219 protein-coding genes and 4 tRNA genes (1 of these 223 cut by a window edge) are annotated in these 221,662 nt (G+C 69.6%); 134 read left to right on the top strand and 89 right to left on the bottom strand.

The window, feature by feature from the left end:
• Positions 1 to 270: 270 nt before the first annotated feature.
• From G531_RS0101430 to G531_RS0101420, 3 genes are all read right to left on the bottom strand, one after another.
• The gene (locus G531_RS0101430; protein ID WP_026925893.1) at positions 271 to 1,719 is read right to left on the bottom strand and encodes an MmgE/PrpD family protein; all 1,449 of its coding nucleotides are present in this window, start codon (positions 1,717 to 1,719) and stop codon (positions 271 to 273) included.
• 83 nt (positions 1,720 to 1,802) lie between these two features.
• Positions 1,803 to 2,993 carry an MFS transporter gene (locus G531_RS0101425; RefSeq protein WP_026925892.1) on the bottom strand — a complete coding sequence of 397 codons (1,191 nt, stop codon included), beginning with the start codon at positions 2,991 to 2,993 and terminating at the stop codon, positions 1,803 to 1,805.
• A 105-nt stretch (positions 2,994 to 3,098) separates the two neighbouring features.
• On the bottom strand, positions 3,099 to 3,695 hold the full coding sequence (locus G531_RS0101420; RefSeq protein WP_026925891.1) for a TIGR03086 family metal-binding protein: 597 nt from the start codon (positions 3,693 to 3,695) through the stop codon (positions 3,099 to 3,101).
• Between the two features lie 34 nt (positions 3,696 to 3,729).
• On the opposite strand from G531_RS0101420, the gene G531_RS24205 reads away from it, so the two are divergent.
• Positions 3,730 to 4,647, top strand: coding sequence for a helix-turn-helix domain-containing protein (locus G531_RS24205; RefSeq protein ID WP_051214869.1), 918 nt, complete (start codon positions 3,730 to 3,732; stop codon positions 4,645 to 4,647).
• 35 nt (positions 4,648 to 4,682) lie between these two features.
• Here G531_RS24205 and G531_RS0101410 read toward each other — a convergent pair whose 3' ends face one another.
• Positions 4,683 to 5,195 (bottom strand): DUF1707 SHOCT-like domain-containing protein, encoded by a 513-nt coding sequence (locus tag G531_RS0101410; RefSeq protein ID WP_162143131.1) that lies wholly within the window; start codon positions 5,193 to 5,195, stop codon positions 4,683 to 4,685.
• A gap of 43 nt (positions 5,196 to 5,238) precedes the next feature.
• Between G531_RS0101410 and arsC the strand changes: the two genes are divergently transcribed.
• Entirely contained in the window at positions 5,239 to 5,592 is a 354-nt protein-coding gene (arsC, locus tag G531_RS0101405; RefSeq protein WP_026925889.1) for an arsenate reductase (glutaredoxin), read from the top strand.
• Here the strand turns inward: arsC and G531_RS19615 are convergent.
• From G531_RS19615 to G531_RS0101385, 4 genes are read right to left on the bottom strand one after another with little or no spacing between them, the layout of a single operon-like run.
• Positions 5,549 to 6,583, bottom strand: a complete 1,035-nt coding sequence (locus tag G531_RS19615; RefSeq protein ID WP_081683720.1) for a sulfate/molybdate ABC transporter ATP-binding protein — start codon at positions 6,581 to 6,583, stop codon at positions 5,549 to 5,551. The genes arsC and G531_RS19615 overlap by 44 nt on opposite strands.
• Entirely contained in the window at positions 6,580 to 7,443 is an 864-nt protein-coding gene (locus G531_RS19610; RefSeq protein ID WP_245630532.1) for a sulfate ABC transporter permease subunit, read from the bottom strand. Before G531_RS19610 ends, G531_RS19615 begins: the two co-directional genes overlap by 4 nt.
• A complete protein-coding gene (cysT, locus tag G531_RS0101390; protein ID WP_026925888.1) occupies positions 7,433 to 8,293 on the bottom strand; it encodes a sulfate ABC transporter permease subunit CysT in 861 nt (286 codons plus the stop codon). The genes G531_RS19610 and cysT overlap by 11 nt, the downstream gene beginning before the upstream one ends.
• A complete protein-coding gene (locus G531_RS0101385; protein ID WP_026925887.1) occupies positions 8,290 to 9,333 on the bottom strand; it encodes a sulfate ABC transporter substrate-binding protein in 1,044 nt (347 codons plus the stop codon). The genes cysT and G531_RS0101385 overlap by 4 nt, the downstream gene beginning before the upstream one ends.
• 178 nt (positions 9,334 to 9,511) lie before the next feature.
• Between G531_RS0101385 and G531_RS19605 the strand changes: the two genes are divergently transcribed.
• From G531_RS19605 to G531_RS0101330, 11 genes are all read left to right on the top strand, one after another.
• Positions 9,512 to 10,087 carry a GTP-binding protein gene (locus G531_RS19605; protein WP_051214868.1) on the top strand — a complete coding sequence of 192 codons (576 nt, stop codon included), beginning with the start codon at positions 9,512 to 9,514 and terminating at the stop codon, positions 10,085 to 10,087.
• Positions 10,077 to 10,649, top strand: a complete 573-nt coding sequence (locus G531_RS19600) for a roadblock/LC7 domain-containing protein (RefSeq protein WP_051214867.1) — start codon at positions 10,077 to 10,079, stop codon at positions 10,647 to 10,649. Before G531_RS19605 ends, G531_RS19600 begins: the two co-directional genes overlap by 11 nt.
• Positions 10,646 to 12,190, top strand: coding sequence for an ATP-dependent DNA ligase (locus G531_RS0101370; RefSeq protein WP_145978763.1), 1,545 nt, complete (start codon positions 10,646 to 10,648; stop codon positions 12,188 to 12,190). Before G531_RS19600 ends, G531_RS0101370 begins: the two co-directional genes overlap by 4 nt.
• 36 nt (positions 12,191 to 12,226) lie before the next feature.
• Entirely contained in the window at positions 12,227 to 12,613 is a 387-nt protein-coding gene (locus G531_RS0101365; protein ID WP_026925885.1) for a hypothetical protein, read from the top strand.
• A gap of 51 nt (positions 12,614 to 12,664) precedes the next feature.
• Positions 12,665 to 16,225, top strand: coding sequence for a transcription-repair coupling factor (gene mfd / locus G531_RS0101360; protein WP_026925884.1), 3,561 nt, complete (start codon positions 12,665 to 12,667; stop codon positions 16,223 to 16,225).
• 992 nt (positions 16,226 to 17,217) lie between these two features.
• The gene (locus G531_RS26060; protein ID WP_026925883.1) at positions 17,218 to 17,667 is read left to right on the top strand and encodes an ester cyclase; all 450 of its coding nucleotides are present in this window, start codon (positions 17,218 to 17,220) and stop codon (positions 17,665 to 17,667) included.
• Between the two features lie 133 nt (positions 17,668 to 17,800).
• Complete coding sequence (locus G531_RS0101350) at positions 17,801 to 18,352, top strand: hypothetical protein (RefSeq protein ID WP_026925882.1); 552 nt, start codon at positions 17,801 to 17,803, stop codon at positions 18,350 to 18,352.
• 2 nt (positions 18,353 to 18,354) lie between these two features.
• Positions 18,355 to 19,008 carry a nucleoside triphosphate pyrophosphohydrolase gene (locus tag G531_RS0101345; RefSeq protein WP_026925881.1) on the top strand — a complete coding sequence of 218 codons (654 nt, stop codon included), beginning with the start codon at positions 18,355 to 18,357 and terminating at the stop codon, positions 19,006 to 19,008.
• Between the two features lie 120 nt (positions 19,009 to 19,128).
• Complete coding sequence (gene eno, locus G531_RS0101340) at positions 19,129 to 20,406, top strand: phosphopyruvate hydratase (protein ID WP_026925880.1); 1,278 nt, start codon at positions 19,129 to 19,131, stop codon at positions 20,404 to 20,406.
• A 146-nt stretch (positions 20,407 to 20,552) separates the two neighbouring features.
• Positions 20,553 to 21,185, top strand: coding sequence for an FtsB family cell division protein (locus G531_RS24200; protein WP_051214866.1), 633 nt, complete (start codon positions 20,553 to 20,555; stop codon positions 21,183 to 21,185).
• Complete coding sequence (locus G531_RS0101330) at positions 21,182 to 21,679, top strand: DUF501 domain-containing protein (protein WP_026925879.1); 498 nt, start codon at positions 21,182 to 21,184, stop codon at positions 21,677 to 21,679. Before G531_RS24200 ends, G531_RS0101330 begins: the two co-directional genes overlap by 4 nt.
• A gap of 7 nt (positions 21,680 to 21,686) precedes the next feature.
• On the opposite strand, the gene G531_RS0101325 is transcribed toward G531_RS0101330, so the two are convergent.
• Positions 21,687 to 22,202, bottom strand: a complete 516-nt coding sequence (locus G531_RS0101325) for a hypothetical protein (RefSeq protein ID WP_026925878.1) — start codon at positions 22,200 to 22,202, stop codon at positions 21,687 to 21,689.
• A gap of 27 nt (positions 22,203 to 22,229) precedes the next feature.
• A complete protein-coding gene (locus G531_RS0101320) occupies positions 22,230 to 23,012 on the bottom strand; it encodes a hypothetical protein (protein WP_026925877.1) in 783 nt (260 codons plus the stop codon).
• A gap of 156 nt (positions 23,013 to 23,168) precedes the next feature.
• On the opposite strand from G531_RS0101320, the gene G531_RS19590 reads away from it, so the two are divergent.
• The 6 genes from G531_RS19590 to G531_RS0101285 all read left to right on the top strand — a co-directional run bounded on the left by G531_RS19590 (position 23,169) and on the right by G531_RS0101285 (position 27,042).
• Positions 23,169 to 23,729: a TetR/AcrR family transcriptional regulator gene (locus tag G531_RS19590; RefSeq protein WP_051214865.1), complete on the top strand. Its 561-nt coding sequence runs from the start codon at positions 23,169 to 23,171 to the stop codon at positions 23,727 to 23,729.
• Complete coding sequence (locus G531_RS0101310; RefSeq protein ID WP_026925876.1) at positions 23,723 to 24,355, top strand: energy-coupling factor transporter transmembrane component T family protein; 633 nt, start codon at positions 23,723 to 23,725, stop codon at positions 24,353 to 24,355. Before G531_RS19590 ends, G531_RS0101310 begins: the two co-directional genes overlap by 7 nt.
• A gap of 31 nt (positions 24,356 to 24,386) precedes the next feature.
• A complete protein-coding gene (locus tag G531_RS0101305) occupies positions 24,387 to 24,962 on the top strand; it encodes a biotin transporter BioY (protein WP_026925875.1) in 576 nt (191 codons plus the stop codon).
• Positions 24,963 to 24,965: 3 nt separating this feature from the next.
• Positions 24,966 to 25,643: an energy-coupling factor ABC transporter ATP-binding protein gene (locus G531_RS0101300; RefSeq protein WP_026925874.1), complete on the top strand. Its 678-nt coding sequence runs from the start codon at positions 24,966 to 24,968 to the stop codon at positions 25,641 to 25,643.
• A gap of 22 nt (positions 25,644 to 25,665) precedes the next feature.
• A complete protein-coding gene (locus tag G531_RS0101295) occupies positions 25,666 to 26,583 on the top strand; it encodes a Ppx/GppA phosphatase family protein (protein WP_026925873.1) in 918 nt (305 codons plus the stop codon).
• Positions 26,584 to 26,969: 386 nt separating this feature from the next.
• Positions 26,970 to 27,042 (top strand) — tRNA-Leu (locus G531_RS0101285).
• Between the two features lie 63 nt (positions 27,043 to 27,105).
• On the opposite strand, the gene G531_RS0101280 is transcribed toward G531_RS0101285, so the two are convergent.
• The 3 genes from G531_RS0101280 to G531_RS24195 all read right to left on the bottom strand — a co-directional run bounded on the left by G531_RS0101280 (position 27,106) and on the right by G531_RS24195 (position 29,453).
• On the bottom strand, positions 27,106 to 27,966 hold the full coding sequence (locus G531_RS0101280; protein WP_051214864.1) for an alpha/beta fold hydrolase: 861 nt from the start codon (positions 27,964 to 27,966) through the stop codon (positions 27,106 to 27,108).
• A 76-nt stretch (positions 27,967 to 28,042) separates the two neighbouring features.
• Entirely contained in the window at positions 28,043 to 28,957 is a 915-nt protein-coding gene (locus G531_RS0101275; RefSeq protein ID WP_035756648.1) for an SMP-30/gluconolactonase/LRE family protein, read from the bottom strand.
• 43 nt (positions 28,958 to 29,000) lie between these two features.
• Entirely contained in the window at positions 29,001 to 29,453 is a 453-nt protein-coding gene (locus G531_RS24195) for a RidA family protein (protein WP_051214863.1), read from the bottom strand.
• Between the two features lie 114 nt (positions 29,454 to 29,567).
• Between G531_RS24195 and G531_RS0101265 the strand changes: the two genes are divergently transcribed.
• Entirely contained in the window at positions 29,568 to 30,404 is an 837-nt protein-coding gene (locus G531_RS0101265) for a mycofactocin-coupled SDR family oxidoreductase (protein WP_281177519.1), read from the top strand.
• A 69-nt stretch (positions 30,405 to 30,473) separates the two neighbouring features.
• Here G531_RS0101265 and G531_RS19580 read toward each other — a convergent pair whose 3' ends face one another.
• Entirely contained in the window at positions 30,474 to 31,952 is a 1,479-nt protein-coding gene (locus G531_RS19580; RefSeq protein WP_051214862.1) for an oxidoreductase, read from the bottom strand.
• A gap of 502 nt (positions 31,953 to 32,454) precedes the next feature.
• Between G531_RS19580 and G531_RS0101255 the strand changes: the two genes are divergently transcribed.
• On the top strand, positions 32,455 to 33,195 hold the full coding sequence (locus tag G531_RS0101255; protein ID WP_026925869.1) for a Bax inhibitor-1/YccA family protein: 741 nt from the start codon (positions 32,455 to 32,457) through the stop codon (positions 33,193 to 33,195).
• Here G531_RS0101255 and G531_RS0101250 read toward each other — a convergent pair.
• The gene (locus G531_RS0101250) at positions 33,176 to 33,889 is read right to left on the bottom strand and encodes an NUDIX hydrolase (RefSeq protein ID WP_026925868.1); all 714 of its coding nucleotides are present in this window, start codon (positions 33,887 to 33,889) and stop codon (positions 33,176 to 33,178) included. The genes G531_RS0101255 and G531_RS0101250 overlap by 20 nt on opposite strands.
• A gap of 47 nt (positions 33,890 to 33,936) precedes the next feature.
• On the opposite strand from G531_RS0101250, the gene ypfJ reads away from it, so the two are divergent.
• From ypfJ to G531_RS0101230, 4 genes are all read left to right on the top strand, one after another.
• Complete coding sequence (gene ypfJ / locus G531_RS0101245) at positions 33,937 to 34,797, top strand: KPN_02809 family neutral zinc metallopeptidase (protein ID WP_026925867.1); 861 nt, start codon at positions 33,937 to 33,939, stop codon at positions 34,795 to 34,797.
• 29 nt (positions 34,798 to 34,826) lie between these two features.
• A complete protein-coding gene (locus tag G531_RS0101240; protein ID WP_026925866.1) occupies positions 34,827 to 35,888 on the top strand; it encodes a DNA adenine methylase in 1,062 nt (353 codons plus the stop codon).
• Positions 35,822 to 36,436 carry a DNA-3-methyladenine glycosylase gene (locus tag G531_RS19575; protein ID WP_081683716.1) on the top strand — a complete coding sequence of 205 codons (615 nt, stop codon included), beginning with the start codon at positions 35,822 to 35,824 and terminating at the stop codon, positions 36,434 to 36,436. The genes G531_RS0101240 and G531_RS19575 overlap by 67 nt, the downstream gene beginning before the upstream one ends.
• 90 nt (positions 36,437 to 36,526) lie before the next feature.
• On the top strand, positions 36,527 to 37,387 hold the full coding sequence (locus G531_RS0101230; protein ID WP_026925865.1) for a DUF2510 domain-containing protein: 861 nt from the start codon (positions 36,527 to 36,529) through the stop codon (positions 37,385 to 37,387).
• A gap of 13 nt (positions 37,388 to 37,400) precedes the next feature.
• On the opposite strand, the gene G531_RS19570 is transcribed toward G531_RS0101230, so the two are convergent.
• Genes G531_RS19570 through msrA form a run of 3 tightly spaced genes read right to left on the bottom strand, consistent with a single transcriptional unit; the run spans position 37,401 to position 41,977 of the window.
• On the bottom strand, positions 37,401 to 39,785 hold the full coding sequence (locus G531_RS19570) for an alpha-amylase family glycosyl hydrolase (RefSeq protein WP_211221737.1): 2,385 nt from the start codon (positions 39,783 to 39,785) through the stop codon (positions 37,401 to 37,403).
• A 48-nt stretch (positions 39,786 to 39,833) separates the two neighbouring features.
• Positions 39,834 to 41,348: an outer membrane protein assembly factor BamB family protein gene (locus G531_RS0101220; RefSeq protein WP_026925864.1), complete on the bottom strand. Its 1,515-nt coding sequence runs from the start codon at positions 41,346 to 41,348 to the stop codon at positions 39,834 to 39,836.
• Positions 41,348 to 41,977, bottom strand: coding sequence for a peptide-methionine (S)-S-oxide reductase MsrA (gene msrA / locus G531_RS0101215; RefSeq protein WP_026925863.1), 630 nt, complete (start codon positions 41,975 to 41,977; stop codon positions 41,348 to 41,350). Before msrA ends, G531_RS0101220 begins: the two co-directional genes overlap by 1 nt.
• Positions 41,978 to 42,032: 55 nt before the next feature.
• On the opposite strand from msrA, the gene G531_RS0101210 reads away from it, so the two are divergent.
• Both G531_RS0101210 and G531_RS0101205 read left to right on the top strand, forming a co-directional pair.
• A complete protein-coding gene (locus G531_RS0101210; RefSeq protein WP_026925862.1) occupies positions 42,033 to 43,259 on the top strand; it encodes an MFS transporter in 1,227 nt (408 codons plus the stop codon).
• A complete protein-coding gene (locus G531_RS0101205) occupies positions 43,256 to 43,951 on the top strand; it encodes a uracil-DNA glycosylase (protein ID WP_026925861.1) in 696 nt (231 codons plus the stop codon). The genes G531_RS0101210 and G531_RS0101205 overlap by 4 nt, the downstream gene beginning before the upstream one ends.
• Here G531_RS0101205 and G531_RS19565 read toward each other — a convergent pair.
• Entirely contained in the window at positions 43,911 to 45,980 is a 2,070-nt protein-coding gene (locus G531_RS19565; protein ID WP_035756646.1) for an MDR family MFS transporter, read from the bottom strand. The genes G531_RS0101205 and G531_RS19565 overlap by 41 nt on opposite strands.
• A 147-nt stretch (positions 45,981 to 46,127) precedes the next feature.
• On the opposite strand from G531_RS19565, the gene G531_RS0101195 reads away from it, so the two are divergent.
• Both G531_RS0101195 and G531_RS0101190 read left to right on the top strand, forming a co-directional pair.
• Complete coding sequence (locus G531_RS0101195) at positions 46,128 to 47,000, top strand: hypothetical protein (RefSeq protein WP_026925860.1); 873 nt, start codon at positions 46,128 to 46,130, stop codon at positions 46,998 to 47,000.
• On the top strand, positions 46,997 to 47,380 hold the full coding sequence (locus G531_RS0101190; protein WP_026925859.1) for a DUF2089 domain-containing protein: 384 nt from the start codon (positions 46,997 to 46,999) through the stop codon (positions 47,378 to 47,380). The genes G531_RS0101195 and G531_RS0101190 overlap by 4 nt, the downstream gene beginning before the upstream one ends.
• A gap of 81 nt (positions 47,381 to 47,461) precedes the next feature.
• Here G531_RS0101190 and greA read toward each other — a convergent pair whose 3' ends face one another.
• Together greA and G531_RS0101180 are read right to left on the bottom strand one after the other, a co-directional pair.
• Positions 47,462 to 47,974 carry a transcription elongation factor GreA gene (greA, locus tag G531_RS0101185; protein ID WP_026925858.1) on the bottom strand — a complete coding sequence of 171 codons (513 nt, stop codon included), beginning with the start codon at positions 47,972 to 47,974 and terminating at the stop codon, positions 47,462 to 47,464.
• Between the two features lie 20 nt (positions 47,975 to 47,994).
• Positions 47,995 to 48,438, bottom strand: a complete 444-nt coding sequence (locus G531_RS0101180) for a DUF4307 domain-containing protein (RefSeq protein WP_026925857.1) — start codon at positions 48,436 to 48,438, stop codon at positions 47,995 to 47,997.
• 40 nt (positions 48,439 to 48,478) lie between these two features.
• Between G531_RS0101180 and mca the strand changes: the two genes are divergently transcribed.
• From mca to hemB, 12 genes are all read left to right on the top strand, one after another.
• Positions 48,479 to 49,411 carry a mycothiol conjugate amidase Mca gene (mca, locus tag G531_RS0101175; RefSeq protein WP_051214859.1) on the top strand — a complete coding sequence of 311 codons (933 nt, stop codon included), beginning with the start codon at positions 48,479 to 48,481 and terminating at the stop codon, positions 49,409 to 49,411.
• A 10-nt stretch (positions 49,412 to 49,421) separates the two neighbouring features.
• Complete coding sequence (locus G531_RS0101170; RefSeq protein ID WP_145978764.1) at positions 49,422 to 49,763, top strand: hypothetical protein; 342 nt, start codon at positions 49,422 to 49,424, stop codon at positions 49,761 to 49,763.
• Between the two features lie 92 nt (positions 49,764 to 49,855).
• On the top strand, positions 49,856 to 49,957 hold the full coding sequence (locus G531_RS25025; RefSeq protein ID WP_042842924.1) for a 30S ribosomal protein bS22: 102 nt from the start codon (positions 49,856 to 49,858) through the stop codon (positions 49,955 to 49,957).
• Between the two features lie 21 nt (positions 49,958 to 49,978).
• Positions 49,979 to 51,010: an NAD-dependent epimerase/dehydratase family protein gene (locus G531_RS19560; protein ID WP_035756644.1), complete on the top strand. Its 1,032-nt coding sequence runs from the start codon at positions 49,979 to 49,981 to the stop codon at positions 51,008 to 51,010.
• Complete coding sequence (locus G531_RS19555; protein ID WP_217996392.1) at positions 51,003 to 52,142, top strand: lysophospholipid acyltransferase family protein; 1,140 nt, start codon at positions 51,003 to 51,005, stop codon at positions 52,140 to 52,142. Before G531_RS19560 ends, G531_RS19555 begins: the two co-directional genes overlap by 8 nt.
• 49 nt (positions 52,143 to 52,191) lie before the next feature.
• Positions 52,192 to 53,685: a class I adenylate-forming enzyme family protein gene (locus tag G531_RS0101155; RefSeq protein ID WP_026925854.1), complete on the top strand. Its 1,494-nt coding sequence runs from the start codon at positions 52,192 to 52,194 to the stop codon at positions 53,683 to 53,685.
• The gene (locus G531_RS0101150) at positions 53,682 to 53,942 is read left to right on the top strand and encodes a glutaredoxin family protein (protein WP_026925853.1); all 261 of its coding nucleotides are present in this window, start codon (positions 53,682 to 53,684) and stop codon (positions 53,940 to 53,942) included. The genes G531_RS0101155 and G531_RS0101150 overlap by 4 nt, the downstream gene beginning before the upstream one ends.
• Before the next feature lie 60 nt (positions 53,943 to 54,002).
• Entirely contained in the window at positions 54,003 to 54,683 is a 681-nt protein-coding gene (locus G531_RS0101145; protein ID WP_026925852.1) for a redox-sensing transcriptional repressor Rex, read from the top strand.
• Between the two features lie 27 nt (positions 54,684 to 54,710).
• On the top strand, positions 54,711 to 55,982 hold the full coding sequence (locus G531_RS0101140; protein WP_026925851.1) for a glutamyl-tRNA reductase: 1,272 nt from the start codon (positions 54,711 to 54,713) through the stop codon (positions 55,980 to 55,982).
• Entirely contained in the window at positions 55,979 to 56,947 is a 969-nt protein-coding gene (gene hemC, locus G531_RS19550; RefSeq protein ID WP_081683715.1) for a hydroxymethylbilane synthase, read from the top strand. Before G531_RS0101140 ends, hemC begins: the two co-directional genes overlap by 4 nt.
• A 109-nt stretch (positions 56,948 to 57,056) precedes the next feature.
• Positions 57,057 to 58,697: a bifunctional uroporphyrinogen-III C-methyltransferase/uroporphyrinogen-III synthase gene (locus tag G531_RS0101130; protein WP_026925850.1), complete on the top strand. Its 1,641-nt coding sequence runs from the start codon at positions 57,057 to 57,059 to the stop codon at positions 58,695 to 58,697.
• Entirely contained in the window at positions 58,694 to 59,656 is a 963-nt protein-coding gene (gene hemB, locus G531_RS0101125; protein ID WP_026925849.1) for a porphobilinogen synthase, read from the top strand. Before G531_RS0101130 ends, hemB begins: the two co-directional genes overlap by 4 nt.
• Positions 59,657 to 59,675: 19 nt before the next feature.
• Here the strand turns inward: hemB and G531_RS19545 are convergent, their stop codons facing one another.
• Positions 59,676 to 60,407 (bottom strand): rhomboid family intramembrane serine protease, encoded by a 732-nt coding sequence (locus G531_RS19545; protein ID WP_051214857.1) that lies wholly within the window; start codon positions 60,405 to 60,407, stop codon positions 59,676 to 59,678.
• A 65-nt stretch (positions 60,408 to 60,472) separates the two neighbouring features.
• Here G531_RS19545 and hemL point away from each other — a divergent pair, with 65 nt between their 5' ends.
• The 10 genes from hemL (at position 60,473) to G531_RS26860 (ending at position 71,148) form a co-directional block, all read left to right on the top strand.
• Positions 60,473 to 61,780 carry a glutamate-1-semialdehyde 2,1-aminomutase gene (gene hemL, locus G531_RS0101115; protein WP_026925848.1) on the top strand — a complete coding sequence of 436 codons (1,308 nt, stop codon included), beginning with the start codon at positions 60,473 to 60,475 and terminating at the stop codon, positions 61,778 to 61,780.
• 9 nt (positions 61,781 to 61,789) lie between these two features.
• Positions 61,790 to 62,449, top strand: a complete 660-nt coding sequence (locus G531_RS0101110) for a histidine phosphatase family protein (protein WP_026925847.1) — start codon at positions 61,790 to 61,792, stop codon at positions 62,447 to 62,449.
• Complete coding sequence (locus tag G531_RS0101105) at positions 62,446 to 62,997, top strand: TlpA family protein disulfide reductase (protein ID WP_026925846.1); 552 nt, start codon at positions 62,446 to 62,448, stop codon at positions 62,995 to 62,997. Before G531_RS0101110 ends, G531_RS0101105 begins: the two co-directional genes overlap by 4 nt.
• Positions 62,998 to 63,020: 23 nt before the next feature.
• The gene (locus G531_RS0101100; protein ID WP_035756759.1) at positions 63,021 to 63,770 is read left to right on the top strand and encodes a cytochrome c biogenesis CcdA family protein; all 750 of its coding nucleotides are present in this window, start codon (positions 63,021 to 63,023) and stop codon (positions 63,768 to 63,770) included.
• Between the two features lie 18 nt (positions 63,771 to 63,788).
• Positions 63,789 to 65,441: a cytochrome c biogenesis protein ResB gene (gene resB, locus G531_RS19540; protein ID WP_081683714.1), complete on the top strand. Its 1,653-nt coding sequence runs from the start codon at positions 63,789 to 63,791 to the stop codon at positions 65,439 to 65,441.
• A complete protein-coding gene (ccsB, locus tag G531_RS0101090; protein WP_026925844.1) occupies positions 65,438 to 66,445 on the top strand; it encodes a c-type cytochrome biogenesis protein CcsB in 1,008 nt (335 codons plus the stop codon). The genes resB and ccsB overlap by 4 nt, the downstream gene beginning before the upstream one ends.
• Positions 66,442 to 67,647, top strand: coding sequence for a multidrug effflux MFS transporter (locus G531_RS19535; protein ID WP_035756641.1), 1,206 nt, complete (start codon positions 66,442 to 66,444; stop codon positions 67,645 to 67,647). Before ccsB ends, G531_RS19535 begins: the two co-directional genes overlap by 4 nt.
• Before the next feature lie 25 nt (positions 67,648 to 67,672).
• Positions 67,673 to 67,969: a YciI family protein gene (locus G531_RS0101080; protein WP_026925843.1), complete on the top strand. Its 297-nt coding sequence runs from the start codon at positions 67,673 to 67,675 to the stop codon at positions 67,967 to 67,969.
• Between the two features lie 69 nt (positions 67,970 to 68,038).
• Entirely contained in the window at positions 68,039 to 69,451 is a 1,413-nt protein-coding gene (locus G531_RS0101075; RefSeq protein WP_026925842.1) for a mycothione reductase, read from the top strand.
• A gap of 128 nt (positions 69,452 to 69,579) precedes the next feature.
• On the top strand, positions 69,580 to 71,148 hold the full coding sequence (locus G531_RS26860; protein WP_051214856.1) for a DUF898 family protein: 1,569 nt from the start codon (positions 69,580 to 69,582) through the stop codon (positions 71,146 to 71,148).
• Between the two features lie 60 nt (positions 71,149 to 71,208).
• On the opposite strand, the gene G531_RS0101065 is transcribed toward G531_RS26860, so the two are convergent.
• The 10 genes from G531_RS0101065 to dtd all read right to left on the bottom strand — a co-directional run bounded on the left by G531_RS0101065 (position 71,209) and on the right by dtd (position 81,155).
• Complete coding sequence (locus tag G531_RS0101065; RefSeq protein ID WP_026925841.1) at positions 71,209 to 72,075, bottom strand: DUF2510 domain-containing protein; 867 nt, start codon at positions 72,073 to 72,075, stop codon at positions 71,209 to 71,211.
• A gap of 45 nt (positions 72,076 to 72,120) precedes the next feature.
• Positions 72,121 to 73,236 carry a substrate-binding domain-containing protein gene (locus tag G531_RS0101060; RefSeq protein WP_026925840.1) on the bottom strand — a complete coding sequence of 372 codons (1,116 nt, stop codon included), beginning with the start codon at positions 73,234 to 73,236 and terminating at the stop codon, positions 72,121 to 72,123.
• Positions 73,237 to 73,368: 132 nt separating this feature from the next.
• A complete protein-coding gene (gene pstB / locus G531_RS0101055) occupies positions 73,369 to 74,148 on the bottom strand; it encodes a phosphate ABC transporter ATP-binding protein PstB (RefSeq protein WP_026925839.1) in 780 nt (259 codons plus the stop codon).
• A gap of 28 nt (positions 74,149 to 74,176) precedes the next feature.
• Positions 74,177 to 75,325, bottom strand: coding sequence for a phosphate ABC transporter permease PstA (gene pstA, locus G531_RS0101050; protein WP_081683711.1), 1,149 nt, complete (start codon positions 75,323 to 75,325; stop codon positions 74,177 to 74,179).
• On the bottom strand, positions 75,325 to 76,287 hold the full coding sequence (gene pstC / locus G531_RS0101045; protein WP_051214855.1) for a phosphate ABC transporter permease subunit PstC: 963 nt from the start codon (positions 76,285 to 76,287) through the stop codon (positions 75,325 to 75,327). Before pstC ends, pstA begins: the two co-directional genes overlap by 1 nt.
• 113 nt (positions 76,288 to 76,400) lie before the next feature.
• Complete coding sequence (gene pstS / locus G531_RS0101040; protein ID WP_026925836.1) at positions 76,401 to 77,498, bottom strand: phosphate ABC transporter substrate-binding protein PstS; 1,098 nt, start codon at positions 77,496 to 77,498, stop codon at positions 76,401 to 76,403.
• A gap of 348 nt (positions 77,499 to 77,846) precedes the next feature.
• Positions 77,847 to 78,908: an NUDIX hydrolase gene (locus G531_RS19525; protein ID WP_051214854.1), complete on the bottom strand. Its 1,062-nt coding sequence runs from the start codon at positions 78,906 to 78,908 to the stop codon at positions 77,847 to 77,849.
• Between the two features lie 57 nt (positions 78,909 to 78,965).
• Positions 78,966 to 79,916, bottom strand: coding sequence for a mycothiol synthase (mshD, locus tag G531_RS19520; protein WP_051214853.1), 951 nt, complete (start codon positions 79,914 to 79,916; stop codon positions 78,966 to 78,968).
• Between the two features lie 82 nt (positions 79,917 to 79,998).
• Positions 79,999 to 80,655, bottom strand: coding sequence for a winged helix family transcriptional regulator (locus tag G531_RS19515; RefSeq protein ID WP_051214879.1), 657 nt, complete (start codon positions 80,653 to 80,655; stop codon positions 79,999 to 80,001).
• A gap of 35 nt (positions 80,656 to 80,690) precedes the next feature.
• The gene (gene dtd, locus G531_RS19510) at positions 80,691 to 81,155 is read right to left on the bottom strand and encodes a D-aminoacyl-tRNA deacylase (protein WP_051214852.1); all 465 of its coding nucleotides are present in this window, start codon (positions 81,153 to 81,155) and stop codon (positions 80,691 to 80,693) included.
• Positions 81,156 to 81,243: 88 nt separating this feature from the next.
• Between dtd and G531_RS0101015 the strand changes: the two genes are divergently transcribed.
• The 7 genes from G531_RS0101015 to G531_RS19500 are packed head-to-tail and all read left to right on the top strand — an operon-like array spanning position 81,244 to position 87,886.
• Positions 81,244 to 81,558: a hypothetical protein gene (locus G531_RS0101015; RefSeq protein ID WP_145978767.1), complete on the top strand. Its 315-nt coding sequence runs from the start codon at positions 81,244 to 81,246 to the stop codon at positions 81,556 to 81,558.
• Positions 81,548 to 82,081 (top strand): heme-binding beta-barrel domain-containing protein, encoded by a 534-nt coding sequence (locus G531_RS0101010; protein ID WP_035756638.1) that lies wholly within the window; start codon positions 81,548 to 81,550, stop codon positions 82,079 to 82,081. The genes G531_RS0101015 and G531_RS0101010 overlap by 11 nt, the downstream gene beginning before the upstream one ends.
• Positions 82,078 to 83,025 carry a CAF17-like 4Fe-4S cluster assembly/insertion protein YgfZ gene (gene ygfZ / locus G531_RS0101005; RefSeq protein ID WP_026925833.1) on the top strand — a complete coding sequence of 316 codons (948 nt, stop codon included), beginning with the start codon at positions 82,078 to 82,080 and terminating at the stop codon, positions 83,023 to 83,025. Before G531_RS0101010 ends, ygfZ begins: the two co-directional genes overlap by 4 nt.
• Positions 83,022 to 83,999 carry an asparaginase gene (locus G531_RS19505; RefSeq protein ID WP_035756635.1) on the top strand — a complete coding sequence of 326 codons (978 nt, stop codon included), beginning with the start codon at positions 83,022 to 83,024 and terminating at the stop codon, positions 83,997 to 83,999. The genes ygfZ and G531_RS19505 overlap by 4 nt, the downstream gene beginning before the upstream one ends.
• Before the next feature lie 33 nt (positions 84,000 to 84,032).
• Positions 84,033 to 84,758: an HAD family hydrolase gene (locus G531_RS0100995; protein WP_026925832.1), complete on the top strand. Its 726-nt coding sequence runs from the start codon at positions 84,033 to 84,035 to the stop codon at positions 84,756 to 84,758.
• Positions 84,759 to 84,817: 59 nt separating this feature from the next.
• Positions 84,818 to 87,277: a glycoside hydrolase family 65 protein gene (locus tag G531_RS0100990; RefSeq protein WP_026925831.1), complete on the top strand. Its 2,460-nt coding sequence runs from the start codon at positions 84,818 to 84,820 to the stop codon at positions 87,275 to 87,277.
• 42 nt (positions 87,278 to 87,319) lie between these two features.
• On the top strand, positions 87,320 to 87,886 hold the full coding sequence (locus tag G531_RS19500; protein ID WP_035756632.1) for a hypothetical protein: 567 nt from the start codon (positions 87,320 to 87,322) through the stop codon (positions 87,884 to 87,886).
• Between the two features lie 80 nt (positions 87,887 to 87,966).
• On the opposite strand, the gene G531_RS0100980 is transcribed toward G531_RS19500, so the two are convergent.
• The 6 genes from G531_RS0100980 to typA form a co-directional block, all read right to left on the bottom strand.
• A complete protein-coding gene (locus tag G531_RS0100980) occupies positions 87,967 to 90,075 on the bottom strand; it encodes a L,D-transpeptidase family protein (protein ID WP_026925830.1) in 2,109 nt (702 codons plus the stop codon).
• Between the two features lie 181 nt (positions 90,076 to 90,256).
• Positions 90,257 to 91,468, bottom strand: coding sequence for a GMC oxidoreductase (locus tag G531_RS0100975; protein ID WP_145978702.1), 1,212 nt, complete (start codon positions 91,466 to 91,468; stop codon positions 90,257 to 90,259).
• Complete coding sequence (gene mftF / locus G531_RS19495; protein ID WP_051214850.1) at positions 91,468 to 92,895, bottom strand: mycofactocin biosynthesis glycosyltransferase MftF; 1,428 nt, start codon at positions 92,893 to 92,895, stop codon at positions 91,468 to 91,470. The genes G531_RS0100975 and mftF overlap by 1 nt, the downstream gene beginning before the upstream one ends.
• On the bottom strand, positions 92,892 to 93,566 hold the full coding sequence (mftE, locus tag G531_RS0100965; RefSeq protein WP_026925828.1) for a mycofactocin biosynthesis peptidyl-dipeptidase MftE: 675 nt from the start codon (positions 93,564 to 93,566) through the stop codon (positions 92,892 to 92,894). Before mftE ends, mftF begins: the two co-directional genes overlap by 4 nt.
• 36 nt (positions 93,567 to 93,602) lie before the next feature.
• Entirely contained in the window at positions 93,603 to 94,964 is a 1,362-nt protein-coding gene (locus G531_RS0100960) for a serine hydrolase domain-containing protein (protein ID WP_026925827.1), read from the bottom strand.
• A 58-nt stretch (positions 94,965 to 95,022) separates the two neighbouring features.
• Positions 95,023 to 96,885, bottom strand: coding sequence for a translational GTPase TypA (gene typA, locus G531_RS0100955; protein WP_026925826.1), 1,863 nt, complete (start codon positions 96,883 to 96,885; stop codon positions 95,023 to 95,025).
• Positions 96,886 to 97,044: 159 nt separating this feature from the next.
• Here typA and G531_RS24185 point away from each other — a divergent pair, with 159 nt between their 5' ends.
• The gene (locus G531_RS24185) at positions 97,045 to 97,497 is read left to right on the top strand and encodes a hypothetical protein (protein WP_145978703.1); all 453 of its coding nucleotides are present in this window, start codon (positions 97,045 to 97,047) and stop codon (positions 97,495 to 97,497) included.
• A gap of 81 nt (positions 97,498 to 97,578) precedes the next feature.
• Positions 97,579 to 98,700: a GTPase family protein gene (locus G531_RS0100945; protein WP_026925824.1), complete on the top strand. Its 1,122-nt coding sequence runs from the start codon at positions 97,579 to 97,581 to the stop codon at positions 98,698 to 98,700.
• Positions 98,701 to 98,773: 73 nt separating this feature from the next.
• Here G531_RS0100945 and G531_RS0100940 read toward each other — a convergent pair whose 3' ends face one another.
• A complete protein-coding gene (locus G531_RS0100940; protein ID WP_026925823.1) occupies positions 98,774 to 99,664 on the bottom strand; it encodes a hypothetical protein in 891 nt (296 codons plus the stop codon).
• Between the two features lie 103 nt (positions 99,665 to 99,767).
• Positions 99,768 to 100,193, bottom strand: a complete 426-nt coding sequence (locus G531_RS0100935) for a DUF350 domain-containing protein (RefSeq protein ID WP_026925822.1) — start codon at positions 100,191 to 100,193, stop codon at positions 99,768 to 99,770.
• Positions 100,194 to 100,382: 189 nt separating this feature from the next.
• On the opposite strand from G531_RS0100935, the gene G531_RS0100930 reads away from it, so the two are divergent.
• Genes G531_RS0100930 through G531_RS0100900 form a run of 7 tightly spaced genes read left to right on the top strand, consistent with a single transcriptional unit; the run spans position 100,383 to position 106,149 of the window.
• Entirely contained in the window at positions 100,383 to 101,882 is a 1,500-nt protein-coding gene (locus G531_RS0100930; RefSeq protein ID WP_026925821.1) for a methylmalonyl-CoA carboxytransferase subunit 5S, read from the top strand.
• Between the two features lie 28 nt (positions 101,883 to 101,910).
• Entirely contained in the window at positions 101,911 to 103,470 is a 1,560-nt protein-coding gene (locus G531_RS0100925; protein ID WP_026925820.1) for an acyl-CoA carboxylase subunit beta, read from the top strand.
• A 13-nt stretch (positions 103,471 to 103,483) separates the two neighbouring features.
• Positions 103,484 to 103,765, top strand: a complete 282-nt coding sequence (locus G531_RS0100920; RefSeq protein ID WP_026925819.1) for a hypothetical protein — start codon at positions 103,484 to 103,486, stop codon at positions 103,763 to 103,765.
• Positions 103,766 to 103,792: 27 nt separating this feature from the next.
• Complete coding sequence (locus G531_RS0100915) at positions 103,793 to 104,170, top strand: biotin/lipoyl-containing protein (protein ID WP_026925818.1); 378 nt, start codon at positions 103,793 to 103,795, stop codon at positions 104,168 to 104,170.
• Positions 104,171 to 104,211: 41 nt separating this feature from the next.
• On the top strand, positions 104,212 to 104,781 hold the full coding sequence (locus G531_RS19485; RefSeq protein ID WP_051214849.1) for a type III secretion system chaperone family protein: 570 nt from the start codon (positions 104,212 to 104,214) through the stop codon (positions 104,779 to 104,781).
• A complete protein-coding gene (locus G531_RS0100905) occupies positions 104,781 to 105,350 on the top strand; it encodes a hypothetical protein (RefSeq protein WP_026925817.1) in 570 nt (189 codons plus the stop codon). Before G531_RS19485 ends, G531_RS0100905 begins: the two co-directional genes overlap by 1 nt.
• Before the next feature lie 49 nt (positions 105,351 to 105,399).
• Positions 105,400 to 106,149 (top strand): phosphoglyceromutase, encoded by a 750-nt coding sequence (locus G531_RS0100900; protein ID WP_026925816.1) that lies wholly within the window; start codon positions 105,400 to 105,402, stop codon positions 106,147 to 106,149.
• Between the two features lie 51 nt (positions 106,150 to 106,200).
• On the opposite strand, the gene G531_RS0100895 is transcribed toward G531_RS0100900, so the two are convergent.
• Entirely contained in the window at positions 106,201 to 107,598 is a 1,398-nt protein-coding gene (locus G531_RS0100895; protein ID WP_026925815.1) for an acyl-CoA synthetase, read from the bottom strand.
• On the bottom strand, positions 107,595 to 108,269 hold the full coding sequence (gene phoU, locus G531_RS0100890; protein ID WP_026925814.1) for a phosphate signaling complex protein PhoU: 675 nt from the start codon (positions 108,267 to 108,269) through the stop codon (positions 107,595 to 107,597). The genes G531_RS0100895 and phoU overlap by 4 nt, the downstream gene beginning before the upstream one ends.
• Before the next feature lie 179 nt (positions 108,270 to 108,448).
• Here phoU and G531_RS19480 point away from each other — a divergent pair, with 179 nt between their 5' ends.
• The 3 genes from G531_RS19480 to G531_RS0100875 are packed head-to-tail and all read left to right on the top strand — an operon-like array spanning position 108,449 to position 111,403.
• The gene (locus G531_RS19480) at positions 108,449 to 109,723 is read left to right on the top strand and encodes a sensor histidine kinase (protein WP_081683710.1); all 1,275 of its coding nucleotides are present in this window, start codon (positions 108,449 to 108,451) and stop codon (positions 109,721 to 109,723) included.
• Complete coding sequence (locus tag G531_RS0100880) at positions 109,720 to 110,397, top strand: response regulator transcription factor (protein WP_026925813.1); 678 nt, start codon at positions 109,720 to 109,722, stop codon at positions 110,395 to 110,397. The genes G531_RS19480 and G531_RS0100880 overlap by 4 nt, the downstream gene beginning before the upstream one ends.
• Positions 110,398 to 110,443: 46 nt before the next feature.
• Positions 110,444 to 111,403 carry a ribose-phosphate diphosphokinase gene (locus G531_RS0100875; protein WP_026925812.1) on the top strand — a complete coding sequence of 320 codons (960 nt, stop codon included), beginning with the start codon at positions 110,444 to 110,446 and terminating at the stop codon, positions 111,401 to 111,403.
• A gap of 337 nt (positions 111,404 to 111,740) precedes the next feature.
• Here the strand turns inward: G531_RS0100875 and G531_RS0100870 are convergent, their stop codons facing one another.
• Positions 111,741 to 112,337 carry a hypothetical protein gene (locus G531_RS0100870; protein WP_026925811.1) on the bottom strand — a complete coding sequence of 199 codons (597 nt, stop codon included), beginning with the start codon at positions 112,335 to 112,337 and terminating at the stop codon, positions 111,741 to 111,743.
• Positions 112,338 to 112,613: 276 nt separating this feature from the next.
• Here G531_RS0100870 and G531_RS0100865 point away from each other — a divergent pair, with 276 nt between their 5' ends.
• Both G531_RS0100865 and ispD read left to right on the top strand, forming a co-directional pair.
• A complete protein-coding gene (locus G531_RS0100865) occupies positions 112,614 to 113,099 on the top strand; it encodes a CarD family transcriptional regulator (RefSeq protein ID WP_026925810.1) in 486 nt (161 codons plus the stop codon).
• Positions 113,100 to 113,124: 25 nt separating this feature from the next.
• Positions 113,125 to 113,838, top strand: coding sequence for a 2-C-methyl-D-erythritol 4-phosphate cytidylyltransferase (gene ispD / locus G531_RS0100860; RefSeq protein WP_051214847.1), 714 nt, complete (start codon positions 113,125 to 113,127; stop codon positions 113,836 to 113,838).
• Here the strand turns inward: ispD and G531_RS24180 are convergent.
• The 4 genes from G531_RS24180 to G531_RS0100840 all read right to left on the bottom strand — a co-directional run bounded on the left by G531_RS24180 (position 113,831) and on the right by G531_RS0100840 (position 117,812).
• Positions 113,831 to 115,099 (bottom strand): neutral zinc metallopeptidase, encoded by a 1,269-nt coding sequence (locus tag G531_RS24180; protein WP_145978704.1) that lies wholly within the window; start codon positions 115,097 to 115,099, stop codon positions 113,831 to 113,833. The two genes, ispD and G531_RS24180, sit on opposite strands and share 8 nt — an antisense overlap.
• A 37-nt stretch (positions 115,100 to 115,136) precedes the next feature.
• On the bottom strand, positions 115,137 to 115,652 hold the full coding sequence (gene ispF / locus G531_RS0100850) for a 2-C-methyl-D-erythritol 2,4-cyclodiphosphate synthase (protein ID WP_051214846.1): 516 nt from the start codon (positions 115,650 to 115,652) through the stop codon (positions 115,137 to 115,139).
• Positions 115,613 to 116,704 (bottom strand): neutral zinc metallopeptidase, encoded by a 1,092-nt coding sequence (locus G531_RS0100845; RefSeq protein ID WP_162143130.1) that lies wholly within the window; start codon positions 116,702 to 116,704, stop codon positions 115,613 to 115,615. Before G531_RS0100845 ends, ispF begins: the two co-directional genes overlap by 40 nt.
• Positions 116,705 to 116,786: 82 nt before the next feature.
• Positions 116,787 to 117,812: a neutral zinc metallopeptidase gene (locus G531_RS0100840; protein ID WP_162143129.1), complete on the bottom strand. Its 1,026-nt coding sequence runs from the start codon at positions 117,810 to 117,812 to the stop codon at positions 116,787 to 116,789.
• Between the two features lie 229 nt (positions 117,813 to 118,041).
• Here G531_RS0100840 and G531_RS0100835 point away from each other — a divergent pair, with 229 nt between their 5' ends.
• Together G531_RS0100835 and G531_RS25550 are read left to right on the top strand one after the other, a co-directional pair.
• The gene (locus G531_RS0100835; RefSeq protein WP_026925804.1) at positions 118,042 to 119,712 is read left to right on the top strand and encodes a DUF2207 domain-containing protein; all 1,671 of its coding nucleotides are present in this window, start codon (positions 118,042 to 118,044) and stop codon (positions 119,710 to 119,712) included.
• Positions 119,713 to 119,734: 22 nt separating this feature from the next.
• The gene (locus tag G531_RS25550; RefSeq protein ID WP_145978705.1) at positions 119,735 to 120,388 is read left to right on the top strand and encodes a hypothetical protein; all 654 of its coding nucleotides are present in this window, start codon (positions 119,735 to 119,737) and stop codon (positions 120,386 to 120,388) included.
• 60 nt (positions 120,389 to 120,448) lie between these two features.
• On the opposite strand, the gene G531_RS0100825 is transcribed toward G531_RS25550, so the two are convergent.
• Positions 120,449 to 121,891 (bottom strand): glycine hydroxymethyltransferase, encoded by a 1,443-nt coding sequence (locus G531_RS0100825; protein ID WP_026925802.1) that lies wholly within the window; start codon positions 121,889 to 121,891, stop codon positions 120,449 to 120,451.
• Between the two features lie 179 nt (positions 121,892 to 122,070).
• Between G531_RS0100825 and G531_RS0100820 the strand changes: the two genes are divergently transcribed.
• The 4 genes from G531_RS0100820 (at position 122,071) to G531_RS0100805 (ending at position 127,901) form a co-directional block, all read left to right on the top strand.
• Positions 122,071 to 122,580 carry a GtrA family protein gene (locus tag G531_RS0100820; RefSeq protein WP_081683706.1) on the top strand — a complete coding sequence of 170 codons (510 nt, stop codon included), beginning with the start codon at positions 122,071 to 122,073 and terminating at the stop codon, positions 122,578 to 122,580.
• The gene (locus tag G531_RS0100815) at positions 122,577 to 124,247 is read left to right on the top strand and encodes an NAD(P)/FAD-dependent oxidoreductase (protein WP_051214844.1); all 1,671 of its coding nucleotides are present in this window, start codon (positions 122,577 to 122,579) and stop codon (positions 124,245 to 124,247) included. Before G531_RS0100820 ends, G531_RS0100815 begins: the two co-directional genes overlap by 4 nt.
• Positions 124,244 to 125,593: a glycosyltransferase family protein gene (locus tag G531_RS0100810; RefSeq protein WP_026925799.1), complete on the top strand. Its 1,350-nt coding sequence runs from the start codon at positions 124,244 to 124,246 to the stop codon at positions 125,591 to 125,593. Before G531_RS0100815 ends, G531_RS0100810 begins: the two co-directional genes overlap by 4 nt.
• Positions 125,594 to 125,801: 208 nt before the next feature.
• Positions 125,802 to 127,901 carry a DUF6541 family protein gene (locus G531_RS0100805; protein ID WP_026925798.1) on the top strand — a complete coding sequence of 700 codons (2,100 nt, stop codon included), beginning with the start codon at positions 125,802 to 125,804 and terminating at the stop codon, positions 127,899 to 127,901.
• A 3-nt stretch (positions 127,902 to 127,904) separates the two neighbouring features.
• Here G531_RS0100805 and rlmB read toward each other — a convergent pair whose 3' ends face one another.
• From rlmB to G531_RS0100785, 4 genes are read right to left on the bottom strand one after another with little or no spacing between them, the layout of a single operon-like run.
• The gene (gene rlmB / locus G531_RS0100800; protein WP_026925797.1) at positions 127,905 to 128,834 is read right to left on the bottom strand and encodes a 23S rRNA (guanosine(2251)-2'-O)-methyltransferase RlmB; all 930 of its coding nucleotides are present in this window, start codon (positions 128,832 to 128,834) and stop codon (positions 127,905 to 127,907) included.
• A complete protein-coding gene (gene cysS, locus G531_RS19470) occupies positions 128,834 to 130,282 on the bottom strand; it encodes a cysteine--tRNA ligase (RefSeq protein WP_051214843.1) in 1,449 nt (482 codons plus the stop codon). The genes rlmB and cysS overlap by 1 nt, the downstream gene beginning before the upstream one ends.
• Positions 130,283 to 130,332: 50 nt before the next feature.
• On the bottom strand, positions 130,333 to 131,721 hold the full coding sequence (locus tag G531_RS0100790) for a DUF4032 domain-containing protein (protein WP_026925796.1): 1,389 nt from the start codon (positions 131,719 to 131,721) through the stop codon (positions 130,333 to 130,335).
• Between the two features lie 30 nt (positions 131,722 to 131,751).
• Complete coding sequence (locus tag G531_RS0100785) at positions 131,752 to 132,825, bottom strand: ABC transporter ATP-binding protein (protein ID WP_026925795.1); 1,074 nt, start codon at positions 132,823 to 132,825, stop codon at positions 131,752 to 131,754.
• Positions 132,826 to 133,061: 236 nt separating this feature from the next.
• Here G531_RS0100785 and G531_RS19465 point away from each other — a divergent pair, with 236 nt between their 5' ends.
• Positions 133,062 to 133,829 carry a DedA family protein gene (locus G531_RS19465; protein WP_051214842.1) on the top strand — a complete coding sequence of 256 codons (768 nt, stop codon included), beginning with the start codon at positions 133,062 to 133,064 and terminating at the stop codon, positions 133,827 to 133,829.
• A gap of 9 nt (positions 133,830 to 133,838) precedes the next feature.
• Here the strand turns inward: G531_RS19465 and G531_RS0100775 are convergent, their stop codons facing one another.
• A complete protein-coding gene (locus G531_RS0100775) occupies positions 133,839 to 134,447 on the bottom strand; it encodes a hypothetical protein (RefSeq protein ID WP_026925794.1) in 609 nt (202 codons plus the stop codon).
• Between the two features lie 160 nt (positions 134,448 to 134,607).
• Between G531_RS0100775 and G531_RS0100770 the strand changes: the two genes are divergently transcribed.
• Positions 134,608 to 134,680 (top strand) — tRNA-Thr (locus G531_RS0100770).
• Between the two features lie 177 nt (positions 134,681 to 134,857).
• The gene (locus G531_RS0100765) at positions 134,858 to 136,348 is read left to right on the top strand and encodes a GH25 family lysozyme (protein ID WP_162143128.1); all 1,491 of its coding nucleotides are present in this window, start codon (positions 134,858 to 134,860) and stop codon (positions 136,346 to 136,348) included.
• 17 nt (positions 136,349 to 136,365) lie between these two features.
• Here the strand turns inward: G531_RS0100765 and manA are convergent, their stop codons facing one another.
• On the bottom strand, positions 136,366 to 137,541 hold the full coding sequence (gene manA, locus G531_RS0100760; RefSeq protein WP_026925792.1) for a mannose-6-phosphate isomerase, class I: 1,176 nt from the start codon (positions 137,539 to 137,541) through the stop codon (positions 136,366 to 136,368).
• Positions 137,542 to 137,699: 158 nt separating this feature from the next.
• On the opposite strand from manA, the gene G531_RS0100755 reads away from it, so the two are divergent.
• Positions 137,700 to 137,999: a DUF3263 domain-containing protein gene (locus tag G531_RS0100755; RefSeq protein ID WP_026925791.1), complete on the top strand. Its 300-nt coding sequence runs from the start codon at positions 137,700 to 137,702 to the stop codon at positions 137,997 to 137,999.
• A 79-nt stretch (positions 138,000 to 138,078) separates the two neighbouring features.
• Here G531_RS0100755 and G531_RS24175 read toward each other — a convergent pair whose 3' ends face one another.
• The 4 genes from G531_RS24175 to G531_RS0100735 all read right to left on the bottom strand — a co-directional run bounded on the left by G531_RS24175 (position 138,079) and on the right by G531_RS0100735 (position 141,584).
• A complete protein-coding gene (locus G531_RS24175) occupies positions 138,079 to 139,944 on the bottom strand; it encodes a hypothetical protein (protein WP_155827922.1) in 1,866 nt (621 codons plus the stop codon).
• Positions 139,934 to 140,254 carry a hypothetical protein gene (locus G531_RS19455; RefSeq protein WP_145978706.1) on the bottom strand — a complete coding sequence of 107 codons (321 nt, stop codon included), beginning with the start codon at positions 140,252 to 140,254 and terminating at the stop codon, positions 139,934 to 139,936. The genes G531_RS24175 and G531_RS19455 overlap by 11 nt, the downstream gene beginning before the upstream one ends.
• 88 nt (positions 140,255 to 140,342) lie before the next feature.
• A complete protein-coding gene (locus G531_RS0100740) occupies positions 140,343 to 141,170 on the bottom strand; it encodes a hypothetical protein (RefSeq protein WP_026925790.1) in 828 nt (275 codons plus the stop codon).
• A gap of 9 nt (positions 141,171 to 141,179) precedes the next feature.
• On the bottom strand, positions 141,180 to 141,584 hold the full coding sequence (locus tag G531_RS0100735; protein WP_026925789.1) for a hypothetical protein: 405 nt from the start codon (positions 141,582 to 141,584) through the stop codon (positions 141,180 to 141,182).
• 273 nt (positions 141,585 to 141,857) lie between these two features.
• On the opposite strand from G531_RS0100735, the gene groL reads away from it, so the two are divergent.
• The 4 genes from groL (at position 141,858) to G531_RS19445 (ending at position 145,918) form a co-directional block, all read left to right on the top strand.
• Positions 141,858 to 143,483, top strand: a complete 1,626-nt coding sequence (gene groL, locus G531_RS0100730) for a chaperonin GroEL (protein ID WP_026925788.1) — start codon at positions 141,858 to 141,860, stop codon at positions 143,481 to 143,483.
• A gap of 186 nt (positions 143,484 to 143,669) precedes the next feature.
• Positions 143,670 to 144,497, top strand: a complete 828-nt coding sequence (locus G531_RS19450; RefSeq protein WP_035756619.1) for a fumarylacetoacetate hydrolase family protein — start codon at positions 143,670 to 143,672, stop codon at positions 144,495 to 144,497.
• 67 nt (positions 144,498 to 144,564) lie between these two features.
• Entirely contained in the window at positions 144,565 to 145,290 is a 726-nt protein-coding gene (locus G531_RS0100720; protein WP_026925787.1) for a copper homeostasis protein CutC, read from the top strand.
• Between the two features lie 34 nt (positions 145,291 to 145,324).
• On the top strand, positions 145,325 to 145,918 hold the full coding sequence (locus G531_RS19445; protein WP_051214840.1) for an NUDIX hydrolase: 594 nt from the start codon (positions 145,325 to 145,327) through the stop codon (positions 145,916 to 145,918).
• Here the strand turns inward: G531_RS19445 and G531_RS0100710 are convergent.
• Genes G531_RS0100710 through G531_RS0100690 form a run of 5 tightly spaced genes read right to left on the bottom strand, consistent with a single transcriptional unit; the run spans position 145,897 to position 152,092 of the window.
• Positions 145,897 to 146,493 (bottom strand): hypothetical protein, encoded by a 597-nt coding sequence (locus G531_RS0100710; protein ID WP_145978707.1) that lies wholly within the window; start codon positions 146,491 to 146,493, stop codon positions 145,897 to 145,899. The genes G531_RS19445 and G531_RS0100710 overlap by 22 nt on opposite strands.
• Positions 146,494 to 146,527: 34 nt before the next feature.
• Positions 146,528 to 148,174 carry a DNA repair helicase XPB gene (locus G531_RS0100705; protein ID WP_026925785.1) on the bottom strand — a complete coding sequence of 549 codons (1,647 nt, stop codon included), beginning with the start codon at positions 148,172 to 148,174 and terminating at the stop codon, positions 146,528 to 146,530.
• Positions 148,174 to 149,004 carry a hypothetical protein gene (locus tag G531_RS0100700; RefSeq protein ID WP_145978708.1) on the bottom strand — a complete coding sequence of 277 codons (831 nt, stop codon included), beginning with the start codon at positions 149,002 to 149,004 and terminating at the stop codon, positions 148,174 to 148,176. The genes G531_RS0100705 and G531_RS0100700 overlap by 1 nt, the downstream gene beginning before the upstream one ends.
• Positions 149,005 to 149,057: 53 nt before the next feature.
• Positions 149,058 to 151,160: a helicase-associated domain-containing protein gene (locus tag G531_RS19440; RefSeq protein WP_051214839.1), complete on the bottom strand. Its 2,103-nt coding sequence runs from the start codon at positions 151,158 to 151,160 to the stop codon at positions 149,058 to 149,060.
• Positions 151,161 to 151,219: 59 nt separating this feature from the next.
• Complete coding sequence (locus G531_RS0100690; RefSeq protein ID WP_026925783.1) at positions 151,220 to 152,092, bottom strand: hypothetical protein; 873 nt, start codon at positions 152,090 to 152,092, stop codon at positions 151,220 to 151,222.
• 36 nt (positions 152,093 to 152,128) lie between these two features.
• Between G531_RS0100690 and larE the strand changes: the two genes are divergently transcribed.
• From larE to G531_RS0100665, 5 genes are all read left to right on the top strand, one after another.
• Entirely contained in the window at positions 152,129 to 153,019 is an 891-nt protein-coding gene (larE, locus tag G531_RS19435; RefSeq protein ID WP_051214838.1) for an ATP-dependent sacrificial sulfur transferase LarE, read from the top strand.
• Between the two features lie 101 nt (positions 153,020 to 153,120).
• A complete protein-coding gene (locus G531_RS0100680; RefSeq protein WP_026925782.1) occupies positions 153,121 to 153,504 on the top strand; it encodes a cold-shock protein in 384 nt (127 codons plus the stop codon).
• 1 nt (position 153,505) lies between these two features.
• Positions 153,506 to 154,315 (top strand): DUF3027 domain-containing protein, encoded by an 810-nt coding sequence (locus G531_RS0100675; RefSeq protein WP_026925781.1) that lies wholly within the window; start codon positions 153,506 to 153,508, stop codon positions 154,313 to 154,315.
• 7 nt (positions 154,316 to 154,322) lie between these two features.
• Positions 154,323 to 154,544 (top strand): DUF2530 domain-containing protein, encoded by a 222-nt coding sequence (locus tag G531_RS19430; RefSeq protein ID WP_051214837.1) that lies wholly within the window; start codon positions 154,323 to 154,325, stop codon positions 154,542 to 154,544.
• Between the two features lie 43 nt (positions 154,545 to 154,587).
• Positions 154,588 to 156,090: an NCS2 family permease gene (locus tag G531_RS0100665; RefSeq protein ID WP_051214836.1), complete on the top strand. Its 1,503-nt coding sequence runs from the start codon at positions 154,588 to 154,590 to the stop codon at positions 156,088 to 156,090.
• Here the strand turns inward: G531_RS0100665 and G531_RS0100660 are convergent.
• Together G531_RS0100660 and G531_RS0100655 are read right to left on the bottom strand one after the other, a co-directional pair.
• On the bottom strand, positions 156,074 to 156,550 hold the full coding sequence (locus G531_RS0100660) for a hypothetical protein (RefSeq protein WP_026925778.1): 477 nt from the start codon (positions 156,548 to 156,550) through the stop codon (positions 156,074 to 156,076). The two genes, G531_RS0100665 and G531_RS0100660, sit on opposite strands and share 17 nt — an antisense overlap.
• 4 nt (positions 156,551 to 156,554) lie before the next feature.
• Positions 156,555 to 157,184: a DUF7691 family protein gene (locus G531_RS0100655; protein WP_060930009.1), complete on the bottom strand. Its 630-nt coding sequence runs from the start codon at positions 157,182 to 157,184 to the stop codon at positions 156,555 to 156,557.
• 172 nt (positions 157,185 to 157,356) lie between these two features.
• Here G531_RS0100655 and G531_RS0100650 point away from each other — a divergent pair, with 172 nt between their 5' ends.
• Positions 157,357 to 158,733, top strand: coding sequence for a hypothetical protein (locus G531_RS0100650; RefSeq protein WP_026925776.1), 1,377 nt, complete (start codon positions 157,357 to 157,359; stop codon positions 158,731 to 158,733).
• 10 nt (positions 158,734 to 158,743) lie between these two features.
• Here G531_RS0100650 and serC read toward each other — a convergent pair whose 3' ends face one another.
• The gene (gene serC / locus G531_RS0100645) at positions 158,744 to 159,865 is read right to left on the bottom strand and encodes a phosphoserine transaminase (protein ID WP_026925775.1); all 1,122 of its coding nucleotides are present in this window, start codon (positions 159,863 to 159,865) and stop codon (positions 158,744 to 158,746) included.
• A 36-nt stretch (positions 159,866 to 159,901) separates the two neighbouring features.
• Between serC and pdxH the strand changes: the two genes are divergently transcribed.
• The 10 genes from pdxH (at position 159,902) to G531_RS0100595 (ending at position 169,251) form a co-directional block, all read left to right on the top strand.
• Positions 159,902 to 160,597 carry a pyridoxamine 5'-phosphate oxidase gene (gene pdxH, locus G531_RS0100640; protein WP_026925774.1) on the top strand — a complete coding sequence of 232 codons (696 nt, stop codon included), beginning with the start codon at positions 159,902 to 159,904 and terminating at the stop codon, positions 160,595 to 160,597.
• Between the two features lie 149 nt (positions 160,598 to 160,746).
• Entirely contained in the window at positions 160,747 to 161,910 is a 1,164-nt protein-coding gene (locus G531_RS0100635) for an ABC transporter substrate-binding protein (protein ID WP_026925773.1), read from the top strand.
• A gap of 145 nt (positions 161,911 to 162,055) precedes the next feature.
• Entirely contained in the window at positions 162,056 to 162,943 is an 888-nt protein-coding gene (locus G531_RS0100630; RefSeq protein WP_026925772.1) for a branched-chain amino acid ABC transporter permease, read from the top strand.
• Positions 162,940 to 163,980 (top strand): branched-chain amino acid ABC transporter permease, encoded by a 1,041-nt coding sequence (locus G531_RS0100625; RefSeq protein ID WP_081683703.1) that lies wholly within the window; start codon positions 162,940 to 162,942, stop codon positions 163,978 to 163,980. The genes G531_RS0100630 and G531_RS0100625 overlap by 4 nt, the downstream gene beginning before the upstream one ends.
• Positions 163,977 to 164,762 (top strand): ABC transporter ATP-binding protein, encoded by a 786-nt coding sequence (locus tag G531_RS0100620; RefSeq protein ID WP_026925770.1) that lies wholly within the window; start codon positions 163,977 to 163,979, stop codon positions 164,760 to 164,762. The genes G531_RS0100625 and G531_RS0100620 overlap by 4 nt, the downstream gene beginning before the upstream one ends.
• Positions 164,755 to 165,459, top strand: coding sequence for an ABC transporter ATP-binding protein (locus G531_RS0100615; RefSeq protein WP_026925769.1), 705 nt, complete (start codon positions 164,755 to 164,757; stop codon positions 165,457 to 165,459). The genes G531_RS0100620 and G531_RS0100615 overlap by 8 nt, the downstream gene beginning before the upstream one ends.
• A 30-nt stretch (positions 165,460 to 165,489) precedes the next feature.
• On the top strand, positions 165,490 to 166,374 hold the full coding sequence (locus tag G531_RS0100610; RefSeq protein WP_026925768.1) for an SIS domain-containing protein: 885 nt from the start codon (positions 165,490 to 165,492) through the stop codon (positions 166,372 to 166,374).
• The gene (locus tag G531_RS19425; protein ID WP_051214835.1) at positions 166,367 to 167,524 is read left to right on the top strand and encodes an N-acetylglucosamine-6-phosphate deacetylase; all 1,158 of its coding nucleotides are present in this window, start codon (positions 166,367 to 166,369) and stop codon (positions 167,522 to 167,524) included. The genes G531_RS0100610 and G531_RS19425 overlap by 8 nt, the downstream gene beginning before the upstream one ends.
• Before the next feature lie 9 nt (positions 167,525 to 167,533).
• Positions 167,534 to 168,217, top strand: coding sequence for a metal-dependent transcriptional regulator (locus tag G531_RS0100600; RefSeq protein ID WP_026925767.1), 684 nt, complete (start codon positions 167,534 to 167,536; stop codon positions 168,215 to 168,217).
• Complete coding sequence (locus G531_RS0100595; protein WP_051214834.1) at positions 168,217 to 169,251, top strand: hypothetical protein; 1,035 nt, start codon at positions 168,217 to 168,219, stop codon at positions 169,249 to 169,251. The genes G531_RS0100600 and G531_RS0100595 overlap by 1 nt, the downstream gene beginning before the upstream one ends.
• A 199-nt stretch (positions 169,252 to 169,450) precedes the next feature.
• Here G531_RS0100595 and trxA read toward each other — a convergent pair whose 3' ends face one another.
• From trxA to G531_RS0100580, 3 genes are all read right to left on the bottom strand, one after another.
• Positions 169,451 to 169,774 carry a thioredoxin gene (gene trxA, locus G531_RS0100590; RefSeq protein WP_026925765.1) on the bottom strand — a complete coding sequence of 108 codons (324 nt, stop codon included), beginning with the start codon at positions 169,772 to 169,774 and terminating at the stop codon, positions 169,451 to 169,453.
• 80 nt (positions 169,775 to 169,854) lie between these two features.
• Positions 169,855 to 171,048, bottom strand: coding sequence for a glycosyl hydrolase family 28-related protein (locus G531_RS0100585; protein WP_026925764.1), 1,194 nt, complete (start codon positions 171,046 to 171,048; stop codon positions 169,855 to 169,857).
• Between the two features lie 37 nt (positions 171,049 to 171,085).
• Positions 171,086 to 171,158 (bottom strand) — tRNA-Arg (locus tag G531_RS0100580).
• A gap of 106 nt (positions 171,159 to 171,264) precedes the next feature.
• Between G531_RS0100580 and G531_RS0100575 the strand changes: the two genes are divergently transcribed.
• Together G531_RS0100575 and G531_RS0100570 are read left to right on the top strand one after the other, a co-directional pair.
• Positions 171,265 to 172,635 (top strand): UTP--glucose-1-phosphate uridylyltransferase, encoded by a 1,371-nt coding sequence (locus G531_RS0100575; protein ID WP_026925763.1) that lies wholly within the window; start codon positions 171,265 to 171,267, stop codon positions 172,633 to 172,635.
• A complete protein-coding gene (locus G531_RS0100570) occupies positions 172,628 to 172,948 on the top strand; it encodes a hypothetical protein (RefSeq protein WP_026925762.1) in 321 nt (106 codons plus the stop codon). Before G531_RS0100575 ends, G531_RS0100570 begins: the two co-directional genes overlap by 8 nt.
• A gap of 47 nt (positions 172,949 to 172,995) precedes the next feature.
• Here the strand turns inward: G531_RS0100570 and G531_RS0100565 are convergent, their stop codons facing one another.
• From G531_RS0100565 to G531_RS25020, 3 genes are all read right to left on the bottom strand, one after another.
• Positions 172,996 to 173,355, bottom strand: a complete 360-nt coding sequence (locus G531_RS0100565; protein ID WP_026925761.1) for a large conductance mechanosensitive channel protein MscL — start codon at positions 173,353 to 173,355, stop codon at positions 172,996 to 172,998.
• Between the two features lie 147 nt (positions 173,356 to 173,502).
• Entirely contained in the window at positions 173,503 to 174,114 is a 612-nt protein-coding gene (cpaB, locus tag G531_RS19420) for a Flp pilus assembly protein CpaB (RefSeq protein ID WP_051214833.1), read from the bottom strand.
• 68 nt (positions 174,115 to 174,182) lie between these two features.
• Positions 174,183 to 174,539: an FmdB family zinc ribbon protein gene (locus G531_RS25020; RefSeq protein ID WP_081683702.1), complete on the bottom strand. Its 357-nt coding sequence runs from the start codon at positions 174,537 to 174,539 to the stop codon at positions 174,183 to 174,185.
• An 89-nt stretch (positions 174,540 to 174,628) separates the two neighbouring features.
• On the opposite strand from G531_RS25020, the gene G531_RS0100550 reads away from it, so the two are divergent.
• Entirely contained in the window at positions 174,629 to 176,989 is a 2,361-nt protein-coding gene (locus G531_RS0100550; protein WP_081683701.1) for a penicillin acylase family protein, read from the top strand.
• Here the strand turns inward: G531_RS0100550 and G531_RS19415 are convergent.
• Entirely contained in the window at positions 176,970 to 177,662 is a 693-nt protein-coding gene (locus G531_RS19415) for a 5-formyltetrahydrofolate cyclo-ligase (protein WP_051214832.1), read from the bottom strand. The two genes, G531_RS0100550 and G531_RS19415, sit on opposite strands and share 20 nt — an antisense overlap.
• A gap of 18 nt (positions 177,663 to 177,680) precedes the next feature.
• Here G531_RS19415 and G531_RS19410 point away from each other — a divergent pair, with 18 nt between their 5' ends.
• The 3 genes from G531_RS19410 to G531_RS24170 all read left to right on the top strand — a co-directional run bounded on the left by G531_RS19410 (position 177,681) and on the right by G531_RS24170 (position 180,515).
• Positions 177,681 to 178,991, top strand: coding sequence for a molybdopterin molybdotransferase MoeA (locus G531_RS19410; RefSeq protein ID WP_051214831.1), 1,311 nt, complete (start codon positions 177,681 to 177,683; stop codon positions 178,989 to 178,991).
• Positions 178,992 to 179,035: 44 nt separating this feature from the next.
• Entirely contained in the window at positions 179,036 to 179,671 is a 636-nt protein-coding gene (locus tag G531_RS0100535) for a GNAT family N-acetyltransferase (protein WP_026925758.1), read from the top strand.
• Positions 179,672 to 179,768: 97 nt separating this feature from the next.
• A complete protein-coding gene (locus G531_RS24170; RefSeq protein WP_051214830.1) occupies positions 179,769 to 180,515 on the top strand; it encodes a hypothetical protein in 747 nt (248 codons plus the stop codon).
• Positions 180,516 to 180,568: 53 nt separating this feature from the next.
• On the opposite strand, the gene G531_RS0100525 is transcribed toward G531_RS24170, so the two are convergent.
• Positions 180,569 to 180,641, bottom strand: a tRNA-Ala gene (locus G531_RS0100525).
• Between the two features lie 267 nt (positions 180,642 to 180,908).
• Positions 180,909 to 182,054, bottom strand: a complete 1,146-nt coding sequence (locus G531_RS0100520; protein ID WP_026925757.1) for a hypothetical protein — start codon at positions 182,052 to 182,054, stop codon at positions 180,909 to 180,911.
• A gap of 208 nt (positions 182,055 to 182,262) precedes the next feature.
• Here G531_RS0100520 and G531_RS0100515 point away from each other — a divergent pair, with 208 nt between their 5' ends.
• A complete protein-coding gene (locus G531_RS0100515; protein ID WP_026925756.1) occupies positions 182,263 to 182,544 on the top strand; it encodes an HU family DNA-binding protein in 282 nt (93 codons plus the stop codon).
• A 68-nt stretch (positions 182,545 to 182,612) separates the two neighbouring features.
• On the top strand, positions 182,613 to 183,080 hold the full coding sequence (locus tag G531_RS19395; RefSeq protein ID WP_211221736.1) for a GNAT family N-acetyltransferase: 468 nt from the start codon (positions 182,613 to 182,615) through the stop codon (positions 183,078 to 183,080).
• Between the two features lie 9 nt (positions 183,081 to 183,089).
• Here the strand turns inward: G531_RS19395 and G531_RS19390 are convergent, their stop codons facing one another.
• Positions 183,090 to 183,713, bottom strand: a complete 624-nt coding sequence (locus G531_RS19390; protein ID WP_035756608.1) for an alpha/beta hydrolase — start codon at positions 183,711 to 183,713, stop codon at positions 183,090 to 183,092.
• Positions 183,714 to 183,777: 64 nt separating this feature from the next.
• Between G531_RS19390 and G531_RS0100500 the strand changes: the two genes are divergently transcribed.
• From G531_RS0100500 to G531_RS0100420, 17 genes are all read left to right on the top strand, one after another.
• Entirely contained in the window at positions 183,778 to 184,212 is a 435-nt protein-coding gene (locus tag G531_RS0100500; RefSeq protein ID WP_026925755.1) for a cytidine deaminase, read from the top strand.
• The gene (locus G531_RS0100495; protein ID WP_026925754.1) at positions 184,209 to 185,291 is read left to right on the top strand and encodes an adenosine deaminase; all 1,083 of its coding nucleotides are present in this window, start codon (positions 184,209 to 184,211) and stop codon (positions 185,289 to 185,291) included. The genes G531_RS0100500 and G531_RS0100495 overlap by 4 nt, the downstream gene beginning before the upstream one ends.
• 146 nt (positions 185,292 to 185,437) lie before the next feature.
• Positions 185,438 to 187,225, top strand: a complete 1,788-nt coding sequence (gene metG / locus G531_RS0100490; RefSeq protein ID WP_026925753.1) for a methionine--tRNA ligase — start codon at positions 185,438 to 185,440, stop codon at positions 187,223 to 187,225.
• Positions 187,226 to 187,236: 11 nt separating this feature from the next.
• Positions 187,237 to 187,671, top strand: coding sequence for a hotdog fold thioesterase (locus tag G531_RS0100485; RefSeq protein ID WP_051214829.1), 435 nt, complete (start codon positions 187,237 to 187,239; stop codon positions 187,669 to 187,671).
• Positions 187,672 to 187,680: 9 nt separating this feature from the next.
• Complete coding sequence (locus tag G531_RS19385) at positions 187,681 to 188,364, top strand: type 1 glutamine amidotransferase (RefSeq protein WP_035756606.1); 684 nt, start codon at positions 187,681 to 187,683, stop codon at positions 188,362 to 188,364.
• Positions 188,365 to 188,366: 2 nt separating this feature from the next.
• Positions 188,367 to 189,182: an RCC1 domain-containing protein gene (locus G531_RS0100475; RefSeq protein ID WP_245630488.1), complete on the top strand. Its 816-nt coding sequence runs from the start codon at positions 188,367 to 188,369 to the stop codon at positions 189,180 to 189,182.
• 37 nt (positions 189,183 to 189,219) lie between these two features.
• Positions 189,220 to 190,566: a DUF222 domain-containing protein gene (locus tag G531_RS0100470; RefSeq protein WP_081683700.1), complete on the top strand. Its 1,347-nt coding sequence runs from the start codon at positions 189,220 to 189,222 to the stop codon at positions 190,564 to 190,566.
• Positions 190,567 to 190,736: 170 nt separating this feature from the next.
• Positions 190,737 to 191,042 (top strand): hypothetical protein, encoded by a 306-nt coding sequence (locus G531_RS0100465; RefSeq protein ID WP_026925749.1) that lies wholly within the window; start codon positions 190,737 to 190,739, stop codon positions 191,040 to 191,042.
• 283 nt (positions 191,043 to 191,325) lie between these two features.
• Entirely contained in the window at positions 191,326 to 191,868 is a 543-nt protein-coding gene (locus G531_RS0100460; RefSeq protein ID WP_035756604.1) for a cupin domain-containing protein, read from the top strand.
• 90 nt (positions 191,869 to 191,958) lie between these two features.
• Positions 191,959 to 192,378, top strand: a complete 420-nt coding sequence (locus G531_RS0100455) for a RidA family protein (protein WP_035756601.1) — start codon at positions 191,959 to 191,961, stop codon at positions 192,376 to 192,378.
• Between the two features lie 12 nt (positions 192,379 to 192,390).
• On the top strand, positions 192,391 to 193,596 hold the full coding sequence (locus tag G531_RS0100450; RefSeq protein ID WP_217996381.1) for a 4-hydroxybenzoate 3-monooxygenase: 1,206 nt from the start codon (positions 192,391 to 192,393) through the stop codon (positions 193,594 to 193,596).
• Positions 193,597 to 193,622: 26 nt separating this feature from the next.
• Entirely contained in the window at positions 193,623 to 194,597 is a 975-nt protein-coding gene (locus tag G531_RS0100445) for an ABC transporter substrate-binding protein (protein WP_162143127.1), read from the top strand.
• A 3-nt stretch (positions 194,598 to 194,600) separates the two neighbouring features.
• The gene (locus G531_RS0100440; protein ID WP_026925744.1) at positions 194,601 to 196,160 is read left to right on the top strand and encodes an amidohydrolase; all 1,560 of its coding nucleotides are present in this window, start codon (positions 194,601 to 194,603) and stop codon (positions 196,158 to 196,160) included.
• 17 nt (positions 196,161 to 196,177) lie between these two features.
• Positions 196,178 to 197,017, top strand: a complete 840-nt coding sequence (locus G531_RS0100435; protein ID WP_211221735.1) for an ABC transporter permease — start codon at positions 196,178 to 196,180, stop codon at positions 197,015 to 197,017.
• Complete coding sequence (locus tag G531_RS0100430; protein WP_026925742.1) at positions 197,014 to 197,787, top strand: ABC transporter permease; 774 nt, start codon at positions 197,014 to 197,016, stop codon at positions 197,785 to 197,787. The genes G531_RS0100435 and G531_RS0100430 overlap by 4 nt, the downstream gene beginning before the upstream one ends.
• Positions 197,780 to 198,637 carry an ABC transporter ATP-binding protein gene (locus G531_RS19380; protein ID WP_245630489.1) on the top strand — a complete coding sequence of 286 codons (858 nt, stop codon included), beginning with the start codon at positions 197,780 to 197,782 and terminating at the stop codon, positions 198,635 to 198,637. The genes G531_RS0100430 and G531_RS19380 overlap by 8 nt, the downstream gene beginning before the upstream one ends.
• Before the next feature lie 37 nt (positions 198,638 to 198,674).
• A complete protein-coding gene (locus tag G531_RS0100420; RefSeq protein ID WP_051214825.1) occupies positions 198,675 to 199,442 on the top strand; it encodes an IclR family transcriptional regulator in 768 nt (255 codons plus the stop codon).
• Between the two features lie 60 nt (positions 199,443 to 199,502).
• Here the strand turns inward: G531_RS0100420 and G531_RS0100415 are convergent, their stop codons facing one another.
• Genes G531_RS0100415 through G531_RS0100405 form a run of 3 tightly spaced genes read right to left on the bottom strand, consistent with a single transcriptional unit; the run spans position 199,503 to position 203,742 of the window.
• Positions 199,503 to 201,287 carry a hypothetical protein gene (locus tag G531_RS0100415; RefSeq protein ID WP_026925740.1) on the bottom strand — a complete coding sequence of 595 codons (1,785 nt, stop codon included), beginning with the start codon at positions 201,285 to 201,287 and terminating at the stop codon, positions 199,503 to 199,505.
• Positions 201,288 to 201,325: 38 nt separating this feature from the next.
• Positions 201,326 to 202,933, bottom strand: coding sequence for a phospho-sugar mutase (locus G531_RS0100410; protein ID WP_026925739.1), 1,608 nt, complete (start codon positions 202,931 to 202,933; stop codon positions 201,326 to 201,328).
• Positions 202,930 to 203,742, bottom strand: a complete 813-nt coding sequence (locus G531_RS0100405) for a purine-nucleoside phosphorylase (RefSeq protein WP_026925738.1) — start codon at positions 203,740 to 203,742, stop codon at positions 202,930 to 202,932. Before G531_RS0100405 ends, G531_RS0100410 begins: the two co-directional genes overlap by 4 nt.
• Positions 203,743 to 203,795: 53 nt before the next feature.
• Between G531_RS0100405 and G531_RS0100400 the strand changes: the two genes are divergently transcribed.
• Positions 203,796 to 205,214, top strand: coding sequence for an NAD(P)H-quinone dehydrogenase (locus G531_RS0100400; protein WP_035756598.1), 1,419 nt, complete (start codon positions 203,796 to 203,798; stop codon positions 205,212 to 205,214).
• On the top strand, positions 205,211 to 206,050 hold the full coding sequence (locus G531_RS0100395; protein WP_051214824.1) for an NAD-dependent protein deacetylase: 840 nt from the start codon (positions 205,211 to 205,213) through the stop codon (positions 206,048 to 206,050). The genes G531_RS0100400 and G531_RS0100395 overlap by 4 nt, the downstream gene beginning before the upstream one ends.
• Positions 206,051 to 206,054: 4 nt before the next feature.
• Here the strand turns inward: G531_RS0100395 and G531_RS0100390 are convergent, their stop codons facing one another.
• The 3 genes from G531_RS0100390 to G531_RS19375 all read right to left on the bottom strand — a co-directional run bounded on the left by G531_RS0100390 (position 206,055) and on the right by G531_RS19375 (position 209,486).
• On the bottom strand, positions 206,055 to 206,867 hold the full coding sequence (locus tag G531_RS0100390) for a hypothetical protein (RefSeq protein WP_026925735.1): 813 nt from the start codon (positions 206,865 to 206,867) through the stop codon (positions 206,055 to 206,057).
• A 105-nt stretch (positions 206,868 to 206,972) separates the two neighbouring features.
• The gene (locus tag G531_RS0100380) at positions 206,973 to 208,757 is read right to left on the bottom strand and encodes an acetyl/propionyl/methylcrotonyl-CoA carboxylase subunit alpha (protein WP_211221734.1); all 1,785 of its coding nucleotides are present in this window, start codon (positions 208,755 to 208,757) and stop codon (positions 206,973 to 206,975) included.
• A gap of 99 nt (positions 208,758 to 208,856) precedes the next feature.
• Positions 208,857 to 209,486 carry a LamB/YcsF family protein gene (locus G531_RS19375; protein ID WP_162143126.1) on the bottom strand — a complete coding sequence of 210 codons (630 nt, stop codon included), beginning with the start codon at positions 209,484 to 209,486 and terminating at the stop codon, positions 208,857 to 208,859.
• Between the two features lie 61 nt (positions 209,487 to 209,547).
• Here G531_RS19375 and G531_RS0100370 point away from each other — a divergent pair, with 61 nt between their 5' ends.
• Positions 209,548 to 210,570, top strand: coding sequence for a magnesium transporter CorA family protein (locus G531_RS0100370; protein ID WP_051214822.1), 1,023 nt, complete (start codon positions 209,548 to 209,550; stop codon positions 210,568 to 210,570).
• Positions 210,571 to 210,577: 7 nt separating this feature from the next.
• Here G531_RS0100370 and G531_RS19370 read toward each other — a convergent pair whose 3' ends face one another.
• Genes G531_RS19370 through G531_RS0100345 form a run of 5 tightly spaced genes read right to left on the bottom strand, consistent with a single transcriptional unit; the run spans position 210,578 to position 215,114 of the window.
• Entirely contained in the window at positions 210,578 to 211,663 is a 1,086-nt protein-coding gene (locus tag G531_RS19370; protein ID WP_051214821.1) for a winged helix DNA-binding domain-containing protein, read from the bottom strand.
• Between the two features lie 33 nt (positions 211,664 to 211,696).
• Complete coding sequence (locus tag G531_RS19365; protein WP_081683697.1) at positions 211,697 to 212,656, bottom strand: decaprenyl-phosphate phosphoribosyltransferase; 960 nt, start codon at positions 212,654 to 212,656, stop codon at positions 211,697 to 211,699.
• Positions 212,657 to 212,705: 49 nt separating this feature from the next.
• Positions 212,706 to 213,293: a Maf family protein gene (locus G531_RS0100355; protein ID WP_035756595.1), complete on the bottom strand. Its 588-nt coding sequence runs from the start codon at positions 213,291 to 213,293 to the stop codon at positions 212,706 to 212,708.
• A gap of 4 nt (positions 213,294 to 213,297) precedes the next feature.
• Positions 213,298 to 213,522 (bottom strand): acyl-CoA carboxylase subunit epsilon, encoded by a 225-nt coding sequence (locus G531_RS0100350; RefSeq protein ID WP_026925731.1) that lies wholly within the window; start codon positions 213,520 to 213,522, stop codon positions 213,298 to 213,300.
• A gap of 20 nt (positions 213,523 to 213,542) precedes the next feature.
• Complete coding sequence (locus G531_RS0100345; protein ID WP_026925730.1) at positions 213,543 to 215,114, bottom strand: acyl-CoA carboxylase subunit beta; 1,572 nt, start codon at positions 215,112 to 215,114, stop codon at positions 213,543 to 213,545.
• 70 nt (positions 215,115 to 215,184) lie between these two features.
• On the opposite strand from G531_RS0100345, the gene G531_RS0100340 reads away from it, so the two are divergent.
• Positions 215,185 to 215,979, top strand: coding sequence for a biotin--[acetyl-CoA-carboxylase] ligase (locus G531_RS0100340; protein ID WP_026925729.1), 795 nt, complete (start codon positions 215,185 to 215,187; stop codon positions 215,977 to 215,979).
• Between the two features lie 3 nt (positions 215,980 to 215,982).
• Here the strand turns inward: G531_RS0100340 and G531_RS0100335 are convergent, their stop codons facing one another.
• Positions 215,983 to 216,822 carry a DUF1684 domain-containing protein gene (locus tag G531_RS0100335; protein WP_026925728.1) on the bottom strand — a complete coding sequence of 280 codons (840 nt, stop codon included), beginning with the start codon at positions 216,820 to 216,822 and terminating at the stop codon, positions 215,983 to 215,985.
• A 107-nt stretch (positions 216,823 to 216,929) separates the two neighbouring features.
• Here G531_RS0100335 and G531_RS0100330 point away from each other — a divergent pair, with 107 nt between their 5' ends.
• Entirely contained in the window at positions 216,930 to 218,150 is a 1,221-nt protein-coding gene (locus tag G531_RS0100330) for an amidohydrolase (RefSeq protein WP_026925727.1), read from the top strand.
• A 2-nt stretch (positions 218,151 to 218,152) separates the two neighbouring features.
• A complete protein-coding gene (locus tag G531_RS0100325; protein ID WP_026925726.1) occupies positions 218,153 to 219,871 on the top strand; it encodes an MFS transporter in 1,719 nt (572 codons plus the stop codon).
• Between the two features lie 19 nt (positions 219,872 to 219,890).
• Here G531_RS0100325 and G531_RS0100320 read toward each other — a convergent pair whose 3' ends face one another.
• Positions 219,891 to 221,111 carry an amidohydrolase family protein gene (locus tag G531_RS0100320; protein ID WP_026925725.1) on the bottom strand — a complete coding sequence of 407 codons (1,221 nt, stop codon included), beginning with the start codon at positions 221,109 to 221,111 and terminating at the stop codon, positions 219,891 to 219,893.
• A gap of 158 nt (positions 221,112 to 221,269) precedes the next feature.
• On the opposite strand from G531_RS0100320, the gene G531_RS0100315 reads away from it, so the two are divergent.
• Positions 221,270 to 221,662: the 5' portion of a peptidoglycan-binding protein gene (locus G531_RS0100315; protein WP_051214819.1), read on the top strand. The gene runs 636 nt beyond the window's last position; 393 of the gene's 1,029 nt are visible here — the first part of the coding sequence; it begins with the start codon at positions 221,270 to 221,272; its stop codon lies off the right edge, out of view.

Genomic DNA, 221,662 nt, shown 5'->3' with positions numbered 1-221,662 from the left:
CGCGGGGTCTGACGGGAGTGCGCGGGCCTAATTCGGCCGCGCGGGGTCTGGCGGGAGTGCGCGGGCCCAATTCGGTCGCGCGGGCCCAAATCGGTCGCGCGGGCCCTGCAGGACCCGCGGGCCGGATGAGCGCCAGCGAACTCGTACACCGACCCGCGACCCCGTACGCCGACCCGCGACCCCGTACGCCGACCCGCGACCCCGTACGCCGACCCGCGAACCCGTACCAGGGCCCGCGCAACCCTCCTCGGCAGGTGAACCGACCCCGTACTACCGGCCGGCGCCGCCCAACAACTCGGTGAGTACGGCCACATCGTCGAGGGCGTCCACGTGCAGACTCGCCTCGGCCAACTCGGCGGTCCGGGCAGCGCCGAGGACGGGCTCGACCAGCGCGGTGAACTTCTCGATGAGGTCACTCTCGGTGAACTGACGCTCCCCGCGACCGACGGCGTCCTGGACCCAACTGGTGATCTCCCGCCCATCGGTGGTGGTGCAGGACAACCGGCAACTGAACCGGGAGGTGGTGTTGTTGATGCTCGGATCCAGCTGGACCCGGACCCGCTCCATGACCGCGGTGAATCCGGGATCGGCCAGATTCTGCTCCAGCGCCTGCGCCCCGGTGTCCTGCGGCAGGATCGGCCGCTCCTGGGTCAGCGCCACGGTGAGCACATAGGGCAGGTCGAACTGGGCCCCGCGCGGGGTCAGCTCACCCAGCCGGGGGCTGCCGACCAGACCGTAGGCATCCTTGGCCAGGTCGATCCGGATCCCGGACAGTTGGGCCGGGGTCAGGTCCTCGCGGGCGAGCAGTTCCCACATCCCGTCGATGCTGGAATGGGTGTAGCCGCAGCAGGCGTGGCGCTTGCGGTTGGGCCGATGCAGGTGCCACTGCTGTCCCAGCCCGGCGGTCAGGGTGTCCGGGCGCCAGTGGGTGGCCACGGTGTGCAGGTAGCCGCCGTAGTCACTCTCGTAGGAGTCCTCGGCGCCGGTCAGGTCGTGGGTGGCGTACATCGCGGCGTAGGTCCCGGCATAGACGTGCCAGCCGCTGAACAGCAGCGGCTTCAGGGAACTGCCGACCTTGGCGTTGACCATCGGGGCGAAAGGCATCAGCGCCAGCGCCCCGTTCATCGCGCCGAAGGTCCGGTCCGCGTCGGAGCCGAGCAGCAGGCTGCTCTGGACCGCGGACCCGATCGCGTTCGGGGCCACGATCGGGATGAAGGCCGCCTCCCGGTAGGGCTTCAGGGTGTCGAAGGTGGTGTCGAGGACCCGCCCGATCACCTCATAACCGGCGACCATACTGGTCAGCAGGTCCCGACCCGAGCGCCGCTGCGCCTCGGCCACGGCCAGGCCGACCGGCACGGTGACCAGGGACGCATGTCCGGCGGTGTTGTCGTCGAGCTCGAGGATGCTGGCGTACGCGGAGTTCACCTTCGCCGCGGTGGGCACCGGCATCCGACCCCCGCCCGCCACCACGGTGGCCCGGCCCTGGCCGGTGTGGATGGCCTGCTCGGCGGCCAGCAGCTGCCGGCTGTGCGGTTGGCGGGAGCCGGCCAGCATGCAGCCGAGGGTGTCGAGCAGGCTGAGCCGCGCCTGATCCAGGATCTCCGCCGGAATGTCGTCGTAGGACAGGTGCACCGCCCACTCGGCCAGCGGCCGAAGCATCGGTCCCGGGGTGGGGGTGGGCTCGGTGGACAGCGGGTTCGTCGCCTGCGTGGTGGTCACGATGCTGGGTCCTTTCGACCTGACGGTGCGTCGTTGCACCGCCATTTCGAAATTTAGACGAAATATCGGCTAAGTCAACGGGTCTACTGCTTGGGTGCCCGGCCGAGCGAGCGTCCGTGCACCAGCCAGTACAGGGAGATGGTCAGTACCGCCAGCACGGCCAGGGCCACGTACATGCCGCGGAAACCGAGCTCCGGAATCAGGAAGCCGAGCAGCAGCGGCCCCAGGCCGTTGCCGATCTCCAGCAGCAGAAAGAACGTCGAGGTCACCTGGGACAGCCGCTCCAGCGGGGACCGGTTGATCGCGATGATCTGCATCGCCGGCATGATCGCGCCGTAACCCAGGCCGACCAGGATCGCAGTGAGGATTACCCCGGTGGTGTTCGGCAGAGCGGCGAAGACGGCCAACCCGGCGGCGAAGCACACGATCGCCGGAATCACCACGAGGTTGTCCGGATACAGGTCCTGAATCCGCCCGATCGACAGCCGGGCGACCAGAACCGCGGCGGCGTACACCACGAAGAAGGTGGTCATCGACTCCGCGAACCCCTGGTCCAGCGCGTAGGAGTTCGCGAACGACAGGATCGCCGCGTACGCCAGCCCGAGCAGGGTCATCACCAACCCGATCGGCACCGTAGCCCGGTCGATGAAGTCGGCCACCCGAAACCGACGCAGCCCGGCCCGCATCTGCGGGGTCGGCGGGCTCTCGGCCAGCCGGACCGGCAGGGCCAGCAGCAGCGCCACCAGCGCGAGGCCGGCACACAGCCAGAACATCTGGGTGAAGGCACCCAGCCGCAGCAGTTCGGCCCCCAGCAGCGGGCCCAGCGCGGTCCCCAGCGGGATCGCGGCGCTGAAGAAGCCCGTCCCCTCGGCCCGACGGGCCTCCGGGACCGCCCCCAGGATGCCCGCGACCAACGCGGTGTTGCCCACCCCGAACATGAAGCCGTGCAGCACCCGCAGGGTGATCAGCAGCCCATAGCTGTCGGCGCCGAGGTATCCCAGACAGCACCCGATCTGCAGGGCGGTGGAGATCAGCAGCGCCGGGCGTCGGCCGACGAAGTCGAGGTACTTGCCGCAGACCAGGCGGGCCAGCACGGTCCCGAGCAGGAAACTGCTGGAGGCGAACCCGCCGCCGGCGGTGGATCCGCCGAAGCGTTCGGCGGTGTAGGGCGCCAGTACGGTGAGCAGCAGGAAGAACACCATCGCCATCGCCACGGTGCTGGCCAGGCCGAGGATGTAGGACCGTGTCCACAGCCGGGCCCTATCGCTGGTCATTGCGCACCCCGGCCACCACATCGCTCCTTGATTCGAAATTTCGGAGCACCTGCCGTATAGCTGTGGGCGACCCTCGGGCAGGATACGGGGTTCGTTGCGCAGAAGCTAGCGCGGGCGGCTCCACTGCGGATCGCGACCGGTCAGCGCCAGCAGCCGATCCAGCGCCGGGGCGTCGGCGGCGACCTCGACCGGCAGTGCGAACGACTTGCCCGGTCCCACCTGGTCCGGAGTGAGCATCGGCGGGGCGAAGGCCAAGCTCGCCAACAGCCCCGACTCCTCGGGCTGCCAGGGCTGTCCGGTCGCGGCGGCCAGATCCCAGCCGTGGATCTGGTACTCCAGCAGGGTCATCGACGCGGCCAACTCGCCCGGCAGCCCGGCCTCGCCGATGTACATGTCCCGCTCCAGGCCGCCGTCGTTGAGCCCGGCGACCAGGCGGGGCAGGAGCTCACGCACCTGGGGGCCGCCGGTGCCGCGTACGCTGACCGCCGCGGCGTCCGAGCACCGGCCGGCCGGGTCGCTGAACCCGTCGGTGAACGCGGTCAGCCAGCCGACCACATGGCCGCGCAGTTCGGCGACGGTGAACTCGGTGCACGGGGTGGGATCGGTGCTCTGCTCGGGACCGATGCCATCGAGGACGTCGGCGAGGTCGGCGACGACCCGGGCCAGGCTCTGGGTGGTGTGATGGGTGGTGCTGGTATCCATACCCGGGACGCTAGTCGAGGGGAGTGACCCGATCTTGAACAAAGGCGACAGCGCCGAGCCGCCCGGCCTGACTCCCGCCGAGAACACCCGCGGCATCGTGTCCCCGGGCCGGATGCTGCGGACCGTCGACCTGGTGCGCTACCCGATCCCGCCGGACAGCCCGCTGGCCGGGCTCGTGGAGTGGATCTGGTCGGTGTCCTGGTCGCTGCCCGTGGACGTCCGGCATCGCCAGGACGTGGTCGCCCAGCCCGGGGTGAACCTCAGCCTCGGCAATCCGCCGCCCCCGGGTCCGGCCCCGGCGCCCGGGCCGTATCCGCTGCGGGCGGTGGTCAATGGGGTGAGCACCGACCTGACCACCCGGATGCTGGCCCGGACCGGCTACAACATCGCCGCCAAGACGACCACCGGGGGCTTCGGCGCCTTCACCGAGGACGTGGCCGCGCTGACCGACCGGGTCTGTGACGCCGCCGAGGTGCTGCCCGGGCATCGGCTGCTGGAGCTGGCTCCGCCGAGCGTACGCCCGGACCGGGCCCGGCTGCGCGCCCTCGCCGACGCGATGATCGCCGAACTCGAGCGACTGCTGGCGGTCCAACCGGCGGCCCGGATCGCCCGCGCCCGCGAGGTCGCCACGATCGCCCGGCTGGCCGAGACCGACCGCAGCGTGCGCCGACTCGACACGCTGGCCGCACTGGCCGGGGTGGGCCCGCGTACCCTGCAGCGAACCTTCCAGGCCTGTGCCGGGGTCAGTCCGACCTGGGTGATCCGGCGCGCCCGGGTGCTCGACGCGATCGAGGCGGCCCGGTCGGGGGAGCGGGTCGAGTGGGGCCGGGTCGCCGCCGATCTGGGGTACGCCGACCAGGCCCATCTCACCCGGGATGTGGTCCGGGCCCTGGGGATGTCGCCGGCGGCGTACGCGGCGGCCCAGCGGTCCCGGCCGATGCCCGGGCCCTGACCGATTCAGCCCTGACCGATTCAGCGCTGACCGAATCAGCGCAGGTCGTCGGGGCGGTGCAGGTTCCCGGGCAGTTGTCCCCGGTCCGACGGTGGCTGCTCGTCCTTCTTGGTCCCGAACATCCACGGCACCAGTACGGCCAGGAACATGCCCAGCATCGGCCAGATCGGCCAGTAGTAGTAGAAGCCCCTCGACGCGATCGCGGTGACCAACCAGATCACATTCACCACCACGGTGACCGAGAGCCAGGAGCGGACCGGGCCCGGGATCCGACCGCGGGGCCGCCGGGCCGCCGGTTGCGCGTCGGGGACCAGATCGCTGAGCAGGGGGACCAGGGCGCCCAGTTCGCGGACCTGCAGCAACTGATTGTTGCGCAGCTCGAACTCCTCGTGGGACAGCCGCCCCTCGGCGTACGCCTCGGCAATCAGATGGTGGGCGGTGTCGCGATCGGCGTCGCTGGCGCGGAGATGACCCTGGGTGCGGGGGTCACCGGAGAAGGAACTCCACCGATCCCCACCCGGGGGTTCCGGACGGGCGGGTACAGTCACCACTCCAGTGTTCCACACCACACCCAGGAAGGCAGGAGCCGTGATGGCCGACGTGACCATTCTGCACAACCCGCGCTGCACGACCTCGAAGGCTGCTCTCGCGGCGGCCGAGGCGGCCGGCACCGACGTCGAGGTGGTGCAGTACCTGAAGACCCCGCTGACCGCCGACCAGCTCCGCGACCTGATCGGCAAGCTGGAGGATCCGGTCGCGGATCTGGTCCGCCACGACTCCTTCTTCAAGGAACTCGGGCTGAGCGACGCCGACGTCGCCACGTCGGATCAGATCGTGGATCTGCTGGTGGCCCACCCCCGGCTGATGCAGCGACCGATCCTGATCCGCGGCGACCGGGCGATCATCGGACGCCCGAAGGATCGAGTTCCCGACTTCCTGCGCTGACCGCCGGCACCGGCTCGGCGTGCGGCACCGGGACCCGGACCGCATCGGCCACCGCGTGCACCCACACCTGCTCGGCCCCCGCCAGGCCGGCCTCGGCGGCCTCCCGCCGGGTCAGGGTGACCAGCGCGGGTGCGGCGGCACCGGCCAGGTCCACCTCGATCTGGACCTCGAAGCCGACACGGTTGTACCGCAGGACGCGGCCGCCCACCTCGCCGGGCCGGCCGGTGGGGGCGGTGGCGATGCCCAGGTCGTGCGGTCGCACCAGGGTGTTCCCGAAGGTGGTGACCGGGCCGAGGAAGCTCATCACGAAGCTGGTGGCGGGCTCGTCGTACAGCTGGTCGGAGGTCCCGACCTGCTCGATCCGCCCCTGGTTGATCAGGACCAGATGGTGGGCGACCTCCAGGGCCTCCTCCTGATCATGGGTGACGAACACGGTGGTGACGTGCACCTCGTCGTGCAGCCGACGCAGCCACTCGCGCAACTCCTTGCGTACCTTGGCGTCCAGAGCGCCGAACGGCTCGTCCAGCAGCAGCACCCGGGGGCGGATCGCCAGCGCCCGGGCCAGCGCCATCCGCTGGCGCTGGCCGCCGGACAGCTGCGCCGGATGGCGGTCGGCGAACTGCTGCAGGTGCACCAGTTCCAGCATCTCCTCGACCCGCTCGGCGATCACCTTGCGGGGCTGCTTGCGGATGCTGAGCCCGAAGGCGACATTCTCCGCGACCGTGAGATGCCGGAAGGCGGCGTAGTGCTGGAAGACGAAGCCCACGTCGCGCTTGCGGGCCGGTACGCCGGTGGCGTCCACCCCTTCGATGGCCACGGTGCCGGTGTCGGCGGATTCCAGGCCGGCGATGATCCGCAGCAGGGTGGATTTGCCGCCGCCGCTGGGGCCCAGCAGGGCGGTCAGGTCTCCGGTGGGGATGGTGAGGTCGATGTCGGACAGGGCGGTGAAGTCGCCGAAATGTTTCGATACCGAACGGATCTCGATGCTCATGATCGCTTCTCCTGGGACGGGCGCAGCGCGGCCACCACGATGAGCGCCACCAGGGCGATCACGGTGAGCAGCAGGGCTGCGGTGTAGGCGGTGGTATGGGTGGCGCCGAACTGCTGGTACCGCTCCTCGACGAGCAGGGTGGCGGTCTGGGTCCGGAAGGCGACCCCGCCGGAGACCACCTTGACCGCGCCGTACTCGCCGAGGGCGCGGGCGAAGCTCAGCACGACGCCGTAGACGACGGCCCATTTGATGGTGGGCAGGGTGATCCGGGTGAAGATCTGCCAGGGGCCGGCGCCGAGGCTGGCCGCGGCCTGCTCGGCATCGGTGCCGGTCTCGATCAGCACCGGGGTGACCTCGCGGATCACCAACGGCAGGCAGACGAAGGTGGTCGCCAGGACGAGTCCGGGCGGGGCATAGATGACCTGGAACCCGGCCGCCTGCAGGGCCGGACCGAACCACCCGGTGGTGCCGCCGTAGACCAGCAGCAGCGCCAGGCCGACCACCACGGGGGAGACCGACAGCGGCAGGTCGACCAGGGCGGAGAGAATCCGGCGGCCGGGGAAGCGGTGCCGGACCAGCAGCAGCGAGATGCCGACCCCGAACACGGTGTTCAGCGCGACCGACCAGAACGCGGTCACGAGGGTGAGCTGGAAGGCGAAGATCAGCGCCGGATCCTGCAGGGCGGCCAGGACCGGTCCGACGCCGCCGGCGAACGCGTTGACCGCGACCAGGGACACCGGCCAGATGACCAGGAGTCCCAGATAGACGATCACGACGGCGCGGCGCAGATTGCGGAACAGGCCACCGCCGGATCGGCGCGGAGTCGGCCGGGCGTCAGTTGCTACGGGGTCAGTCGGCACGGTGGGTCACCTTCCGGGAGAACAGGTCGAGCAGCACGATCACGGCCAGGGCCACCAGCAGCAGCACCGAGGCAACCGCCGCCGCGCCGTGCAGGTTGTCGCCCTCGATGTAGCCGAGGATGCGTACCGCGGCCACCTCGGTGTGCAGCGGCAGGCTGCCCGACAGCAGCACCAGCGAGCCGAACTCCGACAGGCCCCGGGCGAACGACATGGCCGCGCCGGAGGCGATCGCCGGAGCCAGGCTGGGGAGCACGATCCGCCGGAACACCGTCACCGGACCGGCGCCCAGCGAGGCGGCCGCCTCCTCCACCTCCGGCTCCAGCTCGAGCAGCACCGGCTGGACCGTCCGCACCACGAACGGCAGCGTCACGAACAAGAAGGCCAGCCCGACCGCGATCCGGGTGTTGGCCACATTGATCCCCAGCGGGGAGTGCGGACCGTACAGACTGAGCAGGACCAGGCCGGCCACGATGGTGGGCAGCGCGAAGGGCAGGTCGATGACCACCTCGAGGACCCGGCGGCCAGGAAAGTCGTCGCGGACCAGCACCCAGGCAATCAGCGTGCCCATCACCACGTTGATCGCGGTGACCACCAGAGCGGCCACGATGGTCAGACCGATCGCCGCCGCGGTCTGCGGGTCGCTGAGCGCGGCCCAGTACGCGGTCCAGCCGCCCTCGGACGCCTTCACCAGCACTGCGGTGAGCGGGATGAGCACCAGCAGACTGAACCAGATCAGGGCCAGGCCGAGCCCGGTCCCCGACCGGCGGTCGAGCGTGGTGCGGCGGGGGCGCCGCCGCGGCGCCGGGGCCGGCTCGGGCCGCGACCGGTCGGGTGCGAGTACGCCGCTCACCGGGTCCGACCCGTCTGCTGCTGGATCCGCGGCACCAGGCCGGTGGAGTCGGCGAAGAACTTCTTGTTGACCGCCGACCAGCCGCCGAGATTGTCATTGACCGTGGACAGCCGGGCCGGCTTCGGGAATGGGGCGGCCGGATCATTGGCGCCGGCGACCTCGGGCAACGGCACCCCCGGGGTCACCGGGCGGAAGCCCTTGCGGGCGAACTCGACCTGGCCCTCGGAGCTGAGTACGAAGTTGAGGTAGTCGCTCGCCCGGGGGTTGGCGTTCTTGGTCACCGCACCCGGGTTCTCGATCAGCAGGGTGTCCTCGGGCACGATGTACTCGAAATCCTCGCCGGACTGCCGGGCCAGGATGGCCTCGTTCTCGTAGGAGATGAGCACGTCGGCGGTGCCCTGCAGGAAGGCATTGGAGGCATCGCGGCCGCTGCCGGGCAGCGCCACGACATTGCCGAAGAACGACGCCAGATACTGCTCGGCCTGCGCTTCGGTCCCGCCCTGGCTGATCACCTGCTGGTAGGCCGCCAGGATGTTCCAGCGGGCCGAGCCCGAACTGGCCGGGTTGGGGGTGATGATCCGGATCCCGGGCCGGATCAGATCGGCCCAACCGCGGATGTTGTGCGGGTTGCCCTTGGCGACCACCAGGACGACCACCGAGTCGGCGACGATGCCCTTGGTGGGGCCGGTGTTCCAGCTCGGGTCGACCAGGCCGGCATCGACCAGTCGGGTGACATCGCCCTCGAGGGAGAAGTTGACGTAGTCGGCCGCCAGTCCGTTGACCACCGCCCGGCTCTGATCGCCGGAGGCGCCGTAGGACTCCTGCCAGACCGTGCCCTGCCCCGCCGGGGTCTGGGCGAACTTGGCCTGGATCGCGTTGTTCGCCTCCTTGGGGACCGCGAACCCGACCAGATGGAGGGTGGTGGCCCCCGCCGAGCCGGTCGATCCGGCCGCTCCACCGACGCAGGCCGACAGGGTGAGCGAGGCCGCGGTGAGGCCGGCCAGCGACAGCAGAACGCGTCGGGGGACAGTGCGCTTCATGGGGTGACCCTTCGTGGGGGCGCCGCGAGGACGCTCAAGACCATAGAGAATACTTTTTGAAGTATTGAGGAAGTTTATACATCACGATTTCTTCCGTCCGCAACCGGAACCCGCGCGGGGGGTGGCGGCACGCGGCGCCGCGGGCCGTTATTGTGTGGGGCGACCAGAGGGAGTCAATGTGGATCTTGTGATCGGACACCCGGTGATCACCCAGGTGGTGTTCGTCGGCCCGTACGGTGTCGGCAAGACGACCGCCGTGCGGACGCTGTCCGATGTCCCTGTGCTCACCACCGAGTCCAGTACCTCGATGCAACAGTCCCGGCAGGTTCCGCTGAAGCCGACCACCACCGTCGGCATCGACTACGGCGAATGGACCGATCCGCAGGGGCGACGGCATGCCCTGATCGGTACGCCGGGGCAGACCCGGTTCAGTGCGATGCGACGGACCGCGTTGGTCGCCGATGCCGCGGTCGTGCTGTGGCTGTACGGCAACCGTGGCGACGGGTTGACCGACGCCGATCAGTGGCTGACCCGGCTCTCCTTCGAAACCGAGCTGAGCCGGGTGGTGGTCGCGGTGACCCGGATCGAACTGGGCGGCGGACCCGAGTTGGCCGAGTACCGACCCATCCTGGACAACCATCTCGCCGACATCCCGCTGCTGGCCGCCGATCCCCGGGGCCGGCTGCACGTGGCCCGGGTGGTCGATGCGGCCCGCACCAATCTGGAAAAGGAAGGCGTACGCCGTGATCGTTGAGGGTGCACAGACCGACCCGGCCGACCCGGCCTGGGAGCTCACCGGGTTGGACCCCTCGATCGCCAAGGACTGGCACGTCTGGTCGATGGTGCTCGGGCGTACGCTCAAGCCGGCGATGGACGAACTGGCCCGGCGGGTGCCGAACCTGCACAGCGCAATGGTGTGCACCTCCGACGGGTTCAACCTGTGCGCGCTGAACATCGCCGAGGACAAGGTCGCCCGGATGGCCGCCCTGAGCAGTTCGCTGTTCGCGCTCGGGTCGGCCTCCGGGGAGGTGGTCGGCCACAGCGGGGCCGAACCCATCGATGTGCTCACCATGGAACACGGCAAGCGTCGCTCGGTACTGGTGGGGCGGGAGCAACCGATGATCGGGCACGCCCTGGTACACGTGGTCGCCGAGGGGGTCAGCCTGGGGGCCCTGCTGGTCGCCGCGCAGCGGTGTGCCAAGGAGGTGGCCGACCTGCTCGACCTGGAACAGCCCGCGACCCCGCCGCCGGGAAGTTCGCCGCAGCACCGCCGTCCCGGCCCGGCCCAGTCGGAGCAGGCTGCCGAGCAGGCATGACCGACCTGGGGCTGACCGAGGTGGTCGCCGTCTCCGCCACGGTCAGCGCGACCCGGTCCCGCAACGCCAAGGTGGCCGCCTTCGCGGAGTTGTTCGCCGCCGCCGGGCCCGCCGATGCCCGACTGGCGGCGGCGTACCTGGCCGGTCACCTGCCCCAGGGCCGGATCGGGGTCGGCTGGCGCAGTCTGGCCGAACTGCCGCCCGCGGCGGCGACCGCGTCCTGGACCCTGGTTGAGGTGGATGCCCGGATCAGCGAGATCGCCGCGATCCACGGCGCCGCCTCGACCGCCCGGCGGGCTGCGGCGCTGACCCGGTTGCTGGAGCGGGCCACCGCCGCCGAGCAGGAATTCCTGCGCCGGCTGATGCTCGGCGAGATGCGGCAGGGGGCCGGTGATTCGCTCATCGCCCAGGGGATCGCCGCCGCGTACGCCATCGACCCGGCCCTGGTGCAGCGCGCCTGGATGCTCGCCGGGGACCTGCCCGCGGTGGCCGCGGTGGCCGCCGCCGAGGGGACCGCCGGACTTGCCCGGATCGGGCTGGAGGTCGGCCGCGGGCTGGCCCCGATGCTGGCCGGGTCGGCCCCCGACGTCGCCGCCGCGTACGCCACCCTCGACGGGGCCGCGGCCAGTGTGGAGACCAAGATCGACGGCATCCGGATCCAGGCCCACAAGGGCGACTTCGGGGTCCGGCTGTTCACCCGCAGCCTGGCCGACATCACCGACCGGCTGCCCGAGATCGCCGACCTGGTGGCCGACCTTGAGGCCCCGGAGGTGGTGCTCGACGGGGAGGTGATCGCGTTGCGTCCCGACGGCCGCCCGGAGGCCTTCCAGGTCACCGGGTCACGGACCGCCGCCGGCGCCGATCCGCTCACCGAATCGGCCCGGACGCCGCTGACGGCGTACTTCTTCGACGTGCTCGCGCTGGCCGGCCGGACCCTGATCGACGAGCCGCTCAGCGTACGCCGGGGCGCCCTGGTCGACACCGTGGCACCGGCCCAACTGATCCCGCATGTGATCACCGCCGACGTCGCCGAGGCGAGTGCGTTCGCCGCCGACGCGGTCGCGGCCGGCCACGAGGGAGTGGTGATCAAACGCCTCGACGCCGTCTGGGCGGTCGGTCGGCGCGGCGGGGACTGGATCAAGGTGAAGCCCCGGCACACCCTCGACCTGGTCGTCCTTGCCGTCGAGTGGGGCTCCGGGCGACGCCAGGGGCTGCTGTCCAACATCCACCTCGGCGCCCGCGACCCGGAGACCGGCGGTTTCGTCATGCTCGGCAAGACCTTCAAGGGGATGACCGACCAGATGCTGGCCTGGCAGACCGAACGCTTCACCGAGCTCGCGGTCGCCCGCGACCAGTACACCGTGACCGTCCGCCCCGAACAGGTCGTCGAAATCGCCTTCGACGGCCTGCAACGCTCCACCCGCTATCCCGGCGGGCTCGCGCTGCGCTTCGCCCGCGTGCTGCGCTACCGCGACGACAAGACCGCCGACCAGGCCGATACGATCCAGACCGTTCGTGCCCTGGCCGACTTCACCGACTGAAGACCCGACCACAACACACACCCTGCTGGAGGAACCATGCTCGATGTTGACACCGCGATCCTGGACAAGGTCGTCGCCGAACAGGAGCGTCAGCTCCGCGGCGCCCTGGTCTCGATGGACCTGTGGGACCGCGAATCCGGCCTCTCGCTGGCCGGATTCAACTCCCAGCCCGCCGCGACCGCACTGTTCAACCAGGTCACCGGAGACCTCGACTACACCCTCAAGGAGTCCGGCTTCCCGACGCTGAACCGCTTCTACATGCTGGATCTGACCGACGGCAAGATGGTGGTCATCCTGCGGCAGGCCGACGACTTCCTCGGCGGCATGCTGCTGGACGGGGCGAAGACCAACCTGGGGATCCTCCTCGGGGTGGCGGTTCCGAAGGCATTGAAGGGCATGGACGACGCACGTCACGCGCGCTGATCGGCCCCGCCACGGCTGGGGCCGATTTGTTCGGGGCGGTAGGTTGGTCCGGTGACCCTTTCGGGACTGGTGAAACTTGCTTCGACCGACCCCGTCATCGCAAAGGCCTGCGATGACGCGCGCCTGCGTACCTCCACGTCGCTGAATCTGGTCGCCACCGCGTCGATCCGGCCCTTCGTGGTCGCTGCGTTGGCCGCCCAGCGGCCGATCCTGGTGGTCAGTCCGACCTACCGGGAGGCGGAGAACTTCACCACCGCCCTCGGCGCGATCCTGGGCGAGGAGCAGGTGGCGTACTTCCCGGCCTGGGAGACCTTGCCGCACGAGCGGCTCAGCCCGCGCTCGGACACCGTCGGCCGGCGGCTCACCGTGCTGCGGCGCCTCGTCGGCAACGACGCCGCGCCGGCCCCCCGGGTGGTCGTCGCGCCGATCCGCGCGGTGCTGCAGCCGATGGTGCGGGGGCTGGGCGAGATCCTCCCGGTCCGGGTGGTGGCCGGGGAGGACTACGACATCGACGCGCTGAGCCGGGACCTGGTGAATGCGGCGTACCACCGCGTCGACCTGGTCGAGCGGCGCGGGGAGTTCGCCGTGCGCGGTGGCATCGTCGACGTGTTCACCCCGACCGCCGAGCATCCGGTCCGGATCGACTTCTTCGGCGACACCGTCGAGGAGATCCGCTACTTCACCGTCGCCGATCAGCGTTCCACCGACCTGACCCTGCCGGAGCTGACCGCCGTCCCGTGCCGGGAGCTGTTGCTCACCGACGCGGTCCGCGAGCGGGCGCTGGAGCTGGCCGAGGCGCATCCGGAGCTGGCCGACATGCTGGAGCGGATCGCCGAGGGCCATGCGGTGGAAGGGATGGAATCGCTCAGCTCGGTCTTGGCCGACGGGATGGAACTGCTGGTCGACGTGCTCGACCCCGACACCCTGGTCACCGTCTGCGATCCGGAACTGGTCCGGGCCCGCGCCGCGGACCTGGTCACCACCGGCGAGGAATTCCTGCACGCCTCCTGGGCGGCGGCGGCCGGGGGCGGCAAGGCGCCGATCGACCTCGGGGCGTCCTCGTTCCACCAGTACGCCGATGTGCGTTTCCACGCGATGAGCCGCGGGCTGGGCTGGTGGTCCTTCGCCCCGTTCGCGGTCGCCCCGGACTCCGCCGAGGTCCTGGCCGGCGAAGGGGACCCGATGGGGGTCACCGCCGTGGAGACCCGGACGATCGCCGCGCACCCGATCGATTCCTTCCGCGGCAACACCGACCAGGTGGTCACCGACATCCGGGCGGCAATGGCCGACGGCTGGCGGGTGGTGATGGTCGCCGAGGGCAAGGGCATGGTGAAACGCCTGGTCGAACTGCTCACCGAGGCTGAGATCGGCACCAAGGCCGTCGCCGCGCTGAAGGCCGTGCCGCGCGCCGACATCGTCACCGTCGCGATGGCCGAACTCGCCCACGGCTTCCGGCTCGACTCGGCCAAGTTGGCGGTCTTCACCGCCGGCGACCTGTCCGGGCGCGCCCCGGTGGACCGCAGTGCGCGCCGGATGCCGGCCCGGCGCAAGAACCAGGTGAATCCGCTCGAGCTGACCGCCGGCGACTTCGTCGTCCACGAACACCACGGGGTGGGGCGCTATGTGGAGATGATCCAGCGCACCGGCGGCGGCGCCACCCGGGAGTACCTGGTGATCGAGTACGCCCCGTCCAAGCGCGGCCATCCCGGCGACCGGCTGTTCGTCCCGATGGACCAGCTCGACCTGGTCACCCGCTATGTGGGCGGGGAGGCGCCGACGCTGGACAAGATGGGCGGGGCGGACTGGAACAAGCGCAAGGCCCGGGCCAAGAAGGCGGTCAAGGAGATCGCCGCCGAGCTGATCAAGCTGTACGCCGCCCGGCAGGCCTCCAAGGGGCATGCGTTCGCCCCCGACACGCCCTGGCAGCGGGAACTGGAGGACGCGTTCAACTACGTGGAGACCCCCGACCAGTTGTCGACGATCGCCGAGGTCAAGCACGACATGGAGCAGATCGTCCCGATGGACCGGCTGGTCTGCGGCGACGTCGGCTACGGCAAGACCGAGATCGCGGTCCGCGCGGCGTTCAAGGCGGTCCAGGACGGCAAGCAGGTCGCGGTGCTGGTGCCGACCACCATCCTGGTGCAGCAGCACGCCTCGACCTTTGCCGACCGGTACGCCGGGTTTCCGGTCCGGGTGGCGCAGCTGTCGCGGTTCCAGACGGCCAAGGAGTCCGAGCGGGTGATCAACGACCTGGCCGCCGGGAAGGTGGATGTGGTCGTGGGCACCCACCGGCTGCTGTCGGACCAGGTGCAGTTCAAGGACCTCGGGCTGGTGATCATCGATGAGGAGCAGCGCTTCGGGGTGGAGCACAAGGAGCAGTTGAAGAAGCTGCGGCTCAACGTCGATGTGCTCGCCATGTCGGCGACTCCGATCCCGCGTACGCTCGAAATGGCGGTCACCGGGATCCGGGAGATGTCCACGATCGCGACCCCGCCGGAGGAACGGCATCCGGTGCTGACCTTCGCCGGCCCGTACGACACCGGGCAGGTGACCGCGGCGATCCGCCGGGAACTGATGCGCGAGGGCCAGGTCTTCTACATCCACAACCGGGTCTCCGACATCGATCGGGCCGCGGCCCGGTTGGCCGAACTGGTGCCGGAGGCCCGGGTGGTCACCGCACACGGGCAGATGGGGGAGAAGCGCCTCGAAGAGGTGATGAACGACTTCGTCAATCGGGAGTACGACGTGCTGGTGTGCACCACCATCGTCGAGGCCGGTCTGGACGTGTCCACCGCGAACACCCTGATCATCGAGCGCGCCGACACCCTCGGGCTGTCCCAGTTGCACCAGTTGCGGGGACGGGTCGGTCGGTCCCGGGAGCGCGGGTACGCGTACTTCTTCTATCCGCCGGACAAGCCGCTGACCGAGACCGCGCACGACCGGCTCGCCACGATGGCCGCGCACACCGACCTGGGGGCCGGCATGCAGATCGCGATGAAGGACCTGGAGATCCGCGGGGCGGGCAACCTGCTCGGCGGGCAGCAGTCCGGGCACATCGCCGATGTCGGCTTCGACCTGTACCTGCGGCTGGTCGGGGATGCGGTCACCGCCTTCCGCAACGACGGCGCCGACACCGATGAGGAGCCCGAGATGCGGATCGAACTGCCGGTGGAGGCTCGGTTGCCGGTGGACTACGTCGAGTCCGAGCGGCTGCGGCTGGAGATGTACAAACGCCTGGCCGAGGTACGCAGCGAGGCCGACATCGCCGAGGCCCGGGCCGAACTGGTCGACCGCTACGGGCCGCCGCCGCCGGAGGTGGATCTGTTGCTGGATGTGGCCCGGTTCCGGATCGAGGCGCGGGCGGCCGGCCTCACCGAGGTGGTGGCCCAGGGGGACCGGGTACGGTTCGGCCCGCACGACCTGCCCGAGTCGCGGATGCTGCGGTTGGCGCGGATGTACCCCGGGGCGGTGGTGAAGCCGAACTTCATCCAGATTCCGCGGCCGCGGGCGAAGAACGTGGGGGGTCCGCTGCCGGTCGACGGGGAACTGCTGGGCTGGTGCCGGGAGGTGGTGGCGCAGATCTTTGCGCCGGTAGTGGCGGTTTCGGCGTAGTCCTCGGTGGGGGCGCTTTCGGGGCGCGTCGGGGTTCCCGCGACGGGGAAATCGGTCGGGGGGTTTCCCGCGACAGGTGAATGGGCCGGGGCCTTCCTGCGACGGGAAAACCGGCCGGGGGCCTTCCTGCGACGGGAAAACCGGCCGGGGGCCTTCCCGCGTTGCCTCCGCGCATTCCGCGCCTCGAAATGTTTGCCGCACCTGCTGCAACACCCGCGAGGACCCTGGTGCTGTCGCGGGGTCACGTGTGCTGTCGCGGGAAGGGCCCGGCCCGTACTTGCTGTCGCGGGAAGCGCTCCGGCCGTACTTGCTGTCGCGGGCAGGGTTCGGGCCGTACTTGCTGTCGCGGGAAGGGCCCGGGCCGTACTTGCTGTCGCGGGCAGGGCCCGGGCCGTACTTGCTGTCGCGGGAAGCGTCCCGCCCGTACTTGCGGTCGCGCGCAGCGTACGCACGGTCAAGCAGCGTCACCCCGGGGCAGGCAGCTTCGGGGCGCATAGACGCTGTGTTACCCAGAGTGAAGCTGGATGACCGAGTTACCCAGAGTGAAGCTGGATGACCGAACCGTCGCCGCACCGGCCACGATCCCCGGGGTCGCAGTCGCCGCTGGAGAGATTCGTGGGGCTTGCCGGGAGTTCGCGGGGCTTGCTGGGGGCTCGCAGTGCCCGCTGGGACTCGCGGGCCCTGCAGGGGCCGCGCATCGCACGGGACTCCGCGCACCGCCCTGGACCCCGCGCACCGCCCGGGACCCCGCGCTCCGCACGGGACCCCGCGCATCGGCACGGGCCCCCGCGCACCGCCCTGGACCCCGCGCATCGCCGGGACCCCGCGCACCGCACGAGACCCGCGCCACCGGTGCCGACCGGCTGGCCCCGACCGAAAATCGGCCCGCAGAAAGCTCAGAATCGCCTGATAAACAGCCCGACGCAATAGTGCCGAATCTCCTCTGGCTTATAGAGTCAGAATCATCACATTTTCCCCGAAAGGGCTGTGCTATGACTCCTCCCGAACCGTTGTCCGCGGCCGCTGCCGAAGCCGCCTGGAACTCCTACGTCGCCGCCTGGAACTCCCGTCAGGGCGCCACCCTGGTGGCCGCCCTGGCCCCGGGCGCCACCTACGTCGACCCGATGTTGCCCGGCCCGCTGTCCGGGGAGGCGCTGGCCGGGTACGTCGACGCGTTGGCCGCGTCCACCCCGGACCTGGCCCTGGTCAGCGACGAACTCACCATTGACCGATCCCGCTTGTGGGCGTCCTGGCACATGACCGGCACCTGGACCGGGCCCCTCCCCGGGCTCCCGGAGCCGACCGGAGCCGGGTGGGAAATCCGCGGCGTCGATGTCGTCGCGCTCGGCGCCGAGGGGCTGACCGAGATCGTGGGCTACTTCGACTCCGGCGCCTTCCTGCGTTCGCTCGGGCTCTCGGTGACGGTCGCGCCGCCCGACTGATCGGGGCCGCGTACGCACGGTCGCGCGGCGTCACCACCGGGCAGCCCGCTTCGGGGCGCATCGAACCCGGGCTGCCCGCCGCCGTTGGGCGGGGTGGCCTAGACTGCCTGGGCACCCGATCGGGAGGATCACCATGCCCCACCTGCGGCGCCCGCTGGCACTGCTGTCGACCGTTGCCCTGCTCGGCGCGCTCAGTGCGTGCAGTACGAGTCCCAACAACGGTGTCGCCATGGGGGACCAGACCCTCACCGTGGCGCAGGTGCAGCAGTTCACCGAGCGAGCGAACGCACAGATCGAGTCGGCACCGCCGTCGGTACGCTGGGCGATCGACGCGGTCCCGGTGGTCACCGGACAGGCCCCCTCGGTCGAGCTGTGGAACGAGGCCGGCACCGCGCAGATGCTCGCCACCGAGTACGCCCTGCAGGCGGCCGGACTTCCGCAGCCGGGGCAGGATCCGGTGCAGCAGGTCGACCCGGCGATCCGGCAGGTGCTGCAGGAGCGCCCCGAGGCAATGCGGCTGTGGCGGGCGAACATCATCAGCGCCACGCTGAGCAGCGCCGACCCTGAGGCGCTGACCCAGGTGAAGCAGCGCGTACCGGTCACCCTGAACCCCCGCTACGGCTCCTGGCCCGAGGTCGGGTCCGGCTCGCTCTCGCGGGTCGGTCGCGACGCCTCCTCGGAGTGACCATGGCCACCCCCGACCCGACGGGCACCGAGGCCGACAGTCAGCTCGATCGACTCGTCGCGGTGATGGCCCGGTTGCGTACCGAGTGCCCCTGGGACGCCCAGCAGACCCATCGCAGCCTGGTGCGCTACCTGGTCGAGGAGACCTGCGAGGTGATCGACGCCATCGAATCCGGGGACGCCGACGACCTGCGGGAAGAACTCGGCGACCTGTTGCTGCAGGTGGTCTTCCATGCCCGGATCGCCTCGGAATCGGCCGGCTTCGATCTGCAGGACGTGGCGGCCGGGATCAGCGCCAAGCTGATCGACCGGCATCCCTACGTCTTCGGTGAGGGGTCGGTGCCCGATGACCTCAACGCCACCTGGGAGGCTCGCAAGCGGGCGGAGAAGGGCCGTACCTCCGCGCTGGAGGGGATCCCGGAGTCGCTGTCGGCGATGACCCGGGCCGCCAAGGTGATCTCGCGAACCCGCTCGCACGCGGTCCCCCTCGACCTGCCGACCGCCCCGGTCACCGCGCCGGAGGTGGGCCGCGGCGTCCTCGACCTGGTGGCCCGGGCCCAGGCCGCCGGGATCGACCCGGAGCAGGCCGTACGCGACGCGCTGCGCGAGTTGGAGGGCGAGGTTCGCGCCGCGGAGTCGGGCGCGGCCGCGGTGTAGGCAAGCTCACCTGCCAACCCGGAGCCCGCGCCTGCGGGGGCCGGGCGGCCCAACTAGGGTGGGATTCGAGCGGCCGCTGTGCCGGCCGCGCAACCTCTCCGCACTGTGAAAGGCAGCATCGTGGCTCAGATCGACAACATTCTTGCCCGCGAGATCCTCGACTCCCGGGGCAACCCCACCGTCGAGGTGCAGGTCCAGCTCCAGGACGGCTCCAGCGGGCGGGCCGCGGTCCCCTCCGGTGCCTCCACCGGCGCCTTCGAGGCCGTCGAACTGCGTGACGGCGGTGAGCGTTACCTCGGCAAGGGCGTCCAGCAGGCGGTGGACAACGTGGACGAGCTGGCCGAGGTCGTCGGCGTCTTCGACGCCACCGACCAGCGCCTGATCGATGAGGCGATGATCGACAAGGACGGCACCGACAACAAGGGCCGGCTCGGCGCCAACGCCATCCTCGGCGTCTCGCTCGCGGTCGCCAAGGCCGCCGCGGACTACTCCGACCTGCCGCTGTTCCGCTACGTCGGTGGCGCGAACGCGCACGTGCTGCCGGTGCCGATGATGAACATCCTCAATGGCGGCGCCCATGCCGACTCCAACGTCGACATCCAAGAGTTCATGATCGCCCCGATCGGCGCGGAAACCTTCTCCGAGGCCCTCCGGATGGGTGCCGAGGTCTACCACACCCTGAAGAAGGTCCTGCACAACAAGGGCCTGGGCACCGGCCTGGGCGATGAGGGCGGCTTCGCGCCGAACCTGGAGTCCAATGCCGCCGCGCTCGACCTGATCGTCGAGGCCATCAAGGAGGCCGGGTACGAGCCCGGAACCCAGGTCGCCCTCGCCCTGGACGTGGCCGCCTCGGAGTTCTACACCGACGGCTCCTACGCCTTCGAGGGCGGCACGAAGTCGGCCCAGGACATGATCGAGCTGTACGCCTCCTGGGTCGAGAAGTACCCGCTGGTCTCCATCGAGGATCCGCTCAACGAGGAGGACTGGGACGGTTGGAAGGCGATCACCGAGCGGCTGGGCGCCAAGGTCCAGCTGGTCGGCGACGACCTGTTCGTCACCAACCCCGAGCGGCTGCAGCGCGGCATCGACGAGGGCGCCGCCAATGCCCTGCTGGTCAAGGTGAATCAGATCGGTACCCTCACCGAGACCCTGGACGCCTGCGAACTCGCCCAGCGCAGCGGCTACCGCTGCATGATGTCGCACCGCTCCGGGGAGACCGAGGACGTCACCATCGCCCATCTGGCCGTGGCGATCAACTGCGGTCAGATCAAGACCGGTGCCCCCGCGCGCTCGGACCGCGTCGCCAAGTACAACGAGCTGCTGCGCATCGAGGAGTTCCTCGAGGATTCCGCCAGCTACGCCGGGGCCGCGGCCTTCCCGCGCTTTCGGGCCAACTGAACACACCGCTGCCTTCCCGGGGGAGCAGGCGCTCTCGGCCTAGACTTGGGTCGATGCCTCACACACCTCGCAGTAGCCGTACCGGAGCCGGTCCGGGTCGTGGTCGCCCACGATCCCGGGCCGGTTCGCGTACCCGGTCGACGAATGTGGCGCCCCCCACGGTCCACGACGCCGATCAGGTCGCGACCGCGGACGATCCGGCGCCCACCCGGGGCCTGCGGGTCACCCGTCGGGCGCTGGCGCTGCTGATCGTGCTGGCGGTGGTCGCGGTCTCTTTCGGCAACAGTCTGCGGGTCTATTTCGAGACCGAGCAGCGCAGCGCGGCGAACCGGGAGCGGATCGCCGCCTCCGAACAGCGCATCGGTGAACTCCAGGACGACCTGAGCCGCTGGGACGACCCGCAGTACGTCCGGGCCCAGGCCCACACCCGGCTCGGCTGGGTGATGCCCGGTGAGGTCGGCTACCGGGTGGTCGGGGCCGACGGGAAACCGATCGGGAACACGATCCAGACCCAGCGCGACGACAAGCCGGGGGTCGCTGCGAACCAGGAGCGCCCGTGGTGGCAGAAGATCTGGGAATCGGTCAAGGTGGCCGACGGCACCGGGACGCCGGGGCCCACGCCGGAGGCGGCGAAGCCGCCGCTGACCGACGGCACCAACACCCCCACGCCGAGGACCAGCCCCACGCCGACGGCGACCCCGACCCCGAGCAAGAGCGCCAGCAAGACCCCGACGAAGAGCCCGAGTGTGACCAAGAGCCCGACCAAGAGCACCCGATGACCGAACCCAAGCAGTACCAGCCGTTGTCCGAAGCCGATGCGGCCGCGGTCGAAGCGCAGTTGGAACGGCCGGCCCGCGGCGTGGCCGGGGTGGCCTGGCGCTGTCCGTGCGGGAAACCGGGCGTGATCGCGACCGAACCCCGGCTGCCCGACGGTACGCCGTTCCCGACCACCTACTATCTGACCTGTCCCCGGGCCACCTCGGCGGTCTCCACCCTGGAGGCGTCGGGGATGATGGCCGAGATGACCCGGCGCCTCAGCGAGGATCCCGAGCTCGCCGCGGCGTACCGACACGCGCACGAGGCCTACCTGGCCGACCGGGCCGCGCTGGGGGAGGTCCCCGAGATCGAGGGGATCAGCGCCGGCGGGATGCCGAATCGGGTCAAGTGCCTGCACGTGCTGGTGGGGCACTCCCTGGCCGCCGGCCCCGGGGTGAATCCGCTGGGCGATGAGGCCGTGGCCGAACTCGGGGAGTTCTGGCGCAACCCCTGCTGACCGAGGGTCAGTCCTCGCCGTAGGAGGCGTACGCCGCGGGGTTATTGACCGCCCAGGTCTCCGCGGCCGCCAACGTCGGGGACAGCAGCAGCAGATCGGTGCCGTCGACCCAGCAGCGACTGCCGTCGGCGAAGTTCCAGTACGTGCCGTCCTCGCCGTCCAGACTGCGACCGGTGGCCGGCGTCCCCCCGATCAGGGCGGTGATCACCGCGCTCACCGCCGCCATTCGGGCCGCGGTGTCCACCGATTCCGCCGGAGCCTCGGGATCCCAGCAGGTGTGTTCCAGTTGCAGGCGGTCGGTCTCCTCGGGGGTCCCGCCGGCCGACCCCGAGGCCCCCGTCGGGGTCTCCAGGATCGTGCCGCGCCGGCCCAGCGGACGCCAGCCGAACCGTTCCTGCAGCAGGGCCCGGGTCTCGGTCACCGGACGGGTCCAGTCGACGGCGGCGGCGACCCGGAAGAAGTCCCGGATCTCATCGTCGGTCAGGGCGTACTCGGCCCCAGGGACAAGGTTCGGATCAACCATCTGTGACCTCCGGTCGGTTCGGCGGCCTCACCAGGTGAGCCGGCTCGGGTCGATAGTGAACGGCTGGCTGGACACCGACCCGTCCGGGCGGGTGCGTACCAGCTCGTAGTTCACGTTGATACTGCCATCTTGCAGGCCCTCGCGGACCGCCGGGTTCTTGGCGAGATAGTCCGCCAGGGCGGGATCGCGGGCCGCGACGTCGTTGAGGTACTCGGTGGTGCCCTGCTGGGCCCGGCCGTCCGGGGTGTCCCGGGCGCCGAGCGGGCTGTTGCCGCCCTTGGCCTCGTAGACGTTCAGATCGGTCACCTTCCCGTCCGGGCCGTGGGTCACCGACATCTGGTCGAACGTGCCGGCGCCGGAGCCCGGCTGGGTCGGGATGGGTTCCTGCCCCCGTTGGTGGATGACATTGCTGGCGCCCTGTTCGCCCATCGCCTCGGAGTGCTGGCCGAGCTTGGCCTGCGCGTCCCGCTGCTGGCGGAAGCCCTCGCGGATCTCCCGGGCCTCGGCGGCACTGATGCCGTACTTCTGGCGCAGCTCGGCCACCGACATCCCGCCGACCTCGGACTTGCTCGCCGGCGGCTCGACCGGGGGCAGGCTGTCGTAGAGCTCGTCGCGGGCGGCGATCGCGTCCTTGTTGTTCTTGGCGAGCTGGGTGCGCCGGGTCACCAGCGCCGGGTCGACCGGCGGATGCTGGGTCCGCGGTCCCTTCTGGGCCCGGTGGGCCAGCGGCTTCTTGGCCGGTTTCACCTTCTTGAGGAAGGGGCCGACGACCTTCTCCAGGATGCCGGCGCCCGCGGCCGCCTTGCTCACGAAGCCGACTCCCGACCACGCTGCGTACCCATGAGAAGTCACCTTTCGCCGGATGCCGGTTCGAGGTTAGGCGGGCCCCGGTCCGCGGCGGCGGGAGCGCGACCGGAAGAATCCGCCGAGTGCTGAACGTCGTTCAAATCGGGTTACCATGCGGCCATGGCGTTGACGAAGGACCGGGTGCTGGGCACCGCCCTGGAGATTGTCGACAGCTACGGGCTCGGTGACCTCAGCATGCGGCGGCTGGCCGGGGCGCTCGGGGTGCAGCCGGGGGCGCTGTACTACCACGTCGCCAACAAGCAGACCCTGCTCATCGAACTGGCCGACCTGATCCTGGCCGACCCGATCCCGACCACGCCGCAGCAGGCCGGGGAGCAGCCGGGGGACTGGTTGCGCGAGTGGGGCCTGGGCCTGCATCGGCAGTTGCGCGCCCACCGCTGCGGGGCCGAACTGGTCAGCGCCGCGTTGGCGATGCGCCCGGCCGGCGAATCACCGGCGCGCCCGGTGCTGGAGCGGCTCACCCACGGCGGGCTCTCCGCCGAGGACGCCGCCGCGGTTGCCGCCGGGGCGCTGCACCTGGTGATCGGCCACAGCCTGGACGCCGAACAGCGTGCCCAGTACGCCGAACTCGGCCACGACTGCGGCGCCGAGGACCCCGAGGCGGCGGAGCGACGCCTCGACGCGGCCCTCGGCATGCTCGCCCGGGGGGCCGGATGCTGAGCCTCTACCAACCCGGCACCAGCCCGGTCCACCGCTGTCCGGCCTGGGTGAAACTGCTCGCGATGCTGGTGCTGGGCACCGCCGCCTTCTTCCTCACCGACCTGCGGGTGCTCGGCGCCGGATTGGCCGTGGTGATCGGGGCGTACGCGGTGGCCCGGATCCCGATCGCCGCGGCGTGGAAACTGCTGCGCGGCGTACTGGTGATGCTGGTCATCGTCGTGCTCGCCCAGGGCCTGCTCGGGGACTGGCCCACCGCGGCCCAGGTCGGCATCCGGCTGCTGCTGGTGATCGGGCTGGCGAACCTGATCACGCTGACCACCACCCAGACCGCGATCGTCGACACCGTCGAGCGGATCGCCACGCCGCTGCGGGTCTTCGGCGTACGCCCGGACCGGATCGGGCTGCTGATCGCGCTGGTGTTCCGCTTCATCCCGGTGATCGCCACCGAAGCGGCCCGGGTCCGGGAGGCGCACGAGGCACGCGGGGTGCGGCCGGGGCTGTCCTATCTGGCGCCGCTGGTCATCCGGACCCTGCGGATGGCCGACGGGCTCGGCGAGGCGCTCGAGGTGCGCGGCGTCGGCGAGGACGATCCACCCCGTCGGCGCGGTGCTAGAGTCCGCGGTTGAACACTGTTCAAAATCGAGAAAGGTCGCGCCGATGCGTCCCAAAGACATCGCCCTGATCGCCCTGTTCACCGCGCTGATGTGCGTGCTCGGGCTGACCCCGCGGATCCAGTTGCCGCTGCTGCCGGCACCGTTCACCGCACAGACCCTCGGGGTGATCCTGGCCGGCGGAATCCTGGGGGCGCGCCGCGGCTTCGCGTCGATGGCGCTGTTCGTCCTACTGGTCGCGATCGGGGCGCCGGTGCTGGTCGGCGGAGTCGGTGGCCTGGGGATGATCCTCGGCCCGACCGGCGGCTTCATCATCGCCTACCCCTTCGGTGCGCTGGTGACCGGGCTGCTGATCGAGCGCTGGTGGCCGAAGCTGAACTACCTCACCGCCTTCCTGGCCGGCTTCATCGGCGGCGCCCTGGTGCTCTACGTCATCGGGCAGCCGTGGCTGATCACCGTATCGGCCAAGGTCAGCCTCGCCGACGGCTGGTGGAGCTGGATTGTCTACCTGCCCGGTGATCTGATCAAAACCGCCATCGCGGCCGGGATCATCGTCACGGTCAAGAAGGCCTATCCGCTGATCACGCCGCGGCGTACGGATGCGACCCCGGCGGCGGCCTGAGGCATGATCGAACTTCGCCGGGTGAGCTTCGCCTACCCCCAGCGGCCGGTGCTGACCGAGGTCTCCGCGGTGCTCGCCGAGCAACGGATCGGGATCGTCGGGGGCAACGGATCGGGCAAGTCCACCCTGGCGCGGCTGATCAACGGCCTGGTCCGGCCGACCGGTGGGCAGGTGCTGGTGGACGGGCTGGACACCCACCGCGACCTCAAGCAGGTACGCCGCCGCGTCGGCTTCGTCTTCCAGGACCCGGATCTGCAGATCGTGATGCCGACGGTGGCGGAGGATCTGGCGTTCTCCCTGCGGCCGCGGAAGCTGCCGGCCGATCAGGTGCGGCAGCGGGTCGAGCAGACGTTGGCGGCCTACGGGCTGCAGGAGCATGCCGATCATCCCGCGCACCTGCTGTCGGGCGGACAGAAGCAGCTGCTGGCGCTGGCCGCGGTGCTGATCACCGAGCCCGCGATCATGGTGCTGGACGAGCCGACCACGCTGCTGGATCTGCGGAATCGGCGCGCGGTGATGCGGGTGGTCGCGGGGTTGCCCCAGCAGGTGGTGCTGGTCACCCATGATCTCGATGTGCTCGCCGACTTCGACCGGGTGCTGGTGATCGACGAGGGCCGGATCGTCGCCGACGACACCCCCGGGCCGGCGCTGGCGGCGTACCGCCGGTTGGCCGAGGTGTGAGCCGGTGCGATACGAATAGCCGGTGTTCCCACGAGCTGCCGCCATCGACTGCGGTACCAACTCCCTGCGCCTGCTGATCGCCGAACGCACCCCCGCCGGGGTCGTGGACGTACGCCGGGACACCCGGGTGGTCCGGCTCGGGGAGGGGGTCGATGCCACCGGCGAGTTTGCCCCGGCGGCCCTGGCGCGTACCTTCGCTCAGCTGGAGGTGTACGCCGCCGCGGTCCGGGCGGCCGGGGTATCGGCGCCGGCCATCCGCTGCGTGGCCACCTCCGCGGCGCGTGATGTGGCCAACCGGGCGGAGTTCTTCGCCGGGGTCCGCGAGCGGCTGGGGGTCGAGGTGGAGGTCCTGCCCGGACAGACCGAGGCGGAATTGTCGTTTGCAGGTGCAGTTGCGGGATTCACCGAGTTGGCCGGACCGGTCCTGGTGACCGACCTCGGCGGGGGATCCACCGAACTGGTGCTGGGGGTTTCCGGCCGGATCGACCATGCCGTTTCGCTCGATATCGGGGCGGTCCGACTCCGGGAACGCTTTCTCAGGAATGATCCGCCGCGTGCCGATGAGATTGAGGGCGCGCGAGCCTATGTCGATGCTCAACTGGATGCTTCCGGTGTCCCCTTTTTGGGGGCGTCCACGTGGCTCGGCGTCGCCGGGACATTCAGCTCGCTGGCGGTCTTCGATCTCGGCCTGGACCGGTACGTACGCGACCGCGTGCATGGCCACCGGATTTCCCGGGCCCGCCTCGCCGAACTCAACGATTTCGTTCTGACTAGGGAAATCGCCGAGCTGATCGAGCTCATGCCGGGGCTGGAACCGGGCCGGGCGGCGGTGCTGTGCGGGGGGACGCTGATCGCCGAACGGCTGGCCGCCCGGATCGACGTCGCGGCCACGGTGAGTGAATCCGACATCCTCGACGGGTTGGTCGCCTCGCTCTGGTGATTGGAGTTGTGCAAAGTGAGGTTCTCTCAGGCTATCCTGAACACGCGGGTCGCGCCCGGATAGTTGAGGGCCGTAGGAAAGGTTCGAGATGCAGGCTTGGCAGTGGTTGATTCTGGCTCTTCCCGCCATCTTGCTGGTGGTGTCGATCGTGATGATCGTGCGAATCCTCATCAGTGGGAGCGGAGCCTAGGATTCCGAGCCCGACGCCGAGCCCGGCCTTCCCACCGATGCGGAGGCCTATCGGGATCTGGCCGAGGAGGAAGAAACCGGCGGCTGGCGTCGCCCGGCGCCCGAGACCGGCGATGCCCTGGACGAGTTGTTCGAGGCTCCGCAGGACACCCCGGACGTCGAGGAGACCCCGCGGCACGCGGCCAGCTGACCGTCGCGCCCCCGTAGCCCAACGGCAGAGGCAGGCGGCTTAAACCCGCTCGAGTGTGGGTTCGACTCCCATCGGGGGCACACCAAGCACCAGGCCCGATCCCGGTCAGTCCGGGATCGGGCCTCGCTGTGCCCGCAGGCCGGTCACTCGGCGAGGAAGTCGGCAATCAGGCCGTTCACCAGCTCCGGCGACTGCCGGTTCGACCAGTGGCCGTGACCCGACAGCAACTCCAGCCGGGCGCCCGGGACGAGTCTCGCCGCCGCCATGGTCTGTTTGGGGTTCACGCCGATGTCGCGGTCGCCCTGGATGAACAGGGTGGGTGCGGTGATCTCGGGCAGCCGGGGGCGCAGATCCACGTTCATCCGACAGGGCCCGATCGAGGCCTTCTGCCAGTCACTGGCCCGGCCGCCCCCGTTCGCCATCTCGGTCATCACCTCGTCCACGGCGTCGTCGAAGTCGGCCACCGGACCGGCGAACAGGGCCGTCTGCAGGAAGGACGCGACGCGTTCCCGTGAGCTGAACATGGCGTCGGGCAGGGTTTCGTTCAGCAGCCGGGACCTGGCGGTGAGCCAGAGCAACTGATGCACCACCGGCGGGAAGGAGATGATTCCGGCCGGGGCGAGGGCGACGATCCGGTCCACCCGATCCGGATGTTCGATCGCCGTGCTGAGGGTGAGCGCGCCGCCCTGGGACAGCCCCACCAGGTGTGCCCGATCGAGGCCGAACGCGTCCAGGGTCTCGATCACGCAACGCAGCATGCGTAGGTGATCGGCCGTACCGGTCCAGGGGCGGCTGCGACCCTGCTTGGGCCAGTCCAGGGCAAATACCCGGTGACTCTCGGCGAGGACGGGGATCAGGTGGCGCCAGCTGAGCAGGGCACTGTCGGCGCCGGCACCACTGAGCAGCAGGACGGGGGAGCCGGTCTCACCGGCGTGATAGACGTGCAGGCGGCCCTCGGGGGCCTCGAAGTATCTGCTGGCCAGGCCGGGGATATCGGGGGGCATGGTCTCTCCCTCGCCGGGGCGCGTGCTCCTCACGCTGTCACAGGTGACGGTCACGGTCCCGGCGACCCCGCTCAGGTCAGCAGTAGGTCAGGGCCAGACCTGGGCGGGGCCACTCGACCTCGATCAGCTGGCCGCTCCCGCCGAGGGTGATGTAGGCAGTGCGCAGGTCCGGTCCACCGAAAGCGATGTTGGTCGTGTGCGGGTCGCCGGTCGGGACTACGTCCACGATCTGTCCATCCGGCGCGATCACGGTAATCGCCCCGGTGACCAGGGTTGCCACACAGATGTTCCCGTTGACTTCCACGGCCAGGCCGTCACAGCGTTGAGCGCCGCCGAGGCCGGTCAGTACCCGTCCGACCGCTGCGTCGGCCTTTGCGGGTATCGCGATCTTCCCGGGTGCGTGCAGATCGAAGCAGAGCAGTCTGCCGGTGTAGGTTTCGGTCACGTACAGGGTCCCACCGTCGGCGGACAGTCCGATTCCGTTGGGCTTGTCGATCGGGTACACGGCCTCTACCAGCCCCCCATCGGGCCGGGCGTAATAGACGACCCCGAGGTCGAAGACCCGGCCCATTCGTTTCCCGGTGTCGGTGAACCAGAATCCGCCCGCAGCGTCGAAGACCAGGTCGTTCGGGTGGCGCAGCGCGACGTCGCCGCAGTGGTTGTGGAGAAGCTCGACCCGGCCGGTTTCCGGGTCGACTCGCTCGATCCGTCCGCCCGTGTAGGACGTCGGATCGACCGGCCCGGGCACCCAGCCGGTGCCGTGCGGGGTGAAGGACATGCCACCGTTATTGCAGACGTAGATCATTCCGTCGGGCCCGAGCGCGGCGCCGTTCGGACCCCCGGGGAGTTGTGCGATCGTCTCGGCGCGGCCGTCGGGCTGGATGCGGGTCAATCGCTCTCCGCGCATTTCCACCAGGACGACCGATCCGTCCGGCATCACGATCGGGCCTTCGGGAAACTCCAGTCCGGATCTGACAACTCGCATCTTCATCGCAATCCTTTCGCACCTGCGTGCCGCCCACCGCGGGTCGGACTCAGTCCTTTTTGAATTCCGGCGGAATCTGGGAGACGCCGGGGACGTAGCTGCGGGCGGAGCCGAGGTGGGCGATGGCATCGATCTCGATCAGCGCACCCTGGCGGCCGATGGCAGACACCGCAACGGTGGAGGCGGCCGGGAGTTCGCCCTGGAAGACGCCGGCGCGAACCCCCAGGTACGCGGCGACATCGTTCATGTCGGTGAGGTAGGTGGTCAGTCGGACGATGTCGTTCATCGTCGCCCCCACCCGTGCCAGCGCCTGCTCGATGCGGGCGAAAGCGACTGTTGTCTGATCCACGATGCCGCCGGCCAGGACCCGGCCGGCAGGGTCGCGGACCGTGCCGTCGTAGTCGATGCCGGTCTTGCCGGTCAGGAAGATCAGCCGTGCGCCCCCGCCGAGGTCGATCGTCACCGAATCGCTGTTCACCTTGGGGGTGGCGCTGTTCGTCATGAGGCTCACTTCATCGTCGGCATTACATAACAATCTGTAGGGTATTCTCCGCTTCGGATGACGTCAACGCATCTGCGGTCGCAGTGGAGGCCGATCCTTGATCAGAGAGTGGGCATGACGATGGCGGGACTGCTGGAAGGCAAGGTGGCTTTCATTACCGGCGCGGCGCGCGGGCAGGGCCGGGCCCATGCCGTGGCGCTGGCCAAGGAGGGTGCAGACATCATTGCGATCGATATCTGCCGGACTGTGGAGAAGGTGCAGTATCCAGGTGCGACGCCGCAGGACCTTGCCGAGACGGTGCGCCTGGTTGAAGCCCTTGATCGCCGGATCGTGGCCAGCCAGGTGGACGTACGCGACACTGCGGGCGTGCAGCAGGCAGTCGACGAAGGTGTCGCGACGCTCGGTCGGCTGGACATCGTCGTCGCCAATGCCGGCATCTCCGTGCTGGAGCCGGTGCTCGACACCTCGGACGAGACCTGGGAAACGACGATCGGAGTCAACCTCACCGGCGTGTTCAAGACGGTGCGCGCCACCGCACCCCACATCATCGCCGGTGGCGAAGGGGGTTCGATCGTGATCACCTCCTCAAGCGCCGCGCGCAGGCCCAATCCCAACCTGGGCTCCTATGCTGCCTCGAAAGCGGGTGTCACCATGCTGATGCAGGTGCTGGCGCTGGAACTGGCGCCGCACTGGATTCGGGTGAACACGGTCCATCCGACCGTGGTGCATACGCCGATGATCCACAACGAATACAAGTACAAGGTCTTCCGTCCCGAACTCGATCACCCCACCCGGGCCGACTTCGAGGTCGCGGCCGCCGGCCTCAACCGGCTGCCGATCGCTGGTGTCGAGGTCGAGGATGTTGCCGCTGCGGTGTTGTATTTGGTTGGTGACGCGAGTCGGTACGTCACTGGCACCACGCTGTTCGTCGATGGCGGCGCGCAGCTCTGACACGCTGCAGGATCCCTGACAGGGCTGGCCCCGACTCGTTCGCACCGAGCCGGGGCCGACCGCTGTGGCTCACAGCGTGCTGGCCGCCCAGAATCCGGACTGGGTGGCCTCATACATCCGGCCCCCGCGCAGCCGGGTCCCGATCACCCGGACGGTTTCCTCGTTCACGGCGTCGGCCAACGACAGCTCAGCGGTGCGGCTCCGGGCCCACACCACGGTGCCGTCGCTCGGCGCGTCCTGGTTCGTCGCCAGGGTGACCCCCGCCGGCTCCAGGAGTTGCTTGAGCCGGTCGCGCTGCATGTCGTTGGTGTCCAGGCCCACCTCCTCGGCCGGCGAACTCAGTGTCACCTGTCGGCCCTGCTCGGCCAGCCACAGGGCGGCGAACATCGCGGTCTCGGTGTCCCCGAAGACGGTCACGGTGTCCGCGTCGGGGACGGTGCCGGTGGTGAGCATGGAGACCGCATCGATCCCGCCGCCGGGGATCTGGGTCGCCACGGTGCCGGTGGCCAGCAGCACCTCGTCGAAATCGGCCAGATCGGCGGCCGTGGCCTCGGTGGCCAGGCGTACCTCGACCCCGAGCCGATCCAACTCGACCCGATAGAACTCGATCAACGCGGCGACCTCCGCGTTCAGGAAACTGGCTGCCGCCCACGCGTGCAACTGGCCACCGATCCGGGCTTCGCGCTCGATCACGGTGACGGCGTGGCCGCGCTGGGCGGCGACCAGGGCAGCCTCGCAGCCGGCCGGGCCGGCCCCGACGATCAGGACCCGCTTGGCCACGTCCGCCTTACCCAGCGCCGCAGCGGCGCGGGCCTCCTGGGACAGGGCCGGGTTGATCACACACTGGGTACGCTGCCCGGCGAACATCCACCGGGAGATGCATTCGTTGACCGCCAGGCAGCGCCGAACATGGGCCTCCTGGCCACGTCGTGTCTTGGCCACCAGCTCGGGGTCGGCCAGTTGGCCTCGCCCGAACGCGACGAAATCGAAGTCGCCGGCACCCACCGCGGCGTCCATCTCCTCGATCAGCCAAGCCAGCCGGCCCACCGCGATCACCGGTACGTCGACGACCTCCTTGACCGCCTTGGCATAGTGCACCAAGTTGCCCGGCGGGTACATCGGCAACAGTGTGTCCGCGGTGTCGTAGTTGCCCGCCGATACATCGATGGCATCGACCAGCGGTTCCAGCATTTTTGCGAACGCCAACCCATCGGCCATCGACAGGCCGCCCTCGTACGGCTCCTCCACACTCATCCGGTAGAGCACCGGATAGTCCGGGCCGACCAGTTCGCGGATCCCGCGGACCACCTCCAGCGCGAAGCGGGCCCGGTTCTCCAGAGAGCCCCCGTACTCGTCGGTGCGTTTGTTGGTCTTGGGTGACAGGAACTGCCCCAGCAGGTAGCCGTGCGCACCGTGGAGTTCGACCGCGTCGAAGCCGGCCTCGACCGCGCGCCGGGCGCCCTGTACGTAGTAGTCGATGAGACCGGGAATCTCGTCGAGTTCGATGGTCCGCGGTCCTCCTCGGCGGGATCCCCGATGATCCCGCACCGCACGGTGAACCGAGTCTACGCGACAGCGCCCCGTCACCCCTTGGGTTGATTGGCGGGCGTACCGGAATGATTGCGCGGTTGCCGGAGAGGAAGCAATGGGCGCGAGTGCAGGAGTCGCGGAGCGGGGTCGCGAACCGGGACAGGAGCGTGTCCGCCCTGAGGTGGTGTCCGGTGTTCCGCGACAGCTTCAGCGGTGGCGGCGCTTCCCGCGATGGCTCGGGCCGCCCTGCGACAGCAACACCATCCTGCGGGGTGTTGCAACGGGCGCGGGAAGCAGGTGGGGCTGCTGGGTCGCCGGAACTGTCGCTGGGAAGGGGATGCCGCATGTACCCGTCGCGGGAAGACGCACCTGTCGCGGGAAAGGGCGCCGGACGTAGTTGCCGCAGGGACGCCCGGCCGGGCCGGCGCCAGGGTGGATCCCTGTTACCGATGGGGAACAAACACCCCGCAGGTATCGTTGAGGCTGGCAGCAGTTGTCAGCCGTTCCCCGGAGGGACCCCTTGCGTACCGCGAATCCGATCCTCACATCCTTCGATCGCCCCGAGCAGACCCGCACCCAGGGTCGCCCCGAGACCCCGATGACCTTCGACGACGTCGTCGCGAAGACCATGGTCACCATGGGGCTCGCGCTCCTGGCCGCGATCGCGGTCTACGCGCTGGTCCCGGCGCAGTACCTGTGGCCGGTGACCATCGGCGCCTCGATCGCCAGTGTCATCGCCGCGCTGGTGGTGGCCTTCGCCCGCTCCCTGCCGGCCCCCGCGGCGCTGATCGTGGTCGTCCTGGAAGGGGCCATGATCGGTGGCCTGTCGAAGTCCTTCGAGATGGTCTGGCCCGGCATCGTCAGCCAGGCCGTGCTGGCCACCTTCATTGCGGCCGGGGTCACCCTGGCGGCGTACAAGTTCTTCAACGTTCGGGTCACTCCGCGGTTCCGCAAGATCGTGTTCATCGCCACCGCCGCGTTCGCGGTGACCATGCTGGTCAACTTCGTGCTCTCCCTGGCCGGGATTGACCTGGGCCTGCGCGGTGCCGGGGGTGGGGTGTCGTTCCTGGCGATCATCGTCTCCGCGATCGGTGTGGTGCTGGCCACGCTGAACCTGGTCCTCGACTTCGATCACATCGAGAACGGGATCCGCAACGGAGCCCCGGCCTCGGAGTCGTGGCGGGCGGCGTACGGGCTGACGGTGACGCTGATCTGGCTCTACGTGGAGATCCTGCGGATCCTCAGCTACTTCCGCGACTGACCTCGGCGGCGAGCACGGCCGGCAGGTGGCGGTGCAGCAGGGCCTGGAACGACCCGGTCCAGGTCACCTGACGCCACCGGTTGGCCGGCCACCAGCGGGCATCGGCGGTGGTCCCGCCGGTGTCGTGCACCACCGGTTCGGTCGGGTCGGTGCAAGTCCCGCGATACAGCAGGCGGACGGCATGGAAGTCCTCCAGCCGCCCGCGCGGGGAGCGGCCCACCCAGTGGTCGGACTGCACGTCCAGTAGTTCGGCGGCCGTCACGTGCTGGCCGGTTTCCTCCCACAGTTCCCGGGCGATCGTGTCCTCCGGTGCCTCGCCGGGGTCGACCCCGCCGCCGGGCAGCCCCCAGTGACCGGGGACATGGGTGCGGTCGGAGAACTCGGTGGCCAGCAGTCCCCGGTCGGTGAGCACCAGGGCGTACGCGGCAATCCGCTGATGCACCTGCAGGCGCTCGCCGGGGGCCACGGTCAGGCCACCATCCACGTTCGGCGGACGCCGCGGCGGGCAGCCGGCCACCGGAGTGGGGGCCACCTGGACGGTCAGCACGATCTGTCCGTCGGTCAGCGTCGCCGACAACGGACGAGTGAGCGTCAGCCCGTGCTGGCTCACCACATGGTGCGGGTCCTCCCCGTGGGCCAACACGGTGTTGAACAACTCGGCCCCTCCGGGAATGGCCACACCGATGATCCGCATTCCGCAAGGATATGCTGACCGCAGTTTCCGACGTGGGAGATCGTGACATGCAATACAACGACAACGCCCAGCTGGACTCTTCGCAGATGGGCGGGGGTGGCGGCGGCGGGGGTGGCCGGATCGCGATCGGTGGGGGGATCGGTGGCACCATCCTGATCCTCATCCTGTCCCTGGTGTTCGGGGTCGACCTGTCCGGGCTGACCGGTGGGGGCAGCACGTCGGCCGATCCGCAGGCCGAGACCAGCCGCTACAGCCAGTGCCGCACCGGTGCCGATGTCCGCACCAACCGGGACTGCCGCTTCGTGGCGTACACGAACTCGATCCAGCAGTACTGGAGCACCCAGGTGAAGGGCTACGAAACCACCAAGACGATCACCTTCACCGGTCGGATCAGCACCGGTTGCGGCACCGCGGACTCCTCGGTCGGCCCGTTCTACTGCCCGGCGCAGGGCGATCACAAGGTCTACCTGGACACCGGGTTCTTCGATCAGTTGCAGTCCCAGTTCGGGGCCCGCGGCGGGGACGCGGCCGAGGCGTACGTGATCGCCCACGAGTACGGCCACCACGTCTCGAACCTGCTCGGCAAGATGGACTGGGCCGCCCAGGACCGCTCCACCGGGCCGAACTCCCGGGGGGTCAAGATCGAGTTGCAGGCCGACTGCTTCGCCGGGGCCTGGCTGGCGCACGCCTCCGACGACCCGAACAGCCCGATCACCCAGGTTACCCAGGACGATGTGAACCGGGCCCTCGATGCCGCCGCCGCGGTCGGCGACGACCGGATCCAGCAGAAGTCCCAGGGCCAGGTGACCCCGGAGACCTGGACGCACGGCTCCTCGCAGCAGCGTCAGCAGGCGACCACGACCGGCTTCCAGTCCGGCCCCAACGCCTGCCTGCAGATCACACAGTAGGGCCTCGATTCCGCGGTGATCCATCGGTCGTGATCAAGTATTTGGGCTCCAAGCGTCGGTTGGTTCCGGTGCTCGGGGATATCTGTGGGGCGATCGGGGCGAGGACCACCCTCGACCTGTTCACCGGGACCACCCGGGTCGCCCAGGAGTTCTGCCGGCGTGGCAGCTATGTGCATGCCAACGATGTCGCCTCCTACGCCCAGGCGCTGGCCGGGTGCTATGTGCTGCCCGACGCCGACCTGGTCGATCCGGCCGAGGTGACCGGCGCGATCGAGGAACTGCATGCCCTGCCCGATGTCGACGGGTATGTCACCGAGGTGTTCTGTCAGCAGGCGCGCTACTTCCAGCCGCACAACGGACGCCGGATCGACGCGATCCGCGCCGGCATCGAGGCGTACGCCGGGACCTGGCTGTATCCGGTGCTGCTGACCAGCCTGCTCGAGGCCGCCGATCGGGTCGACTCCACGATCGGACTGCAGATGGCTTTCCTGAAGCAGTGGTCCCGGCGCAGTTACGCACCGCTGCGGCTGCGGGTGCCGCAGTTCACCCCGAGCACCGGCCGGGTCTGGGGGCTGGACGCGGCCGAGGCGGCCCGACGGGTCGGGCCGGTCGACCTGGCCTACCTGGACCCGCCCTACAACCAGCACCGTTACTTCACCAACTACCACGTCTGGGAGACCCTGGTCCGCGGCGACGAACCCGAGCACTACGGCATCGCCTGCAAGCGGGCCGACGCCCGCGAGCAGCGGACCAAGTCGGCGTTCAACTACCGCGGCACCATCGCCACCGCCCTGGCGCAGGTGCTGGCCGCCGTGCGTGCGGAGGTGGTGGTCGTCTCGTTCAACAACGAGGGGTTCATCCCGCTGGCCGAACTGGTCGAGATGTGCCGGGCGCAGCACCGTACCGTCGAGGTGTGGGAGTTCGACATGCCGCGCCACATCGGGGCCCAGATCGGGATCCACAACCTGCACGGGACGAAAGTGGGACAGGTGGGGCACCTGCGCAACGTGGAGTACCTGCTGGTGTGTGGGGAACCGGATCGGGTGGCCTCGATCAGCCGCGCCGCACAGAGCTCGCCGGCGATGCGCTGAGCACGGCCCGGCTGCTGCTGGGCTGCTTCCTGCAGCGCGACGCGGTGGTGGTCCGGATCACCGAGGTCGAGGCGTACGCCGGGACCAGCGACCCCGCCTCGCACGCGTACGCCGGACCCACCCCACGCAATCGGGTGATGTTCGGCCCGGCCGGGTGGCTCTACGTCTACCGGCTGCACGGCCACCATTGCTGCAATATCGTCTGCGGCCCCGACGGGCAGGCCGCCGCCGTCCTGATCCGGGGCGGTGAGGTGGTCGCCGGAGCGGCCGAGGCCCGGCAGCGCCGCGGGGACCTCCCGGCGGCCCGGCTGGCCCGCGGGCCGGGCTGCCTCACCCGCGCCCTGGGGATCACGATGGCCGACGCCGACACCGATCTGCTCGCCCCGAGCGGCACCGTCCGGCTGTACGCCCGGACCCGGGAACCCGGCGACATCTCCACCGGCCCCCGGGTCGGCGTCTCCCGCGCCGCCGATGAGCCCCGGCGGCTCTGGCTGACCGGGGACCCGACCGTCTCGGCGTACCGGCGTTCGCCCCGGGCCGGCCGCTAAGCTGACCCTCGTCGGGAACCTTTGCACTGTTCGCGACGTCTTCACGAATGGTAAAGGCGGCAGTCGGTCGCCCGAACGGGAGGAAGCACAGTGCAGCAGGCAGGTTGGTACCCCGATCCCGCGGGTACGCCGAACTCGGAACGATTCTGGGACGGCACCCGGTGGACCACCCAGGTCCGGCGCACGTCCGGCGGACCCATACCCTCCGCCGGCACAGCGGTGCCGCCGGCCGGCGGACCGATGCCGCCCCGCACTTCCGGCACCGGCCGGACACCGCTGGTGGTGGGGGCCGCCGCCGTGGTGCTGATCGTCGCGGTGGTCCTGGGGCTGATCCTGATTCCCGACCGCGACTCCGCGATCGATCCGCCGATCTCCCCGCCCACCTCCGAGCCGGGGACGTCCGGGCCGGCCTCACCCACCCCCGGCCCGGCCCGCGGCGACCTCGACTGCTGGGCCGGGAACCAATCCGCGACCGGCGCGAAGGAAACCCCCTACATCTCCACCGGGCTCGCCTACGAGGCGCCGGGATCGTGGGGCTTCCGGTTCGCCAAGGACCAGTGGGCCTGGCTCGACGACCAGGCCGTGTGGGGCAGCACCCGACCCGCGACCCGGGGCGTCGCCCTGGGCGGGCTGAATCAGCAGGCCGGGTTCGGCGGCCCGGAGCAGGCCGGTCAGCAACATCTGACCTGCCTGATGGAGGCCGGGGTCTATGCCGGCGAGCAGACCGAGATCCGGATCGGGGAGACCACCGAGGTCGAGGTCAACGGGATGAAGGCGTACCAGACCGAGGCGAGCGTGCCGAGCACCCAGGATCCGCTGCAACTGCAGGTCCTGGTCTTCCCGACCCGAACCAGCGGATCGGTGGCGGTCTGGATGGGCTTTTGGACCCCCGGGGACGCCGCGGCCGAGGCAGAGGTACGCACCGCCCGCGACACCATCCGGGCCGCCTGATCCGGCGGCCCGCTCAGTCCCGGGGCACCCATTCCTGCAGCACCGCGATCGACCACGGGTTCACCACATAGTTGTCCCGTACCTCGGGCCCGTCCTCGGTGGCCAGCGCGTTCCCGCCCTCCTCGGCATTGGCCGAGGTGTCGATGATCCGGTGCCAGCGCCGATCCGGGGAGACGACGAAACTGGTCGGCTGGGTCCACATGTTCACCAGCAGGACGAAGTCGGTGTCGCCGACCCCCGAGCCGTCGATGTAGATCCGCACACACCGGTCCCGCGGGGCGGGGTGGCCCTTCCCGTCGGGGGTGTAGAACAAGTAGCTGACGTCGTCGTCGTCGAGCTCCATGTTCCCGTAGCGGTGCTGCCGCAGCGCCGGATGGTCCCGGCGCAGGCAGGCCATGTAGTGCGCGAAGGTGAAGACCGCGTTGGCTCCGGTGGGGGACTCCCCGAGGTTGTCGTGGTAGGCCACCTCCGGGTGTTCCGGGTCGACCTGCTCCCGGTCCGGGGTCGCCGAGCCGGCCTGCGCCCAGTTGTTCCACATCCCGACGGTGTCCAGGCACCACGGATTGTTGTTCCCGTTCTGGGTCCGGCCGTACTCGTCGCCGGAGACCACCATCGGGACCCCGCGGGACAGGAACAGCACGGTCCAGAAGTTGCGGATCCGGGTGCGCCGCAGTGCGTGGTCGCCGCCGGAGTCCCAGGACAGGTTGTCATCGGAGCCGCCGTCGGAGGGTCCGAACGGCCAGGGTCCGTCGTTCACCTTGGTGTTGTAGGACACCAGATCGGCCATGGTGAAACCGTCGTGGGCGGTGACGAAGTTGATCGACTTCTGCGGCCCGCCCTGATCGTTGAAGTTGGCGTAGTCGCCGTTGAACATCGAGATGAAGGTGTCGGTGTTCGCGTCGCCCTTGAGGTACCCCCGCATCGCATCGCGGTAGCGACCGTTCCATTCGCCCCAGCCGGCGGGGAAGTTCCCGACCTCGTAGCCCCACAGATCCCAGGCCTCGGCGATCACCTCGACCTGATCGGCATCGGCGAGCTCGTGGATGGCCTCCAGCAGCGGATGGGAATGGAAGAACTGGCGCTGTTCGTCCCAGTTCTCCCGCTCGAACGCGTTCGGTGTACGCCCGAGCACCGGCGCCAGATCGAACCGGAACCCGTCGACGCCCATCTCCTCGATCCAGTACCGCAGCGAATCCAGCACCAGATTCTGCGACACCGCGGTGGACATGTTGAGCTGGTTGGAGGTCCCGGTCGCCCCGTCGATCAACCGGTGCTCATCGGTCTGCTGGTAGTAGTCGTTGACCGCGAACCCGCCCAGGCTGACGAAACCGACGGTGTCGAGGTCGTTGTTCCAGTGCCCGCCCTCCGCGGAGTGGTTGTAGACCACGTCCAGGTAGACCTCCAGGCCCTGCTCGTGGAACGCGGTCATCATCTCCTTGAACTCCCGGGTCGGCCCGCCGCGGGACTGATCGCTGGAGTAGGAGCGGTTCGGGGCGAAGTAGGCCAGCGTCTGATAGCCCCAGAAATTCCCCGAGCCCGGGGCGTCGTCGGGGCCCTGCGCGTTCGCCTCGTTGTTGGTCTCGTGGATCGGCAGGAACTCGATCGTGGTGAACCCCAACGCCTTCAGGTACGGCGCCCACAGGGCCGCCCCGCGATAGGTGCCGCGGTACTGCTCGGGAATGTCGGGCAGATCCAGCCCGGGCAGCGCCCCGCCGAGCAGGTCGTGCAGCCGCAGCGCGGACGGATGCTTGGTCAGCGAGCGGACATGGGCCTCATAGATCGCCGCGTCGGCCGGGGCGATCCGCGGGCGTACGCCGAACGACGACCGGTCGTGCAGCACGATCCCCTTGGGCGCGAACCGGCCGGTGTCCACGGTGCGGCGCACCTGCCCGTGCCACTCGCCGCCACCGGTGCCGAAGGCGCCCCCGTCGCCGCCGGCCTCGAAGATCTCGGCGGCCAGCAGGTTGTGGGTGATCTCGCGGGCGTACGGGTCGAACAGCACCTTGTTCGGGTTGAACCGGTTGCCGTCGGCGTCCACATCGGCGACGAACCCGGCCGCCGACCCGCCCCGGCACCACTGCGGGTCGTGCGGCCAGTTCGGGCCCCAGCAGCGGAAGGCGTACAGCTGGTGCTCGGGGACCGGATCCAACTCGCCGCGCCAGATCCCGTCGGAGCCGCGGGCCAGCTCGAACTCCGCGATCGCGTCATTGCTGCCGGCGGTGGCGTACAGCTCCAGCAGGACCCGGGTGGCGGCCGGAGCGTACACCGCGAAGGTGCAGCGGTCGGTGGTCAGGTCGGGGTGGGCGCCCAGCGGCCAGGTGGCTTCGGCCCAGTCCTGGGGTGCGTACGCCCGGGCGGGTGCGGCAGGGGGCGGGGGAGTGAAGCATCCGATGATCACGGGGGCCATGCTGCCAAACCCCGGCCGGGACGCTCCGGGCGGGGGCGGCTACTGGAAGACGGCCAGCTGGTCGGGCAGGACCACCGCGTAGTAGCCCGGCAACCGCTCCTGCGGATGCGCCGCCCCGGTGTCCTCGGCCGCGGCCCGGTACTCGGTGACGCCGGCGGCCAGCACCCCGGCGATGGTGAACTGCGCCGGCTGATCGGAGTGGGCCCCGGTCACGCTGCAGGGCAGGTACGCCGTGGCCCGGAACTGCGGCCCGGGGGCCTCGGCGGTGCCGTGCGGGTGGAAGCTGCGCTCGGTGCGGCAGGCGATCCAGTGCTCGCCGGAGAGTTCGAGATTGGGCCGGCGCCCGGTGGTGTCGTTGAACCAGATCTTGCCCCCCGACCGCCACAACCAGTCCTGCCGCGGCGGCAGCGGCGTGTAGCCGTCGATGCGCAGCGGCGTCGCCCCGGCCACCTGCTGCTCCCAGGCGGGCTGCCCGGTCGCGGGGTCGGGGCCGAGGACCCGCACATCGCCCGAGGGCACCCAGGACCCGGACCCGTCGCGGACGTAGCGCAGGTTCCCGGTGCAGACCAGGGTGCTGCTGCCGGGGCAGGCGAAGGACGCGCCGGCCTGCCGGTAGAGCGGTTCCCCGTCGCTGAGTCGCAGCAACACGGCGGTCACCTCACCGACCCCGAATTCGGTCTCGCCCGCGGCGGTCGGCTTTGTGCGTACGCTCAGCCGCACCTGGTCGGTGTCGGGATCGATGTCGACCGCATACCACTGCCGGGCCGGATCGAAGCCGGTCCCGAGCACGGTGGTGGCATCGGTGCGCCACAGCACGGTGCCGTCGGGGCCGGTGCGGCCCAGCTCGGTGCTGCCGGGGCCGACCGCGGCGTACAGGTTCTCCCCGAGGTCGCGCACCTGGTCGGGCGGGACCTGCAGCGGAAAGCGGTAGTCGACCGCGCGCTGGGTCGCCAGATCCAGCCGGACCACCTTGTCGGGGCCGGTCGCCGGCGTGCCGGTGGCGTCGCCGGCCACGGTGAAGCAGAGGCCGTCGGTGAGGCGACAGGGGGCGATCGCGCTGCGGATCGGGACCGGTTGTGGGGCGGCGATGAGCGGTTCCCCGGTGGCCGCGTCGACCGCGGAGACGGTGTAGCGGGCGGACCGGTCGGGGGCGGGCGTACTGCCCTCGGGGGTGCCGGGGCTGAGAAAGACCGCGGCGGTGTGATCACCCAGCCGGGTCACCTGCATCCGCAGTTGGTCGCCGGTGCTGATCGGCCCGGTGCTGGCCCGGCGGCGCCACAGTTCCCGGCCGTCCTTGGCCGACAGGCCGACCGCGTCCAGTTGGCCCTCCCGGGGCGCCTCGTAGGCCACCACCACGTCGCCGGTCACCACCGGCCGGCCGGCGCTGCGGAACTGTTTGGACCAGCGCGGGGTCAGGTGCTGCAGCAGCGCCGCGGCCGGCGTCGGGGCCTGGCCGGACAGGTCGGGGAGCAGCCGTTCGGGGTCGGCGACACACCCCGTGAGCAGGGGCAGGAGCGCCGCCGGCACGGCCAGCGCCCGGGCCAACCGGGGCATCAGCCGCAGGTGACCCCGGTGGCGTGATTCGGGCAGTATCCGCCCGGCACCTTGATCAGGTACTGCTGATGCTCTTCCTCGGCGTAGTAGAACGGCGGCGCGTGCTTGATCTCGGTGGTGATGGTCCCGAACCCGGCCGCGCTGAACGCCTGCTGGTACTCATCGCGGACATGCGTGGCGATCCGCTGCTGCTCGTTGTCGGTGGTGAAGATCGCCGAGCGGTACTGCGTCCCGACGTCATTGCCCTGCCGCATCCCGGCGGTCGGGTCGTGGTTCTCGAAGAAGATCCGCAGCAGCCCCTCGTAGCTGATCTTGTCGGGATCGAAGACCACCTTCACCGTTTCGGTGTGGCCGGTCAGCGCGGAGCAGACCTCCACGTAGGTCGGATTGGGGGAGAACCCGCCCTGGTACCCGGCCGCGGTGTTCACCACCCCATCGGTCTCCCAGTAGAGCTTTTCCGCACCCCAGAAGCAGCCCAGGGCGAGGTAGGCCACCTGGGAGCCGGCCGGTTCGGTGTGCACGTCGATGCCGTAGACCGCATGGGTCACCGGCCCGGCCAGAATGGATTCGTGGCGCCCGGGCAGCGCCTGATCGGCGGTGATCATTGCCTGGCGGCGGGTGAAGAACATGGCCCCACCGTAGCGCGGTTCGGAAAGCGCGGTCCGCTGGGCTAGCCTCGCCCCCGTGATCTCCCGTCTGCGACTGCCCGGAAGCGATATGCCCCGGGACGTGCTTGTCCTCGCTGTCATCGCATTCTGTGTCGCGGTCGGTTTCGGCGTCCTGATCCCGGTGCTGCCGGTGTTCGCGCAGTCCTTCGGGAATGTCAGCCAGTTCATGGTCGGGTTGGTGATCTCCGCCTTCGCGTTCGTCCGGCTGCTGATGTCCCCGGCGGTCGGCCCGCTGATCCGGCTGCTCGGGCCGCGGACCACACTGACGGTCGGCATCTTCATCGTCGCCGCCTCCAGTGCCGCCAGCGGGTTCGCCGGCACGTACGCCCAACTGCTGATCATGCGCGGGCTGGGTGGCATCGGGTCGGCGATGTTCACCGTCTCGGCGATGTCGCTGCTGCTGGGCGCGGTGCCGAGCACGATGCGCGGCCGGGCGGCCGGCTTCTTCCAGTCCGGCTTCCTGATCGGTGGGATGGCCGGTCCCGCGGTCGGCGGCCTGCTCTCCCGGATCTCGCTGACCGCACCGTTCTTCTTCTACGCCGTCACCCTGGCCGTCGCCGGTGTCGTCGGGCTGCTCCTGCTGCGCTCGGGGGGCCTGGTCGAAGCGGGGCACGGCGCCGAACCGCCCCGGCCGCTGCCGCAGGTGCTGCGCGATCCCCGGTTCCAGGCCGCGTGCTGGGCCAACTTCGCCAACGGCTGGAACTCGATGGGGGTGCGCAGCTCGCTCACCCCGGTGCTGGTGGTCACCGTGCTGGGCCGCGAGCCCACCTGGACCGGGGTCGCGTTCGCGGTCTCGGCGGTGGTGCAGACGGTGCTGATCGTGCCGATCGGCAAGTTCGTCGACACCGTCGGACGCCGGCCGGCGCTGATCGGTGGTGGGCTGATCGCGACCGTCGGGATCACCGCGGTCGCGCTGTCGCCGAACATCTGGGTGCTGATCGCGGCGATGTGCGTGTACGCCGTGGGCGCCGGCACCCTCGGCACCGCTCCGGCCGCGGCGGTGGGCGATGCCGCGGGGGGCCGCAGCGGGACGCCGGTGGCGATCTTCTCGATGTTCTCCGATGTCGGCGCGATCATCGGGCCCCTGGTCGGCGGCCTGATCGCCGACGCCGCCGGGATCCGCGAGGGGTACGCCCTGGGCGCGGCGATGCTGCTGGTGACCTCCCTGTTGGCGCTGCGGATGCCGCCGGGCGTACCGGCCGGTCGCCCCGCGCCGGAAGAGCCGGCGGAGGAGGACCGGTGAGCGCGCCGCTGGCCGATCTGATCGCCCCGGACTGGGCCGCCGCCCTCGCCCCGGTCGCCGGGCGGATCACCGCGCTGGGGGAGTTCCTGCGCGCGGAGAATGCCGCCGGCCGCGGCTACCTGCCCGCCGGCGCCAATATCCTGCGCGCCTTCACCTTGCCGCTGGCCGAGGTTCGGGTGCTGATCGTGGGCCAGGATCCGTACCCGACGCCCGGGCATCCGGTCGGGCTGTCGTTCTCGGTGGCTCCCGACGTCCGTCCGCTGCCGCGTTCGTTGGCCAACATCTACGCCGAACTCGACAGCGACCTGGGGATTCCCCCGGCCGCGCACGGCGACCTCAGCGCCTGGTTCGACCAGGGCGTGCTGCTGCTGAACCGGGTGCTGACCGTGCAGCCCGGCCGCTCGGCCGCGCACCGCGGGAAGGGGTGGGAGGAGGTCACCCAGTGCGCGATCGAGGCCCTGGTCCGCCGGGGCGGGCCCCTGGTCGCGGTGCTGTGGGGACGCGACGCGCACACCCTGATCCCGCTGCTCGGGACGGTGCCCTATGTGAAGAGTGCCCACCCCTCGCCGCTGTCGGCCCGCAACGGGTTCTTCGGCTCCCGTCCGTTCAGCCGGGTGAACCGGCTGCTCACCGAGGCCGGTGCGGCCCCGATCAACTGGGCTTTGCCGTCCGCTCCCGCACCCGCTGGTTGAGGTCGGTGAGGAAGGCGGTCGCCAGTTCCTCGTTGACCGAATGCAGCCCGGAGATGTCCAGCCCGTCCACCCGCTCGTGCAGGGTGGGTTCGACCTCGCTCAACACCTTCTCCGGTTCGCACTGGGCCGACATCGTGGCCAGGTCGGCCCGCAGCTGGGGAGACAGGACGCCGCCCTTGCGTCGACCGGCCGCGGCCACCTCCAGGGCGTACTTCTCCTGATCGGTCACCACGTCCTCGTCCTCGCTGAGCAGCATCCGGGCGGTCCGCCGCAGCAGGGTCCGGCCCTCCTCGACGTCCCCGTCGGCGAGGTCGGCGACCGCGCGGCGCAGCAACGGATGATCCTCGGTGGCCCGCTCCGACAGGGTCAGCAACTGCACCCCGAGCAGACGCTCCTTGGTCCGGGTGTAGGGCACGTCGCGGCCCAGCGCCGGCACCGCGTCCGGATCCGGCGCCGTCTGCCCCAGGGTGTCCAGCATCTCCCGGCCGGCCTCCTCCCCGGAGTTGACCGTGTCCCGCAGCGGGAGCGGCTTGATGAAGATCGTCGCCACCAGCGCCACCAGCGCGATCGGCAGCGCGACCAGGAAGGTCGTGTGCAGCGCATCGGCCAGGCCGTTGCGGATCGCGCCCGCCAGCGCCGGCGGCAACTGGGTCAGGGTGTTGTGATCCAGCACGGATCCGGCGCTGACGTTGGGCAGGGCCTGCCCCTGGTATTCCGGCGGCAGATGCTTCGCGATCGCCCCGGGCAGCGACGCGGTCATGATCGACCCGAAGATCGCCACCCCGACGGTGGACCCGACATTGCGGAAGAACTGGTTGGTCGCGGTCGCGATTCCCAGATCGGAGCGATGCGCATTGTTCTGCACGATCAGCGTGTACTGCTGCAGGCAGGCGCCCAGGCCGATGCCGAGCACCGCGATGGCCAGACTCAACTGCAGCGGGCTGGAGTCGGCCCCGAGCAGGGTGATCAGGAAGTAGCCGACGCCCATCAGCGTGACCCCGGCCAGGACGAACCCCTTGTAGTGCCCGGTCTTGGTGATCAGCAGGCCGACCAGCAGCCCGACCAGGATCATCCCCAGCATCAGCGGGGTGAGGATCAGACCCGACTGGGTCGCGTTCACCCCGAGTACGCCCTGGGCGTACACCGGGATGTAGATGATCGCGCCGAACATCATGATCGCTACACAGAAGCTGGCGATGTTGGCGAGGGTGAAGATCGAGGAACGGAACAGCCGCAGCGGCACCACCGGCTCCTCGGCCCGGGACTCGATGAACAGGAAGATCGCCAGGAAGATCACCCCGACGACGTAGAGGGTGATGGTCTGCCACGACGACCAGGCGAAGGTGCTGCCGCCGAAAGAGGTGGCCACCAGCAGACAGACCAGCGCCACGGTCATCGTCGCGATGCCCGGATAGTCGATCTTCGCCTTGCGCGGCGTGTGCGGCAGATGCAGGAAGCGGCCGATCACATAGAGCGCGACCGCGCCGAAGGGCAGCGTGACGAAGAACAGCCAGCGCCAGTTCAGCGCATCGGTGATCGCGCCGCCGGCCAGCGGGCCGGCGATCGAGGTGAACCCGAAGACCGACCCCATGATGCCCTGGTACTTACCGCGCTGGCGGGGCGGGATGATGTCACCGATGATCGTCTGCGACAGCGGCATCAGGGTGCCCATGCCGAGGCCCTGGACGGCCCGGCCGACGATCAGCATCCAGAAGTTCACCGACAGCCCGCAGATGATCGAACCGACCATGAACACGATCAGGCCGAGGATGTAGAAGGTCCGCCGCCCGTACAGGTCGGACAGCTTCCCGACCACCGGCACGGTGACCGCCGAGACCAGCATCGCCGCGGTCGCGATCCAGGAGTAGTGCTCCATCCCGCCGAGCTGGGCGACGATCTGGGGCATCGCCGGGCCGACGATGGTCTGGCTCACTGAGGCGACGAACATGCCGACCATCAGGCCGATGAAGACCCGCTTGCCGGCGGCGTCGAGATGAAATTCGGCCGGGGCCGATTCAGTACGGGACACTCGGAGACCCCCCTTTCCTTCGGGTCTGCTCAACCTATCGCCTCCGAGTGTGGTCAAGGTCACCCGGTCTCATGGATATCCCCGATCCGACCCCGACAATTCGAAAGGAAGGGTTTCTATTCTGGAAGCTCGACTTACCATTTATGTATGAGCAGTCCTGATCTGACCCCCATCCTCGAGGACCTTGCCGCCGGCCGGATCGATGCCGCCGAAGCGTCCCGTCGCATCGAAGAACTCAAGGCCGCCACCGCCGCGGCCGATCCCGAACCCACCGACGTTCCGCCGGCCGAGGAACCCGAGCCGGGCAACTGGAAGCCGTACGCGCGCGACTCGTTCAACCGCGAGGAGGACCCGACCCGCCGCCGTCCCGGGGCCGGCACCAAGGGCGTGGAGCGGGTGTCCATCCGGGCCTTCGGGCGCCGGGTCCGGGTGACCGGGGACCCGAAGGTCGCCACCGTCTCCGTCGACGGCGCACACGTGCTGCGCCGCAACGGATCGGTGCTGGAGATCACCTCCGAGGGCGACTTCGGTCCCTCGATCGACGGCTTCGCGCTGCTGCGCAACCAGAGCTTCGATGTGAAGAGCCTGGGCATCGGCAAGGAGCTGGCCGTACGCGTCAACCCCGAGCTGATCGTCGACGCCGAACTGACCGCGGGCTCGCTGACCACCGAGCAGATCGCCCACCTGGGCAAGGTCCGGGTCACCGCCGGCGGGGCCAAGCTGAACGACGTGCAGCAGGCCGAGGACGTGTTGGTGCAGACCGGCCAGGCGACGCTGAACGGGCGCTTCACCGTGGGACGCTCCCGGGTCCGCTGTGAATCCGGGTCGCTGACGGTCAACCTGGAGTCCGAATCCAACGTCAGCGTGTACGCCGAGGCGCAACTGGGCCGGATCACCTGGTCCGGGCAGCACACCGGTGCCGGCGATGAGGTTGTGATGGGCAACGGTTCGGCCCGGCTCGACGTCGGGGTCGTGATGGGCCACGCGGCGATCCGCGTGGGGGAGGAGCAGGCGCAATGAAGCACGAGGAGAGCCACCGCGCGCCGACCGAATGCCCCGTGTGCGGCGACCCGTTGGCGATCACCCGACTGGGGTGCCACTCCTGCGGTACCGAACTCGCCGGGGTCTTCGAGACCTGCGAGTTCTGCGCCCTGGACACCGAAGAGCTGGAGACCCTGCGGGTCTTTCTGGCCTCCCGCGGGAATCTGCGCGAGGTCGAGAAGCACCTGGGGGTGTCCTACCCGACCGCCCGGTTGCGGCTGACCCAGTTGCTGATGAAGCTGGGCCTGTCCGGCGACTCCGAGACCAGCGCGCTCAGTCGCGACGATGTGCTCGCCCAGGTCGCCGAGGGCACGCTGACCCCCGAGGCGGCGCAGAAGTTGCTGGCCGAGATGGCCTGATCCGCAGGTCCGGAACTGAACGCAGCAGCCGCCCCGGTTCGGCCGGGGCGGCTGCTGCGTGGCGGAAAACTCGGCGGCGGCTCAGCCCTCGAAGGCCTCGACCTTGATGATCGTGACCGACAACTTGGCGCCGGTCGGGGTGGCGTACTCGACCACGTCGCCCACTTTGTGGTCCAGCACCGCCGACCCCAGCGGGGACTGCGGACTGTAGACGTTGGTCGATTCGTCGAGGTCGGAATCCAGGCCGAGCAGTTCGCGGGAACCGAGCACGAAGGTGTCGGTGTCGTCCTCGTCACCGTCGAAGGCGACGGTCACCTTGACCCCGGGGATGACGACATCGCTGCCGGCCGGCGCCTCGCCGACCTCGGCCCGCCGCAGCATGTCCTCCAGTTGCCGGATCCGGGACTCCTGTTTGCCCTGCTCCTCGCGCGCGGCATGGTAGCCGCCGTTCTCCGAAAGGTCGCCCTCTTCGCGGGCGGCGGCGATCCGTTCGCTGATCTCGGTGCGCCCGACGGTCGTCAGGTGGGTCAGCTCATCGGTCAGCTTGTCGAAGGCTTCCTGGGACAGCCAGATCGTGTGAGTAGTTTCTGCCATTCACGCAGCTTACCAGCGGGTCAGGCGGCGCGGCACTTCTCGATGTCCATGTGCAGGCCCGGGCGTACGGTGCGGACGGTGACCGGGATCTCGGCGACCGACGGCTCCCCGTCGGCCCGCGCCGGCACCGCGATGTCCAGCTCGCCGACCCGCTCGTAGTCGTAGGCCTCCACGAACACCGTGCACACTCCGGTCGTACCGGTGGCATGCCGGGCCACCCGGGCCAGCCCACTCATCTGGGTGGGGGAGTCCACCCGATAGGAGGCGAGCTGCCCGTCGAACTGGATCGCCTTGGTGTTCTGCCAGGAGAGCACGACCCAATACCCGGCCAGCACCAGCGCGATCACCAGCGCGATCCCGCCGAACAGCCACGTCGGCACCCTGGGCCTCGGATAGCGCCGGGCGATCCGGGCCGCGTCATCGGGGGACAGGCCGGCGGTCCGGTTCTGGCTGGTGTTGCGCACCGCCCTATCCTACGGTGTGTTGCGCCGAGTAGGAGATTCGATGACCCCGCCCCCGTACGCTGTGCCCCGACGTACTGCCGACGGCGACACCTTGCGACTGTTGCACGTCCACGCCCATCCCGACGACGAGTCGAGCAAGGGCGCGGCGACGACCGCTCGCTATGTCGACGAGGGGGTCCGGGTGATGGTGGCCACCTGCACCGGCGGGGAGCGCGGCTCCATCCTGAACCCGGCGATGGAGCGGCCCGACATCGAGGCCAACCTGCCCGAGGTACGCCGTGCCGAGATGGCCCGGGCCAAGGAGATCCTCGGCGTGGAGCAGACCTGGCTGGGCTTCATGGACTCCGGTCTGCCCGAGGGCGATCCGTTGCCGCCGCTGCCGGAGGGCTGCTTCGGCCTGATGGATCCCGAGGAGGCGGCCGGGCCGCTGGTCCGGCTGATCCGGGAGTTCCGCCCGCAGGTGGTGACCACCTACGACGAGTTCGGCGGCTACCCGCACCCCGATCACATCATGACCCACAAGATCTCCATGATCGCCGTGGCGGCCGCGGCCGATCCTGAGCAGTGGCCCGAGCACGGCGAGCCGTGGGAGGTCGGCAAGGTCTACTACCAGCTCACCTTCAACCCGCCCCGGGTCGCGGCGATGCACACCGCGATGCTGGAGCGGACCGGAGCCTCGCCCTACGAGGGATGGCAGGAGAACTGGGAGAAGCGCCCGCACGTGACCCCGGACCGGATCACCACCCACGTGGAGTGCGCCGACTACTTCGAGGTCCGGGATCGGGCCCTGTTGGCCCATGCGACCCAGATCGATCCGAACAGCCGCTGGTTCGCGGTCCCGCTGGAGGTCGAGCGCGAGGTCTGGCCGACCGAGGACTACGAACTGGTGCTCAACCGGGTCGGGGCGCCGATCCCGGAGACCGATCTGTTCGCGGGCATCGCGATCGACGTCGCGCCCGGCCCGGCGGCGTAGGGTTCGGCCCATGACGCCGACACCCACACCGATGCAGCCCGAGCAGATGCCCCAGGGGATCGCCTGGGAGACCATTGCCGTGGCCCTCATCCTGGTCCTCGCAGTGACCCTGCTGGTGCTCAGCATGTTCCGCCAGGTGCGCCGGATCCAGGTGCCGCGTACGCCGAACGCCCCCGGAACCCAGAACGACGCGATCCGGTTGGCCGCCGCCGGTGAACGCACCCCGGAGCCGCCCCGGTCGCCCGATGAGGCCGCTGCACCGGCCGAGAACCCCGACGGGACTCCCGACGGGGACGCCGATAGAGACAAGCCGGATGGACACGGTTTGGCCGATCCCGGCACCGGCCGGTAGGATTTTGTACTTGTCCGACGCCCTCCGGGAGCGTCGACAGTCAAGTCTCGGGCACAACGCCCGCACGATCACAACGAGCGAGAGGGCCACACGTGGGTTCGGTCATCAAGAAGCGTCGCAAGCGGATGGCGAAGAAGAAGCACCGCAAGCTCCTGAAGCGGACGCGTATCCAGCGTCGCCGCGCGGGTAAGTAAGCCCGCCGAGGCCCGAAGATCGTGACATCGCCGCAGCCGACCACATCCGTGGTCCTGGTGACCGGCGTGGCACAGGATCTGGGGGCCCGGGTCGCCCGGGCACTGGCTGCCGGGGGCGACCTCACCGTGATCGGCCTGGACCTGATCCCACCGCGGCACGAACTGGGTGGGGGCGAGTACGTCCACGCCGATGAGCGCAGTGCGATCCTGCCGCGCCTGATGGCCGACCGTGGGGTGGATACCGTGGTGCACCTCGGCCTCGCCTCCGCCGCACTCGGCCGGGCCGCGGCCAAGGAGGCCAACGTCATCGGCACGATGCAGTTGGTGGCCGCCACCCAGTCCTCCCCGATGTTCCGCAAGTTGGTGATCGGTTCCGACGCGGCGGTCTACGGGGCGTACGGGCAGGCACCGGCCCGGTTCACCGAGAGTACGCCGCTGCGCGCGGCCGATGCCGCCGGGCTGGCCCGCGATCTGATCGAGCGGGAGCAGTACGGGGCGGCCCTGGCCAGTCGACGCCACGACGTCGTGGTCACCACGCTGCGGCTGGCCGAACTGATCGGCGCCGGGGTCACCACCGCGCTGACCCGGATCCTCACCCAGTCGGTGGTGCCGCGCCCGATGGGGTTCAATCCGCGGCTGCAGTTCCTGCATCCGGCCGATGCGGTGCGCGCCCTGACCGCGGTGATCCGCGAGGACCACCCCGGGGTGTTCAACGTGGCGGCCGACGACGTGCTCAGCGTCAGCCAGGTGCTCAGCATTCTCGGCCGACCCGGGGTCGGACTGCCGCCCAGCCTGCGTCCGATCGGCGATTTTTTCGGTGGCCGGAACGCGGTCAAGGTCAACAATGACCAACTGGCCCTGCTCACCTATGGTCGAGTCATGGACATCACGCGGTTCACCGCCACGACCGGAGTGCGCCCGCAGTACAGTTCACGCCGTGCCGTCGAGGAATTTGCTGCTTTCGGGGAGCCGGGCATGCTGTCCAGCCATCGCGTCGATGCGCTGATCGAGCAGGTGGCGCACGTGCTGAGTCCCAGGAACGCACGTGGCTGAGGCGGAGCAGACCCCCTACGGTGACCCCCTGGGTTTCGCCGAGGGGGAGTGGTCCGACGCCGCCGACCCGGCCGAGGAATTCGGTGAAGCACCCGAGCCGGAGGCCCCGAACGAGAGCCCGAACGAACTGGGCCACCTGCTCGGCGACCTGCTCGATCTGGCCGCCCGGGCGATGACCCGGATCAAGGACGTCCCGCCGGAGACCTGGCAGGAGATCGTCGAGGATCCACTCAGTGCGGCACTGCAGTGCGCCGATGCCATCGGGGTGAAATGGGAGCGGTCCCTGGAGCACACGCTGGCCTTCGCGCGCGCCCGGCTGGCCGGTGATTACGCCGTCGACGAGTTCGGCTTCGACCCGGAGTTCACCGAGGTGGTGCTGCTGCCGATCCTGCGGTTGCTGGCCGAGAAATGGTTCCGGGTCGAACTGCGCGGGGCCGATCGGCTGCCCGCCGGGGGTGCCCTGCTGGTGGCCAACCACGCCGGCACGCTGCCGCTGGATGCCCTGGTCCTGCACACCGTGATCCATGACGCAACCGGCCGGCACACCCGGATGTTGGGCGCGGACAACATCTTCGACACCCCCTATGTCGCCGACTTCGCCGCCCGGATCGGGACCGCGGTGGCGTCCCCGGCCAATGCCGCCCGGCTGCTGGACAACGGGGAACTGGTCACCGTCTTCCCCGAGGGATTCAAGGGCCTGGGCAAGCCGTACGCCGAGCGCTATCGGCTGCAACGCTTCGGCCGCGGCGGCTTCGTGTCCACCGCCGTCAGCGCGGGCGTCCCGATCGTTCCGGTGGCCGTGGTGGGGTCGGAGGAGATCTACCCGATGCTCGGCGACATCGCCCCGCTGGCCCGGCTGCTGGGCCTGCCGTACGTGCCGGTGACCCCCACCTTCCCGTGGCTCGGGCTGCTCGGCGCGGTCCCGCTGCCGTCGAAGTGGATCATCAGCATCGGGGAGCCGATCGACACCTCGGCGTTCGCCGAACCGGCCGAGCCGGGCGCCCCGGTGGAGGCCGATCCGGTCGCGGTGATGCGGATCACCGAACAGATCCGCGGTCGCATCCAGGCTCGGCTGCACGAGTTGTTGGCCGAGCGGCCGAACGCCTTCCCGCACCTGAGCGATCTGGGCTGAGCCGGAGCCCCCCGATTTCTCGGGGCAGGGGTGTGCCAGACTCACCGCTGTGCCACCTGATCACCAACGAACCCTCGCCGACCTGGTCGCCGGACACGCGCTGCGCCGGCCCACGGCCGAGGCGCTGATCGAGCCGGGTCCGCCGCGCCGCCGGGTCACCTGGGCCGAGCTGCAGGAGCGGGTCGAAGCCACCGCCGCCGGGTACGCCGCCCGGGATCTGGTGCCCGGGGACCGCGTCCTGATCGCGGCCGCGCTGACCATCGACACGGTGGTCTGCTACCTCGCAGCCCTGCGCGCCGGACTGGTCGCGGTCCCGATCAATCCGCACCAGACCGCCACCGAACTGCGCGGGGTGATCGAACACAGTGGGGCCCGCCTGCTGGTCGAGGCGGCCGAGGTGGCCGACCCGGCCCCGGTGGGGAGCGGCATCCGCCGGGTCGCCCCGCCGGAGTTGCTCGCGCCCGGACCGGTGCCCGACCCCGCACCGGTGGATCCGGAGTCCCTGGCGGCGATCGTCTACACCGCGGGCACCTCGGGCTCGCCCAAGGCGGTGATGCTGAGCCACCGCGCGTTGCTGGCCCACAACGCCCATATGCACGCTCTCGACGTGTTCCGGCCGGGCACCATCGCCCTGGCGCTGCTGCCGCTCTACCACGTGTTCGGACTGAACGCGCTGCTGGGCCAGGCACTCTACGAGGGGATCGCCACGGTGCTGGCCGATCCGCTGCCGCCCAGTATCTGCCGCCTGATCGTCGCGGAGCGGGTCAGTCACGTCGCGGTCACGCCCACGGTGCTGTATCGGATGCTCGCCGACCCGGAACTGGAGGCCGCGGCCGGGACCCTGCGGACGATCACCAGCGGTGCGGCCCCGTTGGCCACCGCGCTGGCCAACCAGTTCACCCAGCGCACCGGCCTGGCGGTGCAGCAGGGCTACGGACTGTCCGAGGCGGCCCCCGGGGTGGCCACCACCCTGGGCGGGACCTTCCTCGGCAACGGCCACGTCGGTCGCCCGTATGCCGGGGTCGAGGTCCGCATCGCCCCTTACGAGGGCGCGCCCCCGGTGCCGATCGGTCCCGCCGCCGCCGATGCCGGGGAGATCGTGATCCGCGGCGCGAATCTGTTCTCCGGCTACTGGCCCGACGGGGCCGGCGGGCCCGACGCCGACGGCTGGTTCGCCACCGGTGACCTGGGTTACCTGGCCGACGGCGAACTGTTCGTCCTGGCCCGGCTGCGTGAACTGATCATCGTCGCCGGCTTCAACGTCTACCCCCAGGAGATCGAGGCGGTGCTGGAGTCCCACCCCGATGTCGAGTCCGCCGCGGTGATCGGGGAACCCGACGAGCAGACCGGGGAGCGGGTCATCGCGTTCGTGACCGGTTCGGTGCTGGTCTCGGAGTTGCTGGCGTACGCCGCGGAGCGGCTGAGTCGCTACAAGGTACCCGCCCGGATCCTCGTGCTCGGCGCGATGCCGCGGACCCCCACCGGGAAGCTGCGCAAGAGCCTGCTGCGCGACCTGCTGGACCGCGCCGAGGCCGACGAGTGAGGCGGCGTACGCCCGAGGTCGTGGTGTACACCCGCCAGGGGTGTCACCTGTGCACCGACGCCATCGCGACCGTACGCCGGGTGTGCGCGGAACTGGGCGTCGCGATGCACACCGTCGACATCGACACCGACCCCGACCTGCAGGCCCGCTACACCACCCTGGTCCCGGTCACGGTGATCGACGGTCGCGAGCACGACCACTGGCGGGTCGACGAGGAGCGCCTGCGGGCCGCGCTGGGGCGTCGACCTGCGCGCTGACCGGGCACAACACCGCCCTCGACGCTTGTGCAGAACTTCACAAAGTCCTAGGGTGCTGGTGTGACGACGACCCCGGGGCACAACCCCCATGCGATTCCGGCGGCCTCGCTGGCCCGGCTCGCGCTGTACCGGGGCGTTCTGGAACAACTGCTCCACCGAGAGGTGGAGACGGTGTCCTCGAACACCCTGGCCGAGTCGGCCGGGGTGAATCCGGCCCAGTTGCGCAAGGACCTGTCGATGCTCGGCTCGTTGGGCACCCGCGGAGTGGGCTACGAGGTCGCCACCCTGGTCGCCGAACTCGACGGCCACATCGGCTCGGCCCGGGACTGGCACATCGTGCTGATCGGCATCGGGAACCTCGGCCGGGCCCTGGTGGGGCACGCCGGCCTGCTGACCCGCGGATTCAGTGTCGCCGCCCTGTTCGACAACGATCCGACGGTGATCGGCACCGAGGTCGAGGGACACCCGGTCCATCCGATGCAGGAGCTGGCGGCGGTGGTCACCGATCCCGACCGCTGCATCGCGGTGATCGCGACCCCGCCGCAGGCGGCCCAGACCGTGGTCGAGGAATTGGTGGCAGTGGGGCTGAAGAGTGTGCTCAACTTCACCCCGGTCGCGCTCAAGGTCCCCGCCGATGTGATGGTCCGCCGCGTCGACCTGGGCGCCGAGTTGCAGATTCTGGCGTACCATCGACAGTTGTCAATGGCCGCGCGGGAGGGCCGTACCCCCCACCCTGGCTAGGCCTCACCTGATCAGGAGTTTTCGCCCGTGTCGATCCTCGTGCTGAGCGTGTCCCACAAGACCGCACCGATGGAGGTGCTGTCCCGGTTCACCCTCGAGCCCACCGGCGTCACCAAGCTGGCCCAGTCGCTGACCGACTCGGCCTACATCGACGAAGCGGCGGTACTGTCCACCTGCAACCGGACCGAGATCTACGTCGCGCCGACCAAGTTCCACGGCGGCCTGGGCACCGTGGTCAACGAGTTGAGCAGCGCGGTCGGCGTACCGGTGGAGGCGGTGCAGGAGTCCTGCGCGGTCTTCTACGACGAGGCCGCGGTCAGTCACTGCTTCTCGATGGCCGCCGGGCTGGAGTCCCTGGTCGTCGGCGAGCACCAGATCCTGGGGCAGACCAAGCAAGCACTGACCGCCTCCCAGCAGGCCGGCACCGTCGGTACCGCGCTGAACTCGTTGTTCCAACAGAGCCTGCGGGTGGCCAAGCGGGTACACACCGAGACCGAGGTCGGCTCGGCCGGCCGGTCCCTGATCACCGCCGCGGTCGACCGCCTGGAAATGCTCGGCGTCCCGGTCGCCGGCACCGAGGCCGTGGTGGTCGGCGCCGGCTCGATGGCCTCCCTGGCCGCGCACACCGTGGCCGCCCTGGGCGCTCGGGTGAGCGTGGTCAACCGGACCCTGCCCAAGGCCGAACGGGTCGCTGCCGCGGTGGGGGGCCGGGCCCGCCCGATCACCGAACTCGACGACGCGATCCGGACGGCCGATGTGCTGGTCACCTGCACCGGCGCCCGCTCGCTGACCCTGGGGCCGCAGCGGATCGCGCACACCTCCCTGCGCGGCATCATCGACCTGGCGCTGCCCAACGACGTGGCCGAGGAGGTCGGCGACCTGCCCGGGGTCACCCTGGTGAACCTGAACGGCCTGGTCCACGGCGGCTTCGACGCGGCCTCGGCCCAGCAGGTGACCGCGGCCCGGGAACTGGTCGCCGGCGAGGTCAGCGACTTCCTCGGCAGTCGACGCGCCGCCGCGGTCACCCCCACCGTGGTCGCCCTGCGGACGATGGCCGCGGAGGTGATGGAGCTCGAACTGAACCGTCTCGACACCCGGATCCCGGAGCTGGACCCGGCCGTGCGCACCGAGGTCGCCCAGACCGTACGCCGGGTGGTGGAGAAGCTGCTGCACCAGCCCACCGTGCGGGTCAAGGAGCTCTCCGCCGACCCGAACAACCCCGACTACGCCGCTGCGCTGCGGGAGCTGTTCGCGCTGGACAGCCAGACCGTGACCGCGGTCAGCGAGGTCGATCGGTGACCACCCGGATCCGCCTCGGGGCCCGCCGCTCACCGCTGGCGGTCGCCCAGGCCGAACACATCGCCGACGCCCTGCGCGCGCTCGGCGCCGAGGTCGAGGTGGTCGGGATCGACACCCAGGGGGACACCGACCGGCGCCACCTGACCCAGATCGGCGGGACCGGAATCTTCGCCGCCGCCGTCCGTGAGGGCCTGCTGGGCGGCCGGATCGACGTCGCGGTGCATTCGATGAAGGACCTGCCGACCGCGCCGGTCCCGGGACTGCGGATCGGGGCGGTCCCGGTCCGCGAGGACACCCGCGACGTCCTCATCGGGTCCACCCTGGCCGGCCTGGCCGCAGCACCGCGCGAGACCCCGCTGCGGGTGGGCACCGGGTCACCGCGCCGGCAGCTGCAATTGGCCCGGTACGCCGCGGCCACCGGGGCCCGGCTCGAGTTCACCCCGATCCGCGGCAACGTGGACACCCGGCTGGATCTGGTCCGCACCGGCACGGTGGATGCCACCGTGCTCGCCGCGGCCGGGCTGCGCCGGTTGGGTCGGCTCACCGGGGCTCCCGGCGCCGAGGTCCTCGCCGGCTTCGCCGGGCCGTGGGAGCTGCTCCCGGTCTCGGTGCTGCTCCCGGCGGCGGGGCAGGGTGCGCTGGCGGTGGAGATCCGCGACGAGCCCGGCGAGATCGCCGACCTGGTCGCCCGGCTGGAGGATCCGCTCGCCCGGGCCCGGGTCACTGCCGAACGCGAATTCCTGCGAACGATCGAGGCCGGCTGCCTGGCGCCGGTCGGCGTCCACGTCGAATCCGGTGCCGATTTGACACTGACCGCAGTTATTGGCAGAACCGTAGCCAGCACAGGTGTGACCACCGACCCCGACCGGGCGGTTCAGCTCAGTGCGTCGGCCCCGATGGCGCAGGCCCGCGTACTCGGCGAAACGGCAGCCCAGCGGGCGCTGGCGCAGTTGCGCGCCCGATGAGCGGCAAATCCGGGCAATTTTTGGATTTGCCGGTCTCGGTGAAGTAACGTCCAAGCGCATCAGCGCATCTACGGCAAGAGGCAATGTGAGCACAACGTCGGCGGGGGATCTGCCCGAACAAGCCCTTCCGAGCGCGCCGCAGGCGCGGGGGCGAGTGATCTTTGTCGGAACCGGTCCCGGTGATCCCGACCTGTTGACCCTGGGAGCGGTCGACGCGATTGCGAATGCAAGCGCGGTGGTGATCGACAATGACGCCCTGCGGTCGGTCTTCGAACATCCGGCGGTACGCCTGGCCGAGGGGGTCACGGTCACCGTCGCGCCGCGCCAGCCCTCCGGCAAACCCGCCCCCGCCTCGCAGCGGGCCAAGCTGGTGCTGAAGCTGAGCGAGAACGGCGGACGGGTCGTCCGGCTGGTCGCCGGGGATCCCTTCCTGGACGCCAACGTCGCCGACGAGGCCGCCGCCTGCGTCCGGGGCGGCATCGACTTCGAGGTGGTGCCCGGGGTCTCCAGCCTGACCGCGGTCCCCGAATATTCCGGGATCTCGCTCAACGACGCCTCCGGCGTCCATTTCGTCGCGGTCCCCGAACGGGTCACCAAGGCCCAGTCCTCGCAATGGGCCAACACCGGAACCCTGGTGATCTCCACCGTCGCCGGCCTGATCCCGGAGATCGCCGAGGCCGCGCTGACCAACGGCCGGCCCGCCGAGGACCAGTGCCTGGTCACCTTCTTCGGCGGCTCCACCGAGCAGAACACCTTCCAGGTCAGCCTGGGGGACCTCGCCGCCCGGGCCCGCGACCCGAAGGGACGCCAGGAGACCCGGATCGATCCGACCGAGCCCGCCCACGTGGTGATCGGCCGGGCCGTGGAGCATCGCGAGGACCTGGAGTGGTACGAGTCCAAGCCGTTGTTCGGCTGGCGGGTGCTGGTTCCGCGCACCAAGGACCAGGCCGCCCCGATGGCGAACCGGCTGCGTTCCTACGGGGCCAACTCCGAGGAAGTGCCGACCATCTCGGTGGAGCCGCCCCGCAGCCCGCAGCAGATGGAGCGCGCCATCCGCGGACTGGTCGAGGGCCGCTACGAATGGGTGGCCTTCACCTCGGTGAACGCGGTCCGCGCGGTCCGGGAACGCTTCGAGGACTTCGGCCTGGACGCCCGGGCGCTGTCCGGGCTCAAGGTCGCCGCGGTCGGTCCGGCCACCGGGGGCGCGCTGCAGGCGTGGGGGATCGAACCCGACCTGGTGCCCGCCGACGACCACTCCGCCGCCGGCCTGGCCGCCGCGTGGCCGCCCTATGACGATGTGCTCGACCCGATCAACCGGGTCTTCCTGCCCCGCGCCGACATCGCGACCGAAACCCTGAAGGCCGGGCTCACCAAGCTCGGCTGGGAGGTCGAGGACGTCACCGCGTACCGGACCGTACGCGCCGCCCCGCCGCCCGCGCCGACCCGGGAGGCGATCAAGACCGGCAAGTTCGACGCGGTCGTGTTCACCTCCTCCTCCACGGTCCGCAACCTGGTCGGGATCGCCGGGAAACCGCACGCGACCACCGTGATCGCCGCGATCGGCCCGGCCACCGCCCGGACCTGCGAGGAACACGGCCTGCGGGTGGATGTGATCGCGCCCAAGCCGGGCGCCATCGAGCTCGCCGACGCGCTGGCGAACTTCGCCGCGGCCCGCCGCGACACCCTGGTCGGGCAGGGTCAGGCCGTGACCCGGCCGAGCGAACGCAAGCCCGGACGGCGGCGCTCATGAACCGGGCCGTGCGACCCCGGCGGACCCGGGCCACCGCGGCGCTGCGCGGGCTGGTCGCCGAACATCGCGTCGCCCCGCAGCAGTTGATCCTGCCGGTCTTCGTCCGGGAAGGGGCCACCGCACCGATCCCGATCACCTCGATGCCGGGCGTGGTCCAGCACACCCTCGACTCGGTGCGCCAGACCGCCACGGCGGCCGCTGCCGCCGGGCTGGGCGGGATCATGCTGTTCGGGCTGCCCGAACACAAGGACGCGACCGGATCGGCGGCGCTGGACCCCGCCGGGATCCTCCCGCGGGCGGTCACCGCGATCAGTTCCGAGGTCGGTGACGCCCTGCCGGTGATGACCGATGTCTGTCTCGATGAGTTCACCGATCACGGCCACTGCGGAGTGCTGACCGAGTCCGGGGCGATCGACAATGACCGGACCGTGGAGATCTACGCGCAGATGGCGGTGCTGCACGCCGAGGCCGGGGCCCGGGTGGTCGGGCCCTCGGGGATGATGGACGGCCAGGTCGCCGCGATCCGGGACGCCCTGGAGACCTCCGGCCACGCCGAGACGGTGATCCTGGCGTACGCGGCGAAGTACGCCTCGGCGTTCTACGGCCCGTTCCGGGAGGCGGTGGACTCCTCTCTGCAGGGGGACCGCAAGACCTATCAGCAGGATCCGGCCAACATCCGGGAGTCGCTGCGCGAGATCGCCCTGGACGAGGCCGAGGGTGCCGACATCATCATGGTCAAGCCCGCCCTGGGCTACCTCGATGTGATCCGCGCCGCCCGGGAGACCACCGATCTGCCGATCGCGGCGTACAACGTGTCGGGGGAGTACGCCATGCTCGAGGCGGCGGCCGCCAACGGGTGGATCGAGCGCGAGCGGGCCATCGCCGAAACGCTGACCTCGATCCGGCGGGCCGGGGCCGACATGATCCTCACCTACTGGGCGCTGGAGTACGCCGGCTGATTCACCGGGCTGGTCGGGTTCACAGGGGACTGGTCGGACCGGGGCCGATCACGTAGCGCAGCGCCCCGAGCAGGGCAACCGCGGCGCCGATCAGCAGCAGCCACCACACCTCACCGCGGGGGCGTCGGACCATCACCATGCCCAGCGCCCAGCCGACCACGAACCCGCCCAGGTGCGCCTGCCAGGCGATCTGGGGCACCAACAGGCCGATCCCGGCGTTGATCGCCAACAGGATCACCAGGCCGCGCCGCGAGGTGGCGTCCCGCCAGGCCGCCAACAGCGCGCCGAACAGGCCGAACACCGCGCCGGAGGCCCCCAGGGTCGGGGTGAACCAGCCATTGGAGACCGTGCCGGTGATCAGATCGGCAATGCTGGGCAGGAAGCTCAACCAGGCGAAGGCGACATTGCCGGCCAAGGCACTGAGCAGGTACAGCCAGGCGAACCGCAGCCGGCCCAGGTAGGGCTCCAACTGCGTCCCCACCACCCACAGGCAGGCCAGGTTGCCGAACAGATGGGTCCAGGACTCGGCATGGCCGAACGCGGCGGTGAGGAAGCGCCACGGCTCCGCCCGGCCCAGGAACGGGATGAACATGATCGCCTCGGTGAACCCCGGGATCACCCACTGGGCGATCCAGACCAGGACGCACACACCCATCAGGGTGTAGGTCAACCAGGGGCGCCCCCGCTGCGGCGCGGCCGCGGCCGGCTCGGAGGAGGGGACGGGAGCGGGGTCGGGGTCGGGGTCGGACATGCCCCTCAGGGTACTGACCCGGTTCGGGGGAGGAATCCGCGCGCCGGGCCGACTACACTCAACGCGTGCAGACGAGCCGATCCGAAGAGTTGTTCCAGCGCGCCCAGCAGGTCATCCCGGGCGGGGTGAACTCGCCGGTGCGGGCGTTCCGATCGGTCGGTGGCACTCCGCGCTTCATCGCCCGGGCCTCGGGCCCCTACCTCTACGACGTCGACGGCAACAAGTACGTCGACCTGATCTGCTCCTGGGGGCCGATGCTGCTCGGTCATGCCCACCCCGAGGTGCTCGCCGCGATCGGCCGGGCCGCCGCGGAGGGCACCAGCTACGGCGCGCCCACCGAGGCCGAGGTCCTGCTGGCCGAGGAGATCATCGCCCGGACCCCGATCGAGCAGGTCCGGTTGGTCAACTCCGGCACCGAGGCCACCATGTCGGTGCTGCGGCTGGCCCGCGGCGCGACCGGGCGGGACATGGTGCTGAAGTTCGCCGGCTGCTACCACGGTCACGTCGATTCGTTGCTGGTGCAGGCCGGCTCCGGGGTCGCCACCCTGGGGATCCCCGGAACCCCGGGCGTCCCCGCCGCCACCACCGCCGACACCATCGTGTGCGACTACAACGACCGGGCGCAGGTGCTGGCCGCCTTCGCCGAGCACGGGGACCGGATCGCCTGCGTGATCACCGAGGCGGCCGCGGGGAACATGGGGGTGGTTCCGCCCGCGGTCGGTGCCGACGGCAAGAACTTCAACGCCTTCCTCGCCGAGACCGCCCACGCCCACGGGGCGCTGTTCGTCTCCGATGAGGTGATGACCGGCTTCCGGGTCTCCCGCTCGGGCCAGTACGGCCTGGACGGGGTGCAGCCGGACCTGATGACCTTCGGCAAGGTGATGGGCGGCGGGTTCCCGGCCGCCGCGTTCGGCGGCCGCGCGGACCTGATGGCGCACCTGTCCCCGGTCGGTGAGGTCTACCAGGCCGGCACCCTGTCGGGGAACCCGGTCGCCTCCACCGCCGGGCTGACCACGCTGCGGCTGGCCACCGAGGAGGTGTACGCCCGCCTCGATGCCACCTCGGCCACCGTGCGCGAGGCCGTCACCGCCGCCCTGAGCGCCGCCTCGGTGCCGCACGTGATCCAGCGCAGCGGCAACCTGTTCTCGGTCTTCTTCACCGATGCCGCCGCGGTGCCCGACTACACCGCGGCCGCGGCGCAGCACACCGGCGCGTACCGGGCGTTCTTCCACGCGATGCTGGAGCGCGGGGTCTACCTGGCGCCCAGCGCGTTCGAGGCCTGGTTCCTGTCGGCGGCGCACGGGGACGCCGAAATCTCACGTATTGTCGATGCCCTGCCTGCGGCCGCCCAGGCTGCGGCGGCGGCGTACTGAGGAGAAACGATGGCGACTGCGGTGGTCCACCTGTTGCGGCACGGCCAGGTGCACAATCCCGACGGGGTGCTCTACGAGCGTCTGCCGAACTTCCATCTGTCCGCGCTCGGCCGGCAGATGGCCGCCCGGGTGGCGGAGTACACCAAGGACTTCGACCTGGTGCACCTGCGCTGTTCCCCGCTGGAGCGCGCCCAGGAAACCATGGAACCGGTCGCGGCGAACCACCCCCGGGTCGATGTCATCACCGATCCGCGGGTGATCGAGGCCAGCAACCGGCTCGCCGGGCAGGCCTTCGCCGGGAAGCTGTCCCAGGTGCTGCGTCCGTCGGTGCTGACCAAGCTGTACAACCCGCTGCGCCCCAGCTGGGGGGAGCCGTACGCCCTGATCGTCGCCCGGATGAATGCCGCGCTGCACGACGCCGCCGAGGCCGCCGACGGGCACGAGGCGCTGATCGTGTCCCACCAGTTGCCGATCTGGCTCACCCGGCGTGCGGCGGAGGGCCGCCGGTCGGTGCACGATCCGCGCAAGCGCCAGGCGACGCTGTGCAGCCTGACCTCCTTCACCTTCGTCGACGGCCGGATCACCCGGGTCGACTACGCAGAACCCGCTCGTGACCTGTTGCCGGCCACGAACCGGGCTGCCCAGCGCAAGCTGGTGGCCGGGGCATGAGGCGACTGCTCCTGCTGCTGGTCCCGGTACTGCTCCTGCTGGCCGGCTGCGGCTCGGCCCGCGCCACCGGGGGCGGGTTCGTCGCCGGGGACGCCGCGCTCACCCGGGTCCCGGTCGCCGAGCGGCAGGCCGCGCCGGTGGTCACCGGGACCGGGCTGGACGGGGAACAACTGACCACCGCCCAGCCGGGCAAGGTCGTGGTGATCAACGTCTGGGGCTCCTGGTGTGCCCCGTGCCGGGCCGAGGCGCCCGATCTGCAGGCCGCGCACGAGGCGACCACCGATCAGGCCGTCTTCATCGGCATCGACACCCGCGACCCCGATCCGGCGCCGGCCCGGGCGTTCGTGCGCAGCTTCGGGATCGGCTACCCCTCCATCCACGACCCGGACGGGCGCACCCTGCTCGAGTTCTCCGGGCAGCTGCCGCCCTCGGGGATCCCCTCCACGCTGGTGATCGACGCCGAGGGCCGGGTGGCCGCCCGGGTGATCGGGGTGGTCAACAAGACCACCCTGGTCGGCCTCATCGAGGACACGGCGGCCGGTAAATGACGCCGGACCTCCCGCTGATCGCGATGAACAGCTGGGCCACCGAGGCGGTCAGCGGGTCGCTGCTGATCGCCGTCCCGGTGGCCGCGCTGGCCGGGCTGATCTCCTTCTTCTCCCCGTGCGTGCTGCCACTGCTGCCGGGCTATCTGTCCTACGCCTCCGGGATGAGCGCCTCGGAGGTGATCCGCGGGGAGGGCAAGCGGTGGCGGATGCTGCTGGGGACGCTCGGGTTCGTGCTCGGGTTCGCGCTGGTCTTCGTCGCCACCGGCGCCCTGTTCGGCACCCTCGGCAAACTGCTGCTGACCCAGGCCCGGCCGCTGACGATCGTGCTCGGGGTCGTGCTGATCCTGGTCGGGCTGATCTTCGCCGGGCTGATCCCGCTGGGCCAGCGCGACCTGCGGATCCACCGGCTGCCCGCGGTCGGGGTCGCCGCCGCGCCCCTGTTGGGCATCCTGTTCGGCCTGGGCTGGACCCCGTGCATCGGGCCGACCCTGTCGGTGGTGCTGACCATGTCCCTCAACGAGGGCTCGGCGACCCGGGGCGGCCTGCTCTCCTTCGTCTACGCGCTGGGTCTGGGGATCCCGTTCATCATCGCCGGGGTCGCCTTCACCCGCTTCCAACCGGTGGTGAAGTTCGTCCGGCGCCATCAGGGCCTGTTGCAGAGGGTCGGCGGGGCGATGATGGTGCTGATGGGCGTACTCATGCTGACCGGGGTGTGGGACTACGTGATGGGGTACCTGAAGAGCTGGGCGGCCGGCTTCCAGGTCGTGATCTGATGAGTGGGCGTTGAACTGATGAGTACCGATACCGACACCCGCGCCACCCCGGTCGAGCAGCCCGCCCCGGATCGGCGCCGCCGCCGTGATGCCCCGGGCCTGTCGCTGCGGGAACTGCTGCGGTTCTGCTGGACCCAGCTCACCGCGATGCGGACCGCGCTGACCCTGCTGTTCCTGGCCGCGCTCGCCGCGATCCCCGGGTCGCTGTTCCCGCAGCGCTCGGTGTCGCCGGGGCAGGTGCGTACCTTCCTCGCCGAGCAACCCTTCTGGGGGCCGGTGCTGGATGCGCTGCGGCTGTTCGACGTCTACACCTCGCCCTGGTTCTCCGCGATCTACCTGTTGCTGCTGGTCTCCCTGATCGGCTGCATCACCCCGCGCACGATCGCGTACGCCAAGGCGGTCCGGGCCCAACCGGTGGCGACCCCGCGGCGGCTGTCCCGGCTGCCGGCGTACCTGTCGGTGCGCACCCGGGACCCGCAAGGGGCCCTGGATCGCGCCGAGACGTGGCTGCGGGCCAAGCACTTCCGGATCCGCCGCGACGGCGACTCGATCAGCGCCGAGCGCGGCTACCTGCGCGAAGCGGGCAACCTGGTCTTCCACGTCTCGCTGGTGATCATGCTGCTCGGGATCGCCGCCGGGGTGCTCTACGGCTACCGGGGGACCGCGGTGGTTCCGGAGGGCCGGGGCTTCTCCAACAACCTGACCCAGTACGACGACATCTCCTCCGGGGCGATGTTCACCGACCGGGACCTGACCCCGTTCACCGTGCTCGCCGACCAGCTCGACGTCCGCTTCGAGACCGGGCCGCACGCCTTCGGCGCCCCGCGGGAGTTCACCCTGCACGCCCGCTACACCGAGGGCGGGCCGCTGGAATCGGCGACCATCCAGGTGAACCATCCGCTGCAACTGTCCGACGGGACCCAGGTGCACCTGCTGGCGCACGGGTACGCACCGCAGATCACCGTCCGTGACGGCAACGGGCAGGTGGCCTGGTCGGGGCCGGTCGTTTTCGTTCCCGAGGACGGCAACTTCAACTCCACCGGGGTGATCAAGGTCCCCGACGCCCGCCCCGAACGGCTGGCCTTCGAGGGCCGGCTGCTGCCGACCGCGGTGGTCGACGAACGCGGCACCCGTTCCGCCTTCCCCGATGCGGAGAACCCGGTGCTGTTCCTGACCGCGTACGCCGGGGCGCCGAAGGCGGAGTCCGGGGTGCCGGAGAACGTCTACACCCTGGACAAGACCGGGATGCGCCAGCTCACCCGGGCCCAGGAGATCCAGCTGACCCCGGGCAGTTCCTACCAGTTGCCCGACGGCGGATCGGTCTCCTTCGACGGTCTGCAGCGCTGGACCCGGCTGCAGGTCTCGCACACCCCGGCGATGGGTGTCACCCTGGTCGGGACCGGGCTGGCGGTGCTCGGGCTGTGCCTGTCGTTGTTCATCCGTCCGCGCCGGTTGTGGGTCCGTGTCCCCGCGGTCGGTGCCGGTGGGGACCCGGTGATCGAGGTGGCCGGGCTGGACCGGGCCGATGCTCGCAGCGGGCTGGACATCGATGTCGAGGACCTGGCCATCGCCGCCGCCGACCTCGATCGTGCTGCTCCCGGGAACGGACCCGACCCGGCCGACACCGAAACGCCCAGTAGGGTGACCGGAGATCGTGCGGAGGAATCATGAACATCTACGGTGAATACTCGATGCTGGCGATGGTCACCGCCGGTGTCATCTACATGCTGGCGGTCCTCATCCATGCCGCGGAGTGGGCCTCCGCCCGGGGCACCCGGGTCAAGGTCCGTCCGGCCCGGACCCGCAGCGCCATGCTGGCCGGGGCCGTGGTGGCCCGCGGCGCCGGCACCGACGCCGCCGACCCGGAGCCGGCCGAGCCGGCCGCCGACACCGGACCCACGGTCCCCGAACCGACGCACAAGGAACTCCTGCGGACCGAGAAGCTGGGCCGGATCGGGCTGGCCATCACCACCGTCGGGGTGGCCTGCCACGCGGTCGGGGTGATTCTGCGCGGCGTCGCCGCCGGACGCGCCCCCTGGGGCAACATGTACGAGTTCACCACCACCTCGCTGCTGGTGCTGATGCTGGCCTACCTGGTGGTGGCCTACCGCTTCGGGATGCGCTGGCTGGGCCTGTTGGCCGTCCTGGTCGGCACGATCGGGCTGGGTGTCGCGGTAACGGTGTTCTACGTCGACGTCGCCGCGCTGGTCCCGGCGCTGCACTCGGCCTGGTTCCTGTTCCATGTCCCGCTGGCCGCGATCGGCGGCGCGGCGATGAACCTCGGCGCGATCGCGTCGATCCTGTATCTGGTCCGCAAGCGGGCCGAGGAGAAGGGCACCGTCCGGGGATACCTGGCCAAGCTGCCCGATTCGGCCCGGCTGGACCGGCTGGCGTACCGGCTGAACGCGTTCGCCTTCCCACTGTGGACGATCGTGATCGCCGCCGGGGCGATCTGGGCCCAGTACGCCTGGGGCCGCTACTGGAACTGGGATCCCAAGGAGACCTTCTCCCTGGTCACCTGGGCGATCTATGCGATCTACCTGCACGCCCGCGCCACCGCCGGATGGAAGGGCACCCGCGCGACGATCATCTCGCTGGTCGGGGTGGTCTCCTTCTGGTGGAACTTCGTCGGGGTGAACCTGTTCATCCAGGGCCTGCACTCCTACGCCAAATGAGTGCCGCCGAACCGTCCCGGACCCGGGGGCCCGGGCTCGGAATGACGATGTCGCTGGGCGTGCTCGCGATGTTCGCGCCGTTCAGCACCGATACGATCTTTCCCGCCTTCGCGGCGATGGGGGTCCAGTTCGGGGCCGACTCCACCCAGATGCAGCAGGTGACCTCGGTCTACCTGATCGCCCTGGCCCTGATGAGCATCTTCCACGGGGCCATCTCCGACGCGGTCGGGCGCCGCAGCGTGATGCTGGTGGCGGCCGCGGCGTACACCCTGGCGTCGGTGGGCTGTGCCCTGGCGACCTCGCTGCCGATGCTGCTGGTCTTCCGGTTCGGCCAGGGCATGTTCGCCGGGGCCGGGATGATCATCACCCGCACCATCGTCCGCGACCTGTACTCCGGGCCGCCGGCGCAGAAACTGATGGCCCAGATCATGATGATGCTCGGCCTGGGCCCGGCCCTGGCGCCGATCATCGGTGGCCTGCTGCTGGGGGTCGGTGGCTGGCCGATCATCTTCTGGTTCCTCACCGGGTACGGCGTCCTCGCCTTCGTGGCCTCCTGGGCGCTGCCGGAAACTCTCCCGGCGGACCAGCGCCAGCCCCTGCACGTGCCCGCGCTGCTGCGGTCGCTGTGGACGGTGGCGCGCAACGGACCGCTGCTGCGGGTGGGCCTGGCCGGGGTGCTCGGGTTCAGCAGCCAGTTCCTCTACATCGTCGGGGCCCCGATCTTCCTGGGCGAACTGCTGCACCAGGGCGAACAGGACTACTGGAAGATGTTCGTCCCGATGGTGGCCGGGATGATCGCCGGGTCCTGGGCGATGGGCCGGTTGTCGGGCTGGATCTCGGCGAACCGGATCGCCGGGATCGGGTTCGCGATCACCATCGTCGGGGTCGTGGTGAACCTGGTGCTGGCGGTGGCCCTGCCGAGTCTGCCCTGGGCGGTGATCGGGTTGGTCATCATGGCGTTCGGCAATCAGTTGTTCATGTCCATCACCCAGTTGGCTGCGATGGATCTGATGCCCGAACATCGCGGCGCGGTGTCCTCGGTGGTGACCTTCCTGCAACTGGTCATCCAGGCGGTGCAGGCCGGTGTGATCGCGCCCCTGGTGGGCGGGTCGCTGCTGCAGTTCGCGCTGGGTTCGGCCGCCTTCGCCGTCGTCGGCGTCCTGCTGTGGCTGTGGCACCTGCGGGCAGTGCCTCAGCCCTGACCGCGGTGCGGTTAGGCTTCCCCGCATGGCTACCTACGCGCTGATCTATTCCTACGTCGACGACGCCGCCGCCCTCGACGAGGCCCGGCCGCGGCATCGCGAATTCCTGCTCCGCCTCGGTGAGCAGGGCATCTGCCTGGCGGCGGGGAAGTTCGCGCCGAGCGAGCAGCCCGGTGGCCTGCTGATCTTCCGGCACGACGACAGGGACGAACTCACCGACATCCTGTCCCGGGACCCGTTCCAATTGGAGGGAATGGTCACCGGGGCGAAGCTGATCGAGTGGACGCCGGCGGTGGGGCCGGTGGCACCCGACCTGCAGTGATGCCCGCCGCGCCGGGTGTGGCGGCACCGGTTGGCCGGCCATGACAACATAGGGCCCATGGATCGGACTTTGCCGCACTACGACCTGGTGGTCATCGGTTCGGGATCGGGCAACTCGCTGCTCGATGAGCGCTTCAACGACCTCAAGGTCGCCCTCGTCGACCGGGGAATCGACAACGGGACCCGCGATCTGGGCCCGACCGAACCCGGTGTCTTCGGCGGCACCTGCCTGAATGTGGGCTGCATCCCGACCAAGATGCTGGTCTACCCGGCCGACCTGGCGATCTCCGGTCAGGAGTCGGGACGACTCGGGGTCGGGCTGCCGCCGGGCACCGTGGACTGGCCGGCGATCCGCGATCGCATCTTCACCCGGATCGACGGGGTCGCCGAGGGTGGGCTGGACTGGCGCGAGCAGAATCCGAACATCACCGTCTACCGGGGCGAGGCGCGGTTCACCGGTCCGAAAACCCTGGGCGTGGCCGGCGGCAAGATCACCGCGGACCGCTTCGTGATCGCCGCGGGCTCGCGGCCGCATGCGCTGAGCGTACGCGGGGCCGACGACCCCCGGGTGCACACCTCGGACACGATCCTGCGGCTGGACAAGCTGCCGGAAACCCTGGTGATCATCGGCGGTGGCTACATCTCCGCGGAGTTGGCGCATGTGTTCTCCGCCTTCGGCGTACGCGTGGCGATCATCAGCCACTCCGGGGCCCTGCTGCGCCGCGAGGATGCCGACGTGTCCCGGCGGTTCACCCAGGTGATGTCGCAGCGGGTCACCGTCCGGCTGAACCAGACCCTGATGCGATTCGAGAGCCTCGAGGACCGGATCGTCACCGTGACCACCGACTCCGACGGGGTCGAGTACGAGTACGAGTCCGACCTGGTGCTGAACGCCACCGGCCGCGTCCCCAACGGCGACCGGATGAACCTGCGCGCCGCCGGGATCCGGACCGAGGAGCACGGCCTGATCGTGGTCGATGAGTACCAGCGGACCAACGTCGAGGGCATTTTCGCGATGGGGGACGTGTCCTCGCCGTTCCAGCTCAAGCACGTGGCCAATCACGAGACCCGGGTGGTGCAGCACAACCTGCTGAACCCGAAGAACCTGATCGCCGCCGATCACCGGTACGTGCCGCACGCGGTGTTCTCCCACCCCCAGGTCGCCTCGGTCGGGCTCACCGAGAAGCAGGCGCACGACCGCGACCTCACCTTCGTCACCGCGACCCAGGACTACGGCTCGGTGGCCTACGGCTGGGCGATGGAGGACACCCAGCACTTCTGCAAACTCATCGCCGATCCGAAGACCGGGCTGCTGCTCGGGGCGCACATCATCGGTCCGCAGGCCTCCCTGCTGATCCAACCGCTGATCCAGGCGATGAGTTTCGGGCTGGGCGTACGGGAGATGGCGCGGGGGCAGTACTGGATCCATCCGGCGCTGACCGAGGTCGTGGAGAACGCTCTGCTGGCCCTTCCGCTGGACTGATTCGCCGGGCCCGGGCGGGCATCAATTGCCCTCTGGCAAGCCCGGTACCCGAAATTGGAGACTTTCCTGGTCTATGCTTCCCGGTGTGCCCGTACGGTCACGCAACAACCGATCAGGAGATATCGACAATGTCGAATCAGTACGGACAGCCTGACTCCGGCTTCGGCCAGCAGTCCGGCAGCCCGAGTAATCCGTACGGGCAGCAGCCGTCCTACGGCGACCAGCAGCACAATCCCTACGCGCCGCAGTACGGCCAGGAGCAGCAGTCCCCGTACGGGCAGCCTGCGGCGGCACAGCCCGAATCGCACGCGCAACCCGATTCGCACGCGCAACCCGAATCCCACGCGCAGCCCGAATCGCACGCGCCGGCCTCGGCCCCGGAGCACCAGCAGAATCCGTACGGGCAGCCCTCGGCCGCCGAGCAGCACAATCCGTACGCGCAGCCGGCCTACGGCCAGGAGCAGCAGCAGAATCCGTACGGCCAGCCCGCGTACGGTCAGGAGCAGCAGCAGAATCCGTACGGCCAGCCCGCCTACGGTCAGGAGCAGCAGCACCCGTACGCCCAGCACAGCTACGGCCAGACCGAAGAGGCCGCCGGCCAGCATGCCTACGGGCAGCCGGCCGAGCAGCACCCCTACGGGCAGCAGCAGTCCTACGACGGCGGCCAGCAGGCCCAGGGGCAGGAGGCCCAGCAGCCGGCGGCGGAGTCGAACCCCTACGGCCAGCAGCAGTCCTATGACGGCAGCCACCCCGGCTACGGCCAGGAGCAGCAGCAGAACCCCTATGGCCAGCAGACCTACGGCCAGGAACAGTCCTACGGGTCCGCGCAGTCCTACGGGTCGGCGCAGTCGTACGGGTCGGCGCAGTCCTACGGGTCCGCGCAGTCCTACGGGTCGGCGGCCGATCAGGGCCGGGCGACCTCCGCCGGGTCGGCGGCTTCGCAGGGTTCGGCAGCCTCCTACAGCTCGGCACCCGCGCCGACCGATCAGCAGGCGTACGCCCAGCCCGCCGCCGACCAGCAGCAGTACGGGGTCGACCAGTACGGCCAGCAGCAGGCGTACGCCCAGCCCGGCGCCGAGCAGCAACAGTACGCAGTCGACCAGTACGGCCAGCAGCAGGCGTACGGGCAGCCCGGGGCCGACCAGCAGCAGTATGGTGTCGAGCAGCAGCAGTACGGGGTCGATCAGTACGGCCAGCAGCAGGCGTACGCCCAGCCCGGCGCCGACCAGCAGCAGTACGGGGCCGACCAGCAGCAGTACGCGGCCGACCAGTACGGCCAGCAGCAGGGGTACGGTCAGCCGGGCTACCCGCAGCCGGGCGTCGACCAGGGCCAACTGGCCCTCCAGCCGACCGGATTCGCCGGGGACGGCAGTACGCCGGCCGGTCAGGTGCCCCCGGGCGCCGGGATCGCGCACTTCAACGGCCAGGGCGCAGCCGTCGGCGCCCTGATCGCGGTCCTGCTCAACGGGATCACCGCCGGCATCGCGGCCCCGTGGGCGCTGAAGTTCTACTACGACTGGGAGTACGAGCGCACCACGGTGCTCGGCCGCCGGCTGCAGTTCACCGGTGATCCGGGTCAGTTCTTCGGCAAGTGGATCGTGATCTGGCTGCTCTCGGCGATCACCCTCGGCATCTACCTGATCTGGGGTTGGCCGAAGGTCCAGCAGTGGATCAAGGAGAACACCAGCTTCGCCTGATCCGCACCGCGCCGCCACGGGCCGTCTCCCCTCCGGAGGCGGCCCGTGCCGCGTCCGGGGTCAGCCGTCGACCTTCAGGTTCGCCAGGGCCCGGCGTGCGTCGGGCTCGTACTGGCTGGCATTGTTCGGCACCGAGGCCATGAACAGGCTGGAGCTGATCTCCGAGGTCTGCACGATCAGCACGATCAGCGTCTCCGACTTCGCCTGCAGGTTGGGGATGTCGAAGGACAGCTTCGACTCGACCAGCCACGCCCGGCGACCGTCGAGGGTGGTCTCCTTGTTGGTCACATCCGCCCGCTGCACCGCATTGTTCCCGTAGAACGAGCCCACGATGCATCTGACGACGATCTCGGAGGCGTCCTTCGGTTCGGGGAAGCCGTCCCCGGCCGACAGTTCGGCGACCAGCACCGAGGCTTCCCAGGAGTCGACGCCGTTGTACTTCGGCTCGGTCGTGATCGATTGGGTATTCGCGTCGCGGCCGAACGGCACCCGGTACTCGGTGGACACCTCGCTCCAGGGGGCGGCCAGCACCGGATAGCTGAGCTGGCCGCCGTGCACCCGTCCGTCGTAGGGCCGGTTCTGCGGGGTGGGGGCCTCGGTGCTGCGCGGCGGACACGGTTCCGAGGTCGCGGTGGGCCAAGGGGTGCCGTAGCTGTTCCCGGTCTGCTGCTGCGAGCCGCGGTTCACGTTCAGCACCACGATGACCGTCGCGACGATCACCACCACCAGCGCTCCGGCGATCAGCGCAAAGGTACGCGCGCGCTTGTTCGGGCCGCCGGTGGTGGCCGGCGGCGCCGGGGGCAGGGATCCGGGCGGCGGGTCGGCGGACGGATCGGGGGAGGTCACCGACGACCAGTGCGACCCGTCCCAGTAGCGGTACTGGCCCGGCTGGCCGGAGGGGTCGGGGTGCCATCCTGAGGTGTCCACGGGGGCAAGTCTAGGGGGCGCGGGAAGTCGCCCCAGCCGTGCGGATCAGCCGACGGCGGCCAGGGCCCGGCGTACGCGGTCGGCCTGGGCGGCGCTGAGCTGGACCATCCCGGCCCGCTGCAGCGACTCGGTGGAGTCCTCGCCCAGCAGCCAGGTGCCGAAATCGCGCTGCACCGCGACCCGCTCGGGCTGCAGGCCCGCGCTGCAGACCACCAGGTAGTGCACGTTCACCAGGGGATAGCCGGGGCCGTCGGTGGGCCCGTCGGCCAGCCACAGGTCATTGCCCGAGCCGCCGAAGCCCAGTTGGGCGACCTGGGCGGCAATGCTCTGCCGGGTCGCGGCGACGCCGGTGTCGGCCGAACCGATCGAGGCCACGGTGAGGTTGCCGGTTGCCTGCGTCGGCAGCGCCGGCTGTTCGACGTAGGCCAGGGCGCCCGGCGTACTGCGCACACTGCTGATCACCTCGGCGGGGGAGTTGCGCGGTTCCCCCTTGCCCCGCCAGGCCCGGTCCACGTTGCTGTCCAGCCACTCCTCCGGCGCGGCCCGATGCAGATAGCTGCTCATCGTGGCGGTGGCTCCGGTGTTTCCGCCCCGGACGAAGATCTGGATCGGCAGCGCCGGCAGCAGCCGGTCGGGGTTCTCCGCGGCGATGGCCCGGTCGTCCCAGCGGCTGATCGACCCGCTGAAGATCTTGGCCAGGGTCGTCCCGCTCAACCGCAGCGCGCCGGGCTGCTCACCCAGGTTGGCGATCACCACGACTGCGCCGGCCGCGTACGGCAACTCCCAGGCGGGGTGATTGTCGCAACGCCGGTTCAGCCGGTCCCGCTCGGTGGTGGTCAGGACGGTGTCGCTGATCGCGGCATCGACCAGCTTGTTCCCGAAGCTCTGGACCCCGGATTCCCCGTCCTTGGTCGGCCACACCGAGATCTTCGCCCGATTCCGACAAGCCACCCGGTAGGACTCGGACAGCTCGTTGAGGGAGTCCTGGGTGAGCGGGGTGGTCTCCACCTGCCAGTCGGCGGCCGGGCAGGCGTAGGTTCCCGCCGGGGTCGGGGCGGGGGTCGGGGTGTTCGCCGCGCCGGGCTGGCAGCCACCGAGCAGCAGCGCCAGCAGCGCGGCGCCGGTGACAGCGGCGGGCGCACGGAAGCGGAGGCTGGGCACGGGGTGGTCCTTCGGTCGATTGGGGCCAGCATAGTGAGCCCTGCGTACGCCGGGGTTGCCCGACCCGGGAACGCGGACAGGGCCGACCCCGTGGGGGGTCGACCCTGTGCGGTGCAGCGGGGTGCGGCCGGATCAGCCGAACTGGCCGCTGACGTAGCGTTCGGTGGCTTCGTCACGCGGGTTGGAGAAGATCTTCTCCGTGGTGTCGAACTCCACCAGGTGGCCGGGCAGGCCGACGCCCTGGATATTGAAGAACCCGGTCTTGTCCGAGACGCGGGTTGCCTGCTGCATGTTGTGGGTGACGATCACGATGGTGAAGGTTTCCTTCAGCTCGTGGATCAGGTCCTCGATCGCCAGGGTGGAGATCGGGTCCAGCGCCGAGCAGGGCTCGTCCATCAGCAGGACGTCGGGCTCGACCGCGATGGCGCGGGCGATGCACAGTCGCTGCTGCTGGCCACCGGACAGGCCGGAGCCCGGCAGGCCGAGTCGGTCCTTGACCTCGGTCCACAGGTTGGCGCCACGCAGGGCCTTCTCGACGATGTCGTCGGCCTGCGAGGCGGACAGCTTCTTGCCGTTCAGCTTGTACCCGGCCAGCACGTTGTCCTTGATCGACATCGTCGGGAACGGGTTGGGCCGCTGGAACACCATGCCGACCATGGTGCGCACGTCGACCGGGTCCACGCCGGTGGCGTAGATGTTCTGGTCGTTGATCAGGATTTCGCCAGTGGCGTACGCCCCGGGGATCACTTCGTGCATCCGATTGATGGTGCGCAGGAAGGTGGTCTTGCCACAGCCGGAGGGGCCGATGAAGGCCGTCACCGTGCGCGGCTCCATCACCAGGCTGACGCCTTCCACCGCGTGGAAGTCGCCGTAGTACACGTCTACGTTACGGGCGTCGATCCGCGTTGACATTTCTTCTCCTTGATTTTCGGACCGGGCCTCAGCGACCGGATTTCTTCGGGGCGAACTTCCAGGCAATAAAGCGGGCGATGCCATTGAGGGCCATCACAATCAGGATAAGCACCAAGGCGGCGCCCCAGGCCCGCAACTCGGACGGACCGGGCTGCGAGGGAGCCGTCGGGTGGGTCAACTGACGGTAGATGAAGACCGGGAGCGTCATCATCCAGTTCTGGAACGGGTTCCAGTTGGTCTGGACGGCCACGCCCGCAGTGACCAGGATCGGAGCGGTCTCGCCGGCAACACGCGCGATGGCAAGGGTAACACCGGAGGCAATACCGGAGATAGCCGTCGGGATCACCACCTGCATGATGGTGCGCCATTTGCGGACGCCCAGCGCGTAGGAGGCCTCGCGCAGTTCGTTCGGGACGACCCGCAGCATTTCCTCCGTCGTGCGGACGACCACCGGGATCATCAGCACCGACAGCGCGATGGCGGCCGTCAGGCCCATCGTCGCCTTCTGGATGCTCTGCCCGGTGGCCTGGTAGAAGCCCATCATCATGGCCGCGGCGAACAGGCCGGCGACGATCGAGGGGATACCGGTCATGACGTCGACCAGGAAGGTGATCGCCCTGGAGAAAACGCCCTTGCTGGAGTACTCGACCAGGTAGATCGAGGTGAGCAGACCGATCGGGACCGAGATGATCGTCGCGACCAGGGTGATCATCAGCGTGCCGACCAGGGCGTGCTGGATACCACCGATGATCGGCGCGTCACCGCGGGCGGCGGCCTGGTCCTGCAGACCGGTGACCCCGACCATGTCCGAGCCGAAGAAGCCCGGGATCATGATGCCCTGGACGCCCTTGGTGATCACGGTGAACAGCACCGAGATCAGCGGGAGCAGGGCGAGCAGGAAGGCGCCGACCACGATGGCCGTCCAGAGATTGTTGATGCCCTTGCGGCGGCCGAGCCGGGTGATCGAGATCGCGGTCCAGGCCGCCAGGAAGACGAGGTAGGAGATCACGACCGCGAGGGCGACATGCAGGCCGGCCAGGGTCAGGATCAGCGCCAGCAGCAGTGCTGCCCCGGCGAGAGCCCAGACGAGCCATTGCGGCAGGCTCGCCGTGCGCAGGACCCGGCTGGGATCCGGCTGCTCCGGCAGGGTCTGGTCCAGGTGCTGTTGCTGGGTCATCAGTTGGCTCCCGAGAATTGCGAGTAACGTCCGACGATCCAGCGGGCGAACATGTTCACCAGGAAGGTCAGGACGAACAGCACCAGACCGGCGCCGATGAGTTCGCTCTGCCGCAACCCGAAGGCTTCGGGGTAGTTCAGGGCGATCTCGGCCGGGATGGTGTTGTTACCGGTGTCGAGCAGGTTGGCGGTGAGCGGGCCGGGGGAGAGGACCAGGGCAATCGCCATGGTCTCGCCGAGGGCGCGGCCCAGGCCGAGCATGACCGAGGACACGATGCCAGCCCGGGCGAACGGGAAGACGGTCATCAGGATCATTTCCCACTTCGTTGCCCCCAGGGCGAGGGCGGCCTCCTCGTGCAACGTGGGGGTCTGGACGAAGATCTCCCGGCACAACGAGGTGATGATCGGCAGGATCATCACCGCGAGCACCAGGCTGGCGGTCAGCAGGCTGCGACCCAGCCCGGAGACCCCCGGACCGAAGATCGGGATGAAGCCCAGGTACTTCGCGAGCCACTGGTACAGCGGCACCAGAGCCGGGCCGAAGAAGCTCATGCCCCAGGCGCCGTAGACGACCGACGGGATGGCAGCGAGCAGGTCGATGGTGTAACCGACTCCCTTGGAGATCCGCTGCGGGGCGAAGTGCGAAATGAACAGCGCCACCAGGATCGCCACCGGGGTGGCGAACAGCAGCGCGATGAAGGCGGAGATCAGCGTGCCGATCACCAGCGGGAGGACATAGACCCAGAAGCCCCGGCCGCCGCTGACGGTCTCGGCGGGAGCGGTCATGGCCGGGAGGGAGTTCAGGACCAGAAACAGGGCGACGAAGAAGAGGACGGCCAGGATGATCGACGCGGCGACGACGGTCAGGACCTTGAACACGGTGTCCCCGGTGCCACCGCCGCGACTGGGGATCCCGGATTGACTGGGCCCCGCCTGGGCGGGCCCGGTTTGAACTTGTGACATAGCTCAATCCTTGCGAATGGATGGACGGGTGAGCGAGGAACCCGGAACGCCCGCCGGACCCTGCAATTGGGTACGACGGGCGTTCCAAGGCTTTGTTACTCAGGGAGTGAGTGTCACTGAACCTTGATCGACTCGATCGACTTCTTGGCCTCGGCCTGCATGGCGGCGCTCAGCGGAGCGTTGCCGGCGGCGGAGGCGGCGGCCTTCTGGCCCTGGTCGGAGACGACGTACTCGCCGAAGGACTTGATCAGGTCCACGGTGGCCTGGTCCTTGTAGGAGGAGCAGTAGATGTGGTAGGAGACCAGCACGACCGGGTAGACGCCGGCCTGGGTGGTGGCGCGATCCAGCTTGACCGCCATGTCGTTGCCGGTCCCGACGCGCTGCGCGGTCTCGACGGCCTTGGCGGCAGCCTCTTCGGAGAACGGCACGTAGGCGTCGCCGACCTTGACCGCGACGCTGCCCAGGCCGGTGATGGCGGAGGCGTCGGCGTAGGTGATGGCACCCTCACGCTGCTTGACCAGGTTGACCACACCGGAGGTGCCCTGGGCGTTCTCCGCGGTGATCTCCTTCGGCCAGGTCTGCACCTTGCCGTAGCTCCACGAATCCTTCGCCGCGACGGAGAGGTAGTCGGTGAAGTTCTCGGTGGTGCCCGAGTCGTCGGAGCGATGCACGGTGATGATGGCCAGGTCGGGCAGGTTCTTGCCCTGGTTCTGCGAGGCGATCTTCGGATCGTTCCACTTGGTGATCTTCTTGTTGAAGATGTCGGCAATGGTGTTGGCGTCCATCTGCAGGTGGCCGTCGATGCCGGGCAGGTTGTAGGCGACCGCGATCGGCGAGATGTACGCCGGGATCTGGAACGCGCCATCGGGGCCACACTGCTGCTGGGCCTGCTGCTTCTCGTCGTCCTTCAGGGCGGCGTCGGAGCCGGCGAAGGAGTACTGGCCGGCGATGAAGCCCTTACGGCCGGAGCCGGAGCCCACCGGGTTGTACTGCACGTTCACATTCGGCTGGATGGCGCGGTAGGCGTCGATCCAAGCGGTCATCGCGGCTTCCTGCGACGACGCGCCGCCACCGTTCAAGGTGCCGGACAGCTGCTGCTGCTGCGGAGCCTGCGAAGCGGTGCCGGAGCCGGTCGGGTTGTTGCTGGCGCAAGCAGTCAGGCCGAGGGCCAGCACTGCGGCGATCGAGACGCCGAGACGCAGCTTCTTCACGGAAATCCCCCCATGGGAAAAGTAGTGGTTATGAACGGAGGCCATCCGGCCCACGGCGGTGAATCTAGGGGAAGCCCGTAAAGCGGTTTGTCCGGAAAGATGAACCACAGGTGAACAGTAAGTGTCGTCGACGACATCCGATCGTGCCGCATTCGTTATGGTGGCCGACCGTCAGGACGAGGTGAGACTCGCAGTCAACCAACAATTGGTGACTGGGTCCGGTATGTAGGCGATGTGATGGATCTCCGTTGATCTGCGCCGACACAGTTTTCTCGTAACCTTCCGGAAACCGAGTCGTCGACCTGGTCGACAGGATATGCCCCCTGGGAATAGAGGGCAAAACCGGGCTCAGTTCTTCGGCGGGCGTGGATGCAGCGCGTACGGACCCGCCACATCGATCGCGCGGGCGTCGGCGCCCAGCCGCACCACGAGCACCTCGCCCAGCCCCAACCGGACATCGCCCGCGTCCAGCGCGGCGGTGATCAGCGGCAGGACCGGTCGGTGGCTGCACACCGCCAGCACCGTGCCCTCGGCGATGGCGCGCTGGGCGATCGCCCGGGTGGCGCGCTGGGGCAGGGTGGGGTCCTGGTCGGCGGACTCCTCGCTCAGCCGGGAATCCTGCGTGGCCGGTCGGCCGATCCGGGTGGCGTACGGCGTCACCGTCTGGACGCAGCGGGTGGAACTGGAGCTGATGACCTCGTCCACGCCGAACGCGGCAAGGGCGTCGGCCAGCGGTTCGGTGTCGGCCCAGCCGGCCTCGGTCAGCGGCCGCAGCGGGTCAGCCTCGGACCAGTCCGCCCGGGCCACCGCCTTGACATGACGCACCACCACGACGGTGCCCGGGGCCGTCACGCGGTCGAGCGCCTCGCGCAGCACGTCGGCGTCATTGGGATAGGAGAACCGGGTGAGCGCTTCCTCGATCGGGAGCCACACCACCTCATCGACCTCCCCGTCCTGCGGTCGCGGTTCGGTGTGCGCCGGATCCACCGGGACGCCCCGCCACCAGTGCACGACCTTCGGGCCGCGGTCGGTGGGATAGTGCACATCCTGCAGCCGAGCGGTCAGCCGGATCGCGACGCCGGTTTCCTCCAGCACCTCCCGCACCGCGCAGGCCGGCAGCGATTCGCCCCGGTCGAGTTTGCCCTTGGGCAGCGACCAGTCCGCCAGATGGGGGCGGTGGACCAGCAACACCTCCATCCCGGTGGTGCTCGGACGCAGCACGACCGCGCCGGCGGCGACAATCTGCTTGGCCTTCCCGCTGGGGTGGGCCTTCCCGCTGGGGTGGGTCTTGCCGTTGGGTCGCACCTTGCCGTTGGGTCGCACCGTGCCGTCGGCGTCCACCGTGCCGTCGGCGTCCACCGTGGCGTCGGGGTGGGCGTCCGGGAGAGGGGAAGGGGACGTCTGGTCCATGGGCTGCGCGGGCTCCGTTTCTCGGCACCGGGTAGCGGTGCGTCGGCGCCGCCCATGCTACTCGGCGGTCGCTACCCCTCCTAATGGCGGGGCCACATACTTGACGTCCCGGTTGATGACGTCGAAACCGGTGCTCTCATAGAGCCGGACCACGTACTCCTGATCGGCCTCGACATAGAGGATGACCCGTTCGCTGCCGCGCGAACGCAGGTGGCGCAGGCCGGCGTGCAGCAGTTTGCGGCCCAGCCCCGCACCGGCGTGATCGGGGTCCACGCCGATCACATAGACCTCGCCCAGGGTCGGGGAGTGCCGCTTGGTCCAGTGATACCCGATCAGTTGTTCCCGACCGGCCACCTGGGTGGTCGCCACCAGGAAGTCCGCGGGGTCGAACCAGTCCTCGTGCATCCGGGCGTGCAGGTCGTCCAGGGTGATCGCCCCCTGCTCGGGGTGATGGGCGAAGGCCCGCGCGTTCACCCGGATCCAGTCCGCGGCGTCGGAGTCCCGGAAGGCTCGCAGGGTGACCTCGCCCAGGTCCGGCTCGGGGATGTCGTCGGTCAGCTCGCGACCCATCACCAGCAACTCGCGCACCTTGCGGAAGCCGTCGGCGCGGGCCCAGGCGCGGGCCGGCGGCAGATCGCCGAAGGACCACACGCTGAGCTCGATGCCCGACTGCAGGCGGCCGCGGTGGTCCGGGTCGGTGGCGTCCAGTCCCAGCTCGCCCAGCATCGTCCGGGCCACCCGGTGCCGCCGGTGTGCCGGGTCCACCGCGAGTTGCAGGTCAACGCCGTTGAACCGGGAATCCACGTGGGCGAAGCCGACCAGGGTGGGGCCCTCGTAGGCCAGCATCAGCGCCAGCCCGTCCACGCCCTCGCGGCGCTGCAGATCCAGCAGGGCGGCCTCGTTGAACGGGGCCTTGCCGTCGCTCAGTTCGGCCGCTTCGGTGAGCCGGAGCACGTCGCGATATTGCTCGGGGGTGAGGGCTGCGACGACTTCGGTGCTCAGCGACATGGGCATACCGTAACCGCCCGCCGCGGGCCCGTGTTGAAAGCGGGCCGAGAATGGTGTCCCCTACTGAGGGGACACTGGGCACTCAGCTGCGTGGGACGAATCGATAACCGACGTTGCGCACGGTCCCGATCAGGGAGTCCGCCTCACCCAGTTTCGCCCGGAGTCGGCGGACATGGACGTCCACGGTCCGGGTCCCGCCGAAATAGTCCCAGCCCCACACGTCGGAGAGCAGCTGCTCCCGGCTGAACACCTTGTTCGGGTGCTGGGCCAGGAACTTCAGCAGTTCGAATTCGGTGTAGGTGAGGTCCAGCGCCCGACCGTCCAGCCGGGCCACGTACGCCTCCTCGTCGATCTCCACGCCCCCGGCGGCGATCAGTTCCCGCCCGGATTCGCGCACCACCATCCGCAGCCGGGCATCCACCTCGGCCGGCCCGGCGGTGACCAGGACGAAATCACTCAGTTCCCAGGCCGGGGACAGCGCGGTCAGCCCGCCCTCGGTGAGCACCACCAGGGTCGGGATCTGGTTGCCCAGGGCGGTCAGCGTCCGGCAGAAGTTGCGCACCCCGACCAGGTCGGTACGCCCGTCCAGCAGCAGGATCGAGGCGTCGGAGTTCAGCAGACTCTCCGGCTCCAGCGCGGCAACCCGGATCTGGTGGGTCAGCAGACCCAGTGACGGCAGGATGTCGGCGGAGTTCTCCGACCCGCCCACCTGCGGTGTGAGCAACAACACCTGGGTCATGGTCACCCCTTCCGCCGAACTTGTGCGGGCCCACTTTAATCGGCAGCCGGAGGTTTCGGCGGAGCAGGCTCGGCGTCGGCGTCCAGAATCAGGGTCACCGGGCCGTCGTTGACCAGTTCGACGGCCATCTCGGCCCCGAACCGCCCGGTCTCCACCGTGGCCCCGGCCGCGCGCAGGGCGGCGACGAAGGCCGCCACCAGCGGTTCGCTGACCGGGCCGGGGGCCGCCGCGCTCCAACTGGGTCGCCGGCCCTTGCGGGTGTCGGCGTACAGGGTGAACTGGGAGACCACCAGCAGGGGAGCGTTGAGATCGCTGGCCGAGCGCTCCTCGGCCAGGATCCGCAACCGCCAGACCTTGTCGGCCAGTTTCGCCGCGACCGCCGGGGTATCGGTGTGGGTGACGCCGACCAGCACCACCAGGCCGGGCCCGGGCAGCGCCCCGACGACCTCCCCCGCCACCCGCACCGTCGCCGCACTGGCCCGTTGCACCACAACTCGCACCCGGTCACTGTAGAGGTGCCCCGGTGGGTCCGGCACCACGCCCGGACAAAGCCGAGGCCCGCCGCGGCGGCCTGGTTAGGCTGGGGGAATGATCGCGATGCTCACGGCGTTCGACTTCTTGACCGGTCTTCTGGTGGCTGCCCCGGCGGTGGTCGGGGCCGGGGCGCTGTGGTGGGTGGGCCGGGCCCTGGCCCGTCGCCCACCGGCCCTTGCCGGGCGTTCCGGACCGTTGGTTCTCGCCGGGCCCGCTGTCGGCGCGCCGCCCGCCCTGGTGGCGGGTCGGCCGGTGACCGCGGACCCCGAGGACAATCACCCCGGGGACCGGACCTCCGGCGCCGACGAGATCACCCGCGATCTGTCGGCCGACGACGCGAAGAACAGGAACTCCAGCAATGACCACTGACCCCAGCACCCTCGACTATGCGTTTCCCGAGGGGATGCACCCGGCCCTGAAGGGCCTGGCCTGGCTGATCGGGCATTGGGAGGGGTTCGGGCAGACCCAGTGGCACGACCAGCCCGACCAGCCCGTGCTGCAGCAGATCGACTTCTCCCACAACGGTGAGCCCTACCTGCACTACCTGCTGCAGGCGTACGCCGACGCCGACGGCCAGCCCGGCGCGCCGGTGTTCATGGAGACCGGGTTCTGGATCCCGGGGGAGAAGAACGAGGTCAAGGTCGTGCTGACCAATCCCGCCGGTGTCGCCCAGACCTGGTACGGCTCGATCACCGGCCTGCAGTCCCCGGCCGGTGGGGAGCTGGCGACCAAGGTGGAACTGACCACCGACGCCGCGATCACCGACGGGACCCACACTGCCGGACACCGGCTGTACGGCTATGTCCAGGGCAAGCTGATGTACGCCTACGACCGGGCCGATCAGGGCATCGACCTGCAGCCCTACCTGACCGGGGAGTTGACCCGGCGATGAGTGCGGTCGTCCTCACCGAGGGCCCCGACACCGGGGCGGTCTGGCACTACGGCAACCCGGTCGCCGAGCAGCGGCTGCTGGAATCCGGTGCCGGCGCGGTCAACCTGGGCCATCGCGACGTGCTGTCGGTCTCCGGACCCGACCGGCTCACCTGGCTGAACCAGATCACCACCCAGAAGCTGGACGACCTGGCGCCCGGGGTCGGGACCACCGCCCTGATCCTGTCCCCGCAGGGACACATCAATCACGTCCTGTACGGCGTCGATGACGGTGAGGTCTTCTGGGTCCATACCGAACCCGGCGCCGGGGAGGCGCTGCTGCAGTTCCTGCAGCGGATGATCTTCCGGGCCCGGGTCGAGGTCCTCGCCCGGACCGCCGAGTTGGCGGTGGTCTGGCGGCCCGGCCCGGGGCCGCAGGGTCGGGTCACCCGCAGCGCCGCCGACACCCTCGGTGGGCACGAGTCGTTCGTTCCGCGGGAGCACCTGGACTCCTTCCTGGCCGGGATCGAGCCGGCCGGCATGTGGGCCTACGAGGCGCTGCGGATCGCCGCCGGCGTACCGCGGATCGGCCCGGACACCGACCACCGGACCATCCCCAACGAGCTGGGGCTGCCCGGCGTCCACCTGGCCAAGGGCTGCTATCCGGGCCAGGAGACCGTCGGCCGGGTGCACACGCTGGGGCGCCCGCCGCGGCGGCTGGTGCTGCTGCACCTGGACGGATCGGTCGACGCCCTCCCGCCGGTGGGGGCCGCGCTGACCCGGGACGGCCGCGAGGTCGGCTTCGTCGGCTCCAGCGCCCGGCACCACGAGCTCGGCCCGATCGCGCTCGGCCTGGTGAAACGGGGCGTACCCACCGACGCCGAGTTCGCGATCGGTGAGATCGCCGCCGCCCAGGAGGTCCTGGTCGATCCCGAGGTCGGCCTGCACGTGAAGGCCCGGCTGTGAGCGCTGCCGGGGCGAATCCGGTGCTGGTCGAGGTGGTCCGCGGCGACCTGGTCGAGTCGGTGCACCGGGGCCGGGTCGCGGTGGTCGGCCCGCACGACGCGGTGGCCGGGATCGGGGCGATCGAGGAGTTGATCTATCCCCGCTCGGCGAGCAAGCCGATGCAGGCGGTGGCGATGCTGCGCAGCGGTCTGGACCTGACCGGCGAACTGCTCGCCCTGGCCGCGGCCTCCCATTCCGGGGAGGACTTCCACCTCGAAGGGGTCCAGACGATCCTGGCCGGCTGCAGCCTGGGCGTCGACCGGCTGCAGAACACCCCCGGCTACCCGCTCGACGACGCGGCCCGCGACGCCTGGATCCGGGCCGGGCACGGTCCCGCCCCGATCACGATGAACTGTTCGGGCAAACACGCCGCGATGCTGCGGACCTGCATCCGCAACAAGTGGTCCACCACGAACTATCTCGATCCCGAACACCCGTTGCAGCAGGCGATCCACGACACGATCGCCGACCTCACCGGGGAGCCCCCGCAGGCCGGGACCGTCGACGGCTGCGGCGCCCCGCTGTGGGCGCTGACCCCGATCGCTCTGGCCCGGGCCTATGCCCGGATCGCGGTCGCCGCCGACGGGCCGGCCGCGGCCGTCGCCCGGGCGTACCGGCAGTTCCCGCAGTGGGTCTCCGGCACCCGCCGCGCGGAGTACGCCCTGCACCGCGGGGTGCCCGGGATCATCTGCAAGATCGGCGCCGAGGCGGTGTACGCGGTCGGCCTGCCCGACGGTCGCGGGATCGTGGTCAAGATCGACGACGGCTCCGAGCGGGCCTGCTCGGTGGTCATGTCGGCGGTGCTGCGCCGGCTCGGGATCCGTGCGGATGTGCTGGCCGCGCAGGCCAGTGAGCCGGTGCTGGGGCACGGGCGACCGGTCGGTGAAGTTCGGTTGGCCGCCGGCGCGGTGGACGGACTCACCGCGTACAGCTGAGGTTCGGCTTCCCTCCTCCGCTAGGGTCGAAGGGTGAACTGGGACAGCTACGCCGCAGCATTGTTCGATCTCGACGGAGTGCTCACCCCGACCGCCGTGGTGCACATGCACGCCTGGTCGCGGATGTTCAACGCCTTTCTCGCCGGCCGCGGCGACGACCAGCCGCCGTACACCGACGAGGACTACTTCCGCTACGTCGACGGCAAACCCCGCTACGTCGGGGTGCAGTCGTTCCTGACCGCGCGCGGCATCGAGCTGCCCTACGGGGACCCGAGCGACCCGCCGACCGCAGAAACCGTGTGCGGGCTCGGCAATCGCAAGAACGAGGCCTTCAACGCGGTGCTCGCCGCGGAGGGGATCGCGCCGTACCCGGGCTCGGTACGTCTGCTGGACCACCTGGCCGAGCGCGGTACCGCCCTGGCGGTGGTCTCCTCCTCCAAGAACGCCCGCGCGGTGCTCACCGCCGCCGGGCTGCTCGATCGCTTCGGGGTGATCGTGGACGGCGTGGTGGCCGCCGAACTGGGACTGCCGGGCAAACCCGCCCCCGACACCTTCACCTACGCCGCCGACCGGCTCGGGGTCCCGACCCGCACCTGCGTGGTGCTGGAGGACGCCGAATCCGGCGTCCGGGCCGGCGCCGCCGGCGATTTCGGCCTGGTGGTCGGGGTGGATCGCGGCACCGGCGCCGACCGGCTCCGCGCGGCCGGCGCGCAGGTGATCGTCACCGAACTCGACGAGCTGATCGCAGGTGCGGCATGAACACCGATCCCTGGGCCTTCGCGAGCTCCGGCAAGTCCGGCCCGACGACGCGGCACGCGATGGACACCGCGGAGGATCCGATGGATCGCACCCGCTTCCCGGTCGACCCCTGGCGCCTGGTGGAGACCGCGCTGGACCCCCGCGATGCCGGCAAGACCGAGACCCTGTTCGCGGTCGCCAACGGCTACATCGGGATGCGCGGCAACCCCGAGGAGGGGCGTCCGGCGCACACCCACGGGACCTATGTGAACGGCTTCCACGAGACCTGGCCGATCCGGCATGCCGAGGAGGCCTACGGTTTCGCCCAGGTCGGCCAGACCCTGGTGAACGTGCCCGATCCGAAGACGATCAAGATCTACGTCGACGACGAACCGCTGACCCTGACCATGGCCGACATCGAAATGTTCGAGCGCTCCCTGGACTTTCGCGAGGGGGTACTGCGCCGCCGGCTGATCTGGCGTACCTCGGCCGGCAAGCGGGTCCAGGTCAACACCACGCGGTTGGTGTCGCTGACCCAGCGCCACCTCGCGCTGATGACCTTCGATGTGATGCTGCTGGACGGGGATGCCCCGATCGTCATCTCCTCCCAGCTGATCAACCGGCAGGACGGTCGCGACGACTACGCCACCGCCCGCGGCGCCGACCCGCGCAAGGGGTACGCCTTCGAGCGTCGGGTGCTGGATCCGCAACTGCAGTGGGCCGGGGACGGGCGTCTGGTGCTCGGCTATCGCTGCCACGACTCGCGGATGACCCTCGCCGCCGCGGTCGACCACACGCTGACCACGGCGTGCGAGTACACCACCAGCACCTCGGTGGAGGCCGATGCGGGCAAGCAGGTGTACACGATCAGTGGCCGGCAGGGGGAGCCGATCCACCTGGAGAAGGCCGTGGCGATCCACACCTCCCGCGGGGTGCCGGTCCGCGAGCTCGCCGACCGGTGCCGGCGTACGCTCGATCGCGCGGCCCGCGAGGGCGCCGAGCACATCTTCGACCAGCAGAAGGCCTGGCTGGCCGACTTCTGGCACCGGGCCGACGTCGAGCTGCCCGGCCGGCCCGAGGTGCAGCAGGCGATCCGCTGGAACCTGTTCCAGGTGGTCCAGGCCGCCGCCCGCGCCGAGGTGCAGGGCATTGCCGCCAAGGGGGTCACCGGGTCGGGCTACTCCGGGCACTACTTCTGGGACACCGAGATCTATGTGATTCCGTTCCTGACCTACGTGCTGCCGCAGGCGGCCCGCTCGGCGATCCGGTTCCGCTACTCGATGCTGGACGCCGCCCGCCGTCGCGCGCTCGAGGTCGCCACCCAGGGGGCGCTGTTCCCGTGGCGCACCATCAACGGGGAGGAGGCCTCGGCCTACTACGCCGCCGGCACCGCGCAGTACCACATCGACGCCGACGTGGCCTACGCCCTGGACAAGTACGTGAACGCCTCCGGGGACACCGAGTTCCTGCTCGACGAGGGCGTCGACATCCTGGTGGAGACCGCGCGGATGTGGGCCGACCTGGGGTTCTGGCGCGGCCACGGGGACGAACAGTTCCACATCCATTCGGTGACCGGACCCGATGAGTACACCACCGTGGTCAACGACAACCTGTTCACCAATGTGATGGCCCGGTTCAACCTGGCCAAGGCCGCCAAATCGGTCCGGCACCTGCGCGAGTCGAACCCGCACGGCTATCTGCGGATGGCCACCCGGCTGCAACTGGGCGAGGACGAGGTGGAGGAGTGGGAACGCTGTGCCGAGGCGATGGCGATCCCCTTCGACGAACGGCTGCGGGTGCATCCGCAGGATGCGCACTTCCTGGAGCGGGAGGTCTGGGATCTCGAGCACACCCCCGAGGAACTGCGCCCGCTGCTGCTGCACTACCACCCGCTGGTGCTGTACCGCTTCCAGGTGCTGAAGCAGGCCGATGTGGTGCTGGCACTGTTCCTGCAGGGGGACAAGTTCACCAGTGAGCAGAAGCTGGCCGACTTCGAGTACTACGACCCGATCACCACCGGCGACTCGACCCTGTCCGCGGTGGTCCAGTCGATCATGGCCGCCGAGGTGGGGTACCACGAGATGGCCCTGCGCTACTTCTACACCGGCCTGTTCGTCGATCTGGACGACCGGCACGCGAACACCTCCGACGGGGTGCACGTCGCCTCGACCGGCGGGGTGTGGTCGGCGCTGGTGTACGGCTTCGGCGGAATGCGCGACTACGACGGCCGGATCACCTTCGATCCGCGACTGCCGGCCGCGTGGGAGTCGCTGATCTTCCGGATCACCCTGCGCGAGACCCTGCTCAAGGTGGTGCTCAGCCAGGACCGGATCGAGTTCACCGTCGAGGAAGGGGTGAGCACCTATGTGGAGGTCCGTGGGGAGGGGGTCCGGGTCCGCCCGGGCATCCCGATCAGCGTGCCCCTGGACGGGCAGGGACCCCGGCGCCACGGCGATGTCGGGCGCAGTCCGCTGGTCGGCGGACGACGGCAGGACGGTTCGGTGATCACCGCTTCGGTGCCGCGATCGGACCGCCCCTAGACTCAGGGTGGAACACCCCAGGACGATCGACCAGGAGATGTGATGAACGCCAACGACAAGAACGATCCGGGCCAGCAGGTGTTGGACGCCACCCTCAAGGCCCTGTACGCCGCCGCCGGGGTCACCGATGTGGTTGCCGAGCGGGTCCGGGAGTACACCGAGGCCAAGACCGAGGAGGCCCGCGAGCGTAAGGCCAAGCGTGAGGAGCAGTTCAGCCAGGCCAAGGACATGGTCCTCGATGCGCCGAGCCTGGCCCGACAGCTGCCGGAGGCCCTGCAGAAGCAGGTCGACACGCTGATCCGCGAGTTCGGGCTCAACTTCGAGGAGATGGCCGCCCGCGGTCAGGAGCGGATCAACGACCTGCGCGCCCAGGCCACCGGGGTCCGCAAGGCGAAGCCGGAGGACGGTGACGCCGCCGCCCACGAGGCGTACGCCGATGTGGTCGACCCGGCCTCCGATGCCGAGACCACCAACTCCGACCTGATGGAGGACGAGCTGGAGGAGGCCCACGTCACCGAGGCCACCATCGTCGACGAGCCCGCTGCCGAGAAGCCCGCTGCCGAGAAGCCGGCCGCCGACAAGCCCGCAGGGGACGCCGGCAAGGCCTGAACCGGCCCGCAACGACGACACAACCGCCGCCCGATTCCGGGCGGCGGTTGTGTGTTTTCTCCGGACTCAGCCGGGCCGGGTCACCAGTAGACGACGACCCGATCGCCGAGCTTCACCTGGGTGTCGTACAGCCACTGGATCCCGTTCCAGTCGCGAATGTTGACACAACCGTGCGAACCGCCGACCTGGCCGCGAGCGGCGAAGTCGTAGGAGTAGTGCACGGCCTGCCCGCCGGAGAAGTACATCGCGAACGGCATCGGGGTGTTGCCGTACATCCAGGAGATCTCGTCGCGGACCTTGGAGAAGACCTTGTACTCACCCTCGCGGGTCGGGGTCGCGTCGACCCCGAAGCGGGCATCCATGGTCAGCAGCACCTGACCGTCGATCATCCAGCGCAACTTCTTGTCCGCCTTGGAGATGCACATCACGCGGCCGTAGCGGCACCGGGCGTCCACATCCGGGCCGGGCCAGGTGATGCTGAACGAGCCGTTGATGTAGTTCAGCCGGCCGTACTGGAAGTCCTGCGACCAGCCGCCGCTGACCTCGTACTCGTTGCTGGCCGGGGCGCCGAGCTGACCGGCCTCCCAGCCCTGGCGGCCGTACTCCTGCAGCAGGGCGCCGCGCACGGCGTACCCGCCGGTGTTCGGGTTCCAGAACGTCTGGCCGCCCTGGAACGCCTGGATCCAGGTGCCCTGGACGCCCGGACGCTCGTCCTCCACCGGCAGGCCGAGCGGGCCGTTCTCCCAGCCGAGGTTGTCATAGACCGCGAGCATCGCGTTCTGCACCTTGTAGCCGCCCACGCCGGAGGCCCAGAAGATCTGCCCGCCCTGGAAGTGCTGGATCCAGGAGCCCTGCCCGCCCTGGAAGGCATCGCCCGCGGGTGCGCCCAGGGAGCCGGCCTCCCAGCCGTTGCGGGCGTAGGCGCCCATGATGCCACCGCTGATCCGGTAGCCGCCGACGCCGGGGGTCCAGAAGATCTGGCCGCCCTGGAAGTGCTGGATCCAGGTGCCGTTGCGGCCCTGGAAAGCGTCCCGGGTCGGGAACCCGAGGTCGCCGACCTCCCAGTTGTACTTGGCGTACGCCCCGAGGATGCCGCCGTTGACGGCGAAGGCACCGGTGGCCGGGTGCCACATCAACTGGCCGTTCTCGAACTGCTGGAGGTAACCGCCGGCCGAGGCGTACTCGTTGCCGGTGGGCCAGCCGAGGAAGCCGCCCTCCCAGCCGCGCGCGCCGTAGGCGTCCTGGAGCGCACCCTTGATGGTGTGCACCCCGTGGGCCGGGTGGTACATCACGTTGCCGTACTGGAAGTTCTGCACCCAGCCGCCGTTGACGGCGAACTCGTTGCCGACCGGCAGCCCCAGCGCGCCGCCCTCGGCGCCGGCGTCGTCGTAACCGACCCGCAGCGCCCCCTTCACGATGAAGGCGCCGGTGTTGCTGCTCCACACGACCTTGCCGAACTCGAAATTCTGCACGATCGAGCCGTTGGCGCTGGCGTACTCGTTGCCGACGGGCAGGCCGAGGGTGCCGTTCTCCCAGCCGGAGTCCTGGTAGACCCCCAGGATCGCGCCGCGCACCGCGTAGGCGCGGCTGCCGGAGATCCAGTAGAGGCGGCCGCCGGAGAAGGACTGGGTCCACGAGCCGCGACCGGCCTGGACGCCCTCACCGGTGGGGACGCCGAGCGGGCCGGCGTCGCGGCCCTGGGCGAGCCAGCCGCCGAGCAGACCGCCACGGACGGTGTAGCCACCGATCCCGGGCGTCCACACGATCCAGCCGCCGGTGAACTGCTGCAGCCAGGCACTCTGGGCGCCCTGGAACTCCGCGGCCACGGGCTGGCCCAGCGGGCCGGCGGCGCCGCCATTGCGGTCCCAGACCTCCTTGATCGCGCCCTTGACCTCGATCGCCTGCGCGCTCGCCGAGGGGGTCGGCGCCGGGGTGGGCGTGGCCGGGGTGCTAGGGCTGGCCGGGGCCGGCGGCGTGGTGATCGCCGGGGTCCGGGTCGGCGTCGGGGCGGCCGGGGTCGGGGCGCCCGGGGTCGCAGCGCCCGGGGTCGGGGCGGTCGGGGCGGCGGTCGCCACCGGGGTGGCGCTCGGGGTGGGCGTCGGCGTGGGGGCCGCGGATGCCAGACCGGGGACCGACAGCAGCAGCGATGCCGCGGTCACTCCCACCAGCGCCGAAACTGTGCGTTTCATACCGCTCCTAGGGTTGTTCGATGACGTACCATGCCCATCCTCGGACCACGGCGCGCTCAGCGTAACCACGATTGTTCGCTGGTGAAAATCCCTGCCGGCGATCGCGGCCCAATCGTTGAGGTGCTGAGCAGATGCTCATCGAACCCCGTCCGTCACAGCTGTCTCGGCCGTCTCAGCAGGCTCACTGGTCCCAGCGCCGAGCCAGTTCGTCGGCCAGCGCCAGGATGGCCGCGTGCGGTCCGCGCCGGCGCTGGCCGGGCAGTGCGGCCCCGTCCACGATCCGCAGTCCCCGTACGCCGGACCACCGGCCGGACGGGTCGCAGCGGACGCCCAGCTCGGCGCCGCCGGACAGGTGTTGGGAGGTGGCCGGCACCCCCGGTCCGCGTACGCCCAGCACGTCGCGGGCCCACTCGGTGGCGGCGGCGAGGGCGCGGCGGTCCCCGGGATCGGTGAGCAGGCCGAGGTCGATCACCGCGGCGCCGGCGGGGTCCAGGTGCAGCCGCCCGCGGGAGGTGGTGCCCATCAGGGCCAGCCCCAGTTGCGGGGTCGGCGGGCCGCCCGCGCCGGGGATCACCGCGCCGAAGGGCCGGGCGTACGGGCGCACCTCGAGGCAGGCGGTCCCCAGGCCCGGATGAGGAACCTCGCGGTGCGCGACGGTGGCCAGCAGCGGGCCGGGCACCGCGGCCGGGTCGGGCGCCCCGGCCGGGGCGGGGGAGTCGAACAGCAACTCCGGATGTTCGACCAGCCCCACCGCCTCGGTGATCAGTCCGGACCGGGCCAACAGGCTCAGCGTGCCGATCGTCCCGGCGGCCAGGGCGACCTCGCCGGCGCGCCATTCGCTGCCGTCGGCCAGCGCCACGCCGGTGACCCGGTCCGCCTGCCGCAGCAGGTGGGTCACGCTCGTGTCGGTGTGCAGCGCGACCCTGGTCAGCGGGTACGCGTCGGCCGCACTGATCCGCTGCCCGGCATGCATACTCAGCGGCACCGGGGTCGGCGGCACCCCGCAGGACGCCAGCCAGGCCCGGATGTCCGGATCGGGTGCGACCTCCGGATCGAACCGCGCCCACACCCGGTCGACGGCGGCGGCCAGCACCGGGTCCGGCCACGGCCAGCCGGCGGCATCGGTGGGGGGCAGCAGGTAGCAGCCGTTGACCGCGCCGGAGCCGCCGAGGGTGGCCCCGCGCCAGATCCGGACCTGCCCGCCGGTGCCGAGCTCGGCGGGATAGCTGCGGGCCCACGGTGGGGTCAGCGGGAGCCGGTCGGCGCGGCGGGGTACGCCACGACCCCCGGCCTCCACCAGGCGCACCCGGCGGCCCTCCGCGGCCAGCCGGTGGGCGAGTACGCAGCCGGCCGACCCGGCGCCGACCACCAGCACGTCGGCGGTCGGCGCCATCAGCGGTTCCGTCGCCGGTGCAGCCCGGTGCGGACCGGGCGTACCGGGGTCCAGGACCGGGTCCGCCACGCCGCGGTCCACACCCCGGCGGCGTAGCAGAGATCATCGACGCGGCGCAGCCCGACCGCGGCCAGGGCGGCGACCGGGTCCCGGTGCCGGGTCCACCCGGCGCCGGCCTGCAGGATCGAGGCGAGCAGGACCCGGGCCGCGACCGCCGGACTCAGCGCCGACGCGACCAGGGCCAGTGGGGCGTACGAACGCAGCACGGCCTCGGTACCGCGGACCAGGGACTGCTGCGCGGCGTAGCGGGTCATCTCGGTGGCCAGTTCCCCGCCGACCCGGCGCCGCAGGCCCGACCACAGCCAGCCGGCCGCCCCCGCCGCGACGAGCAGGCCCAGCGGGGACCCCGACCACACGCCGAGGGCGACCAGGGCACTGAACGGCGACCAGACCAGCGGTGCCATGGTCGCGCCGTGGCGCTGGGCCAGTGCCCCGGCGGAGGTGCCGTAGTCGAAGCGGCGGCGGGCCCAGGCGCCGAACCGGACCCGGTGATCGTGTCCGACCCGGGCCCCGGGCTCGTAGCGGATCCGCCAGCCGGCCGCGTGCAGCCGCCAGCACAGGTCCACGTCCTCGCCGACCTGCAGGTCCTCGGCGAACCGGAGGCCGGGGATGCGGCGCAGCAGCAGGGCGGCGGTCGGGACGTAGCTGCGCTGCCCGCCGGGCCCCACGACGCCGCCGGTCGGCCCCATGTCCAGGGCGGAATGATGGGTCTCGTAGCGGCTGAGCAGACCACCGCCGGGGGCGTGGGCCACGATCCGGGGCGCGACCGCGGCCAGTTGCGGGTCCGCGGCGAGGGCCAGCAGGGGCTCCAGCCAGCCCGGTTCCGGGACCGTGTCGGCATCCAGCAGCGCCACCCACTCGGTGGTGCAGGCGGCGATGCCGGCGTTCCGGGCGGCGGCCGGGCCGCGGGGGCGGTCATGCCGCAGCACCCGGGCCCGCGGGTCGCGGACCGGGGTCCGGGAGCCGTCGTCGACCACGATCACCGGCAGGTCGGGGTGTTCGGCGGCCAGTGCGGTCAGCAGCCGGGTCAGCCGGGGGTCGTCCTTGACCGGGATGACCACGCTAACCCGAGCCGCCGCGACGGTGGTCGGTGCGGCGGGGGCGACGGTGGCCAGGTCCCGGTCCAGCAGCAGCCGGGCGATCTGCGCGGTGGCCGGGTCGGTGACCTCGAGGGTGCCGCCGCGCAGGCCGGACATCGTGGGCAGCAGCGCCGCGGTCACCGCGGCGGGCAGGGTGAGCAGAGCCATCGGGTCGCCGCCGTAGAGCTGCAGCCGGGGACCGTCCGCGCCGGGTTGCAGTCGCCGCAGCCGACCCGGTCGCAGCCGGATCCGGGTGCCGACGGGCAGGGCGGGTGGCGCGGTGATCATCGCAGCCGGCCCCGGTTGTCGGGTTCCCAGCGGGCCACCGCGGCCGCGGCCGCGGCGATCAGCGCGGCGAGCCGGCGCGCGCCTCGGTCGGGATCGGCTCCGCGCGGGTCACCGAGTACGCCGCTGGCGCTCACCGCGGCCATCCCGCCGGCCCGCAGCCGCGGCAGGAGTTCGGCCAGCGGCCGGCGGGGTCCGGCCTCGGCGGCGGCCCGGTCGACCGAGGCCGGCTCGATCGCCAGCATCAGCTCGGTCTCGCCCAGCCCGGCATGCAGGTCGGTCGGGTCGGCGGCGGTGGGGCAGGCGTACCAGGCGGCATCGCGTCCCTCGCGGCGCAGCAGGACCGTGGCGTCGGTGAGCGCGCCGACGTTGCCGCCGTGGGCGTTGACGAACAGGATCCGGTCGGCCCAGTGTGTGAGGGAGCGGCCCAGTTCGGTGAGTACTGAGGTCAGCACCGGCGTACCGATCGACACGGTGCCGGCGAAGGCCTGGTGTTCCCCGCTGGAGCCGTACGCCAGCGCCGGCAGTACCCGGCCGGGCAGCGCGGCGGCGACCGCTTCGGCGATCCGGGTGTCGGTGGTGGTCGGCAGGTGCGGCCCGTGCTGCTCGGTGGAGCCCACCGGGATCACCGCCAACGGCTCCCGGGCCGGGCCCGCGGGGCGATCGTTCGGCATGAGCGCAACATACCTCAGATCATGAAGCCGGGTGCCTCAGTGCAGCGTCGCGATGGCGTCCCGGACCAGGGCCACTTCGGAGGGCTCGTCGTCGGCCTCGGGGGTGAACCCCATCCGGACCACGACGAGCTGTTCGGAGGGCACGATGAGCACCTTCTGGCCGTCATGCCCGGCGGCCCAGTAGGTGTCGGCGGGCAGGTCGGGCCAGCGCAGCGAGCCGTCGGGGAGGATGTTGGTCCGCCAGCCCAGGGCATAGCCCGGATCGTCGGTCGCACCGACCGCGGTGGCGGTCAGGCTCTGCCGCATCCAGTCCGCGGGCAGCAGCCGGTGGCCGTTCCATTCGCCGTCGCGCAGCGCGAACTGCCCGATCGCCGCCCAGTCCCGCGGGGTCATCCACAGGTAGGAGGAGCAGACCGGGGTGCCCGCGGCATCGGGTTCGAAGACCGCCGAGGACAGCCCGAGCGGGCCCAGCAGCGTCTGCCGGGGCAGCTCGGCACCCAGGCCGGTCCGCTGCGCGAGCACGGCGCACAGCAGGGTGGTGCTGCCGCTGGAGTACTGCTGGAGGGTGCCCGGCCGGTGGGCCGGCGGCAGGGACGCCACGTAGCTACCCATGTCGGGTTCCAGGTAGAGCATCCGGGTGATCGGGGTGCCGAGGTCGTAGGTCTCGTCCCACTGCAGCCCGCTGGTCATCCGCAGCAGCTGTTCCACGGTGATGTCGGCGCGCTCGTCGGTCCACTCGGGTCGCAGGTGATCGGTGCTCAGCGCGATCTCGCCACGGGCGACCAGGACGCCGGTCAGCAGGCTGGTCACGCTCTTCGACATCGACCAGCCCAGCTGCGGGGTCCGGGCATCGAAGCCGGCGGCGTACCGCTCGCCGACCAGGCTGCCGTTCTTCACGATCACCACCGCGCGGGTCCCCAGCTCGCTGGCCGCCGCGGCGGACAGGTCATCGCCGAAGGCGCGGCCCAGCGCGGCCGTCAGGGCCGGGTTCGGTGCCGGGGTCGGGGCACTGGTGAACGGGTTGGCGCCGGGGTCGATCACCGAGGCCGCTCCCAGCGCCGGGCGGGTGGGGGCGAGCGTACAGCCGAATCCGGGGGTGTACCAGGCATGCTGTCGGGCCAGAGCACCGAACAGGCTCCCGGTGGTCGGATTGCCGGTGCCGGCGATCCGCAGGTAGGGCACCAGGGGATTCGGCGGCAGATCGGTCGCCGGGTCGGGCCGGCCCGCGATCCGGTTCACGGCACAGGCGTTGTGCGCGGCGTACCCGGTGCCGGTGAGCAGGATCGGACGCTGCCAGCCGAAGACGGCGAGCAGGGCCAGGATCAGGACGAGAACAACCAGGCCGACAACGGTGCCGACCCGGCGGCGGTGCGGGGTCGGGCGGCGAACGGTGCGCACACGTCATCGTACCAACGCCCGACCCGATGCGGGCCGGGCGTTGGTCGCGGGGGAGAGCTCAGCTGCGCCCGCCGCGGCGCGCCATCCGGGCCCGCTCGCCGGCCGACAGATGGACCTTGCGGATCCGGACGTCGGTGGGGGTCACCTCGAGGCACTCGTCCTCGCGGCAGAACTCCAGGGCCTGCTCCATGTTGAGCAGCTTCGCCGGGATCAGTCGCTCCAGTTCGTCCCCGGTCGCCGAGCGGACGTTGGTGAGCTTCTTCTCCTTGGTCGGATTGACATCCATGTCGTCGGGACGGGAGTTCTCCCCGACGATCATGCCCTCGTACACCTCGGCGCCGGGACCGACGAACATCGTGCCGCGCTCCTGCAGGTTGAACAGCGCGTAGGAGGAGACCACGCCCTGGCGATCGGCGACCAGCGACCCGGTGGGCCGGGTACGCAATTCGCCGGCCCACGGCTCGTAGGTCTCGAAGACGTGGTGCATCAGGCCGGTACCCCGGGTCTCGGTGAGGAACTCGGTACGGAACCCGATCAGGCCGCGGGCCGGGACGATGTATTCCATCCGGACCCAGCCGGTGCCGTGGTTGACCATGGTCTCCAGGCGGGACTTGCGGGTGCCGAGCATCTGGGTGACCGCCCCGACGAATTCCTCGGGGATGTCGATGGTCAGCTTCTCCACCGGCTCGTGCAGCTTGCCGTCGATGGTCTTGGTGACCACCTGCGGCTTGCCGACGGTCAGCTCGAAGGACTCCCGGCGCATCATCTCCACCAGGACGGCCAGCTGCAGTTCGCCGCGGCCCTGGACCTCCCAGGTGTCGGGGCGGTCGGTGTTGGCGACCTTGATCGAGACGTTACCGATCAGCTCGGTGTCCAACCGGGCCTTGACCAGGCGGGCGGTGAGGTTCTTGCCGGACTTGCCGGCCAGCGGGGAGGTGTTGATGCCGATGGTCATCGAGATCGACGGTTCGTCGACGCTGATCAGCGGCAGCGGGCGCGGATCCTCCGGATCGGACAGGGTTTCCCCGATCGTGATGTCCGGGATACCGGCCACCGCGATGATGTCGCCGGGGCCGGCCTTCTCGGCCGGCTTGCGCTCCAGCGCCTCGGTCATCAGCAGTTCGGACAGCTTCACGTTCTGGATCGTGCCGTCCTTGCGGCACCAGGCGACGGTCTGCCCGCGGGTCACCTCGCCGGCGACGATGCGGCACAGCGCCAGCCGGCCCAGGTAGGGGGAGGCGTCCAGGTTGGTCACGTGCGCCTGCAGCGGCGCGCCCTCCTCGTACTGCGGTGCCGGGACGGTGTCCATGATCGTCTCGAACAGGGCGTCCAGGTTCTCCTCGGCCGGCAGGGTGCCGTTCTCGGGCTGCTCCAGGGAGGCCCGGCCCGCCTTGCCGGAGGCGTACACGACCGGGAACTCCAGGATCGAGTCGTCGCTGGAGTCGTCGACCAGGTCGAGGAACAGGTCGTAGGTCTCCTCGACGACCTCGGGGATCCGGGCGTCGGGACGGTCGACCTTGTTGATCACCAGGATGATCGGCAGCTTCTTCTGCAGCGCCTTGCGCAGCACGAACCGGGTCTGCGGCAGCGGACCCTCGGAGGCGTCGACCAGCAGGACCACGCCGTCGACCATCTCCAGGCCGCGCTCGACCTCACCGCCGAAGTCGGCGTGGCCGGGGGTGTCGATGATGTTGATCACCACTTCCTGGCCCCGAATGGTGTGCTTGACCGCGGTGTTCTTGGCCAGGATGGTGATGCCTTTTTCGCGCTCCAGGTCCATCGAGTCCATGACGCGGTTGTCCACGTCGGAGCCCTCACGGAAGGCGCCGGACTGCCACAACATGGCATCCACCAGGGTGGTCTTGCCGTGGTCGACGTGGGCGATGATGGCGACGTTGCGAAGGTCCTGGCGCTGAGGCATAAGCGGCTCTCTGTTCTTGGTGCAGGCCGGGCGATTTCCGGCCGCGGGACAGCCTACGCCCGCGCGACCACTGAATCCGTACTCCGGACGGGGCCCGCCCCCGAGAATTCACTTCTCCGAACCGGCCGAACCGCCCGCGGAGTGTGACAGGGTTCGGGTATGAGTTCCTCGCAGCAGCCGCCGTGGCCGAGGTACGACCCGGGCCAGATGGGGCAGCCGGGGTACCCGATGGGGCAGCCCGGGTACCCGATGGGGCAGCCCGGATATCAGCCGGTGCCGCCGGGGTACGCCCCGGGGCAGTACCCGGCCCCCGTGCCCCGACCGGGCGGCGTGGGGCCGGGGACGCCGAGTGCGCCGTCGCTGTGGGCCGCTGGGCCGCTGACCCCGGGCCCCTACGGCCAGGCCGTGCTGGCGTACAACCAGCCTGCCGGGCACCGGAGCAACGGTGCGGTGCGGGTGCTGCGGCCGGTGCTGCTGGTGCTCGGTGTGGTCCTGGTGCTGGGCGGGCTCTTCAGCGGGTTGTTCGCGTTCAGCATCATCGGGGTCGTCCTGCTGATCATGGTGGGCGTCCTTGTCCGGGCCCAGTCCCACCGCGGCAGGCGCCGCACCTGAGCCGGGCCCGCTGCGGGCCCCCCAGGATTGGGGTCGGCGGGTCCGCGGGCGCATTCGCGGACGTGAAATACGCTGGGGCCCATGTCGCAGTGGTTCACCGACTCCTTCCGTACCGAGTTCGACAAGCAGTCGGAGTTGCTCGGGCGTTTCAACCTGGCCCTGTTCGGCAAGACCGGGGTGGGCAAGTCGACCCTGGTGAATGCCATTTTCGGTGAGCCGGTCGCGGCCACCGGGATCGGGCAGCCGGTCACCCAGGGCTCCCACCTCTACCTCGACAAGCGCGGGCAACTGGGCATCCTGGACACCCAGGGTCTGGAGGTCGGCAAGGACGACAAGCAGTTGATCGCCGAGGTCGACAAGACGATCAAGGAGTTGCGCAAGCGCCCGCTGGCCGATCAGGTGCATGTCGCCTGGTACTGCGTGCGCGGCCTGGACCGGCGCTTCGAGAGTTCGGAGGCCGACTTCATCACCCACCTGGACTCCCTCGGGGTGCCGGTGATCGTGGTGCTCACCCAGGTACCCAAGAACGGGGAGATGTATCACCCCGATGCGGTGGAGCTGGCGCGCTACATCGAGTCGCTGCACCTGCCGATCGAGGGCGGCCGACCGTTCCTCACCAACGCTGCGAGGGATCAGTTCTATGGTCAGCCGGTGCACGGCTTGAGCGAGCTGTTGCAGGCCACCTTTCAGGTTGCACCCGAAGGTGTTCATGCAGCGCTCACCGCGGCGCAGGAGATCGATTTTCAGGCGAAGGCTGCCCAGGCGCACAAAGCGGTAGCCGCGGCGGCCGCCGCGGCCGCGGCCGCGGCCGCGACGCCGATTCCGTTCTCCGACGCGGCCCTGCTGGTCCCGCTCCAACTCGGGATGATGGCGCGGATCGCCCAGCTGTACAAGATCCGGTACGAGCGGGCGGCGATGATGGGGGTCGCGGCGACCTCCGCGGCCACCGCGGGCGGGCGGGCCGCGGTGACCGGGCTGATGAAGCTCATCCCCGGGGCCGGGTCCATCATCGGTGGGGTGGTCGGGGCCGGGGTCGCCAGTGGGTTCACCGTGGCCATGGGCGAGTCCTGGATCGTGGTGTGCCAGGCGGTGAGCGCGGGCAAGGTCCCGATGCTGAACGGTGCCCTGGACTCCGAGGCGGTGCGCAATCTGTTCGTCAGCGAGTTCAAGAAGCGGGCCCCCGGAGTGCGGCAAAAGCACTGAGTGACCGAATCGATGTTCTCAAACTTTTTGGGCCTCAGTCAGCGGCACTTTCGGACACCGCTGAACCGGTTGACTACATCCAAACGGCGGTTCGGCGAACTATGTCTCGCACATAGTCCACATCCTCGGTGAGCATTCGCCAGCTGAACCGAAAGATTCGCCAACCGGCCAGGGCCAACTCGTTGTGCCGGTAGCAATCGGCCTCGAACGCCTCGCGGGACGCGTGGTACTCATAACCATCGACTTCGTAACCGACCATCGATTCCGGCAGTGCGACGTCGATCAGAAAGGTCCGGTCGCCGCACCGCACCAAGTAGTTCGCCGTCCAGCCGAGGATGCCCTCGCTGCGCAGCAGCCTGTGGAGCACCCGCTCGGCCGGGGACCACGGAAACGCCCGTGACTCGTCCAGGATCCGAGTTCGCACCGCATTTCCCCGCCGATGCGGGTGGTCGGCGAGCGCACGCCGGGCCGAGTCAAGGAAGTCGCCCTGGCGACCCGGGCCGAGTTGGCGCAGCGCGCTGTCGACGAAGTCGCCGCCGGCTCGGGGGATCAGGTCGATCGCGGTGAGCTCGGGGCGGGTGCACCGCAGCCCGCCGGGCTCACAGATCCAGTCCGGCGGGACCCTCCGCCGCTCCCAGCGGAACAACTCGCCGGTCCGGCTGGGGCGCGTCAGGGACGCTGCTTCGATCGGGAACAGCCGCGCCGGATTCTGTGGCCACAGGGTCAGATGCGCCGCCGTCAGGCCGGTGAAGACGGCATTCGGGTCATGGTGCTGCAGGGCGCGCAGGGCAATCGACGGGTCGGCGGCATGATCGGGTGCGGCATAGATGCCCCGCAGCAGTCGGACCAGCCGGCCCGCCGCGACCTGCTGGCCGGCAAATCTGGCCAGGCGGGGATTGCCGCGGGTGTCGATCCAGCCCCGCTGATCGAGCGAGTACGCAACTTCGTTCTTCGGTGTCGGCATGACCGAAGGGTGGTCTCGGCCACCGGTGATGGTGCATGGCGCGGCAGATCTGTGGAAACCGCACCCGGGGGAGGCTGCTGTCCACAGCCCGACCCCGCGCGGCTCAGTAGATGGCTGCCGCCATCACGATCGCGATACCCAGATGCGCCGCCATGTTCACGACCACCGCCGGGTGGAACCGCTCCGCGGCAATCACCTGGCCGAGCTTGCCGGGGGTCAGCGCGTCGATCACCAGGAAGGACAGGGTCATCAGCACGATGCCGATCACCGAATAGATCACGGTGCCGAGCAGGCCCAGCCAGAGGGTGTCCGCGCCCGAGGACATGATCGCGGAGAAGATCACGATCGCCGAGGCCAGCAGGTCGGTGCCGAGCAGCGCGGCCGCGCCCGGGGCGCGCTGCACCCAGATCAGTTCCTTGAGCTTGCCCGGGGTGAGCAGGTCCACGATCACGTAGGAGAGCACCATGACCAGGAGGGCGACCACGCCGTAGGCGATCACGGCGACGATATTGCTCAGCAGATCTTGCATGGTCTTCCTTCGCTGCAGGGGCCGATCCGGACACACGATCGGGCGTCAATCTAACGCGGGCGGGGGTGAGCCGAGCCGGGCCGGTGCCGGAGGCGGACGAAAGTCCCGGTCAGGATATCGAACCGGGCCCGGCCCTCAGCGATGGGGGCAGCCGCATCCACGGCCGGATCGGCTGACAGGATGGCAGACATGATGCCACGAGAAATTGGCGTGACCGAGCTGGCGCTGCGGGACGCACACCAGAGTCTGATGGCGACGCGGATGGCGATCGAGGACATGATCCCTGTCTGTGAGCAGATCGACCGGGCCGGATTCTGGAGCGTCGAGTGCTGGGGCGGGGCCACCTTCGACACCTGTATCCGCTTCCTGAACGAGGACCCGTGGGAGCGGCTGCGCACGTTCCGGAAACTGATGCCGAACTCGCGGCTGCAGATGCTGCTGCGCGGGCAGAACCTGCTCGGCTACCGGCACTACCAGGACGAGGTGGTCGAGCGGTTCGTGGCCAAGGCCGCCGAGAACGGGATGGACGTCTTCCGCGTCTTCGACGCCCTGAATGATCCGCGCAACCTCGAGCACGCGATGAACGCGGTGACCAAGGTGGGCAAGCACGCCCAGGGCACCATCTGCTACACGGTGTCCCCGCTGCACAACACCGAGGGCTACGTGCAGCTCGCCGGCCGCCTGCTCGACATGGGCGCGCAGTCCATCGCGCTGAAGGACATGGCCGCGCTGCTCAAGCCGCAGCCGGCCTACGACATCGTCAAGGGCATCAAGGACACCTACGGCGCCGACACCCAGGTGAACGTGCACTGCCACGCCACCACCGGGGTGACCCTGGTCTCGCTGATGAAGGCGATCGAGGCCGGCGCCGATGTCGTCGACACCGCGGTCTCCTCGATGTCGCTGGGCCCGGGCCACAACCCGACCGAGTCGTTGGTGGAGATGCTCGAGGGCACCGGCTTCACCACCGGCGTCGACCTGGCCACGCTGCTGCCGGTGCGCGATCACTTCGCCAAGGTCCGCCCGAAGTACTCCGCTTTCGAGTCCAAGATCACCACCGTGGACACCAACATCTTCAAGTCCCAGATCCCCGGCGGGATGATCTCGAACATGGAGTCCCAGCTGAAGAACCAGGGCGCCGGCGACCGGATCGAGGAAGTGATGGAGGAGGTGCCGCGGGTCCGCGAGGACGCCGGATTCCCGCCGCTGGTCACCCCGTCCTCCCAGATCGTCGGGACGCAGGCGGTGTTCAACGTGCTGATGGGCCGCTACAAGGTGCTCACCGGCGAGTTCGCCGACCTGATGCTCGGCTACTACGGCGAGTGCCCCGGCGTACGCAACGCCGAGGTCGTCGAACTGGCGAAGAAGCAGACCAAGAAGGAGCCGATCACGGTCCGTCCGGCCGACCTGCTCGACCCCGAATGGGACCACCTCAGGGCCGAGGCCGCGGGGCTGGAGGGCTTCGACGGCAGCGATGAGGACGTGCTCACCGTCGCGATGTTCCCGTCGGTGGCCCCGGGGTTCTTCAAGACCCGCGCCGAGGGACCGAAGAATGTCGGCAAGACCGCCGAGCAGGTGGCCAAGGAGGCCGCGATCGCCTCCGGTGCGGCCAATGCCGTACGCGAGCCGATCAAGTACACCGTCACCATCGGCGACCACGCCCACAACGTGTCGGTCGAGCCGGCCTGAGGGAGTCAGCATGGCTGAAGGAGTGAAGATGGCAGAAGAACTTCCGTCGATGAAACAGCGGCTGGCGCAGCTGGCCGACAAGCAGGCCGAGGTACGCCTGGGCGGCGGCGAGGCCCGGCTGGACAAACAGCACAGTCAGGGCAAACTGACCGCGCGGGAGCGGCTGGCGGCGATCCTCGATGAGGGCACCTTCCAGGAAACCGGGATGTTCGCCACCCACCGCACCACGTTCTTCGGGATGGACAAGGCCGACGCGCCCGCCGACGGGGTGGTGACCGGCTCCGGGGCGGTCCTCGGGCGTCCGGTGCACATCGCCTCGCAGGACTTCACCGTGATGGGTGGGTCGGCCGGGGAGATGCAGTCGGACAAGGTCGTGGCGATGATGCACAAGGCCCAGGTGACCGGTACGCCGTTCATCTTCATCAACGACTCCGGCGGCGCCCGGGTCCAGGAGGGTATCGATTCGCTGTCGGGCTACGGTCGGGTCTTCTACAACAACGTGTTGCTGTCCGGGGTGGTGCCGCAGGTGTCGATCATCGCCGGCCCGTGCGCCGGGGGTGCGGCGTACTCCCCGGCGTTGACCGACTTCATCATCCAGACCCGGCAGGCCCACATGTTCATCACCGGGCCCGGAGTGATCAAGCAGGTCACCGGCGAGGAGGTGACCCAGGACGCCCTGGGCGGCGCCGACGCCCACATGGCGCTGTCCGGGGTGACGCACTTCGTGGCCGATGACGACGAGCAGGCGATCCTGATCGCGAAGAAGCTGCTCAGCTTCCTGCCGCAGAACAACTCCGAGGATCCGCCGATCGTCGAGCCCGATGAGGTGGTGGAGCCGAACCCGGCCCTGCGCGACATCGTCCCGGTCGACGGGAAGAAGGGCTACGACGTCCGCGAGGTGATCGGCCTGCTGGTCGACAACGGCGACTTCCTCGAGGTCCAGGCCGGGTACGCCCAGAACCTGGTCGTCGGGTTCGCCCGGATCACCGGGCGTACGGTCGGGGTGGTGGCGAACCAGCCGCAGCACATGTCCGGGGTGCTCGACATCAACTCCTCCGACAAGGGCTCGAGCTTCGTCCGATTCTGCAACGCGTTCAACATCCCGCTGCTGACCCTGGTCGATGTGCCCGGCTTCATGCCCGGGGTCGCCCAGGAGCACGGCGGCATCATCCGGCACGGCGCCAAGATGCTGTACGCCTACTCCGCGGCCACCGTCCCGAAGATCACCGTCGTGCTGCGCAAGGCCTTCGGCGGTGCCTATCTGGCGATGTGCTCCAAGGACCTCGGCGCGGACCGGGTCTTCGCCTGGCCGACCGCCGAGATCGCGGTGATGGGTGCCGAGGGCGCGGCGAATGTGGTCTTCCGCCGCGAGATCGCTGCGGCCGAGGATCAGGAGGCGCGGCGGGCCGAACTGGTCACCGAGTACCGCGAAACGTTCTCCACGCCGTTCATGGCTGCCTCCCGGGGCCTGGTCGACGACATCATCGACCCGGCCACCACCCGGCGCGAGGTCGCGATGGCGTTGGAGATCCTGTCCTCCAAGCGGGAGATCCGGCCCGCCAAGAAGCACGGCCTCGGCCCGACCTGAGTCAGGAGGAATCATGGCAGAGCAGACACCCCCGGCCGGATCCACCGATCCGGCGGACCTCGCCCGCGCGGTCGCGGCCCTGACCGCCCGGGTCGAGGCCCTGGAGACCCAGATCGCCGCCCTGCGCGGAAACCAGGAAATCCCCGAGGACGTCATCATCGCGATCAGCGCCGCCGTCTCGGCGTACCTGGGCAACCGGGCGCGGGTGAAGGCGGTCCGGTTCCAGCGCGACAGCAGCACCTGGGCGGCACAGGGTCGCCAACGGGTCCAGAGTCACGAGATTGCCCGCTCCTGAGCGGGCCGACAGGTTGAGGAGCACACAGTGAAACTGACCGTGACTGTCAACGGCACTCCCTACGAGGTGGATGTCGAGGTCCAGGAAGAGGCCCGGCCGGGCCTGGGCTCGCTCGGGGTGCTGGCGTACGGCGCCGGGAACGCCAACACCCCGGCGGCCCCGACCTCGGCCTCGGTGCAGGCGGTGACCGCGAACGCGGTGGTGGCCCCGCTCGCGGGGTCGGTCGCCAAGGTGCTGGTCGCCGAGGGGGACGCCATCAGCGACGGGCAGGTGCTGGTGGTGCTGGAGGCGATGAAGATGGAGACCGAGATCACCGCGCCGCGCGCCGGAACCGTCAGCGTGATCCATGTCGCCGCCGGTGATGCCGTCCAGGGTGGGCAGTCCCTGCTGGAGCTGACCGACTGAGCCGGTCCCCGGGCCGGCTCGGCGCCGCGTACGCTGAGGCCATGACCGAGCAGTCCGAGCCGCCCGAGCCCACCGATGTGCCCGCGCTGATCCGGTCCGCGGTGACCTGGCTGGAGTTGGCGTACACCGAGTCCGAACCGGGCCGGTTCAACATCGAGCTGCCCGGTACGAACAAGCAGAAGACCGACTGCGCCCTGGTGGTCGGCAACCGGATCCTCGAGGTCCGGGCCTTCGTGGCCCGCAATCCCGATGAGAACCATGCCGCGGTCTACCGCTGGCTGCTGCAGCAGAATCTCAAGCTGTACGGGATCAGCTTCAGCGTCGATCGGCTCGGCGACATCTACCTGACCGGCCGGATCGCGCTGGAGGTGGTCACCGAGGCCGAGATCGACCGGCTGCTCGGTGCGGTCGCCCAGACCGCCGACGAGTCGTTCAACCCGATCCTCGAGCTGGGCTTCGCCACCGCCATCCGGCGGGAATGGAAGTGGCGTCTGGACCGCGGGGAATCCACCCGGAACCTGGACGCCTTCCGGCACCTGGCCGATCCGGCCGACCTGGCCGCCGCCCAAGAACGTGCCGGCCAGGAACGCCCAGCCGGGGGCGGGGCCTGATGGCGCGCCGGCTGATCCCCGGTCCGCGCGAACTGGTCGCCGCCGCCGACCGGGCCCGCGACAACATGGTCGACGGGGTGGAAGGGGTCCGCGAACTGATGGACCTGGTCCCGCGGCTGATCGCCCTGGTCGACCGGGTCGAGGTGCTGATCGATCGGGTCGAGGGGATGGTCGACGACGTGGACGACACCGTCGCCGGCGTCCGCCAGGTCGTCACCCGGACCGAGAACCTGGTGGCCCGCAGCGAGGAACTGATCGAGCCGATCGGCCCGCTGGCCGACAAGGCCGTGCCGATCGCCAACCGGCTGGTGCACAGCATCGAGGACGACGAGATCGAGGCGATGGTCGAGATGATCGATCGGCTGCCCTCGGTGGCCGACCAGATCGAAACCATCGCGCCGAACGTGGGCCGGATCCTGGACGCGGTCACCCAGCTCGCCAACGCCGCGCACGGCTTCCCGGGGATGGGGCTGATCGCCGACCGCGGCCGGCGCAAACACGCCCGGGAGCAGGCCGAGCGGGCGGAGCAGCCACCCCCGCGCCCCCGGCCCAAGGAACTCGGGCGCTGATCCCGCAGCCCGCGCCCGCGCGGGGTTCGCGACACATTAGGCTCGGGGCATGAGCGCACAACTGATCCTGCTTCGCCATGGCGAAAGCGAATGGAACGCCAAGAACCTGTTCACCGGCTGGGTCGACGTCGACATCAATGAGAAGGGACTCCGCGAGGCGGAGAAGGCCGCCGAACTGCTGAAGTCGGAAAATCTGCTGCCCGAGGTGCTGCACACCTCGCTGCTGCGTCGCGCGATCCACACCGCTCAGGTCGCCCTCGACGGCTGCGATCGGCACTGGATCCCGGTCCGCCGGTCCTGGCGGCTCAACGAGCGGCACTACGGCAAGTTGCAGGGCCTGAACAAGGCGGAGATCCGCGAACAGTTCGGCGAGGATCAGTTCATGCAGTGGCGGCGTTCCTACGACACCCCGCCGCCCGCGCTGGACAAGGACAACGAGTTCTCCCAGTGGGACGACGTGCGCTACGCCGACATCCCCGAGGCCGAGCGTCCGGTGACCGAGTGCCTCAAGGACGTCGTGGCGCGGATGCTGCCGTACTGGGAGGCCGAGATCGTGCCGGATCTGCAGGCCGGCAAGGTCGTGCTGGTGGCCGCGCACGGCAACTCGCTGCGGGCGCTGGTCAAGCACCTGGACCAGATCTCCGACGACGCCATCTCGGGGCTGAACATTCCCACCGGCATCCCGCTGTACTACGAGCTGGACGAGAACATGCGGCCGGTCAACCCGGGCGGGCGCTACCTCGACCCGGAGGCCGCCGCGGCCTCGATCGAAGCGGTCAAGAACCAGGGCAAGAAGTAATCCCGGTACGCCCTGCGGCCCGGCTCCCGCGTGGGGGCCGGGCCGGTGCCGTCACGGCTCCAGCAGCCGCTTCTTCTGCACCTTGCCCATCGCGTTGCGGGGGAGCCGATCCACGAAGCGGATCTCCCGCGGGCGCTTGTGATTGTTCAACTCGGTGGCCACCAGCTCGATCAGTTCCGCCGCCGCGGGGGCCTGGTCGCCGGCGATGACGAAGGCCACCACCCGCTGACCCAGATCGGGGTCGGGAGCGCCGACCACGGCACATTCGAGGACCCCGGGGTGGGCCAGCAGCACCGACTCGATCTCGCCGGCACCGATCCGGAAGCCACCGGACTTGATCAGGTCCACCGAGGCGCGGCCGACGATCCGGTGGTTCCCGGTCGCGTCGATGGTGGCCAGATCCCCGGTGCGGAACCAGCCGTCGGCGGTGAAGGCCTCGGCGGTCGCCTCGGGCTTGTTCAGATAGCCGGTCAGCAGGGTCGCTCCGGTGACCTCGAGATTGCCGATGGTCTCGCCGTCGGCCGGCACCGCGGCGCCGGAGTCGTCGCGCAGCCGGGTGCGTACGCCGCTGATCGGGAACCCGACATGACCCGGGCGGCGCGGTCCGTCGGCCCGGGCGCTGATGGTGATCAGGGTTTCGCTCATCCCGTAGCGCTCGATCGGTTCCCGGCCGGTCAGGTCGGCCAGGGCGTGGAACACCGGGGTGGGCAGCGCGGCGGATCCGGAGATGAGCAGGCGGGCATCGCGCAGCGCGCGCGCCGCGTCCGGGTCGGCCGCGATTCGGCTCCAGACCGTCGGTACGCCGAAGTACATCGTCGCCGCGGCCTCGGCGTACGCCTGCGGGGTCGGGCGGCCGGTGTGCACCAGCCCGGAGCCCACCCGCAACGGGCCGAGAACCCCGAGCACCAGCCCGTGCACGTGGAACAGCGGCAGACCGTGCGCCAGGGTGTCGGCCGCGGTCCACTGCCAGGCCTCGATCAGGCCGTCCAGGCAGGCCGCGATCGCCGAGCGGGGCAGCAGTACGCCCTTGGGGGAACCGGTGGTGCCCGAGGTGTAGAGGATGAACGCGATCGCGGCCGGATCCGGCTCGCCGGCCGGCAGGTCGGCACGGGCGGCCGGATCGACCGCGAGCAACGGCAGGACGTCGTCGCCGGCGCACCCCAGCCAGGCCTCGGCCGCCGAATCCGCGCGCAGGTACGCCAACTCCCGCGGTCCCGAATCGGTCGGCACCGGGACCACGCTCACCCCGGCCAGCAGCGCACCGCTGACCGCCAGGGCCGTGATCAGGGTCGGCTCGGCGAACACCGCCACGCGCTGCCGCCCGGCCAGCGTCCCAGCGACCGCGGCCGCCGCCCCGGCGAACTCGGCGAAGGTGAGCGCCCCGTCGGGGAAGCGCAGCACATGCTCGGCACAGGCCGGATCGCTCAGGCCGGTCAGCAGGTCACTCATTGGGAATCGGCCACCGTCCAGGTCGGGTCGTCGGGGCGTTCCCCGGTTGCGGCATAGATCACCCGGTGCCCCATCGACACCGCATGGTCGGCGATCCGTTCGTAGTAGCGGCCCAGCAGCGCGACATCGACCGCCGCCTCCACGCCGTGGGACCAGGTCTCATCCAGCAGCACCTGGAACTGGGCCCGGCGCAGGTCATCCATCTCCTGGTCGGTGGCGGCCAGATCCCGGGCCAGGGTCAGGTTCTGGTTGTTCAGCGCCGCGCCGGCGTCGGCCACCATCTCCTCGGCGATCTCGGCCATTCGGGCGAAGTTGTCGCGCAGCTGATCGGGGACGGCGTGCTCGGGATAGCGCATCCGGGCGATCTTGGCGACGTGGGCGGCCAGGTCGCCCATTCGGGACAGCTCCGCGCACATCTTCAGCGCGGTGACGATCGTGCGCAGGTCGGCGCCCATCGGTGAGAACTGGACCAGCAGGTGATAGCAGCGATCCTCGATCTCGGCGACCCGGTCATCGATCCGGGCGTCCTCGGAGATCACCTGCTCGGCGATGTGCAGATCTGCCTCGAGCAGGGCGCGGGTCGCGTTGCGGACGGCAGTGCCACCCAACTCGGAGGTGTGGACCAGTTCGGTGACCACGCGCCGCAACTGGCTGCGATAGCTCTCCCGCATCGCCCTCCCTCCTCGGACCGGTCCCGCGTGTCCGATCGGACGGCGATACCTTGATAGGCGACCCACCTTAGGCGCAACGGGGCCGAATCCTTCAGTCAGGGGTGAACGCAGTCTGAACAGTTGATGATCTTCTGTTCGCGGTTGGGGAGTTCCGGGGTGACTGGGGTAAAAACAATGGGGTGGGATGGGTCTGGGTGTTGCTGGCGCTGGTGCTCGGTGGCGCCGTCGGCGCCATCATCGCCTGGGTCGTGCTGCGCTACCGACACCGACCGGAGGTGCCGACCACTCCGAATCCCCGGGAGATCCCCGCGGGCGTCTCGGAGATGATCCAGATCCTGCGGACCACCGCGATCGTGGTCGGACCCGACGGCGAAGTGATCCAGTCCTCCTCCCCGGCACGCACCTTCGGCATGGTCCGGGGGACCCGGGTGATCGTCCCGCAGATCCAGGAACTGATCTACCAGGTGCGCGCCGACGGCCGGATCCGGGTCGCCGACCTGGAGATGCGGCGGGGCAGTTCCCCGGCGATCTATCTCACTGCCCGGGTCGCGCCGCTGGGGGAGCTGATCGTGGTGCTGGCCGAGGACCGGACCACCGCGCGCCGGGTCGAGGAGACCCGGCGGGACTTCGTGGCCAATGTCTCCCATGAGCTCAAGACGCCGATCGGGGCGATCCAACTGTTGTCCGAGGCGGTCGAGGACGCCGCCGACGACCCCGAGGCGGTGCTGCGCTTCGCCTCCCGGATGCAGCGGGAGTCGCACCGGCTGGGCGAGCTGGTCGGCCAGATCATCGACCTGTCCCGGCTGCAGTCGGACAACCCGTTGCTGCGCGCCGAACCCGTCGATATCGACCGGGTGCTGGCCCGCGCGGTGGACGGCAGCCGGGTCAAGGCCGATCGGCGCGGCATCACCCTGGTTCTGGCCGGGGAGCGCGGCACGACCGTGTTGGGTGATGCCCAGCAACTCGGTGTCGCGGTGCAGAACCTGGTGGAGAACGCGGTGATCTACTCCGAGCCGAACACCCGGGTGACCGTCGCCACGCGGCGTACCAGCGACGGGGTGGATCCGCTGGTCGAGATCAGCGTCTCCGACAACGGGATCGGCATCCCCGCCCAGGACCTGCAACGGATCTTCGAACGCTTCTACCGGGTCGACTATGCCCGCAGCCGCGCCAACGGCGGCACCGGGCTCGGTCTGGCCATCGTCAAGCACATCGTTGCCGCGCACGGGGGACAGGTGAACGTCTGGTCCAAGGTGGGACAGGGCTCGACCTTCACCATCCAGTTGCCGTACAACAGCGGCGAGCCCGTCGCCGACCACGAGGAAGCTGGCGACGACGGGGCCGCCGCCGACAACGGGGCCAGCGCTGACCACGATGCAAGCCGATTGGCAGCGGTGCCGAAAAACCAGCAAGCTGGTGCCCAGCAAGTGGCCCTCGGGAAGGTTCATCCATGACACGTGTGCTGGTCGTCGAGGACGAGGAGTCCTATCGCGAGGCGTTGGCCTACATGCTGCGCAAGGAGGGCTTCGAGGTCATCGAGGCCATCGACGGCACCGAGGGCCTGGCCAAGTTCGACCGCAACGGCGCCGACATCGTCCTGCTCGACCTGATGATGCCCGGGCTGCCCGGTACCGAGGTCTGTCGCCAGCTGCGGCTGCGCGGGACCGTCCCGGTGATCATGGTGACCGCGCGCGATTCCGAGGTGGACAAGGTGGTCGGGCTGGAGATCGGCGCCGACGACTACGTCACCAAGCCGTTCTCCCATCGCGAACTGGTGGCCCGGATCCGGGCGGTGCTGCGCCGCGGCCAGGACGTGGAACTGCTCCCCGACGTGATCGAATCGGCCGGGGTCCGGATGGACGTCGAGCGGCACACCGTCTCGGTCAACGGGGAGCGGGTGAAGCTGGCGCTCAAGGAGTTCGAGCTGCTCGAGATGCTGCTGCGCAACGCCGGGCGAGTGATGACTCGCGACCAACTGATCGACCGGATCTGGGGCGCGGACTACGTCGGCGACACCAAGACCCTCGACGTGCACATCAAGCGGCTGCGCTCCAAGATCGAACCCGAACCGTCCAGCCCGCGCTACCTGGTCACCGTCCGCGGCCTGGGCTACAAGTTCGAAAGCTGAGTGAGAACGGCCGGAACCGTCCGGTCGCCCGCACTATGGTGTCCCCGTGGCGGAAGACATCACAGTATTCACCGGTTCGGCGCACCCCGAGTTCGCTCAGGAAATGTGCGACATCCTCGGGGTGGAACTCTCCCCGACGAACATCACGCGCTTTTCCAATGACTGCCTCCAGGTGCAGTTGCGGGCCAACTGCCGGCGCCGCGACGTGTACATCGTGCAGCCCCTCGTGCCGCCGGTCCAGGAGAACCTGGTCGAGCTGCTGCTGATGCTGGACGCCGCCCGGGGTGCCTCGGCCAGTCACATCACCGCCGTCATCCCGCACTTCGCGTACGCCCGCTCGGACAAGAAGGACGCCCCGCGGATCTCGATCGGCGGGAAGCTGGTCGCCGACCTGCTGGAGACCGCCGGGGCCACCCGCGTGATCACCATGACGCTGCACTCGGAGCAGGTCCACGGCTTCTTCGGCGTCCCGGTGGACCACCTCAGCGCCACCCACGAACTGGCCAGCCACTTCCAGGGCACCGACCTGTCGAACACCGTAGTGGTCTCCCCGGACTTCGGCTACGCCAAGGTCGCCTCCAAACTCGCCCGGCTGCTCGACGTACCGGTGGCAGCCGGCTCGAAGCGGCGCCTGGCCGATGACAAGGTCGTGATCGACCGGATCGTCGGTGACGTGGAGGGCAAGAAGGTGATCATCCTCGACGACGAGGTGGCCACCGCCGGTTCGATGATCGAGTTGATGGATCGGCTGCGCGAGTACGACGTGGAGGAGATCTCGGTGGCCACCACCCACGGCCTGTTCGTCGGCAAAGCGGTCGAACGGCTCAACGCCCAGTCCGACATCCGCGAGATCCTCACCACCAACACCGTCCCGCTGCGGCCCGACTGCACCCCCGACAAGCTGGCCGTACGCTCGGTCGCGCCGCTGTTCGCCGAGGCGGTACGCCGACACAACACCGGTGAGTCGATCAGCACGCTGTTCTCCGACGAAGTCACCATCGGCTGAAAACTCTTCAGTTTTTGGAATGTTCCCCGGCGCGGGACTTGTGTCGGGTGGTTGGTGAGAATATGCTCAGATACGTCAACTGGGACCGGCGATACATCCCTCCCCCCGAGGATGCGCCCCCAGGTGCCTGATCGTTCTTCCCCCGGAATGATCATTTTCCAAGGGCCTCGCAGGATTGCGAGGCCCTTGGTTCATCTTCGGACGCTCCGCACCCGCTCAGGACTGAGGCCCGGCTGAGAACCTGAGCGCCGAGTCGGGTGGTACGCCAAAACAGATCGGGCCGGGCGGAGATCCGCCCGGCCCGACTGCGACAGGTTTCGGTGCTGCGTCCCGGCCCTCAGGAGGCGGCGGGCGTGGCCGACGGCGTCCGGCCCTGGTAATAGGCCTTGGTCGAGTCCACGATCGGGGCCTGGAAGGCCTCCAACTGGTTGTTGGCAAAGGTGAGCTTCATCGTGACCGTGTGGCCCGGGTTGAGCTTGCCGTTCACCGTCAGCGGCGCAACGTGGTAGAGGTTCACCAACTCACCGGTGGGCAGGGTGACGTTGGCCTGCACCGGCGGAAGCTGCTCCGACGGCACTTCGCGCTGCTGGCCGCCGACATGCTCCTGGAAGGCCTGGGTGGTGATCTCGACCCGGATCAGCCGATCCTGCGGAGCCACCTCGTTCACCAGCGACCCGGCGATGAACCCGGTGTTCTCCCCGGTCGCCACGACCATCATGTTGCGTGCCTTCAGCGGCACCACGCTGACCTCACCGGTGCTGTAGTTCGCCGGCTGCGCGGTGGGTTGCACCTTGATCGCTCGCGCGTCGGCGTTGGTGCCCTCCGCCGGGGTGTAGGGCTGCAGCGTCTGCGGCCGCGCACAGGCACCCAGGCCGAGGACCAAACCGCTCGCAGCGACGGCGGCGATCACGCGAAACGACTTGTGCTGGGTCACTGTGCAGGCTCCTCGCGACATCCCCGGGAGGGGAGGGTTCGAACTGACGGCGGAGTACCGCCGATACGAAAGTCAGCCTAGCGATAAACTGACGGATGTGCCGCTCGGTCCTCGGATCGGGGACAGAAAGTTGCCGGTCGGCCATCCCGCAGGCACGCTGCGGACCGATTGTCAAGGGCGCCGCCGGCGGTCGATTCCGCGCTGGCTGGCCCAAACGCCGCTAAGGCGGGCCTGACCGCATGCTAAACTGGTCTGCGGGAAAGGGGTTCACACGATATGACCTTTACGATCGGCGAAACGGTGGTTTACCCGACTCACGGGGCAGCTGTCATCGAGGACATCACTAACAGGAAGATCAAGGGGGAAGACACTCTTTACCTGGTTCTGAGGATCGTCGGTCAGAACGACCTGGTCGTTCAGGTTCCGGCCTGTAACGTGGATCTGGTCGGCGTCCGGGACGTGGTGGACTCCGAGGGTCTGGAAAAGGTCTTCAACGTGCTGCGTGCGGCGCACACCGAGGAGCCGACCAACTGGTCGCGTCGGTACAAGGCCAACGTCGAGAAGCTGCACTCGGGCAACGTGCTCAAGGTGGCCGAGGTCGTGCGTGACCTGTGGCGCCGCGAGAAGGACCGTGGCCTGAGCGCCGGCGAGAAGCGGATGCTGGCCAAGGCCCGCCAGATCCTGGTCAGCGAACTGGCCCTGGCCGAGAAGGTCGACGAGGATCGCGCCGAGGTCATGCTCGAGGAAGTCCTCGCGTCCTGATCAGCATCGAGCCACGCAACTGAACATGACTGTTTCCGGTCGGACCAAACCCGGAAAGCAGCAACCGGAACCGGTCGTCGCCATTGTGGCGGCGGCCGGTTCCGGCACTCGGCTGGGTGCTGCCCTGCCGAAGGCGCTCGTCCCCCTGGCCGGCGAGCCACTGGTGCTGCGCTCGGTCCGGCAACTGGCCGCCGGCGGCGTGGACCGGGTCGTGGTGACCGCCGCGCCGCCGCTGGTGGCGACCTTCCAGCAGGTCCTCGAGAATGCGCCCGTGCCCTGCCAGGTGGTGGCCGGCGGCGCGGAGCGACAGGATTCGGTACGCCTGGGCCTGGCCGCGGCGGGGGAGTGCGGCGTACTGCTGGTACACGATGCGGCGCGTCCGCTGGTTCCGGCCGCCGTCGTCGCGGCCGTGATCGCGGCCGTCCGCGCCGGTCATCCCGCGGTGGTCCCGGCCCTGCCGGTGATCGACTCGATCCGCCGGGTGCTGCCCGACGAATCCTCCGAGGTGGTCGATCGCAGCCGGTTGCGAGCTGTCCAGACCCCGCAGGGCTTCGATCCGAGTACGCTGCGCGCCGCCCACGAGCATGTGCTGGCCCGGGGGCTGGTGGTGACCGATGATGCGGCCTGCTGTGAGGCGATGGGACGCTCGGTGCACCTGGTGCCCGGGGCCCGGGAGGCGATGAAGATCACCGAGCCGATCGACCTGATCCTGGCCGAGGCCCTGCTGCGGGCTACTTGAGCTGCTCCTCGCCCGCCGCCCAGGTGTTGCACTTGCCGATTTCATCGGTGGACAGGCCCAACTGACCCCAGTAGTGCCGCGATTCCGGCGTCCCGTGGGTGTTCTTGTCCTCGCGGGTGGAGCCGCCGCTGCGCCAGGTTTCGTAGTAGACCGCCAGGTCGGCCTCCTCCAGCTTCATCGACTTGGCCGTGGCATTCAGGAACAGACCGGCGAAGCAGTCCGCCTGCAACTCCCGGCGTCGGTATTCCACGTAGCCGGCCGGATCGTTCTGGGCCGTGTTCTCCAGCACTCGGTTCGACGCGGAGAGGATTCCGGCCCGGCCCTGCACCGCATGCCCGAACTCGTGGGCGATCACCACATTGCTGGCCCGGATGTCCCCGAAGTCGCGGATGAAGTCGAGCGCGATGTAGATCTGCTGGTCCCGCATGCAGTAGAACGCGTTGCCGCCGTTGCGGGTCCCGCACGGGGTGGTCACCTGGTCGGAGTAGACGGTCACGCTCGGGCGTACGGCATGGAAATCGCCGGAGCCCTGCAGGACCTTGTCCCACACCCGCATTTCGCAACCCATCAGTTCGTTGTAGTAGCCCTCGAGTTCGCGCGCGGAGGAGGTCCTGGCGTCGACGCTGGGGAGGCGGTCACACCGCACCGGATTCGGCACCCGCTCGCTGTACAGCGCATGGGCAGTGCGCCATTCCTCCACCTGAGGCCGGCTCGGCTCGGGAACCGGTTGCGGATCCGGGTCCACCGCCGGGACCGCATAGGAGTCGTTCTGATACCCGTACAGGGCGTTGTAGCCGACCACGCCGCCGACCCCGAGACCGATCACCAGCACCGCGACGAGCACGGTGGTGAGCAGGCGTCGGTGGCTCTTCTTCGGTGCCGCCGGCGGTCCCCAGGGCGGGGCGGGTTGGGCGTACGCCCCCCACGGCTGCATCGGCTGGGCGGGCTGGCCCCACTGCGGGGCCGGGTGTTGCTGCGCGGCATAGTGGGGCTGCGCGGCGCGCTGGGGCTGCGGGGGAGCCGTCCAGCCCGACTGGGGCTGCGGGGGCGGGGCACCCCAGGTCTGCTGCGCGGGGGGCGGCTGCTGGGCCCAGCCCGGCTGTGTCGGGATCGGCTGGGTGGGGGCGGCGCCCCAGCTCGGTGCCGGCGGAGGGTTCGGTGCCGGCGGATGGTTCGGCCAACCCTGTTGGGGGGACCCTGGCGGCGGAGCAGGAGCCGGTGGCCCGAAGGGGTCGTCCCAGGAAAAAGGTCGGTCGCTCACCCGTCGATTCTAGGCGCGTTCGGGGTCGAGGGACCGGTCAGTGCTCGGCCGCCTCGGTGAGCAGGGCGGTCGCCATCGCGGCGATGCCCTCCCCGCGACCGGTCAGGCCCAGTCCATCGGTGGTGGTTGCCGAGACACTCACCGGTGCCCCCAACGCCTCGGCCATGGTCTGTTCGCACCGGGCGCGGACCGGGCCGATGCGGGGGCGATTCCCGATCACCTGGACCGCCACGTTGCCGATCTCGAAGCCGGCGGCCCGGACCCGGCGGGCGGTCTCGGTCAGGAACGCGACCCCGGGGGCACCGGCCCAGGCGGGATCGCTGGTGCCGAAGTTGCTGCCCAGGTCGCCCAGCCCGGCCGCCGAGAGCAGCGCGTCGCAGGCGGCGTGGGCGGCCACATCGCCGTCGGAATGCCCGACCGGTCCCCGCGGCTCCTCGGGAAAGTGGACGCCACCGATGATCATGGGTTGCCCGTCGGCCAGGGCATGGACGTCGACCCCGATCCCGACCCGCATCACCGGACCAGATCCGGCGAGGCGGCGTACGTGTTGCATTTGGCCACCTCGGTGGTGGACATGCCCAGCTGGCTCCAGTACTCCCGGCTGGCCATCGTGCCGTGGTCGCCCGGCGCGGTTCTGCCCCCCGAATCGTCGCCGATCTGCTGGGTGAGCGCGGTGATCGCGGCGACCTCGGTCTGCCCGTAGCCGCGCGATTGGGCAACCGCGGCGGTGTACATCCCGGCCAGGCAGTCGGCCTGGAGCTCATTGCGGCGACCGAGGGTCAACCACTCGGACTTGGTGAGTTGGTCTGCCGACTGGTACCTGACCCCCGCGATCTCGACGCGGCCCTGGAGCAGGTGGGCGTACTCGTGGGCCATGATGAAGTCGGCCACCGGATGTACTCGGGCCGTGTCGGTGGCCGGGTGCCGGAACATGTCCATGGAGAAGTACAGCTGCTGGTCGGCGCCGCAGTAGAACGCGTTGGGCTCCTTCGGCTTGGTGCCGCACGCGGTGGTGATGCTGTCGGTGTAGACCGTCACGGTCGGGACAAACGTGTGATATTTGCCGGTCCGGTCCAGGGTGGGCCCCCAGACTCGGTAGAGGCAGTTCATCTCCTGCTGCAGGTACGCCTGCACCTGCTCGGGCGTCCCGTCCGGATCGAGGCGCTCGGGGTTCATCTGACAGCGGACCGGGCTGTCCACGGTCTGCTGGTAGAGGGCGTTGCGGGTCAGCACCGCGTCCCATTCGGCCGGGTTCTCATTGATCGGCAGTTCGGGTGCGTTCGCCGTGGCGGGCGGGATCTGGTAGTTGTCGTTCTTGTACTGCGGCTGGGTCAGATTCCAGATAACCAGGCCGAGCACAGCGGCCACGACCAGGCCGCCGGCAATCAACAGCACCTTGCCCAGACCGCCGGACTTCTTCGATTGCCCCGGCTGGCCACCCCACTGCTGCGGGCTCTGCTGGGCGCCCCATTGCGGTGGCCCGGGTTGAGTACCGCCGCCCCAGGGGTTGCCCGCCGCGCCGGGCCGGCTCCACTGCTGCCCCCAGGGTTGCTGACCCTGCTGCCCCCAGGGCTGTCCGCCCTGGCCCCCCCATTGCTGACTCACCGGGCCCACAATAGAGACTCTGCGGGGCGACGGCGATGGCAGGGCGCTGAGCATTCACCAAGAATGCGGCGTGGCTGCGCACTTACCGGACGAGGTCGGGTGGGGCGACGAAGGTGTTGCACTTGCCCACCTCGGTGGTCGACATGCCCAGTTGGGTCCAGTACGCGCGGCTGTCGCCGGTGCCATGGGTGCGCGCTCTTTCGCCGGGGAGGTTGTCGTCACCTATCGCGCGGGCATGCGCCAGGATCGCGGCAACTTCGGCTTCTCCGTAGCCCCGGGACTGCGCCACTGCTGCCAGGTACATGCCGGCGTAGCAGTCCGCCTGCAGTGTCTTTCGTCGGTTGGCCTCGAGAGCTTCCGCTGCTTTCTGGCGCTGCCCCTGCGTCCGGACAGCGTCGTTGATCTGGGCTCGGCCCTGGAGCAGGTGGGCGTACGAGTTGGCCAACATCTGTTCGGCTGCCGGATGGACCTGGGTGGTGCGCGCCTCCGGATCGGTGAGCAGGTCCATCGAGAAATAGAGTTGCTGATCGGCCCGGCAGTAGAAGTTGTTCGGGCCCTTGGGTTGCTTGCCGCACGCGGTGGTGATGTCGTCGTCATAGACGGTCACCGTGGGCACGTGCGTGGTGTACTTGCCGGTACGGTCCAGGACAGGCCCCCAGACCCGGTGCAGGCAGTTCACCTGCTGCTGCAGAAATTCCTGTACCTGTTCCCGGGCCCAGGTGGGATCGAGTCGGTCCGGGAGCTCGCAGCGGACGGGGGTGTCGAGCGTCTGCTGGTAGAGAACGTTCTGGCGCACAATGGCATCCCATTCGGCCGGATCTTTCACCTCCGGTGGTTGGGGAGCGTGGGCGGTCGGCTGTGGAATGCCGTAGTCGTCGTTCTTGTACTGCGGTTGGCTCAGCTTCCAGACGACCAGGCCGACCACCGCGACGAACACCAGCCCGCCGGCGATGAACGCAATGATTCGCAGCCGGCCGGGCCGCTTCGCCGGTCCCGGTGGTGGCGCGCCGAGATGACTGCCCCACTGTTGCTGACCCGGCCCCCCGAACTGCGGCCGTCCCTGATCGCCCCAGGGCTGTCCGCCCCGGTCCCCCCATGGTTGGCTCACACGGCTTACCCTAGAGAAAGCTCGGTAACCCAGAGGTTACAGGGCGCTGAAGGTTCGCCCAGAATCGGGAGCAGAGATCTGCCGGGGGGAGGATGTGGCGACACCCGGTGTGCAATAGTGACGCCGGGCGCGTTCGCACCCAGCAGACGATGGGGGAATCGTGTTTCGGCAGACAGCCTCTGGTACGACCGGCCGAGCCGGCTCCGCGCGGACGCTGCGGAGCCTGCTGATGGCGCTGTTCGCGGCACTGGCCATCCTCGCGGCCACCGCGGCACCGGCCCGGGCCGAGGGAACGGTCGCCGACTACTCCGCCGATATCCGCATCAATGCCGACGGGTCGGTCAACGTCGAGGCGAAGATCACCTTCGACGGAACCCCGCCCGGCACCCTGGTCCAGCGATTCCAACTGCGCGAACAGATCGTCGGATCCCGCGAGCGGGTCTACCGCCTGGAGGATGTCCGCGCCACCGCCAACGGACAGAACATCGCGCAGGTGGACACCCGGAACAACGAAACCGTGGTGACGATGACCCCGAACGGGGCCGGTGAGATCACCCTGAACTACACCGTCCACGGCGCCGCGGTGGTCGACAACGAGCAGGCCCGCCCGGAGGACCGGCAGACGCTGGTGGCCTGGAATGTGCTGCAGGGACTGGACGCCCCGGTCAACACGTTCACCGGTGAAATCAGCATTCCCGGTCAGTTCAGCAACCTCGCGTGTGTCGCCGGCCCGCCCGGTTCGACCACCTCCTGCACCGCCGCCACCGGTGCCCCGCACGACGGTCCGCGGCCGACCTTCGAGGACGGACCCCGGGGCGCCGGCGAGATCGTCGGTTTCCGGCTGACCTTCCCGCCCACCGTGGTGGCGGTCAACGCCGACACCAAGGACCAGTGGACGTTGCAGCGTGCCCTCAAGGCCAGCGGGGTCGAGCTCGCCGTCGCCGGCGCGGTGCTGCTGCTGGGCCTGCTGGCGGTCTACCTGCTGCACCGGCGCAACGGCCGGGACGCCGCCCTCAGCGGGGATCCGACCCCAGTGGCCGAGTTCCGCGAGAACTCCGACGGCACGATCGAGTTCCACGCCCTGGGCAACGTCGTCCCCGGCCAGGTCGGGACCGTCTTCGATGAGCGAGTCGACCCGGTCGATGTCACCGGCACCATCCTGGATCTGGCCGTACGCGGGTACCTGCGCATCGTGGAGCTGCCCCGGGCCGATCGGTTCGCTCCGACCGACTGGGAGTTCGTCCGGCTGGACAAGGACGACGCCGACCTGTACGCCTTCGAGCGCGACCTGCTGAATGCGATCGCACCCGCCGGGGAACCGACCCGGGTCTCCGAGATCGGTGGCCGGGTCGCCGAGGCGGTGCCGAAGGTGCAGGACGACCTCTATGACCAGATCGTCGAGAACGGCTGGTATGAACGCCGTCCCGACAGCACCCGCAATGCGTGGGCCACCGGCGCCTGGGTCACCCTGATCGTGGCCATCGTGATCACCGGCATCCTGATGGCTTTCACCACCTTCGGCCTCACCGGGTTGGCGCTGATCGCCGTCGCACTCTTCCTGGCCTTCGTCGCCACGTCGATGCCGAAGCGTACGCCGGCGGGCACCCGGCTGCTGGCCGGCCTGATGGCGCTGCAGCAGGACCTGCTCACCCGGCCCACCGACAAGATGCCGAAAGGCCTGGAGTACCGGGAGCTGTCCGAAGTCCTGCCGTACGCGGTCGTCCTCGGCGGCGCGGACCGCTGGCTGACCGCCCTCGTGGCTGCCGACGACGATCCGGGGGTGGCCGACCCGGAGGACCTCGACTGGTACCACGGCCCCGCGGACTGGCATCTCCAGGACCTCCCAACGTCCCTGGAAAACTTCCGGACCACACTGTCCGGTGTGCTGTTCCGGCGCTGATTCACCGCAAGGGGGAGCCGCGATGTTCGGGGGAGCGCGCGGGGCCGGCGGATCGATCGTCGTACTGGTGACCGGGCTGATCCTCAGTGGCTGCGCGGGGCAGCCCACTGGGCCCGCCACCACCGCCCCACCCGTAGCATCGGCAACGACCCCGAGCCCGACCCGGCTGCCGGTGGAGTCGGCGACCGCGAGCCCATCGGTTCCGACGAGTACGCCGACCCCCGAACCCGAACCCTCGAGCGCACCACCGCCCGGTCCGCAGACCCGGACGCTCCGGGTGGGCCAGACCGCCCAGCTGCGCCACTTCGACGTGACGGTGCTGCACCTCGAACCCACCGACCAACTGGACACCTACGTCGAGTTGCAGGTCTGTTACACCCAGGCCCACCCCGGGGCGAACTCCGATGGCACCACCCGGGTCAGCCTCAATCCCTGGCACGTCACCGTCAGCCTCCCCGAGGAGGGCGGCCCACCGGTCCGCGTCCCGCTCGCCGATTTCGTCGACACCCCGCCCAACGAGGGGCCGCGCACCCCGGCGTACACCGAGACCCTGCTGCGGGTGGGGCAGTGTCAGCGCGGTTGGGTCGGCTTCGGGCCGCAGGGGCACCCGGTCTTCGAACGGATCCACTACGAGCCCCGGGACTTCGGCGACAAGATCACCTGGATTCTGCGCTGAACCACCCGTGGGGACGATCCGTTCGGATCGTCCCCACGGTGTGTCGGGCCGGGGCCGGCCTCAGGCCAGTTCCAGCCCCGGGTACAGCGGGTGCGCGGTCAGCAGCTCGGCGGCGGCAGCCTTGGTACGCTCGGCGACCCCGTCGGCCAGCTTGTACTTGGCCTTGCCCGGCTTGCCGGTCGAGGCGATCTCCGGGGTGGTGTTCGCCAGCACGTCGCACATCAGCTCGGCCACCTTGTCGAACTCGTCGGCACCGAACCCGCGCGAGGTCAGCGCCGGGGTGCCCAGCCGGATGCCGGAGGTGTACCAGGCGCCGTTCGGGTCGCGCGGGATCGAGTTCCGGTTGGTCACCACACCGGAGTCCAGCAGCGCCGACTCGGCCTGCCGGCCGGTCAGCCCGAAGGAGCTCACATCCAGCAGCACCAGGTGGTTGTCGGTGCCGCCGGTGACCAGGGTCGCACCGCGCTTGAGGAAGCCCTCGGCCAGCGCCTGCGCGTTGTCGGCGATGTTCTGGGCGTAGGTCCGGAAGGAATCCTGCCGCGCCTCGGCCAGCGCCACGGCCTTGGCGGCCATCATGTGCGACAGCGGGCCGCCGAGCACCATCGGGCAGCCACGGTCCACGGCGTCGGCGTACTTCTTGGTCGACAGCACCATGCCGCCGCGCGGGCCGCGCAGCGACTTGTGCGTGGTGGTGGTGACGATGTCGGCGTAGGGGATCGGGTCCTCCTCGCCGGTGAACACCTTGCCGGCCACCAGGCCGGCGAAGTGGGCCATGTCGACCATCAGCACGGCGCCGACCGAATCGGCGATCTCGCGCATCTTGGCGAAGTTGACCCGCCGCGGGTACGCCGAGTAGCCGGCCACGATGATCAGCGGCTTGAACTCCTGGGCCTGGGCCTGCAGGGCGGCGTAGTCGAGCAACCCGGTCTCCGGGTCGGTGCCGTACGCCCGCTGGTGGAACATCTTGCCGGAGATGTTCGGCCGGAAGCCGTGGGTCAGGTGACCGCCGGCATCCAGGCTCATCCCGAGCAGGCGCTGGTTGCCCATCTTGGCCCGCAGCGTCTCCCACTGCTCCTCGGTCAGGTCGTTGACCGTCTTGACGCCCGCCTCGGCCACCCCGGGGGTTTCGATCAGCTCGGACAGGATCGCCCAGTAGGCGACCAGGTTCGCATCGATGCCCGAGTGCGGCTGCACGTACGCGTGCTCGGCCCCGAACAGTGCCCGCGCGTGCTCGGCGGCGACCGACTCGACGGTGTCCACGTTCTGGCAACCGGCGTAGAAGCGACGTCCGACCACTCCCTCGGCGTACTTGTCGGACAGCCAGTTGCCCATGGTCAGCAGCACCGGCAGCGAGGCGTAGTTCTCCGAGGCGATCAGCTTCAGCGACTCGCGCTGGTCGTGCAACTCGGCGGTGATGGCGCCGGCGATCCGCGGCTCGACGCCCTCGATGATGGCCAATGCGCTGCGGTACGCTTCTGCGGCCGCCTGATTGGTCTCGGACACGACTCACTCCCTGCTCTCGATGGTGCACCCTGCACTCTAGTCCAGCGCGCCGCCGACCCCGGGGCGGCGTACCTCTGGTGGTCACCACCGCGGCGTGGGGGTTTGGTGCGCTTTCGGCGGCGAGCTAGATTGCACGGTGGCCTGCCACCGGGGCGGTCGCAGTCGAGGGGAGGCGGGGCATGAGTTCTGCCATGCGTGAGCCGGATCCTGCCGCTTCCGCTCCACCGCCGCCCGGGCGACCGCCGCGTACGTTCGGGCAGCGCTTCCTGGGCATCTTCAAGCGCAGCAACCGGCATCTGTTGACCGAGATGATCCGCTACGGCTTCGTCTCGGTGCTCGCCTTCGCCGTCGACTACGGCGTGCTGATCGGGCTGACCGAGCTGGCGCACTTGGATTACCTCTGGTCGGCCACGATCTCGTTCATCCTGGGGCTGGCGACCAACTGGATCTGCAGCCACCTGTGGGTCTTCGGCGGTACCAGCCACAGCCGGCGCCGCGAACTGGCCATGTTCGCGCTGATCGGGGTGGTCGGTCTGGGGCTGAACAACCTGCTGATGTGGACCTTCACCGAACACGTCGGGCTGCACTATGCGGTGTCCAAGCTGATCTCCACGGGTATCGTCTTCTTCTGGAACTTCCTAGCGCGTCGCTTCCTGATCTATACGGGGAAACCGAAAGAGAGCCGATGACCGATACCGCTCAGCCAGCAGCCGACCCGGCGAAGTCCACGGGCACTGCGATCATCATCGGGGCGGGGCCGGCGGGGCTGACCGCCGCGTACGAGCTCCAGGAACGGGTCCCCGGCATCACCCCGATCGTGTTCGAGGCCTCCGACATGGTGGGCGGCATCTCCCGCACGGTGAACTACAAGGGCAACCGGATCGACATCGGCGGGCACCGGTTCTTCTCCAAGTCCGACCGGGTGATGAACTGGTGGACCTCGATCATGCCGATCCAGGACACCCCCGAGGGCGAGTCGTTCACCCTGCAGTACCGCGGCAACACCCGCGAACTGACCGGCGGCGCCGGAGCCGACCCGGAGACCACCGACGAGGTGCTGCTGGTCCGCAGCCGCCTGTCGCGGATCTACTACGACCGCAAGTTCTTCAACTACCCGATCACCCTGGACGCGACCACGATCAAGAACCTCGGGCTGGCGAAGATGGCCCGGATCGGTTTCTCCTACCTGAAGGCCCGGCTGCGCCCGCTGCCGGAGAAGTCGCTGGAGGAGTTCTACATCAACCGGTTCGGCCGGGAGCTGTACAACACCTTCTTCAAGTCCTACACCGAGAAGGTCTGGGGCGTCCCGGTCAACGAGATCGCCCCCGACTGGGGTGCTCAGCGGGTCAAGGGCCTCTCGGTGATGGGCACCCTGGTGCACGCCGGCAAGAAGATCATCGATGAGAAGATCGCGCCCCGGCTGGGCCTGTCCCGCAAGCGGGCCGACCTCGCCCAGAAGGATGTCGAAACCTCGCTGATCGAGTTCTTCCTGTACCCGAAGTACGGCCCCGGCCAGATGTGGGAGACCGTGGCCCGCAAGGTGGTTGAACGCGGCGGCCAGGTGCACCTGCGCCGCGCGGTCACCGAGTTGTACGCCGAGGCGCCGGCCGACGGGCAACCGGGGCGGATCACCGGGGTCGAGGTGACCGACTGGGAGACCGGGCACACCGAGCGGATCGCGGCCGACCACGTCTTCTCCACCATGCCGATCAGTGAACTGATCACCGCCTTCGACGGGGTCGAGGTTCCCGAGCACGTGACCGAGATCGCGACCTCGCTGCCGTACCGCGACTTCCTGACCGTCGGCGTCCTGCTGAAGCAGCTCAAGATCCGCAACAACACCGACATTCCGACCAAGTACCACATCGTCCCGGACAACTGGATCTACGTGCAGGAACCCGACGTACAGGTGGGCCGGCTGCAGATCTTCAACAACTGGAGCCCGTGGATGGTCGCCGATGAGCACAACGTGTGGATCGGCATGGAGTACTTCTGCGACGAGGGCGACGAGATGTGGTCCCGGTCGCCGGAGGAGATGGCTGCCTTCGGGATCGAGGAACTGGTCCAGATGGACATCATCGATCGCGCCGACGTGCTGGACACCACGGTGCTGCACATGAAGAAGACCTACCCGTCCTACTTCGGCTCCTACCAGCAACTCGACCGGGTCCGTGACTTCACCGACTCCTTCGAGAACCTGTGGCTGCTGGGCCGCAACGGCCAGCACCACTACAACAACGCCGACCACTCGATGCTCACCGCGATGGAAGCGGTGGACAACATCGCCTCCGGGCGCCGGGACAAGTCGAACGTGTGGGAGGTCAACGCCGAGCAGGACTACCACGAGTCCAAATGAGTGAGCAGACCACCGGCGCGAACCCCGCGCTGCGGATCTGGCGTCCGATCAAGCGGGCGTTCACCGGCCCGGAGACCGATACCGACGGTACGGTGCTGCGCTGGTGGCAACGCACCTGGCCGTTCCTGCTGTTGTGCTTCCTGGCCTTCAAGCTACTGTGGGCCGTCGCCGGGATGGTGACCATTCCCGCCTTCGAGTTCATTCGCCACGTCATCGTGAGTGACCCGCAGGCGGTGCAGAAGGTGATCATGGAGCTGAACCAGCACATCACCAACTACAACCCGTACACGATGTGGTTCAAGTGGGACGCCCATCGCTACGTCGTGCTGGCCGAGACCTCCTACACCCAGCGGCTCAGCGCGGAGGACCTGCGGGTGCTGCACGACGGGATCGCCAGCGGTGGCCGGTTCCCGCTGTCCCCGCTGGTGCTGCGGTTCGCCTGGGCGCCGCTGTTCCCGCTGCTGGGCAAGGTGGTCGGCTATCTGGTCGGCAGTGCCTCGGTGGGGCTGTTCCTGGTGGCGAACGCGGCCTTCTTCGGCTGCATCTACTACGGCTACAAGCTGTTCGAGCACCACTTCGGCACCAAACTCGAGGCCCGCCGCGGGGTCTGGTTGCTGATGATGCTGCCGGCGAGCTTCCTGCTCCAGGCAGCCACCACCGAGGGCCTGTTCCTGTGCCTGTCGCTGGCCACCTTCTACTACATCCAGACCGGGAAGTGGGGCAAGGCCGCGGTCGCCGCGCTACTGGTCGGGCTGACCCGGACCACCGGGCCGGTGATGGCGCTGGCGATCGTGCTCCTGCTGCTGCAGAACCAGCACTGGCGGTTCTGGACCAAACAGGCCTGGGCGTACGCGGTCAAGGCGATCCCGGCGATCCTCGCCGCACCGCTGGGGTACGCGATGTTCACCGTCTACTGCTGGTACATGTCCCGGGGCGACTGGGGGATCTACGCCGAGGTCCAGCACGCCGAATGGGATGTGGTGCCGACCAACCCGCTGGTCACCATGTGGCAGCAGATCGCCGACGGTGTCTACACCCCGCGGGATGTGAAGCTGATCATCGTCCTGGTCACCCTGGCGGTGCTGGTGGTCTGCCTGTTCGCGAAGGTGCCCTGGGCGTACGTGGTCTACGGCGGGGTCCTGATCATGGGGTCGATGTCGATCGGCGAACCCTGGGCCGACAGCATCCTGCGCTACCTGTCCTTCATCTTCGCCCCGGCGATGCTCGGGGTGGTGGTGCTGCGGCGCAAACCCTGGCTGGAGAGCGGCATCGTGGCGTTCGCGATGATGTTCCAGACCGTGTTGTTCGTCACCTGGGCGGTGGCCTGGGTGCAGTGGATCATTTAGCGCTGCCGCGCGGGGGATCAGCCAACGGAATCGGGCAGCCGGTCATTGTTTGGGCGTGGCAGCCCACCGACGGCGTCCCGGTCGCTAAGTTGAGTGGCACCCGGATTCTTGCGATCATGCTCCTTGGCTCTGGACTCCGCTGCCGCGGGCCCCGGATCGTCGGACCTGCATGAGCGGCCGGGGGACACCGAGCCGGAGGAGGCAGATCTTGGGTTGGCTGGCAATCGTGCCGTACGTACTGGTCGCGATGGTCGTGCTGTACCTTCCGGGACTGCTCGTCGTCGGGGTATGTCGCACTCCGGCGTTCCGGGTCAAGCCGTTGGCCGCGCTCGCGATCGCGCCGAGCGTGTCGATGACGCTGATCGCGTTCACCGCGATCGTGATCTCCCCGATGGGGATCGGCTGGGGACCGCTGCCGGTCGCCGTGGTCACCCTGCTCACCGTGGCGATCGCCATCGGCGTGCAGTACGCCTGGCTCCGATTCCGGGCCCGCGGGTCCCACGGCGCGGCCGCTGACACCAGTGAGTCCGAGGGCGGCTCGACCGCCGTACGCCGGACCCGGGTCTCACTGATCGGCCCCTGGCCGAAGCGCTCGCCGATCATCTGGCTGCGCGACCGTCGGCTGTGGGCCCTGGTCGCGGTGGCCCTGGGCACCGTGCTGATGCTGCGGCAGTTGCACACCGTGCTGATCGTGCCCGACGCGCTCTCCCAGACCTACGACAACAGCTTCCACGCCAACGCGGTGCGCTGGATCCTGAACACCCACGACGGTTCCACGCTGACCCTGCTCGGCCTGACCGGGGAACTGCCCGGCATCTATCCGGCCGCCTGGCACGACACCGTCAGCCTGGTGCTGATCATCCTCGGCTCGGACAACATCGCGATCGCCGCGAACGCCACGGTGATCGTGTGCGCCTGCCTGGTCTGGATCAGCGGCTTCATCTTCCTGGCCGGCAGCCTGGTCCGCCTGCGGATCCCGAGCATGCTCGGCGCCGGCGTCCTGGCGGTCTCCTTCACCGGCTTCCCGCTGCTGATGCTCGACTTCGGTGTGCTGTACGCCTACTTCATGGGCCTGTGTGTGCTGCCCACGGTGGTGGCCCTCACCGTGCAGTTCGCCGGGGTGTCCCCGGGCTGGCGGGTCCCGCCGATTCCGGCGGTGATCTTCGGCGTCTTCGGGATCGGCGCGATGGCGCTGTCCCATCCCGGCGTGATGATGCTGTACTTCGTCATGATGCTGGTCATCCTGCTCGCCTGGAGCTGGCAGTCGGTCGCCCGCTGGCACCGCCACGGCGGCCGGTTCAAGGGCCTGACCTGGGACGCGCAGACCCGCACCCCGGCGATCAAGGTCGGGCTCACCATCCTGGCGATCCTGGTCGTTGCCCTGCTGTGGCAGGTGCTGCGACCGGCCGAGGCGCTCTGGTCGCCCAAGCACAGCGTGCACAGTGCGCTGGGTCAGGCCCTGGTCGCGACCCCTCTGAACCGCTACGCCGCCTGGGCCCTGGGCCTGCTGATGGTGCTGGGCCTGTACGCCTGCATCCGGCGCCGGCGCAATCGGTGGCTGGTGCTGGCGCACGCGATCGTGGTCGGGCTGTGGGTGATCGTGTCGGCCACCCCGCAGAGCACGCTGCGGACCATGCTCACCGGCATCTGGTACAACGACCCCTACCGGCTGGCCGCGGCGCTGGTGATCACCACGCTCCCGCTGACCGTGCTCGGGCTGTCCTATCTGTTGGATCTGCTCGCCGCCGCTTTCCGCCGCTCCGGGCTGGAACGCCGGACCCCGGTGGCCCGGCTGGTCACCGTCCTGATCGTCGCCGCGATCACCGTCGGCCTGCTGGTGCAGACCACCCAGCGTCAGCGCTACCTGTGGTACGAGATGCGCGAGGCGGAGAAGGCGTACGCGATGCAGGGCGGGCGGCTGGTCGACAAGGACGAGATGGCGGTCCTGGAACAGGTCAAGCAGATCATTCCCCCCGACGGCAAGATCATCGGCAACGCCTTCACCGGCGCCGGGATGGCGTACGCGCTGGCGAACCGGGCGGTCACCGAGCCGCACATGTACATCGCGCTGCCCCCGGATGTGGTCCTGCTCAATGATCACTTCAAGGACTGGGCGACCATGCCCGAGGTGTGCGCCGCGGCCCAGCGCCAGGGGATCGGCTGGGTGCTGGACTTCGGCACCAAGGAGGTCCACCAGGGCCGCCATGTGCATCCCGGCATCGAGCATCTGGACGGGGTGCCCGGGTTCGAGCTGGTGGCCAGCTCCGGCCAGTACGCCAAGCTGTACCGGGTCACCGCCTGCGGGTGAACCTCACCCGCGCAGGCGGCTGACCTCGTACAGCGCGATCGCGGCCGCGACCCCGGCGTTGAGCGACTCGACCTCGCTGGCGATCGGGATCGACACGATCACGTCGCAGTTCTCCCGCACCAGCCGGTGCAGGCCCTCGCCCTCCGAGCCGACCACCAGCACCAGCGGCTGATCGGCGGCCAGCGAGCTGATGTCGGTGTCCACCTCGCCGGCCAGCCCGACGATGGTGAACCCCGCCTTCGCGTACGCCGCCAGCGTGCGGTTCAGGTTCGTCGCCCGGGCCACCGGGATCCGGGCCGCGGCCCCGGCCGAGGACTTCCAGGCGGCCGCGGTCATCCCGGCGGCCCGGCGTTCGGGGATCACCACGCCCTGGGCGCCGAACGCGGCCGCGGAGCGGATGATCGCCCCCAGGTTGCGCGGGTCGGTGATCTGATCGAGCATCACCACCAGGGGCTGCTCCTGCTCCAGCGCGTGGTGCATCAGGTCGTCGGGATGGGCGTACTCGTAGTCCGGCAGGCGCAGCGCCACGCCCTGGTGCACCGCCCCGTCGGTGAGCCGGTCCAGCTCGACCCGGGAGGCCTGCAGCAGGGTGATCGAGTGCTCGGCGCAGTGCTTGAGAATGTCGCGGAGTCGGTCGTCGCGCTCGGCCCCCTCGGCCACGTACGCGGTCTGCACCGGGATCCCGGCCTGCAGGGTCTCCAGCACCGCATTGCGGCCGGCCACCCACTCCGCGCGGGAGCCCGGCTTCACCGCCCGCCGCGGCCGCGCCGCCGCCTGCCGCTGAGCGGCCTTGTACGCCTTGTGATACGGCCGGTCCTCGGCCTTCGGGGTGGGGCCCTTGCCCTGCAGCCCGCGGCGGATCCGGCCACCGGAGCCGGCGGTGTTGCCCTGCCCCTTGTGCCCGGCGCTGCGCCCCTTGGAATTGCCTGCCATCAGTGGTCCTGCTTTCGGGTGTTGTCGGGGCTGCGGGGGGTATCCAGGCTCCACTTGGGACCACTGGGGGTGTCGGTGACCTGCAGCCCGAGGGCGCTGAGCGAGTCGCGGATCGCGTCCGCGGCGGCATAGTCCTTGCGGGCCCGCGCCTCCTGCCGCTGGGTGAGCAGCGCGCCGACCAGACCGTCGACGACCTCGGTCAGGTCGTCGGGGCCGGTGCCGGTCTCGGCCCAGGCGGGATCATCGCGGTCCAGGCCGAACACCGTGAGCATCGCGCGGACCGCCCCGTAGTGCTCGGCCAGGGCGGTGCGGTCGGCCCGGTCGATCGCCTGGTTGCCCTCGCGGACCGCCTGGTAGAGCGTCGCCATCGCCGCGGGCGTCCCCAGGTCGTCGTCCATCGCGGTCCGGAACGCCGCCGGCACGTCGGCGCTCGGGCGATCGGCGCCGAGGACGTCCTCGGCGCGATCCAGGAAGGTGTCGATGCGGTGCAGCGAGGCGGTCGCCTCGGCCAGCGAGTCGGGGGAGAACTCGATGATCGAGCGATAGTGCGGGGCGGCCAGGTAGAGCCGGACCGCGCGCGCCGGGTAGGTCTTGGTCACCTCGGAGACCAGCGCCCCGTTGCCCATCGACTTCGACATCTTCTCCCCGGCGGTGGTGACCAGGGCGTTGTGCATCCAGACCCGGGCGAACGGCCGCCCGGCCGCCGCGGACTGGGCGAGCTCGTTCTCGTGGTGCGGGAAGCGCAGATCCAGCCCGCCGCCGTGGATGTCGAACTCCGCGCCCAGGTACTTCCCGGCCATCGCCGAGCACTCCAGGTGCCAGCCGGGCCGGCCGCGACCCCACGGCGAGGACCAGGACGCGGTTTCCGGCTCGGAGGGTTTGTAGCCCTTCCACAGCGCGAAGTCCCGGGGGTCGCGCTTGCCGCGCGGATCGGCGTCCGCGGCGGCCTCCATGTCGGTGATCTGCTGGTGGGACAGCTCGCCGTAGCGCGGCCAGGACCGGACGTCGAAGTAGACGTCGCCGGAGCCGTCGGGGGCCGGGTAGGCATGCCCCCGCTCGATCAGCGTCTGGATCAGCTCCAGCATCTCCGGGATGTGCCCGGTGGCGCGCGGCTCGTAGGTCGGCGGGATGCAGCCGAGGGCGGCGTACGCCCGGTGCAGCTCGAGTTCGAAGTGGTACGCCCACGCGTACCACTCCTGGCCCGCGGCGGCGGACTTGGTGAGGATCTTGTCGTCGATGTCGGTGACGTTCGCGACGACCTTGACCTCGTACCCGCAGTGGGTCAACCAGCGGCGCAGCACATCGAAGACCACCTCCTTGCGGATGTGACCGACATGCGGGGCGGATTGAACGGTGAGGCCGCAGTGGTAGATCGAAACCTTGCCCGGCTCGACCGGATCCAGCTCGCGTACCTGAGCACTGGCGGAGTCGTACAGATGGAACGTCACCGGGTCAGCCTACTGGCCCGTCGCCGGCGTTTCACACACCAACCAGCGGGTCAGAACTTCTTGCCGGCCTTGGCCCGCAGCGCGGCGATGTCGGCGAATCCCAGGGTCTGCGGGGGCGCCTCGGCGTCGGCCTCCCAGGGATCGTCGATCGGCATCTCCTGCTCGTCGGCGAAGCCCTGGCCGGGGTCGTACGGGTTCTGCAGCCGGCGATGGCCCTGGTCGGGGATCAGCTCGAGGTTCTCCGAGGACACCGCCTCGTCGGGCAGGTTGTGCAGCACGTCGTTGACGTACATGTGGGCCGCCTCGACCAGGGGGATCTCCCGACCGGCCTCCTCCGAGCGGTACCAGCGGTACTCCAGCACCTCGTGGAACACCTGGGCCGGTTCCAGTTTGCTGCGCAGACTCTCCGGGACCGCCTCGATCACCGGTTCGAAGCTGTGGGTCAACCATTGGTGCGCCACGACTGCCTCGTCCATGTTCTGCTGGCCGGTGCGGGCGCTGTAGGTGTCCAGGTCGTTCAGCAGCCGGCGGGCCTGGTTCTCCTCGGTGTCCAGGCCGGTCAGCCGCAGCAGGCGGCGGGAATGGTGGCCGGCATCGACCACCTTCGGCTGGATCCGGATCGTGGTGCCGTCGATGTCGGTGGTGATGTCCAGTTCGGCCACATCGAAGCCGAGCGCGTTCAACCGGCGGACCCGGCCCTCGATCCGGGACAACTGGGAGTCGTCGAACTCCTCGGGCTCGGTCAGCTCGCTCCACAGTTCCTGATAGCGGGTCTCGATCGTCTCGACCAGGGTCGCCGGATCCAGCGCGGTGTCGAGCATGCCGCCGGCCTCCAGGTCGGAGAACTCGCCGAACAGGTTCACCCGGGCGATCTCCAGGTCGTGTTCGCGCTGCCCGTCGGAGAGGGTTTCGTGCAGTTCGCCGGTCTCGGCATCGACCAGGTACGCCGCGAACTCCCCGGCGTCGCGGCGGAACAGGGTGTTCGACAGCGACACATCACCCCACAGGAACCCGACCAGATGAAGCTTGGCCAGCAGCACCACCATCGCGTCCAGCAGCCGGGTCACCGTGTCCGGCCGGACCCCGACCGAGAACAGCGATCGATAGGGCAGCGAGAACTGCAGGTGCCGGGTGATCAGGACCGGGTCGAGCGCCTGCCCGTCCTCGGCGACGCGCCCGGTGACCACCCCGACCGGTTCGACGGCCGGGGTCTGCAGCCGTTTCAGGTCGTGCAGCAGGCGGTACTCGGCGATCGCACTGTGCTCCACGACCTCCTTGGCCGCGTAGATCTCCTCGCCGACCTTGATGAACCGCACCACGTGCCGGGAGATGCCGCGGGGCAGCGCCACCAGGTGCTCCAACGGCCAGTGCTCCAGCGGTGTGTTCCACGGCAGCGGGATCAGGCGGGCATCCGGCTTGGCCGACAGAAATCGAGGCATCCCCTTAGTCTGGCACTCCCGCTCGGCGGATCAGGAGATCCGGTCCCCGGTGCGCGTGCTGAACAGGTGAATCCGATCCTCGGCCACGCCCAGGCGGACCCGTTCCCCGGCCTGCGGCGGCCGCCGGGTCTGCACCCGGGCGCACACTTCGGGACCCGCGCCGTCGATCGTGCCGTACAGGTACGCGTCGGACCCGGGCAGTTCCACCTTCTCCACGTGGAACTCGGCATCCTCGGGGGAGTCGGTGATCACCAGATTGTCCGGGCGGATGCCCACGGTGACCTCGTCGTCGGTGATCCGCTCGACGGTCTCCCGGGGCATCGCCAGCACGTGCTTGCCGATCCGGATCCCGCCGTCGACCGGCGTACCGGGCATCAGGTTCATCGGCGGGGTCCCGATGAAGCTGGCCACGAACACGTTCTTCGGGGTGTCCCACAACGCCAACGGGGAGTCCACCTGCTGCAGGACGCCCTCCCTCATCACCGCGACCCGATCCCCGAGGGTCATCGCCTCGACCTGGTCATGGGTGACGTAGAGCGTGGTCACCTCCAGCCGGGTCTGCAGCGCGGCGATCTGGGTCCGGGTCGACACCCGGAGCTTGGCGTCCAGGTTGGACAGGGGTTCATCCATCAGGAAGACCTGCGGCTGGCGAACGATCGCGCGTCCCATCGCAACCCGTTGCCGCTGCCCACCCGAGAGCGCCTTCGGCCACCGATCGAGAAACTCCTCCAGGCCCAGCAGCTTCGCCGCCTCCATCACCCGGTGTTCGCGCTCCTCCTTGGGGACGTTCTGCATCTTGAGGGCGAACCCCATGTTCTCCCCGACGGTCATGTGCGGGTACAGCGCGTAGTTCTGGAAGACCATCGCCAGGTCGCGGTCCTTGGGCGGAAGCTCGGTCACATCCTGCTCACCGATCCACACCGAGCCCGAGGTGACTTCCTCCAGGCCGGCGAGCATCCGCAGGGTGGTGGACTTGCCGCAGCCGGAGGGGCCCACCAGGACCATGAACTCTCCGTCGTTGATATCCAGATTCAGGCGGTCGACGGCGGGGGTGTCCGCGCCCGGATAGACGCGTGTAGCATCCCGGAAACTGACGGTTGCCATGGTGTCCTTCCACGGGCAGGTACGTGCCCGACGATCCGTAGTGGAAAACGCAACTTCGGTGTTGCACGGTCAGTCTAGGCCCGCCGACCCCTCGAAAACGAAGCCCTTGCCGCTGTCCGCAACGCGTCAGGGCCCGTCATGAGGGATTTGGTGAGCAGGATCACACGCCCGGGGCTGCGGGCCGGGCACCCGCGGCGGACTGGGGTCCGGGCCGCCGGCGACGTAGGATTCCCTGGGTGAGCGCCGAGCAGCCCCCCGATCCCGACCGGGTCGAATCCGTCCCCGAGCCGGAGACCGACGCGTCGGCGGAGAAGGAATGGTGGGACGACCCGGCGATGCCGTGGAAGCACAAGCCCACCGGAACCGACAAGTTTCTGCTGGGGGCGATCGGGGCCTATGGCCTCTACGCCCTGGTGATGCTGCCGCTGCGCGCGGTCCTGCTCCCGCATCCCTACCTGTACGCCGGGATCGCCGGATCGCGGACCGCGGTGGTGATGATCGGGGCCCTGTGGGCGGCGAACGGGTCGCAGTGGTGGTGGCTGGGCCTGATCCTGGCGACGCTGAGCAATATCAAGTTCGACTGGATCTACTTCTGGGCGGGGCGACGCTGGGGGCAGGGGATCATCGACATGATTTCCGGCAAGTCCGAGCGCAACCGCAAGGCCGCGGTGCGGGCCCAGAAGGTGGTCGAGAAGACATCCTGGCTGGCAATCGTGATCACTTACCTGCCGGTCCCGATTCCCGGCCCGGTGGTGCAGGCGGCGCTGGGCGCGCACGGGATGAGTTGGCGCAAGTTCTTCGCCATCGACATCGCCGCGGCCTTCTGCTTCCAGGCGCTGTACCTGTTCCTCGGCTATCAGATCGGGGAGCCGGCGGTGCAGTTGATGGAGGTGTACGCCAAGTACGCGCTGTGGGTCAGCGGCGGGATCATCGTGGTGATGCTCGTCTCGTACTGGCTGCGACACCGCCGCGAGCAGAAGGCCGAGGCCGAACCCAAGGCCTGAGCCGGCGGCTCAGTGGCGCGGCGGGGTGGCCTGGTGCTGCGGATATCCCGGGGGCGGCGGAGATCCCGGGTACGGCTGGGCGTGCGACGGCCGGACCACGGTGTGGTCCTGCGGGTCCCCGGCATGGTGCGGGGCCGGGGGCCGGGTCGGTGCCGGGAGGCTGAACTGCGGCCGGGTGAACACCGAACCCGGAATCGGTGGTGGGCCGACCGGCGGAGTGGGTCGGGGCGGTGGTGCGGGTCGGGTCCGCTGGGTGGACGGGCGCGGCGGCGGGGGAGTGCGCGTCACATCCAGGGCGACCGCATTGCGAGCTCCCCGCAGGCTGCCGGTCGGCGGCGGGAGGGTGGCGTCGGGGGCCGGCGTACCGACCGCGGTGCGGGCAGCGGGCCGACGGATCGCCCGGGTGATCAGCAGCCCGCCACCGGCCAGGCCGATCGCGGCGCCGACACCGGCCGCCCCCCACCGGCGCATCGTGTGCTCGGCCGCCATCTGGTCATAGTCGAGCTTCTGCGGCGTACCCTTCCGGGTCACCTGGCAGATCTGGCCGGGTTGCAGGATCTGATTGCTGCAGGTGGGCTCCGGCGACATCACCACGAGCGCGCCCGCGGCCACGGCCACGCCACCGACGATCAATGCCGCTGGTAGTCCCCACCGCACCGGCCCACCTCCCCTTCGCGGCGCCGAGGCTACCACCCCGGGGCGGGCCGACTTCGACACCGGTGGCCCGGACGGGCACAATGGCGTCGTGCGTTTTCCGCCCCCGGGTGCGGACCTGCACGCCCCTGTAGCTCAGCTGGTAGAGCGCTTCTCTTGTAAAGAAGATGTCGTGGGTTCGAATCCTGTCAGGGGCTCCCCGCGCCGGCAGCGCCCGATGTCCCCCGGACACGAGCGTTGGCGGCCGCCGCGGGCCTGCGTAGGCTGGCGGCATCCCCCAGCGCAAGGGCGATCGGCGAAGCCGCCGACGCTCCACCAGTCCGGCCGGTCCCGCTGCCGGCCGCTCATGTTCTCATCGAGGGACCCTGACCATGATGGATGTCATCGATATTTCGAACCACGATCGGGATTTCGAATTCTCCGCGGTCCGGGTGGATGCGGCGATCTTCAAGGCCTCACAGGGGATGCATACGCCGGACAAGCTTTTCGAACGGCACCTGGCCAACGCGCTCGACAACGGGGTGACCAGGCTCGGTGCCTTCCATTTCGCCGACCCGTCCAACACGCCCGCCCAGGACGCCGACCTGTTCCTCCGCAAGGTCCGGCCCTACCTCGACCGGCTCGACGGGCTGGTCCTGGACTGGGAACCCGTCGAGGCGCAGCAGGGAAACGTGGCGTGGTGCGCCGAGTTCGTCCGGATCATCAAGGCCGAGCAGCCGCTCCCGGTGGATTTCTACGCGAACTACTCGGTCTGTGACGAGTTCCGCTGGCAACCGGTCCGCGACCACGGCTGCCGGCTGTGGCTGGCCGACTACGGAGCCAACGAACCCACCGGTTGGAAGATCCCCAACACCCGCACGCCGAGCGGATGGGACGGCCTGCTGCTGGGCCACCAGTACACCGAACACGGACGGATCGGCGGCTACGCCGGGGATCTTGATCTCAATCGGTTCTTCCACTGGTTCAACACCGATCCGCCCCCGCCGGTGGAACCCCCGGTCCGACCCCGGATCGAGATCCCGCCGCTGTCACCCGACGACCCGGCCGTCGACATCGAACTTCCCGGCGGCGCCCGCGGCCTGGGCTGCCGGTGCATGGCGATCACGCTCCCGCTGATCGAGGCGGACATGCTTGCCCGCGGGCTGATCCGGCAGAACCTCGACTTCTTCCAATGGGGCTACAACAGGGGCCGGGTTCGTGCCTCGGCCGACACCCACGACAAGGGCGGGGTCGCCGACAACGGCCAGTGGTCCCCGGCCCAGCGCCAGGTGTGGGCCGATTGGGGAACGATGCCGTTCCCGCGTACCCGCGAGTTCGGGTGGACCGAGGGAGAGCACCTGCACGTGGTCTGGTACGGCTGCCCCCACCAGATGGAGTCGACGGCCGGACAGGTTCGCTCCGGGCTGGCCGGCCGGGACGGCCTGAAGGCCGACAGCGTACGCAACTTCATCAAGCCGACCCGGACCTGGCAGGACGCCGTCCGGGCCTACTCCGCCGCCCTGCCGGCGAACCCCCGCCCACTCCACATCGACAAGGATGACATCGACATGGCCAGCATCGAGGAACTGCGACAGATCGTCTTCGAGGTCGTGGAGGGACGCCTCTACGCCATCGTGCGTGACCAGGCCAAGGAAGGGGCCCGGGACGCGCTGTTCACCCAGTACCCGAAACTGCCCCGCGGTGCCGACAACAGCACCCCGTACAAGGACGGGACCACCAGTGTCGCGGCCGAGGCCCAGTACGACCACTTCAACAAGGATCTCGTGCTCGGCGCGATCCGGGAGCTGCGCACCGAGGTGACCGCACTGCGCGCCGAGGTGGCCCGGTTGCGCGGCGGTACGCTCCGGGCGCCGGACACCTTCTGAGCGGCGGCTCGGCCGCCTCAGCTCGGTCGGATCGGGTCCAGTCCGGGGGTCGCGACGAAGGCCTCCCCGCGACCCTCGACCCGGACCTTTTCCGCGGCCGGAACGAAGCAGGCCGCACCGCGGGTCAGCCGGAGTTCGGTGTCCCCGCGCAGGGTCAGCGCGCCGTCCAGGACGTACACGATCCGGGCCGCGCCGTCGCCGGGCAGCTCGGTGTGCGGATCGTGGAGTCGGTAGAGCCGGAACTCCGGGGCCGGGGTGGCGTACAGCAGGACGCCGGGCGCGGATTCGCGGGTCGGCACCGGCCCGGGGAAGCCTGGGGCGAAGTCCACCACCGCGGTCAACTCGGCAACGTCGACGTGCTTGCCGGTGAGGCCGCCGCGCAGCACATTGTCGGAGTTCGACATCACCTCCACCCCGGTGCCCCGCAGGTAGGCATGCAGATTGCCGGCCGGCAGGAACAGCGCCTGCCCGGGCTCGAGGGTGAAGCGGTGCATCAGCAGCGCCGCCAGTACGCCGGGATCCCCCGGGTAGTCCGCGGCCAGCCGCACCGCGGTGTCGCACCAGCGGGCGAACTCGTCCCCGGCCGGATCGGCGTACGGGCGAGCCGCGGCCACCGCCGCGGCGACCAGGGCGGCATCCCCGCGCGCCAGGAGAGCCCCGAATACGGTGGCGATCCCGTCCGGTTCGGCCAGCGGCGCGGCGAGCTCGGCCAGCGCCGGGAGATTCAACCGGGCGAGGTGATCGCGCAGCCGGGCCGGTTCGGCGAAACCGCACAACCCTTCGAAGTGGGTCAGGGCCACGATCAGTTCCGGCTTCGGCCAGTCGTCGCGATAGTTCCGGGTCGGGTCGTCGGCCGCGAGCCCGGCCGCTTCCTCCCGGGCCCATCCGGCGCGGGCCTGCGCCCGCGAGGGATGGGCCTGGATCGACAGCGCCTGATCGGCCGACAGGAGTTTGAACAAGTACGGCAACCGGTCCCCGAACGCCGCCCGGGAGGCCGCACCCAGCAGCGCGGGAGTCTCGGCGATCACCTGGCGCAGGTCCGGGCCCAACGCGGTGGCCGCCGGCGCCTTGGGATGCGCGCCGAGCCAGTACTCCGCATGCGGTTCGCCGGTGGCCGCAACCTCGAGGAGCCCCGGGATCGCGTCGGCGGATCCCCAGGGATAGTGCTGCACCTGGCCGACGATGGTGAACATGATCCTCCTTCGGCGCCCGGACGCGCCCTGCTCAGCGATGCTAGTGGGACCGGCAGCCCACCGGGATATCCGACCCGGCCGCGGCGATTCAACCCGGGGTGCGTACACGCCGCGAGGATGAATGACATCGCTGTGATTCGTCCCATACACTCAGGGCCATGTCCGCAGCGACTGACCCCGCATCCCGATCCCCACGCCGTGAGCTCAGTGAGCGCGACGCTGCCATTCTCGACTTCGAGCGCCAGTGGTGGAAGTACGCCGGCGCGAAGGAACAGGGGATCCGCGAGCAGTTCGACATGTCTGCCACGCGGTACTACCAGATCCTCAACGCGCTGCTGGACACCCAGGAGGCGCTCGAACACGACCCGCTGCTGGTCAAGCGCCTGCGCCGGATGCGCGCGAACCGCCAGCGCGCCCGGTCCGCCAAGCGGCTGGGGATCGACCTGTCCCAGCCCTGACCACCAGACCGCTGCACCGACGAACCCGGGATGATCTCATCCCGGGTTCGTTGCGTGGTGGGGGTCGGTGGGGCCGCGGTCAGGGGCGCATCGGGGGAGGTGCGTCCTCGGCGTCCCAGGTGAAGGTCATCTCCGCCTGGGCTCCCTCGGCTCCGTCCGGGTCGACAGTGATCGAGGTCGACCCGTCGGCGTTGTGCTCCACCCGGAACTCCATCGGGGCCTGCCCGCCTTCTCCGTCGACATCCACCAGTACCGTCGGTGCCGGTTCACCGGCCGGCTGCGGGGGAACCTCCACCGAGATCGGCTCGGTGCCCGCGCTCGGGTCCAGCACCAGCGAGACCCGGGTCACCTGATCGGGGCCGGTGGTGACGGTGATCTCGTGAGCGGGAGCCCCACCCTCGCCGTCGGGGTCCACCCTCACCTGCAGGCCGGGCTCGGCCCCCGGACGGATCTCCAGCGGAGCCTGCTCGCCGGGACCATCGGTGTCCAAGGTGATTGCCGGCGGCTGCGGAGCCGGGTCGCTGGGCTGCGTGGGCTCGCTGGGCTGGGTGGGCTCGGTCGGCTGCGTGGGCTGACTCGGCTCGGTTGGCTGGCTGGGCTGCGAGGGCTGCGTCGGCTGACTGGGTTCGGTCGGCTGCGTGGGCTGCGACGGCTGGCTGGGCTGCGTGGGCTCGGTCGGCTGCGAGGGCTGACTGGGCTGTGTTGGTTCGGTCGGCTGTGTGGGCTGGCTGGGCTGTGTTGGTTCGGTCGGCTGTGTGGGCTGGCTGGGCTGGCTCGGCTGACTGGGCTGGCTCGGCTGACTGGGTTCGGTCGGCTGCGAGGGCTGACTCGGCTGCGTGGGCTGGCTCGGCTGTGTGGGCTGACTCGGCTGTGTGGGCTGGCTCGGCTGCGAGGGTTCGGTCGGCTGCTGTCGCGGCGGCAGCGGACTCAGGGTCGGACCTGCCCCATCGATGATGCCGTTGTTGGTCGCATGCTGATCCAGGGCGGGATCCACCCCCTTGCCGGCGCTCTTGAGGTGCTTGTTGACGTCCTTGTACTTCTTGTACCCGTCCATCAGCGGCTTGGTGTCATCGCCGTTCCACTTGAACGGCATCTGCGCGTCATTCTTCCTGGGCACGGTGAACGGGGTCCCGTGCCCGAACGGCGTCCGGGGGGCGCGCGCGGCGGTGGTGCCGAGCCTGCCCGCCACCCGCAGCAGCGCCGCGGCGGCGTCGTCGAACAGCTTCCCGGACAGGCCCAGCTTGCGCGCGATGTCCCCGCACTTGGTGAGCAGCTTGGCCAGCGTCCCGGCGAACCTGGACCCCAGCCAGGCGAACCGTCCGACCGCCCAGGCGGTGAACGCCCCGATCGAGGCGCCGACCGACGGGATCGCGGCGGCCAGCGCCGCCAGGCCCCACTTGATCAGTTCGGTGAGCACCGTCTTGAGCAACTGCCACAGGAACTCCCGGATCGCCCCGACCAGCGCGCCGGTGGCGTTCACCAGTTGGCTGAGCCGGGTCGCCGCGCCCTGGGCGGTCTCGAAGACCGGATCGGTGTTCGCGCACACCTCCTGGTAGCCGGCCCCGGCGGCCCCGGTCCAGCTCTGCAGATCCGAACAGGTGATCCGGTGATCCTGGCGCAGCGTGGAACAGTCGGCCGCGACCTGCGCCCACTGCTGCGACTGCGCGAAGATCTGCTCCGGGCTGCCGAGCAGGGCGTCGACGACATCACTGAACGGCTTGCAATTGGCCAACAACCAGTCCTTCAGGAAGTCCAGGGCCGCGCTGATGATCGTGCCCAGCGGGTCGACCACCATGCCGAGCGAGTTCAGCCCGAGGTCGGCCACACTGGTCAGGTCGTTCAGGCGCAGATTGCCGTCCCCCCAGCACTGGACGGTGTTCGCCAGGTCATAGGCGACCGGCACCTTCAGGTTGGCGCCGCCGACCACGAAGGGCTCAACACTCAACGATCTGTCCCGTCTGATTCGCGGCGTCCCGGTTGGCCTGCTCGGTCGCTTCGTAGTCGTCGCCGACCTGCTTGATCGCCTGCGTACGCCGCTGCATGACCTGGGCCATCGCGGCCAGGGCCCGCATGTCGGCGGCACACGCGAAGGCCAGCGGGGGCACCACGATCGGGCTGCAGAACACCCCGTACAGGGTCAGCCCGGACAGGCTCAGCTCCTGCGCGGTCCGGGTCACCTGATCGGCGCGGTCGGTGATGTCCTGCAGACGCGCCTGGTGGGTGCGAAGTTCATCCAGATCAAGGGTGAAGGTCATCTGCGCCTCCTCGGCGTACGGCATCGGCAGGGGAACGGTAACCCCGCCGCGGGCCCGGCCGGGTGTGCGGCAAACCGGAAAGTGCCGGTCAGTGCGCCTGTTGGCTCGCCTCGGCCAGCGCCTGCTCGTAGGTCGCGGCGAACTCCGCGGTCAGTTCGGCGGCCGAGCGGGACGCCGCGGCCGGCCGCAGCCGAAAATCCAGCAGGGCGCCGTGCCCGTTGACCGTCACCGCACAGGTGGAGGCGACCCGCTCGACCCGGATCGCGCCCAGCCGTTCGGCCAGCCCCTCGGCGTTCGCGGTGATCGCGGCCACCTCCCGGTCCAGATCGGCCTGCCAGTCCGCCGAGGCGGCGTGCGGGACCTCGTGGTAGCCCAGGTCGGCCAGGTAGTCGCGGGGATCGGTCGCGGCGATCAGTGCCTCGGTGTCGATGCTGTCCAGCAGCGCGTCCAGCCGATCCAGATCCGCCTGCCCGACCTCGGCGGCCGGCCAGCCGGTGGTCGGCGGATCCTGCGCCGGCAGGTCCTCGGCGGCCTCGCGGATCTCGGGGGCGACCGACTCCCGGATCGCCCGAGCAGCCTCGGGCCCGAGCACCCGCCCGGTCGCCTCGGCCACCGCGTCATTGGCCAGCGCCGCCGCCCGGGCGTACGCCTCGCGGACGGCCTCGCGCACCCGGACCGGGCTGGCCCCGGGCACCTTGTCGGTGAACTCCAACTCCTGGATCCGCCCCCCGAGCATGGTGAGGGTGACCCAGGGGTTCGACACGGTGCCACCGGCCTCGGCCAGGGCTCCGGTCAGGTACGCCGACTGCTCCTCCCACACCCGGGTCCGGGCCAACAGCTCGGCGATCATCCGGTACGCCTCGGCCTCATTGGGTCCGGGGGCCTGATGCGGAAAGGGCGGCGGGGCGGCAGTCACGGCGGGAGCCTAACCGTCGGCGGGTCGATACCCTCCGGCGACCAGGCCGGCCTCCTGCTCGAACCGGTTGTACGCCGCCCGGTCCCCGGTGCGCAGCCACGACCACGCCAGCGCGGCACCATAGGCCGGCAGGAACGGCAGCCCGACCCAGCGGGCCCACTGCGTACTGTGTCGCTCCTCGTGCGCCAGCACCTCGGGCAACACCACGCGCAACCGGTCGAAATCGGAGCCGGTGAGCACCACATTGCCGACGGTGAAGGCGACCGCATCCGGAAAACGCCACCGGTACCCCTCGGCCAGGATCAGCCCGCGCGGCCCCGGCCGCAGTCGGGCCCGGCCGGCGGCGGCGATCAGCAGCCCCAGCGGCGTCGACAGGTTGACGAAGTTGGCGTACCAGCGCCGGCGCCATTCCATCGGTCATAGTCTCCTGTCGGGCGAAATCAAGCCCGCGAAACGTTTGCACTCCCTTGGGGCGAGTGCTAAAAATGAGTTAGCACTCTCCCGGTGAGAGTGCCACCGTCAAGTTGGTGAGGCCCATGTGGCCGTCCGTCGCGGGCATCGTCTTGGCGAACAACCGGAGTACGCCCACCGGGCACCCACCAGGTGTCCGGCCGGACCCGTACGCCTCAAGACAACAAATCCTAGCGGGGCCGACCGGCCCCCGATGCGGGAGGACTCCCGGAACACATGGCTAAACTCATCGAATTTGATATCGAGGCCCGTAGCGCGCTCGAGGCTGGGATGAACCAGCTCGCTGACGCGGTCAAGGTGACCCTGGGCCCGAAGGGACGCAACGTCGTCCTGGAGAAGAAGTGGGGAGCCCCCACGATCACCAATGACGGTGTCTCCATCGCCAAGGAGATCGAGCTGGAGGACCCGTACGAGAGGATCGGCGCCGAGCTGGTCAAGGAAGTCGCCAAGAAGACCGACGACGTCGCCGGTGACGGCACCACCACCGCCACCGTGCTGGCCCAGGCCATGGTCCGCGAGGGCCTGCGCAACGTGACCGCCGGTGCCAACCCGATGAGCCTGAAGAAGGGCATCGAGAAGGCCGTGGCCGCGATCAGCGAGGAACTGGCCGCGATGTCCACCGAGATCGAGACCAAGGAGCAGATTGCTGCTACCGCGTCGATCTCGGCCGCCGACCCCACCGTCGGTGAGATCATCGCCGAGGCGATGGACAAGGTCGGCAAGGAAGGCGTCATCACCGTCGAGGAGTCGAACACCTTCGGGCTCGACCTCGAGCTGACCGAGGGCATGCGCTTCGACAAGGGCTACATCTCGCCCTACTTCGTCACCGACACCGAGCGGATGGAAGCGGTTTTCGACAACCCCTACATCCTGCTGGTCAACTCCAAGGTGAGCAGCCTGAAGGACCTCCTGCCGGTGCTGGAGAAGGTCATGCAGAGCTCGCGGCCGCTGGTCGTCATCGCCGAGGACGTCGAGGGTGAGGCCCTGGCCGGCCTGATCGTCAACAAGATCCGCGGCACCTTCAAGTCCGTCGCGGTCAAGGCCCCGGGCTTCGGCGACCGCCGCAAGGCCATGCTGAACGACATCGCGATCCTCACCGGCGGCCAGGTCATCTCCGAAGAGGTCGGCCTCAAGCTGGACGCGGTCACTCTGGAACTGCTGGGCCAGGCCCGTTCGGTCCGCGTCACCAAGGACGAGACCACCATCGTCGAGGGCGCCGGGGAGCCGGATCAGATCGCCGGGCGGGTCACCCAGATCCGCAACGAGATCGACAACTCCGACTCCGACTACGACCGGGAGAAGCTGCAGGAGCGGCTGGCCAAGCTGGCCGGTGGCGTTGCGGTGATCAAGGTCGGCGCGGCCACCGAGGTCGAGCTCAAGGAGCGCAAGCACCGCATCGAGGATGCCGTGCGCAACGCGAAGGCGGCCGTGGAGGAGGGCATCGTCCCCGGCGGCGGTGTCGCGCTGATCCAGGCGTCCAAGTCCGCTTCGGTCGAGGAGCTGACCGGCGACGAGGCCACCGGCGCGCACATCGTGTTCGAGGCCTGCAAGGCCCCGCTGCGCCAGATCGCGGTCAACGCCGGCCTCGAGGGGGGCGTCGTGGCGGAGAAGGTCTCCAACCTCCCCGCCGGCGAGGGCCTGAACGCCGCCACCGGCGAGTACGTGAACATGGTCGCCAGCGGCATCATCGATCCGGCCAAGGTGACCCGCTCGGCGCTGCAGAACGCCGCGTCGATCGCCGCGCTGTTCCTGACCACCGAGGCCGTCATCGCCGACAAGCCGGAGCCTGCTCCGGCGATGGCCGGCTCCGAGGCCGCGGACATGGGCGGCATGGGCTTCTGAGCCCCGCCGGTTGATCCGACACACTCAGGTGGGCAGTCCCCGTGGGGGCTGCCCACCTTTGTCTGTTCCGACGGGTGCTCGCGGCGTTCCGCTGATCGGCAAGCCCCGGTCGCGACGACCCGGCGCGATTTGGCAGGATCGGGGTGAGCGGTGTCATCGGGGACATCGCCGGGACGGAGGATTACTGTGCGACTGATCGGATTCGAACACGAGGGCGTACGCCACATCGGGCAGGTCGAGGGGGACCGGGTCACCGATCTGGGCGAGATCCGGGCGTACTACGAGGCCGTGGCTCGCGGCGAGCAGCCCCGACCGGGCGCCGAACTGCAGCGCGCCGAACTGACCGAGGCGCCGGTGGTCCCCGACACCTCCCGGATCTTCTGCGTCGGGGTGAACTACCACTCCCACGCCGATGAGACCAAGGAACTCACCGACATGGACCTGCCGGAGTACCCGATGATCTTCGGCCGCTGGGCCCAGTCCCTGTCGGTGGACGGGACCGTGATCCCGGTGCCGCCGAACGAGGACGGCCTGGACTGGGAGGTCGAGATGGCGGTCATCATCAAGGATTCCGTCTTCGGCGCCACCCGCGCGGACGCGCTGGCCCACGTGTTCGGCTACAGCGTGTTCAACGACGTGTCGGCCCGGCGCAAGCAGACCGAGACCACCCAGTTCACCCTGGGCAAGAACGCCGACGCCTCCGGCGTCCTCGGCCCCGAACTGGTGACCGCCGACGAACTGCCCGCCGGCGGCACCGGCCTGCAGGTGCAGACCCGGGTGAACGGGGAGGTGATGCAGGACTCCAACACCGACCTGCTGATCCACGACGTGGCCCGGATCATCGAGTACATCACCGATACCGTCACCCTGTTGCCCGGCGACGTGATCGCCTCCGGCACCCCCGGCGGGGTCGGGATCGGTCGCAAGCCTCCGGTGCTGCTCAACCCCGGCGACGTGGTCGAGGTCGAGGTCGAACGGATCGGCGTACTGCGCAACACCTTCCGCACCCGCTGACCCCGCGTCCCGGCGTGTTGCGCCGCCCCTGCCGGGCACCGGGCAGGGGCGGCGGCACACTGGATCCATGACCGGATTGGTGGAGGTGCTGGTCCTGACCCCAGCCGACGCGCAACGCGCGGCCGCGGGCGGGGCCGACCGCGTCGAGGTGATCGGGTCACTGGAGTTCGGCGGCATGTCCCCGGATCCGGAACTGGTGGAGAAGGTCCGCGATGCCGTCGACCTGGAGATCCGGGTCCGGCTGCGGCTGCGCGAGGGATTCTCCACCGACGGTGGCGAGTTCGCCCGGCTGCGCGGCCTGGCCGCCAGCTATCTGGACGCCGGCGCCGACGGGATCGTGATGGGCTTCCTGAACGGGCGCGAGGAGATCGACACCGAGGTCCTGGCCGGCCTGCTGGCCGGGGTCGACTGGCCCTGGACCTTCCATCGCGCCTTCGACTCGGTGCTGGATCCGGCGCTGGCGTGGACCACCCTGCTGCCGGCCCCCGGCCTGGACCAGGTCCAATCGGCCGGCTCGCCGCGCGGCCTGGCGTACGGCCTGGATGAGTTGATCGCCTTCGCCCGCAGCGACCGGCGGATCGCCGCGCTGGCGATGGCCGGGGGCGGCCTGCTGCCCGAACACGTGCCGTGGCTGGCCCGGGCCCGGATCACCGCCTTCCACCTGGCCGAACAGGTCCGCCCGCACGGCTCCTTCCGGGAGTACGTCGACCCCGATCTGGTCGGCTCCTGGCGGCGCCTGGTCGATGCGGAGGTGGCGCGGGCGTACGCCGGGCGCACGACACCGGCGCAGTAGGGTGAGCGGAGTGTCCGACCCAGGAGGAAGCCCGATGGAGCGCGACTACATTGCCGTCGACCCGGCGGCCCGCCCGATCCGCACCCGCGTGGCCGTCCGGCTGGTGGTGCTGGCCCAGGAGCGGGTCCTGCTGCTGGCCGACACCGATCCCGGTACGCCCGGCTCGCTGTGGTGGACCACCCCGGGCGGCGGGATGGATCCGGGGGAGTCCGAGCGCGGCACCGGGGTCCGCGAACTGTGGGAGGAGACCGGGCTGCAGGTCGCCGAGTCCGAACTGATCGGTCCGCTGGGGGACCGGGTCGCGATCCACGGCTACTCCGATCAGGTCGCGCACCAGCGCGAGACCTTCTTCGCGGTGCGCCTGGAGCGGCCCTTCGAGCTCGACACCAGCAACCACACTGCCGACGAGCGGCTCACCCTGCAGCAGTGGCGCTGGTGGCCGTTGGCCGAGTTGGTCGACCCCGATGCGGAGATCTGGCCGGCGTACCTGCTGCGGCTGGTCGATCTGATCGACCGTCCCGACCAGCGGCCGGTCGCCTTCGGGATGACCGAGGAATCCAGCGTCCCGGTGCTGCCGGGGCAGTTCCCGTCCGGCGGCGGGAACGGTCAGGGTCCGGGCACCTCGTAGACCACCAGTGGGTTGAAGCCCTCATCGGTGAGGATCACCGTGGTCGCCCCGGGCGGCAGATCGAAGGACACGGTGAACTGCGCCGGAGTGCCGGGGACCGCCTCGATATTGCCCAGGTCGTTGTTCTCACCGGCCCCGATGGTCGGCACGTGCTCGGTCTTGTTCGCCTCGTAGGCGGTGAACATCTCCTTCTGCAGGGCGATCGCGCCGCCCTGGGCGGTCACCTCGAACTCCACGGTGAGGTATTGCCGGCCCGCGGCCGGCACGATGTCCCCGGTGGTGTGCCAGGTGGCCCGGTTCACCACCACCGAACCGGTCCCGTACAGCCCGACGATCTCGGTGGGCTGGCCGAGCACCCCGGCCTGGACCGGCGCCGGGGTGCCGGTGCGTGGGGTCAGCGAGGTCTCCGGGGCATTGTTCCCGGTCTCGGTCCGGGCGGGATCGGGGCGGCTCTGCACGAACCAGACCACCGCGCCGATGATCAGGCCGATCACCAGCGCCGCGCCGAGCACAATGAAGGGCATCCGGCGGCGCAGGTCGATGCCGTCGCCCTCGTTCATCGTCTCTTTGCTCACGCTGTCTCTTTCCTTCGCCCGGGTCGGAGGGATCCTACAGATCTTCGATCCCGGAGATCTCCTCCGCGTCGAAGATCCGGTACGCGTACCCCTGCTCGGCGAGGAAGCGCTGCCGATGCTGGGCGAACTCCTGGTCGACGGTGTCGCGGGCCACCACCGCGTAGAACCGGGCGGTCCGGCCGTCCTTGGGCCGCAGCAGCCGGCCCAGCCGCTGGGCCTCCTCCTGCCGGGACCCGAAGGCACCCGACACCTGGATCGCCACCTGGGCCGAGGGCAGATCGATGGAGAAGTTGGCCACCTTGGAGACCACCAACAGATCGATCTCGCCGCTGCGGAACTGCTCGTACAACTTCTGCCGCTGCTTGGTGCTGGTCTCGCCCTTGATCAGTGGGGCGCCCAGCCGCTCGGCCAGTTCGTCCAACTGCTCGACGTACTGGCCGATCACCAGCCGCGGGACCCCGGCGTGCTGGGCGACCAGGTCGAGCACCACCCGCGTCTTCGATTCCGCGGTCGAGGCCAGCCGGTAGCGCACATCCGGTTCGGCCAGGGCGTACGCCAGGCGCTCGTCGTCGGTCAGGGTGACCCGGACCTCGACGCAGTCGGCCGGCGCGATCCAGCCCTGGGCCTCCAATTCCTTCCAGGGCGCGTCGAAGCGCTTCGGCCCGATCAGGGAGAACACGTCGTCCTCGCGACCGTCCTCCCGGACCAGGGTCGCGGTCAGGCCGAGCCGGCGCCGCGCCTGCAGATCGGCGGTACGCCGGAACACCGGGGCCGGCAACAGGTGGACCTCGTCGTAGATCACCAGCCCCCAGTCGCGGGCATCGAACAGCTCCAGGTGCGGGTGGATGCCGTTGCGCTTGGTCGTGATCACCTGGTAGGTGGCGATCGTGACCGGCCGGATCTCCTTCTTCTGCCCGGAGTACTCACCGATCTCATCGGCGGTCAGGGTCGTGCGGCGCAGCAGTTCGTCCTTCCACTGGCGCGCGGAGACGGTGTTGGTGACCAGGATCAACGTGGTCGAGCGGGCCAGCGACATCGCGGTCGCCCCGACGATCGTCTTGCCGGCCCCGCAGGGCAGCACCACCACCCCCGAGCCGCCGTGCCAGAACGATTCGGCCGCCAGCTTCTGGTACGGCCGGACCTGCCATTCGCCGTCGGCCAGGTCGATCTCGTGGGCTTCCCCGTCGACGTAGCCGGCCAGATCCTCCGCCGGCCAGCCGAGCTTCAGCAGCACCTGCTTGAGATGACCGCGCTCGGAGGGGTGCACCACCACGGTGTCGTCATCGATCCGCGCTCCGACCAGGCCCTTCACCTTCGCCGAACGGAGTACCTCGGTGAGCACCGCCCGGTCGGTGGAGGCCAGGACCAGGCCGTGCACCGGATGTTTCTCGATCCGCAGCCGGCCGTACCGGGCCATCGTCTCGGTGATGTCGATCAACAGCGAACTCGGCACCGGGTAGCGCGAATGGGTGATCAGTGCATCGACCACGGTCTCGGCATCATGGCCGGCGGCGCGGGCGTTCCACAGCCCCAGCGGGGTGATCCGGTAGGTGTGGATGTGTTCGGGGGCGCGCTCCAGCTCCGCGAACGGCGCGATCGCGATCCGGCACGCCTCGGCATCGGGATGTTCGACTTCCAGGAGCAGCGTGCGGTCGGACTGAACGACAAGGGGACCCGGCATCAGGGGGTGGCGGACTTCGACGGGGATCGGGTCAGCCCCGACGGGGTCCGGTCGGTGGTGTCGGAGCGGGTGCCGGCGCCGTTGGGCGACACCGAGGCCGGCGGCGAGGACGGGGGCGGATCGTCCAGCGGCGGCTGCACATAGAACGTCGTCGAGGAACTGGTCGCCGGCGTTCCCCCGGGCGGCAGCGCATCGATGCGGATGCTCACCGTTCCGGTCTGGGTCGGGCATTCCAATTCCATCCGCAGCGCGGTGGTCCGCCCGCCGCCGGACATCGGCCCGGCCACGGTCACGACATATTCGACCGCGTTGGCCGAGGCGGTCCACTCCACCACGATGCCGGTGTCGGACTCACAATTGCCGACCACGTGCACGCTGAACTTCCCGGGGACGACCTGCTCCGGCACGGCCCGGGTGGTGCGCGCCACCGTCTGCCGCGGGCTGCGGGTGGCGGTGGCGGTGCCCTCCGGCCCCTCCTCGGCGGTCGCCGACCGGGTCCGGCCGGGCAGGCTGCGGGAGGTCTCGGCCACCGTCGGATCCAGGCCGGGGCCGGCATGGGTCTGCGTGGGCTGCGCGACGGTCTGCTCGATGTCGGGGGTCGACTCGGGGGTCACGGTCGGTTCGGCCGGGACGCTCGTCCGGGGGGTGCCGGTGGCCAGCGGGGCAGCGGTCGGCTCGGGTGGCAGCCGCGGCGTCCGGGGCGCGGTGGCCTGCGGGGCAGCCTTCGGCCCGCCGGAGCCGGTGAGCAGGGACAAGGGCGCCACAACCAGCGTCGCAAGGGCGGCACCGCTCGCGACTCCGGCGATGAATCCCCGCCTGTGTCCCAGCATGGGGCCAGTGTAGTCACAACGTGACCAAATTCACGGAACGGAACGGAACGTCGTCACGCCCCGATCGGTCGCACCGAACGGATCCGGGCGATCGGGATCGCCAGCGTCGGCCCGTCGGCCGGTTGCATCCGGGTCATCCCGGCCGCGACCACCAGGGGGGTCAGCGTACGGCTCACCGGGGTGCCGTCATCGGCGACGAAGTCCACCCGGACCGGAGTGCGGGCCGCGACCGCGGCGGCGAGCTCCTCCTGCACCGTCCGCGAGTTCCGGGTCCGTTCGCGGACCGCCTCGGCCTGGGCGACCAGGTCCTCGGCCAGCGCCGTCGGGTCGGCCGGTGGTCGCTGCACCGGCGCGGTTCGGCGCGCGGTCGCCCGGGGTGGGGCCGGGGCCCGGACCAGCCGGCCGAATGCGTCCTCCGCGCCGGGCGCGAGCCCGGCACCGTGCAGAAACTCCACCACCTCGCCCGGCTCCACCGCGGCGACCAGGACGCCCGGCGCGATCCGGCGCAGCCCGAGACCGTCGGCCCCGGGCTGGGCCAGGATCCGGCTGAGCACCGCCTCGTCATCGATCCGCACGTACGCCGTGGCCTGCCCGACCCGGACCGTGCCGTGGCGCCGGGCCACGTCGGCGATCAGATACCGCAGCGGCTGCGGCACCCCGGTGCTGGAGTGGGTGGCCAGCCACTGTTCCAGGTCCTCGGCGCTGCGACCGGCGTCGAAGCCCCGGCGTACGCTCGCCGCGGTGAACCGGTAGACCGCACCGACCCCGCGGGATTCCTGCTCGGCGAACAGGCGCAGCTCGGCGGCCACCCGGCCGGCCAATGGACCCGGCGCGACCGCGGTCAGATCGGCCTGCAGCAGGACCGAGTCCAGCGGGGCCGGGAAGAGTTCGGTCAGGTGCTCGGGCACCGGCTCACCGAGCCCGGCGGCGGCCAGTCCGGAGACCGCGCCCATCCCGAGCAGGCCGACCAGGGAGGCCTCGGTCATCAGCTGCGGCACCCGGACGGCCAGGGAGTCCGCGCTCCACCCGGGGTGCTGCCAGCGCAGCAGCGCGATCAGCGAGTCCGGGTCGGGGACCTGCAGCGGATGCTTCACCAGATTGCGCAGCAGCCGGCGGCGCAGCGCCGGCGCCCAGGGCGCCTCCCCCGAGGGCCCCAGGCAGTGGCCCTCGGTGAGGTACCAGCGCGGGGTGTCCACCCAGGTGGTGGCCAGCAGCTGCCACCGGTCCAGGGTGGAGCGGGTCAGCCAGCGGTCGAAGGCGGTGGTCAACTGCAACGCCGGTACCGCGGCCAGCACCAGGCCGGCGGCCGTCCCGATCTCCAGACACAGCCGGACCCGGGACTCGGCCAGGCCGAGCCGGCGCCCCAGGGCGCCCAGGTCGCGGATCGAGATCCCGCCGGTGCGCAGCAGGCCGGGGCGCAGCCCCTCGAGCTCGGTCAGCACCGACTCGACATCGTGGACGAACTCGTTCGCCGCACCGGCCGCGGTGTGCTCGATCACCTTGGCCGGCCGCCGTTGCCCGGTCAGTTCGGGCGCGGTCACCGGAACCGGTTCCGGGGCAAAGCCGCCGCGCAGGTGCAGGGCGACCTCGCGCGGCAGGATCACCGTCTCGTGGTCCACCGCTCGCAGCAGCCGGTGGGCGAGCAACTCCTCGACCGGGGTGCTCGCCGAGTCGGCGCTGACCGGGCGGTCGGCGTTGCGCACGGTCCCGGTCGGCGGGCCCCAGCACAGCCGGCGCAGCACCTCGCCGCCGTGCGGGGCGGCGGCGACGGCGGCGTCGATCTCCGCGGCGGTGAGGGGCTCGGTCGAGGGGGCGGCGAGTCCGCCGGGCCACAGCTCGAACTCGGCGCGGACCTGGCGGACCAGGTGCAGTCCGGCCGCCGAGCGCCACAGCAGGGCCTGGTCGGCGAGCAGGTCGATGGTGGTGGCGACCGCTTCCGGGTCGGCGCCCAGCAGGGCGGCGACATCCTCGGTGCGGGTCGGGTCGGGTTGTGCGGCGACCGCCTCCAGGACCAGGTGCTGCCAGGCGTTCAGCCGGTCCAGGGCCCGGTGCACCGAGGAGACGGTCGCCGCCCGGACGGCCACCTCGCCCAGGTCGGCCGGCCGCGGCGCGGCCAGGTCGGGTCGGTGCCGCAGCAGGGTCCGTACGCCGGCCACGTCGAGCCGGCGGATCGCCTCGGCGAACGTACGCGGGTCGGATTGCTCGGGCAGGCGGATCAGCCCCTGGCTTCGGGGCGCTCGTGCTGTCGCAGGGCGGAGATCACCAGGCCGGACGACCAGATCAGGCAGGCCCAGGAGGCGAACAGGCTGGACCAGGACAGGATGTTCCAGATGCCGCCGACCTCGGCGGTGAACAGCGCCCCCATGATCAACGCGGTCCCCAGCATCGCCCCGCACACGATGAACGCCGAGCGGACCCAGCTGCGTCGGTAGCGCACGAACCGGGAACAGATCGCCGCGGCGACGAAGAACAGCGGGGACAGCGGCAGGATCAGGCCACCGGCCAGCAGCGTGATCAGCAACGGGACGCTGAGGCCCGAGACGAACGAGCGCAGCGACAGCCCGGGATTCTGCGGGGCGGGGGGAGCCCACTGTCCGGGCCCGAACCAGCCCGGGGTTCCGGGCTGCGCCCCGATCGGCTGCTCGGGGCCGGGACGCTGCACCTGCTCGCGGGTCCGGGTCAGCGTGATCGGTCGGTTCGGATCGTGCCGGACCAGCACCGGCGCGGCCGCGCCGTCGGCGGTGGGGCGGGGGGCCGGGCCGGGCGCGGCCTCGATCGGGGCGTCGGTGGGCGGGGCCCAGTCCCCGAGCACGGTGTGCGCGGCGCCCCAGGCCGTGTCGTAGGTGGTGAGGGTGGCCGCGGGCGCGTCGAACGGCTGATGCGGATCGCGGGCCGCCGGCAGATCGGGGACCAGTTCGTCCAGCGGTTTCGCGTCCCGGGGCTGCTCCCACCGGGGGTGATCGGTCGGCAGGTCAGCGGCTGGACGCGGCGGTTCGGGCGCCCGGTCCAGCGGCGCCACCCGGGGCGCCGCGAACTGTTCGGGGCGCGCCAGCGGCGCGTACTCGGGTCCGTCCTCCCAACTCGCCATAGGACCCATCCTAGGGGGACGGGTAGCCTGGGAGAGATGAACGAGGTCGAGGTGGGCGGGGTGACCGCGGAACTGGCTGCGGCCGAGGGTCGGCTGCTGGCCGGGTTGGCAGCGCACCCGGGGGTGGTCGTGGCGTTCTCCGGCGGCGCCGACAGTGCCCTGGTGCTGGCTGCCGCGGTCCGCGCCCTGGGGGTGCAGCGAGTGCTGGCCGCCACCGCCGCCTCGGATTCGCTGCCGCTGGCCGAACGTGACCCCGCCCGGGCGTACGCGGCCTCGCTCGGGGTCGAGTACCGGGTGATCGACACCCACGAGATGGATCGCGCCGGATATCGCGCCAACGCCGGCGACCGCTGCTATTTCTGCAAATCCGAACTGCTGGAGCGGCTGCAGCCACTGGCCACCGAACGGGGCTGGCAGGTTGCCACCGGCACCAATGCCGATGACCTCGTCGCCGGGTTTCGGCCGGGGATCCGGGCCGCCGCCGAACGCGGGGCGATCACCCCGTTGGCCGATGCCGGCCTGACCAAGGCGCAGGTCCGCGCGCTGTCGCGGGCCTGGCAGTTGCCCACCTGGGACAAGCCGGCCGCCGCCTGTCTGAGTTCGCGGATCGCGTACGGGATCGAGATCACCCCGCACCGGCTGGCCCGGGTGGAGCGCGCCGAGGCCGCCGTCCGCGCGCGACTCGGCGACCGGGTCCGGGATCTGCGGGTGCGCGATCTGGGGGCCGGGGCGGCGCGCCTGGAACTCGATCAGGCCTGCCTGGCCGCCCTGACCGACGCCGACCGGGCCGACCTGGGTGCGGTGGTGCGGGCGCACGACTTCACCGAGGTGGACCTGCGGGCGTTTCGTTCCGGGTCGCTGAACGACGCGCTGCGGCCCGGCCGGACCGGATCCGCGGTGGTCCCTCCGGTTGGCCCGACAGGGTAGGATGGCCGGACCCGGGGCCCCCAGGGCCACCTGTAGCGTGCCTGCGCGCGCCCGGAGCCGGGTGACATGATGTGTCCACAGACCGAGTGAGTGAGGTTGCGGTGCCGGTAGGCAAGGTCCGTTTCTATGACGCGGACAAGGGCTTTGGTTTCCTGAGCAAGGAAGGGGGCGGCGACGTCTATGTGCGCGCCAATGCGCTCCCGGCCGGTGTGACGACCCTCAAATCGGGGCAGAAGGTGGAGTTCGGCGTCGTGGAGACCCGCAAGGGTGAGCAGGCGCTGTCGGTCGAGCTGATCGACACCCCGCCGTCGCTGTCGAAGGCGAGCCGCAAGAAGACCGACCAGATGCAGCTGATCGTGGAGGACCTGATCAAGATGCTGGATCATCTGGGCAACGGTTACCGGCACGGGCGCTACCCCGATCCCAAGACCGCGGCCAAGACGGCCACTGTGCTGCGTGCGGTCGCCGACGAGTTGGAGTTGTGAATTGACCGAGACCGCTGTCGCCACCCCGCCCCGGGCGCGGACGGCCCGGCCGAAGCTGGATCCCACGCTGGCCGACGCCGTGGACGCCGCGCGCGCGGCCGCCAATGAGGCGGCCCACGCGACCATGACGGTCGGGGAGCACCTCGGGTGTACCGCGGAGGCGGATCGGGTCGCCACACACTGGTTCGTGTGCTCCCATCCCGGCTATCGCGGGTGGCGCTGGGCGGTCACCGTGGCCCGGGCGGCCCGGGCGAAGAAGGTCACCGTCACCGAGGTGAGCCTGCTGCCCGGCGAGGGATCCCTGGTGGCGCCGGCCTGGGTGCCGTGGACCGACCGGATCGGCGACGGCGACCTGGTCCCGGGCAGCGTCCTGCCGACGCCGGACAACGATCCGCGGCTGGAACCGGGCTACACCGGCGGCGAACTGGCCGCCGACACCGACCCGGCCGAGGCGAGCCAGCTGCGGGCCCTGGTCGCCGAGCTCGGCCTGGGTCGCCAGCGGGTGCTGTCCCGGGAGGGGCGCGACGAAGCGGTCGATCGCTGGCTGGACGGTCCCGGTGGCCCGGACAACGAACTGACCCGGGCGGCCCCGGGGGAGTGCGTCGACTGCGGCTACTTCGTCCGGCTGGGCGGCAGCCTGGGCCGGCTGTTCGGAGTGTGCGCCAATCGCTACTCCCCGTCCGACGGGCACGTGGTCAGCCTCGGCCACGGCTGTGGCGGCCATTCGGACGTCGTGGCGCCCGAGCGTGGGGTGGAGATCCCGCCGCCGGTGTGGGACACCATCACCACCGACGATTCGCTGTTCGACTGACCCGGACATGAAGCAGGCCCAGATTCCCCCGATGCGGACCCACCGGACCGCGATTGCCCTGATCGGGACGCTGGCCTGGGCGGTGGCCGCGCTCATCCTCGGGACCCGGACCGACCTGCTGGCCGCCACCGGTCACACCTGGTGGCTGTGGACCGCGCTGACCGGCACCGGGCTCGGCGTGGTGTTCACCGGGATCGGTCTGCTGCGACACGGGATGCGCCGGGTCTGACCCCGTAACGCCGCCGTCACCCCACTACCGACATACTGGCGCCATGCCAGCTGACGTGCCTCCCGCCGACTCCTCCACCGCCGTCGCCACTCCACCGCCGACGAGTTCGGTGGACCGCTACTTCGCCATCACCGCCCGCGGCTCGAACCTGAGCCGCGAGGTCCGCGGTGGCCTGGTCACCTTCTTCTCGATGGCCTACATCATCGCGCTGAACCCGCTGATCATCGGCACCGCGACCGACGCGCAGGGCCTGCTCATCTCCGGGCTGACCCCGACCCCGGAGAACCAGGCCACCACCATCGGTATGGTGGCCGCCGCCACCGCATTGGTCGCCGGGGTGATGACCATCCTGATGGGGGTGGTCGGCCGGTATCCGGTCGCCATCGCCACCGGGCTGGGCCTCAACGCGCTGCTGGCGTACGTGATCGCCCCGACGATGACCTGGCCCCAGGCCATGGGGCTGGTGGTCTGGGAGGGGATCATCATTCTGGTCCTGGTGCTCACCGGTTTCCGGACCGCGGTCTTCCGGGCGGTGCCCCGGTCCCTGCGGGCGGCGATCTCGGTCGGTATCGGCCTGTTCATCGCGCTGGTCGGGTTCATCGACGGCGGGATCATCCGCAAGCCCCCGGGCACCGCCGCCCTGGAACTGGGCATCGGGGGCTCGCTGATCGGCTGGCCGATGTTCGTGTTCGTGGTGGGCCTGCTGCTGGTCGCGGTGCTCTCGGCGCTCAAGGTCCGCGGCGCCCTGCTGATCTCGATCATCGCCTCCACCGTTATTGCGGTGATCATCGAGGCGGTGGCCCACGTGGGCGGGCGTACCGACGCCAACCCGCACGGCTGGGCCCTGAACGTTCCGACGATCCAGGATCTGGTGGCGCTGCCCAACTTCGGCCTGATCGGTCGCGTCGACCTGATCGGCGCGTTCGCGGGGGCGAACTTCGGCACCGTGGTGATGCTGGTGCTGCTCATCTTCTCGCTGCTGCTGGCCGACTTCTTCGACACGATGGGCACCGTGGTGGCCGTCGGTGCCGAGGGACATCTGCTGCAGCACGACGGCAACCCGCCGCACCTGACCGGCATCCTGGTCGTCGATTCGCTGTCGGCGGTGGCCGGCGGTGTCGGTTCGGTCTCCTCCAACACCACGTTCATCGAGTCGGCCTCCGGGGTGGCGGAGGGGGCGCGGACCGGCGTGGCGAACCTGGTCACCGGGGCCGCGTTCCTGTTGGCGACCTTCCTCGCGCCGCTGATCAACGTGGTGCCCTCGGAGGCGGTCACCCCGGTGCTGGTGTTCGTCGGCTATCTGATGATGGGCGGCGTCCGGGTGATCGACTGGGACGACATCGAGGACGGCCTGCCGGCCTTCCTGACCGTGGCGCTGATGCCGTTCGCCTTCTCCATCACCGCCGGCATCGGGGCGGGATTCATCTTCTTCGTGGTGCTGAAGGTGGTCCGCGGGAAGGCCCGCGAGGTGCACCCGCTGATGTACGTGGTGGCCCTGCTGTTCGTCGTCTACTTCGGGCAGGGCCTGATCACGGCGCTGCTGTAGCCCGGGGCGGGGCCGGGATCCGGTGCTCGGCCAGCGCCGTCCGCACCGCTGTCGCGGTGGCCTCGCCGGTGCCGATCGGAATGCTCACCGGCACCTGATCGCCCAGTTCGGGGTGCGCGGCCACGAAGGCGGCCGGGTCGCTCGGGGTCAGCTCCAGCCGGCCCGGGGTGACCTCGGCGGCGGCCAGTTCGGCGCGGTCGAGATCGGTGCGGATCCGGTTGAACCGGAGCACCCTCAGCCCGTCGTCGCTGATCTCCAGCACCCGGGCCCGGCGCTGCGGGCCGCCGAAGACACTGAAGGCGATCGCGGCCAGGGTGCAGGTGATCGCGGCCACGATGGCCTGGTTCTTGCCCACCGACCAGACGACGAACCCGCCGACGGCCGCGGCGATCAGCAGGCTGACCACCCACAGGTGGGCCCGGGTGAGTCCGGTGGTACGAATGGTCGAAGTCTGGGCCACCGGGTCAGCCTAGCGTCCAGATCGCCAGCAGATCGGGTTGCGGCCGGCCGGCGGTCGCGGCCTCGCCGGCCCAGCGCGGGAACGTCGCGAGAAACCCCACGAGTGTGCCGAGCACGGCCCGGTGGCCGGCGTCCTCCAGTCGGATCCCGGTCAGGCCCTGGGCCATCAACTGGGCCTGGGCATAGGGCAGATAGCCGGTCACCACCGCCGGGTTGGGCGGCAGTCCGATCCGCGAGCCGGCGCGCAGGACCGTGCCCAGGCCCGCATTGGCCGGGGCGCCGGCGCGGGTCACCGCGAAGTCGAAGCCCTCGATCCCGTCCGGGGCGAGCGGGAGGGCGCACGAACCCAGTGCCCGGATCCGGATCAGCAGTTCCAGGGCGCGCCAGGTGTTGACCGCCCGTTCCGGGGGAGCCCAGCGCCCCGACAGCACCGCCTCCACGTCCGCCTCGGTCGGCTGCCCCGGATCCGGTCGCGGCCCGCGGGCGAAGAGTCGGCTCCACCCCCGCGGCGCCACGACCGGCTCGGTCAGCAGCGGCCGGACCTGCTCCCGCAGCCGGGCGGCGTGGGCCGGTTCGGCACCGACCAGGTCGCGGACCTCATTGATGCTGAGGGCGTACAGGTGCAGGTCAGACATCATCCCCTCCTCGGACGCAACGCTACCGACAGGCCGCGTGGATGCGGCCGCAGGTTGTCTGCCCGGCTAGTGTGGGCCGAGTGAAACTGCGGAGCCGTCGAGCCATTGTCAGCGGAGTGATGCTCCTGCTGCTGGTGATTGTCGTTGTCGGAGCCGCCTGGCAGGCCCTCCGGTGAGCGGGGCAACCTCGGGCGGGGGCCGCTGGGCCGGCCGGGTCGCGGGTGCGCTGGGCGCGGCCGTGCTGGCCGTCGGCGTGGTGGCGCCCGGCGCCCATGGTCAGGACCGGGTCGAGTTCAGCATCACCGATCCGCAGATCACCAAGGCCTCCGGGCTCGCGGTCGACTACACCCGCGGCCTGTACTGGACGGCCAACGATGCCGGCAACACCGGGCAGGTTTTCGGCCTGAAACCCGATGGCAGTGTGGCCGGCATCTTCGAGTTCGGGGCGACCCCGGTCGATATCGAGGCCATCACCTACACCGGAACCCGGCTGTACGTGGGCGACATCGGGGACAAGCAGGGCGCCCGCGAGCACATCACCGTGTACTTCTTCGACAACCCGTCCTTCAGCGGTGACCACGGCGGTTCCTACCGCTCCTGGGACTTCGTGTACCCCGATGGGCGCCACGACGCCGAGGCGATGGTGGTCGACCCGAACGGGCAACTCACCATCATCACCACCGGTCAGCAGGGTGGCATCTATCGGGCGCCGGCGCGGCCGACGGCCCAGGGGGTCAACCAACTGACCCGGGTCGCCGATGCGCCCGCCTGGATCACCGACGCCACCGCGCTGGACGGCGACCGGATCGCGGTACGTACCTACACCACCGTGGAGATCCTGGACAGTCAGTACAAATCCCTCGCCCGGGCGGCCCTGCCGTACCAGCCGCAGGGGGAGTCGATCACGGCCCCGCTCAGCGGCGACGGCCTGCTGGTGGGCTCGGAGGGGACCCCCTCCGACGTGCTCCGGGTGCCGGTCCCCGCGGCGGGGGAGACCACCACGGTGCCGGTCTCCTCGGTGCCGCCCACGATGGAGCCCAGCGCGCAGGCCTCGGCTCCCGGGCAGATGGCGGCCCAACCCGATGAGTCGCCCACCGCACCGGGCAACCGCAGCGGCACCCTGGTGGTGCTGATTCTGGCGGCGCTCGTGGCCGTCCTGGCCGGGCTGGTCGCCTACTTCTGGGAGCCCTGGGTCCGCGGGCGGCGGCGCCGGGCCGCGGCCGAGGTCGAGGAGGAGACCGAAGTGCTGGGCCGGGTGCCCAAGGAGCCGACCGACTCCGCCGCCGGGGCCGAGGCGCCGGCGGAGCAGCCGTTCGCCCCTTACGGGGCCCGCCGGGCGGCGCCGGGCCCGGCCGACGCCGGTGGCGCGGCCGGCAACGAGCATCTCGGTGGCGGCGTACCGGCCGCCGCCCAGTCCGATCCGACCAATCCGCAGCCGGTGGTGCCGGCGGCGGATGAGGGGATGCCCTTCGACCTGTACGCCTCCGGCGAGTTCTGGAACACCGACACCCCGCGCGGGGACGACGACGACCCGACCAACATCCGCTGACCCGGCGGACTCAGCTCCGGGTCTGCTGCAGCACCCAATCGATGCAGGCGGTCAGCGCCGCCACATCCTCCGGATCGACCGCGGCGAACATCCCCACCCGCAGCTGGTTGCGGCCCAGCTTGCGATAGGGCTCCACATCCACGATGCCGTTGGCCCGCAGGGTCGCGGCCAGGGCGGCGGCGTCGACGCTGTCAGCGAAGTCGATCGTCCCGATCACCGGTGAGCGGTACGCCGGGTCGGCCACGAACGGGGTGGCCAGCTCGTGCTGCTCGGCCCACGCGTACAGGTGCGCCGAGGAGGCCGTGGTGCGCGCGACGGCGTACGCCATCCCGCCGGAGGCCAGCAGCCACTGCAGCTGCTGCTCCATCAACACCAGGGTCGCCACCGCGGGGGTATTCAGCGTCTGCTCCTTGCGGGAGTTCTCCACCGCCAACTGCAGGTTGAGGAAGTCGGGGATCCACCGGTCCCCGGCGGCCAGTTCCGCGATCCGGGCCAGCGCCCGCGGCGAGCACACCGCGAACCACAGGCCGCCGTCGGAGCCGAAGCCCTTCTGCGGGGAGAAGTAGTAGACGTCGAGCTCGCTCAGCTCGACCGGGATCCCGGCTGCGGCGGAGGTGCCGTCGATCACGGTGAGCGCGTCCCCGGAGCCCATCCGGTACACCGGAGCGACGGCGCCGGTGGAGGTCTCGTTGTGCGCCCAGGCGTACACATCGGCCTCGGCGTCGGCCGGCGGCAGCACCACCGATCCGGCATCGACCTTGGCGATCGCCGGATCGGCCAGGTGCGGGGCGCGCTGGGCGGCGGAGGCGAACTTGGTGGAGAACTCCCCGAAGCAGCCGTGGGCCGAGCGCCGGGAGATCAGATTGAACACCGCCGCGTCCCAGAAGGCACTCGCGCCCCCGTTGCCGAGGATGATCTCGTAGCCGTCGGGCAGGGCGTACAGCTCACCCAGGCCGGTCCGGATCCGGGCCACCAGGTCCCGCACCGGCGCCGCCCGGTGCGAGGTCCCCAGGACGTTGCGGGACACGCTGACCAGACCGTCGACGGACTCGGCGCGAACTTTGGACGGACCGGCGCCGAACCGGCCGTCGCGGGGCAACATCATCGGGGGAATCACCAGCATGCCCCACATTCTGCCGCGCCCGCGCGGGCGTGGGACGCTTGGTTCATGGATGCCGAGGAACTGGCCGCCGAACGGCTCGACTACGCCGCTCAACGTCTGCTGGAGGAGGAAGCCGGGCCCGATCCGCTGGCCCTGTTCGAGCGCTGGCTGGAGGACGCCTTCGCCGAGAAGGACGCCGGACGGCTGCTCGAGCCGAGCGCGATGGTGCTGGCCACCGTCGCGGTCGCCGCTGACGGGACCCCGGTTCCCCGGGCCCGGACGGTGCTGCTGAAAGCGGTCACCGCGGGCACGTTCACCTTCTTCACCCACTACGACTCGGCCAAGGGCCGCGAGATCGCCGCGCACCCGAGGGTGGCGCTGCAGTTCCACTGGACCAGCCTGTTCCGGGCGGTGCGGATCACCGGCACCGCGGTCCGGGTGCCCCGCGCGGTGTCCGAGGAGTACTTCGCCACCCGCCCGCTCGGGTCGCAGATCGGGGCCTGGGCCTCGGCCCAGTCCGAACCGATCGCGTCGGCCGACGCGCTGCAGCAGGCGTACGCCGCCGCGGCGGCCCGCTTCCCGGTCGCCGCCGACGGGACCGCCCAGGTACCCTGCCCGCCCGGCTGGGGTGGCTACGCGGTCACCCCGTCCGAGCTGGAGTTCTGGCAGGGCCGCCCGAGCCGGCTGCACGACCGGCTGCGCTACCGGCGGGCGGAGACCGCCGCGGGATCGGCCTGGCACCGGGAGCGGCTGCAACCCTGAGCCGATGAATTCGTCCTTACTCAAAAGTAACGGAACGATTTCATCCAAGCGTCGCTCTCGCATCCCATCGCAACCTGTTAGACGATGGACATTGGTCCGGCGGCGGCCATGGGGGGCGTCGATTTCCGGGCCCGAATCAGGAGAATGGCATGAAGAAGGCGTGGAAGATCATCGCCAGCGCCGCAGTCACCGTGGGTCTGCTGACCGGGTGTGGCGGCGGCTCGGGGACCGCGGCCAGCGGTGACACCATCAAGATCGGCGTGAACTACGAGCTGTCCGGCGATGTGGCCACCTACGGTCAGGCCAACGTCGAGGGCATCGAAATGGCGACCGAGGAAATCAACAACGCCGGCGGCATCAAGGGCAAGAAGATCGAGCTGGTCAAGTACGACAACAAGTCCACCGCCTCCGAGGCGACCACGCTGGCCACCAAGCTGATGACCCAGGACAAGGTCATCGCCCAGATCGGCCCGGCCACCTCCGGCGCCTTCAAGGCCACCATCCCGGTCGCCGACAAGTCCAAGGTCCCGGTCGTGACCGGCTCGGCGACCGCCGACGATGTCACCGTCGACGCCCAGGGCAAGGTGCAGCAGTACGCCTTCCGCACCTGCTTCTCCGACTCCTACCAGGGCACCGCGATGGCGAAGTACGCCCGGGAGAAGAAGAACGCCCAGTCCGCGGTGATCCTGACCGACAACTCCTCCGACTACTCCAAGGGCCTGACCGCCAGCTTCGAGAAGACCTTCACCGAGGCCGGTGGCAAGGTGGTCTCCAAGCAGTCGTACAACAAGGGCGACACCGACTTCAACGCCATCCTGACCGCGATCCGCGGCCAGCAGTTCGACATGATCTACCTGCCCGGCTACTACTCCGAGGCCGGCCTGATCATCAAGCAGGCCCGCGCCCAGGGGATCACCCAGCCGATCGTGGGGGCCGACGGCTTCGACTCGCCCAAGCTGGCCGAGCTGGCCGGCAAGGACGCGCTGACCAACGTGTTCTTCTCCAACCACTACTCCAGCCTGTCCACCGATCCGGCGGTGCAGAAGTTCATCACCGACTTCAAGGCGAAGTACAACAAGGAGCCCGACGCGTTCAACGCGCTGGGCTACGACACGCTGAAGTTCGTCGCCAACGGCCTGCAGGGCGGTGCCACCACCGGCGCCGATCTGGAGAAGGCGCTGGCCGCGACCAAGGACTTCCAGGGCGTCACCGGCACCATTTCGGTGGATGCCAACCACAACGCGGTCAAGTCGGTCACCGTGATCGAGATGCGCAACGGTGTCCAGGCAGCGGCAGAAAAGTTCGATGCCTGAGCGAACCTGATCGCTCAAGTCGGGTCCGTCGTGACAAAATGACGTGCTCGATACGCGCGGCTGCGGGGAGTGGGTCGATTCGGCGCACTCCCCGTACCGTCTTCCCGGCACCGCAGATTCGGCCCCAACCAGAGAGGAGACAGGCATGGAGCAGTTGATCCAACAGTTGATCAACGGCCTGGCGCTCGGCAGCATCTACGCCCTGATCGCCCTGGGCTACACGATGATCTACGGCATCATCCAGCTCATCAACTTCGCCCATGGCGACATCTTCATGGTCGGCGCCTTCGTCGGGTACGCCGGCATGACCACATTGCGGCTCAACTTCTTCGCTTCCCTGGCCCTGGCGATCATCACCTGTCTGCTGCTGGGGGTGTTGATCGAGCGGGTGGCGTACAAACCGCTGCGCAAACAGACCCGACTGGCGGTGCTGATCACCGCCATCGGGATGAGCTTCCTGCTGGAGTACACGATGATGTACTTCGTGGGGCCCGATCCGCGCGCCTACCCGGCGCTGCCCGACTTCATGCGGGCCACCATCAAGATCACCGACAACATCGTGATCACCGGCGCCCAGATCCTGATCCTGGCGGTCTCGATCACGTTGATGATCGCGCTGCAACTGATCGTCCGCTACACCCGGATCGGCAAGGCGATGCGCGCGGTCTCCCAGGATCCGGACGCGGCCCGGCTGCAGGGCATCAACGTGGACACCACGATCTCCTTCACCTTCGCGATCGGGTCGGCGCTGGCCGGTGCGGCCGGGGTCCTGGTCGGTGTCTACTACAACTCGATCAACCCGCTGATGGGCATCCTGCCCGGCCTGAAGGCCTTCGTGGCCGCCGTGCTGGGCGGCATCGGCATCATCCCCGGTGCCCTGTTGGGCGGCTTCCTGATCGGTGGGGTGGAGACGCTGGTGGCCGGGTACGGCTTCTCCAGTTGGAAGGACGCGGTCGTGTTCGCGATCCTGATCCTCATTCTGATCCTCAAGCCGTCGGGTCTGCTGGGCAAGAACGTGAAGGAGAAGGTATGAGCACCGGCGAGGGCGCAAGCCTGATCACCGCACCCCCGAAGCCGGTCCGCAATCCGCTGCCGCGCCCGGCCGTGCTGGGCATCACCGCCGCGATCCTGCTGGTCGTGTGGGGCCTGGGCTGGTTGCTGATCTCGGTCGGCGTGCTCGACGCGTACGTGATGTCGACGCTGACCACGATCTGCATCAACATCATCCTCGCGGTCAGCCTGAACCTGATCGTCGGGTTCACCGGTCAGTTGTCCCTGGGGCATGCCGGCTTCATGGCGATCGGCGCCTACACCTGCGCGCTGATCACGATGCCGTTCAGTTCGGCCTTCCCCGACATCGAGATCGTCGGCTTCATCCTCGGGCTGATCGGGGGCGGCCTGGCCGCCGGGGTGGTCGGGGTCGCCATCGGCGTACCGACGCTGCGGTTGAAGGGCGACTATCTCGCCATCGCCACCCTGGGCCTGGCCCAGATCATCATGGTGGTGCTGCAGAACCTGGAGATCACCAACGGGGCCGCGGGCCTGTCCGGGATCCCGTCCTACGTGGACTGGAACTGGCTGTTCCTGCTCACCGCCGGGACGATCCTGCTGGTGTCGAACCTGCTCGGCTCGGCCCAGGGCCGCGACATCGTCGCCGTCCGTGAGGACGAGATCGCCGCCTCCGCGGTCGGGGTGAACACCACCCGGGTGAAGATCCTGGCGTTCACCGTCGGCGGTATCTTCGCCGGCATCGCCGGGGGCCTGTACGCCTCCAGCTTCTACGTCATCCAGCCGCAGCAGTTCAGCTTCATGCTGTCGATCAACATCCTGGTGATCGTGGTGCTGGGCGGGCTGGGCAGCCTGACCGGTTCGGTGCTCGGCGCGATCGTGCTGGGCCTGGTCTCGACGTTCCTGCAGAGCTACCCCGAGATCCAGATGATTCTGTACTCGCTGATCCTGGTGCTGCTGATGCTGTTCCGGCCCCAGGGCCTGCTCGGCAACCGGGAGTTCTCCGTGCGTGCCCTGGGTCGGATCCTGCCGATCCGGACGAAGAAGGAGTCGAAGGCGTGACCCGGATTCTCGACGTCGACAACGTCACCCTGCGCTTCGGCGGCCTCAAGGCGGTCTCGGAGGTCAACCTCACCCTCGAGGCCGGCGAACTGGTCGGCCTGATCGGCCCCAACGGTGCCGGCAAGACCTCCATCTTCAACCTGCTCACCGGCGTCTATCCGCCCAGTTCGGGCCGGATCACCTTCACCCGCGACGGCAAGCAGATCAACCTGGGCCGCAAACGCCCGCACGCGATCTGCCGGGCCGGGGTCGGGCGTACCTTCCAGAACATTCGGTTGTTCAAACAACTGACCGCGCTGGAGAACGTCGAGATCGCGCTGCAGCAGAACAACGGGTACAGCCTGTTCACCGCCTTCACCCACCTGCCACCCTTCGCCCGCCGGGAGGAGGAGATCCGCGAACGCAGTATGGAACTGCTGCACCGGGTCGGCCTGGCGGACAAGGCGCTCACCCGGGCCCGGAACCTGCCCTACGGCGACCAGCGACACCTGGAGATCGCCCGGGCCCTGGCCACCGAGCCGACCCTGCTGCTGCTCGACGAACCCGCCGCCGGGATGAACCCGAACGAGACCGCCGAGCTGACCGAGATGATCGGCCGGCTGCGCAGCGAGTTCGGGCTGACCGTGCTGCTGATCGAGCACGACATGGCGCTGGTGATGAAGATCTGCGAGCGGATCTACGTGCTCGACCACGGGGTGGTCATCGCCGAGGGCACCCCCGACGAGGTACGCAACAACGCCAAGGTCATCGAGGCCTACCTGGGAGAGGACGTCGATGTTTGAGATCCATGACCTGCAGGTCCGCTACGGCGCGATCGAGGCCCTCAAGGGGATCTCCCTGGAGGTCAACGAGGGCGAGATCGTCACCCTGATCGGCGCGAACGGGGCCGGCAAGACGACCACGCTGCGGACCTCCTCCGGCCTGGAGCGGGCCTACCGGGGCAAGATCGTGCTCAACGGTGCCGACATCACCCGGGCCCCGGCCCAGTCCCGGGTGAAGAAGGGCCTGGTCCAGGTACCCGAGGGGCGCCGGGTCTTCCCGAAGATGTCGGTGCTGGAGAACCTCCAACTGGGTGCCTATCTGCATCACGACAAGGCGAAGAACACCAAGACCCTGGAACAGGTCTTCCAACGCTTCCCGCGCCTGGCCGACCGGCGCCGGCAGCTGGCCGGGACCCTGTCCGGCGGGGAACAGCAGATGCTGGCGATGGGCCGGGCGCTGATGAACCAGCCCAAGGTGCTGCTGCTGGACGAGCCGTCGATGGGCCTGGCCCCGCTGCTGGTCAAGGAGATCTTCAGCATCATCCGGGCGATCAACGAGGCCGGGACCACCGTGCTGCTGGTGGAGCAGAACGCCCACATGGCCCTGCAGATCGCGCACCGGGCGTACGTGATCGAGACCGGCACGATCGTGCTGTCGGGCAAGGCCAGTGAACTCGCCGACTCCGATGAGGTGAAGCAGGCCTACCTGGGGGGCTGAGCGCTGCCGGCCGGACGATAGGTTGACCACATGTCGTTCATCACCCTCGACGAGATCAGCTCCCAGCCGGAGTGCTGGCAGCGGGCTGGTGCTTTCGCCGCCGACGTGGCCGGGCTGCTGCCCCGCGCCGGTGAGCGGGTGGCCTACGTCGGTGCGGGCACCGCGTGGTACATGGCCGAATGCATGGCGGCGCTGCGGGAGGCCGCCGGGCAGGGGGAGTCCGATGCCTTCGCTGCCTCGGAGGTGCCGCCCGGACGGGCGTACGACCGGCTGGTGGTGCTGACCCGCTCGGGCCGGACCACCGATGTGAACCGGATCCTGGCCGCCGTGGCCGGCAAGATTCCGACGCTGTGTTTCGTCGGGGAGCCCGACTCGGAGTCCGCCGAACTCGCCGATGCGGTGATCGACCTGTCCTTCGCCGATGAGGTGTCGGTGGTGCAGACCCGGTTCGCGACCACGGTGCTCGCGCTCACCCGGGCCTGGCTGGGGGACAACATCGAACGCCTGGTCGAGCAGGCCCAACAGGCGCTGCAGTTCCGGCTGAGCGAGGAGCAGGTCGACACCGAGCAGATCACCTTCCTCGGCTACCGGTGGACCGTCGGCCTGGCCCGGGAGGCCGCGGCGAAGTTCCGCCAGTGCACCCAGAGCTGGGCCGAGGCGTACCCGATCCGGGAGTACCGGCACGGCCCGATCGCGGTCGCCGAACCGGGCCGAATCGTCTGGATGCTCGGCCCGACCCCGACCCGGCTGGCCGAGCAGGTCCGCGAATCCGGCGCGACCCTGATCGAGATGACCCACGACCCGATGGCGGAGCTGATCGTGGCCCAGCGGCTCGCGGTGGCCCGGGCGATGAAGCTCGGCCTCAATCCCGACCAGCCGCGCAACCTGACCCGGACGGTGGAACAGAATGACTGATCTGCTGCGGCCCACCGAACTGCATGTGGCCGGGGCGATCACCCCCGAGGGGGCGGTGTCCCCGGCCCGGATCCGGATCCGCGACGGCCGGATCGCCGGGGTGGACGAGTACGCCGGTCCGACCGCGCCGCTGTGGGCGGTTCCGGGGTTCATCGACACCCACACCCACGGCGCCCTCGGCACCGACTTCAACTCCGCCGACGCCGACGGGGTCCGCCGGATCCTGCAGTGGCAGCGCTCGCACGGCACCACGACCGTGCTCGCCAGCCTGCTCACCGCGCCGATCCCGCAGTTGGTCCGCCAACTGGAGCTGCTGACCGGGTTCGCCGAGGCGGGCGAGATCGCCGGGATCCATCTGGAGGGGCCCTTCCTGTCGGCCGCCAAGTGTGGCGCGCACCCCGCCGAGCACCTGCGTACGCCCGACGCGGCCACCATGGCGACCCTGCTGGAGGCCGGCCACGGGCACATCGCCATGGTCACCCTGGCGCCGGAACTGCCCGGCGCCTGGGCCCTGATCGACCAGCTCCTGGAAGCCGGCGTCCAGGTCGCCTTCGGTCACTCCGCCGCCGATGCGGCGACCACGGCCCGGGCGATCGCGGCCGGGGTGAGTATCGCCACCCACCTGTTCAACGCGATGGAGCCGATCCACCACCGCGTCCCCGGGCCGATCCCGCAACTGCTGGGCGATCCGCGGGTTGCGGTCGAACTGATCTGCGACGGGATCCATGTGGCCCAGGAGGTGATCCAGTTGACGATCGACGCCGCCGGGGTGGATCGGGTGATGCTGGTCAGCGACACGATGGCCGCGGCCGGCTGCGGCGACGGCGAGTACGCCCTGGGCGACCGGCCGGTGGTGGTCCGGGAGGGCCGGGCCACCGACCCGGCCGGACGGCTGGCCGGCTCGACCTCGGCGGCGGACGCGGCCTTCGCCGAACTGGTCCGCGAGGGCTGCACGCTCGCCGAGGCGGCGGCGATGGCGTCGACCACCCCGGCCCGGGTGCACGGCTTCACCGACATCGGCGAATTGCGCCGGGGAACCTGGGCCGACCTGGTCCTGGTGGACGGGGTGGGGGCCGCCGCGCGGGTGATGCGGCGCGGCACCTGGTTGGAACCGGGGACAGTGGATGACCCGATTGCTCCGATGGCCTAACCTTGCGTCGTGAGTGAGCTGATCGATACCACCGAGATGTATCTGCGGACCATCTTCGAGTTGGAGGAAGAGGGCATCGCCCCGCTGCGTGCCCGCATTGCCGAGCGACTCGGGCACAGCGGCCCCACGGTGTCCCAGACCGTGGCCCGGATGGAGCGCGACGGACTGCTCACCATGACCCGTTCCCGTGAGATCGCCCTGACCGAGGCCGGTCGCGAGCGCGCCACCCGGGTGATGCGCAAGCACCGGCTGGCCGAGCGCCTGCTGGTCGATGTGATCGGGCTGGACCTGCATCTGGTGCACGACGAGGCCTGCCGCTGGGAGCATGTGATCTCCGAGGACGTCGAGGAGCGGCTGATCAAGATCCTGAACCGGCCCACCCACTCGCCGTTCGGCAACCCGATTCCCGGGCTGGAGGAGTTGGGGGTGGCCAGCGAGCCCGATGTGGCGACCCAGCCGCTGACCGAGGTGCTCGGCGGCGGCGCCGATTCGGTCGAGGTCCGGCTGCACCTGCTCAGTGAGACCCTGCAGGTCGACACCGACCTGCTCGACCAACTGCACGCCGCCGGGATGTCGCCGGGCAGCACGCTGTCGGTACGCCGGTCCGGGGACCGGGTCGAGCTCAGCAACGACCACGCCTCGATCGAGTTCACCAACGCGCTGGCCGCGCATCTGTACGTCGAGGTACTGTGATGCAGGATCGGGCGGTGGACGCGCTGCTGGCGGGGCACTGGTACGACGCGGTGGCGGCGCTGCTGACCGACTCCGCCAACCTCACCGACGATTCCCCGCAGCTGGCCTACGCCCGGGATCTGGCCACCGCCGCCAAACGCGTGCTCGACCTGGATGCCGAGGATTTCGGGGTCATTGCCGGCGGTTTCCGGACGACCTGGGCGGACCGGCTGGCCCAATCCTGCTTCCCGCTGGAGCCGCGGGACACCCAGCGCGGCGCGTTGGGATCGCTGGTGCCGCTGTATGAGTTGATGCTGGAGGTGCTCGAACTGCGGGCCCAGCGCCACGAACCGTTGCAGATCGTGACCACCGCGCACCTGATCGGGGAGTACCTGTGCCAGTTGGCCTGGGAGTCGACCCTGGGGCACGGCGGGGATCCGCTGCGGCTGGGGGAGTACGTCGGGGAGCGCTGGGGAACCGATTCGCCGCAGTGCCCCCACTCCTCGGCGCTGCGGGCCACCGCGAAACGAGCGCTGCACGCCTGCAACGGGGATACCGTCGGGTACACCGCCTATCTGGACAAGTTCCACTCCCGGCTCGGGGATGCGCTGGCGGTGTGCGGGATGAACCACGCCACGATCGGCGCGGGGGAGCGCCCCGATGTCGGGGAGACCTGCCCCAATCCGTGTTCCTGGGCGGTGCGCGGGACGATGGCCCACCGCCGCGACCTCGATGCCCGACTCCGGCTCGCCCTGCTCTACGTCGATTCGCCGATCGTGTCCCTGCGCCACCACGCTCCGGTGGGGCACTTCTTCGGGGTCCCGTCGGTGCAGGAGATCTCCGATGCCTGGGTCCGCACCTGGCAGCGCGTCTCGGCCCCCTGGCGGGACGGATCGAACCCGTTGGAACAGCCCGGCGCGCAGACGATGGTGGACAACGAGGCCCTGCCGGGGATGTCCGCGCTGGTCTCGGCGGTGGCCGGACGCTCGATCGGGCCGGGTCGGGTTATCCGCGATATCGGCGCCGATGTGGCCCGCGCGCTGGCTGTCGGCTGACCGAAAACCCAAACATTCAACTTCACCGGCGAAAATCGCCCAATCTCGCTCCGATAGGCACGGGCATGGGGTTATTGTTGGGGGACGAGGCGCCGGTGAATGTCTCCTGGGGGTGGGTAGACAAGGTGCGAGAGCCCGTTTGCCGGCGCCTCGCCCGAACCATTTATAGAGTTCGGGCGAGGCTTTGTGGCCGAGGGCCTCAGGCCATTTCGCGAACCTTGCCGATCAGATCGTTCAGCTTGCCGGCGGTCATCAGCCCCGGCTGGGAAAAGACCAGCGTGCCCTGCTTGAAGGCCATCACCGTGGGGATCGACTGGATGCCGAGGCTGGCGCTGAGTTCCTGATTCTCCTCGGTGTCGATCTTGCCGAACACCACGTCGTCATGCTGGTCGGAGACCTTGTCGAAGATCGGGCTGAACCGCTTGCACGGGCCGCACCAATCGGCCCAGAAGTCGATCAGCACGATGTCATTGTCATTCAGCGTGTTCGTGAAATTATCGGTGGTCAGCTCAACAGTGGCCATTGGATTCCTTCCCGGGTACGCCGAGAGTTCTTCCCGGCCGCAGGTGTCAACACAACAGTGCCCCACCCTATTCCGTTCGGTCAGTAGTGCTCGACCACGGTCGGCGGGGCACCGGTCACCGGGCGCGCCACGGTGACCTCGATCCCCTTCTGGGCGCGGACCAGCTTGTCGAAGTCACCGGAGATCGACCCGCCCTCGAAGACCACCTCGGCGGCGTTGCCGTACGCCCACACCGCCCGGAAGGGGGCACCGTCGGCAGAGTCGGCGGACAGGTCGCAATCGACCAGGGTCAGTTTGCTGGGTCCGTCGGCGGGGACCTGCCGATTACTGGTCTCGAACTCGATCAGGTAATCCGGGTCGCTCGCCTCGGCGTACGTGCCGATCTTGCACCGCTCGAAGCGCACCGTCCCCACCCGTACGCCGCCGCCGTACGGTTTGTGACTGCCGCTGTGCAACTGGGAGTCCCGGATCACACATTCGGCATTCTGCGCCCGGACGAAGAAGCCCACCCGGGCCTCGACCCGGGAGAACTCCGCGGTCGACCCGTCGCCGAGTTGGATACTGAAGCTGCCGCTGAAATCGCCCTGGCGGACGCCGCCCTGCACGATGTTGTCCCCGGTGATCCGGGAGGCCTGCGAGCCGTTCCAGCCGGCCGAATCCTGTTCCAGATTGATCGCGCCGGTGCACACGTCGCCGTCGCCGGTGAAGTTCTGGATGTGCAGGATGTTGTGGCCACCGCTGAGCACCAGACCGCCGCGCCAGCAGTTGTACGCGGTCACATCGGAAATGGTCATGTCCACGTTGGCCAGCACGTGCACCCCGTCGGCGACCACGTCCTGGAACCGGGTTCCGGTGATCGTGACCGGCAGTCGGCCGGGACCGCCGGTGTTGCCGGAGAACAGGAACAGGTGGCTCTGTTCCTGCTGGTAGCGGTCATAGGCGCCCTGGTTGGCCCGGTTGCCGTCGATCGTGCCGCCGATGATCCGGACCGGGGCGGCGTCGGTGGTCGAGACCGGGACCCGTCCGGAGACCAGGAGGGTGCGGGTCCAGTTCGGCATCCGGGGTGATCGGGTCCAGACGATGTCGGTCAGATCGAGAGTGAGTCCGGGCTGGCCCTCCAGGCCGGTCACCAGATAGGTTCCCGGCCGCGCGGTGACCACGCCGGAGCCCTGATTGCCGGCGGCGTCGATGGCGGCCTGCCAGGCTGCGGAGTCGTCGGTGACGCCGTCCCCGACCGCCCCGAAGGTGTTGGCCATGATGACCTGGGATGCCATGGCATCGCTCCTTTACACCGGTTGCGTCGGTTGACCGCGACCCCAGCAAGATTCGAACTTGCGACACAAGGTTTAGGAAACCTCTGCTCTATCCCCTGAGCTATGGGGCCAATGGGATCAGGCTAACGGAGCGGACAATGTTTCCGCACTCGTGGCCGTTCTGTGTGCCGTTACCCGAACCTGCATCCGGGCGCAATGGCGGTTAGCATTCGGGCCATGAGCCAGCCAGGACTGACCGCAGCCCAGGAGAAGATGGCCGCCGCCGGAGTACCCGGGGTCGCCATCGACGTCTTCAGCCACTACTACCGTGAACTCGAGGCCGGCGCGACCGGTCTGATTGCCGAAGCCGATATCGACTCTCTCACCGACCTGCCGAAACTGGCCGAACTGTCGGTGCCCGAGCAGACCCGCCACGACGCGCTGGCCGCGACGGTGGTGATCAAGCTGAACGGTGGCCTCGGCACCTCGATGGGGATGCAGCAGGCCAAGTCGCTGCTGCCGGTCGCCGACGGGCGTACGTTCCTGGACCTGATCGTGGAGCAGGTCCGGTCCGCGCGGGCCGAGTTCGGGGTCACGCTGCCGCTGGTGCTGATGAACTCCTTCCGGACCGCCGCGGATTCGCTGGCCGCACTGGAGCAGCACCCGGACATCGCGGTGCCCGGGATTCCGCAGGATTTCGGTCAGAACCAGGAACCGAAGCTGCTGGTCTCCGACCTGACCCCGGTGGAGTGGCCCGCGGACCCGAGCCTGGAATGGTGCCCGCCCGGTCACGGCGACATCTACACCGCCCTGCTCACCTCGGGCATGCTGCAGACCCTGCTCGATGCCGGCTACCGGTACGCGACGGTGTCCAACTCCGACAACCTCGGCGCGACCCCCGATCCGGTGCTGGCCGGCTGGTTCGCCGACAGCGGGGCCCCGTTCGCGATGGAGGTGTGCCAGCGCACCGCCGCTGACCGCAAGGGGGGCCACCTGGCGGTGAACCGGGCCGACGGACAGCTCATCCTGCGGGAGAAGGCGCAGACCGCGGAGGAGGACCTGGCGTACTTCACCGATGAGACCCGGCACCGCTACTTCAACACCAACTCGATCTGGCTGGACCTGGCGCAGTTGTCCGACACCCTGACCGAGCGCGGGGGAGTGCTGGGACTGCCGATGATCCGCAACCGCAAGAACGTGGATCCCACAGACGGGCAGTCCCCGCAGGTGTACCAGATCGAGACCGCGATGGGGGCGGCGATCGGGGTCTTCCCCGGCGCCACCGCGATCGAGGTGCCGCGCAGCCGGTTCCTGCCGGTGAAGACCACCAACGACCTGCTGCTGCTGCGCTCGGACGCCTACGCCGTGCGGGACAACGGCTCGGTCGAGCTGGTCGCCGAGGCGGCTCCGTTGGTGACCCTGGACAAGGTGTACAGCAAGATCGCCGCCTTCGAGGAACGCTTCCCCGCGGGGGCGCCCTCGCTGCGCGAGGCCCGGTCGCTGACCGTCGAGGGGGACTGGACCTTCGGCGCCGACGTGGCCGTGACCGGCGACGCGGTGCTGTCCGGCGAGGGTGGTCGGGTCCCCGACGGGACCCGTCTTGGCTGAGGCCGCCTGGCACACCGCCCTGGCGTACGCGGTGACCGGCCGGGATCTGGCCCTGGGCCTCCAGGCGCGGCCGGATCCGGCCGGACTGCTCGCCGAACTGCGGGCCCGGGGACTCGAGCCCGACCAGCAACCCCGGGTCATCCCGGCGAGGCTGCGCGCGGGACTGGGGGCCGCCCAGTTGGCCGCCGCGCTGACCGAGCTGCGGCGGCTGGCCCGGGTGGACGGGCTGGAGCCGCGGACCCCGGCCCCGGGCCGGCGACTGGGCGAGCCGGAGCGCCGGCTGCTGGCCGATCGGCCGCCGCACTGGGCATGAAGAGGGCTCCCACCGCAGCGGTGGGAGCCCTCAGCGTTCGGGAGTGGTCAGCGACCGGCCAGCAGGTCGCGGATCTCGGTGAGCAGTTCGGTCTCGGACTTGGCCTTGCTGTCGTCGATGCCGCGAAGCTGCTTGTACTTCTCGTAGGGGGTGATCACGGCGAAGTAGAGCACCAGCGCGATGATCAGGAAGGAGAACAGCGCGGTCAGGAACGCGCCGATGGAGATGCCGCCGACGGCGACGCTGCTGAACGCGGTGCCCGGATCCAGCGGAAGCAACTTACCGATCAGGTCCATGATCACCGCGGTGAACGACTTGACCACATCGGCGAAGGCGGCGGCCATGATGAAGGCCACGGCCATCTCGATGAGATTTCCCCGCGTAATAAAGTCTTTGAAGCCCTTCATGGGCACACATCCTCTCTTGGCTTCCCCGGGGTTGGGGACAAGACCGACCTCAAACTAACAGCGACGGCCTGAGAGAATATTCATCGATAGCGGTGCGGCGTAGTCCCATTTTCTGAGGGCACGCTGAGTAGCTGATGGCCTGGTGGGTCAGCGCAGGACCAGGGAGAGCCGGGAGCCGGTGGCGGCGCGGGCGAGTTCGGTGGCGGTCGGTTCATCGGTCTCGACCAGCAGCATCGCCGCGCCGGTTTCGCCGCCGCCCAGCAGGCCGGGATCGCCGGCCGGCTGCGGGATGGTGACCACCCGGACATTGCGGGCGACCACGCCGGAGCGGGGCCCCTCGGCGGCGATCACGTCCACCCGGTCCCCGGGACGGACCAGCGCCACCTGGGCGGGGTCGCTCAGGCGTACGGTCGCGATCACCTTGCCCTCGGCCACGACGGCGCGGCCGTGCACCAGAGAGGCCTGGGTGAGCGGGGACGCCGCGGTCAGCGGGGTCGCCAGAATGCGCCCCTCGGCGTCGGCGGGGTCGGTCAGGGCCTCGGCGGGCACCTGGGCGGTGGGCCAGTGGGCAATCCGTAGGTCGGCCGCGGTGAGCGTACGCCCGCCCGGCAGCGGTCCCGCGGCGACGAGCACCGCCGTGGTGTCGGTCGCGCCCGGGGACAGGGCCAGGCCGGTGAGGGCAATACTGGTCGCGGCGGCCAGGGCGGCCAGGATCCGGCGGTGGCGGGTGAGGAAGCGTCGCAGTCGGGGTACTCGCATGCGGTAAGGGTGGCCGTGCGCGCCCGGATCACGCCGGATGCGGTGTTGTCCGAACGCCGCCGGTGTTGTCAGCTTGCGGTGGTGGCGGTCCCGCCGGTCGAGGAGCCGGTCGCCGGGGTGCTCTTTGTCGTCGAGCCCGTAGACCCGGAATCGGTCGAGGGGGACGAGGACGACGACGTCGACGAGGTCGCCGAACCGGACCCGGAGTCACCCGAACCCGAGGCGGCCGACGTACCTGCCCCGGTGCCGCGGCTGTCGGTCCGGTAGAAGCCGGAGCCCTTGAACACCACGCCGACGGCGCTGAACACCTTCTGCAGCGCCTCCTGGTGACAGTTCGGGCACAGGGTCAGCGCGTCGTCGCTGAACGACTGGACGACCTCCAGTTCTTTCCCGCAGTTCTTGCACCGGTACTGATAAGTGGGCAACGCAGCCTCCGTCTCGATCTCGATCGGAAATGGTACAACCGCGGTCGGGAATCGACCCTCTCGACGGGGCCGCCGGTTAGAGTCGGCCCGTGCGTGTGCTTCGCCGTTGGCTCCTGTTTCCCCTGGTGGTGCTGCTGGTGCTGGCAGCCGCCCTGGGCAGCCTGCTCACGGTCACCGTACGCAGTTCCTTCCCGGTGACCACCGGCGAAGTGGTGCTGCCCGGATTGCACCGCGACGTCGAGGTGGTCCGCGATCAGCAGGGGGTGCCGCAGATCACCGCCGGCGATCCGGAGGACCTGTTCGCCGCGCAGGGGTTCCTGCAGGCCCAGGACCACTTCTTCCAGATGGACCTGCAGCGTCGGGTGGGGTCGGGCGAACTCGCCGAACTGGTCGGGGCCACCGGCTTCGCCGCCGATGCGTACGCCCGCACGCTCGGCTTCCGACGGGTCGCGGAGGCCGAACTGGCCCTGGTGACCGGCGAGGACCGACGCCTGCTGGACGCGTACGCCTCGGGGGTCAATGCCTACCTGGCCAGTCGCAATGCCGACCAGCTCGCCGTGGAGTACGTCCTGCTCGGCTACAACCAGCCGCCGCCGACCTGGTCCGCGGTGGACACCCTGGTGGTGCTGAAGGCGTCGGCCTGGGTGTCGCACCTGGGCTGGGCCGACGAGATCGGCTACGCCTCGGTCGCCCGGAGTATGGGGGTGGCCCAGACGGAGCAACTGCGGGAGGGGGCCGGGGGCGTGGAGGCGACCGAGTGGTCGCAGGCGCTGCTGCGCACGCTCGGCGCCGATGCCGCCCTCGGACCGTGGCTGGGGGATCGGACGCAGGCGGCCACCTCGGGGGCGAGCGCGGTCGTCCTCGGGCCCACCCGCACCACCACCGGCCGGCCCCTGCTCGCCGGCACCGTCACCGGTCCGGCCCGGATGGGCGCGGGCCTGCACCAGGTGGGGCTGCACTGTGCCATCCGCAACGATGCCTGCCCCTATGACGTCACCGGATTCGCTCGCGCCGGCGTCCCCGGGGTCAACTCCGGACACAACGGTCGGATCGCGTGGCTGCTGAGTCCGGCCCGGATCGACACCCAGGACGTGGTGATCGAACGGATCGCGGCCGGGACCGTCCAGCGGGCCGGCGGCACCGAGGCGGTGCAGCACCGCAGCGAAACCATCGGCGTGCGCGGCGAGCCGCCCCGGACCATCGAGGTGCGCACGACCGGGAACGGTCCGCTGTTGTCCGATGTCGCCCCCCAGTTGGAAGGCCTGGGGGAGGCGATCCGCACCGAGACCGACGCCGTTGCCCTGCGCACGACCCTGCTCACCCCCGATCGGACCCTGGGGTCGTTGCTGGCCCTGAACCGGGCCCGGGACTTCACCGAGTTCCGCGCCGCGGCGGCCACCATGGGGGAGCCGGTCCACCTCCTGTACGCCGATGCCTCCGGCGTGATCGCCGACCAGGTCGCCGGTGCGGTGCCGCGCCGCGGGACCGGTGACGGCAGCCTCCCGGTCCCCGGCTGGGACGACCGGTTCGCCTGGATCCCCGACGGGGACCACTGGCAGACCGTCCCGGCCGCCGAATTGCCGTCGACGCTCAACCCGGCCTCCGGCGTACTCAGCACCGCCGATCAGGTCACCGGCCGGGCGCTGGAGCGCGAGCTCGACACCGGTGCCGCATTCGATGCCGATCGGGCCCAGGCCCTGCTCGCGGATCAGCGTCACCCGCTGGCCGACACCCTGCTCCCCGAACTGCTGCGAACCCCGGTGAGCGACTCCTGGGTGGCCGAGGGACGCGATGCCCTGGTCGGCTGGGACGGCCGGATGAGCGCCGACAGTGCGGCCGCGGCGTACTTCCAGGAGGTTGTCGATCGGCTGCTCGCGCTGTGCTTCGACGAGATGCCGGCCTCGCTGCCGGTCACCCCGTCGGGCTACTGGTACAGCCTGCTGGAGCGGATGCTGGCCGACCCGGAGAATCCGCTGTGGGACATTGCGGCGACCCCGGCAACCGAGACCCGGCAGGCGTTGCTGATCCAGGCGATGACCGAGGCCCGCCGGCAGATCACCGCGCGCGTGGCGCAGTCACCCCGGGAGTGGAGCTGGGGGAAGCTGCACACCCTGCGGGTCACGCACCCGCTGCGGCACAGCTTCGCCGCGGCGCTGCTGAGTCCGGAGCAGGGGCCGGTCGGCGGGGGCGCCGGCACCGTGGCCGGGTTCGGTCAACGACCGGGCAGCCGGGAAGTGGCCACCGCACCGCTGTATCGGATGGTGATCGACCTGGCTGATCCGGACGGGTCCCGCTGGGCAGTCCTGACCGGAGCCTCCGGGCATCCCGGGCATGCCCACTATCGGGATCAGGCCCCGGCGATGATGGCCAACCGGTTGCGGCCCTGGGCGTACTCGCGGGAGCGGGTGCAGGCCGGCGCCCAGGAGCGCCTCACGCTTCGGGTGGGCTGACCGGCTCGCAGCGGATCAGCCGGGTGGGGGTGGCCAGCACATCCACCCGGCGGTCGAAGGACTGCACCGGCAACCCCGCCAGCACCTCGTCCTCGTTGAGCAGGGCGACACTCACACTGCCGGGCACCGCAAAGGTGAGCGCGCGGTCGTACCAGCCGCCGCCGGTGCCCAGCCGGTCGCCGGTGGTGGTCGCGGCCAGGGCCGGGGCGATGATCACGTCCGCGCGCAGCAGGGCCACCTCGCCGAGCGCGGGGGTGGTCGGTTCGGGAATGTCCCGGTAGCCCAGGCGCAGCTGCTCGGGGCCGGCGTACTCGGCCCAGTCCGGCCGGCGTCGCGGGGTGCCGTCGGGGTGGCGGCCCAGCACCGGCAGCAGGACCCGGGCGCCGGTGGTGTGCAGCCAGGCGATCAACTCGGTGGTGTCCGGCTCGGGGCTCACCGAAAGATACAGCGCCACCGTCAGCGCGCCGGGATCGCCCAGGAAGTCGCGCAGCAGCGCGGTCCGGGCGGAATCGTCGGCGATGCGGCGCTGTTCGGTCCGCGAATCGCGCCGGGTGCGGACGGCCCGGCGCAGCTGGTCCTTGGCGCCGGCGAGTGCGGCGTCGTCGATCCGGGCCTGCTCCGCGGCGGAGGGTCGCTGGTCGTCGGGGCGTCGAACCGGATCAGACGGGAGCATTCGCCTATCGTAGGCGCCATGGGACTTTTCGGGCGCAAGAAGAAGGCCGCGCCGGCTCCGGAGCCGGTGATTGAGGAGCCGACGCTTCCGCCGCCACCGGCCACCAATGCCGGCGGGTTCCGCGACTGGGCCGAACAGCGCGACTATCTCCTCGGCCTGATCGAGCAGCTGCCGCCGTTCGGGTTGCAGCTGCTGGATGCCTGGGGTCTGCACCTGTGTGAGGACATCTACGCCGATGTCGACCTGCCCGGGTTCGATCAGGCCGCCGTGCCGGGGTACGCGGTGCGGGTCGCTGATCTGGGCAGCCCGAGCGAGGCGGAGCCGTCGGTGCTGGCGGTGACCGACGAACTGCACGCCGGCTCGGTGATCGGGGAACCCCTGGCGCCGGGGACGGCGATGCGGGTGACTGCCGGGGCGCCGATCCCGGCCGGGGCCGATGCGGTCGTGCCCGAGGGTGGCACCGATTCGGGCACCGATGATGTGGCCGTCCGGATGCCGGTGGAGGTCGGGGCGTACATCGTGGCGAAGGGGTCGGATATCAGCCTCGGGGACAAGCTGCTCGACAACGGGCACCGGATCGGGCCGCGCACCATCGGGCTGCTCGCCGGGGTCGGGGTCGACAAGGTGCTGGCCCGACCGCGCCCGCGTGTGGTGGTGATGTCGACCGGGGCCGAACTGGTCGATCCGGGCCGGCCGCTGACCGCGCGGGGGGAGACCTACGATGCGGCGTCCTTCTTGTTGGCCGCGGCCGCCCGGGCCGCCGGTGCCCAGGTGTTCCGGGTGCCGCTGGTGAGCACCGATCCGGCCGAGGTCAGCCAGGCGATCTCGGACCAGTTGGTCCGCGCCGACCTGCTGGTGATCGCCGGGGGCCTGGAGCTGGGCGGCGGTGGCCTGCTGGAGGAGGTGCTGCCCGAGCTCGGCCTGAGTGACTTCTGTGACGTCGCGATCGGTGCGGGGATGCCGCTCGGGTTCGCCCGGATCGGGCTGGAGGAGGTGCCGCTGCTGGTGGTGCCGAACCACCCGGTGGACACGTTCGTGGCCTTCGAGTGTTTCGTCCGGCCCGCGCTGCTCACCCTGCGCGGGGTGGCGCCGGTCGTCCGGGAGAGCGTGCAGCGCCCGGCCAAGGTCTTGTTCACCTCCGAGGAGGGCACCACCGACTTCATCCGGGCCGAGGTGGATCCCGCCGACGGGACCGTCGAACCGGTGCGGGATGCCTCCCCGCTGGCCACCCTGGAACGCAGCAACGCCCTGGTCCTGGTGCGTCCGGACCAGGCTGCCGTGGCCGCCGGGGACGACGTCGAGGTGTGGTTGCTGGACGAGGACGAGTGAGCGCTGCGGGCGGTCCGCCCACCGATCCGGGCTGGCGGGATCAGTTGAACCGGGCCGGGGACCACTGGCCGATCACCCTGCAGCACGCCGGCGTGGTGCTGCGCCCGATCCGGGTCCGGGACCGCGGGACCTGGGACGCCATCCGCGAGGCCAACCGGCAATGGCTCAGCCCGTGGGATGCGACCATGCCGCCGGGGGGAGCGCCGGGCCCGCGCACGTACGCCGGGTTCGTCCGGATGCTGACCCGGCAGGCGCGGCAGGGGCAGAGCCTGCCCTGGCTGGTCGCGGTGGACCGGGAGCGGGGGGCCGCCGCCGGAACGCTGCCGGTGGTCGGTCAGCTCACCGTCAGCGGTATCACCTACGGCTCGGCGCAGTGTGCGCAGGTGGGCTATTGGATCGATCAGCGGTGGGCCGGCCGGGGGATCATTCCCACCGCGGTCGCGATGGCCACCGATTACTGCTTCGCGGTGCTCGGCCTGCACCGGATGGAGGTCGCGATCCGGCCGGAGAACGAGAAGTCGCTGCGGGTGGTGCGCAAGCTCGGCTTTCGTCACGAGGGCCTGCGACCGCGGTACCTGCACATCGACGGGGAATGGCGCGATCACGAGATTTTCGCGCTGCACAGTGAGGAAGTCCCCGGCGGGTTGCTTGCGCGTTACGAGCACGGCCGTCCGCGCTGATCGCGTTCGTCACAACCGTCACATTTGCCCCAACTTTCTCGGCGACACTCGACGCGGATCAAGGGTCCCCGGGTCACGGCCCGATAACTTCTCCGGCATGGGGACCACAGGACTGATCTTCGGAGCCATCGCCCTGGTGTGGCTGGTGGTGCTCGTGCCTGGGCGACTGACTCGCTCCGCGACCGGGAAGCCGGCACCGATTGCCGATCCGCAGGAGCGCTTCGCCGACGTACGCGTGATCCGCGCGGCGGCCGAGGCGCCGGCCGAGGAAGCGGAGGATCCGCAGGCCGGGGTGTCGACCCCGCTGACCCGCAAGGCCGATCTCGCCGCCCTGCGCCTGGTCGAGCAGCGGGCCACCGGGCTGCGGCGCAATATCCTGCTGAGCCTGCTGCTGAGCACGGTGGTGCTGGCGGTCTTCGTGGTGACCGGTTCGCTGCCCTGGTGGGCGCTCGCGGTCGGGGGCGGCCTGCTGCTGGCCTGGTTCCCGGGGTGCCGGCTCAGTGTGGTCCTGCTCGATCGGGAGATCGCCAAGCGGCGTGCGGCGATCCTGGATGCCGGCACCGAGGAGACCGTGGCGATTCGACCGGCTGCCCTGCCTGCAGAGTCGGGGGAGAGCCGCGCCCGGACCCTGCCGCTGGGCGGAGCGGTCAAGACTTCGGCCGGGAGTCTGTGGGATCCGCTGCCGATCACCACGCCGACCTATGTGTCCCGTCCGCTCGCCCCGCGTACGGTTCGCACCATCGACCTGTCCGGGCCGCCGGTCGGCGCCGCTCCGGTGACTGCCGACGAGCAGCCCGGCGCCGCGCTCGAGCCGGTCGAACTGCCGCGCGCGGTGGGCGAGTAGTCCGGACGCGAGAAAGCCCCCGACCCGGAATGGGTCGGGGGCTTTTTGCGGAGTGGAGCATAGGGGAATCGAACCCCTGACCTCCTCGATGCGACCGAGGCGCTCTACCAGCTGAGCTAATGCCCCGCATCTGGCGACCCCGACACTCTACTCACCGGGGCTCACTCGTGCAAACCGACGCGTTGACTCATCCAAAGTGCCCGCCCGCGGGGCTCCCGGAGCTGTTTCGGGCGGATCGGGCTTCGGTTCGGTCAGGCAGCGTCACCGTTGGGCAGGCAGCTTCGGTGCGCCGTGACGCTGGTGTGCCCATGGTGACGCTGGGTGGGTGTGGTGAAGCTCGATCCGGGAGGTCGGGGGCCGCGTACGAGGAGGTGGGGTCGCCAGTCGGGCGGGTCAGCGTCCCGGGGTCAGCACGAAGCCGTGGATCGCACCGTCGGTGGTCCGGGCGTAGCCCGCGATCTGCCCGCGCGGATTGATGCCCTCGGCGCTGATCAGGGTCCAACCCTCGGGGGCGCCGACGGTGACGCTGCCCAGGTCGACCGCGCGCCCCTCGCACCACACGGTCGCCGCGCCACCGAAGGTGGGTGCGCCGGCGAGCCGGCTGGAATGGCCCACGACGACCCCCTGCTGGGAGACCTCGTTCGCCGTCGAGTGGCGCCAGTCGTTCAGGGTCGGAAGTTCCTGCGGGCCGTGGTCGGTGAACGCGACCGCCCGGGTGGCGCCGGACAGCGACGCCTCACCCACGACATAGGCTCCGGTGACCGCCTTGGCCGAGGAGGTGCCGTGGTCGGCGAGCGCGCCGAGGGTGTGCACCGCGCCCTGCGAGGTCCACAGCGCGGCCTGGCCGTGACCGTGGCGGTCATCGCCCTCGCCCTCGAAGAATGTGGAACTGCCGACCGCGGTGCCGTCGTCAGCCAGGTCCAGGGCTCGCGCCGATGCCCCGGCCTCGTCCTGGTAGAAGGGCAGGGTCTTCGCGGAGCCCTTGTTGTCCCACACGGTCGCGCGGGCCCGGCCGTCGGTCGCCGTGGTCACCCCGGCGACCTGGCCCCGGCTGTTGATCGCATTGGCCACGCCGCCCGGTCGCCCCGGCGATTCGAGGATCGTGAGCTGCCCGGAGGTGCTCCACAGTGCGGCCCGGCTCTGCTCCGGCGCGGCAGTGAAGACCTCTCCGGCTGCCTGGCCACGCTCGTTGAGGTCCATCACCCGACCGAAGGTCGAGCCGGCGGGGACCTCGAGCCGCTGGTCCTGGTGGAAGGGCAACTGCGGACGCCCTGTCGTCCCGGTCCGTGAGCTGCCGGCGACATCGCCGCTGTTGTTCAGCGCGGTGACATAGGTGGCGTTCCCACCGAGTCCGGTGACCTCCTCGAGGGTGTACGCCGGGGCGCACCGCCCCTGCCCGGCCTCGGCCAGGCGCGGCCCGGACCAGGTTCGGGCCGGCTCGGTCTCCGCTGCCTGGGCGGCGAGATTGCCCGCCAGGGCGAGCGGCAGGGCGACGGCGAGGGCGGCAGTCAGTCGGGCGAGATGGGCCGGACGGGGCATAGAGGCCTCCATTTAAGAAGAATGATTGTCATTTGCGTACAGGAAGGTAGCACGTCCGCTCCGACCCGGTGGCCGGGTCGGAAGCGACTGAGGCCCCAAAATCGACCGAAAACCGGCTCGACACGGCGCAAACCCTTGTCTTTACTGGGGTTGCGCGCTGTCGTGTGGTTATTGTGTGAAGCACGACCCCTATCGGAAAAGGATTGCCATGACGAAGAAGGAACTCCTCGAGGCAATGGCCAAGGCCGCCGGCATCACCCAGGCTGACGCCGACGCCGCCCTCGGCGCGCTGATCGAGTCCATCTCGGGAGCGGTTGCCAGCGGGAACCGGGTCGCCATCCCGGGCCTGGGCACCTTCGAGAAGCGTGAGCGCGCCGCGCGCACCGGCCGCAACCCGCAGACCGGTGCGGAGATCCAGATCGCAGCGACCTCGGTGCCGGGTTTCAAGCCCGCCGCCCAGTTCAAGGCCGCCGTGGCCGGCGAGAAGTGACCGACCGCCCCAATTCAGACCAGACCCCGCCCCGGCCCGCCGGGACGGGGTCGGTGCAATTCCGGGCGTTGGACCCGGCCGCCGATCGGGGCCTGATCGAGCAGGCCTGCTACGAGAACTTCAACTGGACCGGCATCGAGCGGTTCACCCGGGCCCAGATCGCCGCGCATCCGATCATGGGTCACTACACCGAGTTCGGTCCGCGGGATTTCGGCCTGGTGGCGGTCGACGGATCGGTGCCGCTGGGGGTCGTGTGGTGCCAGTACGCCGACCCGGCCCACCCCGGCTACGGCTTCGTCGCCATCGACGCTCCGGAGCTGAACATCTGCGTGTTCGTCGATCATCGCGGCCGAGGCATCGGGACCGCCCTCCTGGGCGAGATCGTCGCCGTCGCCACCGAACGCGGGGTGGCCGGGCTCAGCCTGAGTGTGGAGGCCGGCAACCCCGCCATCGACCTGTACGCCCGGCAGGGCTGGCGTACCGTCGCCACCGAGGAGTACGCCGATGTGATGCTGCTGGCGCTGCCCCGGGACTGACCGGTCGACTCAGCCGAACAGGCCGGTCAGCCAGTCGCTCAGCAGGCCGGCGGTCTCCACGCTGATGGTATGTCCGCCCGCCACGATCGCACTGGTCACGGTGGCCCCGGATTCCTCGTGCACCCACCGCCAGGCCTCGCTCATCAACTCGGCCGGCATCACCTCATCGGCCTCGGCGTGTACCGCCAGTACCGGCTTCCCGGTCCACGGGTGCCCCTGGGTGGACAGCCCGGCGTGCAGCGGCAGCGCTCCCAACAGCAGGCCGAACCCGGCGTACCGACCGGGATCGCTCAGCAGCAACCCGCCGCCGAACAGGGCCCCGGCGCTGAAACCGACCGGGACCACCGGCCGACCGGCCGCCTCGGCGTCCAGCCACGCGGTGAGCACTGCGATCGAAGAGTTCAACGACTCCGGCAGCGGCCGACCCAGACCGGCGTTCTGGAACCAGGTGAAGCCGCCCTCGGGGAGGGCCACCGGGCCCCGCACGGCGGCGTACGCGAGCCCGCGCGGCAGCACATCGGCCAACCCCAGCATGCTCCGCTCGTCGGCACCCCGGCCGTGCAGCAGCAGGATCAGCGGCGCATCCGCGGCAGTGGAGCCGGCGCGTTGCACGACGAGTTCGGTGTCAGCCATGGGCCCGAGTCTAGGGCTAGGGTGAGCCCTGCCCGAAGAACCTGACCGCAGAAAGGGGAGGCCGATGCCGCATTCGCCGGAACCCGAGATCGACTGGGACAGTCTGCACGCCCAGGCCGTCGCGATCAGCGAACGCGCGTACGTGCCCTACTCGGGATATCCCGTCGGGGCGGCGGCGCTGGTCGAAGACGGCCGGATCGTCGTCGGCTGCAATGTGGAGAACGCCTCCTATGGGCTGACCCTGTGCGCCGAATGCGGCCTGGTCTCCGCGCTGCATGCCGGCGGGGGCGGGCGGCTGGTCGCCTTCCTGTGCGTCAACGCCGCCGCGGACCTGATCATGCCGTGCGGCCGCTGCCGCCAATTGCTCTACGAGGCCGGCGGGCCGACCCTGCTGCTGCGTACCCCCGAAGGTGTGCGCACCATCCTCGAGGTGCTCCCGCAACCGTTCGGGCCGCACGACCTGACCGCGAACCAGGCTCGGGAAGGAGCCCTGCAATGACCGATGCCCTCACCCCCGACCTCATCCGGCGCGCGCCCAAGGTGGCGCTGCACGACCATCTGGACGGGGGACTGCGCCCGGCCACGATTCTCGAGTTGGCCGAGGCCGCCGGACACCAACTCCCGGCCGCCGACCCGGAGGCACTGGGCACCTGGTTCTTCGAGGCCGCCGACTCCGGCACGCTGGCCCGCTACCTGGAAACCTTCGACCACACCATCGCGGTCATGCAGAGCGCCGACGCGCTGCGCCGGGTCGCGCGGGAATGGGTGCTCGACCAGGCCGCCGACGGGGTGGTGTACGCCGAGGCGCGCTGGGCCCCCGAGCAGCACCAACGCGCCGGGCTGACCCTGGAAGCCGCGGTCGAGGCCGTCCGGGACGGGCTCGCCGAAGGGGTCGCCGAAGCCGCCACCCAGGGGCAGTCCATCATCGCCGCGCAACTGGTCACCGCGATGCGCCAGAGCGACCGCTGGCTGGAGATCGCCCGGCTGGCGACGGCGTACCGGCACGATTCGGTGTGTGGCTTCGACATCGCCGGACCCGAGATCGGCTTCCCGCCGGACCGGCATCCGGAGGCGTACGAGTGGCTGCGCGCGCACAACATGCGCTACACGCTGCACGCCGGGGAGGCCGAGGGACTGGGCTCGATCCAGGCCGCGATCGGGCGCTGCGGGGCGTACCGGTTGGGCCACGGGGTGCGGATCCTGGACGACGTGCGCCGGGAGGGGGACGGGTGGATCCTGGGCGATCTGGCCGCGCTGGTCCGCGATACCCAGATCCCGCTGGAGGTCTGCCCGAGTTCGAACCTGCAGACCGGGATCGCCGCCAGCTATGCCGAGCACCCCTTCGGCGACCTCTACGATCTCGGCTTCAATGTGACTGTCTCCTGCGACAACCGACTGATGAGCCGGACCACGCTGACCCGCGAGTTCAGCGAACTGGCCGCCGCGTTCGGCTATGACCTCGACGACCTGGAGACCTTCACCGTCAACGCCGCCGACGCTGCCTTCCTCGGATTCGAGGAGAAGCAGGAACTGATCGCCGAGGTCTTCGACGGATTCGCCGCGCTGCGGGAGAGCTGAACCCGGGACAACCCCCTGGCTTCCCGGGAACAGTTCCCTGCTGACCAAACTGCAGGTCACCTCCCGCGTACAACTGGTCGCCCCGCCGAGGCCTCGCGGTTGAGCGCGGACCGAGGGGATCGGTCCCACGCATTAGGGTGGCGTCCATGAGTTCACGCGTGTTGACCGCCGTCGCCTGGCCGTACGCCAACGGCCCCCGCCACATCGGACACGTCTCCGGATTCGGGGTCCCCTCCGATGTCTTCTCGCGGTACATGCGGATGAGCGGCAACGAGGTGCTGATGGTCTCCGGCACCGACGAGTTCGGCACCCCGATCCAGGTGCAGGCCGAGCAGGAGGGGCTCACCGCGAAGGAACTCGCGAACAAGTACAACCGGGTCATCGTGGAGGACCTGCACGGGCTCGGGCTCAGCTATGACCTGTTCACCCGCACCACGACGAAGAACCATGAGCGGGTCACCCAGGACATGTTCACCGCGCTCTACAACAACGGCTACGTGGTCGCCAAGAAGGGCATGGGCGCGGTCAGCCCGAGCACCGGGCGCACCCTGCCCGACCGTTACATCGAGGGCACCTGTCCGATCTGTGGGTACGACGGCGCCCGCGGCGACCAGTGCGACAACTGCGGCAACCAGCTCGACCCGATCGAGTTGAAGAATCCGCGGTCGCGGATCAACGGGGAGACCCCCAAGTTCGTGGAGACCGAACACTTCTACCTGGACCTGCCGGCGCTGGCCGACGAGGTCGGCCGCTGGCTCGACACCCGGACCGACTGGCGTCCGAACGTACTCAAATTCTCCCAGAATCTGCTGAAGGACCTGCATCCGCGGGCGATCACCCGGGACCTGGACTGGGGCATCCCGATTCCGCTGGACGGCTGGCGGGATCAGCCGATGAAGCGGATCTACGTCTGGTTCGACGCCGTGATCGGCTACCTGTCCGCCTCGATCGAGTGGGCGTACCGCTCCGGCGACCCGAACGCGTGGAAGAAGTGGTGGAACGACCCGGAGGCGAAGTCCTACTACTTCATGGGCAAGGACAACATCGTCTTCCACTCGGTGATCTGGCCGTCGATGCTGCTCGGGGAGTCCGGGCGGGGCGCCAAGGGGGGTACGCCCGGCCGGTTCGGGACGTTGAACCTGCCGACCGAGTTGGTCTCCAGCGAATACCTGACCATGTCGGGCTCGAAGTTCTCGACCTCTCGCAAGACCGTGATCTACGTGACCGACTTCCTCAAGGAGTTCGGGCCGGACGCGCTGCGCTACTACATCGCCGTCGCCGGCCCGGAGAACTCCGACTCCGACTTCACCTGGGACGAGTTCGTCCGGCGCAACAACACCGAACTCGCCAACGAGTGGGGCAACCTGGTCAGCCGGTCCATCTCGATGGCGCACAAGAATGTCGGCGCGATCCCGACCGCGGGCGATCTGCTCCCGGCCGACCGGGAACTGCTGTCGGCGATCCAGGGCGGCTTCGGGACCGTCGGGGACCTGCTGGGCAAGAACCGGTTCAAGAACTCGATCACCGAGGTGATGCGGCTGGCCGGGCTGACCAACCGCTACCTGTCGGAGACCGAGCCGTGGAAGCTCAAGGAGGATCCGGTACGCCGGGACACCATCCTGCACACCGTGCTCCAGGCGGTCACCGACATCAACACGATGATGACCCCGTTCCTGCCGCACGCCTCGCAGAAGGTCTTCGAATCCCTCGGTGGCTCCGGGGTCTGGGCACAACAGCCCGAGATCCGGACCGTCAGCGAGGAGGGCAACTCCGACTATCCGGTGCTGACCGGCGATTACGCCGCCGAACAGGCCACCTGGGCGCACCGGCCGATCGTGCCCGGCACCCCGCTGGCCAAGCCCACCCCGTTGTTCCCGAAGCTGGATGACAGCCTCGGCCAGACCGGGCCCGCGTGGGCCCCCATCGCCAAGTAAGGAACCGATCCATGAGCATCTGGTACGACCCGGACAATCTGCCCACCCAGCTGAACGGGGAGCGGGATTCCACGCTGATCTCGACGCTGGGGATGGAACTGGTGGAGTTCACCGACGATGCCCTGGTGGTCCGGATGCCGGTGGACGGACGCACCCACCAGCCCTACGGAATCCTGCACGGCGGAGCCTCGGTCGCGCTGGCCGAGACGGTGGCGTCCTGGGGTGCGCTGTTGACCCTGGATCCGAAGGAGTCGCTCGCGGTCGGGATGGAGATCAACGCCAACCACATCCGCCCGGCCAGCAGCGGCTGGGTGTACGCGACCGGGACCCCGATCAGTCGCGGGCGGACCTCGCAGATCTGGGACATCCGGATCGCCAACGAGGACGGCAAGCTGGTGTGCGTGTCGCGCTGCACCATGGCGATCGTGCCGGCCGACCGGCACTGAGGGGGATTCGTGCCACGCGTCACCGTGCTGCAGCTGGATGCCAGGGTGCCGATCGACCGGCTGGCCGGCTGGCTGAAGGACCTTCGGGTGGGCTGCTCGCTGATTCCGCTGTACGAGAAGCCGGTGCCGCCGTTGGGGTCGGTCGGTGATGGCCTGATCATTCTCGGCGGGCGGATGAGCGTACGCGAGCCGCAGCCGTGGTCGGCGGCGGTGGCCGATCTGATCGCGGATCTGCACAGTGTGCAGGTGCCGATCCTGGGGATCTGTCTGGGCCACCAACTGCTCGCCGAGGTGCTGGGCGGGGAGGTGAGCGTGGGTGCGGATGCCGGTCCGGAGGACGGCCCCGTGGAGATCGAGTGGCTCGCGGCCGCGGCCGAGGATCCGGTGCTCGGGCCGGTGGCGGCCGGCGGTCCGGCACTGTTTGCGGAGTCGCACCACGATGTCGTCTCCGTGCTGCCGCCGGGGGCGACGGAGCTGGCCCGCTCGAAGAAGTATCCGAATCAAGCGTTCCGGCTGGGGTCGGCGCTCGGCGTCCAGTTCCATCCCGAGGCCTCCCCGGAGTTGGTCGGGAAGTGGGCCGATCAGGATGGGCAGAACGGCCGGGAGCTGGTCCGGCGGCTGCGTGAGGTGGATGACCGGGTGGCGGCGAACAGCCGGGCAGTGATCGCGGCGTTCGCCGAACAAGTGCGCTGAGCGTGCGGATCGCGGCCGGCCGGCGGCATTCGGTCGGGGTACGCCCGGACGGGTCGGTGGTCGCCGCCGGTGGTCCCCGGGCCCCGGAATGCCGGGTGGCGTCGTGGCGGAATGTGGTCGCGGTCGCGGCCGGGAACGTGCACGAGGCGCCGAATACCGGCCGCTCGCACACCGTGGGATTGTGCCGGGACGGGTCGGTGGTCGCGGTCGGCTGGAACGGGGACGGCCAGTGCGAGGTCGCTGCCTGGTCGGAGGTGGTGGCGGTTGCCGCGGGCTGGCGGCGTACGCTCGGCCGCCGCGCGGATGGGCGGGTCGTGGCAGCCGGGCGGCGCAGCGAAGGCGCCTGCGCGGTGGAGACCTGGCGGGAGATCATCGCCCTCAGTGCCGGGGACTGGCACTCGGTGGGACTGCGCGCCGATGGCACGGTCGTCGCGGTGGGCAACAATCGGCGCGGGCAGTGCAATGTCGCCGCCTGGCGCGGGGTGCGGGCCGTTGCGGCCGGATACCTGAGCACATTCGGGGTGACCGGGGACGGGCACGTGGTGGTCGCCGGGGTGGTGGTCGGCGACGTCTCCGGCTGGCGGGGTGTGGTGGCGGTGGCCGCGGGGAGCCGGCACGTGGTTGCCGTCACTTCGGACGGCCGGGTGCTGGCCGCCGGGGACAATGCGTACGGGCAGTGTGAGGTGGCAGCGTGGCGAGAGGTCGTCGAGGTCGCTGCGGGGGCCGGGCACACACTCGGGCTGCGGGCCGACGGGGTGGTCCTTGCGGCCGGTGACAACCGGATCGGGCAGTGCGGGGTGGAGTCCTGGCCGGGGTGATGCATTTTTTGTCAGTGGGGGCTGCCAGGATTGAAACATGAGTTCGATAGTTCTGTGGGATGCGGATATGTCGCCCGGGGAGCCGGAGTCGCTCGACGACGCGTTTGCGGCGATCGATCATGGGATCGAGCAGCAGCGAGCCGGGGAGGTCGCCCAAGTGGTGGGGATTGCAGCTGCCTGTGATCTGTATCGGGTGGATCGCACGGTGTTGTTGGCCGGGTGTGAGCGGGTGTTCGCCGGCGGGTCGGACGGGACGCCGCTGATCGGGGAATTCCTGGCGGCCGAGTTGGGGCCGCGGTTGCGGGTGAGTACCGCCGAGGCCGCGGCACGGATCGCGTTCGTGCTGAATCTGCGGCACCGGCATCCGGTGCTGTGGGGCCGGGTGGTGGCCGGGGAGGTGGCGCCGTGGCAGGCCCGGATCGTGACCGAGCGGGCGCGGGAGCTGTCCCTGGCCGATTGTGCCGCGATCGATGCGCCGGTGGCCGGGGCGTTGGTGCGGTTGCCGTTCGGGCGGGCGCTGCGGGAGGTGGACCGGTTGGTGATCGGGGCCGATCCGGAGTTGGCGGCGCAGCAGGTGGAGCAGGCTCGCGCGGTCCGCGAGGTGCGGGTCTCCCGGGTGGAGCGAGGGCATGTGGATGTGTGGGCCCGGCTGGGTGCGGCCGACGGGGTGGCGTTGGACACCGCGTTGGGGCGGATCGCCGAGGCGTTGCCGGCCGGAGACGGCAGTACGCTCGGGCAGCGCCGGGCGCAGGCGCTGGGGCTGTTGGCGCGCAATGCCCTGGGGTCGTCGGCGTTGCCGGAGGGGCTGCCGTTGGGGCCGGGGGACACTTTCGATCAGCCCGTGGTTCGCGGGACCCGGCGGGCGGAGTTGGTGGTGCACCTGACGGGTCGGGTGGATGCCGGGTCCGGTGGGATCCGGGTGGACCCGACGGTGGATCTGGATCGGTTCGGCACGGTGCTCACCGATCAGCTGGGTGAGGTGCTGCGGGGCTGTCACATCCGGGTGCACCCGGTGCTCGATGTGGCGCGGGCCGAGCCGGTGGACGGGTATCGGCCGCCGGCGTGGTTGCGCCGGGTGATCGAGGCGCAGATGCCGTTCGATATGGCGCCCTACTCCACGACGCCGGCGCGGCGGTGCGAGCTGGATCACACGATTCCCTACGTCCATGACGCGCCGCCGGGTTGCGGGCAGACCCGGGTGGGGAATCTGGCCCCGCTGAGTCAGCGGGCACATCGGGTCAAGACGCACGGGGGATGGTTGGTGGAGCAGCCCGAGCCAGGAGTGCTGTGCTGGACCTCACCGATCGGCTACCAGTACACCGTGACCCGGGAGGGGACCACCGCGCACCCGTTCCGGGCGATTGTGGACCGTAGCGCCGCATAGGTGGCCGCGCCCCACCAACCCCGCCGATCACCGGTCTGCGGGGCCCGAAGGCTGCGCCCGTAGCCCTGCTGGCAGGTCATTTGATGGCGAGCGCTGACATGGTTGCGCGGGTAATCGCGGACTAAGATCCGCCGAGGTTTGAATCACCGGATGAGGGGAAGAGGTAGGAAATGCTGTTTTGGGATCAGGGCATGAAGGCGATGCAGGCCTGGGGCGAGTACGCGATGGCCTACTCGCAGATGCTGATGTCGGCCAACGAGGTCATCTGGCGCCGTACCACGCAGATGGCAACCGGGACCATGACCCAGCCGGAAGCAACCGGCATGGTGCTGGAGAAGGTGACCGCCATGGCCAAGGCGACCGAGAAGGCCTCGGTGGCCGCCGCCAAGGGGGCGACCCCGCTGGCGATCATGAACGCGGCGCTGGCTCCGTACGGGACCAAGACGCGTTCGAACGCTCGTCGGCTGCGTAAGTAGGCCTAGGTTCCGCTGAGCCTGCAACTCCGAGTCGGTGAGCCCGGAGTTGCAGGCTTGTGCCCTCGCAGGGACCCGCCGGTGTCGCTCCCCATCTCTAGGTCTCATTGAGTGAGACCTCTGGTTGTCGGAGGTTTGACCCAAAGATTGAATAGTTGCCACAAGGAACCTCTGAGGAATCGGAAGAACGAGCTTTCCGTTAATCCTCATTCGAGGTTCGCCGACATGCGATTCCGTGACCGTTGATGTTCCGGGAAGCAGATACTTTCGGGTGAAGGGGCATCGAATGAAGCGGGAGATCAAGCCTTCGGGTCTGCCGATCGAGGATCTCGAATCGGTGGTCGAGCAATTGATTGAAAGCGGCCGTCAGGTGAAGGTCCTTTGGCAATACCCGGGCTCGCTCGCGTTTGTTGCCAAGGGCCGTGACTATCGCAGTGAATTTCATCTGAATGCCAGCGATGAGGTCACCTACATGATCCGTGGCACCATGCACCTGCATCACCGCACGCCGGACGGCGAGGAGAGCGTGGCGGTGATCCCTGCTGGTGCGACCAACTGGATGCCGCCAAACACTGAGCACTCCCCGCGGTTTCCCTCGGATGCCTTCGCCTTGATCCTGGAGCGCGGACGCCGCGATGGAGAAGTGGATCACTTCCGCTGGTACTGCCCCGAGTGTGGTGAGTTCCTCCATCAAGAGGACTTCACCGTCGAGGACTACACCCTGGATCCGGTGTCCAAGGCTTACGCGCGCTTTTTCGATTCGGTCGAAGCGCGCACCTGTGCCCACTGTGGGCATGTGATGCCGCGACCCGATCAACAGGTCGGCTGACTCACCCTCACCCTCTGCACCGGCGGTGCGCTGCAAGCGCCACCGGCGGGATCAGCACACCCAAAACACACCAAGATCAGGAGATTGACCATGAGCCAGAGCAGCCCACGTGTGATCAGCACCGATAAGGCCCCCACAACAGGATTTTCTCCCGGCACCAAGGCCCCGATTTCGATGGCCATCGCACACAACGGCCTGCTGTTCGTATCCGGCCAAGGACCCCTGGATCCCGCCACACACACCATCGTCTCCGACGACTTCGCGGAGCAGACCAGGTCCACGCTCGCCAACCTGCTGCGCGTGGTAGAGGCCGCCGGTGGCACCAAGGATGACATTGTGCGCTGCAATGTCTACCTCCGCGACATGACGAACTTCCCCACGTTCAATGCCATCTACCGTGAGTTCTTCGAAACCTCGCGGCAGTTCCCCGCGCGAACCTGTGTCCGCGCCGATCCCCCTCGGGACGGTGTCCTCGTCGAGATCGACTGCATCGCCGCAGTTGCTTCCTGATCGGAGTCCGACATGTCTTCCATCGAGACTTCGGTCGTCATTGTCGGCGCAGGGCCAGCGGGCCTCCTGCTCGGTCGTCTGCTGGGACTCGCCGGCATCGACAACCTCGTGCTGGAATTGCGGACCCGACGCTATATCGAGGAACGGATCCGCGCCGGCCTGCTGGAACACCCCACCGTCGAACTGCTCGGCATCGCGGGCGTCGACGACCACCTCCGTCGCGATGGGCAGTTCGATGAAGGTTTCGAGTTGCGGTTCGAGGGGGAGCGCGTCTGGTTTCCCACCGCCGAGTTGACCGGTGGGCAGCAGACCGTGTTGTATCCCCAGCAGGAGGTGGTCAAGGACCTGCTTCGCGCCCGTGACACCTCAGGGGAACCTATCGTCTTTGAGGCTCTCGACGTGGCGCTACATAACCTCGATACTGAGCGGCCGCAGGTCACGTACCGCGATGCCGACGGAGCCGAGCACGTTATCACCGCCGACTATGTGGCTGGCTGCGACGGCTTTCATGGGGTCTCTCGGTCGGCGGTGCCCCAAACCCTGCGTACCGAGTTCCAGCACGACTATCCCTTCGGCTGGCTGGGCATTCTCGCCGAGGTTCCGCCGTCCACCCGGGAGCTCATTTACGCCCACCACGACCATGGGTTCGCCATGCACAGCAGGCGGTCCCCGACGTTGAGTCGGCTCTATCTCCAGGTGGAACCCGACTGCGACGCAGCCACGGTCCCTGATGAGTTCATCTGGGACGAACTGACCCGACGACTCGCCACCCAGGACGGGTGGACCTTGCACCGAGGGCCGATCGTACAAAAGAGCGTCACTGCGATGCGGTCCTTCGTGGTGGAACCGCTGCAGTACAAGCGGCTGTTCCTTGCCGGTGACGCGGCGCACATCGTCCCGCCGACCGCAGCCAAGGGACTGAATCTGGCCGCGTCTGATATCTCGGTGCTCAGTGAGGCACTGATGGATCACTACCGCACGGGGAATGACGAACTCCTCGCGAACTACTCCACCACGGCCCTGCGCCGCATCTGGCGGGCCCAGGAGTTCTCTCGCCACATGACCGCCCTGCTGCACCACGTGCCCGGTCAGGAATTCGAACGACGGCTGCAACGAGCTCGCCTGCAGAACCTCGTTATTTCACGCAGCGCGCAGGCGTCCTTTTCTGAACTCTATGTGGGTATCCCCTTCGAGGGAAAGCCTGAACGTTTCCTCTGAAAAAATTCATTCGAAAGGAGATGGATATGCGAAACAAGACTCGTATCATCCCACTGATTATTGCGGTCTCCCTGTCGTTGCTTCTTGCTGCGTGCGGAGGTGGTGGTTCAGCTGGCGACAAGGGGATAAAGAAGCTGACCATCGGCCTCATTCCGATTGTGGATGTGGCTCCCGTCTATGTGGGTATTCAGCAAGGATTCTTCCGCGAGGAAGGGATCGAACTCGACCCGGTCCTAGCTGCCGGCGGCGCAGCGATCGTGCCTGCAGTTACCAGCGACAGTTACCAGATCGGTTTCTCGAACAACGTCTCGCTGATCATCGGAGTCTCCAAGGGGCTTCCGTTGCAACTGGTGAGCCCCGGAGTCGGGATCTCGCCCGAGAATCGCTCGAGCAATCCAGCCGCCGGCTACTGCAGCGTGGTCACTGCAGACTCCGCTATTCAGAACGCCGCCGACCTGCAAGGGCGAACAGTTGCGGTGAACACGCTGAACAACATCGGCGACGTCACCATCAAGGCCGCCCTGCAGAGCGAAGGAATCGATCCCAGCACGGTCAAGTTCACCGAACTGGCCTTCCCGGACATGCCGGCTGCAGTGGAACAAAGGCGCGTCGACGCAGCCTGGGCCTGCGAGCCCTTTGTCACTCAACTCCTGGACCGGGGTGCCCGGCCGGTGCTGGACAACTATGACAAGACCGATCCCAACTTGTCGGTGGCCTCCTACTTCGCTTCGAAGCAGTGGGCCACGAAGAATCCGGAGACCCTGGCAGCCTTCAAGCGAGCGATGCACAAATCGATGGTCTATGCGACGCAGAACCCTGATGCGGTGCGCAACGTTCTCACGCAGTACACATCCATCGACGCGGCCACCGCAGCCCGAATCGGACTTCCGGCGTTCCCGGAAACGTTCAACGAGTCCTCCCTGGACAAGCTGATTCAGTACAGCCAGGAACAGGGACTTCTGGGTGGTCCGGTCACAGTGCAGCAACTCGTCGGGAAGTGAATCATGGCCCGCCTGATCCTGGGTGATCTGCTGACGCTGGATACCAAAATCCCGCGGGCCCGGGCAATGGTGGTGGCGGACGGACGCATCGTCGCGGTGGGGGACCCGGTGGAGGTCAGCAGCCCGCTCCGTGGGGACATCGACGTGTTGGACTTCGGCGACCAGACCGTTCTGCCAGGCTTCATCGACTGCCACCACCATATGCTGTGGACCGGGATGGCTGACGTCCACCTGGATCTCAGCCCGGCCCGGTCCATCGCGGAACTCCTCGACATGGTGCGCCGCTGGGTACGTGACCATCCGGACGGGGATTGGATCATCTCTTCCGAGGGATGGGAGATCGCAGATCTAATCGAGCAGCGCTATCCCACCCGCGCCGAGTTGGACGCGATCTGTCCCGAACGGCCGGTTTATCTGGCCCGAGGGGGGCACGAAGCCGCGGTCAACTCTGCTGCGCTCCTGCGCGCCGGACTGAGCCCGGAAGGGCAATGGGCATCCGGACACCTGATTGAACACGCTCGGGACTTGGTCCGTGGCCAGCTACCGGAGCTGTCTACCCAGGAACGGAAAGATGCTCTTTTCGCCGGCCAGCGCCGCTGCCTGGAACAAGGCATCACCCGGGTGGTCGAGCCGGGCCTGTCATTGGCCGAGGTTGACGCTTACCGTATGGCAAATGTCTCCGGGCAACTGCGGATGCGCGCCACCCTTCTCGGGGTGGTTCCCTCGGGGGCGGCCGCGGTGAAATCGGCCGAGACCTTCCTCCCGCTCGCCCGGGAAATGAAGGACGACCCTCGCTTGCACTTCGGCGGGTTCAAAGTGTTTCTGGACGGCGGTGGTTCGCTGGGAACCGCTTGGCTGCGCGACCCGTACCCGGGGCGTCCCGACTACTACGGCGAGCGTCTGATCGAGCAACCTGATCTCGATGCGCTGTATGAGTTCGCCTTCGGTCAAGGCCTCCCTGTGGGCGCACATACTGTTGGCAATGCGGCTGTTGACTCAGCGCTTCGCAGCATTGCCAGGCTGAGGCCGGCCTCGCAGGTGCAGCATCTGGGATTCTCGCTCATCCATGCATATCTCTGGCCATCTCCGGAGAGCATGCGGACCGCTGCACAACTGGGCGTGCGGGTTGCGGCGCAGCCGGGGATGTACGCCCGATTCGCGGAAACCCTGGCCAATCGGTTCGGCTGGGAGGCCACTGAATTGGCCAGCCCCCTGCGCTCGTGGCTGTCGGCAGGGGTAACCGTCGGTGGGGGATCGGATTCCCCGGTCACGGCGTCCAGCCCCGTCCACGGCATCTGGCAAGCGGTGACCCGTCAGCATGGCGGTCGCTGCCTCAATCCCGCCGAAACGCTGGATCGAAACGCTGCGCTGCGACTCTACGGGCCGGGGGCGGCCGCCGTCGCCATGGTCGACGCAACCGAAGGGGTACTTCGGCCGGGCGCCCGGGCCGACTGGGTGGTCCTCAACGGGGACCCTCTCTCCTGCCGCGCCAGTGAGCTGGCAGACCTTCGCGTTGTGGCGACAGCAATCGGGGGCGACATCGTCCACCAGACCGCCCAGTGAGGCATCAGATGACAAACATGACACTCGCCCATCCACAAGCCGGACCGGCACAACGGCCCCGCTCCTTCTGGGACAAGCTACGGGCGCTCCCTGCCGGGCTGTTGGGTGCCATCGGCACCTTGGTTTTCCTACTGATCTGGGAACTCATCCCTCGTTCCGGGCTGGTCCCGGCCCGATATCTCCCGCCGGCAAGTGCGGTGCTGGCAGAATTCTTCACCCTGCTGGGCACTGCCACGTTGTGGCAGGCAATCGGGGAAACCCTTTTGGGCTGGGCTATCGGCCTAGCGATCGCCTCGGTTGCCGCCATCATCCTGGGCATGCTGATCGGGAGTTCCGGTTTCCTGCGCCGCTTCACCGCTTCGACCATCGAATTTCTGCGCCCCATCCCTTCGGTGGCCCTCATCCCGCTGGCCGTCCTGGTATTCGGCGTCAAGTTGGAATCGAAACTTCTCCTGGTTGTGTACGCCTCTTTCTGGCCGGTGCTCGTGCAGGTCCTGTACGGGGTGGCGGATGTCGATCCAGTAGCCGCCAACACCGCGCGCAGCTACGGTCTCACCAGCTACATCGCGAGGCTTCGGCATGTCGTGTGGCCCACCACACTGCCCTACCTGGTCACGGGACTCAGACTGTCTGCCTCGGTTGCTCTGGTGCTCGCGGTGACCGCGGAACTCCTAATCGGAATGCCCGGCCTGGGGCACGAGATAGCCAGGGCCCAGTCCGGTGGCGCCTACTCCGGGATGTACGCACTGGTATTGACCACCGGCCTGTTGGGTGTTCTGATCAACGCCGGATTCCGATTCATTCAGAAACGCTGGCTCAGCTGGCATTCCTCGATCCGGTCGGAGGCTGACCGATGAGTCTGATCAAACGAACCGCGTACTTCGTTGCGCTACCCCTCATACTTGTCTTCCTGTGGTGGGCACTCACCCTGAACAGCGACAGCTTCTGGGTGCCAAGACCCGCCCAGATGGTCTCGACCTTTACCGAGGTGTGGATCGGGCCGAGATTCGCCAACGATGTCGTGCCATCCCTGCTACGGCTGCTCGTGGGCCTGGCGACCGCCACGGTTCTGGGAATTGGCCTCGGCTTCGTTATCGGTTCCAGTCGGACGCTGCGTCGGCTCACTGAGCCGGTCTTGGAACTGTTCCGGGCAATCCCCCCGCCGATTCTGGTTCCGATCCTCATGCTGTTGGTGGGTGTCAACGACTCGATGAAGGTCCTCGTGATCGTGTCCGGCTGCATCTGGCCGATTCTGCTGAACACCATCGAAGGCGTGCGGTCCATGGACGAGGTGCTCGGTGACACCGCCCGTGTCTACGGCATTCAGGGTCTGTCGCGGACCATCATGCTCACTCTTCCGGCAGCCAGCCCGTATTTCGTGACCGGCATCCGCCAAGCACTGTCGATCGGGCTCATCCTGATGGTGATCTCGGAGATGTTCGCCTCCTCATCGGGTCTCGGGTTCACGATCGTGGCCTTCCAGCGGTCGTTCGCGGTTCCGGAAATGTGGAGCGGCATCATCCTTCTCGGCCTGATCGGTGTCCTGCTGGCAGCCATCTTCGCTGTGGCAGAGAAGCGAATCCTGCGTTGGTACTACGGATTGAAAGAAGTTGAGCACAGTGAATGATGAAGTGTCCCGGCCCGCGGCTTCGGCCCGAGAACAACGCCAGGAGATACTCCTGTCGGTCCATGGGGTGCAAAAGATCTACGCGAGTAAATCCGGCCCGGTCGAGGCGGTCCGCGACCTGACCTTCGACCTACGTCGTGGCGAGTTCGCTTGCATTGTCGGGCCTTCCGGGGCTGGCAAGACGACCCTACTAAAGATCATCGCGGGGCTCCTCGAACCCACCGCAGGCCAAGTAACGCTGGAGGGCAAGCCGGTGACCGGGCCGCCAAAAACGATGGCGGTGGTGTTCCAGGAGTACGGACGATCCTTGTTTCCCTGGCTCACGGTTCAGGGCAACGTGGACCTTCCGCTGAAGAATGCCCGGGTACCGAAGGACGAGCGGGACCGCCGGGTCACCGAGGCGCTGGAGGCAGTCGGCATGGCGCATGCCCATGCCCGCTACCCCTGGCAACTGTCGGGTGGGATGCAGCAGCGCGTGGCGATCGCCCGTGCTGTGGCGTACAAACCACACATCCTCCTGATGGACGAGCCGTTCGCCGCAGTGGACGCACAAACCCGAGCGGATCTGGAAGACCTGGTCCGAGACATCTGGCACCGCCTGGGGGTCACCGTCCTCTTCGTGACCCATGACATCGACGAGTCGGTCTATCTCGCGGAACGGGTACTTGTGTTGTCGTCCAGCCCAACTGTCGTTCAGGAGGTGGTCACCATTGACCTGCCCGACGAACGCAACCAGTTGGCGACCCGATCGACTCCCCGCTTCGCGGAGCTGCGCCTTCACATCCACGAGCAAATTCAGCTCGCGAAGAGGGGCTTGGTCCCCGCTCAGATCGCGGCTGGGGTCCTATGAACTATCGTGGTGAGGCGGAAGAGAACAGAGGGGCATCGTGACCGACGACGGGGCGGCCAAGCCCGAAACAAGCAGGTCCGGCATTCTGGAGCGCAGTTTCGCGATTCTCAGTGCGTTCCGCCCGGGTGATGCCTGTGTGCAATCGAGCGAACTCGCTCGTCGGGCCGGGCTGTCCAAGGCCACTGGACACCGCATCGTGCAAGAAATGGTCAGCCTCGGGATGCTGGAGAAGACCGACACCGGAGTGCGCATCGGTTTGCGCATGTTCGAGATCGGTCAATTGGTTCCGCTCCACTCCCCGCTCCGGGTCGCGGCGCTGCCATTCCTCAGCGATTTGGCAGCGACCACGGGAGGTGCGATGCACCTCGCTGTCCTGGAAGGCGCCGATGTGGTGTACCTCGAGATCGTGAATCCGATCAAGGGCCTTTCATCGCGCCCGGGAGGCCGCCTCCCGGCGCAGGCCACGGCCGCAGGGTGGGCAATGTTGGCATTTTCCCCGAACTCGGTGATTGAGGCTGTGCAGGAGCAATCGCGGGGACGTCGAGGCGTTGGGCGGATGCCTACGACTGCAGAGAAGGCCGATATTCAGTCGAACAGATTCGCACCCGACCCGCGTAGCCATCAAGAGGCGGTCGAGGCCGTGGCGGTCCCAGTTCTGGATCTGGAAGGAAACGCGCTCGCCGCGCTGTCCCTGCTCTACCCGGCGGGAGCTCCGGATCTGGCGCGCTTCGTCCCTGCGCTGCAGGTCGCTGCCCGGGGGCTGAGCAGAGCCCTCTACCGCAATCGCGGGCACGAGAGCATCTGAGAGATCCGCCGAGGTTTGCAAGCTGGCGAATGAGTGGAAGGTGCGAGGAGGAACCCCTGGTCAGGTGTCCTGGTCGGCTTCGCTCTCGGGGCGCTGTCCACTCCAGTTCAGCGTGCCGGGGAACGGGTCGCTCAGCGGGACCAGTAGCTCTCGCGGGCGGCTCCGCAATCGTCTGATGATCTGCCGGTGCGCAGTCGTCGAGACCGGCCACGGTGGGGCCTGGTCGGTCAGCGACGGCAGGGGCCCGTCCGGGATCGGCATATCTTCGATAATGGCGGCCGGTTTGCCGCTCCGGTCATAGCCGACGGTGACCCGCACCGGCCGTGCGGCCTCCGGAAGGCCCTCCCAGGTGGCCCGGATCAGTGGAGCCAGTGCACTGGCTCCCGCCCAAGCGGAAATCCGCTGGTTCGGCAGGTGGGCATCCGGGACAACGATGACCCGCCAGTCCGGGATGCAGATCTCGATCGGACCCAGGCCGGTCGACACGTAGTAGCGAAACCCTGTTGTATCGGCCCGCAACTGCCACAACAGGAACACCAGGCCCGCGAATTCATTGCTGACCCGGTCCGGGATCAACCGGTGCCTGGTGAGATCACCCACCGCCAGCCCAGGGAACTGCCATTCGGGTGGTGGCGGTGGTGGGTAGGTTCCCGGCGGAGCCAGCGGATGGTACTCATGGGCTTCGTCGATGCTCTCGAGGGCGAGCGCGAGAAAGCCTGCGGTGTCGTAGCCGACAGTGATTCGCTGTACGCCGTTCTCCGGAACGAAGGTGTCCATGGCGTCGGAGATCAACCCCGAGACCAACCGACCGGCCTGCCACGGAGACAGCGCCTGCTCGGGATGGGCCCGGTCCGGCTGCAGGAGGACCGAACGATCCGGAATCCTGATCTCAATGTGAGCGTCCCGGATGTCGGCGTACAGCCTGCCACCGGCCGACAGATGCGGATGGGCCAACGTCCACATGGCGAAGATCACCGCGGCGTCCTCGTCACTCAATTCCGGCGTGGGCAGCCAATCCTCGACGATCGCCTCCGGGACCGGAACCGACCAGCCGGCGGAGGGACGCTGCGCAATCGGCTCGGCGAAGGTGTACGGCGGCCGATCGAAGTACCAGATCCCGGGCCGGCCATCATCCTCGAACCGGATGACTGCGACCAGCGGATGGAAATCATGCGGCCAGGTGCGCCGCAGTTCCGCTGCTGTGCTTCGGCTCCCCGCCCAGGCCGGGACCTCCTCCCGGCGGTGCCAATCCGGGGCGACCAGGACTCGGGAATCGGGAATAGCGATCTGCGTGTCCCCGGTCGGGGTGGGGAGATAGAAGGAGCGATTGAACTGATGGGGCGGCTCCCGCACACCGAGTTGGGCCAACAACAGGAAGGCCTCGGCCGCCCGCTCGTTGTCGATCGCCCGGAGGCTGATGCTGAAGGCCATTTCGGGAAGGTTCATGTCATCGAAGGCCCGGCCGGGCGGTTCCGCGGGAATCTCGGAATAGGACGCACTGGGTCCCGCCGCCGAGGGCGCCCGGACCAACAGGGGAGCCTGCACCGAGGAGGCAACGTCCAGTGGCGGGAGCTCTTGGACCTGCCAGCTGAACTGCCCCGCGGCATCACGTCCGAGCAGGATGCGCACCGGCGCCCTGACCGTGGCCCGCCACATCACGTAGCCGCGGCCGAGCACCTCGGCCAGGCGCCGACCGACCGACCAGGCCGGCAGCTCCTCCTGCCCGGGTCGGGTCAGCACCGTGTCGTCCAGGAACACCAGCTCCACCTGCCCGCCGAGCCGGACGAAGGTCCGGCCCGATTCGCTGAGCTGACTGCCCCGCAGATTCCACAGCGCAAACAACACTGCGGCGTCGTGATTGGATAACTCCGTGCGGTCGTTGTTCACCGCACCACGTCCAGGTACCCGTCCACCAGACCCTGAACTTCGGCCTTGAGCCGGTCCAGCGGATTCGCGCTGCCGACGGGGGAGCGTGCCTCCAAGTAACACTTCAGCTTCGGCTCGGTCCCCGAGGGGCGTACGGTCACCGTCACCGACGCACCCCCCAACCGGACCGCATCGGTCGGCGGCAGCGCACCCCCCTCCGCCAGATCGACGAACCGGACCGGTTCCCCGAGCAGCGTCGTTGGCGGATCGGCGCGCAGCCGGGCCATCGCCCCGGTGATCAGCGACAGATCCGCCACCCGGTACGCCAACTGGTCGGTGGCGTACACCCCGTGCTCCTGCTCGATCTCCGCGAGTCGGTCGGCCAGGGTCCGGCCCTCGGCCTTGAGCTCCGCGGCCAGGGCGAGCAGCCGGATCAGGGCCGAGATCCCGTCCTTGTCCCGCACCGCCGCCGGATCGGTGCAGTAGCCCAGCGCCTCCTCGTACCCGAACACCAGCCCCGGCGTCCGCGCGATCCACTTGAACCCGGTCAGCGTGGTCACATACGGCTGCCCCGCCGCCCGCGCCAACCGGCCCAGCAGCGACCCCGACACCACCGACGCGGCGTAGGTGCCCTGCACCCCGCGCCGCAGCGCCTGATCGCCCAGCAGCACCCCGAGCTCATCCCCCCGCAGCATCCGCCACTGCCCGTCCTGCTCGATCGCCGCGGCACACCGATCCGCATCGGGATCGTTCGCGATCACCAGATCGACCCCCTCGGTCCGCGCCAGCTCGAGAGCCAGATCCAGCGCGCCGGGCTCCTCCGGATTCGGGAACGCCACGGTCGGAAAATCCGGATCCGGCTCGGCCTGCGCCGCCACCTCCAGCGCTGCCGGAAACCCGGCCCGGGCCACCGCCTGCCGGACCGTCGCCGCGCCCACCCCGTGCAGCGGCGTGTACACCCAGCGCACCTCCCGCGGCGCCGCGGCCGCGACCAGCGTCGCGATCCGGTCCAGGTACGCCTCGGCCAACTCCGCGCCGACCAGCCGATAGCGCGGCGACCGGGCCAGCTCACCCAGCGGAACCTCCGCCACCGCGGCGATCTCGGTGGCGATCTCGGCATCGGCCGGCGGCACGATCTGGCAGCCGTCCCCCAGATACACCTTGTACCCGTTGTCGGCCGCCGGATTGTGCGAGGCGGTCACCACCACCGCTGCGGCACACCCGAAGTGCCCGATCCCGTACGCCACCAGCGGCGTCGGCACCGGCCCCGCGGTCAGCAGCACCTCGAACCCGGCCCCGGCCAGGATCTCCGCGGAATCCCGGGCGAACCGTTCGGAATTGTGTCGGGCGTCATAGCCGATCAGCACCCGGCCCGCCGCCGCACCCGTTCGCGCCAGATAGCGTCCCAACCCGGCTGCGGCCTGGGACACCACCACCCGGTTCATCCGGTTCGGCCCCGGTCCCATCCGCCCGCGCAGCCCCGCCGTCCCGAACTGCAAGCGACCCGCGAACGCGTCGGCCAGCTCGGCTGCCGCCGCCGGATCTCCCTGCTCGGCCCGCTCGATCCACGTGGTCAACTCCGCCCGGGTCCGCGGATCCGGATCTTGGGCCGCCCAGTCCCTCACAGCACCGCCAGCAGTTCGGTGATCAGGCTACGCAGCCGCGGCGCGGCGGCCTGACCGGCGGCGATTACCTCGCGGTGATCCAGCGGGGCCTGGGAGATCCCCGCAGCCAGGTTGGTGGCCAGCGACAGCCCCAGCACCTCCAGGCCGCGCTCCCGGGCCGCGATCGTCTCCAGAACCGTCGACATCCCGACCAGGTCACCGCCGAGCACGCCGGCCATCCGGACCTCCGCCGGGGTCTCGTACTGGGGCCCGGGGAACTGCACGTACACCCCCTCCGGCAACGACGGATCCACCGTCCGCGCCAGGTCCCGCAGCCGCCCGGCGTACGCCTCCGACATGTCGACGAACCGGGGCCCCACCAGCGGCGTCACCCCGGTCAGATTGATGTGATCGCGGATCAGCACCGGCGTGCCCGGCCCCCACTCGCGCCGCAGCGACCCCGACCCGTTGGTCAGCACCACCGTGCGCACCCCGCAGGCCGCCGCGGTCCGGACGCCGTGCACGACCGCGGCCACCCCGCGTCCCTCGTAGTGATGGGTCCGCCCGGTGAACACCAGCGCACACCGATCGCCAGTGATCCGTACCGCGAGCAATTCCCCGCCGTGTCCGGCCACCGCCGGGGTGTGGAAGCCCGGCAACGCGGCCAGCGGCACCCGCCCGATCACCTCCAGCTCGGCGACCGCCTCCGACCAGCCCGAACCCAGCACCAGGGCCACCTCGGCACTCGGAATCCGCAGCCGCCGGCGTACCGCCTCCGCGGCGCCGGCCGCCAGCGTCAGCGGGTCGACCGATCCGGGGCTCTGTGTCATGGGCCGACTATCCCATATCCGACCCCGCTGGGTGGACGTGGAAGAATCGAGCCGTGCGAGTAGTGATCATTGGTGGGGGTCCCGGCGGATACGAGGCGGCGCTGGTCGGCGCACAGCTCGGGGGCGAGGTGACGCTGATCGAGGACCGCGGCCTGGGTGGGTCCGCGGTGCTGACCGACGTAGTCCCCTCGAAGTCCCTGATCGCGGTCTCCGGGGTGATGTCGCGGGCCCGCAAGTCGAACGAGATGGGCCTGGTCTACGAGGCCGCCGACAGCCGCGGCAAGCCGCTGGTCAAGGTGGACCTGATGAAGGTCAACGCCAGCGTCAAGGCCCTGGCGAAGGCCCAGTCCGACGACATCCGGCACCGACTGGAGCGCGACGGAATCACCCTCATCGAGGGGCGCGGGCGGCTGAACGGTCCGCACGAGGTGATCGCCGAGACCGCGACCGGGGAGGTGCGCCTGCCCGCCGACTACATCCTGGTCTCGGTCGGGACCCGGCCGCGGACGCTGCCCGACGCCCAGCCCGACGGGGAACGCATCCTCACCTGGGCCCAGCTCTACGACATCGACGAGATCCCCGAGCGGCTGATCGTGGTCGGCTCCGGGGTCACCGGCACCGAGTTCGCCAACGCCTACGACGCCCTCGGCGTACCGATCACCCTGGTGTCCTCCCAGCCCCAGGTGCTGCCGGGCCAGGATCCGGATGCGACCAAGGTGCTGCAGGCGCTGTTCCACGAGCGCGGGATGGATCTGGTGCTCGGGTCCCGGGCGGTCCGCGCCCATCGCGAGGGCAACGGGGTCGTGGTCACCCTGGAGGACGGCCGCGAGGTCCTCGGCTCCCATGTGCTGATGGCGGTCGGGTCGATCCCCAACACCCACGACATCGGCCTGACCGAAGCCGGGGTCATCCTCAAGCCGAGCGGACACATCAATGTCGACCGGGTCTCGCGCAGCTCCGCCCAGGGGGTGTACGCCGCCGGCGACTGCACCGGGGTGTTCCCGCTGGCCTCGGTGGCGGCGATGCAGGGCCGGATCGCGATGTGGCACGCCCTGGGCGACGCGGTCGAACCGTTCAACAGGGCCGAGGTCTCCTCGAACATCTTCACCAACCCCGAGATCGCCACGGTCGGGGTGACCCAGGATGACATCGACAGCGGTCGGGTCCGCGGCATCGGCGTCACCCTGCCGCTGGCCAGCAATCCCCGCGCCAAGATGCTCGGTTTCAAGGACGGCTTCGTCAAGCTGTTCTGTCGCCCGTCGACGGGCAATATCATCGGTGGGGTGATAGTCGCTCCGCGCGCCAGCGAGCTGATCCACTCGATTGCGATCGCCGTGGCCGAACAGATCAATGTCGACGATTTCGCCCACGACTTCACCGTCTACCCGTCGCTGTCCGGTTCGATCGCCGAGGCGGCCCGCCGGCTGCACGGGCACAGCATCGAACTGCTCAACCAGCAGATCACGCTGTGAGCATCGACGTACGCACCTCCGTGGACCGGGGCATCCTGCTGTGGCACAGCTCCCGGCGACCGGTGGTGCTCAGCGGGGCGGGAATGAGCACCGATTCGGGCATCCCGGACTACCGCGGACCGAACGCGCCCAAGGCGAACCCGATGATGTACGACGAGTTCGTCGGCAACTCCGACTCCCGCCGGCGCTACTGGGCCCGCTCCTACCGCGGCTGGGCCCGGATGGGCACCGCCATCCCGAACCCCGGGCATCACCGACTGGCCCGTCTGGGGACCCAGGGCCTGGTCACCGGGGTGATCACCCAGAATGTCGACGGCCTGCACGAGGCGGCCGGCTCCCGCCCGGTGGTCGCCCTGCACGGGCGGCTCGCCGACGTGGTCTGTCTGGATTGCGGGGAGCGGTCCTCCCGGGCGGTGCTGCAGTCCCGGCTGACCGCCCTGAACCCGGAACTGCGGGTGACCGCGGCGAACTCCCTGGCCGCCGGACAAGCAGAACTCCGCCCCGACGGGGATGCCGTCGTGGCGGAGTGGGATCGTTTCCGGGTTGCCGACTGTGTCTCCTGCGGCGGGCTGCTGAAGCCGGATGTGGTGTTCTTCGGGGAATCGGTGCCCCGGCCCCGGGTGAGCGAGTGTTATGCCCGGGTCGAGGACGCCGACCTGCTGGTGGTGCTCGGCAGCTCGCTGACGGTGATGTCCGGCCTGCGCTTCGTCCGGCACGCCGCCAAACGCGGGCAGCCGGTGCTGATCGTGAACCGCGGCCGGACCCGCGGCGATGACCTGGCCACCTGCAAGGTCGACGGGGGAGTGAGCGAGTTCCTCGCCGGGCTGACCGACTGACCGATCAGTCGAACAGGCCGCCGAACATGTCGCCGATGCCACCGAACATGTCGCCGATGCCTTCGCCGACATCCCCGATGCCGTCGCCGATCCCCTCGAACATCTCACCCATGCCGGCGCCGATGCCGCCGAACATGTCGCCGCCGCCGAACAGCATGCCGCCCAGCATCATGCCGGTCAGCATGTCCGAGCCTCGCCAGGAATTGTAGTACCCCTGGGCGTACGGGGCGTACGCCGGGCCACCGTCCCAGTACGGCACGCGCTGCGAACCGACCTGGACAGTGCGGATATTCGGGTCGGCGCCGACCTTGACCCGCTCGGCGTCGGCGGCACAGGCCGGGACCGAACGGACGGTGCCGCCGGGCGGCGCCCAGTCGACGTTCTCGGTGGAGGGGCCGTGCGCGGGATTGAAGAAGCACGGCGGACGCTTCACCGGCAGCGGTCGACCTTCGACCCGGGCCTTCACACACGCGACCGCGTATCGGCCGTCCTCCAGGATCTCGGTGACGTTGCGGATCTCCTCCGGCTTGGTGACCGCGGCCAGGGACTTCTTGGCATTGTCATAGGCGTCCAGGGCCCGGGAGTAGTCCTGGTTCATCGCCTCGTCCAGCGGGTGGCCGGCCACGTCCGCGTCCAGGAGCATCAACTCCTCGCCGAACTTGGTGACGTCCTCCTCGGCCGGAACCTTGGCGGTGGCCAACTGGCCCTCCAACTCCAGCTTCTTCTGCGTCTCGAGTTGTTTCTGGTGGCGGCGCATGAAAATGAGGCCGACAACGACCACCACTGCGATGACGCCGAACAAGATGAGGGGATCCATACCCTCTATTCTGCCGTGTTCGGCTGGAGGGGCCAACCGGACTCAGGGCAAAACACGGGACGCCCCGGACCCGATCGGTCCGAGGCGTCCGTGGTGGCCGGTGGATCAGTCCTGCTCGGGCCCGTCGATGATCTCGCAGAGCACGGTGCCGCTGGACACGGTCGCCCCCTGGGCGGCGTTCAGGCCGGTGATCACCCCCGAACGGTGGGCGCTGATCGGCTGTTCCATCTTCATCGCCTCCAGCACCACGATCAGGTCGCCCTCGCTGACGGTGTCGCCCTCGTTGACCGCGACCTTGACGATCGTGCCCTGCATCGGGCAAGTGAGCGCATTGGAGGAGACCTGCTTCACCGCGGTGTCGCTCTTGGCCCGCTTGGGCTTCTTGGCCTTCGCCGCGGCCGGTGCGGCGACGCTGCCCAGCGTGGCCGGCAGCTTGACCTCGACCCGCTTGCCGTTCACCTCGACGACCACGGTGCTCTTCGCGGCCGCCTCGGCTTCCTCCTCGGTCGCCGCCGGCGCCTCGAACGGTTCGATCCGGTTGTCGAACTCGGTCTCGATCCAGCGGGTGTGCACCGCGAATCCGGCGTCGCCGGTGGCCAGGTAGGCCGGCTCGAGCAGGATCTGCCGGTGGAACGGGATCACCGTCGGCATGCCGTCGATCCGGGTCTCCTTGAGGGCCCGGCGGGCACGCTGGATGGCCTGCTCCCGGCTGGCCCCGGTCACGATGATCTTGGCGACCAGCGAGTCGAAGGAGCCGGGCACGGTCATGCCCTTCTCATAGCCCTCGTCGACCCGGACGCCGGGGCCCAGCGGCGGATGCCATTCGGTCAGGGTGCCGGGGGCGGGCATGAAGTTGCGCCCGGCGTCCTCGGCGTTGATCCGGAACTCGATCGAGTGGCCGGTGATTTCGGGGTCGCCGTAGCCGAGTTCCTCGCCGTCGGCGATGCGGAACATCTCGCGGACCAGGTCCAGGCCGGAGACCTCCTCGGAGACCGGATGCTCCACCTGGAGCCGGGTGTTGACCTCCAGGAAGGAGATGGTGCCGTCCTGGCCGACGAGGAACTCACAGGTGCCGGCCCCGACGTACCCGGCCTCGGTCAGGATCGCCTTGGAGGAGGTGTAGAGCCGGTCGATCTGCTCCGGCGACAGGAACGGCGCCGGGGCCTCCTCGACCAGCTTCTGGTGCCGGCGCTGCAGCGAGCAGTCGCGGGTGGAGACCACCACCACGTTGCCGTGGCTGTCGGCCAGGCACTGGGTCTCCACGTGGCGCGGCTTGTCCAGGTAGCGCTCCACGAAGCATTCGCCGCGACCGAAAGCGGTGGTCGCCTCGCGGACCGCGGACTCGTACAGGTCGCGGATCTCGGACTTCTCCCGGGCCACCTTGAGGCCACGACCACCGCCACCGAAGGCGGCCTTGATCGCGATCGGCATCCCGTGCTCCTCGGCGAAAGCGATCACCTCATCGGCGTTGGCGACCGGATCCTTGGTGCCCGGGACCAGTGGCGCGCCCACCTTGTTCGCGATGTGCCGGGCCTCGACCTTGTCGCCGAGGGCGGTGATCGCCGCCGGCGGCGGACCGATCCAGGTCAGCCCGGCATCGATCACGGCCTGGGCGAAGTCGGCGTTCTCAGCGAGGAACCCATAGCCGGGATGCACCGCGTCGGCGCCGGAGCGTTCGGCGATCTCCAGGATCTTGGCGATGTCGAGGTAGGTCTGTGCCGGGGTCGTGCCGTTGAGGGCGTACGCCTCGTCGGCCAGCGTGACGAACAGGGCATCGGCATCGGCATCGGCGTAGATGGCTACGCTGCCCAGACCCGAGTCGGCGGCGGCGCGGATGACCCGCACCGCGATTTCGCCGCGGTTGGCGATGAGTACCTTGCTGATGGCCACGGTTCCTCCTGCTTCCTGCCCGCCCGACAGTGCGGCGGGCACTCCAGATCGGAGTCTAGGGGGCACTGGGCAGGTGCGCACCTGTTGGTCAAAACAGGATCAGGAACCGACTGTGACGCCGATCTCATTCAGGTACTGGCGTACCTCCATCGTTTCCGGACCCAGATGCAACGACCCGACCGCGCCGGACCGTACGGCCACCAGCGCCTCCTCGACCAGTTGCGGGGTGGTCGCATCCGCCTCGACCACGGTCTCGAGCGCGGACGTGTCGGCCAGGTGGGCGAACCAGGAACCCTGCTTCACGATCAGGGTGAGCGAGTCGTCGTAGGCCTTGATCGCGTCGATCACCGCATTGGCCTGCTCCGGATTCTGGCTGACCGCCTCGCCCAGGGCACCGGCCAGGCGGACGCAGGCGAGCTTGCCCCCGACACTGAGCGCGATCCCGTCCAGGGCACCCAACTGATAGATCACCTCGTTGAGCAGGTCCTCCGGATCGATGGCGAGGTAGCGCTCCCCGAAGCCGTGCAGATCCCGGTAGCCGACCAGGGCACCGATCCGCAGCCGACGCTGCACCGCCACCAGACAGGCCCCGTGCATCGCGGTGGGGTCGCCGGCATGGAACCCGCAGGCGACGTTCGCCGTCGTCACGACCCGGAGCATGGACCCGTCCTCACCGGCGGTCCAGGACCCGAAGGACTCCCCAACATTTCCGTTCAGATCGATGCGCACCTGCACAGTCTGCCACGCGCGCCACCAGCCCGATCATTTCCCGGTGCTCCATGATGGACCGGTGGACACCGAACACCGCATTATCCGCTGGGATCGCGACGAGGACGGCGGACTGGGCGAGCCCGTCGCGGTCGCCGGGGGAATTTCCGAGATCGGGGAGATCCTGGCCGATCCCCAGGCGCTGTCCTGGTGCGACATTGTCGATCCCGATCACGCGACCCTGCTCGAACTGGCCCAGGAGGTCGGGCTGGACCCGCTCGCGATCGAGGACGCGGTGGCGGCGGCGGAGCGGGCCAAGGCGACCCGCCATCCCGGATATGCCTTCCTCACCGTGTACACCGCCACCTTCGAGAAGGCCTCGTCCTCGGCTTCCAGCCATGACTCGCGACTGCAGCGACACCGGATCTCGGCGTTCATCCTGCCCAACGGCCTGATCACGATACGCCTGGGCACCGGCGGACTGGATCTGGAGGAGTTGCAGCGGCGCTGGGCCAGTGACACCGAACTGCTTGCCGAGGGGGGAACCGGGGCACTCGCGTACGGGCTGCTCGACCTGATCGTCGATCAGCACTTCGAGATGATTCAACTGCTCAGCGACCGGATCGAGACGCTGGAGAGCGACCTGTTCAACGGGAACACCGGGGAGGAGTGGATCCCCACGATCTACCGCGGCCGCAAGGAACTGGTGGAACTGCGTCGGGTGGTGCTGCCGATGCGCGAAGTGGTGAACACGCTGCAGCGCCACCTGGGCACCGAGTCGCGCCCGGTGCTGCGCGGCTATTACGCCGACCTGGAGGACCACGTGCTGCGGGCCAGCGACTGGGTCGAGTCGCTGCGGGACATGATCACCTCGGTGTTCGAGGCGAATCTGTCGCTGACCGACGAGCGGCTCAACGTGGTGATGAAGAAACTCGCCGGCTGGGCCGCGGTGATCGCGGTGCCGACGGCGGTGACCGGCTGGTTCGGACAGAACGTGCCCTATCCCGGGTTCAGCCAGCCGCTGGGGCTCTACCTCAGTGCCGCGATGGTCGTGTTCGGCTCACTCGGGTTGTACCTGGTGCTGCGGCACTACGACTGGATCTGAGCCCGGCTCAACCGAGCGGGCGCGGCAGCTCGTCCAGCAGCGGCTGCAACACCTCCGGGTCGGGCAACCGATCGGCCATCCCGACCGCGGCAATGGCGTCCCCACTGCGCCGCCAGGTGCCGACCACCCGGCCCGCACTGATCACCGTCGGCCGGAACACCCCGTTGCCGCCGGGGGCGAGAAACTGTTCGTGCTCCGGCGCGACCGTGGCACTGCGGTCGCGGTACCCCAGGATCAGCTCGTCGAAGCCGGGCAGCAGCAGCACCCGGCCCGCCTGCTCCCGGTGCTCGGCCAGCCGGTCGGGCAGCGCGGGATCCATCCAGTGCTCGACCCCGTCGATCCGGCGCGCCAGCAGCGCCGCACCGGCGGCGGCGATCCCGAGCCGGGCGTCCTTGGTGGTCAGGTCGGTCCAGCGGGTGAAGTCCTTGATCGTGGCCGGGCCGTGCGAGCGGAAGTACGCCGTGGCCCACCAGGCCAGCGCCTGCTCCCGGTCGGCCGGCACCCGGGGCTCGGTGATCCAGTCGGCCTGGGTGACGAAGCACTGCTCGCGGCCGCGCAACGGCCCCTGCACCAGCAGGCCGCGATAGCACAGCAGATGCAGCAGGTGATAGGCGCGCCCGGCCACCTCGCTGAACCCGTCGGGTTCCCACAAGGAGACGATTTCGGAACGGGTGAGCGGGCCCACCTCGGCGTACGCCGATTCCACCAGGGCACCGGCCCGCTCGATCATTGCCTCGTCGATCCCCAGATTCTGTCGACGCTTGGCCGCCTTGGCATCCATCCGTGGGGCGGTGACCTCCGACATCCAGCCGACATCGGCACCGTGCACCAGATGCAGCGTGCCCCGCATCGGCCAACTGCGGACCACCGTGGCATCGTTGAACGCGTCCACCACCTGCTGATCGGTGGCCTCGGTACGCAGCGCGAGCGAGGTCAGCGCGCCGGGGAGGTCCTGAGCCTGCAGGCAGCCCAGCCAGGCGATCGTCTCGCCGGGGGTGGCGGCCGGGTTGCGGGCCAGCCGCTGCGCGACGATCCGGGCCAGGGACACCTCCGCGGCAGCGATCGGGGCATCGTGGGAGGTGGACGGTGTCATCGGGCAGCCCTCATCCTGAGTCGAGACCCTGGGTCAGAAGAACATGGCCACGATACACAGCAGCCAGAGCAGCCCCGAGATCTGCAGCGGCCGGTGGTTGAGGACCACATCCTCCGGCTCCCCGGCGTCGCCACGATCCACCTCCAGGGCGTACTGCAGCAGGCCGAGGACGAAGGGAATGATCGACAGCGTGGCCCAGGGCAGGCCCCACAACCCGCCGGAGCCGATCGGCTGCCCCTGGGGGAGCGGGCCACCGATCGCCCACAGGCAGTACGACATCACCGTGATCGCCGCCGACAGGTGCCAGGCGAAACGCAGGTAGGACACCGTGTAGGCCTTCAGCGACTTCCGGGTGCCGGCGTCGGCACCCAGCACCACCAGTTCCGAGTAGCGCTTGCCGGCCACCATGAACAGCGACCCGAACGCGGCGACCAGGAGGAACCAGGCCGACAAGGGAATATGGGTGGCCGCACCGCCGGCCATCATCCGCAGCAGGAAGCCGGAGGCGACCATGGCCAGGTCGATGATCGGCTGATGCTTGAGGAACTGGGTGTAGAGCAACTGCAGGATCAGATACACCGAGAGCACCGTGCCCAGATCGCGGGCCACCCAGAAGCCCAGCACCAGCCCGGCGGCGCAGCACACCACCGCCATCGCGTACGCCACCGGCAGCTTCAGCTCCCCGGCGGCGATCGGCCGGTAGCGCTTGCGCGGATGCAGCCGATCCTCGGCGACATCCTTGGCGTCGTTGAGCAGATAGATCGTCGCGCTGATCAGGCAGAACGCGACGAAGGCGAGCACGGCGGGGATCAGCACCGCCGGTTCCAGGATCCGGCCCGCGGTCAACGGGGCCGCGAAAACGAGGACGTTCTTCACCCACTGGCGGGGCCGCATCGCCCGCAGCCAGGCGGGCAGACGATGGTTCGGCGGGGCCTCGGCGGGGACACTGGGCGCGCTGGAGGCGGACGCGGGCCCTTCGGCATTGGTACTCATGACGTTGTCGAGGCTACCGGCTCGGCGGCCACAACTCACGACGGCGCGGTCACACCCACAGATCCGACCAGACCAGACCCAGGCCCCCGACCAGGTCCCGCAGCAGCGGCAGACTGACCCCGACCACGTTCGCGTGATCGCCCTCGATCCGGGTCACGAAAGCGCCGCCGCGCCCGTCGATCGCGAATCCGCCGGCGACTCGCTGGGGTTCCCCGGTGGCCGCGTACGCCACAATCTCGGCATCGCTCACCTCGGCGAAGTGGACCACCGTCGTCCCGACCGCGGTCGCCTCCCGGCCGGCGTGGGCGACGTAGTGGCCGGTGTGCAGCAGCCCGCGATTGCCGCGCAGCCGACGCCACAGCGCCTCGACCGCTGCCGTGGTGCCGGGCTTGCCCAGGGTCTCCCCGGCGAACTCGAGCATGGAATCGCAGGCGATCACCAGCGTGTCCGGGCCGACCCGGGGAGCCACCGCGCGGCCCTTGCGGACGGCGAGTTCGGTGACCTGCTCGGCCGGCGTACCCGACACCCCGTCCTCGTCGACCCCGGAGACGACGATCTCCGGGTCGAGGCCCGCGTGGCGCAGGGTCAGCGCCCGGGCCGGGGAGGCCGAGGCCAGGACCACCCGCAGCGCCGGCACCGGCTCAGAACCCGGGGATGGTCCGCCAGGCGCCCGGCCCGTGTACGAACGGCCGGCGCAGCGCCCGGTAGTAGGAGCGCCAGCCACCCACCCGGGGCTGGTCGACGGCCTTCTCCTCCGCGGGGGCGGCCGCCAGCGCCGAGACGACGGTCACGATCGCCGCGATCTCCTCCGGTGTCGGCGACCCGGCAACGACCTCGATCACCGGCGGCTTCTGCTGTTCGGTCATGGCCTGCTCTCCTCCGCCGGTCACAGCGGGATGTTTCCGTGCTTCTTCGGCGGCAGCGTCTCCCGCTTGGTCCGCAGCAGCCGCAGCATCTTCACGATCTCGCTGCGCGTCTCCTGCGGCTTGATCACCGCATCGATGTAGCCGCGCTCGGCGGCCACATAGGGGTTGGCCAGCTCGTCGTCGTACTCCTGGATCAGCTTCGCCCGCAGGCTCTCCGGATCCGAGGCGGCCGCCAGTTCCTTGCGGTACAGGATGTTGACCGCACCCTGGGCGCCCATCACCGCGATCTGGGCGGTCGGCCAGGCCAGGTTGATGTCGGCGCCGAGGTGCTTGGACGCCATCACGTCGTACGCGCCGCCGTACGCCTTGCGGGTGATCACCGTGATCAGCGGCACGGTCGCCTCGGCGTACGCGTAGATCAGCTTCGCCCCGCGGCGGATGATGCCCTGATGCTCCTGCTCCACGCCGGGCAGGAAGCCCGGCACGTCCACGAAGGTCAGGATCGGGATGTTGAACGCGTCACAGGTACGCACGAACCGGGCCGCCTTCTCCGAGGCATCGATGTCGAGGCAGCCGGCGAAGTGCATCGGCTGGTTCGCCACGATGCCGACCGAGCGGCCCTCCACGCGGCCGAACCCGGTGACGATGTTCGGGGCGAACAGCTCGGACACCTCGAGGAAATCCTCATCGTCCAGCACGACCTCGACGATCTTCTTCACGTCGTAGGGCTGGTTCGGCGAATCCGGGATCAGCGTGTCCAGGGACCGGTCGTGCTCGGTGATGCTCAGGTCCGCCTCCTCATCGAAGATCGGCGGATCCTCCAGGTTGTTCTGCGGCAGGAAGCTGATCAGGTCTCGGACGTAGTCGATCGCGTCCTGCTCGTCGGCGGCCAGATAGTGGGCGTTGCCCGACTTGGTGTTGTGGGTGCGCCCGCCACCCAGCTCCTCCATCGAGACGTCCTCACCGGTGACGGTCTTGATCACCTCGGGGCCGGTGATGAACATCTGCGAGGTCTGATCGACCATCACCACGAAATCGGTCAGCGCGGGGGAGTACACGTGTCCGCCGGCGGCCGCGCCCATGATCATCGAGATCTGCGGGATCACCCCGGAGGCCCGGGTATTGCGTCGGAAGATCTCGCCGTACAGACCCAGGGACACCACGCCCTCCTGGATCCGGGCGCCGCCACCCTCGTTCAGGCCGATCAGCGGGCACCCCGTCTTCAGCGCGAAGTCGATGATCTTGACGATCTTCTCGCCGTAGACCTGCCCCAGCGAGCCACCGAAGATGGCCACGTCCTGGGAGAACACGCAGACCGGGCGACCGTTGATCGAGCCGGTACCGACCACCACACCGTCGCCGTAGGGCCGCTTCTTCTCCATCCCGAACGCGGTCGAGCGATGCCGGGAGTACTGATCCAACTCGGCGAAGGAACCCTCGTCCAACAGGAGGTCGATGCGCTCACGAGCGGTCAGTTTGCCTTTGGCGTGCTGCTTCTCCACCGCGGCGGGGGAGGCGGCATGCAGCGCCTCATCCATCCGTCGCTCCAGGTCGGCAATCTTGCCCGCAGTCGTGTGGATATCGATGTCCATGGGGTGCAGACTAGCGGCAGGGATTGCGGCGGGCGTCCCAAGTCCCAAAGTTCCGGCTAGGCTCGAGGGCGTGACTGCCCGCACTGCGCTGACCGAGCATGCCCTCGCCGCGGCGGGCGGCGGATTGTGGTCGAAGATCGAGGTGCTGCCCGAGATCGGCTCCACCAACCTCGAACTGGCCGCCCGGGCCCGGGCCGGGACCGCCGGCCCCGGCACGGTGCTGGTCACCGACCACCAGACCGCCGGTCGGGGCCGCTTCGACCGGGTCTGGGTCACCCCGCCGGGAGCCGCGCTGGCGATGTCGGTGCTGGTGCGGCCCGAGGCGGACTTCCCCCGCTGGACCTGGCTGCCGCTGCTCAGCGGGCTCGCGGTCGCCGACGCGGTCGCGGAGGTCAGCAGCCTGGCGGTGACGCTGAAATGGCCCAATGACGTCCTGCTCGACGGAGCCAAGATCTGCGGCATGCTCGGCGAGGTGGTGACCACCCCCGACGGGCCGATGTTCGTGATGGGCCTGGGCATCAACGTCGCGCTGACCGCCGACCAACTCCCGGTCCCGACCGCGACCTCGCTGGCGCTGCACGGGGCTCAGGTGTCCCCGGCCGACCTCGCCGTCGCGGTGCTGCGGCACTGGGAGACCCACTATCTGCAGTGGGCCCGCCACGATCCGGCGCTGGACCGGGCGTACGCCGCCCGCTGCGGCACGATCGGGCAACAGGTCCGGGTCCAGCTCACCGAGACCGAGCAGGTCCACGGCACCGGGGTGGGGGTCGACGAATCCGGGCAACTGCTGGTCCGGATCCGCGAGACCGGCGACGTGCGGGCGTACGCCGCCGGCGACGTGTTCCACCTGCGGCCCGCGGGCTGACCGCTACAGCGTCCGGGGCGGATTCACCGCCCGCTCCCCGCCGCGGACCGGGACAGTGAGGGTGTTCGCGTCGACCGGCGCGGGGCAGGTGGCGTGATCGGTGAAGGCGAACCACATCAGGATCGTGTTGTTGAAGTCGATGGTGATGGTCCCGTCGCGGCCCGGCTCGTCGATCTTGATCTGCCGCCAGGCGGGCGTTTCGTCCCCGTTGGTCGGATCGTGGAACTCGATGCTCCAGCCGTACTTGATCGCGGTGACCACCAGCCGCTGCGGGCGGCCCAACAGGTCGAAGGTGACCTCGCCGACCGAGCGCAGGGTCTGCTTGAGCTCCGGGCGGTGCGTGGCGACCTGTACGGTCGCGTCCTCGGCGTGCGGGGTGAACTGCGCCCGGACCACCAGCGCCGGGTCATAGGGGTACGTCGCCACTCCCGCGAAGGTCTCGCGTTCGCGCGAGGTCTCCGCCCGTTCCCGGATGGCCAGCCGGTCCGAGCGGCGCAGCAGTTCGACCTCGCGGGTGATTCCGCTCACCTGGCGGCGCAGCCACGGGACCCGGGCCTTCTCCCCGACCGTGCGGCGGGACTGGCCCATCAGCGGCTGGGTACTGACCGGACCGCCGTCCTCGGGAACCACGAACCAGCCGTCCTCGGCATTGGCCGCCACCACGGCATTCGGACCCTCCAGCGACCACCACCCCGGCAGCCCGGGCAGCGCGGCCGGCCCTTCGGGTACCCAATGGAAGCTGCTGATGGTCAGCCAGCCGTACGGTTCGGTCAATTGGGCGTCCCGGTCGCGCCGGAACTGGAGCCACTCGGGCGGGGCCTGCATCAGCGGGGTCTCACTCATGGCCTCCAGTGTGCCGTCATGAGTTCGCCGGCTGTTCACCAGCCCCGCCCCCGCCCTGCAGACGACGGGCCTACGATCACAGAAGGAACGTCTTTGAGGAGGAAAGTGTGACTGCTCTCGATCAGGTCCTGCAGGGCCTCGACAAGACCACTGCGTGGCAGGAGGAGCTCTACGTCCAGCTCCACCGCAATCCCGAACTTTCGATGCAGGAAACCGAGACGGCTGCCGAGATCACCCGGCGCCTGGAGTCCTTCGGCTACGACGTACAGCAGATCGGCGGCGGCGTCGTCGGCATCCTGCGCAACGGCGAGGGGCCCACGGCACTGTTCCGGGCCGACATCGACGCGCTGCCGGTGGAGGAGACCACCGGGCTGCCGTACGCCTCCACCAAGACGATGGCCGACCGGGCCGGGGTCACCACCCCGGTGATGCACGCCTGCGGGCACGACATGCACATCACCGCCGGCCTCGGCGCCGCCGAACTGCTGGCGGGCAACAAGGGGCTGTGGGCCGGGACCTATGTCGCCCTGTTCCAGCCCGGTGAGGAGACCGCCGAGGGCGCGCGCTCCATGGTCGCCGACGGACTGGTCGAGAAGGTCGGCCCGATCGACATCGCCCTGGGCCAGCACGTGCTGACCGATCAGGCCGGCCATGTCGGCACCCACGCCGGCCCGATGCTGTCGGCGGCCGCCTCGGTCAAGGTGGTGCTGACCGGCAAGGGTTCGCACGGTTCGATGCCGCACCTGGGTGTCGACCCGGTCGTGCTGGCCGCCTCGATCGTCACCCGGCTGCAGGGGATCGTGTCGCGGGAACTGTCCCCGAACGACTTCGGTGTGGTCACCGTCGGTTCGCTCCAGGCGGGCACGAAGGCCAATGTCATTCCCGGGAGCGCGACGCTGCTGATCAACGTCCGGGCGTACGACGAGGGCATCAAGGCCAAGATCCTGGCCTCGATCGAGCGGATCGTCCGGGCCGAGTGCCAGGCGTCCAACACGCCGGCCGAGCCGACCCTCGAGGTGTACGACGAGTACCCGCTGACCGACAACGACCCCGACCAGACCGCCAAGGTGACCGCCGCGTTCCAGGCGCACTTCGGGGCCGATCGGGTGGACGCGATGGACCGGGTGACCGCTTCGGAGGACTTCTCGATCATTCCCGACGCGTTCGGCGTCAAGTACGCCTACTGGGGCTTCGGCGGCTTCACTCCCGACCAGACGCCGCTGCCCAACCACAATCCCGGTTTCGCCCCCGCGATGCAGCCCACGCTGCGGACCGGTACCGAGGCCGCCGTTACTGCTGTGCTCGCTTATCTCGGAAAGGACGCCTGACCATGTCCACAACCCAGACGCCGACAACTTCGACGTCGACCTCGGGGAGCCCGAAGCCGTCCGGCTACCAGGGCACCGAGCGACTGCTGTGGGGCATCGTCCTCGCGGTGGTCACCTTCTGGCTGTTCGCCGGCACCATGGGCACCGTGGCGCCGGCCGTCATGGCCGATATCAATGCCACCCAGCCGCGGGTGAACAGCGCCTCGATGAACCTGGCGGTCTCCATCACCGCGCTGTTCTCCGGCCTGTTCATCGTGCTGATGGGTGGTCTGGCCGACCGGATCGGCCGGGTGCGGATCACCCTGATCGGCATCGTGCTGGGCATCGTCGGCTCGCTGCTGCTGGTCTTCGCCTCCGGCGCGGCGGCGCTGCCGCTGCTGCTGATCGGCCGGGCCATCCAGGGCTTCTCCGCGGCCTGCATCATGCCTGCCTCGATGGCCCTGGTGAAGACCTACTGGGACGGTGCCGGACGTCAGCGCGCCGTGTCGATGTGGTCGATCGGGTCCTGGGGCGGCTCGGGGCTGGCCGCCCTGTTCGGTGGGGTCATGGTCAACTTCGTCGGCTGGCGCGGCATCTTCATCGCCTCGATCGTGATCTCGGTGATCGCGTTCTTGATGATCCTCGGGACCCCGGAGTCCAAGGTCGAGGCGAAGGGCCCGCGCAAGGCGTTCGACTTCGTCGGCCTGACCCTGTTCATCCTCGGCACCCTGTGCCTGATGATCGTGCTGCTGTTCGGTTCCGCGCTCGGGTGGACCAGTGCGACCGTGCTGATTCTGGCGGTCGTCGCGGTGGTGGCGTACGTCGGATTCGTGTTCTGGGAGCGCAAGCAGGCCAACCCGTTCATCGACTTCAAGCTCTTCGCGAACACCACCTTCACCGGGGCGACGCTGTCGAACTTCCTGGTCAACGGCACCATCGGCATGCTGATGGTCTCCCAGCAGCTGATCCAGCTGGCCGGGCGCAAGGCCGACGGCAGCGCCTACACCGCCCTGGACGCCGGGCTGCTGACCATCGGGTACGGGGTGTTCATCATCGCCTTCATCCGGGTCGGGGAGAAACTGCTGCAGCGCTTCGGGCCGCGCAAGCCGATGATCTGGGGGTCCGCGATCGTGATCGTGGCCTGCCTGCTGCTGATGGCCACGAACCTGCTGATCGGGCAGTACGTGATCCTGGCGATCATCGCCTACTGCCTGTTCGGTCTGGGCCTGGCGTTCTACGCCACCCCGTCGACCGACGCCGCCCTGTCCAACCTGCCGGCCGACCAGGCCGGATCCGGTGCCGGCATCTACAAGATGGCGTCCTCGCTGGGCAGTGCGATCGGTGCCGCGGTCTCGCTGGCGGTCTTCACCGGTCTGGCCGGCGGCGGTGCCTCGCTGCTGGGCAACGTGGTGCAGATGTCCGGGCGTACCGACAACGCCAACCTGCGGCTCGCGGCGATGGTGGCCCTCGGGGTGAACCTGATCTTCCTGCTGCTGGCGATCCTGTCGATCACCATCACCGTGCCCAAGGGCGGCGGCAAGCGGGACCTCGGCAAGTCCGCCACCACGCCGCATCCGGAGCCGCAGCTGACCCCGGACGAGGAGAAGCAGGCCATCCTGGATCGGCTGTCGCACCTGTCGACCGCGGAGCTGGGGCGGTTGGAGAAGCAGGTGCTGGTCAACGAACTGTCCGACCTGGACACGAAGGTCCTGGCCGAACTGGTCGCGGAGCGGCGCAGCTGACGCGCTACCTCGCAGCACGCTACTGATCGGCCGGCCGGCCGCGGACCAGCACCGCGGTCGGCCGGCCGAGTGCTGTCGGGTCGGTCCGCAGATCGCCGTCGACGACCAGCAGGTCCGCCGACAAGCCGGGGCGCAGCCGGCCGGCGGGGACGCCGCAGTCGTCGGCCGCCCATGACGTCGCCGAGGCGAGTGCGTCGGCGAACGGGATCGCCGACGCGAGTTCCTGGACCGCCAGTTGCAGGCAGCCGTGCGGTTTCGGCGGTCCCACTCCGGCATCCGAGCCGGAGACGATTCGGATGCCGGCGGCGTACGCGAGGCGCACGGCGGCCTGACGCAGTTCCAGGAACCGGTCGAACAGAGCCGCACCGGCGGGTTCGGTGGGCAGGCCCAACTCGCCGAAGACCTTGACGAAGCCGGGCGGCAACGCCATCCCGGGCGGCATCCTGGACCGGTCGGTGCCCAGCGTCGGGCAGACACTGATGTTGGCCGCCGCGGTCGCAGCCAGCAGAGCTTCGGGGAACACCGAGCCGCCGGGGCGCAGCCCGCTGAAATGCTCGATCCCGTCCACCCCGGCGGCCACGGCCCGTTCCATGCCCAGCAGCGAATGCGCATGGGTGCGCAGCTTCAGCCCGCGAGCGTGGGCGAGGTCGACCAGCGTACGCAGCTCGGTGGTGGCGAATTGGGCCCCGAACTGATCCGAATCCGGCGTCAGAATGCCACCGGAGGCCATCACCTTGATCACATCCACCCCGTGCTCGGCATGTTCGGCGATCGCGCGCTCGGCCGGGTGGTCGGCGTCGATCACCCCGCCGAGAAAATGACAGTGCCCACCGGGCGTGGTCAGCGGTGGACCGGCCGCCAGGATCCGCGGCAGCCCGGGTCGGGCCCGGTCCCGGGCCACCACGGTGCGGTAACGCACATCACCGAGATCGCGGACCGTGGTCACCCCGGCGGCGACCTGAGCGGCCAGCGCGGTTTCGATCCGGGTGTCCAGCTCGTCGTCGGTCAGGCTCCCGGTCAACTCGAGCCCGTTCGGGGAGCCGTCGAAGACCAGATGGACGTGGCAGTCGATCAGGCCGGGCAGCAGCGTCCCGGCGTACGTGGTGACCTCGCAGTCGGCCGGCACCTCGAAGGCCTCGGACTCCACCGCGACGATCGTGTCGTCCTCCATCAGTACCGTGACCCCACCGGTGAAGAACCGCTCCCCGTCGAAGGCGTGGGCGGCTCGCCATGCTCGCATAGCTTCATGGTCCGCGCGTTCGTCGGCGGGTCACAAGTACCGCGTTCGAGGGGCAGGGAAGGAACGTTCCACGGCCCGAACTCTGGCGGCTGACCGCGTGCGATTGCAAACATTCCTGTGGCAGCACCCACCCCCGGCAAAGCCGCACAGGAGTCCCGATGAGAAGAGTTCTGACCAAGAAGAAGCTCGTGGCCGTCGCCGCCGCGGCCGCACTGAGTTTCGGTGTGGGCGGCGCGGTGGTCTTCACCGAGCAGGCCAGCGCCGCACCCAGCGATCCCAACGCACAGACCACGATCTTCCCGGTCGTGAAGTACGGCGCCCAGGGGGACCGGGTGACGACCCTGCAGTACCTGCTGCGCGCCAGCGGCCAGGGCGTCGCCGCCGACGGCAGCTTCGGGCCGAAGACCCAGCAGGCGGTCCGGAACTTCCAGTCCCGCAACGGTCTGGTGGTCGACGGGATCGTCGGCCCGAAGACGTGGCCGCGGCTGCTCAAGGTGGTCCGCGAGGGTAACCGGGGCGACGCGGTGAAGGCCGCCCAGACCGCGCTGCGC

The organism is Granulicoccus phenolivorans DSM 17626 = NBRC 107789 = JCM 15570, assembly GCF_000423085.1.
Classification (GTDB): domain Bacteria; phylum Actinomycetota; class Actinomycetes; order Propionibacteriales; family Propionibacteriaceae; genus Granulicoccus; species Granulicoccus phenolivorans.
This window is presented reverse-complemented; position numbering and strand designations above follow the sequence as displayed.

Excerpts from the sequence above, each read along its gene's own strand:
- G531_RS0101425 (WP_026925892.1), bottom strand. The coding sequence starts at position 2,993 with ATGACCAGCGATAGGGCCCGGCTGTGGACACGGTCCTACATCCTCGGC.
- G531_RS0101420 (WP_026925891.1), bottom strand. The coding sequence starts at position 3,695 with ATGGATACCAGCACCACCCATCACACCACCCAGAGCCTGGCCCGGGTC.
- arsC (WP_026925889.1), top strand. The coding sequence starts at position 5,239 with ATGGCCGACGTGACCATTCTGCACAACCCGCGCTGCACGACCTCGAAG.
- G531_RS19615 (WP_081683720.1), bottom strand. The coding sequence starts at position 6,583 with ATGAGCATCGAGATCCGTTCGGTATCGAAACATTTCGGCGACTTCACC.
- G531_RS0101385 (WP_026925887.1), bottom strand. The coding sequence starts at position 9,333 with ATGAAGCGCACTGTCCCCCGACGCGTTCTGCTGTCGCTGGCCGGCCTC.
- G531_RS0101370 (WP_145978763.1), top strand. The coding sequence starts at position 10,646 with ATGACCGACCTGGGGCTGACCGAGGTGGTCGCCGTCTCCGCCACGGTC.
- G531_RS0101365 (WP_026925885.1), top strand. The coding sequence starts at position 12,227 with ATGCTCGATGTTGACACCGCGATCCTGGACAAGGTCGTCGCCGAACAG.
- G531_RS26060 (WP_026925883.1), top strand. The coding sequence starts at position 17,218 with ATGACTCCTCCCGAACCGTTGTCCGCGGCCGCTGCCGAAGCCGCCTGG.
- G531_RS0101350 (WP_026925882.1), top strand. The coding sequence starts at position 17,801 with ATGCCCCACCTGCGGCGCCCGCTGGCACTGCTGTCGACCGTTGCCCTG.
- G531_RS0101345 (WP_026925881.1), top strand. The coding sequence starts at position 18,355 with ATGGCCACCCCCGACCCGACGGGCACCGAGGCCGACAGTCAGCTCGAT.
- G531_RS0101330 (WP_026925879.1), top strand. The coding sequence starts at position 21,182 with ATGACCGAACCCAAGCAGTACCAGCCGTTGTCCGAAGCCGATGCGGCC.
- G531_RS0101325 (WP_026925878.1), bottom strand. The coding sequence starts at position 22,202 with ATGGTTGATCCGAACCTTGTCCCTGGGGCCGAGTACGCCCTGACCGAC.
- G531_RS19590 (WP_051214865.1), top strand. The coding sequence starts at position 23,169 with ATGGCGTTGACGAAGGACCGGGTGCTGGGCACCGCCCTGGAGATTGTC.
- G531_RS0101310 (WP_026925876.1), top strand. The coding sequence starts at position 23,723 with ATGCTGAGCCTCTACCAACCCGGCACCAGCCCGGTCCACCGCTGTCCG.
- G531_RS0101305 (WP_026925875.1), top strand. The coding sequence starts at position 24,387 with ATGCGTCCCAAAGACATCGCCCTGATCGCCCTGTTCACCGCGCTGATG.
- G531_RS0101300 (WP_026925874.1), top strand. The coding sequence starts at position 24,966 with ATGATCGAACTTCGCCGGGTGAGCTTCGCCTACCCCCAGCGGCCGGTG.
- G531_RS0101280 (WP_051214864.1), bottom strand. The coding sequence starts at position 27,966 with ATGCCCCCCGATATCCCCGGCCTGGCCAGCAGATACTTCGAGGCCCCC.
- G531_RS0101275 (WP_035756648.1), bottom strand. The coding sequence starts at position 28,957 with ATGAAGATGCGAGTTGTCAGATCCGGACTGGAGTTTCCCGAAGGCCCG.
- G531_RS24195 (WP_051214863.1), bottom strand. The coding sequence starts at position 29,453 with ATGACGAACAGCGCCACCCCCAAGGTGAACAGCGATTCGGTGACGATC.
- G531_RS0101265 (WP_281177519.1), top strand. The coding sequence starts at position 29,568 with ATGACGATGGCGGGACTGCTGGAAGGCAAGGTGGCTTTCATTACCGGC.
- G531_RS0101250 (WP_026925868.1), bottom strand. The coding sequence starts at position 33,889 with ATGCGGATCATCGGTGTGGCCATTCCCGGAGGGGCCGAGTTGTTCAAC.
- ypfJ (WP_026925867.1), top strand. The coding sequence starts at position 33,937 with ATGCAATACAACGACAACGCCCAGCTGGACTCTTCGCAGATGGGCGGG.
- G531_RS0101220 (WP_026925864.1), bottom strand. The coding sequence starts at position 41,348 with ATGCCCCGGTTGGCCCGGGCGCTGGCCGTGCCGGCGGCGCTCCTGCCC.
- msrA (WP_026925863.1), bottom strand. The coding sequence starts at position 41,977 with ATGTTCTTCACCCGCCGCCAGGCAATGATCACCGCCGATCAGGCGCTG.
- G531_RS0101195 (WP_026925860.1), top strand. The coding sequence starts at position 46,128 with ATGAGCAGTCCTGATCTGACCCCCATCCTCGAGGACCTTGCCGCCGGC.
- G531_RS0101190 (WP_026925859.1), top strand. The coding sequence starts at position 46,997 with ATGAAGCACGAGGAGAGCCACCGCGCGCCGACCGAATGCCCCGTGTGC.
- greA (WP_026925858.1), bottom strand. The coding sequence starts at position 47,974 with ATGGCAGAAACTACTCACACGATCTGGCTGTCCCAGGAAGCCTTCGAC.
- mca (WP_051214859.1), top strand. The coding sequence starts at position 48,479 with ATGACCCCGCCCCCGTACGCTGTGCCCCGACGTACTGCCGACGGCGAC.
- G531_RS0101170 (WP_145978764.1), top strand. The coding sequence starts at position 49,422 with ATGACGCCGACACCCACACCGATGCAGCCCGAGCAGATGCCCCAGGGG.
- hemB (WP_026925849.1), top strand. The coding sequence starts at position 58,694 with ATGAACCGGGCCGTGCGACCCCGGCGGACCCGGGCCACCGCGGCGCTG.
- G531_RS19545 (WP_051214857.1), bottom strand. The coding sequence starts at position 60,407 with ATGTCCGACCCCGACCCCGACCCCGCTCCCGTCCCCTCCTCCGAGCCG.
- G531_RS0101110 (WP_026925847.1), top strand. The coding sequence starts at position 61,790 with ATGGCGACTGCGGTGGTCCACCTGTTGCGGCACGGCCAGGTGCACAAT.
- G531_RS0101105 (WP_026925846.1), top strand. The coding sequence starts at position 62,446 with ATGAGGCGACTGCTCCTGCTGCTGGTCCCGGTACTGCTCCTGCTGGCC.
- G531_RS0101100 (WP_035756759.1), top strand. The coding sequence starts at position 63,021 with ATGAACAGCTGGGCCACCGAGGCGGTCAGCGGGTCGCTGCTGATCGCC.
- resB (WP_081683714.1), top strand. The coding sequence starts at position 63,789 with ATGAGTACCGATACCGACACCCGCGCCACCCCGGTCGAGCAGCCCGCC.
- ccsB (WP_026925844.1), top strand. The coding sequence starts at position 65,438 with ATGAACATCTACGGTGAATACTCGATGCTGGCGATGGTCACCGCCGGT.
- G531_RS19535 (WP_035756641.1), top strand. The coding sequence starts at position 66,442 with ATGAGTGCCGCCGAACCGTCCCGGACCCGGGGGCCCGGGCTCGGAATG.
- G531_RS0101080 (WP_026925843.1), top strand. The coding sequence starts at position 67,673 with ATGGCTACCTACGCGCTGATCTATTCCTACGTCGACGACGCCGCCGCC.
- G531_RS26860 (WP_051214856.1), top strand. The coding sequence starts at position 69,580 with ATGTCGAATCAGTACGGACAGCCTGACTCCGGCTTCGGCCAGCAGTCC.
- pstB (WP_026925839.1), bottom strand. The coding sequence starts at position 74,148 with ATGTCAACGCGGATCGACGCCCGTAACGTAGACGTGTACTACGGCGAC.
- pstA (WP_081683711.1), bottom strand. The coding sequence starts at position 75,325 with ATGACCCAGCAACAGCACCTGGACCAGACCCTGCCGGAGCAGCCGGAT.
- pstC (WP_051214855.1), bottom strand. The coding sequence starts at position 76,287 with ATGTCACAAGTTCAAACCGGGCCCGCCCAGGCGGGGCCCAGTCAATCC.
- G531_RS19525 (WP_051214854.1), bottom strand. The coding sequence starts at position 78,908 with ATGGACCAGACGTCCCCTTCCCCTCTCCCGGACGCCCACCCCGACGCC.
- mshD (WP_051214853.1), bottom strand. The coding sequence starts at position 79,916 with ATGTCGCTGAGCACCGAAGTCGTCGCAGCCCTCACCCCCGAGCAATAT.
- G531_RS19515 (WP_051214879.1), bottom strand. The coding sequence starts at position 80,655 with ATGACCCAGGTGTTGTTGCTCACACCGCAGGTGGGCGGGTCGGAGAAC.
- G531_RS0101015 (WP_145978767.1), top strand. The coding sequence starts at position 81,244 with ATGATCGCGATGCTCACGGCGTTCGACTTCTTGACCGGTCTTCTGGTG.
- G531_RS0101010 (WP_035756638.1), top strand. The coding sequence starts at position 81,548 with ATGACCACTGACCCCAGCACCCTCGACTATGCGTTTCCCGAGGGGATG.
- ygfZ (WP_026925833.1), top strand. The coding sequence starts at position 82,078 with ATGAGTGCGGTCGTCCTCACCGAGGGCCCCGACACCGGGGCGGTCTGG.
- G531_RS0100990 (WP_026925831.1), top strand. The coding sequence starts at position 84,818 with ATGGACACCGCGGAGGATCCGATGGATCGCACCCGCTTCCCGGTCGAC.
- G531_RS19500 (WP_035756632.1), top strand. The coding sequence starts at position 87,320 with ATGAACGCCAACGACAAGAACGATCCGGGCCAGCAGGTGTTGGACGCC.
- G531_RS0100980 (WP_026925830.1), bottom strand. The coding sequence starts at position 90,075 with ATGAAACGCACAGTTTCGGCGCTGGTGGGAGTGACCGCGGCATCGCTG.
- G531_RS0100975 (WP_145978702.1), bottom strand. The coding sequence starts at position 91,468 with ATGGCGCCGACCGCCGACGTGCTGGTGGTCGGCGCCGGGTCGGCCGGC.
- mftF (WP_051214850.1), bottom strand. The coding sequence starts at position 92,895 with ATGATCACCGCGCCACCCGCCCTGCCCGTCGGCACCCGGATCCGGCTG.
- mftE (WP_026925828.1), bottom strand. The coding sequence starts at position 93,566 with ATGCCGAACGATCGCCCCGCGGGCCCGGCCCGGGAGCCGTTGGCGGTG.
- typA (WP_026925826.1), bottom strand. The coding sequence starts at position 96,885 with ATGCCTCAGCGCCAGGACCTTCGCAACGTCGCCATCATCGCCCACGTC.
- G531_RS24185 (WP_145978703.1), top strand. The coding sequence starts at position 97,045 with ATGAGTTCCTCGCAGCAGCCGCCGTGGCCGAGGTACGACCCGGGCCAG.
- G531_RS0100945 (WP_026925824.1), top strand. The coding sequence starts at position 97,579 with ATGTCGCAGTGGTTCACCGACTCCTTCCGTACCGAGTTCGACAAGCAG.
- G531_RS0100940 (WP_026925823.1), bottom strand. The coding sequence starts at position 99,664 with ATGCCGACACCGAAGAACGAAGTTGCGTACTCGCTCGATCAGCGGGGC.
- G531_RS0100935 (WP_026925822.1), bottom strand. The coding sequence starts at position 100,193 with ATGCAAGATCTGCTGAGCAATATCGTCGCCGTGATCGCCTACGGCGTG.
- G531_RS0100930 (WP_026925821.1), top strand. The coding sequence starts at position 100,383 with ATGATGCCACGAGAAATTGGCGTGACCGAGCTGGCGCTGCGGGACGCA.
- G531_RS0100925 (WP_026925820.1), top strand. The coding sequence starts at position 101,911 with ATGGCAGAAGAACTTCCGTCGATGAAACAGCGGCTGGCGCAGCTGGCC.
- G531_RS0100920 (WP_026925819.1), top strand. The coding sequence starts at position 103,484 with ATGGCAGAGCAGACACCCCCGGCCGGATCCACCGATCCGGCGGACCTC.
- G531_RS19485 (WP_051214849.1), top strand. The coding sequence starts at position 104,212 with ATGACCGAGCAGTCCGAGCCGCCCGAGCCCACCGATGTGCCCGCGCTG.
- G531_RS0100905 (WP_026925817.1), top strand. The coding sequence starts at position 104,781 with ATGGCGCGCCGGCTGATCCCCGGTCCGCGCGAACTGGTCGCCGCCGCC.
- G531_RS0100900 (WP_026925816.1), top strand. The coding sequence starts at position 105,400 with ATGAGCGCACAACTGATCCTGCTTCGCCATGGCGAAAGCGAATGGAAC.
- G531_RS0100895 (WP_026925815.1), bottom strand. The coding sequence starts at position 107,598 with ATGAGTGACCTGCTGACCGGCCTGAGCGATCCGGCCTGTGCCGAGCAT.
- phoU (WP_026925814.1), bottom strand. The coding sequence starts at position 108,269 with ATGCGGGAGAGCTATCGCAGCCAGTTGCGGCGCGTGGTCACCGAACTG.
- G531_RS0100880 (WP_026925813.1), top strand. The coding sequence starts at position 109,720 with ATGACACGTGTGCTGGTCGTCGAGGACGAGGAGTCCTATCGCGAGGCG.
- G531_RS0100865 (WP_026925810.1), top strand. The coding sequence starts at position 112,614 with ATGACCTTTACGATCGGCGAAACGGTGGTTTACCCGACTCACGGGGCA.
- ispD (WP_051214847.1), top strand. The coding sequence starts at position 113,125 with ATGACTGTTTCCGGTCGGACCAAACCCGGAAAGCAGCAACCGGAACCG.
- ispF (WP_051214846.1), bottom strand. The coding sequence starts at position 115,652 with ATGCAACACGTACGCCGCCTCGCCGGATCTGGTCCGGTGATGCGGGTC.
- G531_RS0100835 (WP_026925804.1), top strand. The coding sequence starts at position 118,042 with ATGGCGCTGTTCGCGGCACTGGCCATCCTCGCGGCCACCGCGGCACCG.
- G531_RS25550 (WP_145978705.1), top strand. The coding sequence starts at position 119,735 with ATGTTCGGGGGAGCGCGCGGGGCCGGCGGATCGATCGTCGTACTGGTG.
- G531_RS0100820 (WP_081683706.1), top strand. The coding sequence starts at position 122,071 with ATGAGTTCTGCCATGCGTGAGCCGGATCCTGCCGCTTCCGCTCCACCG.
- G531_RS0100815 (WP_051214844.1), top strand. The coding sequence starts at position 122,577 with ATGACCGATACCGCTCAGCCAGCAGCCGACCCGGCGAAGTCCACGGGC.
- G531_RS0100810 (WP_026925799.1), top strand. The coding sequence starts at position 124,244 with ATGAGTGAGCAGACCACCGGCGCGAACCCCGCGCTGCGGATCTGGCGT.
- rlmB (WP_026925797.1), bottom strand. The coding sequence starts at position 128,834 with ATGGCAGGCAATTCCAAGGGGCGCAGCGCCGGGCACAAGGGGCAGGGC.
- G531_RS0100790 (WP_026925796.1), bottom strand. The coding sequence starts at position 131,721 with ATGCCTCGATTTCTGTCGGCCAAGCCGGATGCCCGCCTGATCCCGCTG.
- G531_RS0100785 (WP_026925795.1), bottom strand. The coding sequence starts at position 132,825 with ATGGCAACCGTCAGTTTCCGGGATGCTACACGCGTCTATCCGGGCGCG.
- G531_RS0100765 (WP_162143128.1), top strand. The coding sequence starts at position 134,858 with ATGGATGTCATCGATATTTCGAACCACGATCGGGATTTCGAATTCTCC.
- manA (WP_026925792.1), bottom strand. The coding sequence starts at position 137,541 with ATGTTCACCATCGTCGGCCAGGTGCAGCACTATCCCTGGGGATCCGCC.
- G531_RS0100755 (WP_026925791.1), top strand. The coding sequence starts at position 137,700 with ATGTCCGCAGCGACTGACCCCGCATCCCGATCCCCACGCCGTGAGCTC.
- G531_RS19455 (WP_145978706.1), bottom strand. The coding sequence starts at position 140,254 with ATGACCTTCACCCTTGATCTGGATGAACTTCGCACCCACCAGGCGCGT.
- G531_RS0100735 (WP_026925789.1), bottom strand. The coding sequence starts at position 141,584 with ATGGAATGGCGCCGGCGCTGGTACGCCAACTTCGTCAACCTGTCGACG.
- groL (WP_026925788.1), top strand. The coding sequence starts at position 141,858 with ATGGCTAAACTCATCGAATTTGATATCGAGGCCCGTAGCGCGCTCGAG.
- G531_RS0100720 (WP_026925787.1), top strand. The coding sequence starts at position 144,565 with ATGACCGGATTGGTGGAGGTGCTGGTCCTGACCCCAGCCGACGCGCAA.
- G531_RS19445 (WP_051214840.1), top strand. The coding sequence starts at position 145,325 with ATGGAGCGCGACTACATTGCCGTCGACCCGGCGGCCCGCCCGATCCGC.
- G531_RS0100705 (WP_026925785.1), bottom strand. The coding sequence starts at position 148,174 with ATGCCGGGTCCCCTTGTCGTTCAGTCCGACCGCACGCTGCTCCTGGAA.
- G531_RS0100700 (WP_145978708.1), bottom strand. The coding sequence starts at position 149,004 with ATGCTGGGACACAGGCGGGGATTCATCGCCGGAGTCGCGAGCGGTGCC.
- G531_RS0100690 (WP_026925783.1), bottom strand. The coding sequence starts at position 152,092 with ATGGCGAGTTGGGAGGACGGACCCGAGTACGCGCCGCTGGCGCGCCCC.
- larE (WP_051214838.1), top strand. The coding sequence starts at position 152,129 with ATGAACGAGGTCGAGGTGGGCGGGGTGACCGCGGAACTGGCTGCGGCC.
- G531_RS19430 (WP_051214837.1), top strand. The coding sequence starts at position 154,323 with ATGAAGCAGGCCCAGATTCCCCCGATGCGGACCCACCGGACCGCGATT.
- G531_RS0100665 (WP_051214836.1), top strand. The coding sequence starts at position 154,588 with ATGCCAGCTGACGTGCCTCCCGCCGACTCCTCCACCGCCGTCGCCACT.
- G531_RS0100655 (WP_060930009.1), bottom strand. The coding sequence starts at position 157,184 with ATGTCTGACCTGCACCTGTACGCCCTCAGCATCAATGAGGTCCGCGAC.
- serC (WP_026925775.1), bottom strand. The coding sequence starts at position 159,865 with ATGTGGGGCATGCTGGTGATTCCCCCGATGATGTTGCCCCGCGACGGC.
- pdxH (WP_026925774.1), top strand. The coding sequence starts at position 159,902 with ATGGATGCCGAGGAACTGGCCGCCGAACGGCTCGACTACGCCGCTCAA.
- G531_RS0100635 (WP_026925773.1), top strand. The coding sequence starts at position 160,747 with ATGAAGAAGGCGTGGAAGATCATCGCCAGCGCCGCAGTCACCGTGGGT.
- G531_RS0100630 (WP_026925772.1), top strand. The coding sequence starts at position 162,056 with ATGGAGCAGTTGATCCAACAGTTGATCAACGGCCTGGCGCTCGGCAGC.
- G531_RS0100625 (WP_081683703.1), top strand. The coding sequence starts at position 162,940 with ATGAGCACCGGCGAGGGCGCAAGCCTGATCACCGCACCCCCGAAGCCG.
- G531_RS0100615 (WP_026925769.1), top strand. The coding sequence starts at position 164,755 with ATGTTTGAGATCCATGACCTGCAGGTCCGCTACGGCGCGATCGAGGCC.
- G531_RS0100610 (WP_026925768.1), top strand. The coding sequence starts at position 165,490 with ATGTCGTTCATCACCCTCGACGAGATCAGCTCCCAGCCGGAGTGCTGG.
- G531_RS19425 (WP_051214835.1), top strand. The coding sequence starts at position 166,367 with ATGACTGATCTGCTGCGGCCCACCGAACTGCATGTGGCCGGGGCGATC.
- G531_RS0100595 (WP_051214834.1), top strand. The coding sequence starts at position 168,217 with ATGCAGGATCGGGCGGTGGACGCGCTGCTGGCGGGGCACTGGTACGAC.
- trxA (WP_026925765.1), bottom strand. The coding sequence starts at position 169,774 with ATGGCCACTGTTGAGCTGACCACCGATAATTTCACGAACACGCTGAAT.
- G531_RS0100585 (WP_026925764.1), bottom strand. The coding sequence starts at position 171,048 with ATGGCATCCCAGGTCATCATGGCCAACACCTTCGGGGCGGTCGGGGAC.
- G531_RS0100575 (WP_026925763.1), top strand. The coding sequence starts at position 171,265 with ATGAGCCAGCCAGGACTGACCGCAGCCCAGGAGAAGATGGCCGCCGCC.
- G531_RS0100565 (WP_026925761.1), bottom strand. The coding sequence starts at position 173,355 with ATGAAGGGCTTCAAAGACTTTATTACGCGGGGAAATCTCATCGAGATG.
- cpaB (WP_051214833.1), bottom strand. The coding sequence starts at position 174,114 with ATGCGAGTACCCCGACTGCGACGCTTCCTCACCCGCCACCGCCGGATC.
- G531_RS19415 (WP_051214832.1), bottom strand. The coding sequence starts at position 177,662 with ATGCTCCCGTCTGATCCGGTTCGACGCCCCGACGACCAGCGACCCTCC.
- G531_RS19410 (WP_051214831.1), top strand. The coding sequence starts at position 177,681 with ATGGGACTTTTCGGGCGCAAGAAGAAGGCCGCGCCGGCTCCGGAGCCG.
- G531_RS24170 (WP_051214830.1), top strand. The coding sequence starts at position 179,769 with ATGGGGACCACAGGACTGATCTTCGGAGCCATCGCCCTGGTGTGGCTG.
- G531_RS0100520 (WP_026925757.1), bottom strand. The coding sequence starts at position 182,054 with ATGCCCCGTCCGGCCCATCTCGCCCGACTGACTGCCGCCCTCGCCGTC.
- G531_RS0100515 (WP_026925756.1), top strand. The coding sequence starts at position 182,263 with ATGACGAAGAAGGAACTCCTCGAGGCAATGGCCAAGGCCGCCGGCATC.
- G531_RS19390 (WP_035756608.1), bottom strand. The coding sequence starts at position 183,713 with ATGGCTGACACCGAACTCGTCGTGCAACGCGCCGGCTCCACTGCCGCG.
- G531_RS0100500 (WP_026925755.1), top strand. The coding sequence starts at position 183,778 with ATGCCGCATTCGCCGGAACCCGAGATCGACTGGGACAGTCTGCACGCC.
- G531_RS0100495 (WP_026925754.1), top strand. The coding sequence starts at position 184,209 with ATGACCGATGCCCTCACCCCCGACCTCATCCGGCGCGCGCCCAAGGTG.
- metG (WP_026925753.1), top strand. The coding sequence starts at position 185,438 with ATGAGTTCACGCGTGTTGACCGCCGTCGCCTGGCCGTACGCCAACGGC.
- G531_RS0100485 (WP_051214829.1), top strand. The coding sequence starts at position 187,237 with ATGAGCATCTGGTACGACCCGGACAATCTGCCCACCCAGCTGAACGGG.
- G531_RS0100470 (WP_081683700.1), top strand. The coding sequence starts at position 189,220 with ATGAGTTCGATAGTTCTGTGGGATGCGGATATGTCGCCCGGGGAGCCG.
- G531_RS0100465 (WP_026925749.1), top strand. The coding sequence starts at position 190,737 with ATGCTGTTTTGGGATCAGGGCATGAAGGCGATGCAGGCCTGGGGCGAG.
- G531_RS0100460 (WP_035756604.1), top strand. The coding sequence starts at position 191,326 with ATGAAGCGGGAGATCAAGCCTTCGGGTCTGCCGATCGAGGATCTCGAA.
- G531_RS0100455 (WP_035756601.1), top strand. The coding sequence starts at position 191,959 with ATGAGCCAGAGCAGCCCACGTGTGATCAGCACCGATAAGGCCCCCACA.
- G531_RS0100450 (WP_217996381.1), top strand. The coding sequence starts at position 192,391 with ATGTCTTCCATCGAGACTTCGGTCGTCATTGTCGGCGCAGGGCCAGCG.
- G531_RS0100445 (WP_162143127.1), top strand. The coding sequence starts at position 193,623 with ATGCGAAACAAGACTCGTATCATCCCACTGATTATTGCGGTCTCCCTG.
- G531_RS0100440 (WP_026925744.1), top strand. The coding sequence starts at position 194,601 with ATGGCCCGCCTGATCCTGGGTGATCTGCTGACGCTGGATACCAAAATC.
- G531_RS0100435 (WP_211221735.1), top strand. The coding sequence starts at position 196,178 with ATGACACTCGCCCATCCACAAGCCGGACCGGCACAACGGCCCCGCTCC.
- G531_RS0100430 (WP_026925742.1), top strand. The coding sequence starts at position 197,014 with ATGAGTCTGATCAAACGAACCGCGTACTTCGTTGCGCTACCCCTCATA.
- G531_RS0100405 (WP_026925738.1), bottom strand. The coding sequence starts at position 203,742 with ATGACACAGAGCCCCGGATCGGTCGACCCGCTGACGCTGGCGGCCGGC.
- G531_RS0100390 (WP_026925735.1), bottom strand. The coding sequence starts at position 206,867 with ATGGATCCCCTCATCTTGTTCGGCGTCATCGCAGTGGTGGTCGTTGTC.
- G531_RS19370 (WP_051214821.1), bottom strand. The coding sequence starts at position 211,663 with ATGACACCGTCCACCTCCCACGATGCCCCGATCGCTGCCGCGGAGGTG.
- G531_RS19365 (WP_081683697.1), bottom strand. The coding sequence starts at position 212,656 with ATGAGTACCAATGCCGAAGGGCCCGCGTCCGCCTCCAGCGCGCCCAGT.
- G531_RS0100350 (WP_026925731.1), bottom strand. The coding sequence starts at position 213,522 with ATGACCGAACAGCAGAAGCCGCCGGTGATCGAGGTCGTTGCCGGGTCG.
- G531_RS0100345 (WP_026925730.1), bottom strand. The coding sequence starts at position 215,114 with ATGGACATCGATATCCACACGACTGCGGGCAAGATTGCCGACCTGGAG.
- G531_RS0100335 (WP_026925728.1), bottom strand. The coding sequence starts at position 216,822 with ATGAGTGAGACCCCGCTGATGCAGGCCCCGCCCGAGTGGCTCCAGTTC.
- G531_RS0100325 (WP_026925726.1), top strand. The coding sequence starts at position 218,153 with ATGTCCACAACCCAGACGCCGACAACTTCGACGTCGACCTCGGGGAGC.
- G531_RS0100320 (WP_026925725.1), bottom strand. The coding sequence starts at position 221,111 with ATGCGAGCATGGCGAGCCGCCCACGCCTTCGACGGGGAGCGGTTCTTC.